Annotated in this window: 132 protein-coding genes and 1 pseudogene; 63 read left to right on the forward strand and 70 right to left on the reverse strand. The window is 71.7% G+C overall.

The genetic code is table 11. The features are described from left to right. From ACZ5XS_RS25250 to ACZ5XS_RS25270, 5 genes are all read right to left on the reverse strand, one after another. Positions 1 to 137: hypothetical protein (locus ACZ5XS_RS25250; protein WP_468655109.1), on the reverse strand; the 137-nt coding region annotated here is incomplete at its 3' end. A gap of 135 nt (positions 138 to 272) precedes the next feature. Then, complete coding sequence (locus tag ACZ5XS_RS25255; RefSeq protein WP_468654881.1) at positions 273 to 1,430, reverse strand: substrate-binding domain-containing protein; 1,158 nt, start codon at positions 1,428 to 1,430, stop codon at positions 273 to 275. A 92-nt stretch (positions 1,431 to 1,522) separates the two neighbouring features. Next, the gene (locus ACZ5XS_RS25260) at positions 1,523 to 2,764 is read right to left on the reverse strand and encodes an ABC transporter permease (RefSeq protein WP_468654883.1); all 1,242 of its coding nucleotides are present in this window, start codon (positions 2,762 to 2,764) and stop codon (positions 1,523 to 1,525) included. Continuing rightward, entirely contained in the window at positions 2,764 to 4,368 is a 1,605-nt protein-coding gene (locus ACZ5XS_RS25265; RefSeq protein WP_468655111.1) for a sugar ABC transporter ATP-binding protein, read from the reverse strand. Before ACZ5XS_RS25265 ends, ACZ5XS_RS25260 begins: the two co-directional genes overlap by 1 nt. 154 nt (positions 4,369 to 4,522) lie before the next feature. Further along, positions 4,523 to 5,278 carry an IclR family transcriptional regulator gene (locus ACZ5XS_RS25270; RefSeq protein ID WP_468654885.1) on the reverse strand — a complete coding sequence of 252 codons (756 nt, stop codon included), beginning with the start codon at positions 5,276 to 5,278 and terminating at the stop codon, positions 4,523 to 4,525. A 228-nt stretch (positions 5,279 to 5,506) separates the two neighbouring features. On the opposite strand from ACZ5XS_RS25270, the gene ACZ5XS_RS25275 reads away from it, so the two are divergent. The 6 genes from ACZ5XS_RS25275 to ACZ5XS_RS25300 all read left to right on the forward strand — a co-directional run bounded on the left by ACZ5XS_RS25275 (position 5,507) and on the right by ACZ5XS_RS25300 (position 13,287). Then, positions 5,507 to 6,499: a cyclase family protein gene (locus ACZ5XS_RS25275; RefSeq protein ID WP_468654887.1), complete on the forward strand. Its 993-nt coding sequence runs from the start codon at positions 5,507 to 5,509 to the stop codon at positions 6,497 to 6,499. Then, on the forward strand, positions 6,499 to 7,566 hold the full coding sequence (locus ACZ5XS_RS25280) for an NAD(P)-dependent oxidoreductase (RefSeq protein WP_468654889.1): 1,068 nt from the start codon (positions 6,499 to 6,501) through the stop codon (positions 7,564 to 7,566). Before ACZ5XS_RS25275 ends, ACZ5XS_RS25280 begins: the two co-directional genes overlap by 1 nt. Beyond that, the gene (locus ACZ5XS_RS25285) at positions 7,563 to 8,519 is read left to right on the forward strand and encodes an NAD(P)-dependent oxidoreductase (protein ID WP_468654891.1); all 957 of its coding nucleotides are present in this window, start codon (positions 7,563 to 7,565) and stop codon (positions 8,517 to 8,519) included. The genes ACZ5XS_RS25280 and ACZ5XS_RS25285 overlap by 4 nt, the downstream gene beginning before the upstream one ends. A 6-nt stretch (positions 8,520 to 8,525) precedes the next feature. Further along, positions 8,526 to 9,428, forward strand: coding sequence for a phosphogluconate dehydrogenase (NAD(+)-dependent, decarboxylating) (gene gnd / locus ACZ5XS_RS25290; protein ID WP_468654893.1), 903 nt, complete (start codon positions 8,526 to 8,528; stop codon positions 9,426 to 9,428). 401 nt (positions 9,429 to 9,829) lie between these two features. Then, entirely contained in the window at positions 9,830 to 11,860 is a 2,031-nt protein-coding gene (locus ACZ5XS_RS25295; RefSeq protein ID WP_468654895.1) for a multicopper oxidase family protein, read from the forward strand. Then, on the forward strand, positions 11,857 to 13,287 hold the full coding sequence (locus ACZ5XS_RS25300) for an MDR family MFS transporter (protein ID WP_468654897.1): 1,431 nt from the start codon (positions 11,857 to 11,859) through the stop codon (positions 13,285 to 13,287). The genes ACZ5XS_RS25295 and ACZ5XS_RS25300 overlap by 4 nt, the downstream gene beginning before the upstream one ends. On the opposite strand, the gene ACZ5XS_RS25305 is transcribed toward ACZ5XS_RS25300, so the two are convergent. Then, on the reverse strand, positions 13,235 to 14,722 hold the full coding sequence (locus ACZ5XS_RS25305; protein ID WP_468654899.1) for a gluconokinase: 1,488 nt from the start codon (positions 14,720 to 14,722) through the stop codon (positions 13,235 to 13,237). The genes ACZ5XS_RS25300 and ACZ5XS_RS25305 overlap by 53 nt on opposite strands. A 372-nt stretch (positions 14,723 to 15,094) precedes the next feature. On the opposite strand from ACZ5XS_RS25305, the gene ACZ5XS_RS25310 reads away from it, so the two are divergent. The 7 genes from ACZ5XS_RS25310 to ACZ5XS_RS25340 all read left to right on the forward strand — a co-directional run bounded on the left by ACZ5XS_RS25310 (position 15,095) and on the right by ACZ5XS_RS25340 (position 23,236). Further along, complete coding sequence (locus ACZ5XS_RS25310; protein ID WP_468654900.1) at positions 15,095 to 16,003, forward strand: NAD(P)-dependent oxidoreductase; 909 nt, start codon at positions 15,095 to 15,097, stop codon at positions 16,001 to 16,003. Then, complete coding sequence (locus tag ACZ5XS_RS25315) at positions 16,000 to 16,785, forward strand: SDR family NAD(P)-dependent oxidoreductase (protein WP_468654901.1); 786 nt, start codon at positions 16,000 to 16,002, stop codon at positions 16,783 to 16,785. The genes ACZ5XS_RS25310 and ACZ5XS_RS25315 overlap by 4 nt, the downstream gene beginning before the upstream one ends. Before the next feature lie 107 nt (positions 16,786 to 16,892). After that, positions 16,893 to 17,942 carry an L-idonate 5-dehydrogenase gene (locus ACZ5XS_RS25320; protein WP_468654902.1) on the forward strand — a complete coding sequence of 350 codons (1,050 nt, stop codon included), beginning with the start codon at positions 16,893 to 16,895 and terminating at the stop codon, positions 17,940 to 17,942. Between the two features lie 162 nt (positions 17,943 to 18,104). Next, positions 18,105 to 19,109 carry a 2-hydroxyacid dehydrogenase gene (locus ACZ5XS_RS25325; protein ID WP_468654904.1) on the forward strand — a complete coding sequence of 335 codons (1,005 nt, stop codon included), beginning with the start codon at positions 18,105 to 18,107 and terminating at the stop codon, positions 19,107 to 19,109. 108 nt (positions 19,110 to 19,217) lie between these two features. Then, positions 19,218 to 20,522 carry an ATP-grasp domain-containing protein gene (locus ACZ5XS_RS25330; RefSeq protein WP_468654906.1) on the forward strand — a complete coding sequence of 435 codons (1,305 nt, stop codon included), beginning with the start codon at positions 19,218 to 19,220 and terminating at the stop codon, positions 20,520 to 20,522. A gap of 16 nt (positions 20,523 to 20,538) precedes the next feature. Then, positions 20,539 to 22,578 (forward strand): CocE/NonD family hydrolase, encoded by a 2,040-nt coding sequence (locus ACZ5XS_RS25335; RefSeq protein WP_468654908.1) that lies wholly within the window; start codon positions 20,539 to 20,541, stop codon positions 22,576 to 22,578. 118 nt (positions 22,579 to 22,696) lie between these two features. Next, a complete protein-coding gene (locus ACZ5XS_RS25340; protein ID WP_468654910.1) occupies positions 22,697 to 23,236 on the forward strand; it encodes a hypothetical protein in 540 nt (179 codons plus the stop codon). 26 nt (positions 23,237 to 23,262) lie between these two features. On the opposite strand, the gene ACZ5XS_RS25345 is transcribed toward ACZ5XS_RS25340, so the two are convergent. From ACZ5XS_RS25345 to ACZ5XS_RS25355, 3 genes are read right to left on the reverse strand one after another with little or no spacing between them, the layout of a single operon-like run. Beyond that, the gene (locus ACZ5XS_RS25345) at positions 23,263 to 23,850 is read right to left on the reverse strand and encodes a carboxymuconolactone decarboxylase family protein (RefSeq protein WP_468654912.1); all 588 of its coding nucleotides are present in this window, start codon (positions 23,848 to 23,850) and stop codon (positions 23,263 to 23,265) included. Positions 23,851 to 23,903: 53 nt separating this feature from the next. Further along, positions 23,904 to 24,770, reverse strand: a complete 867-nt coding sequence (locus ACZ5XS_RS25350) for a toll/interleukin-1 receptor domain-containing protein (protein ID WP_468654914.1) — start codon at positions 24,768 to 24,770, stop codon at positions 23,904 to 23,906. Next, positions 24,767 to 25,159, reverse strand: coding sequence for a toll/interleukin-1 receptor domain-containing protein (locus tag ACZ5XS_RS25355; protein WP_468654915.1), 393 nt, complete (start codon positions 25,157 to 25,159; stop codon positions 24,767 to 24,769). Before ACZ5XS_RS25355 ends, ACZ5XS_RS25350 begins: the two co-directional genes overlap by 4 nt. A 303-nt stretch (positions 25,160 to 25,462) precedes the next feature. On the opposite strand from ACZ5XS_RS25355, the gene ACZ5XS_RS25360 reads away from it, so the two are divergent. Continuing rightward, positions 25,463 to 26,683 carry a hypothetical protein gene (locus ACZ5XS_RS25360; RefSeq protein WP_468654917.1) on the forward strand — a complete coding sequence of 407 codons (1,221 nt, stop codon included), beginning with the start codon at positions 25,463 to 25,465 and terminating at the stop codon, positions 26,681 to 26,683. A 138-nt stretch (positions 26,684 to 26,821) separates the two neighbouring features. On the opposite strand, the gene ACZ5XS_RS25365 is transcribed toward ACZ5XS_RS25360, so the two are convergent. Both ACZ5XS_RS25365 and ACZ5XS_RS25370 read right to left on the reverse strand, forming a co-directional pair. Further along, positions 26,822 to 27,688, reverse strand: coding sequence for a cytochrome c oxidase assembly protein (locus ACZ5XS_RS25365; protein ID WP_468654919.1), 867 nt, complete (start codon positions 27,686 to 27,688; stop codon positions 26,822 to 26,824). Next, a complete protein-coding gene (locus ACZ5XS_RS25370) occupies positions 27,685 to 28,092 on the reverse strand; it encodes a DUF2243 domain-containing protein (RefSeq protein ID WP_468655113.1) in 408 nt (135 codons plus the stop codon). The genes ACZ5XS_RS25365 and ACZ5XS_RS25370 overlap by 4 nt, the downstream gene beginning before the upstream one ends. Before the next feature lie 365 nt (positions 28,093 to 28,457). Here ACZ5XS_RS25370 and ACZ5XS_RS25375 point away from each other — a divergent pair, with 365 nt between their 5' ends. Further along, positions 28,458 to 29,180, forward strand: a complete 723-nt coding sequence (locus tag ACZ5XS_RS25375) for a VOC family protein (RefSeq protein ID WP_468654921.1) — start codon at positions 28,458 to 28,460, stop codon at positions 29,178 to 29,180. 122 nt (positions 29,181 to 29,302) lie between these two features. On the opposite strand, the gene ACZ5XS_RS25380 is transcribed toward ACZ5XS_RS25375, so the two are convergent. After that, positions 29,303 to 30,385, reverse strand: coding sequence for a sugar ABC transporter substrate-binding protein (locus ACZ5XS_RS25380; protein ID WP_468654923.1), 1,083 nt, complete (start codon positions 30,383 to 30,385; stop codon positions 29,303 to 29,305). Further along, entirely contained in the window at positions 30,382 to 32,931 is a 2,550-nt protein-coding gene (locus ACZ5XS_RS25385) for a SpoIIE family protein phosphatase (RefSeq protein ID WP_468654925.1), read from the reverse strand. The genes ACZ5XS_RS25380 and ACZ5XS_RS25385 overlap by 4 nt, the downstream gene beginning before the upstream one ends. Before the next feature lie 517 nt (positions 32,932 to 33,448). Between ACZ5XS_RS25385 and ACZ5XS_RS25390 the strand changes: the two genes are divergently transcribed. From ACZ5XS_RS25390 to ACZ5XS_RS25400, 3 genes are read left to right on the forward strand one after another with little or no spacing between them, the layout of a single operon-like run. Then, complete coding sequence (locus tag ACZ5XS_RS25390) at positions 33,449 to 34,537, forward strand: sugar ABC transporter substrate-binding protein (protein ID WP_468654927.1); 1,089 nt, start codon at positions 33,449 to 33,451, stop codon at positions 34,535 to 34,537. A gap of 37 nt (positions 34,538 to 34,574) precedes the next feature. Continuing rightward, positions 34,575 to 35,357, forward strand: a complete 783-nt coding sequence (locus tag ACZ5XS_RS25395; RefSeq protein ID WP_217238517.1) for an ATP-binding cassette domain-containing protein — start codon at positions 34,575 to 34,577, stop codon at positions 35,355 to 35,357. Between the two features lie 14 nt (positions 35,358 to 35,371). Next, on the forward strand, positions 35,372 to 36,634 hold the full coding sequence (locus ACZ5XS_RS25400) for a sugar ABC transporter permease (RefSeq protein WP_468654929.1): 1,263 nt from the start codon (positions 35,372 to 35,374) through the stop codon (positions 36,632 to 36,634). A gap of 15 nt (positions 36,635 to 36,649) precedes the next feature. Here ACZ5XS_RS25400 and ACZ5XS_RS25405 read toward each other — a convergent pair whose 3' ends face one another. From ACZ5XS_RS25405 to ACZ5XS_RS25415, 3 genes and pseudogenes are all read right to left on the reverse strand, one after another. Beyond that, complete coding sequence (locus tag ACZ5XS_RS25405; RefSeq protein WP_468654931.1) at positions 36,650 to 36,889, reverse strand: hypothetical protein; 240 nt, start codon at positions 36,887 to 36,889, stop codon at positions 36,650 to 36,652. Positions 36,890 to 36,959: 70 nt separating this feature from the next. Further along, a pseudogene (locus ACZ5XS_RS25410) lies at positions 36,960 to 38,602 on the reverse strand (RecQ family ATP-dependent DNA helicase). Between the two features lie 468 nt (positions 38,603 to 39,070). Then, complete coding sequence (locus tag ACZ5XS_RS25415) at positions 39,071 to 41,068, reverse strand: heavy metal translocating P-type ATPase (RefSeq protein WP_468654933.1); 1,998 nt, start codon at positions 41,066 to 41,068, stop codon at positions 39,071 to 39,073. Positions 41,069 to 41,366: 298 nt separating this feature from the next. Here ACZ5XS_RS25415 and ACZ5XS_RS25420 point away from each other — a divergent pair, with 298 nt between their 5' ends. The 5 genes from ACZ5XS_RS25420 to ACZ5XS_RS25440 all read left to right on the forward strand — a co-directional run bounded on the left by ACZ5XS_RS25420 (position 41,367) and on the right by ACZ5XS_RS25440 (position 45,328). Beyond that, a complete protein-coding gene (locus ACZ5XS_RS25420; RefSeq protein ID WP_468654935.1) occupies positions 41,367 to 42,302 on the forward strand; it encodes a metal ABC transporter solute-binding protein, Zn/Mn family in 936 nt (311 codons plus the stop codon). A 59-nt stretch (positions 42,303 to 42,361) separates the two neighbouring features. Further along, entirely contained in the window at positions 42,362 to 43,168 is an 807-nt protein-coding gene (locus ACZ5XS_RS25425) for a metal ABC transporter ATP-binding protein (RefSeq protein WP_468655115.1), read from the forward strand. Continuing rightward, positions 43,165 to 44,046, forward strand: coding sequence for a metal ABC transporter permease (locus tag ACZ5XS_RS25430; protein ID WP_468654937.1), 882 nt, complete (start codon positions 43,165 to 43,167; stop codon positions 44,044 to 44,046). Before ACZ5XS_RS25425 ends, ACZ5XS_RS25430 begins: the two co-directional genes overlap by 4 nt. A gap of 171 nt (positions 44,047 to 44,217) precedes the next feature. Further along, positions 44,218 to 44,790, forward strand: coding sequence for a DM13 domain-containing protein (locus tag ACZ5XS_RS25435; protein WP_468654939.1), 573 nt, complete (start codon positions 44,218 to 44,220; stop codon positions 44,788 to 44,790). A 184-nt stretch (positions 44,791 to 44,974) separates the two neighbouring features. Continuing rightward, positions 44,975 to 45,328, forward strand: coding sequence for a hypothetical protein (locus tag ACZ5XS_RS25440; RefSeq protein ID WP_468654941.1), 354 nt, complete (start codon positions 44,975 to 44,977; stop codon positions 45,326 to 45,328). A gap of 104 nt (positions 45,329 to 45,432) precedes the next feature. Here the strand turns inward: ACZ5XS_RS25440 and ACZ5XS_RS25445 are convergent, their stop codons facing one another. Continuing rightward, positions 45,433 to 46,677, reverse strand: a complete 1,245-nt coding sequence (locus ACZ5XS_RS25445) for an ROK family transcriptional regulator (RefSeq protein WP_468654942.1) — start codon at positions 46,675 to 46,677, stop codon at positions 45,433 to 45,435. Between the two features lie 299 nt (positions 46,678 to 46,976). Here ACZ5XS_RS25445 and ACZ5XS_RS25450 point away from each other — a divergent pair, with 299 nt between their 5' ends. The 8 genes from ACZ5XS_RS25450 to ACZ5XS_RS25485 all read left to right on the forward strand — a co-directional run bounded on the left by ACZ5XS_RS25450 (position 46,977) and on the right by ACZ5XS_RS25485 (position 59,285). Then, positions 46,977 to 48,356 (forward strand): extracellular solute-binding protein, encoded by a 1,380-nt coding sequence (locus ACZ5XS_RS25450; protein ID WP_468654944.1) that lies wholly within the window; start codon positions 46,977 to 46,979, stop codon positions 48,354 to 48,356. Continuing rightward, a complete protein-coding gene (locus ACZ5XS_RS25455) occupies positions 48,353 to 49,282 on the forward strand; it encodes a carbohydrate ABC transporter permease (RefSeq protein ID WP_468654946.1) in 930 nt (309 codons plus the stop codon). Before ACZ5XS_RS25450 ends, ACZ5XS_RS25455 begins: the two co-directional genes overlap by 4 nt. Beyond that, entirely contained in the window at positions 49,282 to 50,178 is an 897-nt protein-coding gene (locus ACZ5XS_RS25460) for a carbohydrate ABC transporter permease (RefSeq protein WP_468654947.1), read from the forward strand. Before ACZ5XS_RS25455 ends, ACZ5XS_RS25460 begins: the two co-directional genes overlap by 1 nt. 68 nt (positions 50,179 to 50,246) lie before the next feature. Continuing rightward, positions 50,247 to 53,315 carry an alpha-mannosidase gene (locus ACZ5XS_RS25465; RefSeq protein WP_468654949.1) on the forward strand — a complete coding sequence of 1,023 codons (3,069 nt, stop codon included), beginning with the start codon at positions 50,247 to 50,249 and terminating at the stop codon, positions 53,313 to 53,315. Between the two features lie 214 nt (positions 53,316 to 53,529). Further along, positions 53,530 to 55,233 carry an NAD-dependent malic enzyme gene (locus ACZ5XS_RS25470; RefSeq protein ID WP_468654951.1) on the forward strand — a complete coding sequence of 568 codons (1,704 nt, stop codon included), beginning with the start codon at positions 53,530 to 53,532 and terminating at the stop codon, positions 55,231 to 55,233. 119 nt (positions 55,234 to 55,352) lie between these two features. Then, the gene (locus tag ACZ5XS_RS25475; protein ID WP_468654953.1) at positions 55,353 to 56,417 is read left to right on the forward strand and encodes an AEC family transporter; all 1,065 of its coding nucleotides are present in this window, start codon (positions 55,353 to 55,355) and stop codon (positions 56,415 to 56,417) included. Between the two features lie 81 nt (positions 56,418 to 56,498). Next, positions 56,499 to 58,256: an FUSC family protein gene (locus ACZ5XS_RS25480; protein WP_468654955.1), complete on the forward strand. Its 1,758-nt coding sequence runs from the start codon at positions 56,499 to 56,501 to the stop codon at positions 58,254 to 58,256. 90 nt (positions 58,257 to 58,346) lie between these two features. Next, positions 58,347 to 59,285 carry a LysR family transcriptional regulator gene (locus tag ACZ5XS_RS25485; protein WP_468654957.1) on the forward strand — a complete coding sequence of 313 codons (939 nt, stop codon included), beginning with the start codon at positions 58,347 to 58,349 and terminating at the stop codon, positions 59,283 to 59,285. A gap of 7 nt (positions 59,286 to 59,292) precedes the next feature. On the opposite strand, the gene ACZ5XS_RS25490 is transcribed toward ACZ5XS_RS25485, so the two are convergent. The 3 genes from ACZ5XS_RS25490 to ACZ5XS_RS25500 form a co-directional block, all read right to left on the reverse strand. Beyond that, positions 59,293 to 59,775 (reverse strand): hypothetical protein, encoded by a 483-nt coding sequence (locus ACZ5XS_RS25490; protein WP_468654959.1) that lies wholly within the window; start codon positions 59,773 to 59,775, stop codon positions 59,293 to 59,295. Positions 59,776 to 59,870: 95 nt separating this feature from the next. Next, positions 59,871 to 60,239 carry an ArsR/SmtB family transcription factor gene (locus tag ACZ5XS_RS25495; protein WP_468654961.1) on the reverse strand — a complete coding sequence of 123 codons (369 nt, stop codon included), beginning with the start codon at positions 60,237 to 60,239 and terminating at the stop codon, positions 59,871 to 59,873. Beyond that, positions 60,236 to 60,682, reverse strand: coding sequence for an SRPBCC domain-containing protein (locus ACZ5XS_RS25500; RefSeq protein ID WP_468654963.1), 447 nt, complete (start codon positions 60,680 to 60,682; stop codon positions 60,236 to 60,238). Before ACZ5XS_RS25500 ends, ACZ5XS_RS25495 begins: the two co-directional genes overlap by 4 nt. Positions 60,683 to 61,089: 407 nt before the next feature. On the opposite strand from ACZ5XS_RS25500, the gene ACZ5XS_RS25505 reads away from it, so the two are divergent. Next, entirely contained in the window at positions 61,090 to 62,028 is a 939-nt protein-coding gene (locus tag ACZ5XS_RS25505) for a TauD/TfdA dioxygenase family protein (protein WP_468654965.1), read from the forward strand. A gap of 132 nt (positions 62,029 to 62,160) precedes the next feature. On the opposite strand, the gene ACZ5XS_RS25510 is transcribed toward ACZ5XS_RS25505, so the two are convergent. After that, on the reverse strand, positions 62,161 to 63,306 hold the full coding sequence (locus ACZ5XS_RS25510) for a glycoside hydrolase family 76 protein (protein ID WP_468654966.1): 1,146 nt from the start codon (positions 63,304 to 63,306) through the stop codon (positions 62,161 to 62,163). Between the two features lie 146 nt (positions 63,307 to 63,452). Between ACZ5XS_RS25510 and ACZ5XS_RS25515 the strand changes: the two genes are divergently transcribed. Together ACZ5XS_RS25515 and ACZ5XS_RS25520 are read left to right on the forward strand one after the other, a co-directional pair. After that, positions 63,453 to 64,214, forward strand: a complete 762-nt coding sequence (locus tag ACZ5XS_RS25515) for a DeoR/GlpR family DNA-binding transcription regulator (protein WP_468654968.1) — start codon at positions 63,453 to 63,455, stop codon at positions 64,212 to 64,214. Positions 64,215 to 64,412: 198 nt separating this feature from the next. Next, the gene (locus ACZ5XS_RS25520) at positions 64,413 to 64,832 is read left to right on the forward strand and encodes an ATP-binding protein (protein ID WP_468654970.1); all 420 of its coding nucleotides are present in this window, start codon (positions 64,413 to 64,415) and stop codon (positions 64,830 to 64,832) included. Between the two features lie 119 nt (positions 64,833 to 64,951). On the opposite strand, the gene ACZ5XS_RS25525 is transcribed toward ACZ5XS_RS25520, so the two are convergent. After that, entirely contained in the window at positions 64,952 to 65,623 is a 672-nt protein-coding gene (locus tag ACZ5XS_RS25525) for a lytic polysaccharide monooxygenase auxiliary activity family 9 protein (RefSeq protein ID WP_468654972.1), read from the reverse strand. A gap of 289 nt (positions 65,624 to 65,912) precedes the next feature. Here ACZ5XS_RS25525 and ACZ5XS_RS25530 point away from each other — a divergent pair, with 289 nt between their 5' ends. Beyond that, positions 65,913 to 66,464, forward strand: a complete 552-nt coding sequence (locus ACZ5XS_RS25530; RefSeq protein WP_468654974.1) for a tellurite resistance TerB family protein — start codon at positions 65,913 to 65,915, stop codon at positions 66,462 to 66,464. Positions 66,465 to 66,507: 43 nt separating this feature from the next. Here ACZ5XS_RS25530 and ACZ5XS_RS25535 read toward each other — a convergent pair whose 3' ends face one another. Further along, on the reverse strand, positions 66,508 to 67,416 hold the full coding sequence (locus ACZ5XS_RS25535) for an SMP-30/gluconolactonase/LRE family protein (RefSeq protein ID WP_468654976.1): 909 nt from the start codon (positions 67,414 to 67,416) through the stop codon (positions 66,508 to 66,510). A gap of 85 nt (positions 67,417 to 67,501) precedes the next feature. On the opposite strand from ACZ5XS_RS25535, the gene ACZ5XS_RS25540 reads away from it, so the two are divergent. Further along, a complete protein-coding gene (locus ACZ5XS_RS25540) occupies positions 67,502 to 67,939 on the forward strand; it encodes an Lrp/AsnC family transcriptional regulator (protein ID WP_468655117.1) in 438 nt (145 codons plus the stop codon). Positions 67,940 to 68,023: 84 nt separating this feature from the next. Here the strand turns inward: ACZ5XS_RS25540 and ACZ5XS_RS25545 are convergent, their stop codons facing one another. The 6 genes from ACZ5XS_RS25545 to ACZ5XS_RS25570 all read right to left on the reverse strand — a co-directional run bounded on the left by ACZ5XS_RS25545 (position 68,024) and on the right by ACZ5XS_RS25570 (position 73,515). Further along, positions 68,024 to 69,235, reverse strand: a complete 1,212-nt coding sequence (locus tag ACZ5XS_RS25545) for a glycosyltransferase family 2 protein (RefSeq protein ID WP_468655119.1) — start codon at positions 69,233 to 69,235, stop codon at positions 68,024 to 68,026. 121 nt (positions 69,236 to 69,356) lie between these two features. Beyond that, positions 69,357 to 69,647, reverse strand: coding sequence for a DUF1905 domain-containing protein (locus ACZ5XS_RS25550; protein WP_217238546.1), 291 nt, complete (start codon positions 69,645 to 69,647; stop codon positions 69,357 to 69,359). Positions 69,648 to 69,766: 119 nt separating this feature from the next. Further along, the gene (locus ACZ5XS_RS25555) at positions 69,767 to 71,053 is read right to left on the reverse strand and encodes an NAD(P)/FAD-dependent oxidoreductase (RefSeq protein ID WP_468654978.1); all 1,287 of its coding nucleotides are present in this window, start codon (positions 71,051 to 71,053) and stop codon (positions 69,767 to 69,769) included. Further along, positions 71,050 to 71,844: an amino acid ABC transporter ATP-binding protein gene (locus ACZ5XS_RS25560; RefSeq protein ID WP_468654980.1), complete on the reverse strand. Its 795-nt coding sequence runs from the start codon at positions 71,842 to 71,844 to the stop codon at positions 71,050 to 71,052. Before ACZ5XS_RS25560 ends, ACZ5XS_RS25555 begins: the two co-directional genes overlap by 4 nt. Further along, positions 71,841 to 72,596 carry an amino acid ABC transporter permease gene (locus ACZ5XS_RS25565; RefSeq protein ID WP_468654982.1) on the reverse strand — a complete coding sequence of 252 codons (756 nt, stop codon included), beginning with the start codon at positions 72,594 to 72,596 and terminating at the stop codon, positions 71,841 to 71,843. Before ACZ5XS_RS25565 ends, ACZ5XS_RS25560 begins: the two co-directional genes overlap by 4 nt. Before the next feature lie 13 nt (positions 72,597 to 72,609). Beyond that, entirely contained in the window at positions 72,610 to 73,515 is a 906-nt protein-coding gene (locus ACZ5XS_RS25570; RefSeq protein ID WP_468654984.1) for a substrate-binding periplasmic protein, read from the reverse strand. Positions 73,516 to 73,768: 253 nt separating this feature from the next. On the opposite strand from ACZ5XS_RS25570, the gene ACZ5XS_RS25575 reads away from it, so the two are divergent. Then, the gene (locus ACZ5XS_RS25575; protein ID WP_468654986.1) at positions 73,769 to 74,977 is read left to right on the forward strand and encodes a CdaR family transcriptional regulator; all 1,209 of its coding nucleotides are present in this window, start codon (positions 73,769 to 73,771) and stop codon (positions 74,975 to 74,977) included. Positions 74,978 to 75,066: 89 nt separating this feature from the next. On the opposite strand, the gene ACZ5XS_RS25580 is transcribed toward ACZ5XS_RS25575, so the two are convergent. The 3 genes from ACZ5XS_RS25580 to ACZ5XS_RS25590 form a co-directional block, all read right to left on the reverse strand. Next, positions 75,067 to 75,903 (reverse strand): chitosanase, encoded by an 837-nt coding sequence (locus tag ACZ5XS_RS25580; RefSeq protein ID WP_468654988.1) that lies wholly within the window; start codon positions 75,901 to 75,903, stop codon positions 75,067 to 75,069. Positions 75,904 to 76,216: 313 nt separating this feature from the next. Further along, on the reverse strand, positions 76,217 to 76,795 hold the full coding sequence (locus tag ACZ5XS_RS25585; protein ID WP_468655121.1) for a hypothetical protein: 579 nt from the start codon (positions 76,793 to 76,795) through the stop codon (positions 76,217 to 76,219). Positions 76,796 to 76,976: 181 nt separating this feature from the next. Continuing rightward, positions 76,977 to 78,023, reverse strand: coding sequence for a pectate lyase family protein (locus ACZ5XS_RS25590; RefSeq protein WP_468654990.1), 1,047 nt, complete (start codon positions 78,021 to 78,023; stop codon positions 76,977 to 76,979). A gap of 207 nt (positions 78,024 to 78,230) precedes the next feature. Between ACZ5XS_RS25590 and ACZ5XS_RS25595 the strand changes: the two genes are divergently transcribed. Then, a complete protein-coding gene (locus ACZ5XS_RS25595; protein ID WP_468655123.1) occupies positions 78,231 to 81,365 on the forward strand; it encodes a glycoside hydrolase in 3,135 nt (1,044 codons plus the stop codon). A gap of 370 nt (positions 81,366 to 81,735) precedes the next feature. Here the strand turns inward: ACZ5XS_RS25595 and ACZ5XS_RS25600 are convergent, their stop codons facing one another. The 3 genes from ACZ5XS_RS25600 to ACZ5XS_RS25610 all read right to left on the reverse strand — a co-directional run bounded on the left by ACZ5XS_RS25600 (position 81,736) and on the right by ACZ5XS_RS25610 (position 84,384). After that, entirely contained in the window at positions 81,736 to 82,377 is a 642-nt protein-coding gene (locus ACZ5XS_RS25600; RefSeq protein ID WP_468654992.1) for a DUF6629 family protein, read from the reverse strand. A gap of 116 nt (positions 82,378 to 82,493) precedes the next feature. Further along, on the reverse strand, positions 82,494 to 83,507 hold the full coding sequence (locus ACZ5XS_RS25605) for an MASE1 domain-containing protein (protein ID WP_468654994.1): 1,014 nt from the start codon (positions 83,505 to 83,507) through the stop codon (positions 82,494 to 82,496). Positions 83,508 to 83,553: 46 nt separating this feature from the next. Further along, complete coding sequence (locus tag ACZ5XS_RS25610) at positions 83,554 to 84,384, reverse strand: PP2C family protein-serine/threonine phosphatase (RefSeq protein WP_468654996.1); 831 nt, start codon at positions 84,382 to 84,384, stop codon at positions 83,554 to 83,556. 204 nt (positions 84,385 to 84,588) lie between these two features. Between ACZ5XS_RS25610 and ACZ5XS_RS25615 the strand changes: the two genes are divergently transcribed. The 5 genes from ACZ5XS_RS25615 to ACZ5XS_RS25635 all read left to right on the forward strand — a co-directional run bounded on the left by ACZ5XS_RS25615 (position 84,589) and on the right by ACZ5XS_RS25635 (position 91,737). Beyond that, positions 84,589 to 85,125 (forward strand): DUF2269 domain-containing protein, encoded by a 537-nt coding sequence (locus ACZ5XS_RS25615; protein ID WP_468654998.1) that lies wholly within the window; start codon positions 84,589 to 84,591, stop codon positions 85,123 to 85,125. A gap of 288 nt (positions 85,126 to 85,413) precedes the next feature. Continuing rightward, on the forward strand, positions 85,414 to 86,805 hold the full coding sequence (locus tag ACZ5XS_RS25620; RefSeq protein ID WP_468655000.1) for a Tat pathway signal sequence domain protein: 1,392 nt from the start codon (positions 85,414 to 85,416) through the stop codon (positions 86,803 to 86,805). 246 nt (positions 86,806 to 87,051) lie between these two features. After that, entirely contained in the window at positions 87,052 to 89,115 is a 2,064-nt protein-coding gene (efeU, locus tag ACZ5XS_RS25625) for an iron uptake transporter permease EfeU (protein ID WP_468655002.1), read from the forward strand. Positions 89,116 to 89,179: 64 nt separating this feature from the next. Further along, positions 89,180 to 90,469, forward strand: coding sequence for an iron uptake transporter deferrochelatase/peroxidase subunit (gene efeB / locus ACZ5XS_RS25630; RefSeq protein WP_468655004.1), 1,290 nt, complete (start codon positions 89,180 to 89,182; stop codon positions 90,467 to 90,469). A gap of 110 nt (positions 90,470 to 90,579) precedes the next feature. Next, entirely contained in the window at positions 90,580 to 91,737 is a 1,158-nt protein-coding gene (locus ACZ5XS_RS25635; RefSeq protein WP_468655006.1) for an acyltransferase family protein, read from the forward strand. A 16-nt stretch (positions 91,738 to 91,753) separates the two neighbouring features. Here ACZ5XS_RS25635 and ACZ5XS_RS25640 read toward each other — a convergent pair whose 3' ends face one another. Next, positions 91,754 to 92,581, reverse strand: a complete 828-nt coding sequence (locus ACZ5XS_RS25640) for a hypothetical protein (RefSeq protein ID WP_468655008.1) — start codon at positions 92,579 to 92,581, stop codon at positions 91,754 to 91,756. Further along, positions 92,578 to 93,843 (reverse strand): glycosyltransferase family 4 protein, encoded by a 1,266-nt coding sequence (locus ACZ5XS_RS25645; protein WP_468655010.1) that lies wholly within the window; start codon positions 93,841 to 93,843, stop codon positions 92,578 to 92,580. The genes ACZ5XS_RS25640 and ACZ5XS_RS25645 overlap by 4 nt, the downstream gene beginning before the upstream one ends. Positions 93,844 to 94,124: 281 nt before the next feature. Here ACZ5XS_RS25645 and ACZ5XS_RS25650 point away from each other — a divergent pair, with 281 nt between their 5' ends. Continuing rightward, entirely contained in the window at positions 94,125 to 94,643 is a 519-nt protein-coding gene (locus ACZ5XS_RS25650; protein WP_468655012.1) for a GNAT family N-acetyltransferase, read from the forward strand. Positions 94,644 to 94,840: 197 nt separating this feature from the next. Here ACZ5XS_RS25650 and ACZ5XS_RS25655 read toward each other — a convergent pair whose 3' ends face one another. Then, positions 94,841 to 96,292 (reverse strand): glyceraldehyde-3-phosphate dehydrogenase, encoded by a 1,452-nt coding sequence (locus tag ACZ5XS_RS25655; RefSeq protein ID WP_468655014.1) that lies wholly within the window; start codon positions 96,290 to 96,292, stop codon positions 94,841 to 94,843. Between the two features lie 273 nt (positions 96,293 to 96,565). Between ACZ5XS_RS25655 and ACZ5XS_RS25660 the strand changes: the two genes are divergently transcribed. After that, positions 96,566 to 98,158 carry a nuclease/transposase family protein gene (locus ACZ5XS_RS25660; protein WP_468655016.1) on the forward strand — a complete coding sequence of 531 codons (1,593 nt, stop codon included), beginning with the start codon at positions 96,566 to 96,568 and terminating at the stop codon, positions 98,156 to 98,158. 32 nt (positions 98,159 to 98,190) lie between these two features. Here ACZ5XS_RS25660 and ACZ5XS_RS25665 read toward each other — a convergent pair whose 3' ends face one another. The 4 genes from ACZ5XS_RS25665 to ACZ5XS_RS25680 form a co-directional block, all read right to left on the reverse strand. Next, positions 98,191 to 99,576, reverse strand: coding sequence for a cytochrome P450 (locus ACZ5XS_RS25665; RefSeq protein ID WP_468655018.1), 1,386 nt, complete (start codon positions 99,574 to 99,576; stop codon positions 98,191 to 98,193). 107 nt (positions 99,577 to 99,683) lie between these two features. Next, a complete protein-coding gene (gene pdxR, locus ACZ5XS_RS25670; protein ID WP_468655020.1) occupies positions 99,684 to 101,207 on the reverse strand; it encodes a MocR-like pyridoxine biosynthesis transcription factor PdxR in 1,524 nt (507 codons plus the stop codon). 439 nt (positions 101,208 to 101,646) lie between these two features. Then, positions 101,647 to 102,378 (reverse strand): B3/B4 domain-containing protein, encoded by a 732-nt coding sequence (locus ACZ5XS_RS25675; RefSeq protein WP_468655022.1) that lies wholly within the window; start codon positions 102,376 to 102,378, stop codon positions 101,647 to 101,649. Positions 102,379 to 102,380: 2 nt separating this feature from the next. Then, a complete protein-coding gene (locus tag ACZ5XS_RS25680; RefSeq protein ID WP_468655024.1) occupies positions 102,381 to 102,986 on the reverse strand; it encodes a LysE family translocator in 606 nt (201 codons plus the stop codon). A gap of 176 nt (positions 102,987 to 103,162) precedes the next feature. Between ACZ5XS_RS25680 and ACZ5XS_RS25685 the strand changes: the two genes are divergently transcribed. After that, complete coding sequence (locus tag ACZ5XS_RS25685; RefSeq protein WP_468655026.1) at positions 103,163 to 103,633, forward strand: hypothetical protein; 471 nt, start codon at positions 103,163 to 103,165, stop codon at positions 103,631 to 103,633. A gap of 49 nt (positions 103,634 to 103,682) precedes the next feature. On the opposite strand, the gene ACZ5XS_RS25690 is transcribed toward ACZ5XS_RS25685, so the two are convergent. Continuing rightward, entirely contained in the window at positions 103,683 to 104,546 is an 864-nt protein-coding gene (locus tag ACZ5XS_RS25690) for an NAD(P)-dependent oxidoreductase (RefSeq protein ID WP_468655028.1), read from the reverse strand. Positions 104,547 to 104,683: 137 nt separating this feature from the next. On the opposite strand from ACZ5XS_RS25690, the gene ACZ5XS_RS25695 reads away from it, so the two are divergent. Continuing rightward, the gene (locus tag ACZ5XS_RS25695) at positions 104,684 to 105,178 is read left to right on the forward strand and encodes a lamin tail domain-containing protein (RefSeq protein WP_468655029.1); all 495 of its coding nucleotides are present in this window, start codon (positions 104,684 to 104,686) and stop codon (positions 105,176 to 105,178) included. Positions 105,179 to 105,200: 22 nt separating this feature from the next. Here ACZ5XS_RS25695 and ACZ5XS_RS25700 read toward each other — a convergent pair whose 3' ends face one another. From ACZ5XS_RS25700 to ACZ5XS_RS25745, 10 genes are all read right to left on the reverse strand, one after another. Continuing rightward, the gene (locus ACZ5XS_RS25700; protein WP_217238569.1) at positions 105,201 to 105,347 is read right to left on the reverse strand and encodes a hypothetical protein; all 147 of its coding nucleotides are present in this window, start codon (positions 105,345 to 105,347) and stop codon (positions 105,201 to 105,203) included. 163 nt (positions 105,348 to 105,510) lie between these two features. Beyond that, positions 105,511 to 106,713, reverse strand: a complete 1,203-nt coding sequence (locus ACZ5XS_RS25705; RefSeq protein WP_468655031.1) for a serine hydrolase domain-containing protein — start codon at positions 106,711 to 106,713, stop codon at positions 105,511 to 105,513. Positions 106,714 to 106,860: 147 nt separating this feature from the next. Continuing rightward, positions 106,861 to 107,292 carry a spore-associated protein gene (locus tag ACZ5XS_RS25710; protein WP_468655033.1) on the reverse strand — a complete coding sequence of 144 codons (432 nt, stop codon included), beginning with the start codon at positions 107,290 to 107,292 and terminating at the stop codon, positions 106,861 to 106,863. Between the two features lie 142 nt (positions 107,293 to 107,434). Further along, positions 107,435 to 108,214 (reverse strand): alpha/beta fold hydrolase, encoded by a 780-nt coding sequence (locus ACZ5XS_RS25715; protein WP_468655035.1) that lies wholly within the window; start codon positions 108,212 to 108,214, stop codon positions 107,435 to 107,437. A 68-nt stretch (positions 108,215 to 108,282) separates the two neighbouring features. Further along, positions 108,283 to 109,419 (reverse strand): alpha/beta hydrolase, encoded by a 1,137-nt coding sequence (locus ACZ5XS_RS25720; protein WP_468655037.1) that lies wholly within the window; start codon positions 109,417 to 109,419, stop codon positions 108,283 to 108,285. Next, positions 109,416 to 111,728 carry a thioester reductase domain-containing protein gene (locus tag ACZ5XS_RS25725; protein ID WP_468655039.1) on the reverse strand — a complete coding sequence of 771 codons (2,313 nt, stop codon included), beginning with the start codon at positions 111,726 to 111,728 and terminating at the stop codon, positions 109,416 to 109,418. The genes ACZ5XS_RS25720 and ACZ5XS_RS25725 overlap by 4 nt, the downstream gene beginning before the upstream one ends. 743 nt (positions 111,729 to 112,471) lie before the next feature. Next, on the reverse strand, positions 112,472 to 126,394 hold the full coding sequence (locus tag ACZ5XS_RS25730; protein ID WP_468655041.1) for an SDR family NAD(P)-dependent oxidoreductase: 13,923 nt from the start codon (positions 126,392 to 126,394) through the stop codon (positions 112,472 to 112,474). A 157-nt stretch (positions 126,395 to 126,551) separates the two neighbouring features. Further along, positions 126,552 to 128,276: a fatty acyl-AMP ligase gene (locus ACZ5XS_RS25735; RefSeq protein WP_468655043.1), complete on the reverse strand. Its 1,725-nt coding sequence runs from the start codon at positions 128,274 to 128,276 to the stop codon at positions 126,552 to 126,554. A gap of 256 nt (positions 128,277 to 128,532) precedes the next feature. After that, positions 128,533 to 128,769 (reverse strand): hypothetical protein, encoded by a 237-nt coding sequence (locus ACZ5XS_RS25740; protein WP_468655045.1) that lies wholly within the window; start codon positions 128,767 to 128,769, stop codon positions 128,533 to 128,535. Positions 128,770 to 129,558: 789 nt separating this feature from the next. Then, a complete protein-coding gene (locus ACZ5XS_RS25745) occupies positions 129,559 to 131,091 on the reverse strand; it encodes a helix-turn-helix domain-containing protein (protein ID WP_468655047.1) in 1,533 nt (510 codons plus the stop codon). A gap of 393 nt (positions 131,092 to 131,484) precedes the next feature. Here ACZ5XS_RS25745 and ACZ5XS_RS25750 point away from each other — a divergent pair, with 393 nt between their 5' ends. The 5 genes from ACZ5XS_RS25750 to ACZ5XS_RS25770 all read left to right on the forward strand — a co-directional run bounded on the left by ACZ5XS_RS25750 (position 131,485) and on the right by ACZ5XS_RS25770 (position 136,755). After that, entirely contained in the window at positions 131,485 to 132,105 is a 621-nt protein-coding gene (locus ACZ5XS_RS25750; protein ID WP_217236248.1) for an L-threonylcarbamoyladenylate synthase, read from the forward strand. 145 nt (positions 132,106 to 132,250) lie between these two features. Further along, positions 132,251 to 133,006 (forward strand): dienelactone hydrolase family protein, encoded by a 756-nt coding sequence (locus ACZ5XS_RS25755; protein ID WP_468655049.1) that lies wholly within the window; start codon positions 132,251 to 132,253, stop codon positions 133,004 to 133,006. Positions 133,007 to 133,221: 215 nt separating this feature from the next. Continuing rightward, positions 133,222 to 134,103: an MHYT domain-containing protein gene (locus ACZ5XS_RS25760; RefSeq protein WP_468655051.1), complete on the forward strand. Its 882-nt coding sequence runs from the start codon at positions 133,222 to 133,224 to the stop codon at positions 134,101 to 134,103. Positions 134,104 to 134,150: 47 nt separating this feature from the next. Further along, positions 134,151 to 135,653, forward strand: a complete 1,503-nt coding sequence (locus tag ACZ5XS_RS25765; RefSeq protein WP_468655053.1) for a metallophosphoesterase family protein — start codon at positions 134,151 to 134,153, stop codon at positions 135,651 to 135,653. Between the two features lie 73 nt (positions 135,654 to 135,726). Then, positions 135,727 to 136,755 (forward strand): LLM class flavin-dependent oxidoreductase, encoded by a 1,029-nt coding sequence (locus ACZ5XS_RS25770; protein WP_468655055.1) that lies wholly within the window; start codon positions 135,727 to 135,729, stop codon positions 136,753 to 136,755. A gap of 6 nt (positions 136,756 to 136,761) precedes the next feature. Here the strand turns inward: ACZ5XS_RS25770 and ACZ5XS_RS25775 are convergent, their stop codons facing one another. Further along, a complete protein-coding gene (locus tag ACZ5XS_RS25775) occupies positions 136,762 to 137,736 on the reverse strand; it encodes a TauD/TfdA dioxygenase family protein (protein ID WP_468655057.1) in 975 nt (324 codons plus the stop codon). Positions 137,737 to 138,348: 612 nt separating this feature from the next. Here ACZ5XS_RS25775 and ACZ5XS_RS25780 point away from each other — a divergent pair. Both ACZ5XS_RS25780 and ACZ5XS_RS25785 read left to right on the forward strand, forming a co-directional pair. After that, positions 138,349 to 139,179: an aldo/keto reductase gene (locus ACZ5XS_RS25780; protein WP_468655059.1), complete on the forward strand. Its 831-nt coding sequence runs from the start codon at positions 138,349 to 138,351 to the stop codon at positions 139,177 to 139,179. 75 nt (positions 139,180 to 139,254) lie between these two features. Further along, a complete protein-coding gene (locus ACZ5XS_RS25785) occupies positions 139,255 to 139,857 on the forward strand; it encodes a DNA polymerase ligase N-terminal domain-containing protein (RefSeq protein ID WP_468655061.1) in 603 nt (200 codons plus the stop codon). 4 nt (positions 139,858 to 139,861) lie between these two features. Here ACZ5XS_RS25785 and ACZ5XS_RS25790 read toward each other — a convergent pair whose 3' ends face one another. The 9 genes from ACZ5XS_RS25790 to ACZ5XS_RS25830 form a co-directional block, all read right to left on the reverse strand. Then, positions 139,862 to 142,198: a SpoIIE family protein phosphatase gene (locus ACZ5XS_RS25790; RefSeq protein WP_468655063.1), complete on the reverse strand. Its 2,337-nt coding sequence runs from the start codon at positions 142,196 to 142,198 to the stop codon at positions 139,862 to 139,864. A gap of 65 nt (positions 142,199 to 142,263) precedes the next feature. Then, positions 142,264 to 142,731 (reverse strand): peroxiredoxin, encoded by a 468-nt coding sequence (locus ACZ5XS_RS25795; RefSeq protein WP_468655065.1) that lies wholly within the window; start codon positions 142,729 to 142,731, stop codon positions 142,264 to 142,266. After that, entirely contained in the window at positions 142,728 to 143,108 is a 381-nt protein-coding gene (locus ACZ5XS_RS25800; protein WP_468655067.1) for a DoxX family protein, read from the reverse strand. The genes ACZ5XS_RS25795 and ACZ5XS_RS25800 overlap by 4 nt, the downstream gene beginning before the upstream one ends. 138 nt (positions 143,109 to 143,246) lie before the next feature. Beyond that, the gene (locus tag ACZ5XS_RS25805; protein WP_468655069.1) at positions 143,247 to 143,768 is read right to left on the reverse strand and encodes a MarR family winged helix-turn-helix transcriptional regulator; all 522 of its coding nucleotides are present in this window, start codon (positions 143,766 to 143,768) and stop codon (positions 143,247 to 143,249) included. Positions 143,769 to 143,806: 38 nt separating this feature from the next. Then, complete coding sequence (locus ACZ5XS_RS25810; RefSeq protein ID WP_468655071.1) at positions 143,807 to 145,003, reverse strand: NAD(P)/FAD-dependent oxidoreductase; 1,197 nt, start codon at positions 145,001 to 145,003, stop codon at positions 143,807 to 143,809. After that, the gene (locus tag ACZ5XS_RS25815; protein WP_468655073.1) at positions 145,000 to 145,197 is read right to left on the reverse strand and encodes a ferredoxin; all 198 of its coding nucleotides are present in this window, start codon (positions 145,195 to 145,197) and stop codon (positions 145,000 to 145,002) included. The genes ACZ5XS_RS25810 and ACZ5XS_RS25815 overlap by 4 nt, the downstream gene beginning before the upstream one ends. A 53-nt stretch (positions 145,198 to 145,250) precedes the next feature. Beyond that, positions 145,251 to 146,480 carry a cytochrome P450 gene (locus tag ACZ5XS_RS25820; RefSeq protein ID WP_468655075.1) on the reverse strand — a complete coding sequence of 410 codons (1,230 nt, stop codon included), beginning with the start codon at positions 146,478 to 146,480 and terminating at the stop codon, positions 145,251 to 145,253. Positions 146,481 to 146,693: 213 nt separating this feature from the next. After that, on the reverse strand, positions 146,694 to 147,422 hold the full coding sequence (locus ACZ5XS_RS25825) for a response regulator transcription factor (protein ID WP_468655077.1): 729 nt from the start codon (positions 147,420 to 147,422) through the stop codon (positions 146,694 to 146,696). 72 nt (positions 147,423 to 147,494) lie between these two features. Then, positions 147,495 to 148,154 (reverse strand): TetR/AcrR family transcriptional regulator, encoded by a 660-nt coding sequence (locus ACZ5XS_RS25830; RefSeq protein WP_468655124.1) that lies wholly within the window; start codon positions 148,152 to 148,154, stop codon positions 147,495 to 147,497. Between the two features lie 184 nt (positions 148,155 to 148,338). Here ACZ5XS_RS25830 and ACZ5XS_RS25835 point away from each other — a divergent pair, with 184 nt between their 5' ends. From ACZ5XS_RS25835 to hemC, 5 genes are all read left to right on the forward strand, one after another. Then, the gene (locus tag ACZ5XS_RS25835) at positions 148,339 to 149,820 is read left to right on the forward strand and encodes an MFS transporter (protein ID WP_468655079.1); all 1,482 of its coding nucleotides are present in this window, start codon (positions 148,339 to 148,341) and stop codon (positions 149,818 to 149,820) included. A 329-nt stretch (positions 149,821 to 150,149) separates the two neighbouring features. Further along, entirely contained in the window at positions 150,150 to 150,779 is a 630-nt protein-coding gene (locus ACZ5XS_RS25840; protein ID WP_468655081.1) for a hypothetical protein, read from the forward strand. Beyond that, complete coding sequence (locus ACZ5XS_RS25845) at positions 150,776 to 151,756, forward strand: ATP-dependent DNA ligase (RefSeq protein ID WP_468655083.1); 981 nt, start codon at positions 150,776 to 150,778, stop codon at positions 151,754 to 151,756. Before ACZ5XS_RS25840 ends, ACZ5XS_RS25845 begins: the two co-directional genes overlap by 4 nt. Before the next feature lie 142 nt (positions 151,757 to 151,898). Further along, complete coding sequence (locus ACZ5XS_RS25850; RefSeq protein ID WP_468655085.1) at positions 151,899 to 152,675, forward strand: NPP1 family protein; 777 nt, start codon at positions 151,899 to 151,901, stop codon at positions 152,673 to 152,675. 125 nt (positions 152,676 to 152,800) lie between these two features. Beyond that, positions 152,801 to 153,736 carry a hydroxymethylbilane synthase gene (gene hemC, locus ACZ5XS_RS25855; RefSeq protein WP_468655087.1) on the forward strand — a complete coding sequence of 312 codons (936 nt, stop codon included), beginning with the start codon at positions 152,801 to 152,803 and terminating at the stop codon, positions 153,734 to 153,736. Positions 153,737 to 153,752: 16 nt separating this feature from the next. Here the strand turns inward: hemC and ACZ5XS_RS25860 are convergent, their stop codons facing one another. The 4 genes from ACZ5XS_RS25860 to ACZ5XS_RS25875 all read right to left on the reverse strand — a co-directional run bounded on the left by ACZ5XS_RS25860 (position 153,753) and on the right by ACZ5XS_RS25875 (position 156,569). Further along, on the reverse strand, positions 153,753 to 154,268 hold the full coding sequence (locus ACZ5XS_RS25860) for a hypothetical protein (protein WP_468655089.1): 516 nt from the start codon (positions 154,266 to 154,268) through the stop codon (positions 153,753 to 153,755). A gap of 189 nt (positions 154,269 to 154,457) precedes the next feature. Beyond that, positions 154,458 to 155,318, reverse strand: a complete 861-nt coding sequence (locus ACZ5XS_RS25865) for an ABC transporter permease (protein ID WP_468655091.1) — start codon at positions 155,316 to 155,318, stop codon at positions 154,458 to 154,460. Next, complete coding sequence (locus tag ACZ5XS_RS25870) at positions 155,278 to 156,117, reverse strand: ABC transporter ATP-binding protein (RefSeq protein WP_468655093.1); 840 nt, start codon at positions 156,115 to 156,117, stop codon at positions 155,278 to 155,280. The genes ACZ5XS_RS25865 and ACZ5XS_RS25870 overlap by 41 nt, the downstream gene beginning before the upstream one ends. Then, positions 156,114 to 156,569 carry a MarR family winged helix-turn-helix transcriptional regulator gene (locus ACZ5XS_RS25875; RefSeq protein WP_468655095.1) on the reverse strand — a complete coding sequence of 152 codons (456 nt, stop codon included), beginning with the start codon at positions 156,567 to 156,569 and terminating at the stop codon, positions 156,114 to 156,116. Before ACZ5XS_RS25875 ends, ACZ5XS_RS25870 begins: the two co-directional genes overlap by 4 nt. A gap of 361 nt (positions 156,570 to 156,930) precedes the next feature. Here ACZ5XS_RS25875 and ACZ5XS_RS25880 point away from each other — a divergent pair, with 361 nt between their 5' ends. Then, on the forward strand, positions 156,931 to 157,722 hold the full coding sequence (locus tag ACZ5XS_RS25880) for an RNA polymerase sigma factor SigF (protein WP_468655097.1): 792 nt from the start codon (positions 156,931 to 156,933) through the stop codon (positions 157,720 to 157,722). Positions 157,723 to 157,732: 10 nt separating this feature from the next. Here the strand turns inward: ACZ5XS_RS25880 and ACZ5XS_RS25885 are convergent, their stop codons facing one another. Continuing rightward, complete coding sequence (locus tag ACZ5XS_RS25885; RefSeq protein ID WP_468655099.1) at positions 157,733 to 158,065, reverse strand: ANTAR domain-containing protein; 333 nt, start codon at positions 158,063 to 158,065, stop codon at positions 157,733 to 157,735. 165 nt (positions 158,066 to 158,230) lie between these two features. Between ACZ5XS_RS25885 and ACZ5XS_RS25890 the strand changes: the two genes are divergently transcribed. Next, on the forward strand, positions 158,231 to 159,034 hold the full coding sequence (locus ACZ5XS_RS25890; protein ID WP_468655101.1) for a VOC family protein: 804 nt from the start codon (positions 158,231 to 158,233) through the stop codon (positions 159,032 to 159,034). A gap of 124 nt (positions 159,035 to 159,158) precedes the next feature. On the opposite strand, the gene glgX is transcribed toward ACZ5XS_RS25890, so the two are convergent. Beyond that, a complete protein-coding gene (gene glgX, locus ACZ5XS_RS25895; RefSeq protein ID WP_468655103.1) occupies positions 159,159 to 161,303 on the reverse strand; it encodes a glycogen debranching protein GlgX in 2,145 nt (714 codons plus the stop codon). Further along, positions 161,300 to 161,812, reverse strand: a complete 513-nt coding sequence (locus ACZ5XS_RS25900; RefSeq protein WP_468655105.1) for a pep a2 — start codon at positions 161,810 to 161,812, stop codon at positions 161,300 to 161,302. The genes glgX and ACZ5XS_RS25900 overlap by 4 nt, the downstream gene beginning before the upstream one ends. Before the next feature lie 318 nt (positions 161,813 to 162,130). Between ACZ5XS_RS25900 and ACZ5XS_RS25905 the strand changes: the two genes are divergently transcribed. Then, a complete protein-coding gene (locus ACZ5XS_RS25905) occupies positions 162,131 to 162,430 on the forward strand; it encodes a DUF5133 domain-containing protein (protein WP_217236254.1) in 300 nt (99 codons plus the stop codon). A gap of 72 nt (positions 162,431 to 162,502) precedes the next feature. Further along, positions 162,503 to 163,076 (forward strand): maltotransferase domain-containing protein (locus tag ACZ5XS_RS25910; RefSeq protein ID WP_468655107.1); only part of this gene is annotated, 574 nt, incomplete at its 3' end.

Genomic DNA, 163,076 nt, shown 5'->3' on the forward strand with positions numbered 1-163,076 from the left:
GCCAGGCTCATCGCCGTACCGGGATGGCCGTTGCCGACCTTCTGTACGGCATCGGCGGCCAGGACGCGGGCGGTGTCGACGGCCCGCTGGTCCAACTCGGTCCACTCGAAGACGGCAGCGGTCGAGTGCGGATTCACGCGTGAGCTCCAGTGACTGTGTGAGGACGAAGGAAGGAGAGAGGACGGAAGCAGGACGAGAGGGGGACCGTGGCTGGGGAATGGTCCCTCCCGCCGGGGAGGACGGGAGGGACGTGCCAGGGCCGACGGTGTCGCCTACTTGCCCCAGAGCTTCTGGTACGCCTCGCGGTATCCCTTCGGGTCCCAGGAGGAGCCGCCGCCGCTGTTGGCCGCCGTGGTGATGTGCACCGGGGCGATGTAGCCGCTGGCGGGCTTGCCGGCGAAGGAGCGGTTGAACTCGTCGACGATCTGCCAGCCCTGCTCGGACAGCGGTTCGGGCACCGTGGCCGCCTGGAACTGCTTGCTGTTGATGCGCTGGAAGGCCGAGGGGTCGCCGTCGCCGGCGCCGATGCTGAAGGGGGCACCGTTGCCCTGCTTGCCGCCTGCCCGCAGCGCGGGTGCCGCGTCGGCGAAGTACAGGTCGTTGATGGCCACCGAGTGCGTCCACTTGGTGCCGAAGCGGGACAGCAGTGCGGAGACCTCCTGCGGGGTGCGGCTGCTGGCGTCGGCGATCGGGATGTTGGAGGTGGACAGCACCTTGGTGTCGGAGCAGGTGGCGAGCTCCTTCACGATCAGGTCCGACTTGCCCTTGGCGAAGGGGATGGAGGCGTCGGTGAACACCACCACGCCGGCCCGGCCGTTGGACTGGCTGATGACCCAGTCGGCGCTGATCTTCGCGACGTCCTCGACCTTGGTGGTGATGTTGCTGAAGAGCTTCGGGTTCGTGCTGGGTCCCGGGGTGCCGACGGCGTGCCAGCCGATGAGCGGGATACCGGCGGCGTTGGCCTGCGCGACCTGCTGGGCGGTCGACTTGGGGTCGAAGCCGGACAGGACGATGCCGTCGGGCTTCACGGCGACGGCCTGGCTGACGGCGGCCTGGATACCGGCAGGAGTGCCCTGGCCGTCGATGATCCGCACCCTCCAGCCGATGGCCTTGGCGGCTTCCTTGACGCCTTCGGCGGCGCCCGCGACTCCGGGGTTGGTCATGCTCTGGGCGACGTAGACGATCGTCTTGCCGGCGACCGCCTTGGGGCCGGTGGTCGGTCCGCCCCACGGGGTGTCGACGGCCTCGGCGCCCGCTACCGCCTGCTTCGCCTTCGCCAGGACGGCCGGGCAGCCGGCTTTCGCCGAGCCGCCCACGGTGGTGGAGCCGGCGCTGTCTGAGCCGCGGGTGCAGCCTGCGACCGTAGCGGTGAGCACGGCCAGGGCGGCGACGGCTCTGAGGGTTGCCTTGCGGGTGGGGTGGTACGACACGGCGGTGCTCCTTGAGGGCGTACGACAAGCGGGCGGCGTGACGGGCAGGCGAAGAGAGGAAGGCGGGAGTGCGGTCCTGGGCTGGGCCGCGGTCAGGGAGTGCGCGGCGCTTCACCGTCGGGCGCGCCGGTGGCGGAGGAACCGGTGACGGCGGGCGTGGGCCGCTCCGTCGCGGGTTCCGCCCCTGGCGTGGACAGTGAGCGGCGGGTGGCGCTGGCCCCGGCGCGCAGTCGGCGGCGGGCGGAGTAGCCGGCCAGGCCGACGGCGAGGAGCAGCGTGCCGCCGTTGAACAGGGAGGTGGCCCAGAACTCCGCGCCGAGCTGCTGGATGCCGGCCAGGCCGATGGCGAGGATGGCGACGGCGACGACGGTGCCGGCGGCGTTGGCGCGGCCCGGTTTGATGGCGGTGGAGCCGAGCAGGGCGCCGACGAAGGCGGGCAGCAGGTAGTCCATGCCGACGCTGGGGTTGCCGATCTGCTGCTGCGCGGCGAGCAGGACGCCCGCGAAGCCGACGACGAGTCCGGACCCGGCGAAGGCGTAGATGCCGTACCGGCGGGTGGGGATGCCGACGAGGTCGGCGGCGCGGGCGTTGGAGCCGATGACGTACAGGTAGCGGCCGAGCGGCAGGCGCTCCAGGAGCAGCCACAGCACCACGGCGAGCGCGAGGACGTAGAAGGCGGGGACCGGCAGGCCGAGGAAGGTGGAGTCGTACAGGTCGGTGAAGGCCGGGGGCAGGCCCTGCGGACCGGGCACGATCCGGGCGCCGTCGGTGATCCAGCCGGTGCAGGCGTACAGGAGGCTGCCGGTGCCGAGGGTGGCGATGAAGGAGTCGATCTTGGCGAACTCCACCAGCAGGCCGTTGAGTACGCCGACGATGCCGCCGCCGAGGATGACGGCGACGCAGGCGATCGGCCAGGACCAGCCGCTGTTCACGATGAGTTGCATGGCCAGGACGTGGGCGAAGCCGAGTCCGTAGCCGACGGAGAGGTCGAACTTGCCGGTGACGATGGGGATCATCGCGCCGAGCGCGAGGATCGCGGGGATCGACTGGTTGGACAGGATCGACGAGGCGTTGTCCATCGTCGGGAAGGTGTTCGGCAGGGCCAGCGCGAAGATCACGAACAGCAGGAGGGTCAGGCCGAGCAGGCCGTAGGTGCCGACGAGGTGGCCGCCGCGCAGGCGGGCGGCCAGGGAGCCGCTGCCCGCGCCCTGGCCGGAGCTGCCGGGTGGCTGCTTGGCCGCCCTCCGGGCGGTTCCCTGGTGGGCGCCGTCCCGTTGGGCCTTTCCGCCGGGGTCGTCGGCCTGACGGCGGGCGGATTCGGTCTCGGTGGCCATCAGTTGTCCGCCGTTCCGGTCAGCGCCGGCATGGCCGACGCGGCGTGGGTGAGTTCGGTGACGGTGAGGGCTTCACCGCTGAGTTCGGCGGTCACGTGGCCCCGTACGAAGACCAGGGCGCGGTGACACACGTCGGCGACTTCCTCGAAGTCGGTGGAGATGAGGAGGACCGCGAGGCCTTGGGCGAGCGCGTCGTCGAGCAGGCGGTAGATCTCCGCCTTGGCTCCGACGTCGACTCCCGCGGTCGGCTCCTCCAGGATCACGACGCGCCTGCTGAGGCGCAGCCAGCGGCCGATCATGACCTTCTGCTGGTTGCCGCCGGAGAGGGTCGCGATGGGTGCTTCGGGGTTGGCCGGGCGTACGCCGAACCTCTCGACCAGCGATTGTGCCGTGGCGCACTCGCGTGACGGGCTGATCCAGCGCCACGGGGAGCGGCTGTCGGCCCGCGGGTTGGCCAGGAAGTTCTCCCTGACGGTGAGTTCGAGGGCGCAGCCCTCCTCCTGGCGGTTGCTGGTGACGAAGCCGATGCCCGCGTCGACGGCCGCGGCGGGCGAGCCGGGCCGGTAGGGCCTGCCGTCGAGCAGTGCCTCGCCGTCGTGGAGGGGACGGGAGCCGGCGAGGGCACGGCCGAGGTCCATGTGCCCGGCGCCGGTGAGGCCGACCATGCCTAGGACTTCCCCGGCGCGCACCTCCAGGTCGATGGGGCCCGCCCCGTCGGTGGTGACGCCGGTGAGCCGCAGCACGGTCGGGGCGTCGCCGGTGGGGGCCTTGGGGCCGGGCTGCGGGCGATGGGTCTCCGCCGCGTGCCCGACGATGTCGCGCACGATGCGGTCGGGGCCGTGGTCGGCGAGGCGGCCCTCGCTGATGAGGTGACCGTCGCGCAGGACCGCGAAGCTGTCGGCGACCTGGTAGACCTCGTCGAGCCGGTGGCTGACGTAGACGATGCCGTGCCCCCGGTCGCGCAGGGTGTGCAGGACGTCGAAGAGGCGGGCGCAGTCCGCGGCGGGCAGGCTCGCGGTGGGTTCGTCGAGGACGATGAGCCGGGCCCGGGTGGACAGGGCGCGGGCGATGGCGACGAGGGATCGCTCGGCGCGGGTGAGGTCGGCGACCCTGGCATCCGGGTCCAGGTGACCGGCGACGATGTCCAGTGCCTCGGTGCTGCGGCGGCGGACCTGCCGCCAGGAGACGAGGCCGGCGCGGCGCGGGTAGCCGGTGCCGAGGGCGATGTTCTCGGCGACCGTCATCCACTCGACCAGACCGAGGTCCTGGTGGATGAAGGACATCTCCGCGGTGGCGGCGTCGGTGCCCAGCGGGTGACCCGCGACGGTGACCTCGCCCTGGTCCGCTCGGTACACCCCGGCGAGAACCTTGATCAGTGTGGACTTACCGGCACCATTGTGACCCAATAGGGCGAGAATGCTGCCCGAGTGGAGGTCGAGGTCGACGTCGGCGAGGGCGAGCGTGCCGCCGAATCGCTTGCGCAACCCCCGGATGCTCACCAGGGGCCGGTGTGGAGCTGTGTCATCTGCGTCAGCTGTGTCGGCTGTGTCATCGGGAGCGTCATACACGGACTTCTCCGAAGGGATCTGCCAGCCGAGGACCATTCCATCGGCTCGGACAGAATCCTGTACAGCCACCAGTATGTTGGTCAATGGGTTGGCCGGTTTTTATTGCCTCAAAGTTACGGCGGCCGTACGGACAGATCTCCGTACGGCCGCCGTGAGCGATACCGAAAAAGACTGGACCAGCCCCCGGACCTCAGCCGCCGGGCGGCGCCCCCTGCGGAAGCATGGGGTTCTCCAGACCCGCCGCGATGGTCCGCAGGTCCTTCAGCAGGGCCTCGCGGAACTCGTCGTCGAGCCGGGCCTTGAGCACGGTGACGCTGATCGCGAAGGGCGCGGAGTCCGTACGGAAGCCGTTGACCGGTACGGAGAGACAGAGGATGCCCGCCGTGGCCTCCTCGTCGTCGATCGCGTAGCCGCGCTCCCGGGTCTCGGCCAGGTCCGCCATCAGGGCGGGCACGGACGTGATGGACCGCTCGCTGAGCGCGGTCAGGGGACGGCCGCGCAGCCGGTCCTCGGCCACCGCCGGATCCAGGGTGGACAGGATGGCCTTGCCGGTGGCCGTGCAGTTCGCCGGGAAGCGGTCGCCGATGTTGGCGGTCAGCCGCAACGGCTGCGTGCCGTCGTAACGCCCCAGGTAGAGGACGTCCAAGCCGTCGAGTACGGCCACCCGCGCGGTCTCCCGCGAGATATGGGTACTGCGCCGGCACAGCTCGTAGAAGTCGCGCAGCTGATCGACGGTGGCCAGGTAGCGGCCACCCAGCTCGACGAGCTTGCGCCCCAGACTGAAGCCCGAGCCGTTGCGCGCGATCATGCCGGCCGCCTCCAGCGAGGCGCACAGATTGCCCGTCGAGGACTTCGGCAGGCCCAGGGCGCGAGCGATCTCACTCACCGACAGCGGGCGCCCCTCTGCCTCGCCGAGTGCGTCGAGGATGGCCACGGCCCGCGTCACAGCGGGAACGAGACTACCCGGGTCACTTGCGCTCACCAGCAACTCCACCCATCATTCTGTTCGTCGTTCAGCATATTGGCTATTGTCTCTCGTGTACCCCCGAACGACAATGCCGTCGGCGCACGCTTTGCCGTCGAGATTCTCCGCGTCCCTCCGGACCACTCGACCGTAGCGCGCCCTCCGGGCCGGCCGACGACACCCTGCGAGCCTTGGAGCGCTGAGCAGCAGATGACCAGCAGCCCGCACGATCCCTCCCCACCCTCCCCCGGCGACGACGCCTCCGCCCCCCAGCCGGACAACGGACCCGCCCTGTCCCGCGCACAGTTCGACACGCTCTTCGACGAATTGAGCACCTGGGGCCGCTGGGCCCCCGCCGACGCCGACCGCGGCGCGTGGAACCGGGTCACCCCCGAGCACGCACGGCGCGCCACCACCCTGGTCCGCACCGGCACCACCGTCCCCACGGCCCTGCCGTGGAACACGGCGCCCGGCCCGGACAACGGCAAGCCCGCCCTCCACTACATGTCCGACCTCGGTGACGTCGAGGCCCCCGAACCGTCCTGCCACAAGGACTTCATCGCCGTCGACTACCACGGCAAGGGAGTCAGCCACCTCGACGCGCTCTCCCACATCGCCTACCGCGGACAGCTCTACGACGGTCACACCGCACGCGAGGTCGTCGACGCGGCCGGCGCCCGGTTCGGCTCGGTCTCCGCGCTCGGCCCGCTGGTCACCAGGGGCGTACTGATCGACATGCCCGCCGTGCTGGGCACCGACTGGCTGGAGCCCGGCCGGGCCGTGCACGCCGAGGACGTCACCGCCGCCGAGAAGACCCTCGGCGTCACCATCGGCGACGGCGACGCGGTCCTGCTGCGCTCCGGCCACTTCCGGCGCCGCGCCGAACTCGGCGCCTGGAACCCGGACAACGCCAGCGCCGGCTTCCACGTGGACGCCATGCCGCTGTTCGCCGAACGCGGGATCGCCCTGCTCGGCGGCGACGGCGACAGCGACGTGCGGCCCTCGCCCGTCGAAGGGCTGCACTCCCCCGTGCACGCCCTCGCGATCACCGCCATGGGCGTGCCGCTGCTGGACAACCTCGACCTGGAAGCGCTCTCCGCCGCCTGCGCGCAGGCCGGCCGCTACGAGTTCCTGTTCGTCGTGGCCCCGCTGAACGTCCCCGGCGGCACGGGCTCGCCCGTCAACCCGATCGCGGTGCTGTGATGAGCGCCCTGGGCTTCAGAGTCGGCGTCAGCCGGGACTTCCTGGACGCGGACGGCCGCAACGTGTGGGGCGACATCCGCCTCGGCGAACTCGACGCCGCCGGCGTCGACTGGCACTACCTGCCGCGCGACACCGACGAACTCCTCGCGACGGACGTCGAAGGCCTGGACGCCGTCCTGTTCGCCGGCCCCGCCGTCACACCGCGCACCTTCGAGGGCGCCGTCCGCTCACCACTGCTCTTCGCCCGCTTCGGCGTCGGCTACGACGCCGTCGACCTCGACGCGTGCACCCGCAACGGCGCACTGGTGACCATCACCCCCGACGGAGCCCGCCGCCCGGTCTCCACCGCCGCCCTCACCCTGCTGCTCGCCGTGCTGCACAACGTGACCGCCAAGGACCGGCTGGTTCGGGAGGGCCGCTGGGCCGAGAAGGAACAGTGGATGGGCCTCGGTCTCACCGGCCGCCGGATCGGGCTGATCGGCCTCGGCAACACCGCCCGCGACCTGGTCGGACTGCTGCGGCCGTTCGAGGTCGACATCGTGGCGTACGACCCGTACTGCCCGCCGGAGACCGCCACCGCGCTCGGCGTACGGCTCGCGGACGTCGACACCGTGATGGCGGAGGCCGACGCCGTGATCGTGATGTGTGCGCTGACGGAGGAGACCCGTCATCTCGTCGACGCGCGGCGACTGGCATTGATGAAGCCCACGGCCGTGCTCCTCAACGTCGCCCGCGGGCCCATCGTCGACGAGGCCGCCCTGATCGAGGCGCTGCGAGTTCGGCGTATCCGAGGTGCCGGACTCGACGTGTTCGAGAGCGAGCCGCCTGCCCCGGACAACCCGCTGCTGGGCATGGACAACGTCGTGCTCAGCCCGCACGCCCTGGCCTGGACCGACGAGATGTCCGCCGGGAACGGCGGCAGCGCGGTCCGGGCGGTGCTGGAGGTGGCGGCGGGACGCGTACCCCCCTTCGTCGTCAACCGGGATGCCGTCGACAGCCCTCGACTGATCGGCCGCCTGGCAGAGTTGACGGACCGTCAGGACGCTCCGGCGGGAGCCGGCGCGTGAGCTTCGCCGAGGTCCGCACCGGCACCGTCGGCACCGGCACCGTCGCCACCGGCGCCGTCGGCTTCCTCGGGCTCGGCGCGATGGGACTGCCCATGGCGGCGAACCTCGCCCGGGCCGGTTTCGACGTCCTCGTCTGGAACCGTGGCCAGGCCCCGCGGGAGGCCGCCGCGGCCGCCGGCTGCCGTATCGCCGACCACCCGGAACAGGTGGCCGCCGCCGCATCGGTCGTCCTCACCATGCTCCCCGACCTCCCCCAGGTGATCGACCTGCTGGACGGCCCGGACGGACTGCGCTCCGGACGGCCGGTCATGGACACCCTGGTCGTGATGGGGACCGTTTCCCCCGTCGCGGTGCGTGCCCTGGCCGAGAAGCTGCGTCCGCACGGCATCACGGTGGTCGACGCCCCCGTCAGCGGCGGGGTGACCGGCGCCCGCGACGCCACCCTGTCGATCATGGCCGGGGGCCCGGAAGAGGCGGTCGCACGGATCCGCCCGTATCTGGAGGCGATGGGCTCGACCGTACGGCGCCTGGGCGACACCGGCGCCGGCTCCCTCGCCAAGGCCTGCAACCAGCTCGTCGTCGCCGGAACCCTGGTCGCCCTCGCCGAGGCCGTCCTGCTCGGCGAGCGCGGCGGCCTCGAACCGGCCGCGCTGCTCGACGTACTGTCCGGCGGCCTCGCCTCCTCCGAGGTGCTGACACAGAAACGGCACCACCTGGCCGAGGGTGACTTCACCCCGTCCGGCCCGGCCCGCTACCTCCACAAGGACCTCGGGTTCGTCCTGGACAGCGCCGCCGACGAAGGCGTCACGCTGCCGGTCTCCGAGACCGTCGCCGCGCTGTACGCGGCCATCGAGGCGCAGGGCCTCGGCGACCTGGACAACAGCGTCGTCCTCGCCCTGCTGCGCGACGGCCGGCCCAACTCCCCTCATCTCACGAATTTCACGAAGGACTGAAAACACATGCAGGTAGGAATCGTCGGCCTGGGACGCATGGGCGGCAACATGGCCGCCCGCTGGCGGGACCGCGGTCACGAGGTGCTCGGCTACAGCCGCACCTCCCCCGACCGCGACGCCGACTCCCTGGAAGAACTCGTCGCCAAGCTCGCCGGACCCCGTGTGGTGTGGCTGATGCTCCCCTCGGGCGACCCGACCCGCGAGGCCCTGCGGCAGCTCGCGGGACTGCTGTCCCCCGGTGACGTGATCGTCGAGGGCGGCAACTCCCGCTTCAGCGACGACACCGAGCACGCCCGGATGCTCGCCGACCACGGCATCGGCTACGTCGACTGCGGTGTCAGCGGTGGCGTCTGGGGCCGGGAGAACGGCTACGCCGTGATGTGCGGCGGCGAGGACGAGCACGTGGAGCGCGTCTGGCCACTGCTGGAGTCGCTGGCCCCCGAACAGGACGGGCTGTGCCACGCGGGCCCGGTCGGTGCCGGCCACTACGCCAAGATGGTCCACAACGGCATCGAGTACGGCATGATGCAGGCGCTCGCCGAGGGCTACGAGTTGCTGGAGGCCGGCGAGTTCGTGCCCGACGTGCCCAAGGTGCTCGCCTCCTGGCGGCACGGCACGGTCGTCCGCTCCTGGCTGCTCGACCTCCTGGTCCGTGCCCTCGAAGAGGACCCGGGTCTCGCCACCCTCTCCGGCCGGGTCGACGACTCGGGCGAGGGCCGCTGGACGGTCGAGGAGGCGGTACGCCTCTCGGTGTCCGCCCCCGCCATGACCGCCGCCCTCTTCGCCCGCTTCGCCTCCCGCAAGCCGGACGCCGACCAGCTCAAGGCTCTCGCGGCGATGCGCCGGCAGTTCGGCGGCCACGCGGTGCACGGCGCCGGCGCGGTCGCGGGCGGGACGAAGCAGGGCTGACCGACCCCGGCCGGGCCTCGGCGCCGAGCGCTCCGACCGCGAGCCCTTGACTACCCGGTCTGTGGCCCGGCCCTCGCCCCTGCCCGTGCCCTGCGATCACGGTCACGCGTGGGATCCGCCCACAAGCGCGCTACCGCAGGGGCGTTGTTCAGCACGTCGTCGCGTCGGCGCGCCCGCGGCCCGCTCACCGACCGCGGGCAGGCCGGCCGGTGTACAGCGCTGCGTCGGAACGACCCGGAATCCGGCGACACGGGATCGCCGGCCCGGGAACCCCCGCCGGGCCCGGACAGCCCGGCGGGACCTCGCCCGGTCCCGAGGTGGATGCCCCGGGGCCGGGCGACCAGAGCCGCAGCGGCGGACCGCCAGGGGCGGGCACGTCGCGGCGATGAGCGAAGGGCACCATGCACACCCAGGACGGCAACAACCGGACCGGCGTGACCCGTTCGGCGCTCACCCGGCGGGGCTTCCTCGCCACCGCGGCAGCGGGCGCCGTCGTCGCCACCGCCGACAGCGCGACGGTGCCGACGACGGCGAGCGCGGCCACCGAGGCCGGAGCCGGGACCGAATTGAGGGCGGCGGGCACCGACCAGGAACCCCGCCCGCCCCGGGGCGGACCGGCCGGATCCGCCCCCGCCGCACCCACCTACCGCAGCCTCACCCCGTTCCGTGACCCCCTGCGTATCCCCGCGACCGTCGGGACGACCCGGGACGACGGCGTCTCGTACGCCACCGTCCGGATGCGGGCGACGACGACCCGGATGCACTCCCAGCTTCCGCCGACCCCCGTCTGGGCCTACGACGGTCAGCTGACCGGCCCCACCTTCGAGGTCCGCCGGGGCGAGAGGCTCCGCGTCACCTGGACCAACGAACTCTCCGGCGAACTCCCGGTGACGGTCGTCGAGGTGCCCAACGCCACAACGACCCCCGCGCCCTGGGACCAGCCGGGGCGCGGCGGCGTGAGCGCGCGCGAGGACGTGGCGGCCCTGCGGCCGTGGACGGTGGTGCATCTGCACGGCGCGCTCACGGGCGGCGGCAACGACGGCTGGCCGGAGAACGGTGTCCAGCCGGGCACCTCACAGCTGTCGGAGTACCCCAACGAGCAGCGTGCGACGGCGCTCTTCTACCACGACCACGCCATGGGCATCACCCGGTGGAACGTGATGGCGGGTCTGTCCGGCATGTATCTGATCCGGGACGAGGAGGAGGACGCCCTCGGCCTTCCCGGCGGGGCGTACGAGATCCCCCTGATGCTCGCGGACCGCAACCTGGAGACCGACGGCGAGGGCCTGCTCACCGGCCGGCTGCTGCACAAGACGATCGTCGTGCGCAGTGAACCCCTGGTGCAGATGCGCGCGTTCACCGGCCCGTTCACCACCGTCAACGGCGTGATCTGGCCGTATCTGCGGGTCGAGCCGCGCTGGTACCGCTTCCGCGTCGTCAATGCCGCCAACACCCGCCAGTACCGGCTGACGCTGACCGACGAGAACGGGCGGGCCGTGCCGGCCGGCAGCGCCTACCAGATCGGCACGGACCACGGACTGTTGACGGAGCCCGTGCCGGTGGACCCCGCTGACGGGCTGACACTGGGTTCCGCCGAGCGCGCCGACCTGCTCATCGACTTCTCGGCGTTCCGCGGTCGTCGGCTGCGGCTGACGAACACCAACCCCAGTCCGGACCCCGGGCCGTGGCCGCAGGTGATGGAGTTCCGGGTGGACGAGCACCCCGTCCACGACCCCTTCACGCTGCCGCGGCGGCTGAGCGACGGCTCCCTCGAGGACGACGGAACGGGAACTCCGGCCACCCCTCACCACCCGACCGAGCGGCTGGTGGTGCTGACGCCCATGGGCCCCGGGCAGGCCCTGTGCTGGGAGATGGAGAAGACCGATGCGCCGGCCGGTGAGCTACCGGCCGACGGCATCGTGCAGATCGAGGAGGACGACGGCACCCTGACCACGTACCGTCGCGCGGCGGCGGACTTCTACGACCCGGTGCGCTTCTTCGTCCGTACCCGCGGCTGGGAACGATGGCGGTTCCTGCACGCGGCGCCGTCGGGCTGGCCGCATCCCATGCACATCCACGCCACGAGTTTCCGGGTGGTCAGCCGCGAGAGGTACGACGTCAGCGGGTTCACGTCGTTCTCGCTGCCGGACGGCGGCATCGGTTGCGGCACCGCCTCCCCACTGCGCCGGACCGGCGCCGGGACGGTGCCGCCCGGCGAGCGGGGGTGGAAGGACACGGTCCGGGTCGGAGCCGGTGAACTGGTCACCGTGGACGGCTACTTCGGGGACTGGGCGGGGAAGTTCGTCTACCACTGCCACATGCTCGAACACGAGGACATGGGCATGATGCGACAGTTCGTGGTCCTCCCCGGACAGATCCAGGACATCGGCATGCCGTCGTCGGGACAGCACGGCATGGAGACACACCAGTGAGCGACGGGGGCCGCCGGGGACTGGCTCTGCTGGTCGCCGGGGCCTTCTTCATGGAGAACCTGGACGGCACGATCATCTCGACGGCCGCTCCCGACATGGCCGCCTCCTTCGAGGTGCGGCCGGCCGACATCGGCGTCGCCATGACGGCGTACTTCGTCGCGCTGGCCGTGTTCATCCCGGTCAGCGGCTGGGCCGCCGACCGCTACGGCGCTCGTCGGGTCTTCGTCTGGGCGATCGCCGTGTTCACCCTCGCCTCGGCGCTCTGTGCTGCGGCGGACGGGCTGCCCGAGCTGGTCGTGATGCGCGTGGTGCAGGGCATCGGCGGGGCGATGATGGTGCCCGTCGGCAGGCTGGCGGTTCTGCGCTCCACAAGGAAGTCCGATCTGCTGCGGGCGATCGCCTGGCTGACCTGGCCCGGTCTGCTGGCCCCGGTCCTGGCGCCCGCGCTGGGCGGACTGTTCACGACCTACGCCTCCTGGCACTGGATCTTCCTGGTGAACGTGCCGCTGGGTGTGCTGGCGCTGCCGCTCGCCCTGCGGCTCGTCCCCGACCTCCGGCGGACGGAACGCCCGCGTCTCGACTGGGTGGGCTTCGGGCTCGGCGGGGCCGGACTGGCGGCGGTGGTGCTGGGCCTGGAGCGATTCGGGGCGACACCCGCCGCCTGGGGCGCGGGCGCGTCCTGGCTCACCGCGGGAGTGGCTCTCTGTCTGCTGACGGTACGTCACCTACGGCGCGGGCAGGACCCGTTGCTCGACCTCGGCGCCCTGAAGGTGGACACCTTCCGGGTGTCGAACGCGGGTGGCGCGCTGTTCCGCGCGGCGATCACCGCCGTGCCGTTCCTGCTGCCCCTGATGTTCCAGGGAGCCTTCGGCTGGAGCGCCGCCACGGCCGGGCTGGTGCTCATCGCGGTGTTCGCGGGCAACGTCGCCGTCAAGCCGCTCACCTCGCCGCTGCTGCGCCGCTTCGGTTTTCGTACGGTGCTGCTCGTGAACGGGGTCGCGACGGCGGTGACCTTCGTGCTGTGCGGGCTGCTCGGCCGGCACACGCCGATGGCCGTGGTGGTGTCCGTGCTGTTCGTGAGCGGTGTGTGCCGGTCCGTCTCGCTCAGCGCGTACGCGACGATCGGCTTCGCCGACATCGAGCCGGACCGCACCAGCGACGCCAACGCGCTCTCCAGCACGGTGCAGCAGCTCGCCGCCGGCCTCGGCGTCGCCTTCGGCGCCCTGGCGCTGCGCGCGGCGGAACCGGTGACGCCTCTCCTCGGTCTGGCGGGCCCCGCCGCCCCCTACCGGGTGGCGTTCGCGCTGCTCGCCCTGCTTCCTCTGGTCACCGTCGTGGAGGCGGCACGCTTGCGGCGGGACGCCGGGGCGGTGGTCACCGGTGCGGCCCCTGCACCTCACGCAGGAGTTGATACAGCTGTTCGCTGAGTCCGCGGGTCTCCGCCAGCCGCCGCGCGGCCACCGGATCGGGGATCACGGTGCGGTGGGCGCGGGCACCGGGCACCGGGGAGGTCAGCGACGGCAGGGCGCCGAGCGCGTGCCGGGCGAGCAGCGCGGCGCCGAAGCCGGAGCCCGCGGTGTCGTCGGTGATCTCCAGCGGCATGTCGAGCGCGGCGGCGACGATCTCCGCCCACAGAGGGGAGCGCAGGGCGCCCCCGGTGGCCCGCACCGAGGTGATCGGGGCGTCGGCGGCGAGCAGGGAGTCACGCACCAGGGCGAGTTGCTGCCCGACGCCCTCGATCATGGCCCGGGTCATGTGGGCCCTGCCGTGTCCGCGGCGCAGCCCGATGAGGGCGCCGCGCGCGTCCGGGTCCCACCAGGGTGCGCGCTCCCCGAGCAGGTGCGGCAGGGCGATCAGCCCCTCGGCGCCGGGTTCGACCTGGCCCGCCTCCTTCAGCAGGTCGCCCACCTCGACGCCTCCGAAGGACTCGGCGGCCCACTGGGCGACGACCCCGGCGTTGCTGACCGCCCCGCCCAGTACCCACAGCCCCTCCGCGAGGTGATAGCAGAACACCCGGCAGCGTTCGTCCACACCTGGCCGGTCGCGTACGACACGGAGGGCGCCGCTGGTGCCGAGGGACAGCGCGGCGGTGGCCGGCGCGGTGGCCCCGACGGCGAGGTTGGCCAGCGGGCCGTCCCCGGCGCCCGCCACCACGGGCAGCCCGGCGGGCAGCCCCAGGACGGCGGCGACTTCGGGGAGGAGCGTGAACACGGTGGTCGGCGGCACCGGTTCGGGCAGCCGGTCGTCGCTCACTCCGGCGATGTCGAGGGCGGGTTGGTGCCATCGGGTGGTGTGCATGTCCAGCAGGCCGGTGGCGGAGGCGCAGGACAGGTCGGTGACCAGGCTGCCGGTGAACCGGGAGAGGACGTAGTCCTTCAGGCCGCACCACGTGGCCGTCCGCCGGACGAGTTCCGGCTCGTGGGCGGTGAACCAGGCGAGTTTGGTGAGCGGGGCCATGGAGTGCACGGGGGTTCCGGTCGCCCGGTGCAGGGCGTCGGCGCTCCCGGCTGCCCGCAGACGCCGGGCGATGTCGGCGGCCCGCGTGTCCGCCCAGCTCAGTGCCGGGGTCAGCGGTGCGCCGGAGGAGTCCAGGGCGAGCAGGGTGTGCAGGGCCGCGCTGAAGGACAGGGCGACGACCGTGAGACCGCGCCCGGCGCAGCTGCCGGCGCTCTCCCTGACCGCTTCGATCGCTCCGGCCAGTACCGTCTCCGGGTCGTGGACGGCCTCCCCGTGCCGCCCGGTGCGCAGCGGCGCGGGACGCTCGACGGTCGAGACCACCCGGTGGGCACCGTCCACCGCGACCACTTTGGTCGCGGTGGTACCCAGGTCGATCCCGAGCACCACCTGGGCCTCGTCCTTCATCACTGTCTACGTCTCCGTTCCGTGGCGGTCTCTACGGGGTGCCGTTCGGGGTGCTGGCCGATGTGCTGTTCGGTGTGCTGTTCGGTGTGCTGTGCCGTGGGTCGGACGAATGCCGGCCCCGCGCCCAGGGGCAGGGTGGCAGGGCACGGGGCCGGCTGTCTCGGAGCCCGCCGTCACGATGGACGGGGCAACACGCCGCACAGGTGCGGACGCCCAGGACCGTAACAGTATGCGGTACTCAAGCCAATATGTTGCGCACTTAAGCCCGCGCGACCCCGGACTGTTGCACAGATTCAACATTATGGTTCAGTATGTTGTTCTGCGTACAGTATTTGGTTCAGAAGGTAGGTCACAGTGTCAGGTCATCCGGAGGTGGCAGTCGCCGGCCTCGGAGTCATGGGTTCGGCCATCGCCCGCAGACTGCTGCGACGTGAACGCTCCGTACGGGTCTACGACGTCCGGCAGGACGCGGTGGCGGAGCTCGTCAGGGACGGGGCGGCCCCGGCGGACTCGGCGGCGCAGCTCGCCTCGTCCTCCGTGGTGATCCTCTCCCTCAACACCGCCGACATCGTCGAGCAGGTGGTCTTCGGCCCCGAGGGGGTCCTGACCACTGCACCCGAAGGCGTACTCGTCATCGACATGTCCAGCATCGACCCCGGGCGCACCCGCGACTTCGCCGAACGCGCGGCGAAGCTCGGCGCCGGCTGGGTGGACGCTCCCCTGTCGGGCGGCGCGCCGGGCGCGGAACGCGGCGAGCTGACGCTGATGCTCGGCGGCGAGGACGACCAGGTGGAACGGGCGCTGCCCGTGCTCGGCGCCCTCTCCTCCCAGCTCACCCACCTCGGCCCGGCCGGCTCGGGGCAGCTGGTCAAGTCCGTCAACCAGGTGCTGGTCGGCTGCGGATTCGCCGCCCTCGCCGAGGCCGCCGCGCTGATACGGGCCGCCGGCCTGCCGCCACGGCAGGTACAGGCGGCGCTCACCGGGGGCAGGGCCGACTCGGCACTGCTCCAGGAGTTCTTCGTGAAGTTCGCCGAGTTCGATCTCACGCCCACCGGCCGGGTCAGCAACATGGTCAAGGACCTGGAGGCGGCCCGCGACTACGCGCGCTCGGAAGGGGTGCCGCTGCCGGTCACCACCGCCGTCTCCGAACTGCACCGCTGGCTGGCCGCGGCGGGCCACGGCGACGCCGACAACGCCGCGCTCATGCACTACTACGGAACCGGAAGCGGAACCGAAGCTGGAAGCGGAACCGGAACCGGTTCGACGGGAGGCCAGTCATGACGGTGTCAGCCAAGGGCCCTTCCCTGTTCGACCTCTCCGGACGGCTGGCCCTGGTCACCGGCTCCAGCAAGGGCATCGGATTCGCCCTGGCCGCGGGACTGGCCGAGGCAGGCGCCGAACTCGTCCTCAACGGCCGCGATCCCGAGGCCCTTGAACGCGCTCGTGCCGGTCTCGCCGAACGCACCGGGACCAAGGTGCACGCCGTGGCATTCGACGTCACCGACGAGGCGGCCGTACAGACGGCGGTCCAGGGGATCGAGCACGGGATCGGCCCGCTGGACATCCTGGTCAACAACACCGGCGTACAGCACCGCGAACCACTCCTCGAGGTCTCCGCCGACAACTTCGAACGCGTCCTGCACACCAACCTCACCAGCGCCTTCCTGGTCGGCCGCACGGTGGCCGCGGGCATGGTCGGGCGCGGACACGGAAAGATCGTCAACATCTGTTCCGTACAGACCTGGCTCGCCCGTCCGGGCATCGCCGCCTACGCGGCCTCCAAGGGCGGCCTCGCGATGCTGACCCGGGGCATGTGCGCGGAGTGGGCCGGATCGGGACTGACCGTCAACGGTCTGGCACCCGGCTACGTGGTCACCGAACTGACCCGCCCCCTCGTCGACGACCCCGCGTTCGACTCCTGGATCCGGGGCCGCACCCCGGCCGGGCGCTGGGCCTCGGTCGAAGATCTCGTCGGCACGCTGGTGTGGCTCACCGCCCCCGCGTCGGACTTCGTCAACGGCCAGGTGATCGCCGTCGACGGCGGCCTGACCGCGGTCATCTGAGAAGGGCCGAGAACATGAACACAGCACACTCGTCGGACTCGAGCTTGAACTCGAACTCGAACTCGAACTCATCGAACGCGAACCCGAACTCGTCGGGCTCATCCACGATGCGAGCGGTCGTGGCCCACGGGGCGGGCGACCTGCGCCTGGAGGAGCGGCCGGTGCCGGAGCCCGGCCCCGGCGAGGTGGCGGTCGACATCCGCTACGGCGGGATCTGCGGTTCCGACCTGCACTACTGGCGGCACGGCGCGGTCGGCGAGTTCCGGCTGCGCGAGCCCCTGGTACTCGGTCACGAGATCGTCGGCCTGGTACGCGCGGCAGGCCCCGGCACGCCCGCCCCGCCGCCCGGCACGCCGGTGGCCGTGCACCCCTTGGCCTCCTGCGGTGCATGCCGACAGTGCGCGGCGGGACGGCGCAACACCTGCCTGGACACCGGCTATCTCGGCAGCGCCGCCCGGAACCCCCACGTCCAGGGCGGATTCGCCGATGTCCTGGTCGTGCCCGTGGAACGGGTCCTGCCCCTCCCCGAGGGCCTCGACCTGCGGCTGGCCGCGGTCGCCGAGCCCGCGGCGGTCGCCTGGCACGCGGTGCGGCAGGCCGGCGACGTCCGCGGCAAGCGAGTCCTGGTCACCGGCGCCGGACCGATCGGCTGCCTGGTGGTCGCCGCCCTGCGCGCCGCCGGTGCCGGTGAGATCACCGTGACCGATGTGCACGAGGCTCCGCTGGCCGTCGCCAAGCAGGTGGGCGCCGACGCCACCGTCCGGATCGGCGGCCCCTCGAGTGCCGGGGACGGCCTGGAAGAACTCGCGGCGGACATCGCCATCGAGTCCTCGGGCAACCCCGCCGGGCTGCGCACCTGCGTGTACGGAGTGGACCGGGGCGGTCTGGTGGTGGGTCTCGGCCTGCTTCCGCCCGGGGACACCCCGGTCGCCGCGAACGCGGTGATCACGCGGGAGCTGCGGCTGGTCGGCTCCTTCCGCTTCGACACCGAGCTCGGCGAGGTACTCCGCGCGCTGGCCGACGGCCGCCTGCCGGTCGACCCGGTGGTGACTTCCGTACTGCCCGTGACAGACGTCGGCGAGGCGTTCGAACTGGCAGCCGACCCGGCGCGCTCCTGCAAGGTGCTCCTCGACTTCGCGGATCCGACGACGGTCTGAGGGGGCGGCGGGAAGGGGTCGGTCCGCAGGACGTGACGGCGGTTGGGCCGATCGCCCGACCAGTGGCCACGCCCTTCGCCCGGCCGGGCCGTCCCCCTTCCCGACCTCACGCCACCAACCGTCGCCCCCCTTCGCCACCCCTTTCGATCAAGGGAGTCCAGCATGTCCGACACCCCCGCACCCCGTCCGCGCGTCGCCGTCAGCCGCACCGGCCTGCCGGGCCCGGCCGTGCGGCGGCTCGCCTCGCGGTACGACGTCACCGCGTGGGAGGGATCGGCACCGCCCACTGCCGCCGAGCTGGGCGCGCTGGCCAAGGGCTGTGAGGGCCTGCTCGTCCTCGGCAGCGACCGGGTGGACGCCGCACTGCTGGAGGCAGCCGGCCCCGGCCTGCGGGTCGTGGCGCTCGCGTCGATGGGATACGACGGTGTGGACGTCGACGCCGCCGCCGCGCGCGGTGTGGTGGTCACCCACACTCCCGACGTACTCGCCGAGACCACCGCCGACGTGGCGATGGCGCTGATCCTGATGGCGCGGCGGCGCCTGGGCGCCGGCATGGACGCGATGCGGCGCGGCGAGTGGGGGGCATTCAGGATGGACGCCTTCCTGGGGCTGGACGTTCAGGGCGCGACGCTCGGGCTGATCGGCTACGGCCAGATCGCCAAGGCTCTCGCACACCGGGCGGCCGGCTTCGGGATGCGGGTCCAGCACCACCATCCGCGCCGCAGGGAGGACGACGGGCTGTCCCGCTGGGTCACGTTCGAGGAGCTGCTGCGGACCAGCGACGTGGTGTCCGTGCACACGCCGCTGACGCCGGAGACCACCGGCATGATCGGAGCACCGGAACTCGCCCTGATGAAACCGACGGCGACGCTCGTCAACACCGGACGGGGCGGAGTCGTCGACGAGGCGGCCCTGCTCACCGCTCTGCGCGACGGGAGCCTGCACTCGGCGGGGCTGGACGTGATGACGAACGAGCCGCGAACGGACCCGTCCGATCCGTTGTTCGCCGAACCGCACCTGGTGGTGCTGCCGCACGTGGGCTCGGCAACGGAGGCGACACGCGCGGCGATGGTGGAGCTGGCGGCACGCAACATCGAGGCCGTCCTGGACGGGGAAACGGCGCCGACCCCCCTGCCGGGGACTCCTGGAGGCATCGATCTTCCATAGGTGTCTCACCTGCCGGTCACGAGGGCGTCCGCGGACGGAAGGTTGGCCGTGCACCTCGCGGGTACTCCGACGATCTTCCGTTGAGCCGCGAGAAGCAGGAAGGTGCCGGTGCCTGACAAGAACGTGAACGATGCGAAGAACATCTTTGTGATCGGCCTCGACGAGGCCAACCTGCCAACACTCCAGGCGGTGCCGGGTGCGAAGTCACTGCGTTTCCGCCCCCTGCTGTCGACCGAGGAACTGCAGGGCGGCGAGGTGTCGGTGCCGGAACTGATCGACAAGGCTCAGGAGGTGCTGGACGCCTTCGGCGGAGACATCGACGCGATCGTCGGCTACTGGGACTTCCCGGTCAGCACGCTCGTCCCGATCCTCAGCGAGCGCTACGGCACCCGCAGCACCAGCCTGGAGTCGGTGGTCAAGTGCGAGCACAAGTACTGGAGCCGGCTCGAGCAGCAGAAGGCCACCGACCGGATTCCGCGGTTCGGCAAGGTCGATCTGGAGTCCGACGACCCGCGCCCTCCCGAGGGCGTGCGGTTCCCCATGTGGCTCAAGCCCGCCCTCTCGTACTCCTCCGAACTCGCCTTCGGCGTCAAGGACATGGACGAGTTCCGTGCCGCCGTCGCCGAGATCCGTGAGGGGATCGCCCGGGTCGGCCGGCCCTTCGAGTACATCCTCGACCGCATCGAGCTGCCGCCGGAGATGGACGGCGTCGGCGGCCAGGTCTGCCTCGCCGAGGAAGCGATGTCAGGTATCCAGGTCGCCGTCGAAGGCTACGTCCATCAGGGCGAAGTGACCGTCTACGGCACCTTGGACTCCATCAACTACCCCGACACCTCCTGCTTCCTGCGCCATCAGTACCCCTCGACGCTGCCGCCGCAGGTGATCGACCAGCTCCACGACGTCACCGGGCGGGTGATGCGCCGGATCGGCTTCGACTCGGCCACCTTCAGCGTGGAGTACTTCTACGACCCGCAGACCCAGCAGGTCAGTCTTCTGGAGATCAACCCCCGCCACTCCCAGTCCCACGCCGAACTGTTCCAGTACGTCGACGGCGTACCGAACCACCACTGCATGGTCAGCCTCGCCCTCGGCGACGACCCGCACATGCCGCACCGCGAGGGGCCGTACGCGACGGCCGCGAAGTGGTACTACCGCTGGTTCACCGACGGTGTGGTGAGCCATGTGCCCTCGCCGGAGGACATCGCCCGCGTCGAGCATGAGACGGACGGCGTACGCGTGGACGTCACGCCTCAGGAGGGGCAGCCGCTGTCGGGTCTGTCCCAACAGGACAGTTACAGCTTCGAGTTGGCCCACGTCTTCACGGGCGGCAACAGCGAGGAGGAGCTGCGGGAGAAGTACGACCACTGCGTGGCCGCACTGGGATTCACCTTCGACGAGAGCCCGCAAGAGTAAGGAGCGCGTCGGCCTTATGCGTTACGTGACCAACCTGCCGTACGCCACGAAGGAAGAGGAGCACGTCAGCATCCCCATGCCCGACGGCGTACAGCTGTCGGCACGCGTCTGGCGTCCCACGTCCTCGGACAACGAGCCCGTGCCCGCGGTGCTGGAGTACATCCCCTACCGCAAACGCGACCTCACCTCCGTACGGGACTCCATCCACCACCCGTACATCGCCGGGCACGGCTACGCCTGCGTCCGCGTCGACCTGCGTGGCACCGGCGACTCGGAGGGGGTGCTGAAGGACGAGTACCTGGAACAGGAACAGGCCGACGCGGAAGCCGTCCTCGCCTGGCTGGCCGAGCAGCCCTGGTGCGACGGCACCACCGGCATGATGGGCATCTCCTGGGGCGCCTTCGCCGCCCTCCAGGTGGCCGCCCGGCGGCCGCCGAGCCTGCGCGCCATCGTCATCGCGTCCTTCACCGACGACCGGCACGCCGACGACATGCACTACATGGGCGGGGCCATGCTCTCGGACAACCTCGCCGAGGCGGGCACCATGTTCGCCTACGCCACCTGCCCGCCCGACCCCGCCGTGGTCGGCGACCGGTGGCGCGACATGTGGCACGAGCGCCTGGACAACACCGGCCCCTGGGTCCTTCCGTGGTTGCGGCACCAGCGCCGCGACGACTACTGGCGCCACGCCTCCGTCTCCGAGAACTACCAGGACGTCCAGTGTCCCGTCCTCGCCTCCAGTGGCTGGGCGGACGGCTACTCCAACGCCGTGACCCGTCTGCTCGGCAACCTGGACGTGCCGCGCAAGGGGCTGATCGGCCCCTGGTCGCACAAGTTCCCGCACCTGGGAGAACCCGGGCCGGCCATCGGCTACCTCCAGGAAGTGGTGCGCTGGTGGGACCACTGGCTCAAGGGCGTCGACAACGGCGTCATGGACGGCCCCATGCTCCAGACGTGGATGCAGGACAGTGTGCCCCCGTCCACCTCGTACGAGGAGCGGCCGGGCCGTTGGGTCGCTGAACCCACGTGGCCGTCTCCGCAGATCCACCCGGTCACCCATCCGCTGATCCGGCACCGGATCGGCCCTCCGGGCGAGGACGCGGCGGCCGGCGAAGGGGACGGCGCCGCGATGACGGTGCGCTCGCCCCTGTCCGTCGGCCAGTTCGCGGGCAAGTGGGCCTCGTACAACGCGCCCCCGGACCTGCCCTACGACCAGCGGGAAGAGGACGGCGGCTCCCTGGTCTTCGAGACCGAGCCGCTGGACGAGCGGCTGGAGATCCTGGGCTCGCCGTCCGTGGAACTCGACATCTCGGCCGACGAGCCGGTCGCGATGGTGGCCGCGCGCCTGTCCGACGTGGGCCCCGACGGTGCCGCCACCCGTGTCACGTACGGCCTGCTCAATCTCACCCGGCGGGACAGCGCCGAGGACCCCGAGCCGCTGGAGCCGGGCCGGCGCTACCGCGCGACCGTCCATCTCAACGGAGTGGCGCAGGCGTTCCCGCCCGGGCACCGCATCCGCCTCTCCCTGTCCACGTCGTACTGGCCGCTCGCCTGGCCGCCGCCCAAGCCGGCCCTGCTCAGCGTCCACGAGGGCTCCAGCACCCTCACGCTCCCCGTCCGCCCGACGGACGAACCCGGCGAGGCGCCCGCCAAGCCGTTCGACGAGCCCGAAGGAACGCCGCCCTTGGGCGTGTCCCGGCTGACGCCCCCGGAGCAGCGGTGGGACGTGAAGCGGGACCTGATCGGCTACCACTCCGAACTGGAGATCGTGAAGGACCAGGGTCTGATCCGCTTCGACGAGATCGGACTCGATGCCGGCCGTCGCGCCTACGAGCGCTACGCGACCGTCGCCGACGACTTCACCTCGGTCCGCGGCGAGTCCACCTGGACCATGCGGTTCCGGCGCGAGGACTGGGACGTTCGTGTGGTGACGCACACGCGGCTCAGCTGCGACGAGCAGGACTTCTTCGTGGACGCCACCCTGGACGGCTACGAGGGTGACCGCCGGGTGTTCTCCCGCACCTGGAACGAGACGGTGCCGCGCGACCTGCTCTAGGCGGCGGTTGACCTGAAGAAGGTTCACGCGGCAGCGGCCGTGGTGCCGATAGGCCGGTCCTGACGGGGTATCCGGGAATCGACAGCGGTGTCACGTCGATTCCGAGGAGGTACGTGCCATGCGCGCCTTCAAGCGCTGGCTCGACCGCAGTCTGACCGCGCAGGCGGTCCTGGTCTTCCCCCTGGCGGTGGGGATCGCCGCCCTGTTCCGCCGGGACGAACATCCGGTCCTGTGGGTGGTTGATGGCGCGAGCTACGCAGCCGTCACCATCGCGTTCCTGGCCGTGCAGCGCCGCAGGGTCGGCCGTGCGGTCGGCACCGACCCGGGTGGACTGGCCGAACTCAACCGGAAGATCCGGCACCGTGAGGTGCCGAGCGATCCCGAGGAGCAGGCGACCATGCGGCGGCTGGTCGCCGAGCAGCTGGGGAAGATGGAGCGGGGAGGCCGGTGGCTGCCGTACTGGCTGGGCTCGATGGGCCTGATCGCGGTCGGCATGCTTGCTCTCGGGGTGGCCTCCGGCTCACTGACCTTTCCGTTGGTCTTCGCGGTCGCCATGTCGGGGTTCTGTTACTGGGTCATCCGGATGCGCCGCGTCGCCCTGGACCGTCATCGCTCCATGCGCTCGGCTCTGCAGGGCCGCAGTGAACGGGTCTCGTGAGTTGCTGAGTTGCTGACGTATGACGGTCAACGCATGGGAGGCAGTACGGGCTCCGGCTGTACCTGCAGGGAGTTCAGAGCGAACGCCAGCAGATGGTAGTGGCCCACGAGCATCGGCAGTTCGATCAGCTGGCGCTCCGTCAGGTGCTCGGTCAGCCCTTCCCACGTCGGCCGGCTGATCCGTGCCCCGGAGCGCAGCTCGTCGGTCGCCCGCAGCAGGAGCGACTGCCGTTCCGTCCACCCCGGGGCCTCGGGACCTGCCGCCACCCGAGTCATGTCGTCCGGTGACAGTCCGGCCTTCGCGGCGATCCTCACGTGCTGGCCCCACTCGTAGGGCGAATCGCAGTTGCGGGCCACCCGGAGGATCACCAACTCGCGGTCGGCAAAGGGAAGTTCGCCTGCGAGCAGCAGTTGGCTGCTGAACGGAAGCCAGGCTGCGAACAACTCCGGATGACGGGCGAGGGTGGCGAAGACGTGTGCCTCGCCGAGTGAAGACACGCCGAGCCCGAGTGAGGCGATGTCGGCGGACAACGTCTCCCGCACGGAGTCGTCCCACTCCTCGGCAGGCTGCGGAGGAATCCTGGGCGCGGCGGGCGACAGCGGCGACTCTGACACGCGGCCACGCTACGCCACACCCGGGCAGGAGGAAACGCCGGCGACAAGCCACCTCACGAGCCCGCTGCCCGGCCCTCGGGCAGTGGGTCTCCGCCGATCGTCGCGCCGACCACCGTCATCACCTCGGCGTCAAGGTCCCGCAGGGCGCCCAGAATCAGACCGAGGTGATCGCAGATCTCGCGTACGGCGGCTTCCGAGTAAGGGCGATTCCTGACCTCGTTCACCGCCTGGGCGGCTTGGACGATCGGGCCCGAACGCCGACCGGCGTCATGAAGCGTTGCGATCCGTCGGGCGACGGCGGAGCACTGGGTGTCGACCCCGATGTCGCCCAGGCTGATTTTCCACGCCCAGTAGTGCGGCCCCCTGTCCCACGTGTTGTCGAAGTACTGCTGGTAGGACAGAGCAGTGTCCAGGAGGTGGTAAGCCTCTTGGATCAGCTCCCGGTGGGGCTGCATCCCGGAGCGGTTCGTGATCCACCACGACACCTGTCGATGGTCGGAAAGGAGGGGTTCGATTCCGAGCGACCGCAAGAGCTCCAGCATCTCGCGGCGGTACACCTGTGGGTCTCGCCACGCGCGCAGATCGGCGTGGCGCAGGTGAGCGATGCCCAACGGCGGCTGTGTGTCGTCGATCAGCACGGGAAGGATCCGGTAGCCGTCCTGGCTGCGTTGCCGTGTCTTGGCCACGGTCAGCTCCTCGGCGACCCATTTCGAGCCCGCCGAGTTCGCGGAGATCACATAGAGGAGGTCTGTCGAGGCTTCCAGGCCCCGGTAGACCTCCTGGGTGATCGAGTCACCCACCAGGATGTCCCGCTGGTCCAGGAAGGTCCGGGCCCCGGCCACTTGCAGGCTGGCATCCAGCATGCGAGCGACCTCGCCGTCCTTCTGGCTGTAGCTGATGAAGATCCGTCGGTGCGTCATCGCGGTCCCAGCGCGGCACACAGCTCCCGCACGCCGGACTCCCAATCGGTGGTCAGATCCGCGTACTTGACGTCGGCGAGGATGGCCGGCGCGGTGCCACCGGAGAGCCGAACCGGGAGAATCCTCACGTCGTCCCTCTGCAACTGGCGGGCCAGGGCGGACATCCACTCACGGCTTGTCCAAGGACTGTCCACACCCGCCTCGGAGTAACACAGCACCAGGAACCGGGAGGCCTCGAGCCCTTCCGCCATCTTCTGCACGATCGAGTCCCCCAGCCCGATCTCCCATTCGTCCAGCCACACTGTGTGCCCGGCCGAACGGATCTCCGCCGCGAGCTTCTCGGCCAACTCCGCGTCGACAACGCGATGACTCACGAACACGGACGCCATACCGGCCACCTCCCCCGTGCATCCTAAGGCCCACTGTCCGCCGACAAGTGAGCCACATTCCCCGCCAGTTGGGCCCAATAGTGGCAGACGCGAATCGACGACCGGCCCTGCTTCGAGGGCCGCGTTCGCCGGGCCATCGCCCGGATCCGCCTGCAATCGGGCCGAGTCGTGCCCATGCATTGACCCCTGGCATGCGGCGCGCTTTCATCGCGTGAGTCCTCGTGAGTCCTCCGCGCCGGGCCGAGGCACGGGGACAGCAGAGGGACGGCTGCGGCCGTCCCCGGCCGAAGGGGGAACCACCTGATGAGACCTTCCTTACGCATCTCCATGACCGCCGCCCTGGCGGCCGCTCTCACTTGTCTCGCCTGGCCTGCGGGGGCGGCGAGCGAAGACCCGGTCCCGCGTACCGAACGGATCAGTCTGGCCCCCGACGGCACCGGCGGAAACGGCCACTCGACGGAGCCGGTGGTCAGCGCGGACGGACGCGTCGTGGCCTTCCAGTCGTCGGCGACCAACCTGGTACCCGGCACCGACGTGAGGAACAGCGTCTACTACCGCACGGCCCCCGGCGCACCGCTGCAGCGTGTGGTGGTGCCGGGCGAGACGACGTCGACGCCCCAGCTGTCCGAGTCGGGGCGCTACCTGACCTTCAACTCGTACTCTGCCACGACCGGAACGTCGTCCGTGCACGTGACGGACCTGCGCACCGGTCACACCGAACGCCTGGCGCCCGCGGTGGACGAGGGCTACCACCTGTCGTACGGCATCGCCCCGATCAGTGCGAGTGGGCGGTACGTTGCCTTCGTCGCCCGGCCCACCATCGCCGAGAGCGGCGCGTTCTGCCGGGTCATGCTCCTGGACCGCAGGACGCAGGACGTGCGGCGGGTCAGCCGGCCGGCGGACGGATCGAAGACCTCCCACCAGTGCCAGCAGATCTCGATGAGCGCCGACGGCCGCAAGGTCGCCTATCTGGAGGGCCATTCCGGTCCGGCCGCCGGCGACCAGGGCGACATCCTGGTGTACGACCGGGTGACCGGGCAGACCGTGCAGGCCGACGCCACTCATGACGGTGCACCGGCCGGCATGTCGTCGATCGCCCCGGTGCTCAGTGCTGACGGCTCCAAGGTCGGCTTCAACTCGCAGGCCACCGAGCTGGTCCCGGAGGCCGATGCGAACAACGGCTGGAACGCCTTCGTCCGTGACCTGCGCACCGGCACCCTGCGGCGGTACGACGGCCACTCCCCCGCGGACCTCACCCTGGTGTCGGACCTGTCGGTGAACGGCTCCAAGCTGCTCCTGAACACGGCGGACGCGGACCGCAGAACTTTGGGGTTGATCCTGCGCGATCTGCGCACCGGTCACGAGGAGTTGCTGTCCCCGGGAGAGGACGGCAAGCCCGTCACCGTGGGGAGAGCGGCACTGAGCGCGGACGAGTCGACGGCCGTCTTCGACTCCTACCACCCCGGTTTGGTGGCCGATGACACGAACCTGACCGGGGATGTCTTCGTCCGCACCCTGCGCTGAACCGCCGGGCCTCAAGGGCGACGGCACGGGCCACGACGGCGCCCCCGGCCGGTGACCGCCGGTCTGCGGTACCAGCCACGGGTACCGCAGACCGGTCACGTCGACTCCCGTACCGCCCTCGTCGGGGACGCCTACCGCTCACACCCTGGCCGACGGCTCAGGTGCCGCCGGTACGCCGGTCGCGTCCCCTGGCCTGTGGGCCGCGTCTGCCCGGCGTCGGCGGTGCGTCCGGGCGCGGCCGGTGACCTGGTACCAGGACGCGGCCACCACCGTGGCGAGCGCGGCTTCGGCCAGGTCGCCGCCGTAGTACATGACCTGGGCGCCGGTCTGCAGGTCGGCGGCGCTGAAGGCGGTGCCGGGTGGCGCCGACGCGTACAGGGTCTTGGCGAGCACCGCGTGCGCGGTGCCGGCGGCCAGCAGGGTCGTCCCCCGCAGGGCCAGGCTCCAGCGGCGGCGTACCGGGTCGAGTTGGCAGACGGCGAAGGTGAACAGCAGCCCGGCCGCCAGGACGTGCGCGTGCACCACGACGTGCGGCAGCGGCCGGTGCTGCACGGCCGCGAACAGCTCCGTGCGGTAGAACAGCCACAGCCCTCCGACGTCGAGCAGGGCCGCCAGCGGCGGGAAGAGCAGCCAACCGGCGGGCCGGGAGTGCGCGAGGACCAGCAGTCCCCGGCGCCCCGCGCCGGGAGCCAGGGTGCGCAGGGCCAGAGTGAGAGGGCGGGACAGGACGAGCAGCAGCGGGGCCACCATGCCGACGATCAGGTGCTGGACCATGTGGGCGGTGAACGGCCCGCCCGGCACCGAGGCCGACACGGCCCACACCACGCCGGCACTTCCGGCGGTGAAGGACACGCCACGCCACCAGGGCCAGACGTCCCCGCGGCGCCACAGCCGGCCCGCGGCCAGCAGATAGGCGGCGACCGCCGCCGGCGCTGCCACCGCGGTGACCACTTCGATCAGGTCAGCGCCCGTGGCCGGACCGGGGTGGACGTGCGCGGGTGTCACGACGCCGGCCCGGACCGGCTGAGGCGGGCCGCGCGGATGGCCGGCGCCACGCCGATCAGCAGCAGGACCAGGCCGCCGAGGTTCCACGCCACGTCATAGGGGGCGACGTCCACGCCGTAGCGGATCTGGTGCAGGCGCAGCAGCTTGCGGTCGACGATCCCGTCGAACAACTGGAAGATGCCCAACCCCAGGAAGAACCCGGCCCATGCGTGGGCCGGGGCCAGGGCTCGGCGGCGGCACAGATCGGCGTAGAGGAAGGAGCCGGCGATCAGGGCCAGCAGCTCGGCGGTGTGCAGCAGCCCGTCCGACAGCAGACCCACGCTGGTGGTGGAGCGGTCGTAGAAGTGGTGCCAGCCCAGGATCTGGTGGAAGACGATCTCATCGACCGCGGCCATCACCGCCATCCCGATCACACCACACACCACTATCGACCTCCGCGGCTCGGGCCGCGTCTCGGGGCCGGTGTGCCGGTGCGCTCATGGGGATCCGCCTTCCTGACAGGAACTCCGACTGCTGCCCGGAACGCCTACCCCGTACCCGCCGGGAAGCCCGGCAGGCGCGGCAGTCAGGTCCCCCGAAAGGTGCCGCACCCGTCGAGCGGGACTGTCACGTAGGTCAGCCCCGCCCCGTACCTGGCGGACGAACGGTTCTGGCTCCGCCGAATACTCGGCTGCGGGTGACACCCGCTCACCCTTAGGCTGCCGTCCGATGGGCTGACAAGGCGCCCTGTCGACAGCGGTCAGTCAGAGGATCGGAGATGCGCAGGGTCATGACTTGTCAACTGTTCGCGATCTGCTTCGATGCGAGTGAACCGCTGGGTCTCGCGCGGTTCTGGGCCGGGGTCCTGGGTCGGGAGACGGCCGACGATCCCCATGACGGCGCCATGGTCCTGCCGGGTGATGACACCGAGCTCCGGATCCGGTTCCTTCCTACTCAGGAGCGGAAGGCCGGCCAGAACCGGATGCACTTCGATCTTACGAGCACGTCACTGGAGGACCAGCAGCAGACGGTGGCCAGGGCACTGGCGCTCGGCGGACGGCACATCGACGTCGGCCAGCTCCCGGAGGAGGGTCACGTGGTGCTCGCCGACCCCGACGGCAACGAGTTCTGTGTCGTCGGGCCGGGCAACAAGTTCCTCGCCGACTGCGGATTCGTCGGAGCGCTGGCCTGCGACGGTTCGCAGGAAGTCGGGTACTTCTGGAGCGAGGCGCTGGGGTGGCCGTTGGTCTGGGACCAGGACCAGGAGACCGCGATCCAGTCGCCGCACGGCGGTCCGAAGATCACGTGGGGTGGTCCACCGGTGGCGCCCAAGACGGGCAGGAACCGGCTGCGGTTCGACCTCGCTCCCCCTGTCCACGATGATCGGCAGGCAGAGGTCGACCGTCTTGTCTCCCTGGGGGCGACTCGCGTCGACACCGTTCAGGGCGAGGGCAGTTGGGTGGAGATGGTCGATCCCGACGGCAACGAGTTCCGTGTGTTGACGCCCCGGTAGCCGACGCGCAGCCGTTCGTTGCGGCAGCGGGCGGCGGCGAGTCCGCCAGGTGACGGTCCGGAAGGGTCCTCGACCGGCACGACCGGCGGCCGCCCCGTCCGCCGGGTACCGGGCGGCCGCCCTCACCGGGTGAGTCCGGCCTCGTCGCAGGCGGGGCGGAGTTTCCGGGTGCAGATCTGGTCGATGGTGTACACGCCGTCCTTGACGAGTGTCTGCTCGATGTTGTCGACCGTCACCGCGGTCGGAGTGAGCAGGACGGACGGGATGTCCCGGGTGGTGGGACTGTCGGTCGCCGTTCTGGCGACGTCGCGGGCGTCCTCGCCGCGTCCCAGGGCGACCGCCATGGCGGCGGCCGCGGAGGCTTCCGCCTTGAAGGGTTTGTACACCGTCATGTACTGCTCGCCTCTGACGATGCGCTGCACGGCCGCGAGTTCGGCGTCCTGGCCGGTGACCGGGGGAAGCTCGCGCACATGGGCGCCTTTGAGGGCGGAGATGACGCCCGCCGCCATGGCGTCGTTGGCGGCCAGGACCCCGCCGATCCGGTCCGGCCCCAGACCCGACACGGCGGCGGACATGTTGGCGTGGGCGTTCGCGGTGCTCCAGCCCAGGGTGTCGTACGACCTGGCGATCTTCACGTTGCCCTTGAGGACGGACAGGGCGCCCTGACGGTACGACGCGGCGTTGGGGCTGGTTGGGTCGCCGTTCATCATGACGACGTTCTCGTCCTTCGCTCCGTCCCCCATGGCCTCCAGAAGCGCCTCGCCCTGGAGCTTGCCGACCTGCACACCGTCGAAACTGACGTATCCGGAGATCGGCCCCTCGGCGAGCCGGTCGTAGGCGACGACAGGGATACCCGCCTGCCGCGCCTCCCGGATCGCGGAGCGCAGCGCCCGGGTGTCGGCGGCGTCGAGGATCAGGACCCGGACCCCCTTGGTGATCATGGAGGTCATCTGTTGCAGCTGTGTCGTCGCGTCGTTCTCGGCGTTGGCGTACTCCATCGTGCAGCGGGGGCAGAGCTTCTTCAGATGCTGCTCGATGAAGGGCTTGTCGGAGTGCTCCCAGCGCGGGAGCGCCCGGCTGGGCAGCAACAGGCCGACGGTGAACCCGTCCGCGCCCGCCTGGTCGTCGCCTCCGCAGGCGGCCAGAGGGATCGTCATGAGGCCGGCGACGAGCGCCGCGACGACATACCGGGTACGTGTCCTCACGGCGTGCCTCCTCGTTCCGCCCGGGGCTCCGAGTCCGCGGGGGCGGGCTCGCTGCTCTGCACGGTGATCTCGCTCCACACCTGCTTGCCGCCGGCGACGGGCATCGAGCCGAAGGAGTCCGACATCGCCTCGACCAGAAGCAGACCCCGGCCGCCGGTCGACTCCCAGTCCACGATCACCGGCTTCGCGGGTGCTCGCGGCGAGGAGTCGCTCACGCTGACGCGCACCCGGTCACCGCGCAGCGTCAGGTCCACGCGGACGGGGCCCTGGGTGTGCACCAGCGCGTTGGTGACCAGTTCGGACACGACGAGGAGCACCGCGTCGGCCGCTTCCTCGGTCTTCCAGCGGCGCAGGGTGCGGGCGGTGAAACGGCGGGCGTGCATGACGGCGTCGGGCAGCCGCCACACCACCCAGTCGGCCCGGATCGGCCGGGTCTTCAAACCGTCGTAGCGCAGCAGCAACAGCGCCACGTCGTCCTCACGGCGGCCGGCGTCGCCGAGCAGTTCGTCGGCCATGCGCCCCGGGTCGGCCGGGTCGGCCGCGGCGAGCGCGGTGCGCGTGCGCCGCATGCCCTCCTCCAGGGGCAGGTCGGATGCCTCGACCAGTCCGTCGGTGACCAGGGCGAGCACCGTGCCGGGCTCCAGAGCGACCGCGGTCATCGGGAACTCGGCCTCGGCGAGGATGCCGAGCGGGAGTCCGCCCTCGACCTGCACCTCCTCGGTACGGCCGTCAGGGTGGCGCACCAGCGGGGAGAGGTGGCCGGCCCGGACGAACAGGGTGTTGCCCTCCTCCAGGTCCAGTTCGACGTAGCAGCAGGTGGCGAACAGGTCGGTCTCCATGCCGACCAGGAGGCGGTTGGCGTGGGACACGACCACGTCGGGCGGATGGCCCTCCACCGCGTACGCCCTGACCGCGGTACGCATCTGACCCATGATCGTGGCGGCTCCGGCGCTGTGTCCCTGCACGTCACCGATGACCAGCGCGACCCGCTCCTCGGACAGGGCGATGACGTCGTACCAGTCGCCGCCCACCTGCAACCCCCGCATCGCGGGCAGATAGCGTGCGACGGCCGTGCAGCCGGGCAGTTCCGGAAGGCGTCGGGGCAGCAGACTGCGCTGGAGCATCGTCGCGAGTTCCTGCTCCGCGTCGTGCGCGTGCGCACGCTTGAGGGCTTGTCCGACCAGCGCGGCGGTGGCGGTCAGCAGGGTGCGTTCCTCGGGGACGAACTCGTGCGGCTGGTCCCAGCCGACCAGACACACGCCGGCGACCCGGCCCTTGGCGGGGAGCGGCAGCACGGCCAGTCCTCCGCTGCCGATGCCTGCCAGTCCGGATTCGAGGGCCGATCCGGCGGGCCACAGGTCCATGCGTCCGTCCTGCAGGGCCATCTGCAGGGTGGGCAGAGCGCTGACCGGCGCGTCGGGCCATTCCGAACGCCACTGGGAACGCCATATCTCCGGCCAGGCGGTGGGCTGCGGCGGATCCAGCACGGTGACCATGAGCCGGTCGTCCTGCAGTTCGGCGAGGGCGACCCGGTCGGCGCCCAGCGGCTCGCGCAGCGCGGTGACGGCGACTCGGCCGACGTCACGGACCGTCGCGGCGGCATCGAGCGCGGCGGTGAGCCACTGGATCCGGGAAACGTCATCGGCGCTCCGGCTCAGGACCGAGGTCGCCGTCACCACGCCCAGCACCTGCTCCGGCCGGACCTCGGTGCCCGTCGCCACCCGGCAGCTCAGACTCAGCCAGCGCATCTCGCCGGTGGGGCGCCGGACACGGAACTCCAACTCCCGCCGTCCGTACGCCTGGCCGTGCGGTTCCAGGACCGACATCAGCGCGTGCATGTCCTCGGGGAAGGCGTGCGCGAGCAGGGTGTCGGCCTTGCCGTCGAAGTCGTCCGGCGTGATGCCGACCATTTCGAGCAGCGCCTCGTCCGCCTCGATCAGCCCGGTGTCCGGCACCAGGACGAAGGAGCCCACGCGCAGCCTCCGCAGTGCGGGATACAGCACCGCCGAGAGATCGGGCCGACCGGTCCCGGCCTGCAGCAAGTCGGCGATCACCTCGGCATAGCGCTCCAGGAAGCGCCGTTGCTCGGCCGCGAAGCCGTCCACCGAGCCGCCCATCACGACGAGGCAGCCCAGCCGACGGCCTCCCGACGCGAGAGGCAGCGCGCCGAGAGCCATCTCCGCCCGCGGCGGCGCCGGCGCGTTCTCGAAGTAGGAGGTGAGCACGGCGGGAGTGAGCCACACAGGCCGGTCGGTGTGGAAGGCGTGTGCCGCGGGCGAGCCACCCGACAGCGGCAGGCGCTCCGGCACCCCCTCCGGCACTCCGTACCGGGGAGCCGTGCGACCGGCTGTCTCGGACAACCGCAGCTCTTCGCAGGCGGCGTCGGGCACGTAGACCGCTGCGAGCTCCACGCCGGCGAAGGTCAGGGCCCGAGCGCTCACGGCCGCTTCCGGCATCGCAGGCTGAGGAGAACCCGTGCCTGCCGTGCCGGCCTCGGCTGCCCGCAGCTCGGTGACTCCGGCCCGGGCCCGGCCGTCATGAGGCATGTCCGCAACGTACCTCCCGCCCATGGCGCAGGTGCCGACGCGCTGGGAGACCCACGCACCCACCTACAGAGTCTCATATGCGAATGAAACGGACAGATCTCCTTAAGTGGTGACCGGCCGCGGCCCGCCGGTCCGTTCGCAGATCACCGCCCCCGGTGCCAGACTGACGACGTGGTCGTCTTGCTCCTGCCACGCGGTGCGGTTCATGCCGCCTTTCGGCTTCGGCATCGCGGCAGCCCGCCGGCCGCCGATGCCGGGACGGTCGGGCGGAGGTTCCAGCGTGCCGGCGGGGCCTGCTTCGCGCCGCTCAGGGTCCCGGCCTCGCGGGTGGGTTCCGGCCGCTGTTCGCCCGCCTCCCCTGCCGACGTGGCGAACCGACTCGATGCGGCGAGTGCCGTCGTACCGCGTCACGCACGGCCGGTACGACCCCGGCCTCGCGCGGGCCGGCGGGGCGCGGCCGTTGGACCTCACGCCCGGCGGAGGCCGGTCACGGGCAGCCGAAGAAGGAGGCCCCCGCATGAAGGCCTGCACACGGGAGGCGGCCCTCGCCATGACCGCCGTCTCCACGGCCGTCGCCCTCGCGGCCTGCGGACCCGACGCCGGTAACGACGGCGGCGGGGAGGACGCACCGAGGATCGGCCTGCTCCTGCCGGACGCCACGACGGCCCGGTGGGAGGGGCAGGACAGACCCCTGCTCGAGAAGAAGATCGCCGAGCTGTGCGCCGCATGCGTGGTCGAGCACACCAACGCCAAGGGCGATGTGGCCATTCAGCAGGAACAGATGGACTCGATGATCACCAAGGGTGTCGATGCCATCGTGCTCGTGGCCGTCGACGCCAGATCACTCGGCGCCACGGTCAGGAGAGCCGACCAGGCGGACATCCCGGTCATCGCCTACGACCGTCTCGCCGAGGGCCCGATCGCCGGCTATGTCTCCTTCGACGGCGAGGAAGTCGGCAAACTCCAGGGCAGGTCGCTCCTCAAGGCCATGGGTGCCACGGTGAGGGACGGCCAGATCGTCATGATGAACGGCGATCCCAGTGACCCCAACGCGGTGTCGTTCAAGAAGGGCGCGCTGTCCGTGCTCGAGGGGAGAGTGAGGATCGGCAAGGCGTACGACACGCTCCAGTGGCGAGCGGAGACGGCGAACATGAACATGTCCGGTGCCATCTCCGCCCTCGGCGTCGCCAACATCAACGGGGTCTATGCCGCCAACGACGGTCTCGCCGCCGGCAGCATCTCCGCCCTCAAGGCGAACAAGGTCGATCCGCTGCCCCCTGTCACCGGACAGGACGCCGAACTCGCGGCCGTACGGCGCATCGTGGACGGCGATCAGTACATGACCGTCTACAAGCCCTTCGGCCCCGAGGCGTCCGCCGCTGCCGCGTTGGCCGTGGCCGCGGCCCGCGGTGAAAGCGTCGACCGGGTCGCCACGGACACGGTGAGGACCAGGACCGGCGAGGAGGTTCCGGCCGTCATGCTCACCCCCGTGGCCGTGACGGTCGACAACATCAAGGACACCTTGGTGAAGGACGGCGTGTACACGGTCCAGGAGATCTGTACGCCCCGGCTGGGTGCCGCCTGCAACGAGGCCGGCCTGACCTGACAGGCCGGTTCCTCACGAGGCCCGGCCCGGGAAGGAGATGTTCTCCGTGCCGCATCCCCCCTTGCTGGCGCTGCACGGCGTGTGCAAGCGCTTCGGCGTGGTCGAGGTCCTCTCGGACATCGAGCTGGAGATCCGCGCCGGGGAGGTCGTGGCCCTGCTGGGCGACAACGGGGCCGGCAAGTCCACCCTGGTCAAAGCGATCTCCGGGGTGTCGCCCGCGGACCGGGGCGTCATCGAGTGGGAGGGCCGGACGGTCCACATCAAGCGCCCCCACGACGCCCGGGACCTCGGCATCGCCACCGTCTACCAGGACCTCGCACTGTGCGGAAACCTCGACGTCGTCGGCAATGTGTACCTCGGGCGGGAGATCCGCCGGTTCGGCTTCCTCGACGAAGTGGAGATGGAGCGCCGCACCCGCCACCTGTTGGAGGGCCTGACCAGGGGCATCCCCGATCTGCGTGCCCCCGTCGTGTCACTGTCCAGCGGTCAGCGGCAGACGGTCGCCATCGCCCGCTCGCTCCTCGGCGACCCGCGGCTGCTCCTCCTGGACGAACCGACCGCCGCGCTGGGATTCGACCAGACGACCGAGGTTCTGGACCTCGTCGACCAGTTCCGTGACCGCGGTCTGGGAGTGCTGCTCATCAGCCACAACATGGGGGACGTCAAAGCACTCGCGGACCGGGCCGCCGTCCTGCGGCTCGGTCGCAACAACGGCTTCTTCAACGTGAACACCGCTTCTCAGGAACAGATCATCTCCTCCGTCACCGGCGCCACGGAGAACGTGCCCCGCCGGATGACCCACCGGGAGGCGGGATGGTGAAAGGGACGCGCAACATGGCGGACAACACGCAGCCCGAGCCCGCCGCGCCCACCGCCCAGACCCGTCAGCCGCGTCGCGGGCAGGCCGTCACCCGTGCCGTGCAGGGCTGGGGTGCCGTCGTCCGGCACAAGCTGAGCGCCGGCGAACTGGGCTCGCTCCCCGTCGTCCTCGTCCTCGCCACGGTCTGGATCATCTTCCAGGCCCTCAACGAGAACTTCCTCTCGCCCCGGAACCTGTCCAATCTCAGCGTGGACATCGTCGGCACGGGACTGATCGCGGTCGGTATCGTCTTCGTGCTGCTGCTCGGCGAACTCGACCTGTCGGTCGGCTCGATCAGCGGTCTCGCGGCTGCCGTCTTCGCCGTCCTGAACGTGAACAACGGCGTGCCGGAATGGCTCGCCCTCATCATCGCCGTGCTCGCGGGCACCACGGCGGGAACCGTTCAGGGCTACTCCTTCGCCAGGACCCGGGTACCGGCCTTCGTCGTCACGCTGGCGGGACTGCTCACGTGGAACGGCTTCATGCTCTACATCCTCGGGACCAGCGGCACCATCAACCTCGACGAGAACGGGCTGGTGGCCAAGCTGACCAGCCACTACTTCACCCATGACAGCGCCGCCTACGGGCTGGCGGCGGCCGCGGCGGGTGCGGTCTTCCTCGTGTCCCACCAGAACAGACGGCGGCGCATGGCCGTCGGCATGCCGCACCGCACCCTCCGGGGGATCGGGGTGCGCACGGGAGCGCTCGCGGTGATCGCGTTCGCGGCGGCGTATGTGCTCAACCGGTTCCAGGGCCTGCCGCTCGCCCTCCTGCTGTTCCTCGTCCTCGTGGCCGGCCTCGACGTCGTTCTCCGCCGCACGCACTACGGGCGGCAGGTCTACGCGCTGGGCGGCGGTGTCGAGGCAGCCCGTCGCGCCAGCCTCAGTGTGACCCGGGTACAGACCGCGGTACTCGCGGTCTCGGGCACCATGGCCGCGATCGGCGGCCTGTTCCTGGCCTCGCGGATCACCTCCGTGAGCCAGAACTCCGGCTCCGGCATCCTGCTGCTCAACGCCATCGCCGCCGCTGTCATCGGCGGCGCGAGCCTGTTCGGTGGACGCGGCTCGACGTGGAACGCGGTGCTCGGCATCCTGGTCATCCAGTCGATCGCCTCAGGCATGTCGATCACGGACACGCCCACCGCCGTCCAGTTCATCATCACGGGCGGAGTGCTCTTCGCCGCGGTGGTCATCGACTCCCTGTCCCGGCGCTCGCACGAGGCGCACGGGCGGGCGTAAAAGACCGGGGCTCCCTCAGTCGTCGGACTCGCCGTCGCCCTCCGGCTCGCGCCGGGCGCGCTCGGCGGCCTCGACACCCTCCAGCGGCCTGCCCGCCGTCGTGCCGTGCTCGGACCGGTAGCCCTCCTTCGCACTCGCCGTACCTGGTACGGACCGCTCCTGCGCCTGGCTCTCCGCGCCCGAGTGCGCCCCGGGCTCGTCGTGGCTGCGCGCCCGGTCGTAGCGGTCCCGGCGCTGGTCCTTCTGGCCGGTCATGTCCGCCCTCCCATCGGCGTCGGGACTTTCGGAGTCCCCTGCGACATACACCGCAAACGCGGTGCCGGGGTCACGTCGCCGACCGGTCCTGACCCGGCCTGCGCACCACCGTGAGCAAGCCGTCCCGGGCGGCCAGCGCCTCGAGGGACAGCGTGTGGTATCCGGCATGATCGAACAGAACGGTGATGCGGTCCCGGTCCTCGCTCAGCACCGTGCCCTCGCCCCATTGCTCATGCCGTACCTCGGTCCCGACGGGATACGTCGCCGCCGCGGGGTGGGCGGTCGGCTCCCCGCGAACCTTCTCGGCGCCCTCCTCGTCACACGTGTCGCAGTTCCCGCACGATGCCGCGTACTCCTCTCCGAAGTGGCCGAGCAGGAAACGCCGCCTGCAGCCGGTCGTCTCGGCGTACGCCCGGGCCATCTCGACGCGTGACGTGTCGCTCCGGCGATGCGCCTGCGCGGCCTGCGCGGCCTGCTCCGTCGCTCGGCCGGGAGACACGCCGGGGGCCGGACGTATCTCGCCCTCGTCTCCCGTGGCGACGGCGTCGACCTCTTCCAGGAGATTCACCGCCGCGGTGACCCGGTTCACGGACAAGCCCGTTTCCTGACGCAGCTCGTCCAGACCGGCGGGGTCTTCACGGTGGTCGTGGACGGCGTCTGCCACCTCGGACAGGGTGTCCCGGCCGGCGCTGCGGGCGGCGAAGTAGGTCTGCATACCCGTGTCCTGTGCCCGGTAGTGCAGCACGGCGAGGGCCGGACGGCCGTCCCTGCCGCAGCGGCCGATCTCCTGGTAGTAGGCGTCCAGGGAACCCGGCAGCGAGGCGTGGAGGACGAACCGTACGTCCTCCTTGTCGATGCCCATGCCGAACGCGGAGGTCGCCACCACGACGTCCGCCGCACCGGACAGGAGGGCGTCGTGGATCCGGGCGCGTTCGGAGGCGCGCAGGCCGGCGTGGTAGGCCTCGGCGGCCAGCCCAAGGGAGGCCAGTTCCGCGGCGTAGAACTCGCTGTCCTTGCGGGTGGCGGCGTAGACGATGCCCGGCTTGGGCTCTGTGGCGGCCCGCTCCACCAGCGCTCGGCGCCGGTCGTCCTCGTCGAGGAAGCGGCGGACCTCGAGCGTGATGTTCGGCCGGTCGAAGCCGGTCACCATCAGCCGAGGCCGGCGCATGCCCAGGCGCTCGATGATCTCCCTGCGCACCGGTGGCGCAGCGGTCGCGGTCAGAGCCAGTACCGGGGGTCTCCCCACACGGCGTGCCGCCTGTTCCAGGCGCAGGTAGTCGGGGCGGAAGTCGTGGCCCCAGGAGGACACGCACTGGGCCTCGTCCACCACGAACAACGCGGGACGCGCTGCGGCCAGCCGCTCCACCACCTCGTCCTTGGCCAGCTGCTCCGGCGACAGGTACATGAACCGGGCGTCGCCGCGGCGTACCGCCTCCCAGGCGGCCTCCGTCCTGACTGCCCCCAGGTCGGAATTGACCGCGACGGCACCGGGGGCGCGGTCGCCGTCCGGCAGGCCGGCGATCTGGTCCCGCTGCAGGGCCAGCAGCGGCGACACCACCACGACATGACGACGAGGGAGTCCTCGCCCGCCAGGACCCATTCCATGGCCGTGAGCTGCTCGGGCAGGAGCGTGTCCCAGCCGAACACGTCCGCAGTGATCTCACGCAGGCGTACGGCTCCCCCCTGCCCCGTCCGCGGTCCGTCGCGTCCCATGGCGCGCTCCCTCACTGCTCGTGCGGACGCGTACGGAAGGTCACGCCCATGGCGCCCCCTGAGTACCCGCAGGACCGGCGGACGATGCCGCGGCCGGCTCGCCCCCGTTACACCGGCCCTGCACCTCAGGTGCGTCAATCGACCGGTGGTGGCGGCGAGGCACGAGGAGTCAGGGGGCGGTTCCCCTGACGACCGAAGGCGCGACGCCCCGAGTGGAGCGCCACCGTCGTCGCGACGGCCGCCGAGGCGAGGATGCCGGCCCCGGCAAGGGTCAGCCGGATCTGTGACTTCGACCTGTGCGCCTGGTCTGCCGAGACGGCTATGGCTATGGCTATGGCTACGGCTATCGCGGGAGTCGGCCACGCGGTCTTCATCCCCGGCAACGCGCCGGCCGCCCGGCTTCGGCCGCCTCCCCGATCAGGTCGGCACACCGGCCCGCCGGACGGTCGACGACGCAGTCCGCGCGTGTCACCTCACCGGCAGGCCCTCCGAGGCGGCCCGCTGCCAGGCCGCGTCCCTCAGCAGCCGCAGCCCGTTGAGGCCGACGATCACGGTGGACCCCTCGTGGCCCGCGACACCGAGCGGCAGGGGCAGGGTGCCCGCGAGGTCCCAGACGACGAGGCCGGCGATGAACACTCCGGCGATCAGGAGGTTCTGCACGACCAGTTGCCGGGCGCGCCGGGAGAGGGCGATCACGGCGGGCACGGTGGCGAGTTCGTCGCGGACGATCACCGCGTCGGCGGTCTCCAGCGCGAGGTCGGAGCCGGCCCGGCCCATGGCGACGCCGATGTGGGCGGCGGCCAGCGCCGGGGCGTCGTTGACGCCGTCCCCGACGACCAGGACCTTGCGGCCGGCGTCCTGAAGCTCCCTGACCGCCTGCACCTTGTGCTGCGGCAGCAGTCCGGCCCGGACCTCCTCGATACCGACCTCGTCGGCCAGGCGCGCCGCCGCCCGCGGGTTGTCGCCGGTCAGGAGTACGGGCGTGGTGCCGGTGAGGGCCCTGAGGGATACGACCGTGGCTGCGGCGTCCGGGCGCAGCCGGTCGGCGATTCCCAGGACGCCGACCGGTACACCGTCGGCTGTGACAAGGACGGCGGTACGCCCGTCCTCCTCCAACCCGGCGGCCAGGGCCACCGCCTGAGCGGCTGCCGCCTCGGACGCCCCGTCGAGCACCCGGGCCGGTGCACCCACCGCGACCACTCGTCCGTCGATGGTGGCGGTCACTCCCACGCCGGGCGTGGAAGTGAAGTCCTCCGCGGGCGACAGCCGCAGGCCGCGCTCTCGCGCCGCCTCCACCACGGCCCGCGCCAGCGGATGCTCGCTCGGATGCTCGGCCGCCGCCGCGAGCGCCAGCAACTCCCGCTCCCCCGGCTCCGATCCGGTCAGCGGCCGGACATCGGTGACCCTCGGCACGCCCTCCGTCAGCGTGCCGGTCTTGTCCAGGGCTACCGCGTCGACCTGCCCGAGCCGCTCCATCACCACCGCCGACTTGACCAGCACGCCACGCCGTCCGGCGTTGGCGATGGCCGACAGCAGGGGCGGCATGGTGGCCAGCACGACCGCGCACGGCGACGCCACGATCATGAAGGTCATGGCCCGCAGCAGCGCCTCGCTCAGTTCCTCACCGAAGGCGAGCGGGACGAGGAAGACGGCGAGCGTCGCCGCGACCATGCCGAGTGAGTAGCGCTGTTCGACCTTCTCGATGAACAGCTGGGTGGGCGCCTTGGTCTCGGACGCCTCCTCCACCATCCGCACGATCCGCGCGATCACCGTGTCGGAGGCGTCACGTTCGACGCGGACGCGCAGCGCGCCGGTGCCGTTGAGGGTGCCCGCGAACACCTCGTCGCCGGGCTCCTTCGCGACCGGGAGCGGTTCGCCGGTGATGGTCGCCTGGTCGACCTCGCTGGTCCCGTCCAGGACGCGGCCGTCGCCGCCGACGCGTTCGCCGGGTCGTACGAGGATGGTGTCCCCGACCGCCAACTCCGCGGCGTGGACTGCCTGTTCGCCGCCGTCCGGGGTCAGCCGGGTGGCCGTGGCGGGGGCCAGGTCCAGCAGGCCGCGGACCGAGTCGGCGGTACGGGCCGTGGCCAGCGCCTCAAGGGCGCCGGAGGTGGCGAAGATGACGATCAGCAGGGCGCCGTCCATCACCTGACCGATCGCCGCGGCGCCGAGCGCGGCGACGACCATCAGCAGGTCCACGTCGAGGGTTTTGTCCTTCAGGGCCTTCAGGCCCTCCCAGCCCGGCTCCCACCCGCCGGTGACGTACGCCAGCGCGTACGGCGGGCCCCACAGCCAGGCCGGCGTGCCGGTCAGGTGCAGCGGCAGAGCGAGCAGGAAGAAGACGGTGGCCGCGCCGGCCCAGCGCACCTCGGGCAGGGCCAGGATCCGCGTGCGCCGACGGGGCGCACCAGCTTCCCGTACGGGCGCGGCCAGGCCGGCCGGAGACGGACTGAGGGTGGAGGTCATCGGAGCGGAAGGTCCTTCAGGAGGGGCACATGAGGGCATAAGGGCACGCGGCAAGCTGCCGCTCCCTCGCCCTCCCCACGATACAGGAACATATGAATACCCATTCATCCCTCAGGAGGCAGGGGAGCCTCGTCGCGAGCGCCGCACCGCGTCAAGTCTTGGCAATGGTTTTCATATCGATCGGTTTCAGCCATGTTCTGACATTCATTTCCATCTAGCGTGTCGCATGTCCGGTCCGCTCCGGGCTGACCAGTTCCCGAGAACACTCCAGTTCCCGCCCGTCCGTGGAGGACCACCCATGCCCATGCCCCCGTCCCGGCGCCTCGCCCTGGTCACCGGCGCCTCCCTGGTCCTCCTGGCAGGCTGCGGCAGTTCGTCGGACTCCGGCAGCGACGGGAACGCCTCACAGCGCCCGGCCTCCGCGTCCTTGATCCCGGTGGTCGCCTCGACGAACGTCTACGGCGACATCGTCGAGCGGATAGGCGGGGCGAAGGTCGACGTCACGTCGGTCATCAGCGACCCCGACCAGGACCCGCACTCCTACGAGGCCAACACCCAGAACCAGCTGGCGCTGTCCAAGGCGAAGGTCGTCGTCGAGAACGGCGGCGGCTACGACGACTTCATCGACCGCATGCTGAAGAGCAGCGGCTCCTCCGCCGAAGTGATCAACGCCGTCAAGGTCTCCGGCAAGACCGCCCCCAAGGGCGGAGAGCTCAACGAGCACGTCTGGTACGACTTCCCCACCGTGCGCAAGATCGCCGACAGCGTGGCCGCCGCCCTGGGCAAGGCGGACCCCGGCAGCGCTGCCACGTTCACCAAGAACGCCGAGAGCTTCAAGGCGAAGCTCCAGCCGCTGGAGACCGAGGAAGCCCAGATCAAGAAGGACCACGGCGGCGAGGCCGTCGCCATCACCGAGCCCGTGCCGCTGTACATGATCGACGCGAGCGGTCTGGTGAACAGGACGCCCGCGGAGTTCAGCGAGGCCATCGAGGAGGGGGACGACGTCTCCCCCAGGATTCTGCAGGCCACGCTGGCCCAGTTCACGGACAAGCAGGTCAAGGCGCTGGTCTACAACGAGCAGACCTCCGGCCCGCAGACCGAGAAGGCGGAGGCCGCCGCCAAGGCGGCCGGAATCCCCGTCGTGCCCGTGACCGAGACCCTGCCGCGGGGCAAGGACTACCTCGGCTGGATGACCGCCAACGTCGACGCGCTCGCGAGCGCGCTGGACAAGTGAGGCAGCCGGGCGCGGCCTCCGTACCCCGGGCCCGCCAGGGTGAGGCCGGCACCGCCGCGGTGATCAGTCTGCGCGGGGCGGCCGTGTCCTACGGCGAGCGCACGGTGTGGCAGGGCCTCGACCTGGACGTACGGCCCGGGGAGTTCGTGGCCGTCCTCGGGCCGAACGGCTCGGGCAAGACCAGCTTCGTACGGGCTCTGCTGGGCCGGCAGCCCCTGTCCGCCGGAACACTGTCCGTTCTGGGCCGGCCCCCGCGCGAGGCGCGCCGGCACCTCGGCTACGTCCCCCAGCAGGCGGAACTCTCCGCGCAGGCCATGCTGCGCGCCCGCGACCTCGTTCGCTTCGGGATCGACGGGCACCTCTTCGGACCGCGGCTGCGCACCGGCGCCGTCCGCCGTCGCGTGGACGAGATCCTGGAGTCGGTCGGGGCCTCGGCGTACGCCGACGTTCCCCTCGGCCGGCTGTCCGGAGGCGAGCGGCAGCGCGTGCGCATCGGCCAGGCGCTGGCGACCGATCCGCGGATCCTGCTGTGCGACGAACCGCTGCTCTCCCTCGACCTGAACCACCAGCGGGCCGTCACCGAACTGGTGGACGCCCGCCGCCGCTCCCACGACACCGCGGTGATCTTCGTGACCCACGAGATCAACCCGGTTCTCGGCCTGGTCGACCGGGTGCTGTACCTGGCACGGGGCGGTCACCGGGTCGGCACACCGGAGGAGGTGCTGACGTCCGAGTCGCTGACACGGCTGTACGGCACGCGGGTCGACGTCGTCCGCGTCCAGGGCCGTGTCGTGGTCGTCGGAGCCCCCGACGAGACGGCCGCACCACCGCACCACCCAAATGAGACCGAGGAATCGCGCACATGACGCTCGCCGACGGAGTCTGGCACCAGATCTTCAGCTTCGAGAACTACGGCGAACTCCTGGCGCTGGTGCGCAACTCCCTCGTCGCCGGCGCCGCGCTCGGCCTCGTCGGCGGCCTGGCCGGGGTCTTCGTCATCATGCGCGACCTGCCCTTCGCGGTGCACGGCATCAGCGAGCTGTCCTTCGCGGGCGCGTCGGCGGCACTGCTGCTGGGCGTGAACATCGCGGGAGGCTCGATCGTCGGCTCGCTCCTTGCGGCGGGCGTGATCGGCGTCCTGGGTGCGCGCGCCCGCGACCGCAACTCGGTCATCGGCATCATCATGCCGTTCGGCCTCGGCCTGGGCGTGCTCTTCCTCGCCCTCTACAAGGGCCGGGCGGCCAACAAGTTCGGCCTGCTGACCGGCCAGATCGTCGCTGTCGACACCCCGCAGACGACGTGGCTGCTCGGCACCTCGACCGTCGTCCTGCTCGCCCTGGCGATCATGTGGCGGCCTCTCACCTTCGCCAGCGCCGACCCGGACGTGGCCGAGGCCCGCGGCGTACCCGTGCGCGCGCTGTCCTTCGCCTTCATGCTCGTGCTCGGTCTCGCGGTCGCCCTGTCGGTGCAGATCGTCGGCGCGCTGCTCGTCCTCAGCCTCCTCGTCACCCCCGCCGCGGCCGCCGCCCGCGTCACCGCCTCGCCGGTACTGCTGCCGCTGCTCAGCGTCGTCTTCGCCGTGCTCTCGATCGAGGGCGGCATCCTGCTCGCCCTGGGCAGCAGCATCCCCATCAGCCCCTACGTCACGACGGTCTCCTTCACGATCTACGCCGTCTGCCGCCTGACCGGCAGCTACCGCACCCAGCGCCGGGGGGCCAGGAGAACGGCACCACAGCCGGCGTGACGGACCAGGTTCGGCTTCTCGTCGGGCAGTTGCATCAGATCCGGGATCGACTGCTCGATCAGGTGGTCGGACGACGTAAGACTTCCGTCATCTCCGCGGGGTTACCGGACGGCCGCCCCGTTGCGTTGAATGGGGCAGAGATCAGGTGAACTCTCAAGAGGCGGGGCGGGGATGGGGCGCGTGCGGAAGGTACTGACCGGGCGATTGGCCGTCGGAGCACTGGTGATGGCGATCGCCGTGGCCGGCTTCGGGCTGTACTGGTTCCAGCCGTGGAAGCTGTGGCAGGACGAGACCGTCGACGAGGCTCTGCCCGGGGTCGTGGAGACCTCCGAGCCTCCTGCGGCGGCGCCCTCGGCAGAGCCCTCCGAGGCGCCTTCCCCGCCCGCTCGGCCACGGGCGCTGGCGAGCGGTGAGCTGATCAGCCACGAGCACGCGACATCGGGCAGTGTGAAGCTCGTACGGCTCGCCGACGGCTCCCACGTCGTCCGGCTGGAGAACCTCGACACCAGCAACGGGCCTGACCTGCGGGTGTGGTTGACCGACGCGCCGGTGAAGGCGGGGAAGGCCGGCTGGCACGTCTTCGACGACGGGGAGTACGTGAGCCTCGGCAGGCTCAAGGGGAACAAGGGCAACCAGAACTACACGCTGCCCGATGACATCGACCCCGCCCGCTACACCAGCGTCAGCATCTGGTGCGACCGCTTCGACGTGTCCTTCGGTGCCGCCGAACTCGCCCGCGCCTGACATCGGGGGGCGGTGGGAGGCGATCCCGAGTATCGGCAACCCACCGTGCGGGGGTACCAGGCTCCCGCACGGTCCGCCTGCCTGGTCGCCCGAAAGACGCCCATGCGGTCTGGATGGACCGGACTCGGGGTCCTATTCTGCGGGTTCTGCATGAAGGAACCACGATTCCGCAGAGGGGGACCTGTTGAACGACTTCCGTTCCGAGGCCGAGAAGATCTACGAGACCACCCGTGACACCGACACTCGTGGCATCATCGCCGCGGTTCTGCACCTGGCCGACACCATGAACCCGGCGGCCGCCGGATACGCACATCCGGTACCGGAACGCGCCGCGTGGCAGGGCGCGGCGCTGTCCTACCTCCTGGGCAAGCCCACGCGGCGGAAGACCGCCGACCGCATCGCTTCATGGCTGACCGCCCAAGGCTTCGAAGTCGACGCCTGGACCGTCAACCAGGGCATGTGGCAGCTCGTCGCCGACGGCAGGGTCGCGGCCGACACCTCCGGCATGGAACCGGTGTTCGCCGCCGTCCGCGACTGATCCGCCGCCCCGCCGGGCGGTACGGGGGCGGTACGGGGGCGGTACGGGGGGGGCGGGTCGACACGACACGGTTTCCGCTGCCGGCCAGGGCGCGCCCCCTGGCCCTACCCGGCCACGTCGGTCAGCATCCGCCATCCCGGCGTGTAGTTGCCGTGCAGCACCAGGGACGCGGCTCCGACCGCGCCCACCGTGTCGCCGATCAGGCTCTGCTCGACGGTGACCGCGCGGATCGCACGGGCCACGGACGTGCGGTTGACGGCTGCCTCGATCTCCTCCCGCATGATCGGCTCGATGCCGCGCAGCGCCTCGCCACCCAGCACGATGCGGCCGACATCGAGCAGGCTGGCGGCACCGCGTGCCGCCTGGCCGATCCGGCGGGCGGCGCGGCGGACGACGTCGCAGGCGTCGGGGTCGCCGGCGCGGGCGGCGCGGCGCAGGGCCTTCCAGTCGTCGTGGACGGAGTCGGGTGTGCCGGTCAGGCCGATGCGGTCGGCGGCCGTCCGCCCGTGGCGGCGCAAGAGGTCGTCGATGAGGGCCGGTGGGCTGCAGTACGGGCCGAGGCAGTCGGTGGCGCCGCAGTGGCAGACCCGGTCGCCGGGTTCGACGGCCATGTGGCCGAACTCGCCGGCGTTGCCCGAATCGCCGTGCAGCACGGCGTTGTTGAGGACGATGCCGGCTCCGATGCCGGTGCCCAGGTAGATGAAGAGGAAGCTGCCGGCCCGGTCGGCGCCGCCGATCCAGCGTTCGCCGATCGCGGCGGCGGTGGCGTCGTTGTCGAGGGCGACGGGCAGGCCGGTGGCCTCGACGAACATCTCCGTCAGGGGGACGCGTCCCCAGCCGGGGAAGTTCGGCGGGGACACCACGGCGCCGGAGGTGCCGTCGACCGGTCCGGGGGCGGCGACGCCCAGGCCGAGCAGGCGGGCGCGGTCCACGCCGCTCCGGTCGATGAGCCGTTGGGCGGCACGCGCGACCCGGTCCACGACGTCGGCGGGGTCGCCGGGGTCGGTCAGGCGCAGCCTGCGGGTACCGATCACGTCGCCGGCCAGGTCGACCACCACGATCACCGCGGCCTCGGGGTCGAGGTGGACGCCGACCGCGCAGGCGCCGTCGGCGCGCAGGGACAGCAGGGTGCGGCGCTTTCCGCCGCTGGAGGGGGCCTGGCCGGACTCCGCCACCAGGCCGGCGTCGAGCAGTTTACGGACGACGTTCGAGACGGTCTGGTTGGTCAGGCCCGTGAGCGCGGCCAGCTCGACACGGCTCACCTGGTCCCTGGTGCGGATGGCGTCCAGGACCACGGCCTGGTTGTAGCCGCCGACCCGCGGCAGATTCGTACCGCTTGGCGTCGTCACCTGTTGGTCACCTGAACCCCTCACGTCAGCCCTGGTCCTGGGGCCGCCCCTGGTGGCCGCGGGTGTCCGCGTCCCCCACGGCCGACCGGGGATGGTCCCCCACGGGCGCCCCCAGGGCGAAAGTTTACAGGTTGGAAGCATTGACTTAATCCATCAATTGGATTTATCTGACGCCACCAAAATCGGCCACACAGGCCAGGCAGCGCAAGGTGGCGCCCAGCTCGGGGCGCTGTCCGGCCTGGCCTCCTTGGCCGGAACTCGCGGCTTCCCCTCAGGTTTCGCGTCCCGGAGGAACCACTGTGCGCTCAAGACTCATCACCGCCGCGGCCCTCACCGCCGCCACCTCTCTGGCCCTCACCGCCTGCGGTTCGGACTCCTCAGGCAGCTCGGCCAAATCGATCAGGGTCGTCTACTGGCAGAACCTGGACAGCACGAACAAGCTCCAGGCCGACTACCTCGCCACGATGGTGAAGGACTTCACCGCGGCCAACCCGGGCACCAAGGTCAACCTGGTGCCGGTGACCGCCTCCGAGAACGACTACTACACCAAGATCCAGCTCATGATGCGCTCCCCCGCGACCGCTCCCGACCTGGTCTACGAGGACACCGCGCTGATCAACTCCGACATCGCGGGCGGCTACCTCAAGCCGCTCGACGCGTACACCGCGAAGTGGGCCGACTGGTCGCAGTACGCCGACGCCGCCAAGGGCGCGGTGACCGGTGCCTCCGACGGCAAGGTCTACGGCGTTCCGGACAACACCGACACCCGCGGGATCTGGTACAACAAGCAGCTCTTCCAGCAGGCCGGGATCTCCGTGCCCTGGCAGCCGAAGACCTGGGCCGACGTTCTGAGCGCCGCCAGGACGGTGAAGGCCAAGCTTCCGGATGTCACCCCGCTGAACCTGTACACCGGCACGGCGGGCGGCGAGGCGTCCTCCATGCAGGGCTTCGAGATGCTCCTGTACGGCACTCCGGCCGGCGACAAGTCCCTGTACGACGCCTCGCAGAAGAAGTGGGTCGTGGGCAGCAAGGGCTTCAAGGACGCGCTGGAGTTCGTGCACACCGTCTACAGCCAGGGACTCGGCCCGGCCAAGGAGCAGGCGCTGGGCGCCAACTTCGGCACCACCGTGGGCACCGAGCTGATCCCCGAGGGCAAGCTGGCGATGGACATCGACGGCTCCTGGATGCCCAACAACTGGGGGCCCTCCAGCGCCAAGCCGTGGACCGAGTGGCAGTCGACGATGGGCACCGCGGCCATGCCCACCCAGAACGGCCAGGCGCCCGGCCGGACCAGCATGTCCGGGGGCTGGGCGTGGTCGGTCCCGGCCAAGGCCAAGAACCCGGACCTGGCCTGGAAGTTCCTGTCGACCGCGCTGGGGACGAAGACCAACTCCGCGAAGTGGAACGAGCTCAATGCCACCATCGCGGTGCGCACGGACGTCGCGGCCGACCCGACCTACCTGAAGTCGGTGTCCACCAACGAGTTCTTCACCGAGCTGGTGACCGACACCCACTACCGGCCCGGCCTGCCCGCCTACAACCAGGTCTCGACCGCGATCCAGAAGGCCATGGAGTCCGTGACCACCGGTCAGTCCTCGGTCGACAAGGCCGCCGAGACGTTCGACAACGATGTCAGGTCCGCGGTGGGTGACGACAAGACCGTCGAGGGAACCTCGTGACCGCCGTCGCCCCGGCGCCCCGCGGGACCGGCGGTCACCGCCGGTCCCGCGGGGTGTCCACCCCGGCCGTCCGCACGTTGCTGCGCGGCCTGCCGACCCTGCCCGCCGCGTTCCTGCTGGCGGTCTTCCTCGGCGGCCCGATCCTGTACTGCGTCTACTACGCGTTCACCGACATGCAGCTCACCGGCGCCTCCGGCACCCGTTTCGTCGGGCTGGACAACTTCACCCGGGCGCTGCAGGACACCGACTTCCTGAACGCGGTCAAGCTGACGCTGGTGTTCGTGGTCGGCTCCGCCGTCGTCGGCCAGAACACGCTCGGGCTCGCCCTGGCCGTTCTGATGCAGAAGGCCACCAAGCCGGTGCGGGCGCTGGTCAGCGGCGTGGTCATCGCCGCCTGGGTGCTGCCCGAAGTGGTCGCCGGCTACCTGATGTACGCGTTCTTCTACGACCAGGGTTCGCTCAACTCGCTCCTGGAGGCCCTGCGTCTGCCGCAGCAGAACTGGCTGTACACGATGCCGATCCTGGCGGTGTGCCTGGCGAACGTCTGGCGCGGTACCGCGTTCTCGATGATGGTCTTCACCGCCGCCATCAACGACGTGCCCCAAGAACTGGTGGAGGCGGCCGAGATGGACGGGGCGAGCCCTTGGCAACGGCTGTGGCGGGTCGTGCTGCCGGTGATCAGGCCGTCGATCCTCACCAACCTGATGCTGATCACCCTGCAGACGCTCTCCGTCTTCGGCCTGATCTACACCATGACCCGGGGCGGGCCCGGCAACAAGAGCGAGACCCTGCCGATCTTCATGTACCAACAGGCCTTCCAGAACAGTCTGATCGGGTACGGCACCGCCATCGCCCTGGTCCTGCTGGTGGTGGGCGCCCTGTTCTCCGTCGTGTACATCCGGCTCCTGAAACTGGAGGACGACTGATGGCCGCCGTGGTCACGCCGCCGCCCCTCACCTCCGCCGGGCGCACCGGCGTCGGGCCCGCCACGCGGAGACGACGCCGACTGCGGCCCGGCCGTGTCGCGGTCAACGCCGTCCTGCTCGTGGTGTCGGTGCTCTACGTGCTGCCGCTGCTGTGGATGGTCCTCGCCTCGGTGAGCGACACCAACTCCTTCCGCCTGACGCTGCCCTCGTCGCTCACCCTCGACAACTTCGACGCCGTCCTCAACGTCGACACCACCTACCGGCCGATGCTCAACAGCCTGCTGCTGTGCGGCTTCGGGACGGCGGTGACCGTGGTGGTGTCGGTGTTCGCCGCCTATCCGCTGTCGCGCTACCGCTCGCGGCTGCGGCGGCCCTTCCTGTACACCATCCTGTTCTCCACCGGGCTGCCCATCACCGCCGTGATGATCCCCGTCTACAGCATGTTCGTGCAGGTCGACCTGATCGACTCGATGCCCGGCACGACCCTGTTCCTGGCCGCCTCCGCGCTGCCGTTCGGGATCTGGCTGATGAAGAACTTCATGGACGGCGTACCGGTCGTCCTGGAGGAGGCGGCCCGGATCGACGGCGCGAACACGCTGCAGGTGCTGTGGCGGGTGGTGCTGCCCCTGATGCGGCCCGGCGTCGTCGTGGTCACCATCTTCACCTTCATCGGCATGTGGGGGAACTTCTTCGTCCCCTTCATCCTGCTGCTGTCCCCGGAGAAACTCCCCGCGTCCGTCAGCGTGTTCACCTTCCTCAGTGCCCATGACCAGACGCAGTACGGGCAGTTGTCCGCGTTCTCGCTGCTGTACTCGCTGCCCGTCGTCCTGCTCTACCTGCTGCTGGCCCGCAAGCTCGGCGGAGGCTTCGCACTGGGCGGCGCGCTCAAGGGCTGACTTCCCAGGCCGACCCCACGCGCACGGCCGAACCCCCGCCCGCCCCGCCACCACGGAGAAGACACCCCATGCACAACGACCGTTTCGTCACCGAACAGCGGCTCGCCCGCGTACTCAACGAGCGTCTGCGGCCCGCCGTCCATGCCCGTTCCGTCCCGCTCGACGTGGAGGTCTGGAACGTGCCCGGCGAACCGGTGCCGGTCCACGAGGGCCTGGCCGCGCCCTACCGCCCGGCCCGCGTCGGCGACCGGTGGGGACCCGCCTGGACCACGAGCTGGTTCAAGGTCAGCGGCCGGATCCCCGCGGAGTGGGCCGGCGCCACCGTCGAGGCCGTACTCGACCTGGGCTTCGCCCCTCATTCCCCCGGTTTCTCCGCCGAAGGGCTGGTCTACCGAGCCGACGGCACCGCGGTGAAGGCGCTCAACCCGCGCAACACCTGGCTTCCGGTCGCCGAAGCAGCAGCAGGCGGCGAGGAGTTCGTGGCCTTCGTCGAGGCCGCCGCCAACCCGGTCGTCATGCACACCGGCCCCGACGAGCTCACCTTCGGGCCCACCGCGGTCGGCGGGCGGGCGCCCTGGCTCGGCGACCCTGCCGCCGACCCGGGCGAGCCCCTGTACCGGCTGCGACGGCTCGACCTCGCCGTCTTCGACCGGGGCGTCCACGAACTCGTACAGGACCTGGACGTCCTGGGTCAGCTGATGCACGAGCTGTCCCCCGAGTCCCCGCGTCGCTGGCAGATCCTGCGGGCCGTCTCGGAGGCCCTGGACGCCATCGACCTGCAGGACGTCAGCGGCGGCGTGACCGCGGCGCGAGCCGCCCTCACCCCGGTGCTGGCGGCTCCTGCGCACGCGAGCGCGCACCGGCTCTCGGCGGTGGGACACGCCCACATCGACACCGCCTGGCTGTGGCCGCTGCGCGAGACCGTCCGCAAAGTGGCCCGCACCGTCTCCAACGTCACCCAACTCATGGATGACCACCCCGAGTTCACGTTCGTCATGTCCCAGGCGCAGCAGCTCGCCTGGCTGAAGGAGCACCGGCCCGAGGTGTACGCGCGGGCGCAGGAGAAGGTGAAGACGGGGCAGTTCCTGCCCACCGGCAGTCTGTGGGTGGAGCCCGACACCAACATCACGGGCGGTGAGGCTTTGGTGCGCCAGTTCGTCCACGGCAAGCGGTTCTACCTGGAGGAGTTCGGCGTCGAGACCGAGGAGATGTGGCTGCCGGACACGTTCGGCTACAACGCGGCCCTGCCGCAGCTGATGAAGCTGGCCGGGGTGCGCTGGTTCCTGACCCAGAAGATCTCCTGGAACACCACCAACAAGTTCCCGCACCACACCTTCTGGTGGGAGGGCATCGACGGCACCCGGATCTTCAGCCACTTCCCGCCCGTCGACACCTACAACAGCGACCTGTCCGGTGCCGAAGTCGCCCACAGCGTACGGAACTTCCAGGACAAGGCCGCCGTCAACCAGTCTCTGATCCCGTTCGGCTACGGCGACGGCGGTGGCGGCCCCACCCGCGAGATGCTCGCCCGCGCCGCCCGGCTGAGGAACCTGGAGGGCTCCGCCCGGGTCGAGATGGACAAGCCCGCCGACTTCTTCGAGCGCGCGCACGCCGAGTACGAGGAGAACGGCGGCGCCCCGGTGTGGTCCGGCGAGCTGTATCTGGAGTTCCACCGGGGCACCCTGACCAGCCAGCTCGCCACCAAGCAGGGCAACCGGCGCAGCGAACACCTGCTGCGCCAGGCCGAGTTGTGGGCGGCGACGGCTGCCGTGCGGCACGGGCACCCCTACCCGTACGAGGCGCTGGACCGGCTGTGGAAGACCGTTCTCCTGCACCAGTTCCACGACATCCTGCCCGGCACGTCGATCGCCTGGGTCCACCGGGAAGCCGAGGAGACCTACGCGGCCGTAGCCCGGGAGCTGACGCAGCTGATCGGCACGGCCCAGCGCGCGCTGGCCGGGCCGCCCGGAGGAACGGTCGTCTTCAACGCCGCGCCCCACGCCCGTGGCGGCGTCCCGGCACTCGGTGCCGGCCTGCGCCCCGAGCCGGCCGACCCGCCCGTGCCGCCGGTGGCGGAATCGGGCGGGAGCGGGTTCGTCCTCGACAACGGCCTGGTCCGGGTGACGGTGGACGGCCGCGGCCTGATCACCTCCGCCTACGACCTCGCCGCGGACCGGGAGGCTCTGGCTCCCGGCGCGGTCGGCAACCTGCTCCAGCTCCATCAGGACTTCCCGAATCAGTGGGACGCGTGGGACGTCGACGTCTTCTACCGCAACACGGTCCGCGACCTCACCGAGGCCGAGTCGGTCACCGCGACCGGTGACGGCGTCCGTGTGGTCCGGGCTTTCGGCGATTCGCGGATCGAGCAGACCCTGACCCTGCCGGCCGGCTCCCGGCGGCTCGTGGTCGACACCGTCGTCGACTGGCACGAGCGGGAAAAGCTCCTCAAGGCGGCCTTCCCGCTGGACGTACGGGCCGCGCACGCGACCGCCGAGATCCCCTTCGGGCACGTGCAGCGGCCCACCCACACCAACACCAGCTGGGACGCGGCCAAGTTCGAGGTCTGCGCCCACCGGTTCCTGCACGTCGGCGAACCCGACTGGGGCACCGCGCTGGTCAACGACTCCTCCTACGGCCACGACGTCACCCGCGACGTCCGCGCCGACGGCGGTACGACCACCACGGTCCGGCTCTCCCTGCTGCGTGCCGCTCGTTTCCCCGACCCCGACGCCGACCAGGGCACTCACCGGCTGGCCTACGCGCTGGTGATCGGCGCTGACATCACCGACGCCGTGCGGGAGGGCTACCGCTTCAACCTGGCCGAGCGCACCCTGCCGGGCAGCGCGGCCGTCGCCCCCCTGGTCTCCGTGGACCACGAAGGCGTGGTCGTCGAGGCCGTGAAGCTCGCCGACGACCGCACCGGCGACATCATCGTCCGCCTCTACGAGGCCCGCGGCACCCGCGCCCGCGCCACCCTCACGCCCGGGTTCGCTCTGGCCTCGGTCGCCGCGACCGACCTGCTCGAACGCCCCCTCGACGACCCGTCGAGCCACCAACTCACTAAGGGGACGGTCGAGTTGGCCTTGCGTCCCTTCCAGATCCTCACCTTGCGGATGCGGCCCCTGCCACAGGACTGAGGGGATCATCGGCTCGGTCACCCCTGGTGGCCTCCCCGGGGCGGCGTCCGTCACTTTCGTACGCGCAGGGCGGCTCCGCCCCGGAGAGAACCGCAGTTCAGGTGGTCGAATGCCTACAGGTCATGGATCAGGTGGAGTCCAGGCATTGGACGCATGCATCCCTGGTCTCCCATGGTGGTCGGTGTCCCCAGTTCCCGACCGTTGAGGAGTAGTCATGGGCACGCGGAGGAACGCCGTCGAGGGTCTGATCCGAACGACCGCCCGCGGGCATGCCGTGCTGAACAACCCCCGTCTGAACCGGGGCACCGCCTTCACCCGGCAGGAGCGACAGGATCTGGGCCTGGAGGGCCTGGTGCCGCCCCAGGTGCTGACCCAGGACCAGCAGGCCGCCCGCGCGTACACGCAGTTCCGTTCCCAGCCCGACGACCTCGCCAAGAACGTCTGCCTCACGGCGCTGCGCGACCGCAACGAGGTGCTGTTCCACCGGCTGCTCGCCGACCATCTCGCCGAGATGCTGCCGATCGTGTACACCCCGACCGTCGGCACCGCGATCGAGCGCTACAGCTACGAGTACCGCCGCCCGCGCGGCGTGTACCTGTCGGTGGACGCGCCCGAGGACATCGAGCGCTCCCTGCGCGCGACCGGGCTGGGCCCCGGTGACGTCGACCTGATCGTGGCGACCGACGGCGAGGCGATCCTCGGCATCGGCGACTGGGGCGTGGGCGGCATCGACATCGCCGTGGGCAAGCTCGCCGTCTACACCGCCGCCGCGGGCGTGGACCCGGCCCGCACGCTGGCGGTGATGCTGGACGTGGGCACCAACCGGCAGGAACTGCTGGACGACCCGCTGTACCTGGGCAACCGGCACCCGCGCGCGGACCGCGAGAGCTACGACGCCTTCATCGACGCGTACGTCACCGCGGCCACCGAGCTGTTCCCCGACGCCCTGCTGCACTGGGAGGACTTCGGCCCGGCCAACGCCCGCCGCGTCCTGGACCGGTACCAGGAGAAGGTCTTCACCTTCAACGACGACATCCAGGGCACCGGCGCGGTCAACCTGGCCGCCGTACTGTCCGGGGTACGCGCAGGCGGTGTCCCGCTGCGCGAGAACCGCATCGTGCTCTTCGGCGCGGGCACCGCCGGCATCGGCATCGCCGATCAGCTGCGCGACGCGCTGATCGCCGACGGGCTGACGCCCCAGGAAGCCACCGCACGCATCTGGGCCGTCGACCGTCACGGCCTGCTCACCGAGGGCCAGCGGGATCTTCGCGACTTCCAGACGCGCTACGTCCGCCGCGGCGCCGAGGTCTCCGACTGGCGGCGCGACGACAGCGTCGGCGGCATCCCGCTGGCCGAGGTCGTCGACCGCGTGCGCCCCACCGTCCTCATCGGGGCCTCGGGGCAGGGCGGGGCCTTCACCGAGGACATCGTGCGCGCCATGGCCTCGCACACCGACCGCCCGATCATCCTGCCCCTGTCCAACCCGACCAGGCTGGCCGAGGCCGTCCCCGCCGATCTGCTCCGCTGGACCGACGGCCGGGCCCTGATCGCCACCGGCAGTCCCTTCGACCCGGTCGAGATCGACGGCGTCACCCACCACATCGGGCAGGCCAACAACGCGCTGGTCTTCCCCGGCCTGGGGCTGGGCGCCGTCGTCGCCCGCGCCGAACGCGTCACCGACGGCATGCTCGTCGCCGCGGCGCGCGCCGTCGCGGACCAGACCGACGCCGCCGCGCCGGGCGCGCCGGTGCTGCCTCTGATCGACCGCCTGCGTGACACCTCCACCGCGGTGGCCGTGGCCGTGGCCCGCGCCGCCACCGAGGACGGCGTCGCCCGGGAGATCGCCGACGACACCGTCGAGGAGCGCGTCCGCGCGGCCATGTGGCAGCCGGTGTACCCGCCGATCGAGGCCGTCTGAAACACCGGGCCGCGGACAGGGCCACGCCCGCGGCAACCGACAAACCGTAAGGACTCGGCTCTCTGACGTGTCGTCACCGGCCCCGTGGCCGAGCCCCGTTTCCAAAGGATTGACGCAGCATGTCTTTCGCCGAGATCTTCACCGTCGTGGTGCCGGTCTTCCTCATCATCGCGGTCGGCTACGGCACCGGCCGCCGCGCGCTCTTCGACGCCGGCGGGGCACAGGCGCTGCGCGAGCTGACCATGCAACTCGCCCTGCCGGCCGCCCTCTTGCTGAGCATCTGGCAGACGCCACGACATGTGCTGGTCGAGCAACTGCCCCTGGTGGGCCTGCTCGCCTTCGGGCTGCTCGGGGTGTACGCCGTCCTGCTCGGCGTGCTGCGCCTCGCCGCCCGCCGTCCGCTCCGGCAGGCGGCCCTGTTCGCCCTGGCGTGCGTCCAGCCGCAGTACGCCTTCATGGGTACGTCCATCCTCGGAGGCCTGTTCGGCAGTGCGGAGGCCGCGGTGCCGATCGCCGTCGCGGGGATCCTCGTCAACGTCGTCCTCGACCCGGTCGTCCTCATCCTGCTCGGCATGCCGGAACACCGGGCGCGCGGGACGGCCGCCACCACGGCGGACTCCACCTCCGCGCTGCGCCGGCCGGCCTTGGTGACGGTCGGCGGCGGCGCGCCCGCGGAAGCCGCCGCGCCGGTCGCCGCCAAAGGCGCGTCGCCCGAGGACCGTCCCTCCGTGCTGCGCACCGTGGGACACGCGCTGCGCGAGCCGTTCTGCTGGGGCCCGGTCCTGGGTCTGATCCTGTCGGTGAGCGGAGTCGGTCTGCCGGAGGTCGCCGACGCGTCGCTGACCCTGCTCGCCGGGGCCTCGTCGGCCGCCGCGCTGCTGTACGTCGGTGTCTCCGTGTCCCGCATCGGCCGCCCCGAGCTGACCCCGGCGGTGTGGGCGATCTCCCTCACCAGCGTCGTCGTCCTGCCCCTGCTCGTCTACGGTGCCGGTCTGGCCGTGGCCTCCGCGGCCGACGCCGCCCAGGCCGCGCTGATCGTCGCCTTCCCCGTCTCCCCCGTCCCCCTCATGTTCGCCGCCCGTCACGGCTCGAAGGCCGACATCCAGGCCATCGGCTCCGCCGTCGTGCTGAGTCTGCTCCTCTCCTTCGTCACCCTCCCGCTCCTCATCGAGCTGGTCGGCTGACTCCGGCCTCGGGGCATCCGCAGGCCAAGTCGGCCCCCGCCCCCGCGATGTCCGCCCCCACGACCGAAAGGACCAGGCCGCATGACGCCGGCAGCAAACGGGCGACCGCACCGTCCGCACCGTACGCCCCGCCTGCGGTGGCCGCGTTCCGCCGCCGGCGTCGCACCCCTACGCCTGCCGCTCGCGGCGGCCGCGCGGGGCGCCGTCGCCCTCGCGCTGCCGCTGTTCGTCGGGCTGCTCACGGGCTGGGTGGTGCCGTCGGTGATCGCGGCGATCGGCGCGCTGTGGGGCGTGAGCCAGGACGGTTCCGATCCCTACCGGGTGCGGGTGCGGCGGCTGGGCTGGACCGGCGTGTCCAGCGCGGTCGGCCTGCTCGCCGGTGAACTCGCCCTGCGCAGCGGGGAAGGGGCGGCCGTGGCGGGATGCCTGGTGGCTGCCGCGCTCGTGGCGGGCACCCTCGGTCTGCGGGGGCGGATCGCGTCCGTGTCGGGCATGCACCTGCTGCTCGGCGTCACGATCGGCAGTGGCATCCCCGTGCCGGGGCCGTGGTGGCAGCCGCCGCTGGCCCTGCTCGCCGGTGTCGCCCTGGTCCTCGTGCTGTCCACGGCCCCGTGGCTGTGGCGCCGGCACCACGTCGAGCGGGCCGCCGTGCTCGCCGTGTACCGGAGCGCGGCCGAGGCGCTGACCGCGGCCGGCACGCACGACGCCGAAGGGGCCCGCCGACGGATGACGCTGGCCCTCAACCACGCCCACGAGGTGATGGCGGCCCACCTCGCCCCGCGGACCCGGCAGCGGCAGCAGGCGGAGCTCCGGGAGCTGGTCCGGGCGTTCCACGGTGCCGTACAGCTGGGCGAGGCCGTGACGGCGCTGATGTGGGAGGCGCGTCCGCTCCCGCCCGCCGTGACCGGCGTACCGCTGCACCTGGCGGAGCGCCTGCTGTCGGGCCACTACTCGGCTCCGGCCCCGGCCGTTCCGGCGACCGAGCAGGCGGTGCCGGCACTCGACACCGACTCGCCGGGCAGGCGCGCCCTGGCCGACGTGTGCGCGGCCGCAGGCAGCGAAGCCGACGCAGCCGGCCCGGCGCTGCGCCTGCCGGCGCACTCGTGGCCCGGGCGGGCGGCGCGCCTGCGCTACGTCACGCTGCTGACCGGCTGCGTACTCGTCGCCCATCTGCTCGCCGAGGCACTGCACGGGCCCCGTGGTTACTGGCTCCCCATGACGGTGGCCTTCGTCTACAAACCCGACTTCGGGCCGGTCTTCACCCGGGCACTGCACCGCTGCGTCGGCACGGTCGTCGGCGTGGCCGCCATCGGGGCGGTGTCCCTGCTCGCTCCCGGCGCCTACACCGTGATCGGCGTCGTGGCCGTCTTCGGCGCGCTGATGGCCGTCGGCGTGCGCCATCACTACGCGCTCGCCACGCTGGGCCTGACGGCGGTCGTGTTCGTGCTCCTCGACCTGCTGGGCGACGACCGGCCGCTGTACGGCACGCGCATTGTGGACACCGCCCTGGCGTCCGCGCTGGTGCTCGTCGCGCACTTCGCGGTGTGGCCCGACTCCGCGGCGCACCGGGCCGAGGCGCAGACCGAGGCCGCCGTCGCCGCCGCCCGACGCTACCGCGACGTCGCCCCCGAAGCGGGCCGGGTCCAGCGGCAGTCGCTGCGCCGGGCCGCGTACCACCAGCTGGCCGACGCTCGCCGGGCCGTGGCCCACGCCCGCGGCGAACCGGCCCGCCCCGGCCGGTCGCTGCCCGATCTGGAGGGCACGATCACGGCGGCGGAGCGGCTCTGCGACAAGGTGACCGCGCAGGCGGTGGCGGGTACGGCGGCCTCAAACCGATAGACGTCCTGCGCGCCGGCACGGGCGATCGCGGCTGCCTCCTGCCGTGCGGTCGGTGATCCATGCCGGTCCCGCCCGGATCCTCCCTGATCCATGACCGGGGAGAATGGCCGGATGGACCTTGAGGTGCTGCGCTCCTTCCAGGCCGTGGCAGAGGGAACGACGGTGACCGACGCCGCGGCCGACGCCCGGATCACCCAGCCCGCCCTGTCGCGGGCCCTGAACCGGCTCGAGGACGAGGTCGGCGCGGAACTCCTCCAGCGCGTCGGACGCGTTCTGCGGCTCACCCCCGCCGGTCGGGTGTTCAAGGAGTACGTCGACTCCGTGCTCGCCGATTACGACCGGGGCCGGCGGGCCGTGGCCGAGATGGTCGACCCCGACGGCGGTGTGGTGTCGCTGGCCTTCCTCCACACCCTGGGCACCTGGCTTGTGCCCCGGCTCGTCACGGAATTCCGGCAGGTCCTCCCGCAGGCCCAGTTCGAGCTGCATCAGGACGGCGAGACCGGTTTGACGCGGCACCTCCTCGACGCCACCGCGGACCTGATCATCACGGGCGTCGAGCCCGCGCACCCGCTGATCACGTGGCGGCGTCTCCTGGTGGAACCCCTACGGCTGGCCGTGCCCGCCGGTCACCGGCTGGCCGGGCGCCGGCGGGCCCGCCTGGCCGAGGTGGCCGAGGAGCGGTTCATCCTCCTCAAGGCCGGATACGGGCTGCGTGACATCACCGAGACGCTCTGCCGCGACGCCGGCTTCACACCGCTCGTCGGCTTCGAGGGCGAGGAGGTGGAGACCCTGCGCGGCCTGGTCGCCGCGGGTCTCGGCGTGTCCCTGATCCCCTCGTCCCCGGACGGCACGGCGACCGCGGACGCCCCGATCCGCTACCTGGAGATCACCGACGTACGCGGCGCCCGGGACATCGGGATCGCCTGGCTGAACTCCCGCGCCCTGCCGCCGATCGCCCAGCGCTTCATCGACCACGCCCTGGAGTCGGCCGACGCGTCCGCGACCGCACGCGCGACCGAAGGGGACTGACGCCTTTTCAGGTGCGTCCGGGGACGGCGACGCGAAGGTCCAGGAGCTGTCGGGTGTGTCCTGGCACGTGGTCGGTGGCGAGGCCGTCGATGAGGGCCGCGAGCGGAATCGGCTGGTCCAGCACGAGTGCCCCGTTGGACAGCAGGAGCGACGGCACCAGGACCGCGGCGGCCTCCTCGTTGAGCTGGTCGACGATGTCGCACAGGACGGCGGCCTGGCTCCGGACGTGCCCGGCCAGGTCCGCCCTGCCGGTGTGCTCGGCGACGATCCGGTCGAGGTTCCAGGTGTCGAGGGAGATCCGGTTGTCGAAGGTGGGGCGCGAGCCGGCGACGACACCGAGAGCGACCGCCGCGGTAGCGGCGTCGACGCTGAGGAGGTGGGCCAGTATCCGGTCGGCGTCCCATCCCCCGTCCGCCGCGTCGCCGAGGTCGGGGCCGGCCGCCACGTCGAGCAGTGTGGCGTAGGCACCGCGAAGGGCTGTCGTATCCATGGCGTGCTTCTTTCGGCCGGGTCCTGTCGAGCGCGAGGCCCGGCGGGGACGGACGCTGCGGGCCCCGGTGTGTGACCAGGGCCCGTCGGCGGGGCTCATTCGGGTCCTGTCGAGCGCGAGTCGCGCTCCGCTGCCTCGGCGACGCGTTTGATGTTCGCCAGCCGTCGGTCCCAGTCGGCCGCGAGCGAGGCCATCCACCGCGCCGTCGCGTCCAGCGCCGCGGGCCGGACGGCATAGCGCACCTCGCGTCCCACCCGGCTGCCGGACACCAGGCCGGCGGCGTCCAGGACGGCGAGGTGCTTGACCACTGCCTGCCGTGAGACGGGGAGGGGTTCGGCGAGCGTCGTCGCGGTGGCCTCGCCCCGCGCGGCGAGCAGGTCGAGCAGTTGGCGTCGGGTCGGATCGGCGAGAGCGGCGAGGACGCTGTCGACCGCCTCACCGGCGTCGCGGTGTTCCGGCGTCACGCGGAGGGCTGTTCGGCGCGCGTCTTGAGCGCGTCGAGCTCCAGCGGCCAGCCCTGGGCGTGGTCCTTCAGGTTCTGGCTGCGCAGCTCCTGGGACCCGGCCAGTGCCGCGAAGCCGCTCTCCACGACGCGAAGCCGCGTCCCGTCGCCTTCCGGGGTCAGCGTGAACTCCACGAGGGTGCTGTTGTCCTCGCGCAGTTCCTCGCCCGGGAACGCGCTGGTCCAGCGGTACGCCAGATACGTCGGCGGCTCGACCTTCTCCACGCGCACCGGGAAGTCCCCGTGTTCGGCGTTCTTCGCCACCATCGACTCGCCTTCCTTCGCGACGGTGCCGGGCAGGCTCGCCTTGTCGGCCACCCAGAAGCCGGGCTGGGCCACCAGCGACCAGACCCGCTCCAGGGGTGCCGCGATCAGGGTTTCGCGCTCGATCCGGTCCTCGCTCATGAGGGAACTCCTTCGTTGCGTCATCGGCTGTGCAACTCCAGGGTTGCACGTCGACGGCCTTAGGCGCAACCCGAAGGTTGCACTACCGGCGAGGCCCCGTTGACAGGGCACAGCCCCGCTCACACAATCGTCGCCATGACCGGACACTGGTTCGACACGACGGGGCCCTCACTGGTCCCCGATCGGACCGGATGCGAGCGCTCAGGGCGCTAGCGGACTGCCACCGAGCCGTGTGCTCGCGTCGCGTGGCAGCCCGGGCCGGTCTCCTTCCTTCCTCACGCTCCGGACGACTCGGGGCACAGGTCCGCACCACGTCACGAACCTCTCCGTTCGCGGAACGCGAGGACACGCGTCTTGAGGCAGCTGCCGTCCGTCACCCGCGGAACGCGTACGAGGAGAGGGATTCGATGACTGTCACGAACGCCGGGCCGCAGTCCACGCTGCGCGAGGCGCGCGTACCGGAGGACGGGATGTACGAGGGTGCGCGTGTCCTGCGCCGGGTGCCCGAGGGATGGGAAGAGCGCCCGTACGAGCACATCGAGCTCGTGCCGCAGGGACGCACGATCGGGGCCGAGATACACGGCATCAGTCTCGCCCGGCCCCTGGGGGACGCGCTGCGCGAGGAGTTGCACCGCGCGCTGCTGGAGTGGAAGGTGCTCTTCTTCCGCGGCCAGCGGCTGACCTCCGCGCAACAGCGTGACTTCGCCCGGCAGTGGGGGGCGTTGGAGACCAACCCGCTGCTCGCCCAGGGTTCCAGCGAGGACGTCGTGCGCTTCGACAAGGGCGATGGCGCCGCGCTCACCTTCGAGAACGTCTGGCACGCCGATGTGACCTTCCGGGAGCGGCCGGCGCTCGGCGCCGTGCTCCAGCTGCACGAGGTGCCGCCGTTCGGCGGGGACACCATGTGGGCGGACATGGCCGCCGCCTACGACAGCCTGCCGCAGGAGGTGAAGGACCGCGTCGACGGGGCCACCGCCGTGCACGACTTCATCCCCGGCTTCGCCCGCTTCCACCCACCCGAGCGGCTCCAACCGTTCCAGTCCGCCTTCCCGCCCGTGGAACATCCCGTGGTGCGCACCCACCCGGAGACGGGACGACGGCTCCTCTTCGTCAACACCTCGTTCACCACCCGGATCACCGGCATGGAACGCGCGGAGAGCGACCGGCTGCTGCGCTACCTCACACAGCAGGCCCACGTGCCGGAGTACCAGGTGCGCTTCCGGTGGCAGCCGGGTGACGTCGCGTTCTGGGACAACCGGGCCACCCAGCACTACGCGGTGAACGACTACGCGCCGCACCGACGGGTCGCGGAACGGGTCGCCATCGCCGGCGACCGCCCGTACTGACACCTCATACCCGCAGGGTCACTATCGCCCCCTTCACCACCGGACTGCCGCCGTCCTTCGGCTGGTTCACCGGATGAGGGAGCCGCGCGGCACGGCACGGGCCGCGCGGCACACCGTTGTGAGGGGTCCGGGTCAGAGGACGGAGACGAGCAGCGACACGGCGGACTCCTGCCTGCCGATGCTCGCCTGGTCGAACGGACCGGACCAGCTCGTCCCGTACTGATCGGAGCTGTTGCGAGCGTATTGGTAGGCGGAGCGGGCCTGGGCGAGCAGGTAGCCCCGGTAGGGACGGCCCGCCAGCAGGGCGTCGAGTTCGCCGAGATTGCGGGCGAAGATTCCCTTGAACGCCGTCCCGTCGGACCCGCAGGTACCGGTCGCCTCGCACGGCTCCGTCAGAATCCCGTTCGGCGACAGCAGGGGGCTGCCGACGACGGCGTCGGCGATCTTCCGTGCGTCCCTGAGCAGTCCGCGGTCGCCGGTGGCCCGGTACAGCTCGGCGAGTCCGCCGAGCACGACGCCCTGGTTGTACGTCCAGGTGATGCCGCCGTTGTTGGCGCAGCCGCCGCCCTGGGTGTTCAGCCCGTCGTTGACCAGGTTCTCGCCGTTGATCATGCTGCTGTTCTTGAGCCACTTCCATGCGGTGAGCGCGCGCGTCAAGTAGACGGTGTCACCGGGGATCCGGTTGTGCAGGGCCGCCGCGAGCTTGATGTACAGCTCGACGCTGATGGCGTTCTTGTAGGTCGCGGCCGGGATGTCCCACCAGATGCCGCCGCCGCAGACGTCGTCCCAGTACTTGTACATGTACTCCTCGTCGAGCTTCGCGATCTTCAGGTACTCCTGATCGCGCGTCAGGTCGTACATGCTGGTCATGGCGAGTCCCCACCAGCCGGTGTCGTCCGTGGAGTCGGCCCGGAACTCGCCGCCGCCCTCCGGCCACCAGGGCAGGGGCTTGCGCTGTTGCTCGATGGTGTTGTCGATCTGCCGCAGGTACTGCCTGGACCGGGTCTTCGCCGTGTAGTCCAGCAGCGCCTGGAGCGCGTTGCCCGACTGCCACCACGGTGCTTCCGGATCCCAGCGGCCGGAGTCCTCGTCGTAGAACTCCATCATCGCCTCGACGGCCGCGGAGGCCCTGTCGCGCGCGTTCACGGCTGCTCCCGGGGCACTCGACGTGCTCGGCGTACTCGCCTGAGCGGGCAGCGCACCCGCCACCAGCACCAGCGTCGCACCAAGGGCGAACGCCACTGCCGCGGCCCTGGCTCTTCGCAACTGTCGCACCATCCCGGACGCTCCTGAGGAGTAGGGGGACACTCTCGGATGCTGCTCAACTATGAGCGTGGACACCATGTCATGACAAGAGTCGGTCAGTAACGAGCCTGTTTCCCCAGCTCGATGACCGAAGTCGGTCATCCGGTTAGGCTCTCCTCGTGACTTCGAGCAAACGACACGCACGGATCCTCGAGACGATCCGTGCGACCGGGGTGGCCTCCGTGCGCGACCTGGCGGAGCGCCTTCAGGTCAGCGAGTCGACGATCCGCCGGGACCTGAAGCTGCTGGACCGCAACGGCGAGTTGATCCGCACCTACGGAGGCGCGGCACTGTCACTGCGCGCACCGGCCGAGGAGGAGCCCTTCGGCATCTCGGCGTCCCACGACCAGTCCATGAAGGAAGCCATGGCCGAGCGCGCCGCGGCGCTCGTGCCGGACGAGAGTGTGATCGTGCTGGACATCGGTACCAGCACCCAGCGGATCGCCCGCCGACTGAAAGGCCGGCCCGTCACCGTCATCACCAGCAACCTGGCCGTGGTGGACGAACTGCGGGACGACGAGGCCGTCCGGCTGATCCTGCTGGGCGGGGTCCTGCGCCGCAACTACCAGTCGTTCGTCGGCTCGCTGACCGAGACGGCACTGCGTCAGGTCAGCGCCGACCTGGTGATGCTCAGCTGCACGGGGGTACGCACCAACGGCCACGTCGTGGACGACATGGCCGTCGAGGCGCCGATCAAGCAAGCCATGATCGAGGCCGCCGACCGGGTCGTCCTCGTCGCGTCCGAGGCGAAGTTCCCGGGCACGGGCTCGCTGCGCATCTGTTCGCTCGCCGATGTCGACGTCGTGATCACGACCGGCGGCGCCGATCCGCACACCCTGGACCTCTGCCGGCGGGCGGGGGGCGAGGTGGTCGTCGTCTGACCGTCGCCGGTCGCGCGGACGGCAGGGGCGCACGCACCGGAGCGGGCGCCGTCAACTCGCCCGGCCCCCTTCGGGTTGCCGATCACCGGCACGGGGCATCAGGAGTGGGCAGGACCGGCCGCGCACGACCAGTCGCGGCGCCGGCGAGCGGCCAGGCCGCGGGTGTGCCGGGTGTCCCAGGAGGGGAAGTGATCCGCCATGCGTGCGCATCGGCGTACCCATCGGCGTTCCGTACGCGTGGAGTATCTGCTGCCCGACAACGCCGAGTCGGCCGGACGGGCGCGGAAGCTGACCACCGCGTTCCTCGCCCGCTCGCGCCCCCGGATGGCACGGGTGGATGCCGGGCAGATCGACGACGCGACGCTGATCGTGTCCGAGTTGGTCGCCAACGCCACCCTGCACGGACGCGGCTCCTGCCGTCTGCGCCTGCAGGTGTCCGACGAGCGGGTGACCGTCGAGGTCTACGACGACAACCCCGTCCCGCCCCGGGTGCGGCCGTTGACCGAGGGGGGCGAAAGCGGGCGGGGCCTGGCCATGGTCCGGTGTCTGGCCCAGCGCTTCGACGTCGCCCCGGTCCGCGGGGGCGGCAAGATGGTGCGTGCGGTCCTGGCGCTCTGAACCACGCCGAGCCCCTGCCGTCGCGATCCGCGCTGCCGCCCGGCCGTCCTGGGAGGCGGGGCCCCGCCGGCGCGGTGCGTCCGGCGGGACCCCGTGGCCGGGCGACAACCCCGCCGGGCTCAGCGGAAGTTGACGTCGCTGCACAGGAAGTACGTCTGGTCCATGTGCGACGCCTGCCAGATGGTGTAGACGACGTGGCGGCCGGTGCGGCCCGAGGTGCTCACGTCGATGGAGTAGTTCTGGCTGGGGGCGTACGTGCCGGTCCGGGCGACGAGTTGCAGGTCGCTCCAGGTCAACGGCTGAGTGGCGGGGTCGAAGCCCTGCCGGGTGACGTAGACCAGGAAGTAGTCGGCGCCGTGGCTGGCCTGGTCGTACAGCCGCACCGTGAAGTTGCTGCCGACGTCCGTGGTCTTCCACGGACCCACGGTGTCCAGGGAGTTGTAGCGGCCGCCCTCGGTCCGACCACCGCTGCACAGCTGGCCGTCGGGGACGACCGCCTGGAAGTTGCCGGCCGAGCCGTTGCGGTACAGGCCGTTCCAGTTCCACATGGCGTTCGGGTTGTCCTGCCATGCCTGCCAGCACATCGGGTCTTCCTGTGCCATGGCCGGGTTCTGGAAGTCGCTCCCCCAGCGGAGCCAGCAGCCGTAGTTGCGGGACGCCGGGTCGACGACCGAACCGTGGGCCACGGCCGTGCCGCTCCAGGGGATCAGACAGAGCAGCACCGCGAGGAGCATGCTCAGGGAGAGTGTCAGACGTGCACCGGCTTTCTTGTCGCGATCATGACAGATCATGATCTCCCTCTTTCCGAGTGGGGGGATGTGGGGTGCGTGTTGCGCGGGGCGCCAGTGGGAGCGCTCCCATATTCAGCAGGCTGCGCTCGGTGAACCGAAGCCGCAACACCCGATTGCGCCACTTTCTCGCCCCGTGTGGCGCGTTCGGTTCGTTGGACAGACCGGTTGCACACCCGCGCGAGAGGCCGGCCGGCCATGGAACTTCGGGGAGTCGGAAGGAGTTGGCAGAAGGAGGCGCGGAATACACGCGGCCGACCGGAACGACATGGGCGAAGCAGAGGTAGGACAGATGGCGATGTGGGATCGGCTCAAGGACCAGGCCAAGGGACTGCAGCAGCAGGCGCAGGGGACGCGGAGCGCCGGCGGACACGGGCGGCCGGGTTCAGGGTCCGGCGGGGGATCGAAGGCGCAGCTGGTGAACACACTCAAGTCCCAGCTCACGTCCCTCAAGACCGAGCTGAAGAGCGGCGCCTACCGAGACGCCAGCATGGCCATGTGCGCCCTGGTCGCCGCCGCCGACGGGCAGGTCGACCCGGCCGAGAGGCAGCATGTGGAGTCGCTGATCCTGAGCAACGACGTGCTGCAGAACTTCCCGTCCGAGCAGCTGCGGCAGCGCTTCAACAAGCACGTCGACCAGCTGGCGGTCAACTTCCAGCAGGGCAAGTCCGAGGCCCTGCAGGAGATCGCCAAGGCCGCGAAGAAGCCGACGGAGGCCAGGGCGGTCGTCCAGACCGGCTTCGTCGTCGCGGGTGCGGACGGATACGTCGCGCCGGCCGAGGAGCAGGTTCTGCGTGAGGCGTGTTCGGTACTGGGCCTGTCCACCCAGGAGTTCGGCCTCTGACGGAGACTGCCGAGGCGCCTGCCGATCCCTGGGAGAGATCCGCCTAGAGGCGCGGCGCCCCCGTCACCGACATCATCAGCGAGTACAGGGAGGTGGTGGCCGTGATGAACAGGCGGTTGTTCTTGGCGCCACCGAAGGCGATGTTGGAGACGGGTTCGGGCAGGCGCAGCCGGCCGATGAGGGTGCCGTCGGGGTCGTAGCAGTGGACGCCGTCGTCCAGGGCGGCGGCCCACAGGCGGCCCTCGTCGTCGAAGCGGATGTTGTCGTAGTGGACGTCGCCGCGCGCCGCGGCGAAGACCTTCCCGTCGGAGAGCGTGCCGTCCTCACGGATGTCGAACACGTGGATCCGGGCGCTCCGTGAGTCGGAGACGTACAGTTGCTTCTCGTCACAGGACAGGATGACGCCGTTGGGGCCGGCGAACCCGCCGGCGGCGAGACGCACTTCCTGCGTTACGGGGTCGATCCGGTACACGTTGCAGGCCCCGATCTCGGACTCGGCGCGGTGGCCCTCGTAGTCGCTGGTGATGCCGAAGTCGGGGTCGGAGAACCAGATCGTGCCGTCGGAGCGTACGACGGAGTCGTTCGGGCTGTTGAGCCGCTTGCCGTCGTAGCGGTCGGCGAGGACGGTCACCGTCCCGTCGGGCTCGGTGCGGGTGACACGGCGGTTGCCCTGCTCGCAGGTGACCAGACGGCCCCGCGGGTCGAGGGTGTTGCCGTTGCTGTGGCCGGCCGGGGTGCGGAAGACGCCGACCGTGCCCGTGGCCTCGTCCCAGCGCAGAATGCGGTCGTTCGGGATGTCGCTCCAGATCAACTGGCGCCAGGCGGGGAGATACAGCGGGCCCTCGGCCCAGCGGCAGCCGTCGTACAGGACCTCCAGCCTGCTGTCGCCGTTCGCGCAGCCTCCGGTGCGGAAGCGCTCGTCCAGGATCTCGTACAGGCCGTCGGCGGGCATGGCATCCTCCCAGAGGGATTGATCAGGACGCTGTTCAACGTAGCACGCCTACTACCGAACCATATATGGTCGACACATGAAATCAGTGGATGCCATCGACCGTCAGCTGATCGCGTTGCTCCAGCGGGACGCCACCCAGCCGTACGCCGGACTGGGCAAGGCCGTCGGCCTGTCGGCGGGTGCCGCGCACGAGCGCGTACGCAAGCTGCGTGAGCAGGGGGTCATCCGGGCCACGACGGTCGACGTCGACCCCGCGGCGCTCGACCGCGGGGTCCTGGCCTTCGTGCTCGTCGACTCGACGTCGTGGATGGGCGACCGGGCCGAGGACTTCGCCGCCGTTCCGGAGATCCAGGAGGCGCACGTCATCGCGGGCAGCGCTGCCGTCCTGGTGAAGGTGCGCACCGCGACCACCGAGCGGCTCCAGGACGTACTGCGCCGCCTTTACGCCATCGACGGGGTCAGCGGGACGCAGGCAACGGTGGTTCTGGAGACCTTCTTCGAAAGGCCGTTGGACGCCGGTTAGGGCGTGCCCCGTGGCCCGCGCCCTGGGACTGCGCTCGGGGACTGCGGACACCGCCGCTCATGGCCGGCGGGATTCCCGGAGGGGTCATCCGCGGGGCCGGAGCCCGCGGATGCGCCGGCGGACCTTCCGCACCGTCCGCCTGGCGACGGACGGCCGGGGCTTCGACGACGGCATGACCCGCCGGCTGCCGGACCAGTCCGGGACGGTGACCCTGTACGTCTCGTCGGGGACACCCGTCCGCCGGTCGCGGAAATACGGATAGGCGAGGTGCAGCTTTCCTGCTCGGCCGTGATGGACCGCTTCCGGCACCGTCTTGGCGCGGATGAATTCCAGAATGCCTTTCAAGGCGTCCAGCCTGCCCATGGCGACGCACGTGAGTATCAGCCGTTCGTTGACCTTTATCCGGTCGGCGACTCCCTTGGTCCAGTACGCCGCCGTCATCGGAGCGGCGAGCTCCATCCTGTGCAACTGCTCGCTTTCCGGCCGTTTCAGCAGGCCGGCCCCGAATTGCTGCAGCAGGCCGACCGTAAAGGGCCTGACCATCAGCTGATCCCGCTCGGCACCCGGCGGCACGAGTCTCGCGATCAGGTCCATCAGCGCGTGAATGGCGGCGAAGCGGGCCGTGTAATCGCCTCGTCGCGTCGCGTGTTTTCCGTCGTCCCGGCCCACCAGGTAGTAGCAGACGTAATCGGCGACGACGGACACGCCGTTGCCGCTCAGATACGCCTCCATGGTGAAGAGCGCGTCCTCACCGGTGGCGAGGCTCTCGTCGAACCTGAGGCCCAGGCGCAGGAGCAGTTCGCGCCGGAACAGCTTCTGGGCGCTCAGCGCGAAGATGACCTGCGAGGTGTGGACGTCGGCGCGTTCCTGGGTCCGGGTGAACATCGACCTCGCGACCCCGCGGTTGACTCCCTCCATCTTGCCGAGCACCACGTCCGTGCCGGCGCGGTCGGCCATCGCGACCATCCGCTCCAGGGCTTCGTCCCCCAGATGGTCGTCGGCGTCCAGAAAGAAGACATAGCGGCCGCGAGCCAGGGACAACCCGACATTGCGCGGGCCGCTGGGACCACCGGAGTTGGCCTGGCGCACCACCCTGGTGGGCACCTTCGACGCGGCGGCGAAATCCTCCAGATATTCGCCGGTGCCGTCACTCGATCCGTCATCGACGGCGACGATCTCTAATCGGTCCGCGCCGAGTGTCTGTGTCTCGACTGATTCCAGGCAGCGGACGAGATAGGGCATGGCTTCATACGCTCCGACAATAACGGTGACGTCGGGCGCAGGTTGACTATTCATAAACCGCAAGACAACTTGTTGTGAACGAAGGTTGTCCGGAATTGCAAGATCCGGATATCGTGATCGGTAGGTGACCTTCCGAATCTTCGGCGCCGCAGGGCGAAGACGGCATCCGCTCGCCCTACTGAAGGCGGACGGCCATCTCCACGGCCACCTCGTCACCTGCCGAGAGGCCCTGCGGCTTGCGCACGGCGTTCTTGAGCGGCAGCAGGTAACCGCCGTCCCTGGGGAAGAGCGACGTCGTGAAGGCGACCTCGCCGATCCGGGCCTCGACCGGGATCACGCCCCAGCCGTACGTGGCCATCGCGGCCACCTCGCGGATGTCGGCGGACTCCTCGTCCGGCACGGCGACGAAGTAGTACGGCGACGGCCCACGCCATTCGATCACCCGGCCGGCGAAGGCGAACTCCATGGGGTCGGTGTCCTTCCGCGCTGACGGCCAGGTCGCGCCCAGCGTACCCGCGGTGCCGCCACTGCCGGTCGGGGACCGTGCGGCACTGCCGGCCGGGTGCCCTCCCGCGCAGGAGATCGTCAGTGCCGGAGCCGGTCGTAGCGGAAGGGCGTCAGCGCATCGGGCCGGTGGCCGGTGAGGACGTACTCGGCGAGCCTGTGCCCGGTGACCGGGCCCAGCGTGACCCCGAGCATTCCGTGGCCGGTGGCCGCGAAGGCGTTGTCGTGGCCCGGGACGCGGTCGATGACGGGGAGCCCGTCGGGGAGGAACGGCCGTCCGCCGACCCACGGGTCCCGGATCAGGCCGACCAGGTCGTCCGGATCGTCGAACCAGCGCCCCAGGTAGCGCCGGCTGGCGAGGGCGACGGCGACGATGCGGCGCCAGTCGAGGCGGTTGTTGTTGCCGCTCAGCTCCATCGTGCCGCCGATCCGCGTCGTACCGCCGATCGGTGAGGCGACGGCACGGCGCTCGCCGAAGTACAGGGTGTGCGAGGGGGCCTGGTCCAGGTCCACCGAGAAGCTGTAGCCCTTGCCGGCCTGCAGGGGCAGCGCCTGTCCCAGGGAGCGCAGCAGGCCGGGAGAACGCGTTCCGGCGGCGATGACGACGGCCCCGCAGGGAATGTCGCCCTGCTCGGTACGCAGCGCGTTGACCCGGCCACCCGCGGTCCGGAAACCGGTGGCCTCCGCGTTCTCGTGGACCTTCACCCCCTGGGCGGCGAGTGCCTCACCGAGCGCCCGGGCGAACGCCTCAGGGTCGACCACCCCCTCCCCCTCGACGAGATACGCCGCACGCACCCGGGGCGACAGCGCCCCGTCCAGCAGATGCGCTGCGGGCCCCGTGGTGACGTCGGCGGGCATCGGGTAGTGGCCGTCCGCCATCTCCCGCTGGATCGCGAGGTGATGTCGGGCCTCGGCCTCCGAGAGGAAGGCGTGCACCATGCCGGGCCGGGTCAGGGTCGTGTCGACGCCGGCCGCGCGCAGGCCGTCGAAGAGGTCGAAGGTGCCGCGGTTCAGCTCGGCGATGGCCGCGTACCCGCGCCGGAAGGCGGCCGGGGTGCTGCTGCGCCAGAACCGCCACAGCCACCGTACGAACGCGGGATCGGGAAGGGGGCGCAGGTAGAGCGGTGAGTCCGGGCGCCCCAGGGAACGCAGGGCGTAGCGCACGATTCCCGGGGCCGGGACGGGAGTCGAATGGCTGAGGCAGACCCATCCGGCGTTGCCCCGGGACGCCCCGGAGCCGAGGCCGCGCCGCTCGACGACCTCCACCGCGACACCGGCCGCGGCGAGGTAGTACGCGGTGCACAGCCCTATGACGCCGCCCCCGACGACCACGACGGGTCCGGCACGGTCATCGAACGCCTGGGTCATGACGCGGTTCCGTACGAGGCGAGGAACTCACGGGTCCGGGTCCGGGCAGGAGCGTCGAGGACGTCCTCGGGCCGGCCCTCCTCCACGATCCGGCCGCCGTCGACGAAGACGACGTGGTCGGACACCTCGCGGGCGAAGGGCAGTTCGTGGGTGACCAGCAGCATCGTCATTCCGTCCGCGGCGAGTTCCCGCATCACGCTCAGCACCTCCCGGGTGGCCTCCGGGTCGAGGGAGGAGGTGGGTTCGTCGAAGAGCAGTACTTCGGGTTTGAGGGCCAGGGCCCGCGCGATGGCGACGCGTTGCTGCTCGCCGCCGGAGAGCTGGTCGGGCTGGGCGAGGCCGCGGTGGGCCACCCCGACCCGGCGCAGCAGCGCGACGGCCCGCTCCAGAGCCTCCTGTTCGGGGACACCGGCCTTGCGCTGCGCCAGTACGACGTTCTCCACGGCCGTGAGGTGGGGGAACAGGTTGAACCGCTGGAACACCATGCCGACGGTGCGGCGCAGCGCGGGCAGGTCGCGGCAGACCATACGGCCGCCGCTGTGCACGAGCTGGCCGGCGACCTCGACCGTGCCCTGGTCCGGGCGTTCCAGCAGGTTGACGCAGCGCATCAGGGTCGTCTTGCCGCCGCCGCTCTGCCCGATGACGCTGACGATGCGGCCCCGGCCGACGGTGAGATGGACGTCGTCGAGCACCAGCCGGCCGTCGAAGGACTTGCGCAGCCCTTCGATCCGTACGACGGCTTCGGCGGGAGTGGGGGCCGGGGCCTCGGTGGTGATGACGGGCTCGGTCATACCGCCGCCTCCTTCACGGGTACGTCCGCGGTCGTGCCGCCGGCCAGCAGGGCGCGGGCCGCGCGCATCCGCCGCCGCCGCCAGGGGGACAGGGGAACGCCGGCCCGTACCTTCCGTTCCAGCAGGAGCAGAAGCTGGGAGAGCGGATAGCACAGGGCGAAGTAGATGGCCGAGATGACCAGGTACACCTCCAGCGCCCGGAAGGTGGCCGAGGTGATGAGGCGCCCCTCGGACATCAGCTCGGCGGCGGAGACGGTGACGAGCAGTGAGGTGGATTTGAGCAGGTCGACCAGCATGGTGTTGGTGCCGGGCAGCGCCTGCCGGAGGGCCTGCGGCAGGATGATGTGGCCGAAGATGCCGACCTTGCCGAGGCCCAGCGCCTCGCCCGCCTCGGTCTGTCCGGCGTGTACCCCGCTGATCGCGGAGCGGAAGATCTCGGACAGGTAGGCGGCGTAGAAGACGACGAGGCTGAGGCAGCCGGCCGTGAACACGTCGAGCCGGATTCCGGCCGAGGCCAGTCCGAAGTAGGTCAGGAAGATGATGGCCAGCAGCGGGATGTTCTTGAAGACCTCGGTGTAGACGGCGGCGACGGCGCGTGCCGGCCATGCCTTGCTCAGTCTGAGCAGCGCCACCGCCAGGCCGAGCGCCACCGCGCCGACGAAGCTCACGACGGTGTAGGAGACGGTGCGCCCGAGCGCGTCGAGGAGGTCGGACTGGTAGTCGGACCAGGGGACTTGGAAGAGACCGGACATGTCTGTCACCGCCTCACTGGGTCGCGACGGACGGCGGCGTCCAGTCCTGGGGGCGGTCCACACCTCGCCGCGCGGTGGCGACGTCGGCGGCCGGCGTGAGGAACTGCTCGGGGTCGCCGCCGTACTTCTTCACGAGCTTCGCCATCTCGCCGTTCGCGTACATGGCGTCGATCTGCGCGGAGATGGCCTGCTCCAGCTTGGTGGCCTGCTTGGGCAGGTAGAAGCCGGTCTGGTAGGGCTGGAAGTAGGCGTAGGCGGGCTTCGCCTCGACCTGCGCGGCGGTCGGCGGCGTCAGGTACTGCGTCTCGATCTTCAGCTCCGGGCGTTCCTTCTGCGCCGCGATGATGATCAGCGGGTCGAGGAATCCGACATCGACCCGGCCGGCGCCGAGATCGTCGAGCACGCCGTTGGCGTCGGGGTAGGCGTGCAGCTCGGCACCGGGCACGGCCTGGATCGACTTGACCCAGACGTACCCCTCGACCGTACCGAGGTCGAGGCCCTCGAGGTCGTCGACCGTCTTGTACGTCTTGCCGGACCGGACGGCCATCGCCGGGGGCGAGTAGTAGGGCGGGTCCGTGAACAGCCCCTGTTTCTGCCGGTCGGCGGACCAGGCGACGCCGCCGATGGTGATGTCCACCCGGCGTGACTGCACCCCGGCGAGCATGCCGGCGAAGTCGGTGACCTGGGGCTTGACCTCGAGGCCGAGCTTTTTGGCCGCGTAGTTGAGGATGTCTCCGTCGAGGCCGACGATTCTGTCGCCCTGGACGCTGGTGTAGGGGGCGTACGGCTGGACGGCCACCTTGATCACGCCCGGCGTGAGGGTGCCCAGTGCGGCGGCCTTCGCGGACACGTTCTTGGGGGCGTCGTCGTCGCCCGAGCCACAGGCGGCGGCGGTCGGTATCAGGAGAACAGCTGACAAAGCGGCAACAAGTGAACGCACACGGATCATCGGCTTGGGCCTTCCGGAACGGCGTAACGGCGTGTGGGTGGATCGGCGTGTCGGCGCTGAAGGGACCCGCCGTTCACCGCGCTGTGCCCCCGGCGGGGAGGTGATGGAGGCATACGCTATGGACCGGCCTGCGGTACGTCACCGGTCACTTCGTACGAACTTATGGCCGAAACCGCTCGCTCGACTGTACGGTGCGTCCATCCCCGCCACGGGAGGAACGTTCGTGCTGAGTCCGTCACTCGCGCAGGAGATCGCCGGGGACACCACCGCGGTCATCGGCTTCAACGTGCTGATCACCGACGCGCAGGGCATGGTCATCGGCAGCGGCGACAGCAGCCGGGTCGGCACCTTCCACGAGGCGTCCGTCGGCGTGATACGCACCAAGGAGCCCGCCACGCACAACGCGTCGCAGGCCCAGCAACTGCGCGGAGTGCGGCCCGGAGTCACCCTGCCGCTGGTCACGGGCGGGCAGGCGGTCGGCACGGTCGGCATCACCGGGACTCCCGCCCAGGTGCGCCGGTTCGGACTGCTGGTGAAGCGCCAGACGGAGATCCTGCTCAGGGAATCCGTGATGCTGCGCTCCCGCCTGCTCGCCGAGCGGGCGGCCGAAAAACTGCTCGCCGACATCGCCTCGTACGATCCGCAGGTCGTCGAAGGCGACTTCCTCGAGTTCCGGGCCGCCGAACTGGGCTTCGACCTGCGGCTGCAACGGGTCGCGGTGGCGTTCGAGGTGAGCGTGCCGCCCGTGCCCGACACCGGCTCCCGCCGCCAGGCAGTTCCTCCCGCCCGCGACATGGCGCTGGTCCGCTCGGAACTGCTGCGCACGGTCCGCGACGTCTTCGCCGACCCCCAGGACGTCGTGGCCGGCACCTCGCCGGGATGGATCGGCGTACTGCATCGGCTCCCGGCCCGCGGCCCGGCCACGTCCCTGGCCGACGACTGCCGGCGCCTCATCGACGTCATAGCCGCCCAGGACGGGCTTCTGGCCCGCGCGGGAATCGGCGAACCGGCCACGTCCGTGGACGGCTTGCACGATTCCTACCAGGACGCGTGCGACGCACTCCGCCTGGGCGCTCGTCTGGCCGGCGACTCCCCCGTCCACCTGATCACGGACCTGCGTGTCCACCAGGTCCTGGCCGCCGTCGGCCACCCGGCCCGCAGCCGCCTGCTGGAGCGCACCGCCGCGGAACTGCGTGCCCAGCCGGACTGGCCGGTGCTCCGCGATACGATCACCGCCTGGTGCGAGAGCGGGTTCAATCTCGTCCGAGCGTCCGCGGCCCTGCACATCCACCGCAACACCGTCGTCTACCGGATGAGCAAGATCGAGCAGATCACCGGCCGCCCACTGCGCGACCACCGGTCCGCCATGGCCCTCTATCTCGCCTGCCTGGCAGACCGACTGGGCGGCGGCAGCGCCCCTGCGGACGGGTGACCACGGGCGCGGGCCGCCCGGTGACCGTGTCACCGGGCGGCCCCACGTGCCGTTGCCCGCACCCCTCGGGCGCGGACGCACCGCGAGGGTCAGCCGATGTGGTAGCTGTCCCCGTACACCTTCCAGTCCAGCGGCGGGTTCAGGTCGAGGTTGCCCTTGCGCAGGAAGACGCGCTGCGCGGTGTCGACCCGGCTGGTGTCGCTGTGGGCCTCCTCCTGCTTCATCGCCCACACCCGTGCGTCGAGGAAGGCGTTGAGGTACGCCGTCTCGTCGCCGCCCTGCGCCGGCGGCTTCGCCGTGCGCAGGGCACGCTTGCGGATACTGCTGAAGGCGGCCGAGTCGTCCCCGTCGCCGTGCATGACGATGGCGTCGTAGTAGGCGAACTGGCCGAGCGTACGCAGGCCGTCCGCCTTGCCCCGCCTGACCGCGGGGCCGAAGTAGACGCGGTCGCGTTCGTCGTTCTGCGCGGACCGGAACACGGTGTCCTGCGCGGCTTTGCGCCAGTCCTTGGGGAAGTTCGGGTCGAGGCCGTCGTGCGAGTCGGTGCCGTCGACCCGGCGCAGTGCCGGCAGGTACTTGGCGAGCACGTTGCCGGGCCGGCGCTCGGCGTAGAGCTCCACGAGGTCGAGCATGTCGCCGGTGCCGGAGCAGAAGCCGATGATGCCGGCGGTGTAGCCGCGGCCGTCGCCGATGTCCTCGATGTACTGGTACTGGGCCTTCCAGTCGAGCGAGGAGTTCTCCGCGCTCGACACCAGTTTCATGGCGATCTCCTTCTTCGCCGGGTCGTCGAGGCCCGGTGCGGCGACCGGCGCCGCCGCTACGGGCGGGGTGCCGAGCACGGTGACGGAGGTCAGTGCGCCGGCGCCGATCACGGCGAGGAGGGTGCGGCGGGAGGGAGGGGCGGGAGTTGTTTTCCCAGGTTCCACGGGAGCTCCAAACAGGGTGGGGGGTTGGAGAGTTGGTCCGGACCTGAATCGTTAGGAAGGTTTCCTATCAGGTCGAACGCACAGCGGTAACCCGCCCCGCAGGAATTCGTAGGATCAGATGAACAAAGTTCGGCTTACCGCCCGGAACCCCGCCGCCACGCATGCACCCTCGACGTACCTGGACCGCATGACGGAGGACAACGCATCAAGGTCAACGTGGTCACACGCTCGGCCGAGCGACGGCCGAGTGACGGCTGAGCCAGACGCTTCGCGCCTGGGGACGGGCGACGTCCCCAGGCGCCGGCCCGACGGGTTACAGACCGTCACGCACCATGGCGGCGACGATCTGGACGTGCCGATCGCCCGCCGCGTTCGAGAACTCGTTCTCGTAGTTCAGGCCGTAGGGCCAGAAGTGCCCCCCGCCGGTCGAGAGTTTGGCGGCCGAACCGTCGAACCTCTTGACCAGTGCCGTGGCCTGAGCGCCGCTCCAGACACCTTGGCCGGTGTGGGAGGACCAGCCCGAGCTGGTGCCCACTCCGATGGTGTGGGCGATCTCGTGCAGCGCGGTCCTCTCGGTCATGTAGCTGCGGTTGCCGAAGCGAATGGTTCCGTTGATGTTGCCGTCGGCGGTGGGCACGCCGGGGTCGTAGCGGACGGTGATGCTCTTGCCCAGGTCGCTGAGGTTGTTGTAGCGGGCCACCGCGGCGTTCATGGCCGCCGTGATGAGGTCGTACGCGGTCCGTTGGTCCTGGGTGGGGTTGCTCGCCCGTTCCAGGTTCCAGGTGATACTGGCCGCCGCCACCTGCTCCCGGGGCGCCGATGCGGCCGGCGGGGCGGCCTGCGCGACGCCGGGACCGGCCAGCACGGCGGCCGCCAGCGCGGCCACGACCATCTTGTTGCGCCAGGGCACGGCCGTGCGTGCCCTGGTGGGCTCCGGGGTCTGTCGTGAACTCATGTGGGGTTCTCCTGTGGGGGGGGCCGCCGGATGTGGGGACGACGGCACGATCGGTGCGTCCGCCGGGGCGCGGTTCGGCAGCCGAGGGGCGGGCCCGGGGAGTTGGCGGAGAGGTGGTTCAGGCGCCGAGCTTCCCGACCCCCACGCCGGCCCGCACGAGAGAGGGAACGTCGGCGGCGGGGTCCAGGGTGTACGAGTAGTAGGTGCGCGGTTCGGTCACCGTGCCGTTGATCTCGCACGGACCGGAACCGGTGAAGACGTTGCCGCGCTGCACCAGCCGGCCCGGCCCCGACTCGTCGTAGCCGCCCGCGGAGTAGCAGGGGTGGGGAACGCCGTCGAAGTGGTTGCCCTCGACCAGCACGCCCGCGTTCATGGTGGAGGCGACGCCGTACAGGGCGTTCCCCTTGTAGTAGTTGTTGTAGACGTGCACGGGCTCACCGAACCGCACCCGTGGATGCCGCTGCTGCGAGCCGTCGAAGAAGTTGTGGTGGATGGAGACCTTCAACTTGCCGGCGTCCTGGCTGCCGTTGCCGTCGGAGTGCCCGAGCAGCATGCTCTTGTCGGTCCGGTTGAACCAGTTCCACGACACGGTGACGTACTGGGAGCCGCGGACGACGTCGATCGCCCCGTCCAGGGGCGCGACGAACTCGTTGTGGTCGATCCAGATGTGGTGCGACTCCTGGCCGACGTTGACGGCGTCGTCCTCGGCGTTGGTGAACTTGATGTTCCGCACGATGACGTTGTGGGAGCGGTAGAAGTCCAGGCCGCCGCCGTTGATGACGGCCGAGGATCCGACTCCGATGATGGTCTTGTTCGGGCGCACACCCTGCTTGCTGGTGATGTCGATGGTGCCCTGGACCCGGATGACCAGCGGGCCCGTGGTGTCGATGTGGTCCAGGAACTGCTGCGTGGTGGTGGCGGTCACGGTCGGTCCGGCGGCTCCGCCGGTGGTGCCCTTCTGACCGAGCGCGTCGACCGCGGCGAAGCCGGTGGGGGACGTCTCCGCGAGGGGGGCCGGCGGCGCCGGGGTCTGGGCGGCGGCGCTGCCGCCGCCGGCCGGTACCGCCGTGGCGCCGAGCAGCAGGGCGAGCAGGAGAGCGGGAACGCCGCGCTTGCGCGGCGGGGCCGTGCGAGGCGCCGGGCGAGTGCGTAACGACGACCTCATGTGGTTCCTCCCGGGGGATTGGGCGCATCTTCTCGGGTCGTGCGGGAGCGGGAGCTCAGAGCGGGGAAAGCGCTTTCTCGATTTCCCGAATGCTAAGCAGGTGTTTTGGGCATGTCAACGAAACCTGCTCACCTCTGTGTTGTGGAAGGAAGTGCCGTGTCCCATCGGCATCGCATCATCCGGGCTTTGGCGCCGGCAGTCCCCCTGATGCTCGGCGCGGGTCTCGTGGCCGCACCCCCGGCGAGCGCGGACCCGTCGCCGCAGAGCGCGGTCACCGTGCGGATCGACCCGTCCTACCAGCAGCAGGAGTTCGAGGGATGGGGCACCAGCCTCGTCTGGTTCGCCAACGCCACGGGCCGCTACCCCGAGCCCATCCGAAGACAGCTCGTGGACATGCTGTTCGGCGAGGACGGCCTCGGCCTCAACATCGCGCGGTACAACATCGGCGGCGGCAACGCCCCGGACGTCCGCAAGGACTACATGAAGCCGGGCGCGACCATGGAGGGCTTCTGGAAGGCCCCCGAGGGAACCACCCGGCAGGACACGGACTGGTGGGATCCGAACAACCCGGACCACTGGGACTGGGACGCAGATGCGGGCCAGCGCTGGTGGGTGGACCAGATCAAGGACAAGATCACCCGCTGGGAGTCGTTCAGCAACTCGCCGCCCTGGTTCCAGACGGTCAGCGGTTACGTCTCCGGAGGCTTCGACGCGAGCACGGACCAGATCCGCCCGGACCGCGTCGACGAGTTCGCCACCTACCTGGTGCGCGTGACCGAACAGCTGGAGAAGGCGCACGGCATCGAGTTCGACACCATCGCCCCGCTCAACGAGCCCAACACGCCCTACTGGGGCACCCAGCTCGGAGCGGACGGTCAGCCCACGGGCGGACGCCAGGAGGGCGCGCACGCGGGACCGGCACTCCAGCAGCAGGTGCTCCTCGCGCTCGACAAGGCGCTCGACAGGGCGCGGACCGACGCCGAGATCTCCGCGATGGACGAGACCAACCCCAGCATCTTCACCCAGAACTGGAACGCCTACGGCGCCCCCGCCCGAGCCGCTGTCGACCAGCTCAACGTGCACACCTACGGCACGGGCATGCGCACCAGCGCACGGGACATCGCCAAGGGCGCGGACCAGAAGCTGTGGATGAGCGAGGTCGAGGGCACCTGGGGTACCGGCACCGACTTCACCGGCATGGATCCGGGGCTCGGCATCGCCACCCGGATGGTCGACGACATGCGGGAACTGGAGCCCTCGGCCTGGGTGTTCTGGCAGCCGATCGAGGACTCACGCCCCCAGGCCGCGGCGGGCAAGAACTGGGGCAGCATCCACGTCCCGTTCAACTGCACGGCCGAGGACACCCTGGAGACCTGCCCGATCCGGGCCAACTCGAAGTTCCACACCATCCGGAACTTCACCCACCACATTCGCCCCGGCGACCACTTCGTGAAGGTCGACGATCCCTCCAGCGTCGCCGCGGTGAAGAAGTCCGGCCGTGCGGCGACCGTGGTGCACGTGAACAGCGGCACCTCCGCGCGCTCCGTCACCCTCGATCTGTCCCGCTTCGGCAAGGTCGCGCCCCGGGCCGCCGTCACCCCCGTGGTGACGAGCGCCGACGGGGCCCTCGTCAAGGGCGCACCGGTCCGGGTGACCGGCCGTTCGGCCACGCTCACCGTCCCCGCGAAGTCCGTCACGACCTTCCTGGTCGAGGGTGTCGGCGGTGTGGCGAAGGACGCCGCCCTCGTTCAGCCCGGGCATGTCTACCGACTCCAGGGCGCGCAGAGCGGAAAGTCGTTGGCTCCGTCGGACGACGGCAGCGGTGTCGTCATCCGCACGACCGACCACGGCAGTGCGCAGCAGCTGTGGTCCGTGGCGAAGCTGACCCGCGGCACCGACAACCGTGAGCGTTACGCTCTCACCGCCGCCACGACCGGCAAGCGGCTCGCGGTGCGCGACAACCGGGCCGTCCTGGAGGACCCGGAAGGCAGCCAGGTCCCCGAGGCCGCGCAGTGGATCCTGTCGACGACCGGCGACAGCACCTGGACGTTCGTCAACGTCGCCACCGGCCGCCTGCTCGACGTCGCCGGACAGGCCTCGTCGGACGGTGCCACCGTGTCCACGTACACCCCGACCTCGGCGGCGAACCAGTGCTGGGGCATGACCGACGAGACGGTGCTGCGCACCGAGCGGGCCGAGGCGTTCACCGTCCCCGGGCTGCGTCCGGAGCTGCCGACGACGGTGACACCGGTGTTCCGGGACGGCGCCCGGGGCTCGCTCCCCGTGGTGTGGAGCCTTCCGTCGGACCGGAGGTGGCGCGACCCCGGGACGGTACGTGTCAGGGGTGAGGCGACCGACTCCCTCGGGCGGAAGATCCCCGCGACGGCGCTGGTCACCGTCGACACGATCGCCTCGACGCTGCCCGGCCGTGCCAAGACCTACGTGAGCGGGAAGCCGGAGCTGCCGGCCACGGTCGTCGGCGTCGGCGAGAACGGCGGCCGGACCGAGCTTCCGGTGACCTGGAAGCCGGCGTCCGAGGGGGCGTTCGACACGGCCGGGGTCGTGACCCTGCGGGGCGTCGCACAGGTCGTCGGCGGCGGCACGGTCGACGCGGCCGTGCGCGTGCAGGTCACGGAGGCGGCGGCGGCCGACATCGCCTCCGACGACGGTGTCTCGGTGGCTGCCACGTTCACCGAGAGCGGCTACTCCGCGGAGCGCCTGCGCAACGGCGACCTCTCCGACAAGGCCTGGTCCAACTGGAAGCCGGGCACCACGAAGAACCCCTCGGACACCATCACCTTCGCCCTGCCCGAGGCACGCGACCTGAACCGGATCGTCGCGCACTTCCACCGGGACGGGAGCACCGCGTCCTTTCCCGAGAGCCTGAAGGTGCAGGTGCGGACGGCCGACGGCGCGGCGTGGGTCGACGCGAGCGACGTCATCCCGGTCGGGACCGAGGGCACTCCCGTGGTCGACGTCCCGCTGGACGCAGGACCGACGACCGGGGTGCGCGTGGTCATGACGGCACGTCAGGGCGGCTACATCACCATGAGCGAGATCGAGGTGTACGCCAAGGCCCCCGGTGTCTCCTCGGACGCCGCCGCCACGTCCATCGAGGTGGCCGGTGCCCCGATCGCGTCGTTCGACCCGGACACGACCACCTACCGGGTCGTCACGGCCGACCCGAACCGGAGCGCGGTCACGGCGACGGCACGCGACCCCTACGCGAGCGTGGCCGTGGACAGGGCGGGCGAGTCCGGCCGGACGTCGTCCGTCGTCACGGTGACCAGCGAGGACGGTTCCCAGACCCGGAAGTACCGGATCGACCTCGTACGACGCTGAGGGGTCCTTTCACTATGAGCGTCCGATGAGGTCGCGTGGTCTGGTGCCGTGCATCGCAAGGCGCCGGAGCGGCCGCGATGGGGGTCCCCCCGCGCGAGGTTGTTCGAGCGTGGGGGAGGAGCCACGTGGGCGTTTCGGCAACGCGGCGAGGTGCGGTGCCAGACCACGCGACCCGGACGGGCATAGTGAAAGGACCCCTGAGGCGTGCGCCTTCGCTGCGGACCGGGCCAGCGTGAACTGCCGTGGCCCGGCTCGCAGCGGCGCGGGAGACCCCGTGGCCGCGTGCGGTGGCGGGGGCCCGTCAGGCGGCGAAGCCCCATTGGTCACGTACGCGTACCGGCCCTGCTCGGGGCCGGGGTCGCCCACCGCATCACTGCCCCACCCGCGGGGCGTGCGTCGAGGAGGGCGGCCGTGCGCGAACCCAGCCGAACAGCACCACCGAGCACATCGCCGCGAACGCGCACCAGGTCGAGACGAACTCCAGCCGCCACAGAGCCCAGCAGAGCAAGGCGCCCACGGCGACCAGCACTCCCATCACCAGCAGCCGCCGGTCGCCGGACAGCAGCAGGGAGCCCACGGTGGCCAGGAGGTAGCCGATGACGAGCAGAAGGGGATGGGAAAGGTCGACCGCGTAGCCGACCGTACGGCCGCGGATCTCGGCGGTCACCGGAGCGGCGGCGAGGCCGTGTGCCAGCATCGCCGCTGTCGCGGTTCCGGCCACGAGCAGGACCGTCAGCCGGGGCCGGGCGTGCGGTGGGGCGGCGCACAGCACCCCCGCGGGCACCCACACCGCCAACACGGGCAGCGCGATGACGGCCCAGATGACGGTGGCCGGTCCGCTGCCCCCGTCCGAGGCCCAGACCACCGACTCGACGATCTGATGGGCCCCGAGCAGCAGCGGCAGTGCGGCGAGCGGCAGGTCCCGGACGCTGTGCACCCGCGCCACACAGGCCACCCCGACGGCCGCGACACCGACGCCCGCCACCAGATCGGCCCTCGCACTCCAGCACATCACGCCACCATGGGGTCGACCGTCGTGTGTATCCGCCTTGCCGTGCGGGTCACGCTACGTCGCGCCCGGCCGACGCGGCGCGGGTGACACGGGCCGCGTGACGATCCCCGCGGCACTCACTGACCTGACTGCTTCTGACGCAGGCCATCGGCGTCCTTCGGGGGCCGACCACGGGGGGCGTCGCCGGCGGTGAGGTGCTCCAGGACCTCCACCAGGTCCTGGCAGGCGCGTTCCACCGAGCGTCTGGTGTTGCGCTGCTCGGTGATGACGGCTGACAGGAGCAGGGCGGTCAGGGCCATGGAGCCGTTGAAGGCCTGCAGCTTGATCATCACTTCGACATGGGTCAGCCGTGCGAACGGACCGGTCTGGTCGGTCGCCGCGACGGCCGCCGCGGCGGAGGCGAGGAGGGCGCACAGGATGCTGCCCGCCAGCTGGAAGCGCAGGGCGGCCAGGATCAGCAGCGGATAGACGAGGAACAGCAGGCTGAGGCCGCTGTAGGCGGCCAGGGGTACGAGGCCGCAGGCGACGAGTGCCAGTCCCGCGGCCTCCTTCCACCGGGACAGGCCCGGCGGCCACCGGGTCGCGTGGAGCAGAAGCAGGACGGGGGTGACGATCAGGACACCCATCGCGTCGCCCACCCACCACGCCAGCCAGACGGTCCAGAACCCGGACGCGTCGAGTTCGTCCAGGAGGACGAGGAGGCCGACGCCGGCCGTCGCGCTGATCAGCATGCCGGCCAGCGCCCCGAGGAACACCAGTGCGACGCCGTCCCGCAGACGGCTCAGGTCCGTCCGGAACCCCACCCTGCGGAGCATGAGGTAGGCGCAGACGGGGGCCGCGGTGTTGCCGGCCATGGTGCCGATCACGGCGGGCTGGAGCGAGGTGATGGACAGGACCACGAGCAGGACACCGAGGGCGATGCCGGGCAGGGAGCGCATCCCGTAGATCAACAGGCAGGCGACGGCGACGCCCGTGGGCGGCCACATGGGGGTGACCACGGCGCCCTGGACGACGAGCTGCCGCACGAGGCCCAGCCGCCCCGCGGCGAAGTAGCAGGCGGCGACAGCCAGCGTCTGGAGGGCGAAGAGGGCCGGTCGACGCAGATCCTTGATACCCACCACAGCAGCCATCAGATACCGGTGCCGCCCGGTCGGCGAGCCGAGAGGGCGTCGCTTCCTACCGCCGGACGCCGGGTCCGTCGTGCCCGACGACCAGGACGGCCGCGTCGTCCTCGTGCCCGACCCGCTCCGCACCCTTGATCACGGCGGCGGCGAGGGAACTCGCGTCCATGCCCGCCACGGCGGCGACGCCCGCGAGCCTCACCACCTGGTCGAGGCCTTCGTCGACGTTCAGTGAGGGCCCCTCCACCACTCCGTCGGTCAGCAGGACGAACACCCCGCCCGTGCTGAGCCGGTACCGGGTCACCGGGTACTCCTGCCCCTGCTGGACACCCAGGGGCGGTCCCCCTTCGTCCTCGGCGATGCCGGACCTGCCGTCCGCGGTGGCCCAGACGCAGGGAATGTGTCCCGCCCGGGCGCTTTCCAGCACGCCGGTGGACGGATCGAGCCGCATGAAGGTGCAGGTCGCGAACAGGTCGGTGCCGAGGGACAGCAGCAGGTCGTTCGTTCTGGACAGGAGTGCGCCCGGCTCGCTCGTGACCGAGGCGAGCGCGCGCAGCCCGACCCGGACCTGCCCCATGAACGCGGCGGCCTCGATGTTGTGGCCCTGCACGTCGCCGATGGAGAGTCCGATGCACCCGTCGGGCATGCTGAAGGCGTCGTACCAGTCGCCCCCCACGTTGAGACCGTGGAAGGCGGGTGAGTACTGGACGGCCAGGTGGAAGCCGGGGGCGACCGGCAGGTCTCCGGGCAGCATGCCGCGTTGCAGGGCGACGGCCAGCTCGACCAGGGAACGCTGGAGCTCGGCCCGCTCACGCGCCTGAGCGGTCAGCGCCCCGAGCCTGGCCAGCAGTGCGTCGCCGTCGTCGGTCGAGCGGTTGCGGGGCATTGACCACTCCGGAAGGTGAGCGTCCCTTTGAGTATAAAAACCCATTTTGACCCATTCGGATGAGGTCGGCCGACGGCACGGCCCCGGGCGTCGGTACGGGGCCGAAGTGCCGGATGACCTCCGGCCGTGTACGCCGAGGCGAGTACGCGGGGTTACTCCCGGTGCCAGACGCCCTCGTCGCGCCCGCCCGGCACTGTGTTCCGGGTGAAACTCAGCCGCCCCGCACGCCGGGCCTCCCTCGTCGTCCATGCCGCCGCCTCCGCGGGCTGGCTCGGGCTCACACTCGGGCTGCTCGCACTCGGGATCACCGCGACCACCACCGGCTCCACGGTGACCGTGGAGGCCTCCGTCAGAGCCATGAAGCTCTTCGCCGACTGGCTCCTGCTCCCCCTCGCGTTCCTCACCCTTCTCAGCGGCCTGCTGCTCGCCCTCGGCACCCCGTGGGGCCTGGCGAGGCACCGGTGGGTCTACACGAAGTTCTGGCTGACCCTGGCCACGACCACGGCCACGGTCTTCGCGCTGCACCCCGGGGTGAACACCGCGGTCCTCGCCGTCGCCACGGGAGAACCGGTGCCCGCCGCCGGCGACATCCTGTTCGGGCCGGCCGTCTCCCTGTCCGCCTACCTCTTCATCACCGTGATCTCGATCCTCAAGCCCTGGGGCCCGACCCGGCGCGGCCGCAGGCTGCGGGCGTCCGCCGACTCGCGCAAGGACGCCCGCGGCGCCCGGCGGACCGCCTGACCGGTGGCCGGGACGGCTCGTGCGCGACCTCTCCCGCGAGTGCGGGGGGGGTCGGCTCCGGCGAGTGCGAGGGGGTCGGCGGGTCCGCATGAGGAGTTCGGCAGCCACCGCTCCACCGGGTTCGCCTCGCACGAGGCCGCACTTCCCGTCCGATCCCAATTGGCTTCCCTGTCACATACGTTGACCACCATGTACTGCGACAGCACAATGAGCGCGCACGCTTGAGAGCGCTCTCAACACCGCCATGCCCCATGTCCAGCACCGCGTCCCACACCTTCGAGGAGACCAATGACCGGCAGCCAACGCCCGGGACTCAGCCGCCGTGCACTCATCGGGACCGGACTCGGTGTCGGTGCCGCGGCCCTCACCGCGGCCGGCTCCGGCGCGGCCGGGGCCGCGGAGCGCCCCTCCGGCAGCGGCGGCTCCGCGCAGCGCCGCGCGTACGCCTTCCTCGCCGCCGCCATGGACGGCTATCCGGATCACGGCACCGTACGGCTGGCACAGAGCTACACCGACCAGGCAGGCCTGTTCAGCACGGCGTTCACCTACGACAACGCGCTCGCGATCCTGGCCCACCTCGCCTCGCGCACCGAGGACCGCCGCTCCAGAGCCGTGGCCCTCGGCGACGCGCTCCTCTACGCCCAGGCGCACGACCCGGTGTACGACGACGGCAGGCTGCGTCAGGCCTACAACGTCGGGCCGTACACCTTCTACGACGGCTCCCCGCAGCCGGACGGCTTCGTCCGGGCGGACGGCACGGCCAACGTCGGAACGCAGTTCGGCTTCACCGGCACCGCCGTGGGTGACATGGCCTGGGCCGGCATCGCCCTGGGCGCGCTCGCCCGCCGGACCGGAAAGCGCCGCTTCCTCACGGGGGCGGTGCGCATCGGCGAGTGGATCGAGCGTGTGGGCCGTACCGACGAACCCCTCGGCGGCTACAAGTTCGGGGTCGACGGGGCCGGCGAGAAACTGCCCTTCACCTCGACCGAGCACAACACCGACCTCATCGGCCTGTTCGGACAGCTCGCCCGGCTCACCGGGGACCGGGTGTGGCTCCAGCGGCGTGCGCGCGCCCAGGCCTTCGTCACGAAGATGTGGGAACCGTCCGAAGGCTTCTTCTACACCGGTACCAACGACGGCGTGACGATCAACAAGTCCCCGATTCCCGAGGACACGCAGACCTGGACCCATCTCGCCCTCTCCTCCCCCGCCCATGCCCGGTCGCTGGACTGGGCCGCGAGCCGGCTGGCCGTCCTGGACACGGCCGAGCGGCCCAACAGCACCGTCCCCGCGGGCCAGTCCTACGACGGGGTCACCTTCAGCTCCGCCAGTCTCCTGGCGAACGAGGACGCCCCGATCGCCGAGGGCCAGCCCAAGCCGAACCGCAACGGCGTCTGGTTCGAGGGAACGGCCCACCTCGCGCTCGCCCTTCGCAGCCGGCGTGCCCCCGGGGACGAGGCACACGCCCGACGGCTGATCGCCTCCGTCGAGGGGGCCCAGGACCTTCTGGGCGACGGCCAGACCATCGGGAGCAGGGCGATCGCCCAGGGCTCCGGCGTGGTGTCGGCGAGCAGCCCGCTCGACACCGGTTTCGGCTTCGGCTACTACCCCTACCGGCACACGGGCGCCACCGCCTGGTACCTGCTCGCGGCGACACGCACCAACCCGCTGCGCGCCTGAACCCGGCTCACGATCCGGCCCGCCCGCCTGGCGAAATGTCCTCTTGCGCGTGGTGTGCCCCGGCTTCACACCGGACTCTTACTCCTCCCCCAACTCCCTTGCACCGCAGTCCAGTTGCCTCACCACAGGGCCCTGAGTGCCGCGGGATCCCTCCTGGGGATCATCGTCACGGCTAGTTAGGTTTGCCTACACTCAGCTCGCCCTGGCCGGACTGCGACCGGGCCGTGCCCGAGAGGAGTTCCCCCGGTGTGGGACAACGCGCTCCCGAGCTTCCTGATCGGCCTGCGTGAGGGCCTGGAAGCCGGCCTGATCGTTTCGGTTCTGGTGGCCACCCTCGTCCGCTCCGGGCACCGCTCCCGGCTGCCGCACGTGTGGACGGGGGTGTTCGCCGCGGTCGGGGTGTCGATGGGGTTCGGTGCGGTGCTGACGTTCACCTCGGCCGGCCTGTCCGGGCAGGCCCAGGAGGCCTTCGGCGGTGCGCTCAGCCTGGTGGCGGTCGCCTTCGTCACCGTCATGGTGTTCTGGATGCGCCGGTCGGCACGGAGTTTCTCCGGTGAGATCAAGGAGAAGGTCACCGCGGCGCTGGGCATGGGCTCGGGCGTACTGGTCGTCACCTCGTTCCTCGCCGTCGGACGGGAGGGGCTGGAAACCGCCCTGTTCCTGTGGACCACCGGGCAGGCGGCCGGCGAGTCCGCCGGGCCGCTCGTCGGTGCCGGAGCGGGCCTGCTGCTGGCCGCCGCGGTCTGCTGGGGGCTGTACCGAAGGGTCCTGCACCTCAACCTGACCCGGTTCTTCACTCTCACCGGTGCCGCGCTGATCGTGATCGCGTCCGGGGTGCTCGGCTACGGCCTGCGTGATCTGCAGGAGGGCGGTGTGCTGCCGGGGGCCGCGGCGTACGCCGTCGACCTGTCGGGGAGCATCGATTCCAGCTCCTGGTACGCCACCCTGCTCAGCGGCACACTCAATCTGACGCCGCAGATGACATGGCTTCAGGTCACCGCCTACGGCGCGTATCTCGCCGTGGTGATGACGCTGTTCGTCCGGGGCGTGCGCGGCGCGGACGCGCCCGTCACCACCCCTCCCGTACCGGCGGCGCCCGCCTCCGGGGCCGTCGCCGAACCGGCCGCCCCACGTCCCGCCGTCGCCCGGCGCCTGCCCCGGTGGGTTCTGCCGGTGGCCGCGCTCGCCGCTCCTTCCCTGCTCGCGGGCGTGCTGGTGGCCGTCGGCGACGCGAAGCCCGCCTCCGCCGCCACCATCACCGTCTCCCCCGCGCACTGCGGCAGGGGTTTCACCGTGCCCCAGCGCGGACGGCAGTCGTTCCAGGTACGCAACAGCGGCGGCACCACCGTCGAGGCGTATCTGATCGACCCGGCCACGGCGGCCGTCTACGGCGAGGCCGAGGGCATCGCGCCCGGCACGACCCGCACCCTGATCGCCACGATCGGCGGCGGTAGTTACGCCTGGCGCTGCGTGCCGACCAGCGGGCAGGCCGTCACCTCCGCGGCGGTCCGGGTCACGGGCGGCGGCACGGTGAGAGCCGTACTGCCCGTCTCCGAGAAGGATCTCGCCGCGCCGCTCGCCGCCTACCGTGCCTACGTACAAAGGGGTCTGGCCCTCCTGCTGACCAGAACCCGCACCCTGCAAGACGACATCGAGGCCGGCCGGCTCGACCGGGCGCGCAAGGACTGGCTGCCCGCACACGAGCAGTACGCCTCGCTCGGCGCCGCCTACGGCACGTTCGGGGACTTCGACGCGGAGATCAACGGGACGACGGCCGGACTGCCCGACGGGGTGAAGGACTCCGGCTTCACCGGTTTCCACCGGGTCGAGTACGGCCTGTGGCACGGCGAGCCGGCCGGCTCGCTCGCCCGGGCCGCGCGGCAGCTCACCGCCGACGTCGCCGCCCTGCGGAAGGACTTCCCCCACCAGGACTTCGACCCGGGCGACCTGCCGCTGCGCACCCACGAGATCCTGGAGGGCACCCTCCAGCAGGAGCTGACCGGTGCCACCGAATACGGCAGCGGCACGGGTCTGGCGACCGCCGAGGCCAACATCAAGGGCACCCGGGAACTTCTCGGCCTCCTGCGCCCCCTGATCGACAAGCGTGACCCCAAGGTCTCTCCCACGGTGGGCAGTTGGCTGCGCCGCACCGAGCGGCTGGTGCTCTCCGCCCGCCGCGGTGACGGGAGGTGGACGCCGGTCGGCGAACTCCCCGCCGCCACCCGCCAGAAGCTCGACGGCGCCATGGGCCAACTGCTGGAGGAACTCGCCCCGATTCCCGACCTGTTGGAGATCCGCAAGTCAGCCTGAACACCCTTGCGCCTCACCACCGCCGCACTGCCGCACGCCGCACCACCAGGAAAGGACCATCCCGATGACGCCCCAGCAGCCGGGCCCCGAAGAAGGTCACGAGGGTGTCTGCCCCGCGGGCCGTCGTACGTTCGTCAGGACCGCCCTCGGCATCGGCGCGGCCGGCGCGGCACTGGCCGGGGCCGGACTCGCAGGGGCGGAGCTCACCGGCGGGCGGGCCGGAGCTGCCGAAGACACCACCACGGCCGCCGGCAGGGTGCCCTTCCACGGCGCCCACCAGGCCGGGATCACCACCTCTCAGCCGGCCGCCGCCGCCTTCGTCTCCTGCGACGTCATCGCCGAGGGCCGCGCCGAACTCACCGACCTACTGCGCACGCTCACCGCCCGGGCCCGATTCCTGACCACCGGCGGCACCCCCGAGGACCTGGGCGTGGGCGCCCCGCCGTCCGACAGTGGCATCCTCGGCCCGGACATCCCCGCCGACGACCTGACCGTCACCGTCGGGGTGGGCTCCTCGCTCTTCGACGACCGCTACGGCCTCGGCGCCGTCAGGCCACGTCACCTCGCACCGATGCGCACCTTCCCCAACGACGACCTCGACGCGGCCGAGTGCCACGGCGACCTGTCCCTCCAGATCTGCGCGAACCACTCCGACACCGTGCTGCACGCCCTGCGCGACATCGCCCGGCACACCCGTGGCGCCATGCAGGTCAAGTGGCGCGTCGACGGCTTCCAGAACCCCTCCCGCCCGTCCGGCGCACAGCGCAACCTCCTCGGTTTCAAGGACGGCATCGCCAACCCCGACATCGCCTCCGCCCGCGAGATGAACAAGCTCGTCTGGGTCACGGGCGCCGACGGTGAGCCGTCCTGGGCGGTCGGCGGCAGCTACCAGGTGCTTCGGATCATCCGGATGCGCGTCGAGTTCTGGGACCGGGTCTCCCTCACCGAGCAGGAGCAGATGATCGGCCGGCGCCGGGACAGCGGGGCCCCGCTCGACGGCGCCCAGGAGACCGACACGCCGCACTACGCCAAGGACCCGCACGGCCGGGCGATCCCGCTCGACGCCCACATCCGACTCGCCAACCCGCGCACCGCCAGGACGGACTCCTCACGCATCCTGCGCCGCGGCTACAACTACGACCGCGGCATCGACCAGGTCGGCAACCTCGACATGGGGCTGGTGTTCTGCTGTTACCAGCAGGACGTGGTCCGTCAGTTCGAGGCCACCCAGCAGCGGCTCGTCGACGAGCCGCTGGTCGACTACATCACCCCCACCGGCGGCGGGTACTTCTTCGCGCTTCCCGGCGTACGCGACCGGTCCGACTGGCTCGGACGCTCCCTGCTGCACGGTTGACCCGCCGGGACGGCCCCGGTACGCGGGACGTCGTCGGCCCGGACACGGTGGTGGTGATCAGTGACGTGAAACACGGTTTCACGTCGCCCGGAAGCGGTGAGGCGGCTGGGATGCCCCGCTCGAACGCCACAGCCACGCAGGCCGCGCACAGCCATGTGACGGTGATCGGGGCGCCGGCCAGCGCCCCGGCCGCGCCCGACCGGACCAAACAGCGCGACGCCTTCTTCGACAACGCCAAGTACCTGGCGATCGTGCTGGTGGCGATGGGCCACGTCTGGGAGCCGCTGCGCTCCGGCAGCCGTACCGTCACCGCCCTCTATATGATCATCTACGCCTTCCACATGCCGGCCTTCATCGTCATCTCCGGGTATTTCTCGCGCGGCTTCGACGCGAGCCCGGAGAAGATCAAACGCCTGGTCACCGGCGTGGTCGTCCCCTACGTGGTCTTCGAGACGGCGTACACGCTCTTCACGAGGTGGACCGACGGCGTTCCGGACCGCCCGGTCAGCCTGCTGGATCCCCTGTATCTGACCTGGTTCCTGGCGGCACTGTTCATCTGGCGGCTGACCACCCCCCTGTGGAAGAGCGTGCGCCGCCCGCTGCCGCTCGCGCTCGGTGTCGCGGCGCTCGCGACGATGGCGCCGTCCATCGGCGACGACCTCGACCTGCAGCGCACCCTGCAGTTCCTGCCCTACTTCGTGCTCGGCCTGTGCCTGAAGCCGGAGCACTTCCGGCTGGTGCGGCGTCGCGAGGTGCGCGTCCTGGCGGTGCCGGTCTTCGCCTGTGCTCTCGCCACGGCGTACTGGGCGGTTCCGCGGATGAACTACGCCTGGTTCTTCCACCGCCGCGGCGCCGAGGAACTCGGCGTCCCCGCGTGGTACGGGCCCGTCATGACGCTTGCCCTCTTCGGCTGCTCGCTGACCCTGGTCGCCTGTTTCCTCGCCTGGGTGCCCGGCCGCCGGACCTGGTTCACCGCGCTGGGCGCGGGCACGCTGTACGGCTATCTGCTGCACGGCTTCTTCATCCAGGCCGCCAACCACTGGCACTGGTCCCACCTCGAGTGGACCCACCGGCCGCTCGGGGAGATCACCGTCACCCTCGTCGCGGGCGCGGTCGTGACCGCACTGTGCACGCCTCCCGTCCGCCGGCTCTTCCGCTGCGTGATGGAGCCGACGATGGCGTGGGCGTTCCGGCCGGACAGAGCCACCGGCTCCCGCCCTGAACGGCCGTCACGCCTCGCCGGGACCAGCGCTCGGCACGAGCGGTGACGCACCGGTCACGGCGTCATGACACCGCGGTCCTCGTCACCTCCACGGAGAGCTCGTTGTCGACCGTGTAGTAGGGGCGCAGGACGGCGTCGCCGGTCGTGGTCTTCGGGTAGACGAACACCTCCTTGCGGTCCGCGACGTCGTCCAGAAGGCGGGCGAGGCGAATGGCGGGGGCCTGCGCCGCGGGCCGGACGAAGGCGTCCCAGACGCCGGTGCCGTCACCCGCCCCGGTGCCCAACTCCTCGAATCCGACCGTGAAGGAGAAGCCTCGGCCGTCCGGTGCGGCCTGTGGCTCCACGGTGCGTTCGGTACCGCTGCCGCCCCGCAGACGCAGGCGCACGACGGCTCCCTCCTGGAGCGAAGGCCCGTGCAGGCGTGCGCCGACCGTCATCGAGCGGTCCGTCAGGTCGATGTGGTCGACCTCCGCGTGGGCGGGGCGCAGCCAGGCACGTACGGCGAGATAGCCGTCCTTGGTGACGTAGGGGACCCGGACGGCCAGTGGTGTCCGGCGGTCACGGAGGTGTCCGTCGACGAGGGCCCGTGTGTCACGTGGGCCCGGGCGCAGTCGTTGCCGCCGGGACCCCGGTTCCTGGAGCAGGTACACGTCCCACCGGCCCTCCGTGAGGACGGGTTGCGCGCCGAGGACGGCGTGGTGGTGACCGTCGTCTGCCGGCTCCAGATCGAGGACGTGGAGTGTCTTCTCGGGCTGCCCCTTCTTGGGGCGCCATCGCAGCAGCAGCTGCCGGCCCTCGGCCGGGCACGACGGCAGGTCGAAGGTGATGGTGCCGTCCGCGTCGACCAGGCAGGCGACGCGTGGAGGCGCACTCTGTTGCTCCGTACTCACTGCTGTCCCTTCCGTACCATGCGCAGCGCGCCGCCGGCCGCGCCGACCGCGGCGTCGCGGACGGCGAAGCCCTGGCTGATCAGGGCACGGCGTGCGCCGGCGCCTTCTGGTGCGGCCGCTCGTCCCGTCCTTCTCGCCGTGACCGCCTCGTCGAGAAGACGCTCGGCCTGTTCGACCACGGGGCCGGGAGCGAACCGCCGCGCGTTCTCCAGGGCCGCCCGGCCCATCCGACGGCGTCGGTCGTCGTCGCCGACCAGTTCCAGCAGGGCGGCGCCCAGCGCGTCGCGGTCACCGACGGGCACGAGCCGGCCGTCGGCCCCGTCCTGGACGATCTCACCGGGTCCGTAGGGGCAGTCGGTGCTCACCACCGGCAGTCCGCAGCGCATCGCCTCGACGATCGTCATGCCGAACGGCTCGAAGTTGGAGGCCGCCGCACCGATCGAGCCCTTCACCCACTCCGCTTCCATGGGGGCCGCGGCACCCATCAGGAAGACGTTGTTCCACAACCCGAGGTCCGTGATGAGCCGGCGCAGCCGATCGTGTTCCTCGCCCTTGCCGTAGATGCGCAACTGCCAGTCCGGGTGTTCGGCGGCCACCAGGGCGAAGGCCTGTATGAGCAGGTCGTATCGTTTCACCGGGACCAGCCGGCCGGCCGCGACGACCACCTTCGCGGTGCCGTCCGCGGCGCGCAGCACGGGATCCGGCACGCTGTTGGGCAGTGCCTCCACCCGGACACCGGGCAGCCTCATCTTGAGCCGGTAGGAGGCGGCGTCCGCCTCGGTCACCGTGGTGAGTACGTCGAGCCTGCGGTAGGTCCGGCGCAGCGCGTTGCGCAGCCGGGGCGGATGGTTGTCCAGGGTCAGGTGCTCCTGCCCGATGCGTCCCACGTGGCTCGGAGCCTGGAGCGCGAGATGCACGTTGAGCCCCGGCCGGGTGCCGATCACCACGTCGGCGGCGACCGCCTCGAGGCAGTCGCCGATCCGCTGGTCGGTCAGCTCGCTGTACTGCCCGTACCGGTACTCGGCTCGGGGAAAGACCTTTGCCGGTCTCAGATGTAACGGATGCTCCTTCTCCTGTCTGAGATCCACCAGAGGCCGCAAACCCACCCGCGGGTCCAGGGTGAAGTTCGGGTCCTCCCGGTGCCGCAGCACGGAGATGATCTCCACCTCGTGCCGCTCGGCCAGTGCCTGGGCCAGGTTGAAGGTGGTGGCGATCGTGCCCCCGATCCCATAGGCGTTGTGAAGCAGGAAAGAGATCTTCATAAACGGACTAGACCACGCCAACTCCCCTGGTGGTTGCCTCTTGTTACCGCTTCGTAGTAATCAACGACGCCCCTGGGACACCCAGCGATGGGACCCGGGGAAACGGAGTTGCCGCGTCCGGCAGGGCGTGGATAGCGTCACCGCGCGCGACAAGCGCGTGAGCACATGCGGCAAGGGAGGTTGATGAATATGGCTGCCGTCGGCCGTGTTCCGCATGCCCTTGTCCGGTCCGCGTTCTTCCAGAGCGTGGTCCGGGTCGTCGCAACGACCAGGAGTGTCACGTGCCTTCGTCTCCCACACCCGCCCACGCCGCAGATCTGCTGACCGGCCGTCTCGTGCTGCGGCCGTGGTCCGCTGCCGAGACCGATGCCGTTGTGCGCGGGATCCGGCTCGGCCATTGGGCCGAGGACTTCCCCGCGGAGGGCGATCAGGTCGTCGCGGGCCTTTTCGCCGAACATCCCGGGTGGCTCGGCGAGTACGGCCACCGTCAGGTCGTCGAGCGGGCCAGTGGTCTGGTCGTCGGCTCGGTCGGGCTGTTCTGGCCGCCTGCCGACGGCCGACTGGAAATCGGCTACGGAATCGTGGCCGGCCGTCGAGGGCTCGGCTACGCCACTGAAGCCACCCGAGCCCTCACGGAATTCGCCCTCACCGCGCCCGGCGTGCACGCGGTGCACGCCGATGTGGAGCAGTCCAATCCGCCGTCGGTCCGAGTGCTGGAGAAGGCCGGCTTCCACCTGGTGGGCTCCGAGGGGCAGTTGCTCCGGTTCCGGGTCACGAGGGCGGATCCGGCTCAGCGGTGATCGCCGGGCTTCGCCGCCCTCGGTGGTGTCGTCCGCCCTGATGCCGGTGCATCGGCCGCTGTGTGCGGGGACCTGCCCGCGTACGGTCGGCCCAGGCCCGTGACGGCGATGTCCCGGACGGAGAACGAGCGCTGTCCGGGACAGGGTGGACCTGGTGGAGGCGGCGGCTCCGTACGCCGGGGCGGCCGCCTCGGGGATCAGACCAGGGGAGCCGGGTAGGTCGGGTACTCCACCCCGGAGACGTGCTGGACGACACGGATGACCTGGCAGGAGTAGCCGAACTCGTTGTCGTACCACAGGTAGAGGATCGCGTTGTTGCCGTCCACCTTGGTGGCGCCGGCGTCGACGATGGAGGCGTGGCGGGAGCCGATGAAGTCGCTGGAGACCGCGTCGGGGGCGGTGGTGAAGTCGATCTGGCGCTTGAGCGGCGAGGTCAGCGACACGTCGCGGAGGTGGTCGAGGACCTCGTCGCGGGTGGTCTCGCGGGCGAGCTGGAGGTTGAGGATGGCGATCGAGACGTCCGGCACGGGAACGCGGATCGAGCTGCCGGTGATCGGCGCCTTGAGGTCGGGCAGCGCCTTGGCGACGGCGGAGGCGGCGCCGGTCTCGGTGATGACCATGTTGAGCGGCGCCGAGCGGCCTCGGCGGTCGGCACTGTGGTAGTTGTCCAGCAGGTTCTGGTCGTTGGTGAACGAGTGGACGGTCTCCACGTGGCCGCGCAGGACGCCGTACTCGTCCGCCATCGCCTTCAGCGGCGGGACGATCGCGTTGGTGGTGCAGGAGGCGCAGGACAGGATCTGATCGTCCGGCTTGATCGTGTCGTGGTTGACGCCGTGCACGATGTTGGGGACGTCGCCCTTGCCCGGCGCGGTCAGGACGACCTTGTCGACGCCGGGGCGCAGGTGCTGCGACAGGCCCTCGCGGTCGCGCCACTTGCCGGTGTTGTCGATGAGGATGGCGTCCTTGATGCCGTACGCCGTGTAGTCGACCTCCGACGGGTCGTTGGCGTAGATCACCTTGATCTCGTTGCCGTTGGCGATGATCGTGCTGTTCGCCTCGTCGACCGTGATCGTGCCCTGGAACTGGCCGTGGATGGAGTCGCGGCGCAGCAGCGAGGCGCGCTTCACGATGTCCTCGTCGGCACGGCCGCCGCCGCGGACGACGATGGCACGCAGTCGCAGGCCGTTGCCGGAGCCCGACTTCTCGATGAGCAGACGGGCGACGAGACGGCCGATGCGGCCGAAGCCGTAGAGGACGACGTCGCGTCCCTCACGACGCTCGGTCTTGTTCGCGTCTGTGGCACCGGCGACGGCCTCGGCGGTGAAGTCCGCCACCGACAGGCCGCGGTCGTCGCTCCGGTACGTCGCGGCCAGCATGCCTATGTCGATCTGGGACGGGCCGAGGTCGAGCGTGGTGAGGGCCTGCAGGAACGGCAGGGTCTCGGTGACCGACAGTTCCTCTCCGGCGATCTGCCGGGCGAACCGGTGGGTCTTGAGAATGCTGACCACTGACTTGTTCACCAGGGAACGGCTGTGGAGCAGCACGGTCACATCGCGCTCCCGGTGCAGCCTCCCGATGATCGGGATCATCGACTCCGCGATCTCCTCGCGGTTCTTCCAGTTGGTGAACGAGTCCTCGTTGACAGTCACAGTTTTCTCTTTCGAGCTAGGTGGCGCTCATATGCTAGTACCTCTCCGTTTCAGTCACTGTGGCGGGGCCTGGAGCTGCTCTCGCTGGACTGTGCGCAAGAGCGCTCTGGTGAGCGGGAGTGGCTGTCAGGGCTCGTTTCGCGTGTTGCGCCTCGGCCGCCGCTCGGTGTTCGGTGGTGAACTGACGTTCTTTCATCGAATACGTGACCTTCCTGAGGGGTGCTCGTTTGTCATGGCGACAGGGTTCTTCGGGTGGGGCGGGGGTGTGGCGGGGTGGGTGGGCTGAGGAGTGTGGCGCCGTCGTTCGTCGCGTCCGGTCCTGGTGGTGTGGCAGTGCGGACCCGCCTCAAGGACCTGGCGCCCGGCGATGAGAAGGTGCTGCGCCTGGTGGGCGCGCATCTGGGGTCGCTGGCCTCGAAGGACCTCAAGACGCGGTGCCGGGACGGCCTGGAGCATTCCGGTGAGACGTGGGCGGTGCGTAAGCGGGAGCTGACACCGCTGTCGTCGTCACGGTGGGCGGGCAGCATCACCAAAGCCACGCACGACCAGTGGACGCTGGCCCGCCGCTGCCAGCTCGCACACATCCACAACCTGGAAGCCGGCATCCGCACCATCGAGCACCGGCTGTCCCAGCCGGTCGGGCAGAAGGGGACGAGGAAGACGCCCGGGGGTTACCGGTCCCAGCGGGAATGGCACGCGAAGTCAAGGCGCCTGCGGGTACTGGAGGACCGGCTGGCTGCCGCGCGGGCCGACCGCGAGGCCGGCATCGTCCACGTCGTACGCGGCGGCAAACGCCTGGCCCGCACCCGGCACCACCTGGAGGCGGCCCGGCTCACCGAGTCCACGTGGCGTGGGCGCTGGGAGGCGGAGCGCTGGTTCTGTCAGGCGGACGGCGAGTCCGGCAAGCGCTACGGCAACGAGACCATCCGCATCAGCCCCGGCGGGGAGGCGAGTATCAAGCTCCCCGGACCGCTCGCGCATCTGGCCAACGCCCCGCACGGCCGCTACATCCTGGCCTGCCGGGTCACGTTCGCGCACCGGGGCGGCGAGTGGGCGGACCGCGTCGCGGCCGACCGGGCGATCGCCTACCGCATCCACTACGACACCGGCCGGGACCACTGGTACCTGACCGCCTCCTGGCAGATCCCGCCCACCCCCACCCTCCCCATCGAGGCCGCGCTCACGCACGGAGTGATCGGTGTCGACATGAACGCCGACCACCTCGCCTGCTGGCGCCTGGACGTCCACGGCACCCCCACCGGCAGCCCGCGCCGCTTCTCCTACGACCTCACCGGTACCGCCGACCACCGTGACGCCCAGGTCCGCCACGCCCTCACGCGGCTGCTGAACTGGGCAAAGAGCTGCGGCGTCAAGGCCATCGCGGTCGAAGACCTCGACTTCCAGGCCGAGAAAACCAGAGAGAAGCACGGGCGCAAGCACCGATTCCGGCAGCTCATCTCCGGCATGCCGACCGGCAAGCTCCGCGCCCGGCTGGCCTCCATGGCCGACGCCACGACTATCGCGGTCATCGCCGTGGACCCGGCCTACACCAGCAAGTGGGGCGCCCAGCACTGGCAAAAGCCGATGGCCGGCCCCAACCGTCAGACCACCCGCCACGACGCAGCCGCCGTGGCGATCGGAAGGCGCGCCCAGGGACACCCGATCCGGCGACGGACGACACCGCCCCGTGCACACCAGAGCGATGTGCACGGGCATCGGACCGTCCAGGCCGGACCAGGTACTCCTGGGCGTGAGGAACCCCGCCCCCGCATTCCCGGACCACGGACACGATCCGTGCCGCCGGACGCGGCGAGTACGCGGGCGACCAGGACATCCAAAACCGTTCGGGGGGTCCGCAGTGACTAGATATGGGTCCAAGACTCACTCCTGCTCACTGATTAGGAACGGTTCCGGTGGTACGCCATGATCATCATGTCGGGTTTGACCGTGACCACGGCCTGGGGGCGCGGGGCGCGTGAGGTGAGTTCGAGGACGGGCCAGGTCCTGAGAACGGTGGCCAGGATGATCTGGAGTTCGGCCCAGGCGAAGTTCTCCCCGATGCACTTGCGGCGGCCGTCGCCGAACGCGAGGAACGAGCCGCGGGTGCCCGCGGCGCGGGCCGGCTCCCAGCGGTCCGGATCGAAGGTCTCGGGCTCGGGGAAGTGGGCGGGGTCGTGCTGGTGGAGATAGGGGCTCCAGACGACGTCCGCGCCCTCGGGGATCCGGTGGTCCCCGAGGTCGACGTCCCGGGTGGCGGTACGGGTGACCATCCAGGCGGGGCCGTACTTGCGGATGGTCTCCTGCAACACCTGCCGCGCGTACCGGAGCCGGTCGACGTCCTCGTACCGCAGGGGGCGGTTCTCGCACACGGTGTCGAGTTCCTCGCGCAGTCGCTGTTCGACCCCGGGGTTGCGGGTGACTTCGTACAGGGTCCAGGCCAGCGTGGTGCCGGTCGTCTCGATCGCTCCGGTCAGCAACGTGATGGCCTCGTCCTGCAGTTGCTGCCGGCCGAGCGGTTCCTCGGCGGTCAGCAGGGTCTTGAACAGGCCTTTCCGCTCGGACTGTCGGGCCGCGGCGTGCGGGCAGGTGGCGGGTGGCGCGGTGTCCGTCGCGTCGGCGTGGTGGTCGATGGCCTGGTCGATGAGGGCGCGCAGGCGCACGACGCGTTGCGCGTGGGCGCGGTGGGCGGGCAGCGGCAGGGCGGCGATCCAGGAGGGCAGGATCGTCTGCCGGATCGTTCCCTTCATGATGGCCGGCATGAGGGCGGTGAACTCGCCCTCCAGGTGCCCGGGCAGGTCGGCGCCGAACAGGGCGACCAGGAACGCGGCGAGCGTGATGTCGTTCATGTCCGCGTACACGTCGCGGGCCTCACCGGCCGGCCAGGCGCCGACCATCGCCTGGACCTGCTCGATCATCGCGTCGCCGCGCTCGGCGATGTGCGCCCTGTTGAACATGGGCTGCATCAGGCGGCGGTTGCGCAGATGGGTGTCGCCGTCGGCGACGGTGGCCAGCCCGTCCCCGAAGAAGACCCGCAGGGCGTCGATGATCTTGCCGCCCTTGGCGAAGTGCGCGGCGTCGGTGACCAGGACCCGGCGGGTCAGGGCGGGGTCGGTGACCACGTAGGCGGGTGTCGGTCCGATGCGTATCCGCACCACGCTGCCGTGCTCTCGCAGTGAGGTGAAGAACGGCAGCGGATCACGGGCGAGCCGGTGGACGTGGCCGATCAACGGCCAGGCGCCGGGGGCGGTGGTGGTGGGGGCGGGTGACGTCGCGGGGGCACTCATCGGGTGCATCACTCCTCGTGGGGCCGTCAAAACCCCCGAATGCATGCCCGACAGGACGGCGCGGAATGCGAGTCGACCGTGATCGGAACGTCACATTCACGGATGTTTTACGCGGGCGGCGTGCTCTGGCCGAGGGAGCGCAGTGCCTCGCCGAGTGCCGCCACCCCTTCGGCTATGGCACCGGGCGGGGTGGCCGCGTAGCCGAGGACGAGGCCGGGGCGGCCGGGGAGCTGGCGGTGCCAGGACAGGGGCTGGCACTTCACACCCCGGGCGAGTGCGGCGGCGGCCAGCTCGGTGTCGGGTACCTGCGGGGTGTACGTGACGGTCAGGTGCAGGCCGGCCGCGGCACCGTGCACGGTCGCGCCCGGCAGGTGTGCGGCGACGGCGTCGATCATCGCGTCACGCCGGCGGCGGTGCCGGCCACGCAGCAGTCGCAGGTGCCGTTCCAGGTCCCCGGAGTCCATGAGCCGGGCGAGCACCAGCTGCGGCAGGACGGCGTTGCCCAGGTCCGTGAAGCGTTTCGCCTCGGTCAGCGCGTCGCGGTAGCGGGGCGGGGGTACCAGCCAGCCGGTCCGCAGGGCGGGGGCGAGGAGCTTGGAGACGCTGCCCGCGTAGCACACGTGGTCGGCGAGCAGGGCGCGCAGTGCGGGGACCGGCGGCCGGTCGTAGCGGTGCTCGGCGTCGTAGTCGTCCTCGATGATCAGGCCGCCCTCCTCCGCCCAGCGCAGTAGCTCGCGGCGGCGTTCGCCGCTCATGACCACGCCGGTGGGGAACTGGTGGGCGGGGGTGAGCAGCGCCGCGCGGGCGCCGGTGGCGCGCAGTGCGTCCACGCGGACCCCGTCGTCGTCCACCGGTACCGGTGGGGTGGCCAGGGCTCCGTTCACCAGATGCTGGCGGGTGCCGAGCGAGCCCGGGTCCTCCACCGCGACGCTGTCGATGCCTGCCGCCCGCAGCACGGGGTGCAGCAGGGTGAGCGCCTGTGCCGTGCCGGCGACGATCAGCACCTCGTCCGGTTCCACCCGGATGCCCCGGCTGCGCGCCAGCCACCGGGCGACGGCCTGGCGCAGCTGCGGGGCGCCGCGGGGGTCGCCGTAGCCGAGGTGTTCGGCGGACAGGCCGGTGAGCACGGCCCGTTCCGCGCGCAGCCAGGCCGTGCGGGGGAAGGCCGCGAGGTCGGGCTGGCCGGGGGTGAAGTCGACGCGCGCGCGGACGGCGCGCAGGGCGTCGAAGACCGCGGGACCCGGTTCGCCGACGAACAGCGTGCCCGGTACGGCGTCGTCGACGGGACCGGCGGGTCCCGTGGGGGACGCGGGCGGTGGCACCGCGGGGGCCGCGACCACCACTGTCCCGCCGCGCCGACGTCCTTCGACGTGGCCGTCCTCGGTGAGCCGCCGGTATGCCTCGGTGACGACCCCTCGAGAAACGCGCAGCTCACCGGCGAGCACCCGGGTGGGCGGCAGCCTGCTGCCCACCGCCAGCCGGCCGTCGGCTATGGCCTGGCGCAGCCGCGCGGCCAGCCAGTCGGCCTTGCCGGAACCTGAGGCGTCACCGGCGTCGAGCTGGAGGAAGTCGGAGCCGTAGGCCGGAGGGCCGCCGTCCGGCGGCGGGGCCGCATCGGGGCCTTGGCACACGGAACCGCCGCTCCGGGGCGCGGCCGCATCAGCACCCCGGGACGCCCAACCACCGCCAGCCGACGCGGCGCGGCCTGGGACGTCCGCCCCAGCACCGCCATCCCCGGGCGCGGCGGGGACGGTGTCGGGCACGGGACGGCCGTCGCCGGACGGGCGCTTGGCGGAGCTGTCGGGCTCAGGAGGGCCGTCGCCCGACGGGCGCTTGCCGGAGCTGTCGGGCACAGGTCCTCGGTCTGCCGTCCCGGCCTCGCCGGAGCCGTACACCCGGGTCCGGCAATCCGTCGGCCGGGCGGCTGTCTCAGCGCCGTGCGCCGGGCCGGCGCCGACCGCCGCCGAGCCCACGCCGGGGGACGGCGCCCGGCCGGCGTCCGGCGTGGGCTCGGCGGCGGCGCTGCGTCCGTGGGATGTCCGCTCCCCCTCGTTCATCGGGCCAATGGTGTCACGCGCGCCTCTGCGCCTCGGGCGGGATCTGGTCGTCGAAGTCGAACTCCGGCGCGGCGCGGGTGAGGACGGCCGACGCGGTGGTCACCGGCCAGTGTGCGGTCAGTTCCTCGGCGGCGGTCTTCAGCAGCTCGGGTACGGCCTCCGCGCCGCCCTCGTGCATCGCCTCCGTCACGACGAGGATGCGGCTGGTGTGCTCGCCGACCGCCGAGTGGCCGCTCTGGCGGTTGGTCCAGCGGCGGGCGTGTGCCCGGCCGGCGGAGTCGGCGAAGGTCACCTCGCCGGGTGCGGGGTGCTCGGTGCCGCCGCCGAAGGTCGTGTAGTGCTCGCCGCCGTGGGCCTGGCGCACTTCGAGCAGGGGGCCGGAGATGCGGTCGACGTCGAGCACCGCGACCGGTACGCCGTACGCGACCGAGAGTGCGTTGCACAGGTCGACCACCGGGTGGATGCCGGGCAGTTCGCCCTCCTTGCGCAGTCGCCGCAGCAGCGATTCCGAGGCGCACCGGTACTGCGTCGGCTTGAGCCCCATCCGGGAGAAGGCCCGCCTCCAGGCCAGCACCTCGGGGAAGGCGCTCTCGGAGGCGCCGGCCAGCCTGGTCACGGCCCGTGAGGTGTACTCGGCGACGCGCGGGGCGACGTCGGCGGTGGCGTCGATGCCGGTGGCGTAGAGCACGCCGGCGGAGAGTTCCGGGTAGTCGGCCCAGAGGGCGTCCGCGTGTCGGAAGAGCATCCTCACGCCACCGCCAGTCGTGCGCTCAGGGCCACGAAGGAGACGGCGAACACCCGGCGGATGCCGGTCATCACCTGGGGACGGGCCAGGACGCGGTGTCGTACGGCGGCGGCGCCCACGCCGTACGCGGCGAAGACGACGAAGGTGAGGGCCATGAAGACGGCGCTGAGCCGGAGCATCGCGCCGAGGGAGCCGGATCCACCGGCGGGCACGAACTGCGGCAGGAACGCCACGAAGAACATCGTGAGCTTCGGGTTGAGCAGGTTCAGCAGCACCCCGGAGGCGATCACGCGGGCCGCCGGTCGCGGCTCGGACCGCGTCTCGACCGTCAGCGCGTCCTTGTCGCGCAGCGTCGCCCACGCCATGTACAGCAGGTATCCGACGCCGAGGTACTTCACCGTCTCGTAGGCGACGGCGCTGGTGTGGAGCAGTGCGGCGAGGCCGGTGACCGTCGCGATCAGGTGCGGCACGATGCCGAGGGTGCAGCCGAAGGCGGCGATGACGCTCGCGCGGCGGCCGTGGGACAGTCCGGCGGCGAGGGTGTAGACCACGCCGGTGCCGGGGGTGACCACCACGACGAGGCTGGTCAGTAGGAACGCGATGCTCAAGGAGGGCCTCCGCAGGATTCGTTGTCCTGCCACCCTGTCGCGGTCATGGCCCGGCGGACAGAGCCAAAGTGGGCGGGGTTCAGTGGTCCATAGAACGTTGCGCCGTTCGAGTGGTGCAGCACCGGCCACGGCCGTAGCGTCGGTACCGACACGGGCGCGGACGGCCGGGAGCGGACATGCGCAGACTCGCGGTGACCAAGGCGGCGGCGCTGGGTGCCGCGACGGCGTTCGTGGCGGCCATGGGTCCGGCCTCCGCCTCCCCCGCGGCGGCGCAGGCGTCGCCCGGACGGACCGCGGTTCAACAGGTCAGGCCCACGGTGCTCGTCGACTGCCTCTCTAAGCCGCACATACGTCCCGTCGGCTTCATGCTGGCCTGCGGTGACGGCAACAGTCGTCTGGCCTCGCTCCGGTGGGCGCGCTGGGACGCCGCGTCGGCGGAGGCTAAGGGCGTCAACCGGGTGAACGACTGCGAGCCGTACTGTGCCGCGGGGAGGTTCCACTCGTATCGCGTCGTCGTCCGGCTCGACGAGCCGCAGAGCTGGAAGAAGGATCCGCAGCAGAGGCACTACACGCGGCTGACGCTCACCCTCACCGGCGACAGGCCGGAGCGGCTGGCGCGCACGGTGACGTACACGCTGTGGAACTGAGTGACGCTCCGGACGGCCGGACGGCCGGACGGCCCGCCGGCCCCGGCCGTCACCCGGCCTCGTCCGGCTCTCGCCCCAGCAGGTCGGCGAGCAACTGGCCGCTGGTCACGGTCGTGTCGTCCTTGTGGGCGTGCCACCGCTCGAAGGTGTCCGCCGCGGCGTCGGCGAAGGAACCCGGCAGACCGCTCTCCCGCCAGGCGTCGGCGATCTCCCTCATCTCCGGCTCCCAGCGCCAGGCCCGGGGGCCCGCGCCGGCCAGTTGTTCCGGCCGGGCCAGTGGGGTGCCGGGCAGCAGGTGTGCGGCGACGTCGAGGAGGTCGTCCAGGACGCCGTGGTCCTCCGCCAGGGCGCAGGCCTCGGCGGCGAGGGCGTACGAGATCTTGTTGTAGGCGGCGAAGGACAGCTTGAGCGCCGATGCCCGGCCGACCGGGCCGGCCAGGGCGACGGGCGTCAGCAGTGTCCCGTCGAACAACGCCCGGACCCCCGCCACGGCCGTGTCCTCGCCCGACAGATACAGCCGGGTGGTGCCGGCCGCACGGGGTGGTGGTCCGGTGATGCCTCCGTCGACCGGACTCGCCCCGGTGCCGTGCAGTACTTCGGCGATCTGCGTCATGCGCTGCGGGCTGACCGCGTTGGCATCCACGTAGACACCGTCGAAGCCGGCTGTCGCCACCTGGCGGGCGACGTCGAGGGCGGCGGCCGGAGGGCACACGCTGAGGAGCAGGGTGCACCGGGTGGTCAGCTCCGCCATTCCCGCCGCGGGCCGCAGCCCCCACTCGGCGGCCCGCAGCCCGGTCGCGGCCGACCGGCCCTGCGGCAGCCACCAGACCCTGCTCCCCGCGGCCGTCGCCTGCGCCGCCACCTGCGCACCCATGGCACCGGGGTGCACGATCCCCACGTCGGTATGAACCATGAACGGGACCCTATCGCCGTCCGCGAGAGACCCCTTCGACGCCAGGTGCTTCACATTTCGCGCACATTACCCTCACGTCATGTTCATGAGGGAGATAAGCTCCTGCCGCTCCATTCGCACCACTGGGGGGATTCCTCATGCGTACACGCCATGTCCTGGCGCTGGTCGCCGCCGCCGGCTCGATAGCCGCCCTGTCGGCCGCGCCGGCGCAGGCCGCCGAATACACGTCCGCCCTGAAGCTCAAGGGTGTTCAGTACGACGCGCCCGGCTCGGACTCCAACAGCTGCTCCACCGGCAACACCAGGGACGAGTACCTGACGATCAAGAACTACTCGGCCTCGGCGACCGTCAACCTCAAGGGTTACGTCGTCAAGGACGCCGTCGGCAACAGCTTCACGTTCACGGCCGGCCACAGCCTGCAGCCCGGCGACTACGTGAAGCTGCGCGGCGGCAAGGGCACCGACTCCGACGCGAAGAACGTCGTCTACCGCCAGAACTGCAACTTCATCTGGAACAACGACAAGGACACGATCTACCTGTACAAGCCGTCCGGAAGCCGGGCGGACGTGCACGGGTACACCAAGAGCGGTTCCGACCCGGACCGCAACGGTTACATCACCTTCCACAGCTGACGAACCGCCGCGGCCCTGTCGGTCAGCGGCGGGTGCGCCACTTGCTCAGCAGACGCTGCGCCTGAGCGCGGCGACGCGGGTCGGACGCGGTGCGTCGTGCCTGTTCCATGGTGCGACGCCCCTGAGGACTCCTGGTGAACTGCTTGATGCGCTGGATGACGCTCGGCATGGTCGTGCCTCCTCCGGTCGGCAGGTTCCGCTCCCTCATCGCTGCGTCTACCCGGTGCCGGACGGTTCAGGCAGCGGTCACGCCGGCAGCCGGTCCGTCGCCTGCCGCGTGGCGTGGGGCGTATCCGACGCGGTTCGGGTACGCCCCTGCGCGTGCGGGTGGCTCAGCGGCCGTCACGCAGCAGCGCGCAGACGAAGTCCTCCTGGACAGCGCGCAGTTGGCGCAACTGGGCGGGCGCCTGGGTGCGGTTGATCTGGGTGGTGACGGAGAACGTCAGCGAGCGGCTGCCGTCCGGGGTGGCGGCGATCAGCTGCGTGTATCCGGGGAAGTTGCCGGTGTGCCCGAGCACGACACCGCAGCGGGTCTCGTAGCGGAAGATCGCGAGGCCCGCCTTGTTGCGTCCCGGTCCCGCGGGCTCCGACGCCCCGGCGATCCAGCGCCGCTGTTCGCGGACGACGTCCTTGCCGTACAGCGCTCCCCCGGCGTAGCCGCGGATGAAGCGGTTCATGTCGGCGGGGGTGGAGACGATCCCCCCGGAGGCCCATACGCCCGAGGCGCTGAGGATCTCGCTGACGTCCTCCGGTGGTCCGGGCGGCGTCACGTCGTATCCGTGCAGGTAGGGCTCGGGGAGCCGGTAGCCCTGCGGAAGACTGGTGTCACGCAGCCGCAGCGGCTCGTAGACCAGCTCGCGCAGCAGTCGTTCGTACGGCGTGCCGGTGACCGCTTCCGCCATCAGGGCCACGGCGATGTTGTCGGAGTTCGAGTACTGGTACCGGCTGCCCGGCCGGAACCGCAGGGGCTCGTCGGCCACGTAGTCGAGGAGACGGCGGGAGTCGAAGCGACGCCGCGGATCGGCGAGCACCTCCTCCAGGAAGGCGGGGTCCTCCGAGTAGTCCGGCAGGCCGCTGGTGTGGTTCAGGAGTTGCCGCAGGGTCACGGAGCCCCAGGCGTCGGGGAGCCGGGGCAGCCGCTCGCGGAGGGTGTCGTCCAGGCGCAGGACGTGGCGGTCGACCAGGGTGAGGGCGACCGCTCCGCTGAAGGCCTTGGCCGTGCTCGCGATGCGCATGTGGTCGTGTGGGCCGGGCGGCCGGCCCGTGGCGAGGTCGGCGACGCCGGCCCGGAGGATCTGCCTGTCGTGGCCGCGCTGGAGGACGGCGATGATGCCGGGCGGTCCGCCGGGGCTGTTGACGAACCGGTCGAGCCGGCGTTGCAGCGTCCGCTCGTCCGACGGTCGCGGGGTGGCGTCGGCGGCGGTGCTGACGGCGGCCGGGACCAGGCCCGCGAGGCAGACGGCGAGGACGGACGCCGCCCGTAGCCGAGGGCGGCGGAGGAGGGTGCGGCGGGGCGGTGCGGCGCGTGGAGGCATGGCGGCTCCTGAGGGTGAGGTTCGGCTGTCCCAGCCTCACCGGTTGCGCAGGGCGCCTGCTCCTCGTGCTGCTGCATACGGCCCAAGGGAACGGCGACCGGGCGGCCGCCGTTTCCTCAGCTCCGGAGCACGCCGATGTGGCGTGGCTCAGTCGGTCAGTGGTGCGCAGTGCACGTTGTTCGCCCCGCCGCTCTGTCCGGCGATCCGCCCCCAGTAGCTCACGCAGTGGCCGGGGTGGCCGATGTACGCCGGACCGGCGTAGGTCGTGTAGAGACCCTCGTCGAACTCGGGGTCGACGTCCTGGGCGTCCGTGAGCGCGGCCAGCATGGACACGGCGGTGCCGGGACGCGCGCGCACGGTGACCACGCAGTCCAGTCCGGTGGCCGGGTTGTACGTCAGGTAGACCGTGCCCGCGGTACCGACCGGCGACGAGTGGACCACCGTGTAGCCCGCCCCGCAGACCCCGTTGTACTTCGCCGGGGGCGTCGCCGCCCCTGCCTGCGGTGCGACGGCCCCCATGGTGCCGACCACCGCGGCTGTGACCGCTCCGACCGCCGCGGCACGCTGAATGATGTTCATGTGAATCCCCCGTTTCGTCGACTGCTCCGACAGCGTGTCGACGTCGCAGGGTTTGACCGCCGTCACCCGGCCGCCGTTGTAGGCCACCGGCACCGGTTACGGAACCCGGACACGGAGTGAACGGGTCCGTGGCCGCGTCCGCTCAGTCCCGGATACCGACGAACCCGTCGAGCGCGGCGGTGAGTTCCGCGGGCTTCTCCACCGGCAGTTCGTGGCCGGCGTCCAGGATGCGCACGACGGCGTCCGGGTAGGCCGTCGCCATGCGCAGCATCTGGGCGATGGGCAGTTGGACGTCGTGGTAGCCGTGCACCAGCAGGGTCGGGATGCTGATCTCGGCGACCCGGTCGAGGACGTCGAAGGCCCGCATGGCGCCGTAGAGCGTCATCACCACCTCGCGCGGGGTGGCCGACGAGGCGCCGATGTAGGCGCGGATCTCCTCACGGGGGTAGCCGGGGGCGAAGGCGCGCTGGATGTTGGCGGCGACGAACAGCTTGAACGGGACCAGCGTGGAGGCCGCCATCAGCAGACCTCGGCCCCGGCTGTAGGCCATCTTGCTGATGGAGTTCACCAGCACCATGCGTGCGACCCGGTCGGGGTGGGCGAGGGCGATGGTCTGCGCGATCATGCCGCCCATGGAGTGGCCGACGGGGATGAAGCGGTCGACCTTCAGGTGGTCGAGGAGCGCCATGACGTCACGGGCCAGGTCGTCGATCGTGCGGGCGCCCGATCCGGTGCTCTCGCCGTGGCCGCGCAGGTCCAGGCGGATCACCCGCCGCTTCGCGGCGAAGTGCGCCAGTTGGTGGTCCCAGCGGTGCCGGTTGGCCGTCCAGCCGTGGATGAACACCAGCGGGGTGGCGTCACCGTCGCGGGGGCCCTCGTCGTCGTACGTCAGTGAGGCACCGTCGAGGGCGAGCTGTGGCATGGGGCCTGGCCTCCTGGGGGAGTCGATGGAGTTACTGCCGAGTACGGTAAGGGGCGGGCGGGCCTCCGTCACCGTCGACGCCCGAGGAAATCCAAGATGTGACCGAACACGTCGAGGGCGGCGCCCCGGCCCAGGAACGTGTCGAGGTGGCCGTAGCCGGGGATCTCGGTGTAGGTGACGTCGAGTTGGGGCTGCCGGTGGGCGAGGACGTCGTGGCAGAGCCGCTGGGAGTCCTGCCACAGGCCGTTCTCACTGCCGGACAGCAGCAGGACGGGGGTGTCGATGCGGGCGGCCGCGTCCAGGGCGTTCTGCGGCAGGGCCCGGTAGCGCAGGTCGGTGTCGTGCCAGCGGACGACCGTGCGGGCCAGCTCGATGCGGCGCAGGTGGGGCAGGATCCACAGGGGCGCGGGGCCTAGGAGTTCGGCGAGGCGGTCGTGGGTCGTCTCGGTGAGGTGCTCGTGGACGAAGAGCGAGGCGCCCGTGCCCCAGGCCGAGTTGTGCAGGATCTGGCAGGTCGGGTCGGGGCAGCTCGCCTTGCGGGAGGCCAGCGCGAACACAGGGGTGTACTTCGACCACAGGCCGACCTTGCGGATGTCGACGGGGATGTGGTCGATGCGGGACTTCAGCAGCTCTCCCGCCAGGGTCATGCGCAGGGAGGTGCGGCCGGCGAGCTTCGGCGTGAGGAAGACGCCCTGGGACACGACACCGGCCAGGCCCGGCACCAGGCCGGCCGTCATGCTCAGCGAGAGGGTGAGCGAGCCGATGCAGTGGGCCACGACGAACAGGGGCCGGTCGCCGATGCGGCCGCGGATGTGGGCGACGGCTTCGGGGATGTCGTACAGGGCGACGTCGTCGTAGGTGTACTTCTGGCCGGTCTCGTTGTAGGGCAGCCGGCAGCTGCCGCGCCAGTCCAGCAGCCACGGCTCGTAGCCGTCGTCGAGGAGGACGTCGACGAGGTTGCGGGTCTCGGGCAGCAGGAACATGTCGGCGGAGGCGGTGTGACCGTGCAGGAGCAGGACGGCGGGACGGCCGGCCTCGCCGCTGTCGACGCGGGTCAGGCCGAGGCGTGTGCCGTCGCCCGCGCGGAAGGGGATCTCCTCGACCGAGGCCGGGTCGAGGCGGTGGCGGAGCGGGCGCAGGGCGGTGGTGGTGCGGACCTTGCGGAGCGCGGGCCTGGTCCTGGTGTTCGGGGTCCTGAACATCATCGGTTGTGCTCCGTCGGGGTCTGGGTGCGGCGCAGGTCGAGCAGGTCGGCGGCGGCCCGGGCGAAGGGGCCGAGGAGGCCGCGGCCCATCTCGAGACCGAACCAGGCCAGCCAGGTCAGCTTGGCGGCCCGCTTCTCCTGGCCGGTCAGGCGCGGGTCGACCTTGATGCCGTCGATCTGGTCACGGACGTAACTGTCGGCGGGGACGACGATCTCGCCCGCCAGGTGGGCGGCCTCGCCCTCGCGCCCGATCTCCACGCTCAGCGCGCGGGTCTGCCGCCACACGTCGCGGCGGGCGCGGGCGTACTTGCGGCCCTCCAGCCACCACAGTCCGCCGTCCGCGTCCAGCAACCGCAGCCGGTAGCGCAGGAGTTGGTGCCGCAGGCCGTGCTGGTGGGGGATTCCCTCCTCGGGGCGGATCCAGACGTCGCCGTGTTCCACGACGAGCGGTTGGGGGTGGAGGGCGGTGCAGTGCAGGTCGCCGCGTACGTCCACCCGGCGCTCGGTCACCAGTTGGTGCATGCTCGCGATGGAGAGCGTGAGCTCCGTCGAGCAGGGAGTGGCGGGCGCCGAGGTGCCGATCGGGCGTACGGCGCCCTCTGCGGTCTCCGCGAACCACAGGTAGGGCTGGTCGTCCTTGTGGGGCAGCCGGGCCAGGCCGTCGCCGGCGAGCCGCTCGAACGTCTTCAGCTGGGCCCGTGCGTCGTAGCGGGCCGCGGGCTCCAGCGCGAGTGCCTCGACGAGCGCGGCGGTACGGTCCATGGCGGCGGCCGGACCGGTGAGCGTCGCCTCGCACAGTTTGAGGGCGGTGGGGCTCTGCAACACCCGGGACAGGAAGGTCAGTTCGGGCACCGGGTCGGCCTGGAGGCGGGCGAGGGTGTCCGTGCGCCACTCGTCCCAGTCCTGGACGCGGACGTGCATGCCGCCGAGGGCCAGGTCCCGTACGACGTCGTCGAGGGTGTTGGGCACGCCGGTCAGGTTGTAGTCGTAGCCCCAGGCGTCAGGTTCGCAGATCGCCGCGACCGCGGCCCGGCTCACCCAGTCCACCGGGGCGGCGTTCAGGTGCCTGAAGGCCGGGACGGTCCGGAAACGGGCGAAGGCCGAGAAGAGGCCGCTGCTGAGGTCCTGGGGGTTGTAGGCGCCGGTCTTGGTGTGGCCGCCGATGCCGCCGGGGCGCAGGGCGGTGACGACCAGGCCGTGGTCGCGGGCGCGGCGCAGGGCGACCTCGGCGGCCCACTTCGTCTGGTCGTAGCCGGCGATGAGGCGGTCGGCGTGGGCGAGCGGGTCGTCCTCGCCCATGGCGGTGATGCCGACCTCGTTGAAGACGGCGATGGAGGAGATGTGGTGCAACGGCTTGGGCCGGCCGGTGGCGGCGAGCTCGGCCAGGGTGAGCGTGCCGAGGACGTTGCTCTGGCGCAGTGACTGGTAGCCGCGCAGGAAGTCCACGGCGGCGGCTACGCCGACGACGCTGTCCAGTTCGTGGGCGAGGGTGTTCCAGCGGTCGTCCGGCAGACCCAGATGCGGGCGCCGGATGTCGCCGGGCAGCACGGTGATCCGGCGCCGCACCTCCGAGGACCAGGGCAGGTGGTAGCTCCCCAGCGCCTCACCGAGCCGGGTGAGGGCCGCGTCCTCGTCGGCCGCGCGGACCAGGCAGTAGACGTGCGCGTCGCTGTGGCGCAGCAGGTCCAGCAGCATGTGGCTGCCGAGGAAGCCGGTCGCGCCGGTCAGCAGAATCCTGCGGGGCGGCAGCGGCTCGGGCGAGCCGACGAAGGGCAGGCGGTCGGCGAGGGCGAGGTCGGCGAGGATCTGGTCGAGGTCCTCGCGGCGGGCGGTGGAGTGGGGGGCGGGCGCGGCGGGGGCCGGTGCCAAGGCCGGGAGCGGTGCCGTGCCGGGCGTGGGGACGGTGGACGGCGGTGCGGGTGTGTCCGTGGCGATGACGGCCGGCGGCGCGGGGGTGACCGTGGGCGTGCGGGTGGCCGTTGCGGTCGTCCGCGTCCCGAGCCCGGCCGCGGGGGCCGCCTCGAGCCAGCGCCGGGCGAGGGTGCGCGGGCGGGCGTCCGCGAACACCTCGTCCAGGTCGATCTCCAGACCCAGCCGGTCCTCCAGCTCCGCCACGAGTTCCACGGCGTTCACGGAGCTGCCGCCGGCGTCGAAGAAGTCGGCGTCGGGAGAGAGGTGTCCGCCGGGGAGGTGGCGGCCGGCGGCGGTGGCAATGAGGTCGGCGAGGGAGTCCAGATCCGGAGGCGGGGCGGTGGCGGCCGCGCGGCCGGAGGCGGACGTGAGCGGCGGTTGGGCGGCGGGGGCGGGCAACTGTTCAGCGCCGGGCCCACGGTCGGGCGCCGCGACGACCAACGGCTCGACAACGGGCGCGGAGGTCGGCCCAGCGGTCGGCGCTCCGTCGGAGACGAGCGAGCGATCCGCCCCGGAGGCCAGCAACGACTCGCCGACAGAGCCCGACGTCGGCCCAACACCCGACGCTCCGTCGAAGGCAGGCCCGCCGTCCGGCCCTGAGGCGGGCAACGGCTCCACGACAGACGCAGGCGGCGTTTCGGCGGCGGGCGCCACGCCCGGCGTGGGATCCATGCCCGGCACGCGCTCGGCCCCGAACGCAGACGCCTGGCGTGGCACAGACCCGGTATCGGCCCCGGGCTCGGCGTCGAGCCCTCCCGCCTCACCCGGCACGGCCTCGGCGGCGGGCGCCGGTCCATCACCGGGGCCGGGCCGCGTCCCGGCACGCGGTCCCCCCGAGTCGGCCGCCCGGGCCTCCTCTGCCGGCCGTGGCACCTCGGCCGCTCGAACCTCCTCGGTCCGCCGCGCCACCTTCGCCAGTAGTTCGCTCACGCCGAGTCCCGTCCCGCCCCGCTCGATCGCCTCGGCGGTGGCTCGCTGTGCGGCGTGTGCCGACGCGGCCTCGTTCACCTCACGCATGAGTGCCCTTCATGATGTGCGCTGACTTGTCCCACGCTGCTGCCACTGACTGCCACTGCTGCCACTGACTGCCACTGCTGCCACTGCTGCCACTGCTGCCACTGCTGCCACTGCTGCCGGCCCGATCACCGCCGGCGCCACGACCGGAACCCGCGGAGCTGTTCCGGCGTGACCACGGTCTCCAGTCGCTCGTCGTCCTGGTCGCCGCCGCCGAGCGCGGCCACCAGACGCCGGGCCGGTACGTTGCGCGGAGTCCGCTCGGTCGTCAGCCGGATCTTCGCGCAGCCCACCTGTTCGGCGCGGTCGGCCAGCCACTGCAGCAGGCGTTCCTCCACGCCCCGGCCGAGGGCCCGGCAGCTCATCAGCCAGGCCAGGACGTCGAGTCGGTCGCCGTCGGCCCGCAGCGCGAGGAGGCCGATCTGACCGTAGTCGCCGAACCGGTCGCGCGCGGCGGCGGTCCAGACCTCGCCCTGCTCCCGCCACCGGGCGAGGTCGCCTCCGTCGGCCGAGCGGGCGCGGAGGGTGAACTGGTTGGTGCGGCACACGAGTTGTTCGGCCCGCTGGACGTCCGCCTCGGACAGGGCCCGGACGTCGACGGCCAGCTCCAGTTGGGAAAGGAACTCCTCGAAACCGGCGTGTTCGCGTACGGCGTCCCGCTCCCGTTCCTGTGCGTAGAACCGGGCACGCAGGGTGTCCTCGGCGGTCGTCGCCGCGGGGACCAGCGGCCACAGCCGGCCGAGGAAGTCCGTCAGTCGGTCGGCCGGCGGGCAGGTGACCGACAGCACCTGCGGCAGCGCGGAGCGCACCGCGGCGATCTCCACGGGGTTGTCGTCGAGGAACAGGAAGCTGTCGAGGCCGAGGCCCAGGGTGCTCGCCGCGTCCGCCAGGCGGGCCGGCTTGGGGCCCCAGGTGGCGGAGAGCACGCTGAAGTGCTCGGCCTTCAGCAGGCTGTCGGGGCGGTCCAGGACGGCCCGGACGGTGTCCTCGTCGTTGTTGCTGACCAGTGCCAACAGTGCGCCCGCCTCCCGCCACCGCAGCAGCCTGCGTGCCAGCAGGGCGCGCGGACCGGTCAGGTCGACCGCTTCGGGGCCGGTCTCCCCGGCCACGCCGCCCCACAGCGTCTCGTCGCCGTCGACGGCGATCACCTTGGGCGCGGGGCGGCGGACCGCTCGTACGACGTCGGCGAGCCGCAGGGCCACCGCCGCCTGGAAGCGCGGGGTGAACGGCAGGTGGGCCAGCCGCTCGGTCCGCTCGTCGAAGCGTTCGTCGACCTCGTGGTACCTGGTCCAGTCGTCGGGACCGAGCACCGCGATGCCGGGCGACTCGGCGAGTTCGGCGGCGACTTCGCGTTCCCAGCGGGTGAAGCGGTCCGCGGTGCGCGCGGACGGCAGGAAGCCCACGATCAGTGGCTTGCGGGTGCGTTCCGTCAGGGCCCGCAGTGCGGCCGGGTAGGCGGTGCGGAGCTCGGCGAGCAGCCCGTCGCCGGCTGGCCCGAACCGCTCGAAGTCCACCGCCCGCAGCAGCACCGCGCCCACCTCGGTGGCGGGGTCGGCGAACACGCCGGCCGGGTCCTGGAGGCCGGCGAGGACCTGGTGGTACGGGGCTTCGGCGACCGTCGGTCCGCGGTCCTGCGTGCCCTTGTCGTCCTCGTCGACCGCCGCCTCGTACAGCAGCGGCAGGTTGCCGAGGGCGAAGGTGGCGGCGAGGGCGAGGTTGCCGTTGACGGGAGCGGGCACAGGCGTCGTACGCACCCGTGCCGTCGGCTCGTCGGCCGTCTCCTCCAGCAGCCGCACCAGCTCCTCCCCCAGCCCGCCCGCGCTCGCCGCGTCCAGGATGTCGAGGTTGTGGTCGAGCCGGATGCGGCCGGCGTCCGGGGTCATGGTGATCATCAGGTCGAGGTCGGAGTAGCCGGTCCCGGCCGGCAGGACCTCCAGGTGGTCGAGTCGGCCCGCGGCGGAGCGCACGTAGTTGAAGTACACCTCCACCAGCGGCGCGTCGGGCCGGTGCAGCCCCTGCTTCGCCAGCGTCGCCAGGACGTCCGAGAACATCGCGCCCTTCGCGAGGATCTTCTCGAGGCGGCCGTCGGTGCGGCGCAGTACGTCCTCGATCCGTTCGTCCGCCCGGGCCTCGGCCGGGAACGGTACCGGGACGCCGTAGAAGCCCACCGCGCCGAAGGCGTCGGCGTGGATGCGGGTGTCCACGGGCACAGCGAGGACGAAACGTTCCCGCTCCCTCAGCCTGGCCAGCAGGACGGTCAAGGTGCCCAGGCAGAACGCGGCGGGCGTGACGGCGAGGCGGCTCGCGGTCGCCGACACGCGTGCCATGAGTCCGTCGGGAATCGGTACGGTCACGCTGCCGGCGCGGTACGACCGCGTCCGCGGGCGGGGATGGGCGAGCGTCAGGTCGAGCCGGGCACTGCCCTGGAACGCCTCGCGCCACTCGGCCGTGCCGGCGCCGGACCCGCCGGTCCGCTGGGCCTCGATCAGCAGGTCGACGTCGCGGTTGGTGACGGTGCCGGACAGCTCGGTGCCGGACAGCTCGGCGTCGATCTCCCCGGCCACCAGCAGCAGCGACTGGAGATCGCTCACGGCGTGGTGCGCGCCGAACACCAGGGTCTGGCCCAGCACACCGGCATCGAGCAGCTCGAACCTCCACAGCGGCGGGGTCGTCAGGTCGAACGGCGGCTCCAGCAGGCGCCGCAGCCGGTCGGCGGCGTCCAGCGGCCCGTCGGTGACGGTCGTCCAGCGCAGCACGGGCCGCTCCAACTCGCGCTCGACCAGCAGCTGTCGCCCGCCTTCCGCGCCCGTGACGATCGCGGTACGCAGTGCCGCGTGCCGTGCGGTGAGCCGGTCGAGGATGCCGGTCAGGGCCTCTCGTCGGGTCGGCGTGGTGAGCCGTACCGCGAGCCCGACCGCGTGTGCCGCGTCCGGCATGCCGGGCCGGGCGCTGCGCAGGAGTCGTACGACGTCACGGGTGGCGGGAAGAAGTGCGCTCTCGGGTATCTCGGCGACGCTCTCGACCCGGTGCTCCTCGCGGTCGCCGTCGGGCAGCGCGCCGGCCAGGGCGTGGGACAGGCCGCGGATGTCGGTGGCCGAGAACACGGCGGCGGCCGGGAGTTCGGCGCCGAGTTCGCGGGCGAAGGCGTTGCGCAGGCGGACGAGCATGAGGGAGTCCAGGCCCAGTTCCTTCAGGGCCGTGGTGGCGGACACGTCCGCGGCTCCCCCGGCGACCTGGCCGACCCGGGCCCGTACGTACGCTTCGAGCCGCTCGGCGCGTTCCTGGGCCGTCCTCGCCGCGAACACGCTCCGCACGAGGTGGTCGGAGTCGGCCGTGGGTGCCGGTGCGCCGACCAGGTCGGCGAGCATCGGGCGGGTGCGTGCCGCGTCCGGGTCCAGGGCCAGCAGGTCCCGGTCCAGGGCGAGGGGGGCGAGCTGGCGGCGCCCGGTGGCGAGCACGCGGTCGAACAGCTCGCCGCCCTCCTGCGGGGAGAAGGCGACCAGGCCCGACCGGCCGGTCTCGGCGGTCCGGGTGCCGGACGCGGCGACCATGCCGACGCCCGCCCAGGCGCCCCAGTCCAGGCTCAGTGCCCGGCGGCCGGTGCGGGAGAGGTGGTGGGCCCAGGCGTCGAGGAAGGCGTTGGCCGCCGAGTAGGAGCTCTGCCCTGCCGAGCCGAGGAGACCGGCGGCCGAGGCGAACAGGACGAGGCTCTCGGCCTCCGGGACCAGTTCGGTGAGCAGGGCGGTGCCGAGAACCTTGGGGGCGAGGACGCGCAGGACGCTGTCGTCGGTCAGGTTGGCTACGGTGGCGTCGTCGAGCACACCGGCAGCGTGGACGATCCCGGCGATGGGGCCGGCGGCGCGTCGTACGGCGTCCAGGGCGGCGGCCAGGCTGTCGCGGTCGGCGACGTCGGCGCGGGCGAGGTGCACGGTGACCCCGCGCCCCTCCAGTTCCCCGATCCAGCTCGCGGCCTCCTCGGTGGGCAGACCGCGGCTCAGCAGGGCCAGCCGCCGGGCGCCCCTGCCCGCGAGTCGTTCGGCGACGACCCGGCCGAGGCCGCCCAGGCCACCGGTGATCAGATACACGCCGTCCGGGGTGATCGCGCCGTGTCCCGCGTCGTCGGGGCGGGTGCGGGTCAGGCGCGGGACCAGGCGGCCCTCGCCGCGCAGGGCCACGAGGCGTTCGTCGTCGGCGTGCCGCAGCTGTGTCCACAGCGCGTCGACGCCGTCCGTGGGCGGCAGGTCGATCAGTGTGGCCGCCAGCTCCGGATGCTCCTGGGCCACGGCGAGGCCGAAGCCCCACGCGAGCGCCTGCTCGGGGTGGGCGACCCGCGTGCTGTCACCGGCGGCCTGGCTGCCTCGGACGACGACGAAGAGGCGGGGTGCCCGGCCCTGGGCGCGGTCGGTGAACGTCCGTACCAGGTTGAGGGTGTCGAGGCAGCAGAGCCGGGCCGCCTCCTCGGCCGTGCCGGCGTCCGTGACCGGCGGGGCGTCGAGCGCAGACAGCTGGACCACGCGCTCGGGCGGCGCGTCCGTGAAGGCCTCGTCGAGGAGTCGGGTCAGGTGCCGTGGATCGGCCGGGTCGATGACATAGCGGCCCGGGCCCTTGGTGCCGTACGCCAATCCTCTGCGGGCGATCACATGCGGCACGGCGGCGGAGTGCAGGCGCTCGGCGAGCGCGTCGGCCACACCGGTCTCGTCCGCCAGGATCAGCCAACCGCCTTGTGTCTGCGGCTCCTTGGGGGCCGGGCGGGGCTGCCAGCGAGTCTCGAACAGTGCGCCGTCCAGGGGCGAGAGGGCGGCCAGCGTGAACTCCTCCGCCGCCAGGAGGAGTTGTTCGTCCTCGTCGTACAGGCGCAGGTCGAGGGTGGCTGTGTCGCCGTCCAGGGCACGCAGTGTGCAGGCCGCCCAGGCGGGTGCGGTTCCGCGGCCGGTGAAGCGGAGACGGCCGACTCCGGCGGGGACGAACGCCCGCCCCTGGGGTGCGGCGCCGGGCAGGGCGGCGGTGTGGAAGGCGGCGTCGAGGACGGCGGGGTGCAGCAGGTGGCCGTCGGCGGGCCTGCGGGTGAGCCTGCCAAGTGCCGCGCCGGACGTTCGGCGGCCCTCCTCCAGGCCCCGGAAGGCGGGTCCGTAGTCGATGCCGAGGGCGGTGAGACCGGCGTATACGGCCGGGAGGTCGGCGAGTTCGTCGCACCGCTCGCGCCACGCGGCAAGATCCTCGCCCACTTCCTCGGCGGGTGCGGTGACCGCCACCCGCCCGGCGACGTGCCTCTCCCACGATGTGTCCGTGGCCGCCGAGGCGATGGTGAAGTCCCGGAAGCCGTCCGCGGCCGGGTGCAGCACGAGTTGCAGCCGTACGGGCGTCTCCGCGTCAAGACGCAGCGGCTGCACGAACCCGACGTCCGCCAGCCGGACCCCGCTGCCGCCCTGTACGGCCGTGGCGGCTTCCAGCGCCATGTCGAGGAAGGCCGCGCCGGGGAGCCAGACCTCGCCGGTGACGCGGTGGTCGGCCAGGTAGGCGAAGCGGGGGTCGCGCAGGTCGACGTCGGCCTGGAAGAGGTGCCGGCCGGGTTCGTCGCTGCTCTCGACGTGGGTGCCGGTCAGCGGTGAGCCGCCGGCCGTCGGGGCGGGTGCGAGCCAGTGGCGTTCGCGGGTGAAGGCGTACGTCGGCAGGTCGACCCGGTGCCCGGTCGGGAACAGCGCCGACCAGTCGGGAGCGTGCCCGGCGGTGTACAGCTCGCCCAGCCCGCGCAGGAGGGCGTCCTGTCCCCCGTCGCCGCGGCGCAGTGAGGCGACGCCGACCGCGTCGACGCCGGCCTCGGCCGCGACCGCCTCGATCGCCGCGCCGAGGGAGGGATGCGGGCTCAGCTCGACGAAGCAGCGGTGGCCGTCGGCCAGCATCCGCCGCACGGTGTCCGCGAAGCGGACCGGCTCGCTGAGGTTCGCGAACCAGTACCCGGCGTCCAGCCGTTCCCCCGGCACCGGCTCGGCCAGGACCGTCGAGTACAGCGGGGTCGGCGTCGAGGTTCCGCCGACGGTGGCGAAACGGTCGAGCAGTTCCTCGCGCAGCGGGTTCATCAAGGGGGTGTGCGAGGCGAACGCGGTCGACAGCCTGCGGGCGGGGATGCGCCGCTCCTCCAGGTGCCGGGCCAGGTCGGCCAGCGCTTCGGCGTCGCCGGAGACGGCCGTGGAGTGGGCGCTGTTGACGGCGGCGACGAACAGCCGGCCCGCGTGGGGCGTGAGCAGTTCCTCCACCTGCGGGCGGGGCAGTTCCAGGGCCAGCATGCCGCCCCGGCCGGCCAGGGGTACGACGGCCTGAGCGCGCCCGGTCACCACGGTCACGGCGTCGTCCAACGTGAGCGCGCCCGCGCTGTACGCGGCGGCGATCTCGCCGAGGCTGTGCCCGATCACCGCGTCCGGGGTGACGCCGACGGAGCGCCAGGCGGCGGCCAGTGCCGCGTTGACGGCGAACAGCACCGGCTGGAGGACGTCGGTCCGGTCGAGGCGGGTCGTGTCCGCGGTGTCGCGCAGGACATCGAGCACGGACCAGCCGGCCTGCCGGGCCACCGCCTCGTCGATCCGGGTCAGCTCGTCGCGGAACACCTTCGACTCGGCGAGCAACTGCCCGCCCATGCCGGGCCATTGACCGCCGTGCCCCGAGAAGACGAAGGCGACCTTGCCCGTCTGTGGGTCCTCGTGGGACGGCGCGATCGGCGTCCGTCCGTCCGCCAACGCGTCGAGTCCGGCGAGCAGTTGGGTCCGGTCGCCCGCGACGAGTGCCGCGCGCCGCCCGAAGTGGCTGCGGTGCCGGGCCAGGGTGTGGGCGACGCCGGGCAGGTCGGCGTCCTCGGCGAGGTGCCCGGCCAGGCGGGCGGCCTGCTGCCGTACGGCGGTGTCGTCCCGCCCGGACAGCACGAACAATCGCTTGCCGGGGCTGGGTTGCGCCGCGGCGGACCGCACCTCGGGGCCGGGGGCCTCCTCCACGATCACGTGTGCGTTGGTTCCGCTGATCCCGAAGGAGCTGATCCCGGCTCGCCGGGGCCGCTCGGCCGACGACGGCCACGGCATCGGCTCCTGGAGGAGACGCAGCCCGCTGTCGTCCCAGTCCACGTGACGGCTGGGCGTGCCGGCGTGCAAGGTGCGCGGCAGTGTCCCGTGCCGGAGCGACTGCACCACCTTGATGAGCCCGGCGACGCCCGAAGCGGCCTGCGCGTGACCGATGTTGGACTTCAGCGAGCCCAGGTACAGGGGGCGGTCCTCAGGGCGGTCGTCGCCGAAGACCCCGGCCAGGGCGTTCGCCTCGATCGGGTCGCCGAGGGTGGTGCCGGTGCCGTGGGCCTCGACGTAGTCGATGTCGGCCGGCTCCAGCGCGGACAGCTCCAGGGCCCGTCGGATCACCTGCTCCTGCGCGGGACCGTTGGGCGCGGACAGGCCCTGGCTGCGGCCGTCCTGGTTGACGGCGGTGCCGCGCAGCACGGCCAGCACCTCGTCGCCGTCCCGGCGGGCGTCACCGAGCCGCTTGAGTACGACCATCCCCGCGCCCTCGGCCCAGACGGCGCCGTCGGCCGCGTCGGAGAAGGAACGGCAGCGGCCGGTCGGGGACAGGCCGCGCAGCCGGCTGAACTCGACGAAGGTCTGCGGTGTCACCATCAGCGTCACTCCGCCGGCGAGCGCGAGGTCGCACTCGCCCGCGCGCAGCGCCTGGGCAGCCAGGTGGACCGCCACCAGGGACGACGAGCAGGCGGTGTCGACGGTCAGCGCGGGCCCGTTCAGGCCGAGGGTGTAGGCGAGCCGGCCCGAGGCGACGCTGAGGGCGGTGCCGGTGCCGACGTATCCGTCGAGCTGGTCGAGCCGGGAGCCGGACAGGTAGTCGCTGCCGAACATGCCGACGTACACACCGGTGCTGCTGCCCGCGAGGCGGGCGGGCACGATTCCGGCGCGTTCCAGCGCCTCCCACGTCGTCTCCAGCAGGAGTCGCTGCTGGGGGTCCATGGCGGCGGCCTCCTTCGGGGTGATGCCGAAGAAGCCCGCGTCGAAGGACTCGATGTCGTCGAGGAACCCGCCTTCGCGGGCGTACGACTTGCCCCTCGCCTCCGGGTCGGGGTCGTACAGCGACTCCACGTCCCAGCGCCCGGCCGGGAACGGGCCGACGGCGTCACCGCCCCGGGTGACGAGGTCCCACAGGCCCTCGGGGTCGCTGACACCGCCGGGCAGACGGCAGGCCATGGCGACCAGGGCGACGGCTTCGCCGTCCGCAGGTGTCGTGGGGCGGGCGGTCGCCCTGGCGGGGGCGGCGCGGCGGGTCGGTGCCAGTGCGGTGGTCAGGAGGTGGTCGGCGAGCCGGGCCGGAGTGGGGTGATCGAAGAGCAGGGTGGCGGGGAGCCGGGTGCCCAGACGGGTGTTGATGCGACCGCGCAGCTCGACCGCCGTCACCGAGTCCATGCCCAGTTCGCGCAGCGGCTGGTCGGGGCGCACACCCTCCGCCGAGCGCAGGCCGAGCGCGAGCGAGGCCTCCTCGCGGATCAGGGCGAGGACGCGGGCGGCGCGTTCGGCCTCGGGCAGTCGGGCGAGGCGGTCCGCGAGGCCCTGTCCGGCGTCGCCGCGCGTGCGGGGCGCGGGCAGCAGCGAGCGCCAGAGGGCGGAGCCGGGTCCGTCCGCGATGGCCGCGATGGCCGCGTTGTCCCGCAGGCGCGGCAGGTCCAGGGCCCAGGCGACCAGATGCGGGCTGTTCCGGTCCAGGGCGAGGTCGACGAGGTCGCGGCCCTGGTCGGCGGTGAGGGCGCGCAGGCCCAGGCGGGCCATCCGGTCGAGGTCGGCGTGGGCGGCGGCCAGGCCCTGGCCCGCCCAGGCGCCGAACGAGACCGAGACGCCGGGCAGGCCCAGGGCCCTGCGGTGGTGGGCCAGTTGGTCGAGGAAGACGTTGGCGGCCGCGTAGTTGGCCTGGCCCGCGTTGCCGAGGACACCGGCGGCCGAGGACACCAGCAGGAAGAGGCCGAGCGGCAGGCCGGCGGTGAGGCGGTGCAGGTGGGCGGCGCCGTCGACCTTGGGGCGCATGACCTGGGCGAGGCGGTCGGGGGTCAGTTCGGCGACGATCCCGTCGGCCAGGACGCCGGCGCAGTGCACGACACCGCGCAGGGGCGACTCGTCTCCGACGTGGGTGAGCAGCGCGGCCACCGCTTCCGCGTCCGCGATGTCGCAGGCCGCCACCTCGACCTGGGCGCCGAGCGCGGTCAGTTCGGCGGTGACGTCGGCGGTGCGGGGATCCTGGGCGCCCCGGCGGGACGTGAGCAGCAGCCGCGGGACGCCGCGTTCGGCGAGCAGGCGGGCGATGTGGCGCCCTACGGCGCCCAGGCCGCCGGTGACCAGTACGGTGCCGTCGGTGGGCACCCCGGCCGGGATGCCCGCCGCTTCGACCGGGCGGGCGCGCACCAGCCGGGGCGCGAGCAACGCCCCGTCACGGGCGGCGAGTTCGGGCTCGCCGGCCTGCGTGACGGCCGCGGTCAGCGCGGCGGCGGGGTCGAGGTCGTCGAGGTCCAGCAGGGTCAGTCCGAGGTCGGGGTGCTCGGTGCGGGCGCCGCGGGCCAGGCCCCAGAGCACCGACTGGGCGAGGCCGGGCACGGTGTCGTCGTCGCCGGCCGCGACCGCGCCCCGGGTCACCCACAGGATCCCGGCGGGTGCCTCCTCGGCCGGCAGGGCGATCAGTGCCTGCAGTTCGGCGAGGGCCGTGGCCGCCAACTCCTGTGCCGCAGCGGCCGTTTCGTCGTCCGGCGCCGGTTGCGGCCACAGCCGTACGAGAACGTCGGCGCCCGTCCCGCACTGCTCTATCCCCGCCGCGTCGAGAGCGCTCAGGGCATCGGCGACCCACGGATCGTGCCGGTCGCCGACGACGCTCCACGAGGTGCCGGGCGCCTCGGCCGGCCGCGGGACGACGGGCTGCCACGCCACCTCGTACAAGTGCCGCCCGCTCTGCGGACCGCCGCGCAGGTCCGCGGGGCTCACCGCACGCAGCCGTACGGACTCCAGACGGCCGGCGAGGAAACCGTCGGTGTCCCACAGCGTCACGTCCAGGGCCAGGTCGGTCCCCGAACCGCCGGTGCGCCGTACGGACGCGGTCAGTTCGGTGGCGCCGCCGGGCGGCAGGACGCAGCGGCCCACCGCGATCGGGAGCAGCACCCGGTCCTCGGCGGCGTCGAACGCGGCGGCGACGTGCAGCGCGGCGTCCAGGAGTGCCGGGTGGACCGGATACGGGTCGCCGGCGTCACGGGCCGCCGGGGGCAGGGACAGGCGGGCCAGAAGTTCGCCGTCACCGGTGGTGAGGGCCTGCCGTACGCCCCGGAAGGCGGGGCCGTAGCCGAGACCGAGGCCGGCCAGGCGGGCGTACGTCTGCTCGCTCCAGGCCTCCTCGGCGGCCTCCGGCCACACCGGCGGCTGCCCCTCCGCCGCGGAGGCCGGCTCGGCGGCCGACGCCGTCGCGTGCAGCGTCCAGCCTGCGGACTCGTCGCCGCGGGGGCGGCTGTGCACGGTGATCTCCGGTACCGGACCGGCGGTGGTCACCTCGACGGACACCTCGACCGTGCCGGAGGCGGGCAGGGTGAGGGGCGCGAGGAGGAGCAGGTCGGTGACGTCTCCCGGGCGGGCCACGGCGAGCGCGGCACGGCACAGTTCCATCAGGGTGGTACCCGACACCACGGTGCGGCCGAAGACGGTGTGGTCCGGCAGCCAGTCCGCGGTCGCCGTCGACCACTCGTCGCGGAACGTCCAGCGGGTCTCGTCCGGGGACTGGAGCTGGATGCCGAGCAGCGGGTGGGCGGCGCGGTCGAGGAATCCGGGGCCTGCGGTGGCGGTCGCGGGCTCGATCCAGTGGCGCTGCTGGTCCCAGGCGTACGTGGGCAGGTCCGCCGGGTCGGTGTCCGGAACCAGGCGGCGCCAGTCGAGGTGCCGTCCCTGGACGTGGAGTTCGGCGGCCGCCCGGTCGAGGCAGGCGGGGCCGCTCTCGTCGCGGCGCAGCGAGCCGATCGCCACGAGGTCGTGGTCCGTGTCCTCGCCGATGGTGCGCAGGGCGGTCAACAGGGCGGGATGGGGGCTGAGTTCGACGAAGTGGCGGTAGCCGTCGGCGGCCATGCGCGCGACGGTGGGGGCGAAGCGGACGGGCTCGCGCAGGTTGGTGTACCAGTAGTCGGCTTCGAGTTCCTCGGTGACCGGTTCGCCGGTGACCGTGGAGTACCAGGCGACGGACGTCGGGCAGGTGGTGACGCCGTCGAGTTCGTCGAGGATCGCCGTGCGGACCGGTTCGACCCGGTCGGTGTGGGAGGCGTAGTCGACGTCGAGGCGGCGGGCGAACACCTGCTGCCGGTCGAGGTCGGCGAGCAGGGTCTCCACGGAGTCCACGTCACCGGCGATCACGGTCGAGCGGCCGCTGTTGAGGGCGGCGACGGAGATCCGGCCGTCGTGCTCGGCGAGACGGGCGCTCACCTCGGTGTGCGGCAGGGCGACGACGGCCATGGTGCCGGTGCCGGACAGTTCGGTCAGGGCCTGGCTCCGCAGGGCGACCACGGCCGCGGCGTCGTTGAGGCTGAGCGCCCCGGCGACGCAGGCGGCGGCGACCTCGCCCTGGCTGTGTCCGATCACGGCGTCGGGACGTACGCCGCGGGCCCGCCACACGGCGGCGAGGGACACCATCACCGCGAACAGGACCGGCTGGACCACGTCGACACGGTCCGCGGACGGGGCGTTCGTGTCGCCCCGCAGGACGGCCGCGACCGACCAGGTGGTGAAGGGGCGCAGGGCGGCGTCGCAGCGGTCGAGTTCGTCGGCGAACACCGGGTCGCTGTCGAGAAGGTCACGGGCCATTCCGGTCCACTGGGAACCCTGGCCGGGGAAGACGAACGCCACTTTGCCGTGCGGCCCGGCCCGTTCCGGGCCGACGACCCACTCCGGGTCCGGCCGCCCCTCGGCCAGCCGGCGCAGAGCGGCCAGCAGCGCGTCCCGACCGCCCGCCCGGACGACGACCCGCTGCTCGAAGTGCGTGCGGTGGTGGGCCAACGCGGCGGCCACCGACGGCAGTGCCACGTACGGCTCCGCGGCGAGGGCCGCGTGGAGACGGTCGGCCTGCCGCTGAAGGGCGGGCAGGGTACGCGCGGACAGCGGGAAGAGGCTCGGCGCGGGGTGGTTCGCACCGGTCGTGTCTGCCTGGTCCTGCGGACCCTTGTCGGGCAGCTCGGGGTTCTGCGGTGTTCCCTCACCCGGCCGGCCCTGTCTTCGCGGTGCACCGTCGCCCGGGTGGTCCGCGTCCTGCTCCGGCTCCCCACCTGGGCGGGCCAGCCCCGGCGAAGTCGCCGGGCCCGGTCGCCCCTGGTCCTGGTCCTGCTCCGTCTCCTCGTCCGGTCCAGCCAACTCCGGCAGCACACCGTCACGTGAGGGGACCGGGCCCCGCCCCGCCAGGTCCCGCGGTGTCTCCTCCAGGACCACGTGTGCGTTCGTGCCGCTGATTCCGAACGCGCTGACGCCGGCGCGTCGTGTTCGTTCCTCGTCGCGGGGCCAGGGGCGGGTGCCGGTGAGGACGGTCAGGCCGGCGGTCGTCCAGTCGACGTGCTCGGTCGGGGTGTCGGCGTGCAGGGAGGCGGGGAGCTGTCCATGGCCGAGGGACAGCACGGTTTTGATGACGCCGCCGATGCCCGCGGCGGCCTGGGTGTGACCGATGTTGGACTTGAGGGAGCCGATGCCGAGCGGGCGGTCGGCGGGGCGGCCCGGTCCGAACACGGCGGCCAGAGCCCGGCCTTCGATGGGGTCGCCGAGCGGGGTCCCGGTGCCGTGGGTCTCGACGTAGTCCACGTCGTCGGGCCGGAGACCGGCCGCGTCCAGCGCGGCGCGCACCACCCTTTCCTGGGCGGGTCCGTTGGGGGCGCTCAGGCCCTGGCTGCGGCCGTCCTGGTTGATCGCCGAGCCCTTGACGACCGCGAGGACCCGGTCCCCGTCCCGGCGGGCGTCCGCCAGCCGCTTGAGCAGGACCAGGCCGCAGCCCTCGGCCCACACCACGCCGTCCGCGCCGGTCCCGAACGGACTGCACCGCCCGGACGGCGACAGCCCGCGCAGCCGGCTGAACTCGACGTGGCCGCGCGGCGTCACCAGCAGGCTCGCGCCGCCGGCCAGCGCCAGGTCGCACTCACCGCCCGCGAGCGCCCGCGCCGCCAGGTGCAGGGCGACGAGGGAGGAGGAGCAGGCGGTGTCGACGGTGACCGCCGGGCCCTGGAGGCCGAGGGTGTAGGCGATGCGACCGGAGGCCACACTGCCGGCCGAGCCGGTGCCGACGTGTCCGTCGAGTCTGCCCAGTGGGGCCGAGGTCAGGTAGCCGCTGTCGTACAGGCCGACGTAGACACCCGTGGAGCTGCCGTTCAGCGTCTCGGGGACGATGCCGGCGCGCTCGATGGTCTCCCAGGCGGTCTGCAACAGGAGCCGCTGTTGGGGGTCCATGGCGTCGGCCTCGCGCGGCGAGATACCGAAGAAGGCCGCGTCGAAGCGGTCGATGCCGTCGAGGTAGCCGCCGTGCAGGGAGTAGGCCGTGCCGGTGGTCTCCGGGTCGGCGTCGTGCAGGCCCTGCGTGTTCCAGCGGCCCGGCGGTACCTCGGTGACGGCGTCCGCACCGGCGGACAGCAGCCGCCACAGTGCCTCGGGGTCGTCGGCGCCACCCGGGAAGCGGCAGGCCATGGAGATGATCGCGATGTCGTCGTCCCCGCGCACGGGACCCGCGGCCGCAACCGCGGGGACATGGGCAGGGCCAGGGGCCGGAGCGTCGCCGGACACGGCGTCGGCGAGTGCCGCGACCGTCGGGTGGTCGAAGACGAGGGACGGGTTGAGGGGCCGGCCCGTCCGTTCCGAGAGTTCCGCGGCCAGGGTCACCAACTGGCGTGAGCCCAGGCCGAATTCGGCGATCGGCCGGTGCGGGTCGACGGTCAGCGGGTCCAGCCCGGACGCCTCGGCCACGGCGGACACCAGCCAGGCCCGTACGCCCTCGGGTGTGGTGACGGACTGCTTCGGGGACTCGTTCGCAGGCATCTGGTCAGGTGTCCTCGTGAAGTCGGGTGGGGCTGTTTCCCGTACGAGCGGGGGCGGTACGGCCGGGATGGCGGCCGTACGACGGAACGCGCGGCCGGTGTCGGTACGGCCGCGTGGCCGCCGTCGGTGCGGACGGTCGCGCCGACGGCGGGCGGTGTCAGCGGGTGGCGGGCGCGGTGACGACGGCGAGGGTGCCGCCCAGGTGGGCAGCCCGGGAGGCGCGGCGCTGGATCTTGCCGCTGGACGTCTTGGGGATCGTGCCGGGGTGGACCAGGACGACGTCGCGCACGGACACGCCGTGCGCCTCGCCGACGGCGCTGCGGATCAGCTCCGTGATCTTCCCGGCCTCGCCCGCGGCCTCCGGGGCGGCCTCGGCCACGAGGACGACCTGTTCTCCGTCCACTCCGGCGTCGACGGAGAACGCGGCGGTGCAGCCGGGGCGCAGGGCGGGGTGGACCATCTCGGCGGACAGTTCGAGGTCCTGCGGGTAGTGGTTGCGGCCGTCGATGACGATGAGGTCCTTGAGGCGGCCGGTGACGAAGAGTTCGCCGTCGCGCAGGTGTCCGAGGTCGCCGGTGCGCAGGAAGCGGCCTTCGCGGCCGGGGAGGGTGGCGCGGAAGGTCTCGCGGGTGGCGAGGGTGTTGCGCCAGTAGCCCTTGGCGACGCTCGCGCCGGCGACCCAGATCTCGCCGACCTCCCCTTCGGGGAGTTCCTTGTGGTGTTCGGGGTCGGCGATCACGAGGGTGACGCCCGGGCCGGGCCGGCCGCAGCCGACCGCAGCCGCGTCCGCCTCACCCGCTTGCGGTCCCGTGTCCGCGGCGGCGAGGAGCGTGGGCGGGGTGTCCACCGTGCCGCCGGTGACCATCACGGTGGACTCGGCCAGCCCGTAGCAGGGGTAGAAGGCCTCGCTGCGGAAGCCGGCCGGGGCGAAGGTCTCGGTGAACCGCCGCAGGGTGGCCGGGCGTACCGGTTCGGCGCCGTTGAAGGCGACCTTCCACGACGACAGGTCGAGCCCGTCGACGAGTTCGGGAGTGGCGTGCTTCAGGCACAGCTCGTAGGCGAAGTTGGGGCCGCCGCTGGTGTGCGGACGGTAGCGGCTGACGGCCTTCAGCCAGCGGTCGGGCCGCTGGAGGAAGTGCAGCGGGGAGAAGAGGGTGGTGGTGAGGCCGAGGTAGACCGTGTTGAGGACCGGGCCGATGAGGCCCATGTCGTGGTACACGGGCAGCCAGCTGACGATCAGTTCGCGGCCGTACGCCTCGATGGTGTCCGGGGTGTGGCCCATCCGTTCGGTGATGACCCGTTCGTTGTCGAGCAGGTTGCCGTGGGTGAGGACCACGCCCTTGGGTGCGGAGGTGGAGCCGGAGGTGTACTGGAGGAAGGCGACCGAGTCGGCGGTGAGGTCGGGTTCGCGCCAGGAGGCGGCCGCCTCGTCGGGGATGTCCTCGGTGGCCACGCAGGTGAGGTCGGCCAGCTCGGGCAGGTGTTCCGCCATGCCGGCCAGGGCGGCGATCACGTCGCGGCCGCCGAGGATCACCTTGGCGTCCGCGTCGGCTATCAGGCGTTTCGTGCGGGTCAGCGCGCGGTGGTTGTGCGCCCGGCCCTGCGGGGGCACGCCCGGTACCGCGACGACCCCCGCCGACAGGCAGCCCAGGTAGCCGCTGATGAACTCCAGGCCGGGCGGGTACAGCAGCATGGCCCGGGATCCGGTCAGGCCGCGCTCCTGGAGCCAGGCGGCGATCGCCCGGGCCCGGCCGGCCAGTCGCCCGTAGGAGATGTCCTGGATCTCCCCATCACAGTCGCCCGTGACGAGGAAGCGGTACGCGGTCCGGTCGGGCTGGTCGGAGGCGTGCGTGGTCAGCAGGTCGACCAGGGAACGAGCCATATGTACGAGTCTCACCTGTCCGGATAGGCGGGAGAAACGTGCCGGCCCACCGACCCCCGTGATCACTCCTGCAGCTTGCTACCGGCGGGTAACACGTTAGCAAGTCCCGCCGGGCACGTCGGCTGCCACAGTGTAAACCCTGTGTATCAAAGGAACTTGGGTGCTCAACGACTCGACGACGGCTCGACCTGCCGGGCTCGACATGCCGAAGGCCCGGACGCCGGTCTGCCTTGGCGTCCGGGCCCCGGTCAGGGCGTCAGCTCCCGTCGAGCCGGGCGCGCAGAAGCCCCTTGCCCAGTTCGGCACCCTTGCGGCTGTCCGCCTGCGCCCTGCGGAACAGGTCGGCGACCTCGGCGTCCTTCTCGCGCTCCGCGTCCTGGATGTAGCTCTCCAGACGCAGCGCGTTGTTCAGGCACGCCTCTACATACCAGATCAGGTTGTAGTCCTTGTCCGGCGTACCGGTCACGCCGCCGGTCTCCGTGCTGCTGGTCATTCGGGCCTCCTCCAGCGGTAGTCGTTCCGGGACCGCCCGAGTACCCCTCCTCCACCAGGGCACACCGCCCGACGATTCCGACAGGTGCCGCGGAAGCGAACAGAGCACGACCGCTGCCGAAGCGGGTGCCCAACGACGCTGCGAAACCGGACGATGACGGTCTGTGGCGTGCTGCGGGCGCCACGGGTGAGGGCTTCGCGCTCCGCGCTGCCGCCCCGACTCGAACCTGTCCCGACTGCTCTGGAACCGACTCGGTGATCGAATGACCGGACCTGATGGCCGGTGATCTCTCCGCCGCCCCACTGTCCCACTCGTCCTTGGCGACGGGCTGCCGCGATCGCGGCGTCAACAGCTCGTCCGGCGCCCGGAGATCGCCGAATCGCGCGACCAACTCACCGGTCCGTCACGGGCCCTCACCGCCGATTAGGAACACCTGGCGGCTGGCGCGTTCCGGCCGCCACCCGCCGGCCTGCCCATCGGCAACGCGGTCGTCCCGCGCACCACGGGCCGGACCCGGACACCTTCGACGCGGCTCGCGGGGCCGACGACCACCTGCGCTGTTCGCACGTTCCCAGGCCCGCGGCAGGTGCCGTCGTTCATCACGTCCGGCCGGCAGGAGATCCCGGCACGGCTGCGCGGCTGACCGGACGGTCGGTGCGGCTCACCAGGCCGGGGCGCGGGAGCGCGACCGGTCCCCCGTTCCGGTCGTGCCCCCGCGGTGCCTAGAACTTACGTGTGGAACGCAACCGTTGTGAATCGTGTCGATGCCCGCTGTGCCGTGCACAGGGCTCACCCGTGCACAGGTGAGTCCGGATGGCCCGGTTTCGCCCGGTCCAGGACGGGAGGTTCGAGGTCGCCCACGGCCAGGTGGGCCAGGACGACCTCGTAGAGATCGCTGCCGGCGGCGAGGAGCTGGCGTTCGAGGACGGGTTCGGCGCCGCGGACGTGCTCGCGCACGGTCTGCGCGTGCATGCCGAGGGTCTGGGCGGCCCGTTCGGAGTTGCCGCCGGCGGCTATCCAGGTGCGCAGCGTCCGGCGCAGGTCCCGGGTGTCGGCGTCCAGTCCGCCGAGCAGGTCGTGCGCCCAGGCGCGGACCGCGGTGCCGGCGAGAAGGTCGGCGAGCCGGACCGGGACCGGCTGCGCGGCGCCCCTTACGGCCGGGATCTCGGCGAGGCCGATCTGGGTGTTGAGGGCGAGATGCGCGGCCGCCCGGACGGTCAGGTCGGAGAAGTCGGTGCCCAGCAGTCCTTCGACGCGTTCCATCCGGGCGCGGACGGTGTTGCGGCTGACGCCGAGGACCTTCGCCGCGTTCACGGCGGTGAACTCCAGTCCGAGCCGGGTGGTGGCGAGGAGTTCGGCGCGGGTGTGATGCGGCAGCGTGTCGAGCGGGTGCAGCACGTGGGCGGTCCACTCGCGGAGGGCGGCGGGGTCCATCAGGCGTTCGGGGTGGGTGCGTTCCGCGTAGACGGCCGCCTTGTCCGGCCGGAAGTGCGCGACGGCCAGGGCGCTGACGGCCTGTCCGTAGGCGGTGGCGGTGCGGGCGAGGCTCTGCCGGGCGCTGCCGCCGAGGAACGTACCGGGGTTGCGGACGATGAGGGACCGCAGGGCAGCACCCGCGGCCTCGCGGGGGGTCACGACGATCACGTGCTCGTCCATGGCCGGGCAGCGTACGACGAGGGCCTGCTCCTCCGTCGCGTCGAGGCATTCCTCGGCTATGCGGTCACGCTGCTCGGCGGAACCTTCGACGACGTAGACGCAGGCCGTGTCCGTGTCGAGCAGTCCCGGCCACAGGCCCGCCGCGACCCGACGGGCCGAGACGGTGTCCTCCACCATGAGCAGTTGCAGGATCGCCAGCCTCAGGTCGGACGTCGCCCGCTCCAGCCGACGGCCTGCCGCGGTCGCCTCACGCGCCCGCAGCAGGAGCTCGACGACCTGCACGGTGTGCGTCACGATGTCCGAGGCACGCCGGTCGAACGGGGCCGTACGTGCCACGGCCAGCACGCCGGCGCAGGAAGGGGCCGGCCGCTCCACCCTGACCAGCCGCAGATGCCGGGCGTCCCCCTCCCAGGCGGCGGAGGCGATGCGCCCGGCGACGATGTCCGCGACCAGGTCCGTGTCCACCGGCACCCGGGTGCCGGCGAGGAGTGCGCCGGTGCCGTCCTGCAGGGAGACCCGGCCCTGCACGGCGTCGGCGAGCCACGCGACGACCCGGCGCACGTCCCGCCCGGTGGGCCGCAGATGGTCGAGCAACTCCTGCGCCCACTCCACGTCCTGCGTGCCCCTCACCTCCGTGTGACGGTATCCGCCCTCTCGGCCAGCCACGTCGGCCTTCTCCTCGCCCCTCGCATCGTTCGGCACATCGGTCGGGGACGTTACCTCACGCCCGGCGGACGGTCGCCGCACGCCGGTGCTCACCGCGTCCCGTACGCGAACGTGCCGGTGGCCGTCGGGGGAGTCAAGGCCGTTCGCGGTGACCGGGGCCGGGTCGGCAGCGAGCCCGTTCCCCCGGGGGCGATGCCGGCGCCGCCCAGGAGCTCTTCGTCTCCCAGCCCGCGCTGTCGAAGCAGACCCGTGTCCTGGAGGAGCCGGCCCTGATGTGGCGCGGGGACGACGGCCGACCGGGGGGCGGAGTTCGTCGCCGCGTTCACGCCGTTGCCTCGAGAGGCCCTCTCGGGCTTGCGCGGTCGCCGCCCGCGTACGGCATAAGCTCGACGGATGGCCAAGTACTTCGACGTGCACCCCGACAACCCGCAACCGCGCACCATCTCCCAGGTCGCCGACAGCATCCGCTCCGGTGCGCTCATCGCGTACCCGACGGACTCCTGTTACGCGCTGGGCTGCCGACTGGGCAGCCGTGACGGCATCGACCGGATCCGCACGATCCGCCGGCTGGACGACCGGCACCACTTCACCCTGGTGTGCCAGGACTTCTCGCAGCTCGGCCAGTTCGTACGGGTCGACAACGACGTCTTCCGCGCGATCAAGGCGTCGACGCCCGGCAGCTACACCTTCATCCTGCCCGCGACGAAGGAGGTGCCGCGCATGCTCCAGCACCCGAAGAAGAAGACGGTCGGCGTGCGCATCCCCGACCACGTCGTCACCCAGGCCCTGCTCACCGAACTCGGCGAGCCGCTGCTGTCCAGCACGCTGCTGCTGCCGGACGAGGAGGAGCCGATGACGCAGGGCTGGGAGATCAAGGACCGGCTGGACCACGTCCTGGACGCGGTGGTGGACTCCGGGGACTGCGGAACCGAACCGACGACGGTCATCGACTTCTCGGGCGGCGAGGCGGAGATCATCCGCAAGGGCGCGGGCGACGTGTCCCGGTTCGAGTAACGGGTTCACCAAGGAGTGTTCACGGCGGGGCAAGGCGAGAAGGGGTGCGGGACACGCCCCGGACCAGGCGTGTCACGATGACCATGGTCCGCCCGGCCCACTGGGCGGTCTCGTCGGCCGACCCCACGGAGAGGCAGCCCCAGCCATGACCGCAGTACAGGGCACCGCAGTCGACATCCCCACCGGCGACGGCACCGCCGACGCGTATCTGGCGCATCCCGGTGACGGTCGCCCGCATCCGGCGGTTCTCCTTTACATGGACGCGTTCGGACTGCGCCCTCAGCTGACGTCCATGGCCGACCGGCTGGCCGCGGCCGGCTACACGGTCCTGGTGCCCAACGTGTTCTACCGGCACGGGCGGGCGCCCGTGGTGGAGCTGCCGGAGTTCATCGATCCGGGGGCGCGGCCGGAGATCTTCGAGCGGATCGGCCCGATCGTGCAGGCGCTGACCCCGGAATCGGCGATGCGGGACGCGGACGCCTGTCTGCGGTGGCTGGCCGACTGCCCCGAGGCCGCCGACGGCCCGATCGCCGTCACCGGCTACTGCATGGGCGCCCGGCTGGCCCTCCTCACCGCCGGCACCTACCCGGAGCGGGTCGCGGCCGCGGCGGGTTTCCACGGCGGCCGGCTGGCGACCGAGGCTCCGGACAGCCCCCACCTGGTGGCCGGCGAGGTCACCGCGGAGTTGTACTTCGGGCACGCCGACCAGGACCCGTCGCTGCCCGTCGAGCAGCAGGAACGCCTGGAGGAAGCGCTCACCGCGGCCGGGGTCCGTCACACCTGCGAGGTCTACTCCGGCGCACGCCACGGTTTCACACAGGCCGACACCGCGTCGTACGACCGGGCGGGCGACGAGCGGCACTGGGCGGCCCTGCTCGATCTCCTGAAGCGCACCTTCTGATCCGGCGTCACGCGGGTGAGACGTGCGGGGAGGTTGTCACACCGGGCACCTGAAAGTTCACGTATGGCTGGAACTCGCCGCTGCGTGACCGAAGCCGGACGCTGCCGAACGTGACTTGAATCCTTACCCTCGGTTACTCCCAGGAACCGCTTGCTTTACCTGGCCTATACCCGTAACCCTTCCCCCACAAGCCGTGACTCGGGGGGAGTTGGCGTATGGAAGGCACGGTCGACGGGTTCCGCTACGGGGTGGTGACCCCCTTGGCGGCCTATGTCATGGCATGTCTGGGAGGGGCTCTGGGACTGCGCTGCACGGTCCGGTCCCTGCTCGACACGCAGTCGTGGAAGGCCGGCTGGCTGGCGCTCGGCGCCGCCGCGATCGGCTGCGGCATCTGGACGATGCACTTCATCGCCATGATCGGGTTCCAGGTCGAGGAGACCCGGATCCGCTACGACGTGGGACTGACGGTGCTCAGCCTGGCCGTGGCGGTCGTCGTGGTCGGTATCGGCGTGTTCACGGTGGGCTATCGGGGCGCCAGCACCGCCAATCTGTCCGCCGCGGGCGTCGTCACGGGCCTCGGTGTCGCGGCCATGCACTACCTGGGCATGGCGGCGATGCACCTGAACGGCGAGGTCCATTACGACCCGCTCGTCGTCGCACTCTCCGTGCTGATCGCGATCATCGCCGCCACGGCGGCCCTGTGGGCGGCCGTCACGATCCGCGGCTTCCTGACCAGCCTCGGGGCCAGCCTGATCATGGGCGTGGCCGTGTCCGGGATGCACTACACGGGAATGGCCGCCGTCAGCGTCCACGTGCATGACACGAGCGGCGGCACGTGGGCCGGCGACTCGCCCCACTCGCTGCTGTTACCCATGCTGCTCGGGCCGGTCGTCTTCCTCGTGCTGGCGGGCGTGGTGGTGATGTTCGATCCCCTGCTGGTCCTGGGCGACGGCGACCCGAGCCGGTCGGCTCCGCCCGGGCGGGCCGCCCGGACCGCGCCCGCCGGGCCGCGCGGTTCCGTCCACGGGAACCCGGCGGGGGGCGTACCGCGACCGCGGCAGCCGTACGAGACTCCGCAGCGCAGCCGCCGTCGGTGAGCTGACCCAACTCCCGGCCGGTTCCGGATCGTTGTTACGGTGCACCGGTGTCTGAATCCTCACGTGATACCGCCGAAGGCGCCGGCTGGGGCACCACGGAACGCGGCCGGTACCAGCAGCTCATGCCCCACAAGGTCGAGAAGATCTCGTGGCTCGCTCCGAAGACGCTGTGGGCCGCCCGCAACGGAGTCGTGGCGTCCTGGTTCGGGGACCCGACGGGTCGTACCCGCGGCCGTTGGGTCGCGCAGCGGGCGGCGGCGGGCGCACCGGCCGACAAGGTGATCCGGCGGGACGACCCGGACCGGTTCTCCTTCATGGTCCTCGGCGACACCGGTGAGGGCGACGATCCCCAGTACGCCGTCGTCCCCGGGTTCCTGAAGGTCGGTGAGGACACGCGGTTCGCGGTGGTCGCCAGTGACGTGATCTACCCGGTGGGCAGCGCGGACGACTACGGCACGAAGTTCTTCCGCCCGTACCAGGACTACCGGGCACCGATATACGCGATACCCGGCAACCACGACTGGTACGAGGACCTCGGCGCTTTCATGCGCGTCTTCTGCGACGACGCCCCGCCTCTCGAACCGGAACCCGGGCCCCGCCCCCTCACCCGCGCCTGGCTGCGGTCCCTGCTGTGGCACCGGCCCCGCGCGGACGACGGCCAACGCCTCGACGAGACCCGGCAGTTGCGGTCGGCCGCGGCCCAACGGGCCGTGCAGCCGGGTCCGTACTGGGCCATCGACGCCGGGCCGGTGCGGATCATAGGCATCGACACGGGCCTGCTGGGCGGTATCGACGCCGAACAGGGCGCCTGGCTGCGCGAGGTCTCCCAGGGCCCCCGCCCGAAGATCCTGATCACCGGATCGCCCCTGTACGTGGACGGCGAGCACCACCCCTGCGCGATAGACGGCGGCGGCACGGTCGACGACATCGTCCGCGACCCGGAGCACCACTACGTGGCGGCGATCGGCGGCGACATCCACAACTACCAGCGCTACCCGGTGCGGGTGGACGGCCGCACCATCCAGTACGTCGTCGCGGGCGGCGGCGGCGCGTTCATGCACGCCACCCACACCATCCCCCACATCTCGGTCGCCGACGTCACCGAGAAGGACTTCCGCTGCTACCCGCTGCGCGGTGACTCCCTCGCCTTCTACAGCAGGCTGTACGGCCGTCGGCTGCGCCTGCGCCGCTTCTTCACGCTCACCGAGGCCGAGGCGACGGCCGTGATCGCCGAACGGCTCGGCATCCCGCCGACCCGCACCCCGGGCGGGCCCGTGCGGGTCACCCTGCGCACGCGGGTCGTCGCGAGTCTGCTGGGCGCCGGCGGCCGCCCCGACCGCACCTCACGGTTCCGGCTCCCGGTCCGCAAGATCTACACGCAGTTGTTCTCCCCCAGTTCGGCCACCTACAGCCCGCCGTTCTTCAAGTGCTTCCTGCGTCTGGACGTCACCCCGGAGACGATCCGGCTGCGCTGCCACGCGGCCACCGGCAACCGCGCCCAGGAGACCGAGCCGCCGGTCGAGGACGAGATCACCATCCCGCTGACCTGATCGCGGCCGTACGGCCGCCGCCTGCGACACTCCGGACAGAACCGCTGTACGACTCGACCGACGGAGGGGCCCCGTGCCGCCGATCTCCCGCCCGTTGCGCAAGCTGGGCTTTCTGACCATCGGGCTGTTCGACGAGGAGAATCCACGCCGGGGCCACGAGTCCACGCTGGAGATCATCGAGCTGGGCGAGCGGCTGGGCTTCGACAGCGCGTGGCTGCGCCACCGTCATCTGCAGTACGGCATCTCCTCGCCCGTCGCGGTGCTGGCGGCGGCCTCGCAGCGCACCCGCCGTATCGAGCTCGGCACCGCGGTCATCCCGCTGGGGTGGGAGAACCCGCTGCGGCTGGCCGAGGACCTGGCGACCGTCGACCTGCTGTCCGGCGGCCGTCTCAACCCCGGGGTGAGCGTGGGCCCGCCCATGCGCTACGCCGAGGTCAAGGGCGCGCTGTACCCGGACACGGCGGACGCCGAGGACTTCAGCTACGAGCGGGTGCGGCGCCTGCTGGACTTCGTGCGCGGGGAGCCGGCCACCGACTTCAGCGGGGTCGAGGGGTTCGAGGTGTTCTCGGACCGGGTGCAGCCGCACTCCCCCGGCCTCGGCCGCCGCCTCTGGTACGGCGGCGGCAGTCTCGGCTCGGCGAAGTGGGCCGGCGAGCACGGTATGAACTTCCTGGTCAGCAGCGTCGTCAAGGCGGAGGGCGTCGAGGGAGCACCGGACTTCGCCGAGATCCAGCTCTCCCACATCCGCGCCTTCCGCGCCGCCCACCCCGACGGCGAATCCGCCCGCGTCTCCCAGGGCCTCGTCGTCATCCCCACCGACTCCGCCTCGCCCGAGCAGCGCGCCAAGTACGAGGAGTACGCGGCCAAGCGCTCCCCTCGTACCGCGTCGCCGCAGGGTCCGGCGCGTCTGATGTTCGCGCCCGACATCGTCGGTACGTCGCAGGAGATCGCCGAGCGGCTGCACGCGCACGCCGCGTTCCGCGAGGTCGACGAGGTCGCGTTCGCGCTGCCGTTCACCTTCGAGCACGAGGACTACGTGCAGATCCTCACCGACATGGCGACGAAGCTCGGCCCGGCCCTGGGCCGGCGGTCCGACGTCTGAGCGGGGTCACCAGCGCCCGGGCCCGGGCCCGACGACCGGCTCGGACGGCCTGCCGTCCACGCCGACCGGGACGTCACCGGTGAGCATCACCCGGTGCATGGTCCGGGGGAAGTCGAGGTGGGCGTTGTCACCGGGCGCGAGGTGGATGGTGGCCCGGTTGTCCCAGAAGGCCACGCTGCCCGGCTCCCAGCGGAACCGGACCGTGTACTCGGGCCGGGTCGCCTGCTCCAGCAGCATCTCCAGGATCGCGCCGCTCTCGGGCCGGGAGAGGTCGGCGATCTGCTCGACGTAGTAGCCGTTGACGTACAGGATCCGCTCCCCCGTCTCCGGGTGGACGCGCACCAGGGGGTGCAGCGAGGCGACCTGACGGTCCAGCAGATGGCGGACGTACGCGTCGTCGCCGGGCCGCGGCTGGTAGCCGACGCCGAGCCGGTGCTCGGCGCGCAGTCCGTCGACGAACTCCCTGAGTGGGGCGGAGAGTCCGGCGTAGGCGGCCGCCAGGTTGGACCAGGTGGTGTCGCCGCCGTAGGGCGGGACGGTCTCGGCGCGCAGGATCGTCGCGGCCGGCGGGTCGATGCGGGCGCCGTGGTCGCAGTGCCAGCCGCGCAGGAGGGTGTGCCGTCGGCGTCGCAGCCATTCGTCCTGCTCCATGCCGAACCTGCCGCCCAGCTCCAGCCGGTCGGCGGTGGTCTCGATCTCGGGGAAGTCCGGCGGCGAGGCGCTGCCGCGCTTGCGCAGCACGACCGGTTCCCCGAAGCGGCGGGCGAACGCCACCTGCCCCGGGTGATCGAGCCGCTGCCCGCGGAAGAACACCACCTTCCAGCGCAGCAGCGCCGCCCGGATCGCGGCGACCACGGTGTCGTCGAGGCCGTCGGCCAGGTCGACGCCGGTGATCTCGGCCCCGATGTGTCCGGCGACCGGTTTCACCTCGATCCCCGAGTCCTCGTCCGATCGGCCCGCAGTGGCCCTGTCCGTCGTCATACACGCTCCGCATGGTCGTTGCTGGCGCCGGCCGGGCTCGGACCGGCTCCGAAGATCGTGACAGCGTTCGGCGAGCGTGGCGACAGGGCCTCGCCGGGTCGTCTCCGCGACGCGCGTACGGGCTTCGGTGCGGTCCAGCGGTGGCGGGGACCGCCGGGGGCGTACCAGCCGGCCTTCTTGCGCACGGCCGGCGAGGGGGCGTCGTCGCGGGCGCGGACCGGCGTGGGGACGCCTCGCGGTCGACGCGCACCCACAGCCCGGCGAGTTCGACCGCCCCGGCCCTGACCTGCGCGTCGATGCCGTCCTGCAGAAGACGGACGGCGCGGGGCAGGAGCGTGGCGCCGTCGGGCGGCGGGCGCCCGCGTCCGGCTCGCTGCATCGCAGGACAGAGCGCGCAGGGCGGCGATCCGCACCGGGTGTCCGCAACGCCGAGCACGGCGGTCAGGTCGTCCCGGTGCGCGCGCCCAGGCGCGGCGGGCCCACCGCCTTTCCGGGACCACGAGCCGGACCGGGCCGTGCGACCCGTCGGTCCCCTCCCCGCCTGTCCGGTTGATCACTGCTCCCCCTGTCCCCGACCCTGGAGGGAGGACACAGTCAAGGGAAGGCCACGCAGTGATCAGCATCCCGACGCACACGCTCAACGACGGAACGACGATCCCCGCCCTCGGCCTGGGCACCTGGCCGATGGACGACACGCAGGCGGAACAGGCGGTACGCGGCGCGTTGGAGGCCGGCTACCGGCTGGTCGACACGGCGACGAACTACCGCAACGAGAGCGGCGTCGGCCGTGGCGTGGCCGGCAGCGGCGTGCCCCGCGAGGAGATCGTGGTGACGACCAAGCTCCCCGGCCGGCACCACGGCTACGACAAGACGCTCGCCTCCTTCGAGGCGTCCCGCGCCCGCCTCGGCCTGGACCATGTGGACCTGTACCTGATCCACTGGCCGCTCCCCCGTGTCGACCAGTACGTCGACTCCTGGAAGGCCATGATCAGGCTGCGCGAGGACGGGCTCGTACGCTCCATCGGCGTCTCCAACTTCACGGCCGAGCACATCGAACGCCTGGAGAAGGAGACCGGGGTCCTGCCCGCGGTCAACCAGATCGAACTGCACCCGTTCTTCCCGCAGGACGAGCTGCGCGCCTTCCACGCCGGCAAGGGGATCCTGGTCGAGAGCTGGAGCCCGCTGGGCCGGGGCACGGCGCTGCTGGAGGATCCCGTCGTGGCCTCGGTCGCCGAGGCCCACGGGGTGACGCCCGGCCAGGTCGTCCTGCGCTGGCACGTCCAGCTCGGCGCGCTCCCCATCCCGAAGTCGGCGGACCCCGAGCGGCAGCGCCAGAACCTCGACGTCTTCGGCTTCGAGCTGGAGCCCGCCCAGATGACGGCGATCGCGGACCGCGCCCACCGGCGCGTCGGCGGGGACCCGGAGACGCACGAGGAGTTCTGACCCGCCGGAAGGGTACCCGGGGGCCCGTGCGACAGGGCGGCCCGGTGGTGCGGAGCGCCCGGGAAGGAGCCGACGGTGGGTGACCGTGACCGGCTGCGGGACTACCACGGCAAGCGGGATTTCGGCCGGACCGGCGAGCCGCCGGGGCGACAGGCCCCGGCCCGCGAGGAACCCCGGTTCGTCGTGCAGATCCATGACGCCCGCACCCTGCACTTCGACTTCCGCCTCCAGGTCGACGACGTCCTGAAGTCCTGGTCGGTCCCCAAGGGCCCCTCCGACGACCCGAAGGACAAGCGGCTCGCCGTGCCCACCGAGGACCATCCGCTGGAGTACGAGGAGTTCGAGGGCGTGATCCCGGCGGGCGAGTACGGCGGCGGCACGGTGATCGTCTGGGACCACGGCACGTACGAGCCGTTGAGCCACGACCGCAGGGGCCGGCCCGTGGACTTCGGGGAGTCGCTGGAGCACGGGCACGCGACGTTCCGGCTGCACGGGTCGAAGCTGCACGGCAGGTACGCCCTGACCCGGTTCCGGGGCGGCGACGACGAGTCCTGGCTGCTGGTGAAGGCGTCCGAGGGGCGCACCCGGGGCCACGGCACGCCCGACCCGCACCGGGCCCGGTCCGCGCGCTCCGGCCGCACCCTCGCCCAGGTCGCCGCCGACGCCTCCGAGAGGTGAGTGATCAGTCCGGCGGCGGCAGGATCTGCTCGGCCCAGATGGTCTTGCCGCCGCCGGTCTGTCTGCTGCCCCAGCGCTGGGTGAGCTGGGCGACCAGGAGCAGTCCGCGGCCCCCCTCGTCGAAGGCGTGGGCGCGGCGCAGGTGCGGGGAGGTGGAACTGCCGTCGGAGACCTCGCAGATGAGGGTGCGGTCGCGGATCAGCCGTAGCTGGATGGGCGGTTCGCCGTAGCGGATCGCGTTGGTGACCAGTTCGCTGACGACGAGTTCGGTGACGAACGCGGCCTCGTCCAGTCCCCAGACGGTGAGTTGTTCGGTGGCGGCCTGCCGGGTCGCGGCCACGTGGGCGGGGTCCGGTGTGACGTCCCAGGTGGCGACCTGGTCCGCGCCCAGCGCCCGGGTACGGGCCAGCAGCAGGGCCACGTCGTCGCCGGGCTCTTCCGGCAGGACGGCCTTCAGCACGGTGTCGCACAGGTCGTCGAGGGTCTCGGTGCGGGCGGTCAGGGCCCGGCACAGTTCGTCGGTGGCGTGGTCGACGTCGCGATCGCGGTCCTCGATGAGGCCGTCGGTGTACAGGGCGACGACGGCGCCCTCGGGCAGTTCCGTCTCGCTGGCCTCGAAGGGCAGCCCGCCGACGCCGAGCGGGGGGCCCGCGGTCAGGGGCATGAGCCGTGCGGTGCCGTCGGGCAGGACCAGGGCCGGCGGGGGGTGTCCTGCAGCGGCCATGGTGAGGCGGCGGGAGACCGGGTCGTAGACGGCGTAGAGGCAGGTGGCGCCGAGTTCCGCGACGTCCTCGTCGGTGTCGCCGGACGCGAGGTGGGTGACCAGGTCGTCGAGGTGGGTGAGGAGTTCGTCCGGCGGGAGGTCGACGTCGGCGAGGGTGCGGACGGCGGTGCACAGGCGCCCCATGGTCGCCGACGAGGGGATGCCGTGGCCGACGACGTCGCCGACGACCAGGGCGACGCGGCTGCCGGAGAGCGGGATCACGTCGAACCAGTCGCCGCCGATGCCGGCGAGCGACCCGGAGGGCAGATAGCGGTGGGCCACCTCGACCGCCGCCTGACCGGGCAGGCCGCGGGGCAGCAGGCTGTGCTGGAGAGCCAGGGCGGTGGTGCGTTCGCGGCCGAAGCGACGGGCGTTGTCGATGCAGACGGCGGCGCGGCCGGCCAGTTCCTCGGCGAGGACGGCGTCGTCACCGACGTAGTCCTCCGGGTGGACGATGCGGACGGCGACCGCGACACCCAGCGTGGTGCCGCGGGCGCGCAGCGGCACCGCGAGCATCGAGTGGACCCCCCTGCGGTGGGGGCGACCCGCGGGGGCCCGCGCGTTGCGCTCGGCGACCCACCGCATGAAGTCCGGCTCGCCGGCCTGGCCGAGGACCGCCCGCACCTGCCGCAGCGCCTTCGCGGGCGGCGAGTAGGGGGGATAGACGTCCACCTCGCCCAGGTGTACGGCCGCTTCGGGGGTGCCCTCGGTGCCGGAGCCGTGGGCGACGCGGCGCAGGACGATCTCGCCGTCCAGGGCCACCGCGGGTTCCTCCGCGCCGAGGACCCATTCGAGCAGGTCGACGCTGGCGAAGTCGGCGTACCTCGGGACGAGGAGTTCGACGAGTTCCTCGGCGGTGCGGACCACGTCCAGGGTGGTGCCGATGGCGGCCCCCGCCTCGTTCAGCAGGGCGAGGCGCTGCCGGGCCCAGTACTGCTCGGTGCTGTCGAGCGCCGCGAGGGCGACTCCGGTGACGTCGCCCGAGGCGTCCCGCACGGGCCACATCTCGATGTTCCAGGCGTGCTCCCGGTTGAGGGCGGGCGCGCCGGTGAAGCTCTCGTAGTGGACGGGCCGGCCCGTCTCGGCGACCTGGCGCAGGTTGCTGTGGAAGCCCCGGCTGTGCTCGGCGTCCTCCACGGTCTCCGGGAAGGGCCTGCCGAGCAGGACGTCCTCCGACACGCCCATCACCCGGCAGGCGGTGTCGTTGAGGCGCAGATAGCGCTGGCGGGTGTCGAAGACCGACATGGACACGGACGCCTGCTGGAAGGCCTGCCCGGCGAGGGTTTTCTCGCCGGGCCGTTCCGCGGTGATCACGTACCCCTGCGGGGTGCCGTCACCTCCGCGCAGGGGGTGTGCCTTCACGTCGAGTGTGAGGGGGGTGCCGTCCCGGTGCCGCAGCACGGCGGTGCCTGTCAGCGCCGCCACGGTCTCCTCCGGCGGGTCCTCGGCGAGCAGTTCCCGCGCCGGGCGGCCCACGACCTCGTGGGCCGGGTATCCCGTCAGCCGCAGGGCGTCGTCGCTCCACCCCGTCACGATGCCCCGGGCATCGGTGGTTGCCGCAGCGGAGGCGTGCTCCATAGCGTCCAGGATGGTCCCTTTGCTGCAGGGCATCAACCGCGGTGCGCCCTTCGGGGTCCGGTCGGTCAGGCCCGGTGGGCGCGCAGCGCGTCGAGAGCCCGGTCGGCGTGGGTGTTCATCCGCAGTTCGCTGCGGACGACCTCCAGGATGGTCCGGTCCTCGGCTATGACGAAGGTGATCCGCTTGGTGGGCGCGAGGGAGAAGCCCCGCTTCACACCGAACAGCTCCCGGATCTTCCCGTCGGTGTCGGACAACAGGGGCATGCCGAGGTTGTGCTGTCCGGCGAACTCCTGCTGGCGTTCGACGGCGTCGCCGCTGATGCCCACGGGCCGGGCGCCGACGGCGGCGAACTCGGCGGCCAGGTCGCGGAAGTGGCAGGCCTCGGCGGTGCAGCCGGGGGTGAGGGCGGCGGGGTAGAAGAACAGCACGACGGGTCCGTCGGCGAGCAGGTCGGACAGGCTGCGGGGCGTGCCGGTCTCGTCCGGCAGCGTGAAGTCCTCGATCGTGTCGCCGGTCTCCGGGCGGGCGCTCATGACCGGCCCTCGCCGCTGCGCGCGATGCTGCGGGCCCACAGCACGAGGGGTATCTGGAGCGGCAGCCGTCCGATGGCGGCGGCCTTCAGAGGGGCGGGGCGGTGGCGCCAGTCGACGGCCATCTTGACGTTGGCGGGGAACACGCCGACGAAGAGTGCGGCGGCGGCGAGCGCTGCCGGCTTCCGGGTGCGCGGGGCGGCGATGCCCGCGGCCAGCGCCAGTTCGGCGACTCCGCTGGCGTACGTCCAGGTCCTGGGCGTGCCGGGCAGGCTGCGCGGGACGATCGCGTCGAACTGGCGTGGAGAGGCGAAGTGGGCGACACCCGCGGTGGCCAGCAGGCCGGCGAGCAGCAGGGGTGAGCGTTCGGACCGTGACACGGTTCCTCCTCGGATGATCTGCCGCGCGATATTACGTGACGGTAGAGAGCCGTGGACCCACCGCCCTGCCGCGGGGACGGGTGCACGCCGCTGGAGGGGTCGCCGGGGGGGACCGCGGCGATGCGAGGGACCGGTGTGTCAGGCAGTGCCGGCCGGGGTGCCGGGCTGCTGCTCGGTGTCGTCGTCGATGGCGTGCGACAGGAAGTCGTCGACCATGCGGTGGAAGAGCGTGGCGAGCTCGCGCAGCTCCTGGGGCGACCACTCGGACAGCGCCAGCTGCATGCCGCGGGCGCCGGCGCCACGGATCCGGTCGATGGCCTGCCGGCCGGTCTCGGTGAGCTGGATGCGCTGGGCGCGGCGGTCCTCCGGGTCGGGGACGCGGGTGACGTACCCGGACTTCTGCAGTTGCTGCACGGTGCGGGTGACGTGCGAGGCCTCCACGCCCAGCCGATTGGCCAGTTCCCCGGGCCGCAGCGGCTCGGAGTCGGCGACCTGGCGCAGCAGCGCCACCGCGGCACGGTCCAGGGGGACCTCGGCCAGGGCCATCAGCCGGTCGTGCTGCCGGGCGCGGGTGCTCAGGTAGGTGATGCGGGTGAGCGCCCGCTCGATCTCGATGACTTCCGGGGAAGCGGGGACGTCGGGGAGCGGTGGTGTGGGCATGGGACCACTTTACCATCTTGTTGCGTAACTCAAGTAACTTACGGTGTGACGGGGCGCAGAGTACTGCTCCAGGCCGCGCCCGCGGCGATGGCCTGCCGCCACAGCCGGATCGCCTTGGGCGGCATACCGACCGCGAGGGCGCCGCTCACCCGGTCGCCGGTGCGGTACACGGCGACGAACCGGCGCTCCGCCAGGTCCCCGTCCACCACGGCGACCTCGTCGTGGCCCCGCAGGAAGCCGTGGGCCTGCACTTTCATGTCGTACTGGTCGGACCAGAAGTACGGCACCGGCGCGAACGGCTTGCGGGCCTCGGGACGCAGGAGGTTGCGGGCGGCGGCCATGCCCTGCTCGGCGGCGTTGGTGCGGTGCTCGACGCGCATCGAGGTGCCGGACAGCGGGTTGTACCAGCGGGCGACGTCACCGGCCGCATACACCCTCCCGGCCTGCGGCCGGGAGGCCCCCCAGGCGGCCTCGCAGAACTCGTCGCAGACCAGGCCGTCGCCCAGGGGCAGGCCGCTGCCGTCCAGCCACTCGGTGTTCGGCAGGGAGCCGACGGCGACGAGCACCTCGTCGGCGTCGATCACCGTGCCGTCCGCGAGCCGCACCCCGTCCTCGGTCACCTCGGTGACCGTGACCCCGCAGCGCAGGTCCACGCCCCGCTCCACGTGGGCCCGCGAGAGCACCTGGCCGACCGCCGTGCCGACGGCGTGGGCCAGCGGCACGGCGGCGGGTTCGAGGAGGGTCACGTGGGCGCCGAGGCCCCGGGCCACGGCGGCGGCCTCCGCTCCGAGGAAGCCGGCGCCCACGACGACCAGGCGCCGCCCAGGCCTCAGCCGTTCCCGCAGCGTCAGGGCGTCGTCTAGGGTCCGCAGCACGTGCGCGCCCTCGCCGGGCAGCCGGCGCGGCCGGACGCCGGTGGCCACGACCAGTCCGTCGTACGGCAGGTCGGAACCGTCGGCCAGCCTCACCGTCCGGTCGGCGGGTTCGAGGCCGGTCGCGGCCACGCCCAGCCGCAGATCGAGGCCGAGCCCGGCCAGGTCGTCCGGCGTGCGCAGGGCCAGCCGGTCCGGCTCCCACTGTGCGGCCAGCAACTGCTTGGACAGCGGCGGCCGGTCGTAGGGTGCCCGCGGTTCGTCTCCCACGAGGGTGAGCGTGCCGTCGTAGCCCTCGCGGCGGAGTGTCTCGACCGCCGCGAGCCCGGCGGCCGAGGCGCCGACGACGACGATCCGCCTCACTGGTCCACCAGGCGGATGGCGGCGGCCGGGCAGATCGCCACGGCGTCGCGCACGTCGTCGAGGGAGCCCGCCGGGGGGTTCTCGTCCAGCAGGAAGGCGATGCCGTCCTCGTCCCGCTGGTCGAACACCTCGGGGGCGGCCATCACGCACTGCCCCGACGCGACACACTTCGGCTCGTCCAGTTCCACGCGCATGATCTGTACCTCGTTGTTCTGATGTTGTGGGGGGTTGTCCGTCGGCAGCGGGGTCACCAGGTGACGGGCAGTTCGTGGACGCCGTAGACCGAGCCGTCGTGCTTGAACGGCAGGCCGTCGACCTCGGCGGCCAGCCGCAGGCCGGGGATGCGGCGGTAGAGGGTGCTGTAGACGACCTGCAGCTCCATGCGCGCAAGCGGCTGGCCGAGGCACTGGTGGACGCCGAAGCCGAAGGCGACGTGCCGACGGGCGTCGCGGGTGAGGTCGAGCCGGTCGGGGTCTGCGAAGGCCTCGGGGTCCCGGTTGGCGATGTCGTTGGGTATGACGAGGCCCTCGCCGGCCCGGATCACCTGTCCGGCGATCTCGATGTCCGCAAGGACGGCCCGCCGCCGGCCGCCGTGCACGATGCTCAGGTAGCGCAGCAGCTCCTCCACGGCCGACGCGACGAGCCCCGGGTCCGCGGTGTCGCGCAACAGGGCGAACTGGTCGGGGTGTTCGAGGAGAGCGAGCGTGCCGAGGGCGATCATGTTGGCGGTCGTCTCGTGGCCGGCCAGGAGCAGCAGCACGCCGATCTGGGCGACGTCCTGCCGGGACAGCTCGCCCGACTCGACCCGCGCCACGAGCCCGGAGAGCAGGTCGTCGGCGGGACGGGCCAGCTTCTCGCCCATCAACTCGTCGAGGTAGCCGAGCAGCTTCCCGTGGGCCGCCATCCGGTCCTCCATGGCCGCGTCCCGCGTGATGAGGATCTTGCTGTTCTCCTGGAAGAAGTCGTGGTCCTCGTACGGCACTCCGAGCAGTTGGCAGATGACCAGCGAGGGCACCGGCAGGGCGAACGCCTGCACCAGGTCGACAGGGCCGCCGACCGCGAGCATGTCGTCGATCAGGTCGTCCACGATCTTCTGCACGCCGGGGCGCAGCGCCTCGACCCGTTTCACCGCGAACGGGGCCGTCACCATGCGGCGCAGGCGGGCGTGCTCCGGGTCGTCCATGAGGATGAAGCTGATGTCGTTCTTGCCGTTGCTGGGGGCCTGGAGCGGATATCCGGGGCTGGTGATGTCGGCGCTGACCCGGGGGTCGAGGAGCAGGGCGCGCTGGTCCTCGTAGCGGGTGACCAGCCAGGGCGTGCTGCCGTCCCGGAGCCGGACCCTGACGAGCCGGCCCTCGTCCTGCTGGGCCCTCAGGCCGGGGGGCGGGTCGAAGGGACAGCCCGCCGCCCTGGCCATCGGGAACTCGGGGACCGGTGCGGCCGCTCGGGGCGTGGAACCGGTCAGGGTGTCGGCCATGGCTCTCCTCGGGGTGGGGGGCTCCGCTCGACGGGCGGAGCGCCGGGGTGAAGTGGTCGAGGCCTCGATGAGCACATGCAAACAGACGGGGCTGACGCCTTCCCGTCAGTCTCCTGACAGAAGGCTGACGTGACCCGGATCACACCATGCCGGTGCATCAAACTACCCTTGAAGCCAGGTGAGTTGGCGGGCCGATCCCCCCTTGACGGACAGTCAGCCGTCGGCGTCGGCGCGCCCCAGCCAGTAGCCGAAACCCCGGCGCGTGTGGATCAGCACGGGAGCCTCCTTGTCCACCTTGCGGCGGAGCCGTGAGACCAGTTGCTCGATGGCGTTGTCGCCGCGGTGGTCGCCCCAGACGTACCGGCCGATCTGCTCCTTGGACAGCACCCGGTGCGCGTTGGCCAGGAGATGGCTCAGCAGCCGGTACTCGGCGGGCGTGAGGCCGAGCGTCCGGGTGCCGCGGCGCGCCTCGCACAGGGTGTCGTCCAGGACCAGGTCGCGGTAGCCGAGCGCACCGCCCCGCGGACGGCCGGGGCCGGTGCGGGTGCCGCGCAGCAGGATCTGGACGCGGGCCAGGACCTCGGCCATCCGGAAGGGCTTGGTGACGTAGTCCCGTTCCCCCAGGTCCAGTTCGGGCACGAGCCGGTCCAGGGAGTCGTACGCGGTCAGCAGGAGCACCGGCGGGCGGTGGGCGAGGACCGGCCGGTCGCGGCCGAGGCCCTCCAGGTCCGGCAGCGCCGCGTCGAGGACCACGAGGTCGAACCGACCCGCGCCGAGCCGCGCCAGCGCCTCGGGTCCGGAGCCGGCCACGCCGATCCGGTATCCCGCCAACTCCAGGGTGGTGGACAGCAGTTCGGCGACGTCCGGTTCACCGACGACGACCAGGAGGTGCTGACCGGCCCCGCGGGCGAGCGGCGGTTTCTCACGGGTGCTGCCGTACATGCGCCCACCCTACCGCCCTGCTTGCCTAACTCAACTAATCCAGGACGGCCCACGGACTGGACGTACGCCAGGTCAGGAACGGGGCGTGATCGGCGCCAGCCACATTCCGGCGACCGCGTCGACGAGGCCGGTCGCGGCGTCCTGCCAGGTGACCCGGGGCGTGGGGGCGTTCTCGGCGAGGGCCCGCTCGCGTTCGGCGGACATGTGCACGATGAGATGGCGGGCCATGTCGCCGCGTTCGGCGCGGACCTCGGCGGGCAGCTCCGGCAGACACCGGCTGAGCCCTTCGACGATCCGCAGCAGGGACGGCGAGGACAGCGACTCCTCCACCATGATCGGCCGCAGCGCCGGGTCGGTCATCACCTGTGCGCAGAACCGGGCGTACCAGGTGGGACTGCCGAGCGCCGCGAGGTGTTCGGGAACCGGGCGCACCAGGCACCCCACCCAGTCGCGCACGTCGGCGGAGTCGCCGGTCTCGGCCAGCAGCCGGGCGCGGATCTCCTCGACCGCGGCCGCGCGTTTGCGGATGATCGCCCGCACCAGGTCGGCCTTGGTGCCGAAGTGGTAGCCGACCGCGGCGTTGTTGCCCTGCCCGGCGGCCTCGCTGACCTGACGGTTGGACACCGCGTACACGCCCCGCTCGGCGAACAGCCGCTCCGCCGCGGTAAGGATCAACTCCCGTGTCGCGCTGACCTGTTCGGCCCGTACCGCCCCGCCCGCCATGACCACCATCACCACCGCACCGGGACTTGGCACCTCTCCGTGACGGCCAGTCCCCCGAGCCGCCGCGGATCCACCGCCCGAGTGGCGGCTCCTCGGACGGAAGCCTACGCAGGCAGGCGAAGCCCTAAAGTAAGTCAAGCACCTGATTTAATTCTGGCCGAGACCTCTCCCTGACACCCTCCGGAGGCCCCGCATGTCCGACGCCCTCGCCGAACCCGCCGACGCGGGGAGCGGCGCCCCGCCGAGGCCGAACGCCGTGGTGGCGGTGCTGGCCTTCGCCGGAATCGTCGTCTCGCTGATGCAGACCCTGGTCATCCCGATCGTCCCCGAGCTGCCGAGGCTCCTGGACGCGCCGGCGTCCGACACCGCGTGGGCGGTCACCGCGACTCTGCTCGCCGCGGCCGTGGCCACCCCGGTGGTCGGCCGGCTCGGCGACATGTTCGGCAAGCGCCGCCTGCTGCTGGTCAGCATCGTGCTGCTGGTGACGGGCTCGGTGGTCTGCGCCCTCAGCGACGCGCTGGTGCCGATGATCGTCGGCCGGGCGCTGCAGGGGCTGGCCTCCGGCGTCGTGCCGCTCGGCATCAGCATCATGCGCGACGAACTGCCCGCCGAGCGGCTGGCCGGCTCGACCGCGCTGATGAGCGCCTCCCTCGGGGTGGGCGGCGCCCTGGGCCTGCCCACGGCCGCGCTGATAGCCGACAACTTCGACTGGCACATGCTGTTCTGGGCCTCCGCCGTGATGGGCGTGATCGCCTTCGCGCTCGTCGTCTCCCTGGTCCCGGAGTCGCAGGTGCGCACCGGCGGCCGCTTCGACGTGGTCGGCGCACTCGGCATGGCGACGGGTCTGGTCTGTCTGCTGCTGGCGATCTCCAAGGGCGCCGACTGGGGCTGGACGAGCGGCACCACGCTCGGCCTGTTCGCCGGCGCCGTGCTCGTCCTGCTCGCCTGGGGCGTCTTCGAACTGCGCACCGCGCAGCCCCTGGTGGACCTGCGCACCACGGCCCGCCGCCAGGTGCTGGTGACCAACCTCGCCTCGATCGCGATCGGGTTCTCCATGTTCGCGATGTCCCTGGTGCTGCCGCAGCTGCTCCAGCTGCCCGAGCAGACCGGCTACGGCCTCGGCAGGTCCCTGCTGACCGCCGGTCTGGTGATGGCCCCCTCCGGCCTGGTGATGATGGCGACCGCCCCGGTCTCCGCCGCGGTCTCCAAGGCCAGGGGGCCGAAGGTGACGCTGATGATCGGTGCGGTGATCGTGGCCTGCGGGTACGGCCTGAACGTCGTGCTGATGTCCGAGGTCTGGCACCTGGTGATGGTCTCCTGCGTGATCGGCGCCGGCATCGGCTTCACGTACGGCTCGATGCCCGCCCTGATCATGGGCGCGGTGTCCGCGAGCGAGACGGCCGCGGCGAACAGCCTCAACACCCTCATGCGGTCCATCGGTACGTCGGTGGCGAGCGCCATCGCGGGCGTCATCCTCTCCCAGATGACCATCAGCCTCGGCGGCTACGCCCTTCCCTCCGAGGACGGCTTCAAGACCGTCATGGCCATCGGCGCGGGCGCCGCCCTCCTCGCCTTCGCGATCGCCTCGTTCATCCCCGGCCGGCGGCCCGGGATCACGGCCGCGTCGGCGCCCTCGGCCGCGGAACCGACGGCGGGCGCACCCTCGGTGAAGTGAGGGCGCGCGGCCGACCCCACCGGACCGGCTGCCCCCGGCCTGCGGCAGATTCGGGCCCGCCGCGGGCGAGAGGGGCCGCCGCATCACCGTCCGTGCCGTCCTGCCCGAGGAGGACACGCATCCCGCCCGTACCGCGTTCTCAGTAGTCCGCTTGGCGGCAGGCGCACGACGACCTGACGGCCGGGTCCGGGAAGGCTGGGGGAGGTGGCCGGCACCGGGTGGGGGGACCTCCGTCCCATGGCCGTACGTCCGTGCCGGCGGGGCCGAGCGGGCAGGGCGTCCACGCGCCCGGCCGAACGGGAGGCCGCCGGCGCCTGACCGCTCCCCTCATGAGGGTCGCCCGTGTCGCAGGACACCGGCGGCCCATCGCCGTCGTCGCGTCGGGCATCGCCCGCCATGGCTCCTGGACACCGACCGGAGAACCCGATGAGCTCCCCCTCGCAGCGCTACGCCGACGACCACGTCCGCACGTCGACACCGTGACGGACGCGCTGCGCCATGGGCCCCACGTCGCCCTCGCGACCGTGTCCGGCGCCGCGCTGTTCTGGCGGCGCAGCCGTCCTCGTACCGCCGTCGCCGTGACCGCCCTGTGCGCGGCCGGTGCCGCCACGCCCGGCCATCTGCTCACACCGCTGCTGCCGGGGCCGCTCATGCCGGCGCTCTACCGGCCGGCCGTCGCCACCGGCCGCGGGACGGCCCGCTCTCCCAGCGCCGCGCTCACCCTGCTGCTGACGTCGGCCCTGTTCCCGGACTCCTCGACCACCCCTGGCAGCCCGACCCGCTCAGCCCCGCCGCCCGCCTGCTGCTCCCGTTCGCCGCCGGAGACGCGACCCGGCTGCGGGGCGCCCAAGGCCGTTGCGCCGTCCACGGACCGGTGGTCCGCGGTCGGCGGCCGTTCAGGGGAACCCTGCGGGGAGGGCGCGTGGCGGTGGCCGGTCCGGTCGACAACTGACCCGTGAGCCTCCCGCTGATCCCTCCCATGCTCGCCACGCCCGGCACCCTGCCGCCCGCCGCGCAGGACGCGCGGTGGGCGTACGAGACCAAACAGGACGGCCAGCGGGTGGTGGTCTACCTCCCCGGTGACGGCAGCGTGGTGCTGCGGGCCCGGTCCGGGGAGGTCGTCACCGTCGCCTACCCCGAGCTGCTGGCGCTGGGCCACGCGCTCGGCGCCACCCCGGCCGTGCTGGACGGGGAGGTCCTGGCCCTGGACGAACAGGGCCGCGGCGACTTCCAGTTGCTCCAGTCCCGGATGGGGTTGGTGCAGGCTCCCGGCAGAGCGGCGCGCCGGGCGGCGGAGGTCCCCGTCCACCTCGTGCTGTTCGACGTGCTGCACCTCGGGCAGCGCTCGCTGCTGGGCCTGTCCTACGTGCGGCGGCGGGCGCGACTGGAGGAGCTGGGTCTGGCCGGGCCCTACTGGTCGACCCCGGCCGCGCTCGTCGGCCGCGGGGAACAGGCCCTGCGGGCCACGCGTGAGCACGGCCTGGAGGGCCTGGTCTGCAAGCGGCTGGACTCGGTGTACGAGCCCGGTGTGCGCTCCCGTGCCTGGATCAAGATCCGGAACATGCGCAGCGAGGACGTCGTCGTGGGCGGCTGGCTGCCCGGCAAGGGACGGCTCACCGGTCTGCCCGGCGCCGTCCTGGTCGGCCAGCGCGCCGCCGGACGCCTGCGGTACGTCGGCGGTGTGGGCACCGGCTGGAGCGAGACGGAGCGGGAGCAACTCGCCGCGCTGCTGCACACCGCCGCGACGGACGTGTGCCCCTTCGACCCCGTGCCGCGGGTGCCCGGTGCGCGCTGGGTGCTGCCCCGGCTGGTCGGCGAGGTCCGCTACAGCACCCGTACCCGTGCCGGGATGCTGCGCCAGCCGTCCTGGCTGCGGCTCAGGCCGGACCTCGCTCCCGAGGAGTCGGCGGCCGACCTGCCGGACGACCTCGTCTGACACCCCGTCAAGGTCCAACTGTTGGGGCGGCCGTCACCGGAGAGTCGCCTGCGACCCCTTGGCGTGGACATGAAAAGCGGGGAAGCTGAACCTCCCTTTCCCCCACAGCCGTTGGGCTGCGCCCGGACCAGAGGAGGACGCAGTGTCGTCACCGTCGTTCAAGGCACACCGCCGGAGATGGCTCACCGGCCTGGCCGGCGCCGCCGCGCTCGTCGTCGCCTTCCCCACCGCCGCCTTCGCGGCACCGCCGACGGCCTTGCCCGCCAACGCCGAAGCCGCCGAGAAGACGTACCAGCCGGCCTTCGACTACGACACCGACGGCTGCTACCCCACTCCGGCCATCGGTCCCGACGGCACGGTCAACGGCGGCCTCAACCCGACCGGCGCCCTCAACGGCAGCTGCCGCGACGCCTCGGACCTCGACAACACCAACAGCTACTCGCGCTCCAAGTGCAACAACGGCTGGTGCGCCTACATCTACGGCCTGTACTTCGAGAAGGACCAGGCCATCGCCGGCAGCAGCATCGGCGGCCACCGTCACGACTGGGAGCACGTCGTGGTGTGGGTGCAGAACAACCAGGTGCAGTACGTCTCGACGTCCAACCACGGCTCGTTCACCGTGACCGCGGCGTCCGGGGTCCGCTTCGACGGCACGCACGCCAAGATCGTCTACCACAAGGACGGCGTCAGCACGCACTGCTTCCGCCTCGCGAACTCGGCGGACGAACCGCCGGAGAACCACAAGGGCACCTGGCAGTACCCGCCGCTGGTCGGCTGGAACGGCTACCCGTCGGGGCTGCGCGACAAGCTGAGCGCGTACGACTTCGGCAGCGCCAACTTCGCTCTCAAGGACGGCAACTTCGCCTCCGCGCTGTCCTCGGCCAAACCGTCCGGAATCGCCTTCGACCCCAACGCCTGACCGTTCGAGACGTCCGCCGGCCCGGCGCTGCCCGCACACGGCACGCCGGGCCGGCCCGTCTGCCGGCCGGGTTCAGTCGGCCGGTGCGGCGCAGAGGCACCGCCGCGAGGGTCTATCGTGGCCGTATGTCCGTGCCCGAACTGATCCGTGTCGTCTCCCGCGACTCGCCCATGGCGCTCGCCCAAGTGGAGCGAGTCCGCACCGAGTTGGAAGCCCTGTACCCCGGAGTGCGCACCGAGGTCGTGCCGGTGAAGACGACCGGTGACAAGTGGATGGGCGATCTGTCCATGGTCGAGGGCAAGGGGGCGTTCACCAAGGAGGTGGACGCCGCGTTGCTGGCCGGCGAGGCGGATCTCGCGGTGCACTGCGTCAAGGACGTGCCCGCCGACCGGCCGCTCCCGGCGGGCACGACGTTCGCCGCGTTCCTGAAGCGGGACGACATCCGCGACGCCCTCGTCCACCCCGGCGGCCTCACCCTCGACGAGCTCCCGGCCAGGACCCGGATCGGCACCTCGTCGGTGCGCCGGGTCGCGCAACTGGCCGCCACCCACCCGCAACTGGAGTGCGTACCGTTCCGCGGCAACGCCAACCGGCGGCTGGAGAAGCTGGCGGCCGGAGAGGCGGACGCGCTCCTGCTCGCGGTGTCCGGCCTGGAACGCATCGACCGCCGGGGCGTGATCAGCGAGGTCCTCTCCCCCGAGACGATGATGCCGCCGATCGGCGCGGGCATCCTCGCCCTGCAGTGCCGGGAGGGCGACACCGAGATCATCGACGCGGTGAGCGCGCTCGGCGATCCGGACACCCATCGCGAGGCGACCGCGGAGCGCATGTTCCTGCACGTCCTGCAGGGGCACTGCAACAGCCCGATCGCCGGGTACGCGCGCGTGGACCGCGGCGGCGAGCTGTCCCTCCGCGCCTGCGTCTTCACCCCGGACGGCAAGACCCGGCTGAACGCCCACGAATGGGCGGGCCGCCTCGACCCGGCGACGCTCGGCACCTCGGTCGCCGTGGCGCTGCTGCGTCAGGGCGCCCGCGAGATCATCGACGGCATTCCGCACTGAGCGGCGGGCCCGCCCGTCAGGCGGTGCCCTCTTCGGCCTGGTCCCGCAGGAAGTTGCTCACCTGGCAGGCGAGGCCGTCGCGCACCGCGCCGGTGCCGACGGCCTGCTCGTCCAGCCCGATGCCGCCCGCCCACAGTCGGCGGTCGGCCCAGTCGTCATCGACCCGCAGCTGGACCTGGACGTCCACCTGGCTCAAAGACGCCTCCGGGCCGGCCGCGTACAGCACGGCGGTCGCCCTGCGCAGCGGATAGACGTCGAAGCCCTCGATGAACTGCGAATTGCGCCAGTCGATGAACGCGCTCTCCCCGTCGGGGCCGATGCGCACGTCGATCTGGCCGTCCTCCAGATGAATGGTGGAGTGCAGGCTGCCGCGGTTCTCGACGGTGACGCGGACCCGGAAGTACGTCAGCCCTTCGGCGGCGTCGTCCCGTCCGCGCGGCGGCTCGGCCGCCTCCAGACGATGGACGCGGACACGCAGACCGGCATGCTCGTCGTACTCCTGCCAGTCCCCGACCACGTTCGGCTCGTACACAATCCACCTCTCGACCTCAGAGAGCTGCTTCCTATCTGTGCGCTCTGCACACTGTCAAATGAGCAGAATGCGCTGTGGCCAGCGAATTCGTCCCCTTGATCAGTGATCAAGCCGTGCGCAGGAAGAATCCGCCGACCGGTCGGACGGCCGGATTCCCGCGCGTGCCGCACATCACTTTCCGGACGCCGGTCAACGGGCCAGCCTCCCCAGGAGCGACGAGGCCGCGGCGATGCCGAGCGCGGCGGCCACGATCAGCACCGCGAAGTCGAGCGTCAGGTGCGCGGGCGTACCGATGAGGAGGCCGCGCAGAGCGTCCACCTGGTGGCTCAGGGGGTTGACCGTACTGACCGCCTGGAGCCAGCCGGGCATGAGGGACACGGGGTAGAGGGCGTTGGAGCCGAAGAACAACGGCATGGTGATCGCCTGGCCGATGCCCATCAGCCGGTCACGGCTGAGCACGATGCCGGCGATGGTCATCGACAGACAGGAGAAGAAGACGGATCCGAGGATCACGACCGCCGCGACGCCCAGCAGCTTGAGCGGGTTCCAGGTGAGCGCCACGCCCAGCAGGGCGGCGATGACGATGACCACGACCGCCTGGATCAGCGACTTCACGCCCGCCGCGAAGGCCTTGCCGGTGATCAGCGCCGAGCGTGGGGTCGGTGTGACGAGAAGCTTGTTCAGTACGCCGGCGTCCCGCTCCCAGATGATCTGGATGCCGTAGAAGATGGCGATGAACATCGCGGACTGGGCGATGATGCCGGGCGCGAGGTAGTCGAGGTAGGGGATGCCGTCGGTGGGGATCGCCTTGATGCGGGTGAAGGTCTGGCCGAAGATCAGCAGCCACAGGGCCGGCTGGACCGCCCGGGTGTACAGCTCGGTGCGGTCGTGACGCAGCTTCTGCAGTTCGACGGCGCACATCGCCACGACCCGGGTCGGCAGCAGCCGCCAGCCCGCGCGGGGCTCGGGCGGGCTCACCAGCAGGCCGATGCCGGCCTCGCGGGCGCGGTCAGCCGACACGGCCTGCGGTGCGGCGGGTGCTTCGGACATCGCGGAACCCTCCTGACTGGTCGTCGAGACCGCTGCCGGCGACGTCACGGAAGACGTCCTCGAGGGTGGGCAGCGGATCGGTTGCCTTGGCGCCCCGGCGCTCGCCGAGTCCCTGCCGCAGTTCGGCCGGGGTGCCGAGGGCCCGGATGCGGCCGCGGTGCATCAGGCCGACCCGGTCGCAGTAGTGGTCGGCCTCGTCCATGTGGTGGGTGGTCACCAGGACCGTCATGCCGGTGGCCGCGCGGACGGCGTTGATGTGTGCCCACACGTCGGTGCGGGCGATCGGGTCCAGGCCGATGGTCGGTTCGTCGAGGATCAGCAGCCGGGGCGCGCTGACCAGGGCCTGCGCGAGTTCGAGGCGGCGGATCATGCCGCCGGAGTAGGTGCCGGCGAGCCGGTCGGCGGCGCCGGTGAGGTCGACCGCGGCCATGGCCTGTGCGACGCGCTCGGCGCGCTCGCGGCGGGGGACGTCGAACACCCGGGCGAACAGGACGACGTTCTCCCGGCCGGTGAGGCCCGCGTCGGCGGACAGCTGCTGCGGCACATAGCCCAGCAGGCGTCGTACGGCCATGGCCTCCTTGGCGGCGTCACGGCCGAAGACGTGGACCATCCCGGCGGGAACGGGCAGCAGGGTGGTGATGCAGCGGATGGCGGTGGTCTTTCCGGCGCCGTTGGGTCCGAGCAGCCCGAAGACCTCGCCCGGCGCCACCGACAGTTCGAGCCCGTCCACCGCGTTCGTCTCACCGAAGGAATAGGCGAGCCGGGTGCAGTCGACCGCTCCCTGAGCGTCCCGTGTCATGACTCCCCGGCCTCCTCGCGCAGGTTGACGGCGAGCTTGCGCAGCGCCGGGATCGCCGCGTGCAGTGCTTCCCGGTCCGCCACGTCGAGACGGGACACCTGGCGTCGTACGAGGTCGGTGCGCCGCCTGCGCCACTCGTCCAGCCGGGTCTCGGCCGCGGCGGTGGGCAGCAGCCGTGCCGCCCGGCGGTCGGCCGGGTGCGTCTCGCGGACCAGGTAGCCCTGCCGGACCAGCTGGTTGACCAGCGTCGAGACCGAGTTGCCCGCCAGACACAGCTCCCTGGCGGCGTCCGAGATCCCGATGCCGGGCCGATCCACGACGAGACGCAGCAGCTCCGCCTCCGCGCCCCGCAGCCGGGGGTCGGGCATGTCCCGGCGCAGTCGGCGCCGGATGAGCCGCTGGACGCCGACGAGTGCGTCGGCCAGCTCCTCGGTGAAGGTCTCTGGTTCCACACCACGGACATTACCTCTGTAGCAGAGGTAACTGACCCAAACGCTGGTCAAGAACGTGCAGTCAGGGGGATATCCCGGCTGCGGATATCACTCAACGAATTCCGTCGATTTCAGAAAGTTCCTTCCCCAGGTAAATCCCGTCCCCTTTTCAACATTTCACCATCACGCTGTCGCACGCACTCGGCGGAATTAGCCGGAATTGTTTCGGACCGGACGCCCGCGGGAATCCGCATTTCAGTGCTTCGGACAGGAGGCACGTCCGTGGGAGCCGCCCCTTCCGGCCCCGGGTGGTCTCCGCGAGGTCCGAGCCCGCGCCCCCACGGTTCTGTCCATCCAGCACCTGCTGAGGGAGGCGCGCACCATGCCTGTCACTGGCAGAACGAAGCCGCACCCGCACGACGACGCCCCCGACACCGCCGCCGACTTCCTGCGGCTCACCGACCTGCCCCCCGGCCCGGAACGCAAGACGCTCCGCGACGAACTGGTCGAGACCTGGCTGCCGATGGCCGAGCGGATCGCCGTCCGCTTCCGGGGCCGCGGCGAGTCCCTGGAGGACCTGTACCAGGTGGCCGCCCTCGGCCTCGTCAAGGCCGTCGACCACTACGACCCCGAGCGGGGCTGCGCCTTCGAGGCGTACGCCGTGCCGACCATCACCGGCGAGATCAAGCGGCACTTCAGGGACCACATGTGGACCCTGCACGTGCCCCGCCGCGTACAGGACCTGCGCAACCGGGTGCGCCAGGCCGCGAAGGAGATGTCGCAGACGTCCCCGGGCCGGGGCCCGACGCTGGCCGAACTGGCGGAGTTCGCACACATGAGCGAAGAAGAGGCGCGCACCGGGATGGAGGCCCTGGAGTGCTTCACCGCGCTGTCGCTGGAGGCCGAGATGCCCGGCACCGAGGGTTACGCCCTGGGTGACGCGATCGGCGGCCCGGACCCCGCCTTCGACACCGTCGTCGACCGGGTGGCCGTGCGGCCCTGCCTGGAAGCACTTCCCGAGCGCGAGCGGACCATCCTCTACCTGCGCTTCTTCCGGGGCATGACGCAGAGCAGCATCGCGGACCAGCTCGGTATCTCGCAGATGCACGTCTCCCGGCTGCTCAGCAGCTGCTTCGACCGGCTGCGCGAGGAGATCCTCACCGAGGCCAGGTGAGACGCCGCCGTCACTCCGGCGGCGCTCCCGGAATCTGCGTGGGGCCGTAGCGGTCCAGGGCCTCCTCGAGCTCCGCGCGGATCTCCGGGGGCATGGTCCCGGCCCGCCCCCACAGGAGGATCAGTTCGGCGACATTGCGCAGCTTGATGTTGGTGTGCTGCGAGACGTCCTTCAGCACTTCCCACCCCTGGTCGGGCGTGACCCTGCCGAGCGCGACGACCATGCCGATCGCCTGGTCGACGACGGCGTGCGAGGCGACCGCCTCCTTGAGCTGGTCGATCTCTTCCTGCAGCTCGAAGATGCGGTCCGACTCGGCGGCTGATTCGTCCGGTTCGGCTGACACGTCTTCATCCTGACACCCGCCCGGCCCCACGCCACCGGGCGCGACGCGGACCGGCCACCGTTTCGGTGGCGCCACGGGGGTACTCGGCATGCGCCCCGAGCGCTTCCGGCCGGACACTGGGACGAGACCTGTGGCCCCGGCCGACGAGAGCAGGACGCGAACACCATGAACCACGACACGCGACCACCCAGCGCCACCAAGACCGTCCGGTCCACGCATTCCGTGTTCGGCGCGCCCTGCTGGGTGAGCCTGACCAGCCGCGACCAGCAGGCCACGGAGGAGTTCTACGGAGCCGTGCTGGGCTGGGAGTGGCAGCCGGCGAAGCTCGGCGACCGCTTCCGGGTCGCGCTGGCCGACGGCACACCGGTGGCCGGGATCGCCGCGGTCGCCTCCATGTGGCAGATGGCGGTCGCCTGGACGCCGTACTTCGCCGTGCCCAGCGCGGACGAGGCCGCGGCGCGAGCCCAGGAGCGCGGTGGCACGACGGCGGTGGGACCGCTGTCCTTCCCGCCCGGGCGGGCGGCACTGCTCGCCGACCGGGACGGGGCCGCCTTCGGCATCTGGGAGGGGGAACTCGTCGCCAACTGGGAGAGCTGGCGCGAGGCGCAGCCGGCCTTCATCAAACTCCACACCCGCGACGCCTTCGACGCCGCCATCTTCTACGGCGAGGTCCTGGAATGGGCGTCGGACCGGCCCGGCTGCTGCGAGGTCCGCTACGAGGCGGGAGAGGTCGTGCTGCGCAGCCGGGGCGACGTGGTGGCGCGCATCGAGTCCGGTGCGCTGGAATCGGCTCCCGACCCCACGATCCGGCCGCACTGGCAGGTCCACTTCGCGGTCTCGGACGTGGCGGCCTGTGTGCGGGCCGCGGAGGTGCACGGCGGCAGCGTCCTGTCGAAGGGCAGTGAGGAGGCCCGGCTGCGCGACCCCGACGGGGCTCAGTTCACGGTGACCTCGCGACGCGAACGCTGACCTGCCGCGCGAGTGCCGGCACTCGGCCACGAGCGCCGCACTCGGCCACGAGCGGCGGCGCGGGACGCGAACGTGACGAGGCCCCGGGCACACGGCCCGGGGCCTCGATGCTGCGCGCCGGGCCTCAGCGGGCGGCGCGCGAGGGCCTGGACAGCAGGACGAGGCTGCGCGCGTCGACCGTCATGCGCGTGCCGGCCTTGTGCTCGGCCTCGTCGGCTCCCTGGGGTTCGGCGGTGTCGATCAGCGTCGTCCAGCGGTCGCCGTAGGTGGCGTCGGGCAGGCGGAACTCCACCGGCTCCCAGTAACCGTTGAGCAGCAGCAGGAAGGAGTCGTCCACCACCCGGTTCCCGCACGCGTCGGGCTCGGCGATGGCGTCGCCGTTGAGGAAGACGCCGACGGAGTGCGCGTCGGAGCGCTGCCAGTCCTCGTCGGACATCTCGCGCGCGTCCGGCAGCAGCCACACCAGGTCGGGCAGTGGCTGGCCCGCGTGTGTCACGGTCTCGCCGCGGAAGAAGCGGCGCCGTCGCAGCACTGGGTGGTCGGCGCGGAGTCCGATGACGTACCGGGTGAAGTCGGCCAGCGCCTGCTGGTCCTCGGTCAGCCGCCAGTCGACCCAGGAGACCTCGTTGTCCTGGCAGTAGGCGTTGTTGTTGCCGCCCTGGCTGCGGCCCAGTTCGTCGCCGTGGCAGAGCATCGGGATGCCCTGCGAGAGCAGCAGCGTGGCCAGGAAGTTGCGCTGCTGGCGGGCGCGCAGCGTCAGGACGGCCGGGTCGCGGGTGTCGCCCTCGGCGCCGCAGTTCCAGGAGCGGTTGGTGCTCTCACCGTCCTGGTTGTCCTCGCCGTTGGCCTCGTTGTGCTTGTCGTTGTACGAGACGAGGTCGCGCAGGGTGAACCCGTCGTGCGCGGTGACGAAGTTGACGCTGGCGCGCGGGCGCCGCCGGCTGTGCTGGTACAGGTCGGCGGAGCCGGTCAGCCGGGAGGCGAACTCGCCGAGCGTGTGCGGCTGGCCGCGCCAGAAGTCGCGCACGCAGTCCCGGTACTTGCCGTTCCACTCCGACCACAGGGGCGGGAAGTTGCCGACCTGGTAGCCGCCCTCGCCCACGTCCCACGGTTCGGCGATGAGCTTGACGCGGCTGATCACCGGGTCCTGCTGGATGAGGTCGAAGAACGCCGACAGCCGGTCCACCTCGTGGAACTGCCGGGCCAGCGTGGCCGCGAGGTCGAAGCGGAATCCGTCGACGTGCATCTCGGTGACCCAGTACCGCAGCGAGTCCATGATCAGCTGAAGGACGTAGGGGTGCCGCATCAGCAGGCTGTTGCCGGTGCCGGTGGTGTCGTAGTAGTGCCTCCAGTCGCCGTCCACGAGGCGGTAGTACGAGGCGTTGTCGATGCCGCGGAAGGACAGCGTCGGGCCCTTCTCGTTGCCCTCGGCGGTGTGGTTGTAGACGACGTCGAGGATCACTTCGAGACCGGCCGCGTGCAGCGCCTTCACCATCGACTTGAACTCGGTGACCTGCTGACCGCGGGTGCCGCGGGCGGCGTAGTCGTTGTGCGGGGCGAAGAAGCCGATGGTGTTGTAACCCCAGTAGTTGGACAGGCCGCGGTCCGTGAGCACCCCGTCCTGCACGAACTGGTGCACCGGCATCAGCTCGACCGCGGTCACCCCGAGCGAGGTCAGGTGCTCGACGACCGCCGGGTGCGCGAGCCCCGCGTAGGTGCCGCGGAGTTCGGGAGGGACGTCGGGGTGCGTACGGGTGAGCCCCCGTACGTGCGCCTCGTAGATCACACTGTCGGCGTACGACCGCCCGATCGGCCGGTCGTCGCCCCAGTCGAAGGCCGGGTCGGTGACCACGCCGAGCATGGTGTGTCCGGCACTGTCGTCCGGGGACGGCCCGTCCGCCGCTCGCTCGAAGAGCGCGGCGTGGTTGTCGACCTGCCCGTCCACCGCCCTGGCGTACGGATCGAGGAGCAGCTTGGCCGGATTGCACCGGTGGCCGAGGGCCGGCTGCCAGGGTCCGTGCACCCGGAAGCCGTAACGCTGCCCGGGGCCGATCCCGGGCAGGTAGCAGTGCCACACGAAGCCGTCGACCTCGGTCATCGCCGCCGTGAGGTGCTTTCCCTGGTCGTCGACGAGGACCAGTTCCACGCGTTCGGCGACCTCGCTGAACAGGGCGAAGTTGGTGCCGTTCCCGTCGTGCGTCGCGCCCAACGGATAGGGGCGCCCGCTCCACACGGGCACCCCTTTCCGGTGCGGTCGGCGCGCGGTCACCGCGCGTCCTCCAGAATGCCGTCCGGTGTGCTCGCCGGCCCGGCCAGGGCCGCGACCGGCACCTCGCGGGGCACCTGGAGCACCTCTGGCAGGCTGGGCCAGGGTGTCGTGGGCACGAGGGGGACGCGTTCGCCGGCGCGGGCGCGCTGGGAGAACCAGATGACCTTGCTGCCGGTGTCGGTGGCACAGCAGCCCCAGCCGTCGCTCATCGCGGCGATGTGTTCCAGGCAGGCGCGCAGGTCCTGGTGGGGGCGCAGATCGCAGTCGTTCTCGCCGATGGCGGTGATGAGGTGCTGGCCGTTCCACCACATCTCGATCGACGTGTTCTTGTCGGTGGCGTGCTCGTCGATGGCCCTCAGCAGCATCTCGGTACCGCGGCAGACGGGTTCGACCAGGATCTCCAGGTCCCAGTACCGGAGGTGGGCGGCCAGGATGCGCCTGACCTGTCCGACCCGTTCCGGGCCGACCTCCACGTCGAGGTGGTAGTAGCAGGGCGATGCGGTCTTCATCGTCGTTGGCTCCTCACCGGCGAAGCTCTCGCTTCCCCTCACCCCCTGCGGGGCATGGGCCCCGAACACGAAGCGTGAGCACTGATCGCTTCTGAGTCACCTACAGAGTGAGTGGGCTACGCCGTTCGTGCAACACGAGCGACGGACGAGGCGAGAGGGGCCCACTGATGATTGAAGATCCAACAAGACGCTGAGTCATTGCGCATGCACCATGTGTGAAGACCTCGATGCCCGTAACGGATCCGTGTGCGTCCGCGCGCGGCCGCCGCCCGACGGTCGGGAGACGTGCCATCGAGCCCCTGGAAGGTGAACGGCACCATGCTGCTGCCGGCCAAAGCCGAAGTGGCCCGCCAACTGCGACGGTATCGGGCGTGGGAACGCAGGATGCTCGCGGCCCCGGCCGACCGCAGGATCCGCGCCACTTTCGAGGACTCGGGCTACACCCTCTGCGTGCTCATGGGAAAACGCTGCGCGCGCGAGGCCGCGGACGCCGCCGAACGCTATCTGCGGACCACCTTGGTCGCCTACCTCCAGGAGGAGAGCGAACGGCCCGGCCCACGGGCCCTGGTCAGACGGGGCCCGCCGAGCACGGACCGGCGTTCCCCCGCGGGGAGGTAGACACCTTCCGGCGCAGCTTGGATCCCCGGCCGGGCCACGAGCCCGGCCTCGAGCACGGCGGAGGTGTGACTCATGAGTTCGAACCAGACCCAGGTGATCGGCCGCATTCCGGTGCGGGACGTCCGGCCGTCCGTGGAGTGCGGCAGGCGCCCGGCGAAGGCCGTCGAGAACGAGACGTTCGAGGTCACCGCGACCGTGTTCCGCGAGGGCCACGACGCGGTCGCCTGCAATGTCGTACTGACGGATCCGGAGGGCGGGCACGGCCCCTGGACGCCGATGCGGGAGCTGGCCCCCGGCACCGATCGCTGGGGCGCCGAGGTCACCCCGGGCGCCCCGGGCCGCTGGACCTACCGCGTCGAGGCGTGGAGCGATCCGCTGACCACCTGGCGCCGCACGGCGCGCATAAAGGTTCCGGCCGGCATCGACACCGGGCTGGTCCTCGAGGAGGGCGCCGACCTGTACGAACGGGCGGCGGCCGGCGTGCCGCGGGGCCCGGAGCGTACGGCGGTCCTGACTGCCGTGGACATGTTGCGCGACGACACCCTGCCGGTCGCGACGCGCCTGGCGGCGGCGTTGACGCCGGAGGTGGACGCGGTCCTGTCGCGGTATCCGCTGCGGGAGTTCGTGACCGCGTCGGAGACGCTGC

Source organism: Streptomyces sp. NPDC033131 (genome assembly GCF_055578365.1).

Coding starts and splice junctions, on each gene's coding strand:
- ACZ5XS_RS25260 (WP_468654883.1), bottom strand. CDS start 2,764: ATGGCCACCGAGACCGAATCCGCCCGCCGTCAGGCCGACGACCCCGGC.
- ACZ5XS_RS25265 (WP_468655111.1), bottom strand. CDS start 4,368: ATGGTCCTCGGCTGGCAGATCCCTTCGGAGAAGTCCGTGTATGACGCT.
- ACZ5XS_RS25275 (WP_468654887.1), top strand. CDS start 5,507: ATGACCAGCAGCCCGCACGATCCCTCCCCACCCTCCCCCGGCGACGAC.
- ACZ5XS_RS25280 (WP_468654889.1), top strand. CDS start 6,499: ATGAGCGCCCTGGGCTTCAGAGTCGGCGTCAGCCGGGACTTCCTGGAC.
- gnd (WP_468654893.1), top strand. CDS start 8,526: ATGCAGGTAGGAATCGTCGGCCTGGGACGCATGGGCGGCAACATGGCC.
- ACZ5XS_RS25295 (WP_468654895.1), top strand. CDS start 9,830: ATGCACACCCAGGACGGCAACAACCGGACCGGCGTGACCCGTTCGGCG.
- ACZ5XS_RS25305 (WP_468654899.1), bottom strand. CDS start 14,722: ATGAAGGACGAGGCCCAGGTGGTGCTCGGGATCGACCTGGGTACCACC.
- ACZ5XS_RS25315 (WP_468654901.1), top strand. CDS start 16,000: ATGACGGTGTCAGCCAAGGGCCCTTCCCTGTTCGACCTCTCCGGACGG.
- ACZ5XS_RS25320 (WP_468654902.1), top strand. CDS start 16,893: ATGCGAGCGGTCGTGGCCCACGGGGCGGGCGACCTGCGCCTGGAGGAG.
- ACZ5XS_RS25325 (WP_468654904.1), top strand. CDS start 18,105: ATGTCCGACACCCCCGCACCCCGTCCGCGCGTCGCCGTCAGCCGCACC.
- ACZ5XS_RS25335 (WP_468654908.1), top strand. CDS start 20,539: ATGCGTTACGTGACCAACCTGCCGTACGCCACGAAGGAAGAGGAGCAC.
- ACZ5XS_RS25340 (WP_468654910.1), top strand. CDS start 22,697: ATGCGCGCCTTCAAGCGCTGGCTCGACCGCAGTCTGACCGCGCAGGCG.
- ACZ5XS_RS25350 (WP_468654914.1), bottom strand. CDS start 24,770: ATGACGCACCGACGGATCTTCATCAGCTACAGCCAGAAGGACGGCGAG.
- ACZ5XS_RS25355 (WP_468654915.1), bottom strand. CDS start 25,159: ATGGCGTCCGTGTTCGTGAGTCATCGCGTTGTCGACGCGGAGTTGGCC.
- ACZ5XS_RS25360 (WP_468654917.1), top strand. CDS start 25,463: ATGAGACCTTCCTTACGCATCTCCATGACCGCCGCCCTGGCGGCCGCT.
- ACZ5XS_RS25370 (WP_468655113.1), bottom strand. CDS start 28,092: ATGGCGGTGATGGCCGCGGTCGATGAGATCGTCTTCCACCAGATCCTG.
- ACZ5XS_RS25375 (WP_468654921.1), top strand. CDS start 28,458: ATGACTTGTCAACTGTTCGCGATCTGCTTCGATGCGAGTGAACCGCTG.
- ACZ5XS_RS25385 (WP_468654925.1), bottom strand. CDS start 32,931: ATGCCTCATGACGGCCGGGCCCGGGCCGGAGTCACCGAGCTGCGGGCA.
- ACZ5XS_RS25390 (WP_468654927.1), top strand. CDS start 33,449: ATGAAGGCCTGCACACGGGAGGCGGCCCTCGCCATGACCGCCGTCTCC.
- ACZ5XS_RS25395 (WP_217238517.1), top strand. CDS start 34,575: ATGTTCTCCGTGCCGCATCCCCCCTTGCTGGCGCTGCACGGCGTGTGC.
- ACZ5XS_RS25400 (WP_468654929.1), top strand. CDS start 35,372: ATGGCGGACAACACGCAGCCCGAGCCCGCCGCGCCCACCGCCCAGACC.
- ACZ5XS_RS25405 (WP_468654931.1), bottom strand. CDS start 36,889: ATGACCGGCCAGAAGGACCAGCGCCGGGACCGCTACGACCGGGCGCGC.
- ACZ5XS_RS25415 (WP_468654933.1), bottom strand. CDS start 41,068: ATGACCTCCACCCTCAGTCCGTCTCCGGCCGGCCTGGCCGCGCCCGTA.
- ACZ5XS_RS25420 (WP_468654935.1), top strand. CDS start 41,367: ATGCCCATGCCCCCGTCCCGGCGCCTCGCCCTGGTCACCGGCGCCTCC.
- ACZ5XS_RS25430 (WP_468654937.1), top strand. CDS start 43,165: ATGACGCTCGCCGACGGAGTCTGGCACCAGATCTTCAGCTTCGAGAAC.
- ACZ5XS_RS25435 (WP_468654939.1), top strand. CDS start 44,218: ATGGGGCGCGTGCGGAAGGTACTGACCGGGCGATTGGCCGTCGGAGCA.
- ACZ5XS_RS25460 (WP_468654947.1), top strand. CDS start 49,282: ATGGCCGCCGTGGTCACGCCGCCGCCCCTCACCTCCGCCGGGCGCACC.
- ACZ5XS_RS25465 (WP_468654949.1), top strand. CDS start 50,247: ATGCACAACGACCGTTTCGTCACCGAACAGCGGCTCGCCCGCGTACTC.
- ACZ5XS_RS25470 (WP_468654951.1), top strand. CDS start 53,530: ATGGGCACGCGGAGGAACGCCGTCGAGGGTCTGATCCGAACGACCGCC.
- ACZ5XS_RS25475 (WP_468654953.1), top strand. CDS start 55,353: ATGTCTTTCGCCGAGATCTTCACCGTCGTGGTGCCGGTCTTCCTCATC.
- ACZ5XS_RS25480 (WP_468654955.1), top strand. CDS start 56,499: ATGACGCCGGCAGCAAACGGGCGACCGCACCGTCCGCACCGTACGCCC.
- ACZ5XS_RS25485 (WP_468654957.1), top strand. CDS start 58,347: ATGACCGGGGAGAATGGCCGGATGGACCTTGAGGTGCTGCGCTCCTTC.
- ACZ5XS_RS25490 (WP_468654959.1), bottom strand. CDS start 59,775: ATGGATACGACAGCCCTTCGCGGTGCCTACGCCACACTGCTCGACGTG.
- ACZ5XS_RS25500 (WP_468654963.1), bottom strand. CDS start 60,682: ATGAGCGAGGACCGGATCGAGCGCGAAACCCTGATCGCGGCACCCCTG.
- ACZ5XS_RS25505 (WP_468654965.1), top strand. CDS start 61,090: ATGACTGTCACGAACGCCGGGCCGCAGTCCACGCTGCGCGAGGCGCGC.
- ACZ5XS_RS25510 (WP_468654966.1), bottom strand. CDS start 63,306: ATGGTGCGACAGTTGCGAAGAGCCAGGGCCGCGGCAGTGGCGTTCGCC.
- ACZ5XS_RS25520 (WP_468654970.1), top strand. CDS start 64,413: ATGCGTGCGCATCGGCGTACCCATCGGCGTTCCGTACGCGTGGAGTAT.
- ACZ5XS_RS25525 (WP_468654972.1), bottom strand. CDS start 65,623: ATGATCTGTCATGATCGCGACAAGAAAGCCGGTGCACGTCTGACACTC.
- ACZ5XS_RS25530 (WP_468654974.1), top strand. CDS start 65,913: ATGGCGATGTGGGATCGGCTCAAGGACCAGGCCAAGGGACTGCAGCAG.
- ACZ5XS_RS25535 (WP_468654976.1), bottom strand. CDS start 67,416: ATGCCCGCCGACGGCCTGTACGAGATCCTGGACGAGCGCTTCCGCACC.
- ACZ5XS_RS25545 (WP_468655119.1), bottom strand. CDS start 69,235: ATGAATAGTCAACCTGCGCCCGACGTCACCGTTATTGTCGGAGCGTAT.
- ACZ5XS_RS25550 (WP_217238546.1), bottom strand. CDS start 69,647: ATGGAGTTCGCCTTCGCCGGCCGGGTGATCGAATGGCGTGGGCCGTCG.
- ACZ5XS_RS25555 (WP_468654978.1), bottom strand. CDS start 71,053: ATGACCCAGGCGTTCGATGACCGTGCCGGACCCGTCGTGGTCGTCGGG.
- ACZ5XS_RS25560 (WP_468654980.1), bottom strand. CDS start 71,844: ATGACCGAGCCCGTCATCACCACCGAGGCCCCGGCCCCCACTCCCGCC.
- ACZ5XS_RS25565 (WP_468654982.1), bottom strand. CDS start 72,596: ATGTCCGGTCTCTTCCAAGTCCCCTGGTCCGACTACCAGTCCGACCTC.
- ACZ5XS_RS25585 (WP_468655121.1), bottom strand. CDS start 76,795: ATGGTCGTGGCCGCGCTGGCGGCCGCCGTGCTGGCCGGTCCCGGCGTC.
- ACZ5XS_RS25590 (WP_468654990.1), bottom strand. CDS start 78,023: ATGAGGTCGTCGTTACGCACTCGCCCGGCGCCTCGCACGGCCCCGCCG.
- ACZ5XS_RS25595 (WP_468655123.1), top strand. CDS start 78,231: ATGCTCGGCGCGGGTCTCGTGGCCGCACCCCCGGCGAGCGCGGACCCG.
- ACZ5XS_RS25600 (WP_468654992.1), bottom strand. CDS start 82,377: ATGTGCTGGAGTGCGAGGGCCGATCTGGTGGCGGGCGTCGGTGTCGCG.
- ACZ5XS_RS25605 (WP_468654994.1), bottom strand. CDS start 83,507: ATGGCTGCTGTGGTGGGTATCAAGGATCTGCGTCGACCGGCCCTCTTC.
- ACZ5XS_RS25610 (WP_468654996.1), bottom strand. CDS start 84,384: ATGCCCCGCAACCGCTCGACCGACGACGGCGACGCACTGCTGGCCAGG.
- ACZ5XS_RS25620 (WP_468655000.1), top strand. CDS start 85,414: ATGACCGGCAGCCAACGCCCGGGACTCAGCCGCCGTGCACTCATCGGG.
- efeB (WP_468655004.1), top strand. CDS start 89,180: ATGACGCCCCAGCAGCCGGGCCCCGAAGAAGGTCACGAGGGTGTCTGC.
- ACZ5XS_RS25635 (WP_468655006.1), top strand. CDS start 90,580: ATGCCCCGCTCGAACGCCACAGCCACGCAGGCCGCGCACAGCCATGTG.
- ACZ5XS_RS25645 (WP_468655010.1), bottom strand. CDS start 93,843: ATGAAGATCTCTTTCCTGCTTCACAACGCCTATGGGATCGGGGGCACG.
- ACZ5XS_RS25665 (WP_468655018.1), bottom strand. CDS start 99,576: ATGAGTGCCCCCGCGACGTCACCCGCCCCCACCACCACCGCCCCCGGC.
- ACZ5XS_RS25675 (WP_468655022.1), bottom strand. CDS start 102,378: ATGCTCTTCCGACACGCGGACGCCCTCTGGGCCGACTACCCGGAACTC.
- ACZ5XS_RS25685 (WP_468655026.1), top strand. CDS start 103,163: ATGCGCAGACTCGCGGTGACCAAGGCGGCGGCGCTGGGTGCCGCGACG.
- ACZ5XS_RS25690 (WP_468655028.1), bottom strand. CDS start 104,546: ATGGTTCATACCGACGTGGGGATCGTGCACCCCGGTGCCATGGGTGCG.
- ACZ5XS_RS25695 (WP_468655029.1), top strand. CDS start 104,684: ATGCGTACACGCCATGTCCTGGCGCTGGTCGCCGCCGCCGGCTCGATA.
- ACZ5XS_RS25700 (WP_217238569.1), bottom strand. CDS start 105,347: ATGCCGAGCGTCATCCAGCGCATCAAGCAGTTCACCAGGAGTCCTCAG.
- ACZ5XS_RS25705 (WP_468655031.1), bottom strand. CDS start 106,713: ATGCCTCCACGCGCCGCACCGCCCCGCCGCACCCTCCTCCGCCGCCCT.
- ACZ5XS_RS25710 (WP_468655033.1), bottom strand. CDS start 107,292: ATGAACATCATTCAGCGTGCCGCGGCGGTCGGAGCGGTCACAGCCGCG.
- ACZ5XS_RS25715 (WP_468655035.1), bottom strand. CDS start 108,214: ATGCCACAGCTCGCCCTCGACGGTGCCTCACTGACGTACGACGACGAG.
- ACZ5XS_RS25720 (WP_468655037.1), bottom strand. CDS start 109,419: ATGATGTTCAGGACCCCGAACACCAGGACCAGGCCCGCGCTCCGCAAG.
- ACZ5XS_RS25730 (WP_468655041.1), bottom strand. CDS start 126,394: ATGCCTGCGAACGAGTCCCCGAAGCAGTCCGTCACCACACCCGAGGGC.
- ACZ5XS_RS25735 (WP_468655043.1), bottom strand. CDS start 128,276: ATGGCTCGTTCCCTGGTCGACCTGCTGACCACGCACGCCTCCGACCAG.
- ACZ5XS_RS25740 (WP_468655045.1), bottom strand. CDS start 128,769: ATGACCAGCAGCACGGAGACCGGCGGCGTGACCGGTACGCCGGACAAG.
- ACZ5XS_RS25750 (WP_217236248.1), top strand. CDS start 131,485: ATGGCCAAGTACTTCGACGTGCACCCCGACAACCCGCAACCGCGCACC.
- ACZ5XS_RS25755 (WP_468655049.1), top strand. CDS start 132,251: ATGACCGCAGTACAGGGCACCGCAGTCGACATCCCCACCGGCGACGGC.
- ACZ5XS_RS25760 (WP_468655051.1), top strand. CDS start 133,222: ATGGAAGGCACGGTCGACGGGTTCCGCTACGGGGTGGTGACCCCCTTG.
- ACZ5XS_RS25775 (WP_468655057.1), bottom strand. CDS start 137,736: ATGACGACGGACAGGGCCACTGCGGGCCGATCGGACGAGGACTCGGGG.
- ACZ5XS_RS25790 (WP_468655063.1), bottom strand. CDS start 142,198: ATGGAGCACGCCTCCGCTGCGGCAACCACCGATGCCCGGGGCATCGTG.
- ACZ5XS_RS25795 (WP_468655065.1), bottom strand. CDS start 142,731: ATGAGCGCCCGCCCGGAGACCGGCGACACGATCGAGGACTTCACGCTG.
- ACZ5XS_RS25805 (WP_468655069.1), bottom strand. CDS start 143,768: ATGCCCACACCACCGCTCCCCGACGTCCCCGCTTCCCCGGAAGTCATC.
- ACZ5XS_RS25815 (WP_468655073.1), bottom strand. CDS start 145,197: ATGCGCGTGGAACTGGACGAGCCGAAGTGTGTCGCGTCGGGGCAGTGC.
- ACZ5XS_RS25820 (WP_468655075.1), bottom strand. CDS start 146,480: ATGGCCGACACCCTGACCGGTTCCACGCCCCGAGCGGCCGCACCGGTC.
- ACZ5XS_RS25825 (WP_468655077.1), bottom strand. CDS start 147,422: ATGTACGGCAGCACCCGTGAGAAACCGCCGCTCGCCCGCGGGGCCGGT.
- ACZ5XS_RS25830 (WP_468655124.1), bottom strand. CDS start 148,154: ATGGTGGTCATGGCGGGCGGGGCGGTACGGGCCGAACAGGTCAGCGCG.
- ACZ5XS_RS25835 (WP_468655079.1), top strand. CDS start 148,339: ATGTCCGACGCCCTCGCCGAACCCGCCGACGCGGGGAGCGGCGCCCCG.
- ACZ5XS_RS25840 (WP_468655081.1), top strand. CDS start 150,150: ATGAGGGTCGCCCGTGTCGCAGGACACCGGCGGCCCATCGCCGTCGTC.
- hemC (WP_468655087.1), top strand. CDS start 152,801: ATGTCCGTGCCCGAACTGATCCGTGTCGTCTCCCGCGACTCGCCCATG.
- ACZ5XS_RS25865 (WP_468655091.1), bottom strand. CDS start 155,318: ATGTCCGAAGCACCCGCCGCACCGCAGGCCGTGTCGGCTGACCGCGCC.
- ACZ5XS_RS25870 (WP_468655093.1), bottom strand. CDS start 156,117: ATGACACGGGACGCTCAGGGAGCGGTCGACTGCACCCGGCTCGCCTAT.
- ACZ5XS_RS25880 (WP_468655097.1), top strand. CDS start 156,931: ATGCCTGTCACTGGCAGAACGAAGCCGCACCCGCACGACGACGCCCCC.
- ACZ5XS_RS25890 (WP_468655101.1), top strand. CDS start 158,231: ATGAACCACGACACGCGACCACCCAGCGCCACCAAGACCGTCCGGTCC.
- ACZ5XS_RS25900 (WP_468655105.1), bottom strand. CDS start 161,812: ATGAAGACCGCATCGCCCTGCTACTACCACCTCGACGTGGAGGTCGGC.
- ACZ5XS_RS25905 (WP_217236254.1), top strand. CDS start 162,131: ATGCTGCTGCCGGCCAAAGCCGAAGTGGCCCGCCAACTGCGACGGTAT.